Raw genomic sequence first — 223,269 nt, 5'->3', positions numbered from 1 at the left:
GATCCGCACGTTCGCGGCGCTCGCGGTCCTCGGGCTCGCGGTGGGCTGTTCGTCCGCGTCCGACGTCGACGAGGCCTCCGTCGCCGGTGCCCGGTCCAAGGGGCCGGCCGGCGACATGACCTTCTGGGTCGACCCGGCGAGCCCGGCGGCCGAGCAGATCCAGATGTGGGAGCGGGAGGGGCGCAAGCAGGACGCCGCCCTGCTCAAGCGGATCGCCGACGAGCCGACCGCGCTGTGGCCGGCCGGTGAGATCGACCCGGGCCCGGTGATCAGGGCGGCGACCGCGGCCGCGCGTCAGGAAGGACGTACGGCGGTCTTCGTCGCGTACGACATTCCGCACCGCGACTGCGGTCAGCACTCGGCCGGCGGGGCGGAGGACGCCGATGCCTACCGGGCGTGGATCGGCAAGTTCGCCGAGGCGCTGGGCGACGCGAAGGCGCTCGTGGTGCTGGAGCCCGACGCCGTCGCGCACATGGTGGACGGCTGCACTCCTGGCGAATACCAGGGCGAGCGGGAGCAGTTGCTGAGCGAGGCGGTCGTCCGGCTGAAGCAGCAGCCGGGGACGAAGGTGTATCTCGACGCGGGCAACCCGTCCTGGATTCGGGACTCTTCGAAGCTCGTGGAGCCGTTGAAGCGGGCCGGGGTCGAGGAGGCCGACGGGTTCTCGCTCAACGTCTCCAACTTCCAGACGGACGAGGTGACGAAGAAGTACGGCGTCCAGCTGTCGCGGGACCTCGGCGGCAAGCACTTCGTCGTCGACACCAGCCGCAACGGCAACGGCCCGCTGGCCGGCGCCTGGTGCAACCCGCCGGGCCGGGGCCTGGGCACCCGCCCGACCACCGACACCGGCGAACAGGCCCTGGACGCCTATCTGTGGATCAAGCGGCCCGGAGCCTCGGACGGCACCTGCGAGGGCGGTCCGGACGCCGGGCAGTGGTGGCCGGAGTACGCCTTGGAGCTGGCGCGCAACTCCAAGGCGTAGAGCGGCAGTTGACCAACGTCACTGCACCTGGATCCACTTGGCCTCCGACGGCGTGCCCTGCGCGTCCGTCACGAAGAGCATGTACCAGCCGGGCGGCACCAGGGCCTGGTCCTTGGGGACGTCCACCGTCACCGACTTGCCGTCCTTGACGAGGCCGAGCTCGATGGAGCGCTGCTCGACGTCCGTCGTGTGCGTGACCGAACTCGGCCGCATCAGACGGGCTTTGACGACCCGTTCGGGGTGGTCGGTGCGGAAGGTCGCGCGGTGGTGCCGGTCCAGGGTCTCCGGACCGTCCTGCAGTACGGGCCTGTTGGTGCCGTTCTTGTGCAGCGCGGGCGGGGTGAAGATCTCCATGCGCTGCTCGAAGTGGCCGAGTTTGGTGTTGGCCTGGTCGTCGAAGAGCGGGTCGGAGCCGAACGTGACCACTCTGCCGTCGGGCAACAGCAGTGCCTCGGAGTGGTAGTTGCGGCCGACCATCGGGGCGGCGGCCTCGCGGAAGGCGTTGCCCTTCGGGTCGTAGAACTGCGCCTTGAAGATGTTGCTGGCGCTGCGGCCGCGGTAGTCCGAGGAGCCGTTGGTGGTGAAGACCGAGTCGTCCGGCATGATCACGCTGTTCAAGTACCGGGTTCCCTGGGGGAGATCGGGGCCGTCCTTGAAGACGGGGCTGTCCTGCTTGAGGTCGACGACGGCGGTGCGCGGGGTCGACTTCCTGGACTCGCCGACGCCTCCGCCGCCGAGGATCATCACCTTCTGGTCCTGTGCGGGCGGCAGGAGGAGTGAGGACGAGGTCTCGGTCTCCTCGGGGTCGCGCAGCCCGGCGACCTTGGTGAACTTGTTGGTCTTCAGGTCCCAGATCCCGGGCTCACGGCCCTTGTTGGCGGGTCCGTAGCCGGCGTTGGAGGCCGGGTAGAAGAGCTTGCCGCCCTTGGTGAGGAAGAGGGCCGGGTAGGTGGGGAAGTAGCGCTTGGGGCCCGGGGTCCACTTCTTGGTCTTCGGGTCGTAGATCTCGTTGTCGCCCTGGTCGATCACGCCGACGTCGTCGAGCCCGGAGACGGCGAGGACGCGGCCGTCGTCGAGGCCGACGAGGGTCGGGTACCAGCGGGCCTTCTCCATCGGGTCGACGGGGATGTACCGCTCCGCCTTCGGGTCGAACTCGTAGGCGGCGCGGATGCCTTGGTAGTCCTGCTTCTCCAGGGTGATCTTCTCGGAGAGGCCGTACGTGTTGTTCGCGTCCTTGCCCTTGAGGCCGACGATGTCGTACTGCGCCTGGTTCTCGGTGACCGACATCGGGCCCGGCTCGGCGGCCTCGACGAAGACGCGGACCTCGCTCGCGGTGACCTTGGTCTGCCAGGGCTGCATCACACCGCGGGCGTTGTACGTCACCTTGAAGGCGCGCTTGGCCTTGGGCACGGTGACGTCGAACTTGCTGACGTAGTCGACGCCGGCCGGTGAGCGGAAGACGGTGCCCTTCTTGAGGAACATCGGCTTGTTGGGGTTCTCGTTCTTGACCCGCATGCCGCCGCCGGCCCGCTTGACCTCGCCGTCGAGGAGTTCGTAGCGGGCGGTGCCGCCGGCCACCAGCAGGTTGCCGCTGGGGAGTTGGCTGTGTCCGCCGCAGAAGAAGTCGACCGGGGTCGGGATCTTCTTGAAGGTGTTGGCCTTCGGGTCCCACAGCACGGTGTCGAACGAACCCGCGTTGAACTTCTTCTGCTCATTCCCGGACCCGGCCACGATCAGCACCTTGCCGGTGTGCAGGAGCGAGGCGTGGATGGCGTTGGTGCGGTACTCCTTCGGAATGTCGATCTGGTCCCAGGAGCCGTACTTGGCCATGTACTCGGGCCGGGTGATCTTGTACTCGTGGTACTGCTCGCCGGCGAAGTCGAGGGCGGCCGGGGCGTTGAGACCGGCCAGGACGGCGATGCCGCCGATGCCGAGGACGGTCTTCCTGGTTTTCTGGGACGGCTGGAAGGCCATGGTCTAGTTGCCCCCTGTCGTGGTGCTGGAGACGGACGGACCGGCCCCGGTGGTGGCGAGCGCGGGCTCGGCGGTGTCGAGGGTGCGCGCGCCGCCGAGCAGCGACCGCCGCTCCCGGCGCTCCTTGACCAGCGAACCGGCCCAAACCCCCAGCGGCGCAAGGGAGATGACCATCGCGAGGACCGCCCAGGTACGCATGGCCGCGTGGGTGTGGTCGAGGACGACCGAGGCGGCCAGCGAGGTGGCCAGGAGGATCGCCCAGAAGAGATGGATGCGGAAGGTCATCACCCGGTCCGGGCTGGCGTCGCCGCCCTTGGGCGTGACGACGAACCGGCTGGGACGGCGGATGAGCGCCTCACCGAAGGACTTGAGGTAGATGGGGGCGGAGAGCGCGGACATAGCCATCCCGGCCAGCCCGCCCGACCCCTCTGGCTCGTGCGGGGAGACATTGTGCCGTCGGTTCCACAGATACAGCCCGATCTGCAGGGCCGCCGCATCGCTGTAGAGCATCAGCCACACGGACGCGGCGACCTGCGTGCCGGACGCCCCGAACCACAGGAACAGGAAGCAACTCATGATGCCCAGCAGCCAGTTGACGGCCGTCATCGGGTAGTAGACGAGCATCAGCGTGTACGAGAACAGCCGCCCCGGAGGCATCGTGAACGGCGCCTTCCAGTACTGCTTGATCAGCGTCTCGTACGTCCCGCGCGACCACCGCATCTGCTGCGTGAAGAAGTCGGTCCAGGAGGCCGGCCCCTCCCCCACGGCGAGCACGTCCGGGGTGTAGACGGACCGCCAGTGCGTACAGGTCAGGGGATTGCGGTGCCTATGCAGCTCGAACCCGGTGGCCATGTCCTCGGTGATGGAGTCGTACAGCCCGCCGATCTGTTTCACGGCGGCGATCCGTACGACGTTGTTCGTCCCGACGAACATGGGGGCGCGGTAGCGGTTGCCGGCGCGCTGGATCAGCGCGTGGAAGAGGAACTGCTGCGACTCGGCGGCCTTGGTGACGGGGTTGTGGTAGTTCCCGTACACCTGCGGTCCTACGACGAAGGCGACATCCGGATCTCGGAAGTAACCCATCATCCGCTCAAGGAAGTTGGGGAGCGGCACGTGGTCGGTGTCGACGGAGGCGAAGAACTCGTAGTCGCCGCCGTGCATGGCGATCCAGGCGTTGTAATTCCCGTGCTTCGTACGGGCCTTGTGGACGCCCTTGGGCCGGTTCCACTCGGGAACTCCGTGCCGCGTGAAGTGCCGTACGCCCAACTCGGCGCACAGGGCCTTGGCTTGCTCGTCGTCACCTTCGTCGAGGAGCCAGACGTCGACCGGGCCGGTGTGGGTCACATTGACCGCACCTTCGAGAGTCGCGCGGACCATGGAGAGAGGTTCCTTGCCCGGGACGTACGTCGTGAGGAAGGCGACGCGGGTGCCGGGGGCTGGGACGACGGGGACAGGGTCGCGGGCGACCAGCGTGGCGTGGGCGACGGAGGCGACGTTGACGACCATGAACAGTTCGATGAGACCGATGGCTATCAGCATCGTGACGTCGAGCCCGACCATCCACTCCTGGCCGCCCTCGCGCTCCACCCAGTGGGAGGGCCAGACGAGATAGACGAGCAGGGCGGCGGTGAGCACCGGGGCGAGGCTCATCAGGAGGACAGCGCGTATTCGGTGGGGCTCGCGCGAGAGGAGCGAGTTGTACTGCACCTGGTACGACGCGCCGGACGGCTCCGTGAGCGGTCCGGCCAGTCGGCTGTAGGTGTCGTAGTCGTAGCCCTCCGGCCGCACAGTGCCCTCCAATGATTGAGGAGTGATCGACGCCCGGGGAGCGAGGAACGGTTGGGTTCCGAAGATCGACCGGGCCGATACCCACACACAAGTGGAGATATGAGGGCATGTCGAACTGGGTGCGTCCAGGTGGGTGGGGAGTTGACTCCGGCGGCGGAACGGGGGCCTCCGGCGGCGGAACGGGGGCCTCCGGCGGCGGAGCGGGGGCCTCCGGGGGTGGAGCGGGGGGCTTCCGGCGGTGGAGCAGGGAGTCTCCGGCGATGGAGCGCGGGCTTCCGGCCGTGGAGCGGGTGCTTCCGGCGGACGAGCGGGATGCCTCTCTGGCGGCGGAGCGAGGTGTTCCGGCAACGGAACGGGATGCCTCCGGCGGCAGAGCAGGTGCCTCCGGCGGCAGAGCAGGGGGTTCCGGCGATGGAGCAGGGAGTCTCCGGCGGTGGAGCGCGGGCCTCCGGCCGTGGAGCGGGTTGCTTCCGCCGGTCGAACGGGATGCCTCTCTGGCGGCGGAACGAGACGTTTCCGGCAACGGAACGGGGCGCCTCCGGCGGTAGTGCAGGGGGCTCCGGTAGTGGAACGGGGAGTCTCCAGCGGTGGAGCGCGGGCTTCCGGCCGTGGAGCGGGTGCTTCCGGCGGTCGAACGGGATGCCTCTCTGGCGGCGGAGCGAGATGTTTCCGGCAACGGAACGGGGTGCCTCCGGCGGTAGAGCAGGTGCCTCCGGTAGTGGAACGGGGGTCTCCGGTCGTGGCGCAGGGTGTTCCGGCGATCGAACGGGATGCCTCTCCGGCCGCGGAGTGAGGTGTTTCCGGCGGTGGAACGCGGTTCCTTCGGCGGTGGAGCCGGGTGCGGGGGCGGCTTGGGGAGAATGCCCCGGTCATGATCCTCAGCAGCGTCACGGGAGGCACCCGCGTGCACGACACCGCCGATCTCATCGCCGAGGCCTACGCGCTCGGCGCCGGACCGTGGACGTTGACGCCCGTCACCCGGGGCGCGCTGGGGCAGATCTGGAAGCTGTCCGGGAACGGTTCCTCGTGGGCCGTCAAGGAACTCCTCTTCGGCTGCGACGAGGACCAGGTCCGCCGGGAGGCCGCGTTACGGGAGGCATCGGAGCGGCTGGGCATCGCGTCGCCGCGGCTGCTGCCCAATCGGGAGGGGGCGCATGTCTCGCACCTGGACCCCGGCTCCGAATCCAGTCTCGCTTCCACCTCCAGTTCCGGCTCTTCCGCCGGCTCCCACATCAAGCTGTACGACTGGATCGACGGCACCCGCGCGGACGTGTCCGACCCGGACGTCCTGGACTGGTTCGGGCGGGCCATGGCGCTGCTGCACAGGGCGGGCGAGGGCGAGAGCGGGATGCCGTCCGCCTGGTACGAGCGGTGCCCGGGGGACGACGAGTGGGCGGCGCTGCACGCGGAGGTCCGCCGGGCGGGGATGCCGTGGGCGGACCCGCTGGGCCGCTTCATCGCCACCTCCGCAAGGGAGTTGGCGCCCTGGGTAACCCCGTCCGACCCCGGCGACCTGGTGACGTCCCACCTCGACCTGCAACCCCAGAACGTCCTGGTCGGCCCGGCCGGTCCCGTCCTCCTCGACTGGGACAACGCCGGATCCGCTTCCGCGGAACGGGAGTTGGCCCGCGCCCTGTTCGTGTGGTCGGGCGGGAACGACGGGGATGTGGAGGCGGGGGTGCGGGTGGCGCGGGCGTACCGGTGTGCCGGTGGGCGTGCCGTCGTACGGGGTCCGGAGTCGTTCTCGATGCTCTTCGCTTCCGCGCTGAACTATGTGCGGGTACAGGCCGAGTGCGCCATCGACCCGAAAGTGACCGCCGAACAACGGGAGTTCGCCGGCGATCAGGTCGCTGTATGGCTGGGCCGGATGCCGGATCTGGGTGTCGTGTCGCGGTTGAGTGCGGCGCTGGAGCGGGTGTGGTGACCGACTGCGGGGCTGGGATGGGGAGTTGGCGGTGACGGTACTGGTGTCGGTGTGGGGAGCGGCGCCCGGAGTCGGCAAGTCGGCTCTGTGCGCGGGGCTGTCCCGGTCGCTCGCCGGCGCGGGGCTGCGGGTGGATCACTTCCGTGAGGAGGAGATCCTGAGCCGGTCCGAATTCGCGGCTGTGGCCGAGGAGTTCGGGGCGACCGGAACTGTGGCGCTGGGGACGCTGGTCGCGGCGACGGCACGCTTCGTCGAGTCGGTGCGGGCGCGCGGCGACAACGTGGTGGTCGCGGACACCCTGGTGCCGTTCGTGCCGACGTTGCTGGCGATGGGGCACGGCGAGGAGACGATCGACGCGTTCATGGCCGACCTCACGGGCGTGCTGACCCCGGTCCGCCCTGTGGTGGTCTTCCTCGACGGGGACGCCGGGACCGCGCTGTCCCGGGCCGGGGAACGGGAGGGGCCGGAGTGGCTCGATTGGTACGTCAGCAAGCTCGCCGCCTACGAGGTGAGCCCGCCCGTGTCCGACCTCGCGTCGGCGGTGACGTACCTGCGGCGCGAGCGCGCGGTGACGCTCGACGCGGTTCGCCGGCCCGGGTGGGGGCTCGTCGAGGTGGAACGGGCGGATGAGCTGACTCGGGGTGAGGTGTTGACGGCAGTGGGGCAGGGCCTGCGGCCCTGGCTTCCCAGACCTGCCCCCGCTACTACTCCGCCAGATGCCGTTCGACCGTCTCCACCTTGGACGTGAGGCCGTCCGTCACGCCGGGGCGGATGTCCGCCTTGAGGACGACGGAGACACGCGGGGCGCGGGCCTCGACGGCGGCTACCGCGCGCTTGACCACGTCCATCACCTCGTCCCACTCGCCCTCGATGGACGTGAACATCGCGTCGGTGCGGTTGGGCAGGCCGGACTCGCGGACCACGCGGACGGCGTCGGCGACGTACTCCCCCACGTCCTCACCGACACCGAGAGGCGTCACGGAGAAGGCGACGATCATGCGTTCACGATCCCTTCCTGGCGCGCGCGGGAGGCGATGAGCGCGTTCTCGGCCTCGCGCTTGAGCTTGCGCTCGGCGAAGAAGCCGCCGGTGGGCAGTACGGAGAGGATGAAGTAGAAGGCGGCCGTCTTGGCGCCCCACTTCGTGCGGTTCCAGGCGTCGGCCCAGAAGAGGACGTAGAGGATGAAGAGGACACCGTGGATCATGCCCATGACGGGCACCGCGTTGAAGTCCGTGGTCCGCTTCAGCACCGAGCACACGAGCAGCAGGAGGAAGGACACGGCCTCGGGGGCCGACACCAGGCGGAGGCGGCGGATGGCGGTGGCGGTCTTGATGTCCACAGGTCACCTTCGGTGAGGGAGACGTCCACAGTTTGTGAACGCGAGCACAAACGTTCACCCATTGTGGCAAACGACTGAGCGAGCCGAGACTGGGGGTCGTCGCCGAGCCCCCGGGGAGCGCCCGTGCAGTTCGTTTTCTTCATGACGCTGCCGGGGCTGGTGGTCCTGCTGACCGCGCTCGCGTTCCTCGACCAGCTGCTCCTGAAGATGGGCCGCGCCGGAATGCTCCCCTGGCGGAACTCCGGGCGGCAGGGCCAGATATCCGCGACCGGCTTCGAGCAGCTGCACGCGAGCCTCTCCCCGGGCAAGCAGACCGAGCTGAAGGAACGCCAGAGCGCGCTGGTGATGCGGGACGACGAGGAGGACGGGGACCCGCCCTGGTCGACTGTCGACCTGCGCGCGGGGACGGCGGTCATCCGGCTGAACGCACCCCACGACAGGCCCCGCGACACGCCCTAGGGGGCAGGTCAGGGTCGTTCTCCACCCGCGGGCCCTGTCCTCGACCGTGCCCCTGCGGTTACCTTCGCTGCGTGGCGATGTTTCGACTCCAGGGCAGCAAGGTGCTCGCCGTCGACATGACCGGGGACGCCGTGAAGGCGAAGAACGGCTCGATGGTCGCGTACGACGGGCAGATGGCCTTCAAGAAGATGAGCGGCGGCGGTGAGGGCATCCGGGGGATGGTGACCCGGCGGCTCACCGGTGAGCAGATGACGGTGATGGAGGTGAGGGGGCAGGGGACGTGCTGGTTCGCGGACCGGGCCTCCGAGATCAACCTCGTGAATCTCCAGGGGGACAAGCTGTACGTGGAGTCGAGCAATCTGCTCGTGACCGACGCGGGGCTGCGCACCGGGACGACCTTCACCGGGCTGCGCGGCGCCTCGCAGGGCAACGGGCTGTTCACGACGACCGTCGAGGGCCACGGCCAGGCGGCGATCATGTCGGACGGCCCGGCGGTGGTGCTGCGGGTCAGCCGACAGTATCCGCTGACCGTCGACCCCGGCGCGTACATCGCGCACCAGGGGAACCTGCAGCAGTCGTTCCAGTCCGGTGTGACCTTCCGCACGCTCTTCGGGGAGGGCGGCGGCGAGGCCTTCCAGATCCGCTTCGAGGGCGACGGGCTCGTCTACGTCCAGCCGAGCGAGCGGAACACGATCGCGGGGGACGTGTGACATGGCGTTCACCGAGATCAACTCGAAGATGATCCAGGCCACGGTCATGCCGGGCCAGCGGCTGTTCAGCCAGCGCGGAGCGATGCTCGCCTACAAGGGCGACGTCTCCTTCACCCTGAACATCCAGGGCGGCCAGGGCGGCGTCATGTCGATGCTCGGACGCCGGGTGGCGAACGAGGCGACCCCCCTGATGACCGTCGAGGGCAGCGGCACCGTGATGTTCGGTCACGGCGGCCACCACATCCAGATCATCAACCTCACCGGCGACACCCTCTATGTGGAGGCCGACCGCCTCCTCGCCTTCGAGGGCACCCTCCAGCAGGGCACGATGTTCATGGGCTCCCAGGGCGGCGTCATGGGCATGGTCCGCGGCCAGGTCACCGGCCAGGGCCTGTTCACGACCACCCTCCAGGGTCAGGGCTCGGTCGCCGTGATGGCCCACGGGGGTGTCTTCGAGGTCCCGATCACCCCCGGCCGCCCCGTCCACGTCGACCCGCAGGCGTACGTCGCCCACCACGGCGACGTACGCAACAAGCTGTCCACGGCGCTCGGTTGGCGCGACATGGTGGGCCGGGGCTCCGGCGAGGCGTTCCAGCTGGAGCTGAGCGGCAACGGCGCGGTGTACGTCCAGGCGTCGGAGGAGAAACTGTGAGCCAGTACGCGGGATCGGGCCCCACGATCTACGACCCGATGACCCTGCCGGTCGACGACAACGTCAACAAGTACACCTTCTGCGTGGAGCTCAAGGGGAGCCAGTGGTTCCTGCAGAAGGGGAAGATGATCGCCTACTACGGCGCGATGGAGTTCAACGGCATCGGGCACGGGCGACTCGACCGACTTGTCCGTACGTCCTTCCATTCGCCTCTGCACGCGAGCGACTGGGTCGTGGCGGACGGCTCGGGCAAGATGCTGCTCGCCGACCGGGCCTTCGATGTCAACGCGTACGACCTCGAAGACGCCAACATGACCATTCGCTCGGGCAACCTGCTCGCTTTTCAGCCAAGTCTCGCTCTCAAGCAGTCGATTGTTCCCGGCTTTCTGACACTCATCGGAACCGGCAAGATCGTGGCCGCGTCGAGTGGTCCGGTGGTGTTCATGGAACCCCCGATCCGGGTGGACCCGCAGGCCCTCGTCGGCTGGGCCGACTGCCCCTCCCCCTGCCATCACTACGACCACGCGTACATGACCGGCCTGATGGGCGGTCTACGTGCGATGACGGGCATCGGCGGGGCCTCCGGGGAGGAGCACCAGTTCGAGTTCGTCGGGGCGGGCACGGTGCTGCTCCAGTCGTCGGAGAACCTGATGCCCGAGCAGGCCACAGGGGTTGTGCCGCACGAGCCGGGGGTACCGGGTGGGGGCGGGGTCCCCACAGGCCCCTCACAGCAGGCGGGCGCACCGCGCCTTCCCGGACAGCTGGGAGACCTCCAGCGTCGCTTCGGGCTGTGAGCGGTAGTCTGCGGAGTGTGACGTCGAACGTGTGCGCGCCGTCACGCCACCCTCACTAGTTCGCCTTTCAACATTTTAGGTAGACTTCATTCATGGAGACCGAGACGGCCACGCGCTGGCTGACCGATGAGGAGCAGTGCGCCTGGCGCACCCATCTGGAGGTCAACAGGCTGCTGACGTACCAACTCGAAAAGGACCTGCAGCCGTTCGGCCTGACGATGAACGACTACGAGATCCTGGTGAATCTCTCCGAGGCGGACGGCGTACGACTGCGGATGAGCGACCTCGCGGCCGCCACCCTCCAGTCCAAGAGCCGCCTCTCCCACCAGATCACGCGCATGGAGAACGCGGACCTGGTCCGCCGGGAGAACTGCGAGTCGGACCGCCGGGGCCTGTACGCGGTGCTGACCGAGCACGGCCTGGAGACGATGAAGAAGGTCGCGCCCCACCATGTCGCTTCCGTACGCCGACACTTCATCGACCTCGTCACCCCCGAGGGCCTGTCGGACCTCAGCAAGACCCTGAAGCCGATCGCGGAACACCTGCGAGGGCAACGGGGACGCCCCTGACACTGGAGCGGGCCGTCTGGGGGCTCCGCCCCCAGACCCCCGATCGGCCCTGAACGGGCCTCGTCCTCAAACGCCGGACGGGCTGAATATTGCCGACCTGAGCTGGAGAGGCACCGGACAGGCTGGATTGCGCCGGCCTTGCCGTCAGAGCGGGTCCGCTGAAACTCGGTGGAGGACAGCTTTTAGGGGCGCGGGGAACTGCGCGACCGGCCACAACGAGCCGGCAGCCAAGACACAACCCCCGCCACCACCCCGGCGACCACAAAACAAACCCCCAACGGCAGCCGCCCCACAAGCAACCCCGTCACCACCGACCCACCCGAACTCCCCGCGTTCACCGCCATGTTGACCCACGCCCCCGCCTGCGTCCGCGCCTCCGGCGAAGCCACCTCGTCGGCGAGCAGATACGCGGTGGTCAACGCCGGCGCCACAAAGAACCCCGCGCACCCCACCGCCACGGTGAGTGACCACACCCCCGAGGCAAACCCTGCCGCGGCCAACGCCACCCCGAGCCCCGACGCGGCCCCGGACAACCGAACCCGCGCGGCCACCCGCCAGTTCACCGCCCCGTTCAGAATCCCGCCCACCGCACTGCCCGCCGACAACGCCGCCAGCACCCAGGGCACGACATCGTCGCCGTACCCCCGCTCCTCCAAGAACGCCATCACCAACAGATAGACCGCACTCAACGCGAGCCCCATCCCCCCGGCCACCACGACCGGACCGAGCAGCCCGCGAACCCGGGCCGGCCTCAACCCCCGCCCGGCGCCCGCGGATACGCGTACTCCGGACAGTGCCGGTGACCTGACGAAGGCGATCGTCCCGGTCATGATCAGGGCCGCGCTGAGCAGGAGCCCGGCCGCCGGTGGAGCGAAGGTGAGCAGCGCGCCGACCGCCAACGGGCCGACGACGTACAGGAGTTCCTCCGCGACGCCGTCGAGGCTGTACGCGCGCTGCAACAACCCACGGTCACCGACGAGTTCGGCCCACACGGAGCGCATCGTGGGTCCAAGCGGGGGCGCGCACATGCCCGTCAGCGCGGCCACCGCGCCGAGCACCACCTCCGGCGTCCCGGGGCTCCAGGTCACCGCCGCGAGGACGCACAGGAGACCGCCGTAGAGCATCGCCATGGGGAGGAGGGCGCGGCGGGGGCCGTGGCGGTCGACCAGGGCGGCGCGCAGGGGTAGCAGGAGGACGGTCGCGGTGCCGAAGACGGCCATGATCGTGCCAGCGGCCGCGTAGGAGCCGGTGGCGCGGACGACCGTGAGCAGGACCGCCGGGGAGACCGTTCCGTACGAGAGGCGGCCGACGAGCGCGGCGGCGAACGTACGGCGGGCGTACGGGACTTGGAGTACGGCGGCATACGAAGGGCACGCCGAAGTCGGCGTGGAAGAAGACGCGGACATGCGAGATGTTCCTCAACTGGAGGCAGGGAAAGGGGACGCCTGTGCGCCGCGCGACGGCGATCAGACGCGATCCGATGTGATCGCTGCCGTGCGCGGGCCTGAGCGGGGCCCTATGCCAAGAGGAGGAACATGCGGTCAACGTATCAACGGGACACGGCCGTTGACCATCGGGTTAGCTCTCGGTGATGCCCGCGATCAGTTCGTCCGCCGCCCTGTACGGGTCCAGCTCCCCCGCCACGATCCGCTCCGCCAGCGCGCTCAGGCGGCGGTCTCCGTGCAGGTCGCCGATGCGGGCGCGCAGGGCCGTGACCGCGATCGTCTCGACCTCGCGAGCCGCCCGGGCCGCGCGGCGCTCCGCGAGGACGCCGTGCTCCTCCATCCACGCCCGGTGCTTCTCCAGCGCCTCCACGACCTCGTCGATGCCCTCGGCGCGGGAGGCGACCGTCTTGACGATCGGGGGGCGCCAGTCGCCGGGGCCGCGGGACTCGCCCAGGCCGAGCATGTGGTTCAGCTCGCGGGCGGTCGCGTCGGCGCCGTCGCGGTCGGCCTTGTTGACGACGTAGACGTCGCCGATCTCCAGGATTCCGGCCTTCGCCGCCTGGATGCCGTCGCCCATCCCCGGGGCCAGGAGCACGACAGAAGTGTCCGCCTGGGAGGCGATCTCCACCTCCGACTGGCCCACCCCGACCGTCTCGACCAGGATCACGTCGCAGCCCGCCGCGTCGAGGACGCGGATGGCCTGCGGGGCGGACCAGGCCAGGCCGCCGAGGTGGCCGCGGGTGGCCATCGAGCGGATGTAGACGCCGGGGTCGGAGGAGTGGTCCGACATGCGGACGCGGTCGCCGAGCAGGGCGCCGCCCGAGAACGGCGAGGACGGGTCGACGGCCAGGACGCCGACCCGCCTGCCCTGCTTGCGGTACGCCGTGACCAGCGCGGACGTGGACGTCGACTTGCCCACGCCCGGCGATCCCGTGAGGCCCACGACGTAGGCCCCGCCGGTCAGCGGTGCGAGTGTCGCCATGATCTCCCGGAGTTGGGGGGACGCCCCCTCCACCAGGGAGATCAGCCGGGCCACGGCCCGCGGCCGGCCTTCCCTGGCCTGGGCCACCAGTGAGGCGACGTCCTGCATCACAGCTCCGCTCCCTTGCCGTCGTGCGAAAAGGTACTGCTCAGGCCTTGGGTACCCGCACGATCAGCGCGTCACCCTGACCGCCGCCGCCGCACAGCGCGGCCGCGCCGACCCCGCCGCCGCGCCGCTTGAGCTCCAGGGCCAGGTGCAGGACGATCCGGGCGCCGGACATGCCGATGGGGTGGCCCAGGGCGATGGCGCCGCCGTTGACGTTCACCTTTTCCGTGGACACCCCGAGGTCCTTCATTGACTGGACCGCGACGGCGGCGAAGGCCTCGTTGATCTCGATCAGGTCGAGGCTCTCGACCTCCAGGCCCTCCTTCTTCAGGGCGTGCAGGATCGCGTTCGAGGGCTGGGACTGGAGGGAGTTGTCGGGTCCCGCCACATTTCCGTGGGCGCCGATCTCGGCGATCCACTCCAGGCCCAGCTCCTGCGCCTTGGTCTTGCTCATCACGACCACGGCCGCCGCACCGTCCGAGATCTGCGAGGAGGTGCCGGCGGTGATCGTGCCGTCCTTGGTGAACGCCGGCCGCAGCTTGCCGAGGGACTCGACCGTGGTCTCCGCGCGGATGCCCTCGTCCTTGCTGAAGACGACGGCCTCGCCCTTGCGCTGCGGGATCTCGATCGGGGTGATCTCGGCCTCGAAGACGCCGTTCTGCTGGGCGGCGGCGGCCCGCTGGTGGGACAGGGCGGCGATCTCGTCCTGCTCGGGGCGGGCGATGCCCAGGCGCGTGTTGTGCTTCTCCGTGGACTCGCCCATGGCGATGTTCTCGAAGGCGTCGGTCAGGCCGTCGTGGGCCATCGCGTCGAGCATCTCGATCGCGCCGTACTTGTAGCCCTCGCGGGACTTGGGGAGCAGGTGGGGGGCGTTGGTCATGGACTCCTGGCCGCCCGCGACGATCACGTCGAACTCACCTGCACGGATGAGCTGGTCGGCGAGCGCGATGGCGTCGAGGCCCGAGAGGCACACCTTGTTGATGGTGAGCGCGGGGACGCTCATGGGGATGCCCGCCTTGACGGCGGCCTGGCGTGCCGGGATCTGCCCTGCCCCGGCCTGGAGCACCTGGCCCATGATCACGTACTGCACCTGGTCGCCACCGATACCCGCACGGTCGAGGGCGGCCTTGATCGCGAAGCCGCCGAGATCGGCTCCGGAGAAGGACTTCAGGGAGCCCAGCAACCGTCCCATGGGCGTCCGGGCGCCCGCGACGATCACCGAGGTCGTGCTGTTCGTTCCAGACATGAGGTGCGATCCCCTTCCAGCGTGTTTCAGCTGAGGAGTGAACGAGGGTTTACTTGAAATGTACTGAGCGGTAGTCCACCCCGTCATCGGGCCGTCGGTGTGATCGCGCGCACGTTGCGTAACCATCGCGCTAGCGCTGCACTACATACATGCTGACGCGAATCGACCACATCGGGATCGCCTGCTTCGACCTCGACACGACCGTCGAGTTCTACCGGGCCACGTACGGCTTCGAGGTGTTCCACTCCGAGGTCAACGAGGAGCAGGGCGTGCGCGAGGCCATGTTGAAGATCAACAACACGGACGACGGCGGCGCCTCCTACCTCCAGCTCCTCGAACCCACTCGCGAGGACTCCGCCGTGGGGAAGTGGCTGGCGAAGAACGGCGAGGGAGTCCACCACATCGCCTTCGGCACGGCGGACGTCGACACGGACTCCGAGGACATCCGCGGGAAGGGCGTACGCGTTCTGTACGAGGAGCCCCGGCGCGGCTCCATGGGGTCACGGATCACGTTCCTGCACCCAAAGGATTGCCATGGCGTACTGACAGAACTGGTCACTTCGGCGCCTGTTGAGTCACCTGAGCACTGACCCTCGTACATATGGGCCGGTAGGGTTGGGGTCGGTCGTCGCTCGCAACCAGGGCAACGGCATGCCGGGGTCCGGGTTTCGGGGGGCGAGCGTCGGGCAGCAGCCCATGCTCCGTCGTTGATCTGACACCATTCCCCGGGAGCACCGTTCGGTGGATGGACGGCGCTCGTTGGAGTAAACCGCGACCAGGGGACGGATGGGACCGCGCAGTGCGGGGCTACGAACGCCAGGAGCGAGAGCCGGCGGCTGACGTCGACCACCTCTCTCGGTTCGAGGCCGAGATGGAGCGGCTGAAGACCGAGCGGGAAAAGGCGATCCAGCATGCCGAGGACCTCGGCTACCAGGTCGAGGTGCTGCGCGCCAAGCTGCACGAGGCGCGCCGCACCCTCATGTCCCGACCGGCTTACGACGGCGGTGACATCGGCTATCAGGCCGAGCAGATGCTTCGTAATGCCCAGGTCCAGGCCGACCAGTTGCGGCAGGACGCCGAGCGGGAGCTGAGCCAGGCCCGCGCGCAGACCCAGCGCATCCTCCAGGAGCACGCCGAGCAGGCCGCGCGCCTCCAGGCGGAGCTGCACACGGAGGCCGTGACCCGGCGCCAGCAGCTCGACCAGGAGCTCGCCGAGCGCCGGCAGACCGTCGAGTCGCACGTCAACGAGAACGTGGCGTGGGCCGAGCAGCTCCGCGCCCGCTCCGAGTCGCAGGCCCGCCGGCTCGTGGACGAGTCGCGCGCCGAGGCCGAGCAGGCCCTGGCCGCCGCCCGCGCCGAGGCCGAGCGCGTCGCCACCGAGGCCCGCCAGCGGCTGGAGATGGACGCCGAGGCGGCCCGCGCGGAGGCCGAGCAGCTGCTGCGCCGTGCCCGCACGGACGCCGAGCGGCTGCTGAACGCGGCGTCCTCGCAGGCCCAGGAGGCCACCGACCACGCCGAGCAGCTGCGCAGCTCCACGGTCAACGAGTCGGATTCCGCCCGCCGTCAGGCCACCGAGCTGAGCCGGGCCGCCGAGACCCGCATGGCCGAGGCCGAAACCTCACTGCGTGAGGCGCGCCTTGAGGCGGAGAAGGTCCTCAGCGAGGCGAAGGAAGCCGCCGCCAAGGCGCTCGCGAGCGCCGAGTCGGCCAACGAACAGCGCACCCGGACGGCGAAGGAGCAGGTCGCCCGGCTGGTGACGGAGGCCACCAAGGAGGCCGAGGCCACCAAGTCGGACGCCGAGCAGATCGTCGCGGACGCCCAGGCCAAGGCCGACAAGATCGTCGCGGAGGCCGAGGAGAACGCCCGCAGCCTCACCGCCGAGGAGACCGCCTCCCAGCTCGCGAAGGCCGCCCGTACCGCCGAGGAAGTCCTCGACAAGGCGTCCGAGGAGGCCAAGAACACCACGAAGGCCGCCACCGAGGAGGCCGAGCGGATCCGCTCCGAGGCGGAGGCCGAGGCCGACCGGCTGCGTGCCCAGGCGCACGACATCGCCGAGGGGCTCAAGGGCGCGGCGAAGGACGACACCAAGGAGTACCGGGCCAAGACGGTCGAGCTGCAGGAGGAGGCGCGCCGGCTGCGCGGCGAGGCCGAGCAGCTGCGCGCCGACGCGGTCGGCGAGGGCGAGCGCATCCGCGCCGAGGCCCGCCGCGAGGCCGTCCAGCAGATCGAGGAGGCGGCCAAGACCGCCGAGGAACTGCTGTCCAAGGCCCGCGCGGACGCCGACGAGCTGCGCCAGACCGCCACCACGGACAGCGAGAAGGTCCGCACCGAGGCCATCGAGCGCGCGACCACGCTGCGCCGGCAGGCCGAGGAGACCCTCGACCGCACCCGTAAGGAAGCCGAGCGGCACCGCTCCGAGGTCATCGAGCAGTCCGAGGGCATCAAGGCCGCCGCCGAACAGGCCGCGCGCGACCTGCGCGACGAGACCGAGCGGGCCATAGAGGCACGCCGTGAGGAGGCCGCCGAGGGCCTGACGCGGCTGCACACGGAGGCGGAGGAGCGGCTCGCCGCTGCCGAACAGGCGCTCACCGACGCCCGCGAGGAGGCCGAGCGGATCCGCCGCGAGGCCGCCGAGGAGACCGAGCGACTGCGCGGCGAGGCCGCCGACCGCATCCGCTCCCTCCAGGCGCAGGCCGAGGCGGAGGCCGACCGGCTGCGCAACGAGGCCGCCGCCGACGCGTCCGCCTCCCGCGCCGAGGGCGAGGCCATCGCCGTACGCCTGCGGTCCGAGGCGTCCGCCGAGGCCGAGCGGCTCAAGACCGAGGCACAGGACACCGCCGACCGCGTCCGCGCGGAGGCCCAGGCCGCCGCCGAGCGGCTGGCCACGGAGGCGTCCGAGACGCTGGCCGCCGCCCAGGAGGAGGCCGTACGACGTCGTCGTGAGGCCGAGGAGCTGCTCGGGTCGGCCCGTGAGGAGGCCGGGCAGGAGCGCGAGCGGGCCCGCGAGCAGAGCGAGGAGCTGCTGGCCTCGGCGCGCAACCGCGTCGAGGAGGCGCAGTCCGAGGCCGTCCGGCTGGTCGAGGAGGCCGACCGGCGCGCCACCGAGATGGTGTCGGGCGCCGAGCAGCACGCCCAGCAGGTACGGGAGTCCGTCGCCGGGCTGCACGAGCAGGCGCAGGAGGAGATCGCCGGGATCAGGTCGGCCGCCGAGCACGTGGCGGACCGCACCCGGCGCGAGGCGCAGGAGGAGGCGGACCGGGTCCGCGCCGACGCGTACAGCGAGCGGGAGCGGGCCACCGAGGACGCCAACCGCCTCCGGCGCCGGGCGGCCGAGGAGACGGACGCCGCCAAGGCGCTTGCGGAGCGCACCGTTTCGGATGCCATCGCGGAGTCGGAGCGGCTGCGGTCGGAGGCCGCCGAGCACGCCCAGCAGGTGCGCACCCAGGCCGCGGACACGATCGCGCAGGCCGACCAGGACGCGGCGCGGGCCCGGGCGGACGCCCGCGAGGACGCCAACCGGATCCGTTCGGACGCGGCGACGCAGGCCGACACCCTCATCACCGAGGTGACGGCGGAGGCGGAGCGGCTCCAGACGGAGACCGTCAACGAGGCCGAGCGGGTGCGGGCCGAGGCCGTGGCCAAGGCCGAGAAGCTCATCTCGGACGCGACCGGGGACGCGGAGCGGCTGCGTGCCGAGGCCGCCGACACGGTGGGTTCGGCGCAGCAGCACTCCGAGCGGATCCGCAGCGAGGCCGCACGCCTCAAGGCGGACGCGGAGGCGGAGGCCGAGCGGGTCACCTCGGCGGCGCGCGAGGAGTCCGAGCGGACGCTGGACGAGGCCCGCAAGGAGGCCAACAAGCGGCGCTCCGAGGCGGCCGAGCAGGTCGACACCCTCATCACGGAGACCGCGGCCGAGGCCGACAAGCTGCTCAGCGAGGCCCAGCAGCAGGCGCAGAAGACGACGGCGGACGCCGAGGCACAGGCCGACTCCATGGTGGGCGCGGCCCGCGCCGAGGCGGACCGGCTGGTGTCCGAGGCCACGGTCGAGGGCAACTCCCGGGTGGAGCAGGCCCGTACGGACGCGGACGAGCTGCTCGTCGGCGCCCGCCGGGATGCCACCGCCATAAGGGAGCGGTCCGAGGAGCTGCGTGACCGCATCACCGCCGAGATCGAGAACCTGCACGAGCGGGCCCGCCGTGAGTCCGCCGAGACGATGAAGTCGGCCGGCGACCGCTGCGACGCGCTCATCAAGGCGGCCGAGGAGCAGCTCGGCAAGGCCCAGATGAAGGCCAAGGAGCTGGTCTCGGAGGCCAACTCCGAGGCGGGCAAGGTCCGTATCGCCGCCGTGAAGAAGGCCGAGGGTCTCCTCAAGGAGGCCGAGCAGAAGAAGTCCACGCTCATCCGCGAGGCCGAGGAGCTGAAGGCGGAGGCGATCCGCGAGGCCCGCCGCACGGTCGAGGAGGGCAAGCGCGATCTGGAGGTACTCGTCCGCCGCCGCGAGGACATCAACGCCGAAATCTCCCGTGTCCAGGACGTCCTGGAAGCGTTGGAGTCTTTCGAGGCCCCGACGGCGGCCAAGGACGGCGGGGTCAAGGCGGGAGCCACGGCGGGCGCAACTCGTTCGGGTGGCAAGTCTGTTGAAGGTTAGGGTCTGTCCGGCGGATCAGGGCGCAGGAGAGTGACGGTGTCTGATAAGCACCGGCGAGCGGGGTGTGGTGCGTGCAGCTGCAAGGCGGAGCGTTGGCAACCGACGACAACGCCGCAGATGTGCGTGCCACACCCCGCGTCTGCGGCATGATCCGCCGGACAGGCCCTAAGAAACCCCTGTGAGGTTCGGGGTGTTCTGGGGCCTTTGACCGAGTCTTTGGCAAGCGGTCCGACGGTTAGCCACTCAAAAGGGGTGTCATTCTCCAGATCAAACACGCATCCGCTCGATGACACACCGCTTCGGCCCCTAGGATTCCACCTATCACCTCACCGGTCTCATTCGACAGGAACCCCATGAGCGACACTTCCCCCTACGGCTTCGAGCTTGTGCGGCGTGGGTACGACCGCGCTCAGGTGGACGAACGCATCTCGAAGCTCGTCTCCGACCGTGACAGCGCTCTGGCCCGTATCACTGCTCTCGAAAAGCGCATCGAGGAGCTCCACCTCGAAACGCAGAACGCCGCGGCCCAGGTAAGCGACGCCGAGCCGTCGTACGCCGGTCTCGGCGCGCGGGTCGAGAAGATCCTCCGCCTCGCCGAGGAAGAGGCCAAGGACCTGCGCGAGGAGGCACGGCGCGCGGCCGAGCAGCACCGCGAACTCGCGGAGTCCGCTGCTCAGCAGGTCCGCAACGACGCAGAATCGTTCGCTGCGGAGCGCAAGTCCAAGGCGGAGGACGAGGGCGTCCGGATCGTCGAGAAGGCCAAGAGCGACTCAGCCCAGCTGCGTGGCGAGGCTCAGAAGGACGCGCAGCAGAAGCGCGAGGAGGCCGACGCCCTCTTCGAGGAGACCCGTGCCAAGGCCGCGCAGGCCGCCGCCGACTTCGAGACGAACCTCGCCAAGCGCCGCGAGCAGTCCGAGCGCGACCTGGCGTCGCGTCAGCAGAAGGCCGAGAAGCGCCTCGCGGAGATCGAGCACCGCGCGGAGCAGCTCCGGCTTGAGGCCGAGAAGCTGCGCACGGACGCGGAGCGTCGCGCCCGTCAGACGGTGGAGACGGCTCAGCGCCAGGCCGAGGACATCGTGGCCGACGCGAACGCCAAGGCCGACCGGATCCGTTCGGAATCCGAGCGCGAGCTGGCCGCCCTGACGAACCGTCGCGACAGCATCAACGCCCAGCTGACGAACGTGCGCGAGATGCTCGCCACGCTCACCGGCGCCGCGGTGGCCGCCGCGAGCTCGCCGGTCGAGGACGAGCCGATCTCTCGTGGAGTTCCGGCTCAGCAGTCCCGGTAGGCACGCGGTAGTTCGTACGGCTGAGGCCCGCATTCCCTTCGGGGGTGCGGGCCTCAGCCGTGCCCGGTCACCAGCGGCAGATAGACGTCGTCGACGATCTCGACGAGGGTGGAGTCGGCGACCGTGTCGCGAGAGAGGACCATCTCGTAGCGCAGCAGGTCCGCGAGGACGGTGACGGCTCGTCGGGGGAGGTCGGCGGTGGGGATCTCCCCCCGCTTCACCGCCCGCTGAAGCAGCGTCAGCAGGATGTCGTGCATGATCCCGAAGACCTTCGGGTCCAGGTCGGCCACCTCCGCGAGCAGGCCCCGGATGACGTCCGGGCCGATCTCCCGCTGCCGTTCGACCATCAGCCGCAGCAGGGTGAGCAAGTCCTCGCGCAGCTCCCCGGTGTCCGGCACCTGGTCGACGATGAAGCCGGTGCGGTGCGGCAGGGCCGCCTTGACGAGTTCGGCGCGATTGGCCCACCGCCGGTAGAGGACCTGCTTCCCGGTCCTGGCCCGGGCCGCGACGCCCTCCATGGTGAGGCGGGCGTAGCCGACCTCGGCCAGCTCCTCCCATACGGCGTCCAGGATGTCGGCCTCCAGCGCGGCCCCGCGCCGCCGCGTCTGCTCTCCGGTCATCACCGGCACCTCCCACTCAGGAACCCTCAGGAGACCTTAGGAGACCTTGCGTCTCTTATCGAGCCCAGCCTATCGTGGCCCTTTAGAGACGCAGCGTCTCTAAAGGGGGAATCGCCATGCCCGGCACCACCATCCGCTCCTCCGAGCGCCTCGACCCGGCCGTCCGCAAGCTCGCCGGCATCCTCGTCCTCGGCGCCCTCGCCCCGCTCCTCGACAGCACGATCGTCTCCATCGCCCTGCACTCCTTGGGCCACGACCTGGGCGCCTCGACGACAAACCTGCAATGGGTCAGCACCGCGTATCTCCTGGCCCTCGCGACGGTCGTCCCGGTCTCCGGCTGGGCCGTCGAGCGCTTCGACTCCCGGAGCGTCTGGCTCGGCGCGCTGACCCTGTTCCTCACCGGATCACTCCTCTGTGGGCTCGCCTGGAACATCGGCTCGCTGATCGCCTTCCGGGTCGTGCAGGGCATCGGCGGCGGACTGCTGCTGCCCGTCCTGCAGACCCTGGTCATGCGCGCCGCCGGCGGCCGCAGCCTCGGCCGCCTCATGGCGGCGATCACCCTGCCCGTCATGGTCGTACCGATCCTCGGCCCGGTCGTCGGCGGCCTGATCGTCGGTCACCTCAGCTGGCGCTGGATCTTCTACGTCAACCTGCCCGTCTGCCTGCCGGCCCTCGCCCTGGCCTGGCGCGGCGTCCCGAAGGACACCCCGCGCCCCGGCCACCACCTGGACCTGACCGGCCTCCTGCTCCTCTCCCCCGGCCTCGCCACCCTCGTCTACGGCCTGTCCGAGACCGGCGCCGCCCGCGCGACCGCGATCCCGGTGGGCGCCGTACTGATCGCCCTGTTCGCCCGGCACGCGCTGCGCACCCGCGAACCCCTCGTGGATCTCCGCCTGTTCAAGGACCGCGCGTTCGCCGTCTCCTCGATCCTGACGTTCCTCAACGGGCTCGCCCTGTTCGGCGGGATGTTCCTGCTCCCCCTCTACTACCAACAGGCGCGCGGCGAGGGCGTGATCGCGGCCGGGCTGCTGCTGGCGCCGCAGGGGCTCGGCAGCCTGCTGGCCCGGGTCACCGGACCCCTGACCGACCGGCTCGGGCCGCGCCCGGTCACCGTGGCGGGCATGCTGCTGTGCGCGCTGGGCACCCTCCCCTTCCTTCTCCCGCATCCCGGTGCGGCCCTGCTTCTCGGCGCCCTGGTGGTGCGTGGACTCGGGGTGAGCGCGGCCAACATGGCGGTCATGGTGGGCGCGTACCAAGGTCTCGACCGGGCCCGCATCCCGCACGCGAGCACCACCGTCCGGATCGTCCAGCAGGTCGGCGGCAGCGTCGGAACGGCCGTACTGGCGACGGTCCTCGCGCACGGGCACGGCAGCACGGCGTTCCCGCACGCGTTCGCCTGGGCGACGGCGTTCACCGTTGTTGCCTGCCTCGTCGGACTCTGTTTGCCCGTTCGGGTGGCATCCGCCGAACGCCCGTCTTAGCGTGGCCGCATGATCGAGCTTGAGGGGCTGACCAAGCGGTACGGCGAGAAGATGGCGGTCAACAACCTCACCTTCGCCGTCAGACCCGGCATCGTCACGGGCTTCCTCGGCCCGAACGGTGCCGGCAAGTCGACGACGATGCGCATGATGCTCGGGCTCGACCGGCCGACCGCCGGTGACGTACGCATCGACGGCCAGCACTACGACCAGCTCAAGGACCCGCTGAAGTACATCGGCGCCCTCCTCGACGCCAAGGCCATGCACGGCGGGCGCAGCGCCTTCAACCATCTGCTGTGTCTGGCGCAGAGCAACGGCATCTCGAAGACCCGGGTGCACGAGGTGCTCGACACCGTCGGGCTCACCTCCGTCGCGAAGAAGAAGGCCAAGGGGTTCTCCCTGGGCATGGGCCAGCGGCTCGGCATCGCGGGCGCGCTGCTCGGCGATCCGCGGATCCTGATGTTCGACGAGCCGGTCAACGGGCTCGACCCCGAGGGCATCCACTGGATCCGCAACCTGATGAAGTCCCTTGCCGCGCAAGGCCGTACGGTCTTCGTCTCCTCGCACCTGATGAGCGAGATGGCACTGACGGCCGATCACCTCGTCGTCATCGGCCAGGGCCGGCTCCTCGCGGACACCTCCATGGCCGACTTCATCCAGCAGAACTCGCGGTCCTACGTCCGGATCCGCACCCCGCAGCGCGAGCGGCTGCTCGATGTGCTGCACCAGGCCGGGATCACCGTGGTCGAATCCGGCAGCGGGGTCCTCGAAGTCGACGGGGGCAAGTCCGAGCAGATCGGTGAACTGGCCGCGTCGCACCAGCTCGTACTGCACGAGCTGAGTCCCCAACAGGCCTCCCTGGAGGAGGCGTTCATGCAGTTGACCGCGGAGTCGGTGGAGTACCACGCGCATTCCGACACATCTGCACCGCTTCCCGCGGCACCTGCGCAGCAGCAGGGCTGGGGCGACGGCTGGAAGAAGGGCTGACATGGCGGCGACCCAGGTCATCCGGTCGGAGTGGACCAAGATCCGTTCCGTGGCGTCGACGGTGTGGACGCTCTCGCTCGCCCTGGTGGTGACGATCGGGCTCGGCATGCTGATCTCGGCGCTGTCGAAGAGCCAGTTCGACGACATGAGCGCCAAGGACAAGCTGTCCTTCGACCCGACGTTCATCAGCTTCGCCGGGATGAGTCTCGGTCAGCTCGCGATGATCGTGTTCGGGGTGCTCGTGGTGTCGAACGAGTACAGCACCGGCATGATCCGCACCTCGCTCGCGGCCGTCCCGCAGCGCGGCACCTTCCTGTTCAGCAAGATCGCGGTGGCCACCGGGCTGTGTCTGGTGGTCGGGCTGGTGACGAGCTTCGTCACGTTCTTCCTGGGGCAGGCGATGCTCGGCTCCCACAAGGCGGAGATCAGTGACCCGGGTGTGCTGCGCGCGGTGATCGGCGGCGGGCTCTACATGACCCTGATCGCGATGTTCTCCATGGGCGTCGCCTCGATGCTGCGCTCGCCGATGCTGTCGCTGGGCATCCTGATGCCGTTCTTCTTCCTGATCTCCAACATCCTCGGCAACGTCTCCGCGACGAAGAAGATCGGCCAGTACCTGCCCGACCAGGCCGGCAGCAAGATCATGCAGGTGGTCACCCCGGTCGACGACTCGGCACCGTACGGACCGTGGGGCGGGTTCGGGATCATGGCCCTCTGGGTGCTCGCCTCGCTCGCCGGCGCCTACGTCCTGCTGAAGCGGCGGGACGCGTAGCCAGGAACACGGCTCGGGCGTTGCTTTACTTTCTCTTGGGCGGAACCGTCAGCGCCCCGATATCCTCCTAACCCTTACGGGGGCGTGTGCCCTGCTGTCCTGATCCTTTCGATGGGTGCGGAGCATGATCGAGGCTGTCGGCCTGACCAAGCGCTACGGCGACAAGACCGCCGTGTACAACCTTTCCTTCCAGGTGCGGCCCGGTGCCGTCACCGGCTTCCTCGGGCCCAACGGCTCGGGCAAGTCGACGACGATGCGCATGATCCTCGGCCTGGACAACCCCACGTCAGGACAGGTGACGATCGGCGGCTTCCCCTACCGCAAGCTGCCGAACGCACCCAGACAGGTCGGCGCCCTGCTCGACGCCAAGGCCGTGCACGGCGGCCGCAGCGCCCGCAGCCATCTGCTCAGCCTGGCCCAGCTCTCGGGCATCCCGGCCCGGCGCGTGGACGAGGTGCTCGGGGTCGTGGGCCTCCAGGACGTGGCGAGAAAGCGCTCCAAGGGCTTCTCCCTCGGCATGGGCCAGCGGCTCGGCATCGCCGCCGCGCTCCTCGGCGACCCCCAGGTGCTGCTCTTCGACGAGCCGGTCAACGGCCTCGACCCCGAGGGCATCCTCTGGGTGCGGAACCTGATGAAGGCGCTCGCGGCGGAGGGCCGTACCGTCTTCGTCTCCTCGCACCTGATGAGCGAGATGGCGCTGACGGCGGACCACCTCATCGTGATCGGGCGCGGGCAGCTCCTGTCCGACATGAGCGTGCGGGACTTCATCTCGGCGAACTCGGCCGACTTCGCGCGCGTGCGCACGCCGGACACGGAGCCCCAGCTGCGCGAGAAGCTGACCTCCGCGCTGACCGAGGCGGGCGGCCACGTGCTGCCCGAGCAGGACGGCGGGCTGCGCGTCACGGGACTGCCCCTGCCCCGCATCAGCGACATCGCGCACGACACGGACGTACGCCTGTGGGAGCTGTCCCCGCATCAGGCCTCGCTGGAGGAGGCCTACATGCGGATGACGCAGGGGGCCGTCGACTACCGCTCGACGACCGACCAGAAGGCCGGTCTGATGCAGCAGCTGCCGCCGGGCGCGCAGCCGCTCATGCCGGTGCCGGGCCAGGGCCAGCCGGGCTGGTACGCGCCGCCGTCACCGCAGCAGGGCGGCCAGCCGTTCGCGATGGGCCGGCCTCCGGCGAATCCTTACGGCGCCCCGAATCCGTACGGCGCCCCTACGGCGCCCGTGGCGCCCGCGCCGGGCCCGTACGGACCTCCGGCGCCCCTGACCCCGCAGACGGCGGCACAGCCGCCCCAGGGCCCGGCACAGGGTCCGTCGCAGGCGCAGGGCGCACCGCAGGCCCCGGCTCAGGGCGCCCCGGCGGTTCAGGCCCCGGCGGCCGCACCGGCTCCGGGCGCGGATGCGATCCCGCCCGCGCCCTCGGCCGCGCCCGCTCCCGCGCAGCCCTCCTCCCCCGCACCCGCCGCCGACCTGACCAAGCCCGAGGACGCCCGATGAGTACGCCCCAGCCCCCGATGCCGCAGGCAGCCGCGCCCAACTGGCAGGCGGCGAACGGTCCTTCGTACGGCGGGTACACCTCGCCGATCCCAGTGGTGCGCACGCATCTCGGGCACGCGCTCGCCTCCGAGTGGACGAAGATCAAGTCGGTGCGCTCGACGATCTGGACGCTCGGCGTCTTCGTGGTCCTCGTCGTCGGCATCGGCCTGCTCGCCGCCGTCGTGGTCAGCAACTCCTCCTCGCAGCTGAACGGCGAGAACCCGCTCTCCTACGGCTTCTTCGGGCTGCTGCTCGGCTGCATGTGCATCATCACGCTCGGCGTACTGACCACGGCCTCGGAGTACGGCACGGGCATGATCCGCACGACGATGACCGCCTGCCCCAGCCGCGGCCGGGTCCTCGCGGCGAAGTCGATCGTGTTCTTCGGGGTCGCCTTCGTGGTCACCCTGGTGGCCTCGGGGTTCATCGCCTTCGTGGACGCCTCGCTGCTGGAGAACAACGGCGCGAAGGACCCGTCCGCCGGCGAGTGGTTCAAGGGGACGGTCGGCGTCTCGCTCTACATCGCGCTGCTCGGGCTGCTCTCGCTGATCGTCGGCTCGATCATCCGGCACTCGGCGGGCGCGATCACCGTCATGATCGGCGCGGTGCTCGCCCCGCTGGTCATCGCGCTGTTCATGTTCTCGCAGTCACTGGAGGACGTACGCCAGAAGCTGTTCGAGTACTCGATCCCGAACCAGCTGAGCGTCTTCTACTCCAACTCCCTGACGGATTCCGGCCCTTCGGGCTGGGACCCGCTGTGGATCATCGCGGGCGTGACGGCCGTGGCGTTCGCAGGCGCGGTCGCGCTGCTGGAGAAGCGGGACGTGTGAGCCTTACCACTTACTAGGACACGGGCTTAGAACTTCGGCGCGTTCCTGGACCGCTGCACCCGTGTGGTGCGGCGGTCCTTCGCGTTCCAGCACGCCTTGTGCCAGTGCCGGCGCTCGTCGACGCCCGAGTGCTCCGGCCAGGCCACGACGTGCGGGACGCCGGAGGGAATCTGCTGGTCGCAGCCGGGGCAGCGGTACGTCTTGCCCTCGGAGCTCGCCCCGGCGACATGGCGCACGCTCCACTCCTCGCCCTGCCAGTGCTCCGTGGACTGCCAGCCGCCGTAGCGGCCCGAGCGCTCGTCGTCGGCACTCTGGCCGGAGGAACCGGACTCCTTGGGTCGGTTGCGACGCGGGGACACAGAACACCTCACGGGGCTATACAGGAGGCAAGGGCTGTGTCCAGCCTACGTGGCGCGGACAGGCGTACGCGAAGGGCATCAACCCGTACAAGTCCCCCTCGGGACCGCGCATTCTGCAGACAATCCGCAAATCTCTTTGCCAGGCCGTGTCCTCGGCACGTGTCGGGCGGTTATGCCCGGTGGGGGAGCTCCGTGTCGGAGCCAAGGAAGCAGGAAAAGCCATGCGCGTCGGAAGTTTTGTGTTGGCGGCCCAGTTCCCGGGGCAGGGCCAGGGGGAGGCCCTGCACCGCGCGGTCCGCTCGGTGGAGGTCGCGGAGGAGGCCGGTCTCGACACGGCCTGGCTGGCCGAGCACCATTTCGTGCCCTACGGCACCTGCCCGTCCGCGGTCACCCTGGCCGCGTTACTGCTGGGCCGCACCCAGCGCATCCGCGTCGGCACCGCGGTCAGCGTGCTGCCCACCGTCCACCCGGTCGCCCTCGGCGAACAGGCCGCGCTGCTGCACGTGACGAGCGGGGGGCGCTTCTCGCTGGGCGTGGGGCGCGGCGGGCCGTGGGTCGACCTGGAGGTGTTCGGCTCGGGTCTCGCCGCGTACGAACAGGGGTTCCCGGAATCACTCGATCTGCTGATGCGCTGGCTGCGCGAGCCGTCGGTCGCGGGCACCGGGGACCGCTTCGCGTTCCGTGAAGTGCCCGTCGTACCAAGGCCGTCGGAGGCGCTGTCGGACGCGCCGGGCCCCGAGGTCGTCGTCGCGTGCACCTCGCCCGCGAGCGTGCGGCTGGCAGCCGAGCGGGGCCTGCCGATGCTCCTCGGCATGCATGTCGGGGACGAGGAGAAAGCGGAAATGGTCGCCCTGTGGCGGCAGTTGGCCCGGGCGGCCGGGCGGCCGGCGGAGGAGATCCGGGGGGTGGCCCATGTGTCGGCCGGTGTCTGCCAGATCGCGGACAAGCGTGCCGACGCCGTGGAGGCCCTGGTGAAGGCGATGCCGGGCTGGCTGAAGCAGGGGCTCGACGCCCATGTGACGGTGGACGACCGCGAGCGCCGGATGCGCGACCCGCTCGCGTACACCGAACTCCTCTGCGGGCTGCACCCGGTGGGCACCCCGCGTCTGTGCGTCGACCGGCTCGCGGCGACCTCGGAGCGGACCGGCATCTCCCGCTTCGCGCTGCTCGTCGAGGGGTCCGGGGACCTCGCGGCGACCGAGGAGAACGTACGGCGGCTCGGAGCCGAGGTGCTCCCCCACCTCGGCTGAGCGAACCGCGGGGAGCTTGCCGCCCCGTACAGAGCACCTCCCGCGCACGGAGCGGCAAGCAGTGCGCTGTCCGCCGCGTCAGCAGTCCCTGAACTCCGGGGACTGGTTCAGCAGCTGACTGCGCACCGAGGTGAAGCGGGCCAGCGTCTCGTCGACCGAGCCGTCCAGCGGGAACACTGCCACCCGGTGGCAGTTCTGGAAGGCAAGGCGTACACCGAAGTGCCGCTGCAGCGCGCCGCGTATCGCGTCACTCGCGAGCGCACGCAGCAACTGACCGCGTGCCTGCTCGTCCGGCGGCGGCGTCTGGTTGTCGGCGAACGCACCGCCGTCGACCTTCAGCTGAGCCACCAGGGAGCTGATCATCTCCCATGCGTAAGGCAGGGAGGTCCGGACGCAGTCGACGAATTCAGCTTCGTCGACCTCGCCTCGCTCGGCCTTTTCGAGTAGGGCCGGTGAGACGTCGAGCGACATGGGTTCTCCTCTCGCACCCCCAACGCGCGGGGGTTGCCGGACAGGTAAGGGAGTTCGCGATGACGAACACGCTGCGTACATGTCTCGCGACCTCCCGCTTATACGGTAGGCAACGGAGGGTGGCGGCACCAGGAGAATGCGTACATAGGGAACTCCCAATGGGCCCACAATCGGCCAAGAATGAACAACGGGCGTCACGGATCTTCCAGGACAACAGGGGCGGCCCGTAGGGCCTCGTTCGAGGGTGGTGGTGGGAGACGGGTGGGCGAATCGCGTGCACCCTCGCCCGTCGAGTAGCGTTGCCGACCATGCGTCTCGTCATTGCCCGGTGTTCCGTGGACTACGCGGGCCGGCTCACCGCCCACCTCCCCTCCGCCCCCCGCCTCATCCTGGTGAAGGCGGACGGCAGCGTCTCGATCCACGCGGACGACCGGGCCTACAAGCCCCTCAACTGGATGTCTCCGCCCTGCACGCTGAAGGAGGGTTCCGGGGACCCTGAAGATCCCGCAGGCGTCTGGACCGTCATCAACAAGGCGGGCGAGAAGCTCATCATCACGATGGAGCAGATCCTCCACGACTCCTCGCACGAACTCGGCGTGGACCCCGGCCTGATCAAGGACGGCGTGGAAGCGCACCTCCAGGAGCTGCTCGCCGACCGCATCGACACCCTCGGCGAGGGCTACACGCTGATCCGCCGCGAGTACATGACGGCCATCGGCCCGGTCGACATCCTGTGCCGGGACGCCGAGGGCCAGACCGTCGCGATCGAGATCAAGCGGCGCGGCGAGATCGACGGGTCGGAGTCGAAGGAAGGTACCGCTTCCTCCAAGCCTAGGCACTGGGCTGTGGAGATCAAGAGGCGTGCCACGATCGACGCTGTGGAGCAGCTCACGCGGTACCTGGAGTTCCTGAACCGCGACACGACGATTGCGCCCGTCGGGGGCATCCTCGCAGCTCAGAGCATCGCGCCGCAGGCCCGGACGCTTGCCGAGGATCGCGGCATGCGGTGTGTCGTCCTTGATTACGACGAGCTTCGCGGCATCGACAACAAGGAAGATCGGCTGTTCTAAGCCTGACGATCTTGCATGCAAAGAGCGCCCGACCACGGGGGGAGTCGGGCGCTCTTTGATTTGGGAGTCTAGCTACGCCTGGTGACGCGCTGCCAGCACCGGAATCTGGGCAATCTTCTCAGCAGTGAGGTCGTTCCACACCAACCCCGGCGGCCGGCGCCGATTGGTGCAGGGGATCACGTCGTCGGGTGTGACGATGTAGTCCACAGAGAAATCGTGCTCGGTCTCCGGGATGTCGTCGTCGACAACCTGAAGCGCGTGAACCGGTGCGACGATCACGGTCTGGTCCGTAACGAGGCCCGCCTCGATCAAGAGCGCAACCTCAAGGTCGGAGTACCCGGCGCCCTTGCCGATGCGCGCTCCGGATCGATTCACGGCGACACTGCCGCACACCACCACGTCGATAGGTTCCATCGACTCAGTGCTCAGCCGGCGGGCGACTTGAGCCGCGCCCTTCTTCTCGGCAGCTTCCTCGGGCGGAAGTGCGAGGTTCTTGGGGTCAAGCAGATAGAAGGGTTCGAGCGACGCCATACGCGGCACGGCCATGTAGACGCGCTTGCCGTCCTTGAGGGCACGAACCCTGACGGGAAGCTGTGCCCAGTCGGGGTTGGCCTTCACGGTGCTCGCTCGCTGCCAGAAGTCTTGACCGGCAAGTTGCTCAGCCGTGCCCTCGGCGCCGTAGAAGCCAGGAATCTTGCCGTACGAATCAGCAGGCGCACCGCCACCGTCGATGAGACGACGCCATACCTTCTCGCGTAGCTCCCGCTTAGCCTGGTCGATGTCGTTCACGTGCAACCCCGCCCTACTTAGATCGCTGCCATCAACGCCAGCAGCCGATCGTTGATCTCCTGTGCCCACGGCTCCTGTCGCCACTGCCGAAGCTCGCGCCCAGCAGAGAACGCCAGGTTAAGACCGCCGCCGCCCCGAGTCAGCTCCACGGCATCAATCGTCCGGTGCATGGCCGCTGCCGCTTCGTCGAGCTTGCCTTGCCGGATAAGGGCCAAGGTCAGGTTGCCGAGCGCGATGGCCTGAGATTTCTTCTTCGCGGCGAGCGCCCGCGTGGTCATGCGGAGGATGGGTTCTGCGCGTTCGGGCAGCCCCAGGAACAGGTAACACGAGCCAGCGAGCCGGTTGTACTCGTTGATCGTGTAGTACGGCGCGGCGACGTCATCGGGGTGAGCGCGGTCGAACTGATCCTCGGCCTTCTTCAGCGCTGCTTCGCACTCGGTGGTCGCGCCGGTCATGGCGTGCCCTTCGGCAACGTGAAGAAGGCTCAATCCAGTGAGTGAGGGACTGACCAATGTGGCGACGTCGGCTGCCTGCTGGGCGAGCGTGGCTCCTCGCCGGGGGTTCTTCTCGCCGTACAGCGCCACGTAGGACATTCGCAGCGTCGCGTACGCCTCGATGGATGGATCGCGGACGTGGCGAGCAGCGTCGACCGCCTCTTGAAAGTAGCCAAGGGGTGCGTGGTGGTCGCGACGTTGACTGACGTCCCATACCAACTGCCCCATGAACGTTGCTGAGTCGGCTTCGACTTCGTAGAGCGCTCGTCGTACGCGCGGATTGCCCGCGTTCTCCCGGAGGAACTTCACCTGACCGTGCAGTTGTCCGGCGCGACCAAGCAGGCTGGTGGATGCCTCTTGGTCGTACGACTCATCCAGTTGCCGCAGCCGCTCGTGAAGGTAGGCAACAACCATCAGGTCGACGGAGGAGGGATTCTCCAGGGCGTGCGTCATGCGCTCGCTGGGGTGATCGTCAGTGACCACGATGTCGTCGAGCAGCGCTTGAAGCTCCTCGGTATTCACCTTGAGCGCGCGTGCCAGTTTTGGCCGTAACCATGCTTGAGGCTCGGTCTCGGCACTTTCCCAGCGACCTACCGTGGAACGCTCGACGCTAAGGTGTTCGGCCAGTCCCTCTTGGGTGAAGCCTGCCGACTTCCGGCGCCTGGCGAGGCGTATGCGCTTCGCTGCCATCGCCCATCCTCTCGGGTGTGGGGCGAGGTAACACCGTAGCGGTTCGTGGGGCATTCGTGCAGGCCAGGGCGTGAAACGCCGCACGGATGCGGCATGTGTGCCGCACGTTTGCTGTGGTGTCTTTGCAGGTCAGACCGCTTGTCTGGCGGACAGGTTGGCGAGTGATGCAGTCGGTGACGTCACTCGCCAGCCGTTCCAGTCCCCCAGGAGGAACGGATGCCCCCTGCCATGTACGGGTTCATGCGGCTAACACCAAGCGATGACGGCCAAGACGAAAACGAGGCAATCCGGCGCGAGTTGGAGATCCACGCCAGCCGCGAAGGCTTCGCCTTGGAGCGGCTGTTCATCGAACGACTCGGTTCCGAAGAGGAATCGGCGTTCTTCACGCTCGTCGACGCACTGAAGACCACTGAGGTCAAGCACGTCATCGTGCCGTCGCTCTGGCACTTCGCCCGGCTGCCTGGACTGCAAGCAGCCATGCGCGAGCACATCGAGAAGGAACTCGGCGCGCGGCTGTGGATCGTGCAGGGGGTGAAGACACGGTGACCACACCCGCCCCACTGTGTGTTGGATATCTGCGGCTTCGGATGTCAGACGACGACCAGCCTGAACAGCAGCACATCGCGAACATGGCGGCCTTCGCCGAACGCGAGGGTCTTGCACTGTCGATGGTGTTCGTCGAGAAGCGGTGGCAACGGACGCTCGCCCTCAACGCTCTGATGGCCTACTGCCAGGGTCACGACATCCGCCACGTGATCGTGCCGACCAGCGAGCACCTGAACCAGTTTCCGATGCTGTCGGAGATTTCCAAGGAAGTGCTTGAGCAGGACATCGGTGGTCAGGTTTGGATCGTCGCCCCGATGGAGGAGCCGTCGTCGTACCCGCCGACCGGGACGAAGAACGGCGGCGACCGATGAACGCGACGGCTTCCGACGTAAGGACGCTGCATGTGGCCCGGCTGCACCTTGTGACTGCCGCTTCAGCCGTAGCGGTAGCGCGCGAGTTCGTCCACCTGACGCTGCGGCACTGGAAGCTGGACGACTACGCCGCCGATGTCGCACTCATGATGTCCGAGCTGGTCAGTAACGCCGTGAAGGCGACGGGCTTCTACGACCGACAGCCGATGCCCTGGGAAATTACGGCTCAGCACGTCATGGCCATACAGCTCCGAGCCGTTGGCGATGAACTCTACGTCGAGGTGTGGGACCGCAGCCTGGATGAACCGGTGAAACAACACGTCACCGCGGATGCTGAGGGTGGACGCGGACTTCACCTCGTCGAGGCGCTGGCCATGAAGTGGGGTGTCTACCGACCGCCGGCCGGAGGCAAGATCGTGTGGGCCTTGCTCACGACGACCCAGCTCCCGAATCCCGCCCTTGATGGTTCCACGCTTGAACTGCGCGTGCCGGATGACCTCAAGCCGCAGGACGGCCCCACTAAGAACAAGGCGTCCATCGCCATGATGCAGCGCGTCCTTGATGGCCTCCGCCAACTCCTCTGACCGGCACGTGACACGAGTAGGTATCAAGATGACTGAAAGCCCGACCGCTTACGGGTACATGCGCGTGCCGAAGGACGCCAGCGACAACGAGGTGCGGGCGCTGGAAGAACAGATCGAGAGCTACGCCCAGCGCTGCGGCTTTGATCTGCGCGGCATCCATGAAGAGCACGACGGTGTGCTCATGCTCGACCTGATGGCGCGAACCGTGCAGGAAGACAACGTCAAGCACGTCATCGTGCCGTCGCTGGAAAACTTGAGCACCCACCTGGCTGTGCAGGTCGTCATGGTCCAGATGATCCACGCAGCGGGCGCTGCACTGCACAACGTCAGCGCTGCCGCTGGTGACGCCGACGATTCACGGGCAGGCGACCAATGACCAGTGGTCTACGGGCACTCGGGTACATGCGGCTGCGCAAGCACGACAGCGAGCAAGATCTGACGATCATCGAGGGTCAGATGCGCACCTACGCCGAAGCGCATGGTCTACGACTGGTCGACACCTTCTATGAGGACGAACCCGGCATCACACCGTATCGGCTGATCCGCCGACTCATCCGTGACGACATCCACCATGTGATCGTGCCGTCCCTCGTGCAGATCACGGAGCACCCACTGATGGCGCTTCTGATCGCAGAGGCGATCTCGGATGATGCCGGGGCGACGGTGTACGAAGCGAGCGAGGCCTACGAGCAGGTCGACGCCAGATGAGCCCTCACTTACCTCGCACGCGAAGACGCCGCCTTGATCCTTTGATCTGGGTGGCGTCTTGCTGCGTAGTAGACGAGTGGCCCAAGTGACACCCGACTTGCGATTCGCACTCATGTTCCAAAAGGGCAGGTATCACTAAGAAGTTTGTCGGTTCTACTCCTGTAACTGTCGTGGCGACTGTTACGATCCTCGCCACTTGTTCGAAGGCACAGCGGTGGGGACGCGAGCGACGGAGCGATTCTGTCGATTGAGTTTATGCTCGCCTTTGAACGATGAAAGATTTAAAATGGGGGATATATATGCTTTCAAAAATCGTCATTCAGAACTACCGCGCGTTTCGCAATTTCAAGCTTGATTTCGATCCCAAGATGAACATCTTGGTGGGCGACAATGACGCAGGTAAGTCGACGATTTTGGAAGCGATCAGCCTTGCACTCACGGGCAGGCTGCGAGGTCGCCTCCTTGCTCAAGACCTCTCGCCCTACCTGTTCCATAAGGAGGCTGCCGACGAATACATCGCGGCCCTGCAAGATGATCGAGAAGCAAGGCCACCCGAGATCATCATTGATCTCTTTCTCGACAGCAAGACGGCGCCTGCCGAGCTGATGGGAACGAACAACCTTCTGAGGATTAACGAGCCGGGTGTGCGTATTCGCGTTGCACTCAACCCGGACTACGAACCCGAGTACAAGGAGTTCATCAAGGACCCGAATCAGGTTCGATTGATTCCCACGGAGTATTACAAGGTTGACTGGCTGGCCTTCTCGGGGAATGGCATCACCTTCCGTAGCATCCCCGCCACGGCCTCCCTGATCGACGCTTCTAACATCCATCTTCAGAGTGGTGTCGACTACTACCTAAATGGCATCATCAACTCGCACCTTGCGCCGGACGAGCGTGTAAAGCTGACGCGCGCCTATCGCAGCCTCCGTGAAAATTTTGCAGCGGATGACTCAATCGTAAAGATCAATGAGAAACTGCGTGGCGCTCCCAGTGACGTAAGTGACCGCGAGCTGACACTTGGAATCGACGTGTCACAGAAGTCGAGCTGGGAAAGCAGTATCGTTCCGCACCTCGACGAGCTGCCCTTTCAGTATGTCGGCAAGGGAGAGCAGAGCACGCTCAAGATCCTCCTTGCTCTCAACAAGAAGGTGGAAGACGCTCACATCGTTCTCGTTGAGGAACCCGAGAACCACCTGTCATTCTCGAACTTGGGCAAGCTGGTGAAAAAGATCAGCGACAAGTGCGAGGGTAAGCAGGTCTTCATTACCACACACAGCTCCTACGTACTGAACAAGCTTGGGCTCGAAAAGCTCGTCCTGCTTTCAGCGACGGAGGGCTTCCGGCTCGACAGCCTCCCAGTTGACACACAAGACTACTTCCGCAAGCTTTCGGGCTACGACACCCTGCGCCTTGTGCTTGCTCGACGGTCAATTCTTGTAGAAGGGCCGTCCGATGAACTCATTGTCCAGCGGGCCTACAAAGACGTTCATGGTTGCCTGCCCATTGAAGACGGCGTAGACGTAATCAGCGTTCGCGGACTGGCATTTCGTCGGTTCCTGGATATCGCGTCACTCACCGGCAATGTGGTCGCCGTCGTGAGGGACAACGACGGCACAGAAGCCGCAGAGGTCCAGCGAAAGTACGCCGCTCACACTGCCTTCCCGAACATCTCTGTTCACGTGGGACAGGATAAGGCGTACAAGACCCTTGAGCCGCAGCTTCTAAAGGCGAACGGTCTCGCCGCAATGAACACCATCCTCGGGGAGAATTTCACTTCCGAAGCAGACCTGCTTGAGCATATGGAGGACCGGAAGACAACCTGTGCTCTAACGATTTTCTCCAGCGACCAGACCATCAACATGCCGGAGTACATCAGGGATGCAGTCGCCTAATAATTTGGCCGTCATCGCGGCGGCCGGCTCGCGGAAGACCCAGCACATCATCGACTGCGTCGTTGCTGATCCGAGTAAGCGCGTGTTGGTGACGACCTATACCAACGAGAACCTGCACCAGATAGTGAACCGACTGAGCACAGGTACTGGGGTACTTCCAGGCCACGTCACGGTCATGGGTTGGTTCACCTTTCTCCTCAATGAATGCGCCCGCCCATATCAGAGTTTCGTCCTCGGCAAAACGGGGATGATGGGTGGGCTAAACTTCGTAGGTCAGCGTTCAAGGTACATCCCGAAGAGTAAACCCGAGCAGTACTACCTAGACCGCAGTAAGGCCGCCTATAGGGATGGCGTTTCTGCCTTTTCCTTCGAGGCCAACCGACTGAGCAAGGGTATGGTCGTCGACCGGCTCTCGCGAATGTACGACCACATCTACATTGATGAAATCCAGGACATGGCAGGGTACGACCTGGAACTCCTAGACCTGCTGATGAAGTCGCCGATTGCCGTCACTGTTGTTGGTGACCCCCGCCAGGCCACCTTCGTGACCAACAACGCCGCCAAGAACAAGCAGTTCAAGGGAAGCGGAATCGTCGAGTGGTTGGGCAAGCGAGCTGACCTGTGCCTTGTCGAAAACCGTGTAGAAAGCTACCGCTGCAATCAAGAAATTTGCGACTTCGCGGATGACCTGTACCCGGACCTTGCGCGAACGGTTTCCAAGAACACCGAAATCACCGGGCACGATGGAATCTTCGCGATTAAGAAGTCGCAGGTGCGTGAGTACGCCGAACAGTATGCACCGGTCGTGCTTCGCTACAACAAGAACTCTGATACGTGTGGGTTGGAGGCGATGAACATGGGCACCTCGAAGGGAAGTACCTTCGACAGGGTCCTCATCTTCCCGACGGTTCCCATGGGCAAGTACTACAAGACGAGGGACCCCGGTCAAGCCGGGGACAGGGCGAAGCTCTACGTCGCGGTGACACGGGCCAAGTACAGTACGACGTTCGTCATGCCGTGAGGCTGCCTCCTACCACTGAAATCTGATGGAGGCTGTCATACCCGACGACTACCGTTGATCCATGACGGAAGACCAGCGCGCACCGATCGCCAGACGCACACCGCTTGATCCCTACAGTTCAAGCGCGCCGCATCTGGTCGGCATCGTGGACACCAACGCGCTGTTGAGCAGTATCGAGAACGACTGCCGTAAGGGGTTCCGGTCGCGGCTGCTGCGGATGAGCGATGACGGCACTGCCACTCTCTACGCTGCCGACCACGTCCTTGATGAGACGTACGAACACCTCCCGAGGATGGCCAAGCGCGGCCTGGTGCCGCTCGACACCCTCCGTGCCCACTTTGAAGCCGAGTACCTACCGGCGCTGCGGTTCGTCACGATGTCGGACATCGACGGCCCGGACGAACAGGTAGCGGCGATCACCGACACTGACGACGTGCCAACAGGATGGTTGGCCAAGCTCATTTCACCGTGCGTCGTGTTCTCAGATGACAAGCACCTGAAGAGGCCTGGGTTCGCCCCGAAGGACTGGCAACGAGCGGCGAAGTCCGTCCTCGACATTGCCGAAGGCATGAGGGACCAGGCCATCACGGTGAACGCAGCCGCTCTTCCGGCCAGGGGCGCAGTGGGGTTGGTCAAGCTCCTGGGACGCCAGACCGGCATTTCCCCGTGGGCTGTTGCGGCTGTTGTCCTCGGTGGTGGCGCGCTACTCCTTAAGCAGTCCGACAGGAGGAAGGCTGCTGCTTCGTTCGCCGTCAAGGCACTCGAAGTGGTCGGCACCAAACTGGAAGTGGCAACGGCGCAGGAGCGACGGGGTGTCGAGAAGCTGCGCGAGGTCATCCTTGCTGCATCACTGCGACCGACGATCCGGCAGCAAGTCGCCATCGCCTTGGCGCGGCAGACTGAACCGCTGCTGGCCGCCGAGGTACACGAGCTGATCTACGGGCACTTCCCGGACGAGCCGGCAGTCGGCGTCCAAGCCGTACGGGCGGTGCTGGAAGAAGGCTCGGAGTTCGTGCGAGTTCAGCGCTACCGATGGCAGCTTGGGCGCGAGGTCGCTCCGCGGCCGTCTTGACGCGTCCGACCTAGGGCAGGCCGGCCGCAGCCTCATGGTCGGGCGCCCTTAACGAGCACTCGCAGAACCGAAGAACATCTCGCGACTGGCAAATGAGGCCTGCCACGATAATTTCCGACCGCGTTGCGGCTGTAGTTGCTGCACTGATAAGAAGTCAGCAACATCAGTACGTTGTTCACCTGGAACCCGACGAAGGACGAAGCCACGATGGCGCAGCAAACAATTATCCAACTGCTTGATGACCTCGACGGGTCCGAGGCTTCCGAGACGATCGTGTTTGGTCTCGACGGTAGGACATACGAGATCGACCTGAACGAGAAGAACGCAACCAAGCTGCGCAAGGCCCTGGCCCCGTACACCGACAAGGGCAGGAAGCTGAACCAGGCGCGTGGTGGTAAGCGCGGAGGTGCGGGGCGGGCTGCTGACAGCGGTGACACTGCGCAAATCCGCGCGTGGGCGAAGGAGAACGGCTACGACGTGAACGACCGTGGCCGCGTTCCGGCGGAAATCAAGGAGGCGTACGCGAAGGCCAAGGTCGCGTAGCGCTGGACAACCACGTGAACCGCAGAAATGAAGAACACCCCGCGACCGACCAGCGGACACGGGGTGTTCATCGCTGGTGTTGCGGGGTGAGTGAGCCTAGGGCTCTTCGGTGTAGCGGAAGGCTGCGTTCGGATCAGGGTCCGGATCGGCTATCAACTGGACGTAGCCGTCTTCCAGGTCGTGTCCGTAGAGGGAGACGAGATACAGCCTGGCGCGTGATCCCGCCGGAATCGGGTTGAACCCCGATTCGATGACCCTGCCCTCGAAGTACCAGTCCGGATGATCGGCCTCGTCGTCTTCGACGTACCGTGCTGTGACCGTCTCGACAGTGATTGCGAGGGTCGCGCCGCCCATCTCGAAGCTCAAGCATTTTCTGTTGATACGTGTACTGCCGTACTGCGCTTCCTTGAGGTCGTCGACTGATGACGCGCGCGGGTTGAACATATAGATGACGGGTTGACCGGGAATGAAACCCTGACGCACGAACCCGTCGTACAGCCTGTCGCCGGGAGAGTACGCAGCTATTTCGCCTGCCATGACACACCTCTTGATCGATTCGGATGGAACACACCACCAGCTGGAAGTGAGTGGGTGGGGTGTCGCATTCGAAGACAGAGGCAATAGTGCAATCGCCGGTGAAATCACGGCAATCTGTACTTATTTAAACATGAAACACCATTTCAGTCAATCCCTTGCATCTTCATCAAGAAATTCTTCCCACTTATTCGTGGGTTGGTATTGGTCATCAATGAATCGTGCCTTCCACGCCGCTGCGTCCCCCTCGCTTCCAATGCGCTCAACGAGCGCATACAGCTTGGCTCTCCATTCCTCTCGATCTCGGGCCTGCGCATCTTCAACTGCCCAGTGACGATTTAGCAATTTCCGATACCAAGAGCGTCGAAAGATTGTCTTGTATAGGGGCTCGCGAGTGGGCTCATTACTCCGAAGCAGCTCCAGGCGCGCAAGGAAGAGCACCAGGAATTCAAGATCAGCTAGCCGCGTCGCCATCGAGGTGGCGTGGTCTATCTCGTTTTGCTTCTCAGCCTCCGTCAGTTGAGGCGACTCCTCGATGATGAACCGGGCGACCTCCAGAAGTCCGTCGTCCTCGCGACGGGGGATGGTCCGTTCGCTCATCGGCATCAGCTTGAGTGCATCGGCTCGGCGGCCCTTTAGATGCCGGTGATGTCCGCCTTCGATGCCGAAGGCGTAGCGCACGGCGATGCGTTGCTCGCGGTCGTGGATGCGATCCACCATCTCGATCAGCTTCTTCTTGCGCTCGCCGTGCGTCTCACCGGCGATGTGCAGGTTGAGCAACGTCTGCTCGCGGAGGCGCGGTTCTGTCAGGCCCGTACCAACACGAAGAGCCTTCAGCTCGGCAAGAAGCTCCTCATCAAGGCTCACTTTGGCATCCCCCTGGCATCTGCCTGTCATCCCCGTTGGCATCCCAGTGTCACCCACGGCGGCAACTGCCTGCGTCGCAGTCGGCAGTTCGCCGTCATCAGGCCGTCATGCCACCGGGACGTTAGCAGCTAGATCGCTGGACTCAAGAGGTACGTCCCGGTTCATCTGGATCGCAGCGAACGATCCGATGACCGCCGCAACAGCGGCAGAAGGAGACGACCAACATGAGCGACCTCAGTAGGTACGAGGGTGGCAGCAGTCGAGCTGCTGCGCGTCGGTCTTCCCGTGCAATGCAGCAGATTCAGCAGCGGGGTGAACTCGATCTGGCCCAGCTCATCAGCAGCGGCAGGCAGTACGAGGCCCGCGCGATGATCCGTCGTCGTCTCACCGAGGACGGCATGGTCGACATCGCCGACGTGTACGCAGAGGCCCGGCGGCTTGCTGGCGATGACCTTGGCCTCGCCTCGGTACTGGTTCCGATCGTCAAGGAATTCGCGCGCAGCACGGGCCAGGACATCCGCGAGTTCGGCCAGTTCTTCTCATGAACCCCGGCTATCTCACACTCGCGGGTCTCCTCCTGGTCGCCTTCGCCATCCTGGGCGGCTGCTACCTGCACGACAAGGTCGAGGAGAAGCGAGAGGCCGAGCGCCAGCAGCAGCGGCTTTACGACGCTGCCAGGGAAAAAGAAACCGCCATGCGTGTCCGCAAGTACAACACCATGCACGCGATGCGCCGAACGGCTCGGCGGCATCGTCAGGAAGGTCGGTACTGAAAATGATCCAAGCTATGACCGAAGGGCAGCTGTCCGCGCTGGGCGGCTTCTACCTCCTGGTGCTGCTCGTCCTCTTCATCGGGGCGTGCGTGTTCGTCAACCGGTTCTTCGGTGACCGCATCCGCTACAACCAGCGGCGGCGTCAGGTCGAAGCGTCCATGCACCGCGACGCGTTCGACCGTCGGATTGCCGAAGACGTGGCGGACGAGTGGAGGTATGACTCTCGGAGCTACCGCCAAGACGTCCGCGACTACGACGACCGGCGCGGGCACTGATGGAGACCTACAACCTGATCGTGCTCATCATCAGCGCCACGATCGTTGGGCTGGGTGCCCCCTTTATCGCCTACGTGGTGATCCAGGAGAAGCGCGAGGAACGCCGTCGGGCACCGCGTAGCCCCGAAGAGATTTACATCGGGATGCGTGAGCGCAAGCACGACACGATGCGCCGGATGCGGGACGTTGCCCGCAACTACCGCCGCCCCTGAAATCGGCCCGGCTATCCCACGCTGACGCCACCCGTAGGAGAAGACAGCCAAAGACGTTTGGCCAGTGTCACTCCTGCCAGGCATTAAGCGCGCGGAGGGGCCGGGCCGTTGTGTGCCTCCATCTACCGCACGCCGGCCACGTCCTCTTGGTCGGCAGCACCATCCAGAGAGGTTTCGCTATGAGGAAGGCCCGAAGTTTTCTGCTCACGCTGCTGCTGGCAGCCTTCACGATCCACGTGCTGTGGCTCGCGATACAACCGCTCATCCCGTACGTCGTAAGTGCGCTCGCCATTCTGCTCGTGCTCGGCTTCGTCTACTACCGCTTCACCCGCTGGTAGAAGGAGGCACGCCAGATGACGACCGATGCAAACGACGTCGCTTCCTTCTCGCTGACGTTCCCCTCGGACCTGAACGCCGACCATGCCACGGCGTGGCTTACTGCCGTACACGGCATCCTCACCACGGGTACGCGGCGGCTGCTGGGTGTGTCCGTCTTCGTGTTGGAAGTCGAGGCCACGGAAGCGGGCATCCAACACCGGCTGCATGTGCCGCAGGGACTCGCCGACTATGCGGCCGGGCAACTGCGCTCGCTCATCCCTGGTTCTACGGTGACGCCGGCGGGCGAGGATGAACCCCGGCACCAGTGGACGGCCGCGGTCGAGCTGAGTGTCAGCGATTCTCGCCGCAGCCTGGCCGTGAAGAATCCCGTCGCTCTCAGCACGAGCCTGCTGACGACCATGCAGGGACTCACCGGCAGCGAAGCTGTCACGCTCCAATGGGTGCTGTCCCCGGCACCTGGACAGCGGCCTCCTCGCCCCGTCAATGAACACGCCTTGGCCGGGCGGTTCTTCGGGGGCGGTATCGACCGCGACCAGATCAACGACCAGCGGGCGAAGCTGAGCGAACCAAACTTCCTCGGGGTGCTGCGCCTGGCGGTGAAGGCGAACGATCCAGCACGAGCCAAGCAGCTCCTTGGACGGATGCGGGCCAGCCTCCGCAGCAGTGGCAGCAGTGCCAGCTACTTCAAGCGCCGAATGGTGCCCGAGGGCGCGGTAATCCGACGCGTGAGGCAGGCCGCAGCACCGACATTGTTTCCGGCTCGGGTGTCCAGCTCGGAACTGGTGGGACTGCTCGCCTGGCCGATCGGGTCGCCGTACGTCGCCGGACTTCCGCAGGGGCGCACGCGCCAGCTGGTCCCTGTCGGCACGATTTCCCGCACCGGGCGGATACTCGCTCGGTCCAACTTTCCAGGGGCGGAACGTCCCTTGGCACTGTCTCCGCTGGAATCGACGTGGCACCTGCAAGTCGTCGGGCCGACGTCGAGCGGGAAAACGGCCCTGCTCACCAACTGCCTTTCGCAGGACATGCACGCCGGGCGCGGCGTCGTGCTCATCGAGAGCAAGGGCGATCTGTTCACGGCCGCGCTGGAACGGGTGCCGGAGTCCCGGATGGATGACGTGATCCTCCTGGACGTGAGCGACACGGCGTATCCGGTCGGTTGGAATATCCTCTCGGGGTCGCCCTACGTGGCAGCCGCCGAAATCCAGCGGCTGTTTGACCACCTGTACCCGCAGGATGCCCGAGGGGTGCGCGTCCGCCAAGGGTTCTACCACCTGATCCTGACGCTCATGTTGTCGGCAGGGGCATCCTCCCCGATGACGTTTGCGGACATTGGGCCGCTGGCCGTACCGAGGCCGAACCAAGAAGCGTTCTCGCGCCGCCTGGTCGAAGGCGTCGGGCACATCGAGGACCTGGCCGCGTGGTGGCAAGGACTTGGGGATACCCGCACGCGGGCGATGACTTTCCAACCCATCCTTGACCGCATTTGGCAGCTCAACAACCGGCCGAGCATCCGGAACATTATTGGACAGTCACGGAGCACGATCGACATGCACCGAGTGCTCCGGGAAAAGAAAATCCTGCTCGTCAACCTGGGACGCGCGACAGAAGGTAGGGACACAGCTGGGCTGTTGGGCTCGCTGCTGCTGAATGCCGTGTGGAGTGCGGTGCAGGCCGGGGCGACGACTCCCGAGCGACCCACCATGCTGTACCTCGATGAGTTCCAGGATTTTGTGGGGCTGCCGATTGCGCCTGCCGACATGTTCGCCCAGGCGCGCAGTCGGGGCCTCGCGATGACCGTGGCACACCAATACCTCAACCAGTTGCCGCGTGAACTGCAAGACGCCACCCAGAACAACGCGCGTTCGACGGTGGTGTTTCAAACCTCCGCCGACGAAGCCCGTTCGTTTGCCCGGCAGTTCGGCCGCAGCGTCAAGGACGAGGACTTTCTCAATTTGCGCCGCTTCGAGGTCTTGATGCGCCTCGCCACAAGTGACGGGGTGAGCACGCCCGTAAGCGGCGTGACGCTGCCGCCCGTAGAGCCGACTGGTTTTGCCGCCGAAGTCCGGCGACGGTCGCGGGAGAAATACGCCCGGCCGGTTGCCGAGGTGGAAGCGGAGATTTCAGCGCGTCGGAACGATCCGCCGGCCTCGGGTGGTTCTACCCGGCGCCCGCGGTTCGGTGGACCGAGGGGATAAGGACAGATGCGCAGTATCCAAGGAGTGCTCTCGGAAGTCGCGTACCTGGAACGCAGTTGTCAGTACGTCAAGAAAAAACTGGACGACGTCGACAAGGCTGCCGGAGCCATTACAGAAATGACCAGCATCCAAGAATCCGGCATCGAGGCGGCCACCAGGGATATGACTGCCCTCATTGGGCATCACCTCGAAACCGCAGCACGCTACGCCGAAGAGTGGAAAAACCACGTCGAGAACATCGCGGGGTAGGACAACCCCGTAGGCCAGGGGTGGGCGAACCATAGGCGGACGCCCACCCCTGTACGGCCACTCACCAGCGGCAACAGCAGCTTGCACGACATGACTACCCGTGGAGCACACCCACTATGGAACTGACACCCCGCGACCTGGAAGTGCTGGGGTTGGTTGGACGGTTTACCCAGCTGGCTTCTTCTCATCTGACGGAACTTGTTTTTGCTGATCGTTCGCACACGGTTCCAGACAAAGTGCTCGGGCGGTTGGTGCGGAGCGGCTACCTTTCCCGCGTCGGCCGCCGTGCCAGTGGCGACAAAGGCGGCGCGGGCGCGTTCGTGTACCAGCTCGGCCGGTTTGGGCGGGCACTGCTGGACATCGAGGGGCGGGCATCGTCCACAGTCAATAACCACGCCCTGATGGTTGCCGATACGTACATGGAACTGCGACGAGCTGAAAGCGCGGGCGTCCTCGTTGTGAATGACTGGGCGGTTGAAAAGCTCGTGCCGCCGTCGGTACGTGCTGATCTGTTCGTGGCGCTGGACTTCCCGCAGCAAAGCCATAGCGGTTCGTATTTTCTTGAGATCGACATGGGATCCGAAGCACCAAAGCGCATCCGTGAAAAGATCGCCGGGTACTGGCGCGCGGTCGAAACGAGCACCGCCGACTACTTTCCGTTCGTGGTGTTTGTGGTCAAGCACGAGGCACGTAAGCGCGAGCTGGCGCGTGTTTTCCGGCAGTTGGCAGAGGAGCGGCAAGAGATGGTGCGGGTGTGCTCGCTGAGTGAGCTAATACCCGCGCTTATGCGGCTCTGAACTGCGTTGACTTTTCTACACCGATAACAGGGGTGGAAAGTATTGAATAACAGGGGTGGATTGTTTATAATAAAGACATAAAGTAAAGGTCCCGCGTGCGGCAGGACCAGTACAGGTTTCGGCTAGTCAAAGTAGCCAAAACCATTGCTATTAATAGCACCTCCTGCCGCATTTGGCAAGGAGGTTATTTTTTACCCAGACGAAGACGACAACAAGAAACCACAATAAAAGCAAACGTAAGTAGCGCCGGAAGCTCAACCGCCTCACGGGGTCGGTTTCCTATGGTGCAAGGAAAATAATCCATGACAGATCGAGAGAGGAGCTGCGAGGCGCGTATTGCCGAGGAGCTAAAGAATACCAACGCTTATCTTGTAAGCACGTATCAAGAGATAGACCAAGCCAACCAGGCCGAGGATTACGAGAAACAGGAGGAGTTAGAAGAGAGCGTAACCCCGTACGGTGTCAGTGTCGTGCGCACAGTTCGGCTTGTGTTATCTGGCGGAGGGCCGTCATCTTGGCTCGACGTTGAACTAGAACATGAAACCAACGAACCCGCACAGGTGACGTACCACTTTGCCGACTGGTTCGACCACGCTGAAATGTCCGTTACCCAAGAAGAAGCGCCGGGACTTTGGCGAATGGCTGAGCAGTACGCGGAGATAGCGGCATGAGGATTCAGAACGTCGCCAACAAGATTGAAGCGTTGGGTGGTAAGTGCCAGATCGGCACATCCCCACGTGAAGATAACCGCCACGTCGTTCGGCTCATAGGTAAGCTCGGTCGTTACGACATCGAGGCCGTTGATTACAACTCGCCGTCGTCGATGGCTGCTGACGCGGATGTGTCGGTGATTATGTACCGGCGTGAGGACGAGAGCGCCGAAAGCCCCTGGCTGTTTCACCGCACGATCGGATCGCTTGAACAGCTCGTATCGAAGAACGCAAAGGGGGTGATATGAGCGACCAACAGCAACCATGCATGCGCGAAGGCTTAAGAATCGTCCTGAACGAACCCCACTACTGGGGAGTGCAAGATAACGGCCAAGCTGACTTCGACGACTACGAAGGAAGCAGTGGCGAGTCTACGGACTTTGATAGCTACTACTGTGACAACTGCGGCGAGTTCTTTACGAAGGCCGAGGAACGTTCTGACGCTTGGCTGGCAGCGCTCGATCACCTGCCGAAGCAGGAAGCCACGACATGAGCGCACGCTTCAAGGTGGTCGACAACCACGTCGTGGACACCTGGGGTGGCGTCATCGTGGCCGAGCTGGACAAGCCCCGTAAGCGCGGCCGATCAGGAAAACGTCTGTCGATGACAGTACGTCGCCAGATAGACGCGAACATCGCCGCAGCGGCCGGGGTCGTCCTTGGCTGCTGGCTTCCCTTCGCGCACTGGCCTCTGTAGGTCGGTGCCGCCAGCGTCGGCGGCCTCGTGGCGCTTGGTCGATACGACCTCCCGCTCTCCGCCGGCGCGAGCTGGGTTGTCTGCTTCTACGAGTGCCCGCGGTGGCGTCGTGGTCGAGCACATCCAAGCGCCACCAGCCGCACGCACCCCATGCTGTTCATGCTCGACGAAATAGAGGAATAATGAGAAAATGAGGAATATGGGAAAGCTATCTCACAGCAGCACAATCAACTACCTGAGAAAAATTTTCGATGACGCGACAGCGGATTACGTGGATATAGAGACTGTCTACCGCAATCTTGATCTCGATGAGAGTAACCCTAAGGATCGCGATAAGCTTTATGAATGGTTAAAATCGATGAAAGAGCGGGGGTTGGTCAAAAGGGAGTATACGGAACGGAAAAGATTCAAAGGGCTACACCTCACATCTACAGGTCATTCGGTCGTACGTGATAGAAGCGGCGAGAAGGCAATAAGCAAAGAGGCGCGTCTTGCTAGATGGCGGGCTGACGCCGAAATACTACAAACCCAGTATCCAGAGCTTGAAATTTTTTACGATATGCGGCTACGTAAAAGTGGAAGTCGCTAGATGGAATCAGATAAACCAGAAGAGGGATGGGACCCGTATGAACTCCTAGCTAGCTACCTTGAACCGCAGTTTGGCGATATCTACGAGAAGTCCGATACGGGTGAAATTCAGGGGTGGTCCGAAGAGCTGCGAGAAGCAGTCATTCACTACCTGGAATACGAGCTCCCAGGGGATGTGGCTGCGGTCCTTTTTGAGCATGACCCCGGGGCGCTAGAAGACCCAAAGATAAAACGCGCGGCGATAGATGACGTGATCAAAAGCAGCCAGCCGTGGGATGTTGCCCTCGACGTTGCCTGTGACGCCATAAGAGCCGTACCTACGCTCGATCAACTAATTGGTCATCTTGATACGTGGCCGAGTGAAAATGAAAGATGGCATGCTGATGTATGGCTCGAAGGCCATGACACTGACTATGAACTAAGCGATTTAGCCAAGCAGCTGGATCTGGCAGCAAGAGGACGGACGGCTTATGACCTCACTCATGACTATGAGCCGCAAGAGCTGTTGAAAGCGTGGCACGACGCGGTTGGTCCAGCATCGAGCGACCTCACCGATGACGAATGGCAACTACTCAATCAAGCCTTGCCACCGGATACCCCAGGCATGGTGAAGGAGCGAGGAATAGCAAGTACACGCCGAGAGGTCAACGGCATGTTGTACCGACTCGCCCACCAGACAAAATGGGATCAGGTGCCACGCAGGTACGGCAACGCTTCGTCCATTCAATTCCGGGCCAGCATCTATAAGAAGAAGGGAGTCTATGCCCGCACGCTCGCTGCCCTCGATGGTCAGCCTGGTGCCGAACGCTTGGTTGAATGGCTGTGGCACGTCGAAGGCGGACGACCCACCACGAGCGATCAGCGCGACGACTCTGCCGCGTAGGTTCCGCCCACCAAGTTGCCTCCGCCGGCATCTGTTGGGTCCGCTCGTTCTACTGCTGTCCGCGGTGCCGTCGTGGTCGAGCCGTTCCAGACGCCGCCAGGTGCACGGGTAGCTGTGGTCGATCCAGACGGCGTGGCCGGCTGCGGGTTGATGGGAGGTGTCACCGCGACGAGGTGGCTGCTGCTGATGCCCGCATCCTCGACGGCCGCGACCTCGCACTGGAACCGTCCGATCCAATCGCACGCCGGCGGGAACGGTAGGTCGAGCCGATCCAGGCCGCAGACACAACAGCACCCCGTGGCCACAAGAGCTGACGGGGTGTTTTCATGAACCGCTGTGCGGGGCTTGTCGTCGGGATCAACGGTCGTCTGGCTTGCGCCTGACATAGACGGTCACGGGTTGGCTGCTGTAGTTCTGGACGAGCAGCACCACACGGATGGAGCCGTCCGCCATGCGCTGGTCGTGCCGCACCCACGTCACGAGGTCATAGCCGTCCGCATCGTCTGCAATATCGAGTTCGGGGATGAGCTCTTCCGTCTCGTATTCACCAACCACAATGCGGCCTGGGTCGCTCGGTGGGATGACCTCGGAAGCTAACAGATCAGCACTCATAACCGATGAACCTCAACGTTCACGGTCTTGTTGCTGCGGTTGGCAACGTGCAGAACAAGCTCGTACTCGTCATATTCCGCGCTGAGCTTGGTGATCTGTGCATCAACGTCCTTCGGGTCATGGTTGGGCGTTACTTCAGGATAGAAACCAATAGGTGGCTCGTCATCCGTGAAGTCACCCAGTGAGATGTGATCCTTCGTCTTTGGCGGAACCTCGAACATCATAATGGGGCGGCTTTCCTGATCAGGCTTTGGTTGGAGGAGCTGTGACGCTTCGGACTCTCTTCGGGGCACCGGTACTGGTAGCTTATTGTTCATAATCCATCTTCCTTTGACTTTAAGTGCGGAATGTTTCAAAGAAGGCGCAAATTAGTGTATATTATGTGTAGGTAATGCGCGCTCAGCTTAAAACTCCACTTTTTGCGGTTAAGGCGTATAATTGCCTTAGAAGTACAAACAGCAATACCCGCCGTTTCGTGGGTAGCAAAAGCGCTATGCTACTTAAAACTTTACATGGTTAGCATGTAAAGTTCAATAGAAAATGTGAGCCAAGGAACAACTTAACACCTATGCACTATTTTAAACATTCCCAACTCGTCGAAAGGTTCCACGTTTCAAAAAAGACCGTTTCCAATTGGATTGATGCCTCTAAGGCAGGCCAGAACCGGTTGAAGCTAGTAACTCACGGCAAGTTCACCCACATCCTCGACAGTCCCGAAAACGTGTTGATCCTGGAACGGCTTGCAGAGAAGGCGCGGCGCTACCAATCCGGCCAGTACAAGAAAATTCAGCCAAAGCCTGAGTTTTACACCATTTTCAGCGAGCACCAGCGTGCCGACATCATCAGGAGCATGAACAGGGACCGCGAGATTCCCCGGCAGTACGGCTACATGAAAGACGGAGCGACGAACTGGGATAACTGGTTGCAGCGCTTGGCTAATGAGGAGTCCCCGAATATCCTGAAGGGCACGGTTGAGTTGATCCAGAAGAACATGGAAACGCTCTACTGGCTCCTAGAAGGAAACAAGCGGGTAAACGTGATCGACCTCGGCGCGGGTAACGCCTACCCGGTCAAGGGTTTGCTTGGCCACTTGATTGAGCGTAATCTGCTACACCGCTACATTGCTGTTGACATCAGCCCGTCAATGCTGGATCTTGCCAAGCATAATGTGACGGAGTGGTACGGCGACGACGTGAAATTCGAGGGCTACGTCCGTGACATCAGCTATGAGCGCTTTGATGACCTGTTGGTCGACGACATAGAGGTAGAGGAGACAATCAACCTTGTCTTGCTACTCGGCGCTACCCCTATGAACTTCCGTTCTTTCACGGATGTGCTGAATCCAGTACATGCAAGCATGGGGCAGAATGACCTCCTCATGTACACCGGAAAGCCCGACACCGAGATGGCTCGGCGGTACTTCGACTTTAGCTTTACTCCCGGTGCGGGCAAATTATCGCCAAGCCACAAGTACATCCTTGACCTCTTAAACATCGACGAGTCTCTGTACGACGTCGAGATGGGCTTTGATCCGGTGCAACGGATGCGCTATATCCGCATACGGATGACGACTTCTGTGACGATTGAGTTTGACTCCAGAGGAACGAAGCGTAGCGTCCCCCTAGAGAAGGGCGACACCATCTTGTTGCTACGCGTCTGGCACTTGTCTGCGCTTGAGGTCATCAGCGAGTTTGAAAAATCCGGCTTCACCCTCTTGCAGTCGAGCCTCACGAAGGATCGGCAGTCGTTCTTGTCCATCTCTGGTGTAGAGGCTCGCAGCGACAAGGAGCGCATGTAGCCGCCGAGCTACCCCGACGACCAGCCACACCCCCGCACCCTTGAACGCCCCGTCGCCCAGCAGAGCGCGGGGTGCTGTTGTGCCTGCGGCCTGGATCGCCTCGACTACCGCGCCCGCCGGCCTCGGGCTGGGTCGCTCCGATTAACGACCGTCCGCGGCACCGGTCTGAGCGACCACACCCAAGCACCGCTAGGCCCTCGGGTAGCTTCGCCAGATCCAGCGACCTGGCCGGCTGCGCTTTGGAACAGCAGTACCTCGCCACGAGCTCGCGGTGTCAGGTGACGACCCAACAGGGGATGACAGCAGGGCACTTTGGATACCCCGGCCCCAGAGGCTGTGGCCGGCGTGTGGTTGGTCGAGTGGTTCCAAGCGTGCTCATGCGGGAGTTGAGAGACTGCCTCGCAGGAATCCGGGACGTCGCCGGTGACTTCGACGGAAGCGACTGAACGCTCCGCACCGATGACCGCCAGGTGCTGCTTGCGCGGCTACTGCTCCAACCGCTCTAGTACAACCCGCATCGACACGCCAAGCGTTCGGGCGACGTAGCGAAGCTCGATCACGTCGAGTCGGCGCTCGCCGGACTCGTACTTGCTCACGAACGACTGCGGCACGTCCAGCTCGGCGGCGACCTGCACCTGAGTCATGCCCGCCTCAAGTCGCAGTGCGCGGAGTAGAGCACAAAGCCGCTGGTACTCGGCTGAGTAGATCGACTTCTCCACCGCCTTACCGCATCGTGCAGCTTGCCGATATCCCAAAATCGGATATCGTGTGGCTCGTGTCCGAACGGGCACCCCGTGGCTATCGACAACGAGGAGGTGTGGCATGAGCGCGATCATGAGCGGTGGCGGGGGCGGGGGCGGCTGATCTGCCCCGTCGGAACATAGAGAAAGCCCCTGGGCGTCGTTACCGCCCAGGGGCTTTCGTTTGCCTATTTAACAACATGCGGCTTCTTGGTATACTTGATCTTGAAGTATGACAAACCCACTCGACCAGCTCTACAAGACGAAGTTACAGCTCATCGCTGTGCTTGCGGTTGTGGGCGGGATTGCTTGTTTGATGCTGGCACATTGGTCGACGACCGCATCTGTACCGGCGTGGCTCACTGTGTTGCCGCTCTCAGAGATCGGCTCCACTCTTTTTGGTACCGGCCTGTTGGCTGTGTTCTTCGAGTACGTTGATCGCAAACACGGAGAAGAACGCACCGACCAACGTATCCGCGAGGCCGTACGGAAAGAAGCACCGGCAATACGTGACGCTGTGCTCGACAGCTTTGCCTTCAATGTCACAGCACTGAAAGACGTTGCCTCGGACGAGACACTCGACCGGATTGCAACCAACGCTCTCGGTCTGCGTCTTGGGGATCAGAAACTTGCCCAGGAGGCGTATGCCGATCTTCGAGACCAGATCATTCAATCACCGGAGCGTTGGCGTGACGTTGACGTATCTGTCTCACTGACGCCGTGGGCCGAAGGTCCTGTGTCAGGCAAGGGGTCGATGTTTGTTGCCACTATTCGATGGGAGTACAAGGTACGTCCAGCTAGCAGCACTATGCGCTTTGCTTGTATCTCCGATATGGCTGAGTACCGTGAACTCCTTCGAGATCAGACGGTTGCCTCTGCTTGGTTCTTCGACGAAACCAATGGATTGAACGCGGGAAACAAGGAAGCGTTCGAGCTGCTTCAACTGAGCCTCGATGGGCGTAGTCAAAAGATCCGGCGAACAGAGCGCAAGGGGGCGCAGTTTTACACTGTCAACCTGGGAACGACAGCCACGACCGGGGATGAGGTCACCGTCTCCTATACGTACCGCGCACTCGTACAGCGACACGGACACCTTCTCTATCTCGACCTCCCCAGGCCGACCAAAGGTATTCATGTCCAACTTGCCTACGAAGGCACAGGAACTCACTACGTTAACGTGCTTGACTATTTCTCGTCTCCTAGCGCATCGCGAATCGAGAAATCCCCAGAATCCGCCTCGATCAGAACCATTGACGTGAGCTTCGATGGGCAGATATTCCCACGGGCGGGCATCGCGTTCGTGTGGGTGCTGGACGAGGAGCTATGACAGAGGATCTCGTCTCTATAGCTTCACTGGCAAAGAAGCACGGAGTTAGCAAGAGCACGGTGCGGAGAAGAGTGAAAGAGGGGAAGCTTTTCCCTGGAGCTAAAAGGGTAGAGTATGATCACGGCCAAGCGTGGCTCATCCCGCAACGTGAGGCGGAGAGTGTTTCGCTTGAGGATCTATCCCCGAGACCCCGCCACCAGAAACAAGGCACCAGCTACGCTCTTGAACGGACGCAAAACATTAGCTCAACGCTTGAATCTCTGGACGAGAGAATTGCAGTGCTTGAGCGGCTCCTCCCCAAAATCCTTGCTGGCAAGAGTTAGCGTTCTCGTCGAGGTGTAGCGGCGGTAGCCGAAGACGGCACGTGAATCCAGCACACTCAGCGACGCCGATGGATGCTGCCTTCTACGCCTCGTGTCCGGCCGCGCCGTTGATCTCGTCGAGCAACCTCGCTGCCCGGCACCCTTGAAACACCCCGTAGCCCAGCAGGGCACGGGGTGCTGTTGTGTCTGCGGCTGGATCGGCTCCATCTACCGTCCCCGCCGGCACCGGGTTGAGTCGATCGGTTCCAGGAGAGGCCGCGGTCGCCGCTGGTTGCGTACACCCACGCCGAACAAGGCGCGGGGATGGTTGTTGCCTCCTTGCACCTATGGCCGGCTGCTGGTTGGTGGGCGCGACCTACGCGGCCAGCTCGACGTCGTCACTCCTGGTGTTTTTGACGACCATTTTGACGACAACCGCACCGACCATCCAGCGTCTGCGCTGGTCTCGATAGGCCGCATCCACCTCGGTAGCGCGGGATTTCACACTTCCGTGCGCTTTCATGGCATGGAAGAGGCCATCGGTTCGAATCCGATATGCTCCACCAGAGATGATCTGTGCAAGTCGGTCAACAAAACTCTGTGTTTGACGACCATTTTGACGACAACCAGTGTCGTCGATAAAACTACTCAGCAGTCCAGGGCGAACGCTCTGGACTGCTTTCGTGTTGGTTGGCAATAGGGCCCCCGCCAAGCCTTGCAGCGCATTACGTCGAGAGTCGGCATCGTCGTGCTGGTAGACCTCTTGGGTTGTGACGATCCGAGAGTGGCCGAGCAGCAGCTGGATGTCGCGGTCTGCAACGCCCTGTTTCTTCAAGAGGGTAGCAACGGTGTGTCGTACCCAATGTACTGGAATAACACGCAGCCCATTGTCTTTGCAGAGCTTCTTGAAGTCGCGAAGAAAGTTGGTCGGCTCTATCGGGTTGCCCGCTGGTGTCGTAAAGACGAGCCCCGTCTTTGTTGGGTGCTTCTCGTACTGATCCGCCAAAGGAGGCAGCATGTGATCAAGCAGCGGTAGGTCGCGTCGGCTCTTTGTGGTTTTTAGCGGCCCAATCAGGATTTGGCGACCAACTCGCTGGAGTTGCTGACGAACATGAATCACTCTGTTCTCAGTGTCAATATCCTCCCAGTGAAGACCAAGCAACTCGCCTTTGCGTAGCCCTGTGGAGAAGAGCAACTGATACGCGGCATATAACCGATGGCCACGCGCAACATCGAAGAACCGAGTCACCTCCTGCATACTCCAGGGGTTGATCTCCTTGCGTTCCTCGACAGGCAGGTCTACCAATCGAGCAACATTTCGGCTTACTAATTCCTCCTTCTGAGCTCGCGTCAGAGCGGCGCTTAATACCTTACGGATGACGTGAACGTTCGATACAGAGGTTCCCTCGGCAAGTATTTCGTTCATGTAGCCCTGCACAAGAGGAACAGTTAAACCGTCCAGGGCTCGACGGCCGAGACCTGGCTTTAGGTAGAGACGTACCATCGTCTCGCACTGTGCATATGTAGCTGGTCGTCGCTTCATCTTGACGAAGCTCTCTAGCCAGTGGTCAAGGTAATCACCCAACAGCCATGTCTTGTCGGATACGGGCATTCCCTTGGCGTTCTGCGCCTTCAGTCGCCCCAGCTTTTCCTTAGCCTCGGCGCGGGTCGCGCCATAGGCGCTAACCCGCTTCTTTATTCCGCTGGTAGTGAGGATGTAACCTTTCGCTTCCCAGCGTCCATCTTTGCGTGGAGTTACTGACCCTTCGCCGTTTGCATTACGGCGGGCCATCAGGCGAATGACTCCCGCCAAAGCTGCATGACGTACTGACGGAGGGCTTCCACCGGTATGAACCGACGGCTCCCTATCAGTACGGACTTCAGCTGCTTCGTGTTGATTAAGTCGTACACTTTTGACTTGCTGATGTTACCCAGTCGCTTCCGCACCTCTGGGACGGTCAAGAGTTGCATACCGTCCTCGGCGCCATTGGTAGCGTTGAGAATCACTTTCTCATTCATTAATAGTTCTCCTTCCAGTTAAACTCATTTCGTTCGGTTTGTTAATGGTTAGGGTGGCCCGCGAGCGTGTAGTTTCCACATCATGCGGCGACTCCTTGGTCGGAACCGCTTAACAGCTGCGGACCGTCATCGAGGAGGCCGACGTCAAAGAGGGCCTGGCCATCGAGGGCGAGCTTTCCAATCACGCCCGCGATCCGTTCCCGTCGGTGCTCGGTTTCCACCAGCCAGACGACCTTCGGGAAGACGCCGCGCCACTGTTGCTCCGTGCCGCTACGCCAGTAGTCGATGTACCGCTGTGACTTCTTCTGGATCGTGGGCAGCGTCTCGGTGGACAGGTCGACCTCGACGAAGGCGCTGTGCTCGATAGCCGCGCGACCTATCGCGACGAAGGCGTCCGGCTTGACTTGAACCAACTCACCGCCGCTTCCGGTGAAGTGACGCCAGGAGGCCGGCTCGGCGTCGTATGCCAGTAGATCGCCCTGACCCAAGCGGTGCTGCTCGACGAGTTGGACGTACAACTCAGTGACGGCGAGCATGTGGTCTTGGAAGTACGGTTTCGCCTCCCACACACGGCGACGCTTGCCGCCAAGTGGACCGCCCGTTTCGACGACGGCTTGCCCGAGGCCGCTGAGTCCGTAGATGTAGCCGGACGAACCCGCACGCACGCCCCCGATGATCCGGGAGAACCTCGTCACGACGCCGAGCGTCGTAAGCCGCGTCATCATGAGCTGGGCGCGACGGGTTCGTGCCCGAGGCGATCCATCCACTACGAGGAGCCGCTGTAGGTGGCGCAGACTTGCCAGGCGTACCCGCTGCAAGATGCCCAGGACGGCGAGATCACGCGGGCTGAGCTGTCGACGCAGCCGGGCCACCCGCGCGTTTTGTTGCGAGGAAGGTTTCACCATAGGAAGACCTCTGTAGGTGAGATATTCGCTGGCGCTTGCATGGCTCCAACAGAGAGGAAGCGACCAGGGCAACCGACACGATGCGAAGTGCGGAGCGAACCACGAAGCGACGTCATCATGACTGCCTCCGTGGCATCTGCCCGATGGGTCCGTCTGGGTGTCGGTCATCACCGTTCCAGCGCTGACGAAGTGCAGCGTCGAGGCCCGCGCCGTCAACCCCGTACCGCGCCGCACTCTCGCGGCGAAGGTCGACGGGATCACTGAGCGCCTGACTGTCGGCTGGAAGCGTGCGGATCAGGAAGGGGTCAGACGGACGGCGATTCACCAGGACTTCGGCGTACGCCTCGTGCGCATCGAGGAGTGACAGATCATCGGCGACGAGACCGCCTCCAAGAACGGTGGCAAGGCTGGCTGCGTCCTCGGTGCTAGGGCGGAAGACGACACGGTTACGAGCGTTCGCCGTGAGACCAGCTCGCATCTTCGGCGGGAGCTGTGCCAGGTGCTGATGTGCCACCGTGAGCCCAACACCAAGGCCGCGCGCCTGGGCGAACATGTCGCCAAGGTCTACCGGCAGTCGCAGGTATCGCTGGACTTCGTCGATCACCGCCATGACGGGATGGCGTTGATTCGTCGCCACCAACGCTCGCCGCTGCATGGCTTCGTAGAACTGCATCATCAGCAGCGCACCCATGAGCTGAGCAGTCTCGGCTCCGATGACCCCTGTATTGAGGTTCACTAGCACGATGCGCGGACGATAGAACAACTCGTCCAGCGCGAACCGCGGTGACGCTTGACCCAGCAACCTACGGATGGCCGTGCGGCTTAAAAAAGCCCGGGTCTTGTTGAGAACCGGGCTGATCACTTGTTGGCGCTCGGCCTCTGACAGACCGTCGTACCAGGAGAAGAAGGGAGCGAGGACAAGGGCATCGTTCACCTCGGCGAGCAGTCGGCGGCGAAACGTCGCATTGGTGAGGAGCACCGGCAGATCCGCCAGGGTGCCGTGGTCACTTCGACTCAGTGCCACCAGTCCGTGCATGAGGACATCGGCGCTTCGTGGTCCCAGGCTGGTGCCGTAGAGCTCGCGGAACAGATGCAAGAGGTGGTCGGCACGCTGTTCGGCATCCTCGGATGAACCCGCCAGTGGGTTGAAGCCGACGACTTCTTGCGCCTGGCCCGGCTCGATGATGACGACGTCTTTACGACGCTCCGCGGGCACGCCGGCGAGGATCGCTTCTACGAGGTCGCCGCGTGGCTCAAGAACGAAGACACTTCGCCCGGCGCGGACGTCGGCATGGAGGAGCTTCGCCAGCAGCGTTGATTTGCCGCTTCCTGTTGGCCCGACGACGTGCACATGGTGCAGAGCACTATCCGTCGGCAGCGTCACCAGTTGATCGCGCTGACTTGGGTGCAGGCCGGCGCCGAGGACACGCTCGTCCCGTTGATGGGTCGCATCTACCGGCACCAGCAGTGCGGATGGGGCCGGGTACTGACGGCCGTGCGTCGTGCGTCGCTGATCCGCTCGCTCTACCGGCCAGCCAATCACCGTGGCGAGTTCGGCGACGTTGAGGATGCCCGACCACCGGTTGTTCGTGGTGTGCGCCAAGTCGAGCTGGTGAACGCTACCGACGCTCGGGCGTGTGATCCAGAGCTGCGCATGGCTGCTGCTGGCAAGTTGGAGTGCTTCGCCGAGGCGGCGAACGAGGATACGGGCGGCATCAAGGTTACGGGCCCGCGCACCGATCCGGCCCCGTACTAAAAGAAGCGGCTCTGAAGCTTTGTGCTTCCAGAGCCGCCGATCGTCTGCTGTCTCCTTGGCGACAGCGACCAGACCAAGGGAACGAGCGATGCTGAACCGCTCGGGCCTGTGGTCGCGTGGCTGCACCGACCCGATGACCCACTGGACGGCGACGGATTCGCCCCGTCCGAGGGTGCTCATAATTTCGAGGAGTCCAGCGGTAACGCTGGGGGCCATGTCTGTTCGCAGTGCTGTCGTCAGGCTCGATACCCGGACGTTGGCAGCGACCATCGGTACCGGTCGCGACGGCTGATCCAGCGGAACCAGCACCAGGCCGGGGAGCTGCGCTTGCAACTGTCCTGGCAGCTCGTCACTGATCTGGTGGTCGAGGCCGACCAGCCAGCGAACGTCGCCACCAGATGATGCCCGAATCTCAAGGACGGTGGCCGGCGTGCGCTTGAACCAGCCGACCAAGGGGCGATACGCGAGCGGCTGGAGTGTCCGCACCACGTCGGCTGCGGCGAGCTCGTGGGGGAAGTGAATCTCGAACCACACGAGGGCGGATGCGCCGCTTCGGGTTGGGATGGTGGTTGCTGCTATAGGCACCCTCCTTTCTAGTTACACGATGGTCCGACGAATCGAGAGACAGTCAAAGCAAGGCCAACGCCTGGTAGGTGCTGGTGTGCTGAGTTACTGCTCGGCTCGTCGATTGGAAGCAACTATTCGCGGTGACGGCTGTTGCCGATCGGAATGGTTGCTCTACGACCTACTATGCCGAAGAGGGATGGGGTTTTGATGAGAACTGGTTGAGCGAACGGTCCATAGCTGTCTGAGTTTCTGAACCGTACGCAATGAAACGTGTTCTCGCACAAGCCTTGTATAACCAAGTACCCCACTATTAATGGTGACACAGTTGGCTTAAAAGTTGAAGACTTCAAGTATATTGCACAACAAAACTTCCTGCAACGCTAGCGCTGGTTGATGATGAGAAGAAAAAACGCCACCCAAGGGGTGGCGAGTATACGCGAGCGCTTCACTAGCTAGGATTTTTTAGGCTTGATCCAGAGACCTGCCAGCCCACCCAGGGCCAGCCCTGCCCAGATGAGGAGCGAGAAGGGGTTAAGCAACAGGACTGCGATCATCACGCGGTTGTTGTCCATGCAGCTGGACTGCACACCCATGAAGCCAGTGCAGCTATTATCGTTACCACCTCCGAACCAGAAGACCACAGCCAGTGTGAACGTGATAGCTAGAACCCACGAAACAACACGTACGTATTTTCGGATTGCTTCGCGCCTAGCTATTTTCCAAGCGGATAACAATCCGAAAGTTGCAAGTAATGCGGAAACCAGCGGCTCGATGAAAGTGAAGCTAAATGCTCCCGCCATCGAGGCAATGAGCGTAAATGTGCCAAAAATTACCAGGAAGATCGCTGGCACTATAGCGAAATCGAGGGTTCCTGCTTGCGTTGATGAAGTCTTCTTGGCAGGAGATGCCACGTTGGTCTTGGGTGTTGATGATTTAGTTCTAGCCATTTACCTCCATCATAACAATTGTCGAATACATAAACAATATCGAAATGAAGAAGCCCCCAGTCTCATGCTGCTTGAATGGCAGCTCAGAGACTGAGGGCGTTGGCTCTTCAGTTCTTACCAGTTACCCGGCGTTGATGGCGGCACCAGCAACGGTGGCGTAGCCCTCGTACCCCAGCTTGTTGGGGTGGAAGACGTACTCCAGACCGTTGAACGCCTGATCTACGTTCTGGAACCAGGACGAGCTTGCGGTGCCACACACCTCGTGACCGTTGAACGGCGAGCCCGTCCCGTCGAGCGGGACGTAGACCAGACGCTGGTTACCGGCGTTCATGGCACGAACGTCGTTCACCTTCTGCTGGATCTTCGCATTCAGCTTGGTCACGATGTCGCGGGCACCATGTACGTCAGCCCACTTGTTGGTCGTGTTGCTGTTGTCGTACATGTAGAAGCATCGGTTGTCGAAGGCATCCAATGCCGCCTTGTTCGCGATCACCTGCGGATAGCCCAGCACGTACACCTTGGCGTTCGGCGTCTGCTGGAGGATCTTCTTGTACGTCGCCTCCAGCTTGGCAGGCAGCGTGTTGTTGATCTCGTTGAGCGACGCGTTGTATGCGCTGCTACCTATGGCGCAACTGGCCGTCACGCAAGCGGTACCGAGGTCACCGAACTTGATGTCGTTCCCGCCGATCGTCATGGTGACGAGCTGCGTAGAACTGTCCGGCCACACGGGAAGGTCGAGCTGGGTGCCCTCGTTCCACTGCGGTGCGTCCGTGATGTTGTCGGTCACTGCTCCGGAGCACGCCCGGAATCCGTTGCTTCCCAGCGACGGAATCTTGGCACTCGTGCCGGAGATCAGACGCGGGTACGCGTAGTCACTCCGGTGGCACTTGTTCAGGTTCGGGGTGTCAGTGCCAGCCTCGAAAGGCTCGACACCCTCACCCGCAGAGAACGAGTCACCGAGTGCGATGTAGGACGCCGCTGGACGCGGCGCCTCGTCGTAGATCACCCCACGCGGGTAGTCCAGGCCGAGGCCCGTCACCTTGATGGGATACATCTTGATAGCGCCGGTGCAACTGGTGGTGCACTGCTGTGCGTTGAAGAACAACACGCCCTGGGTAGAGCTGAGGGTCATCGAGTTGAGGTAGTACCCCGTGACGCTCCCCGAGTTCTTGTCCAGGTTGCCACGCATCGTCTGGTTGTACATGGCGACAGCGTTGCCATTCCCATCGCCATTGCTGGTGAACATGGCGATGGAAATGCCCTCGACGTACCCGTTTGACGGGTCGTTAGTCGCGAGCTGACCGTTCCGGGCGACGGCAACGTTTCCGTTGACGTCGACCTTGATGTACGGCTCGCCGAATGAGTTGCCGCTGGCGTCGTTGCGGGGGAGATTCTCCCTCCACTGCACGATGCCAAACGCGTTCAGCTTGACCAGGTTGTAGGCCGTGTACCCCGTGTCCGCGCCGAACTGATCCCTTTCCTTCTCGCGAAGGTAGACGAGGGTGCCCCCGTCGGGAGTGGCGTATGCATCGGCGGAGTTGACGTACGCCCCGTTTACTGACGCGGTGGCCGTCCATGCCACCTGCTTCCGACCGTAGTCGTAGGCAGAGACGTTGGCACTTCGCAGGCCGTTGGACTCGACGTAAGTGCTGTAGAACTGCCTGCCACTTGCGCTGATCTGGCTGACGCCGGTCTTGACCTTGGCGACACTCGGCGGACTGCCGAGGTTGACGCCGCCATAGCTGTAGAACGTCGCGGTAAGACCTTCGATCGTGACGATCCCGTCCTTGAGTGCCAGCAGCTCAGTGCTGCAACTCGCGTTCGTGACGGGGACGTCCAACACCTTCTTCGGCTGCGTCGTGCCCGGCTCCACTTCGGGAGTCAGGCCGATCAGCCGACCGTTGTTGTTGATGGCGTAGACGTTGCCGTCCGCGCCCATGACGGGGCGAGCCATGTAAGAAGTGCACCCCAAGGGGTACTTCCACTTCAACGTGTTACCCCTGTACGCCAGCAGGTTCGGGCCTTGATCCGGCGCACCGTAGAGATCGCCGTTCTTGGCGACCGCCACGTTGTAGATGCAGTTGGCGACGCCGTCGATGGTGCTCGTCGCGGAAAGTTCCCGCACGAGCTGACCGGTCGCGCTGTAGGTCTTGAGGTTCTTCTTCGTGCCGTTGTCATTGACACACGGCACCGTCACGCTCCCATCGGGGCCTGTGACGATGCGCTGTGTGTAGTTGCTGGCACCTACCGGAGAAAACTGCGTCTCCGGAATGGACTCCGCTGCCACGGCCGTCCCCGAAGAGACGAACGTGATCAACGTCGCCAGCAGACCCGCGAGAGCGAGCGTTACCGAAGTGCGTGTGCGCTTTTTGCGCATGATGGCTTACACCACCTTCCTGATTGCTTGGTTGTGAATGAACGAGGAACGAAAAAAGGGCGGCTCACGCCTGACGGCGGAACCACCCTCGAAACATTCCTTTTTAACTGAAGAGCCGAGACTATTTATGACATCATTAGCTAGTTTTGCAAAGAGTAGAATTTACAACGCTCTTGGAAGGGTGCGAGGAAATAGATAAGCCCCGTTCCAGCGACCCCTACGGATCGCCAGAACGGGGCGCTTCACCGGCCGCTACTCGGCGCGGATGACCCGGGCATTCCTCACGGTGGCGTACGTCTCCTCGTGGATGATCGCGTAGTTGTATGCCTCCAACCAGTCGGTGAATGTAATCGCCTTACGCGACCACGGGCCTTCCGGGTGGTGCAGAAACTCCACGCCGTACGTCTTGGTGTCGAGAAGCAGCTCGATCAACTGCGGCGGCACCGACTTGGTGAATCCGCGTCCATCAGGTGCACCGGTGAGGATTGCATCCCCACTGATATACGCCTGGCCGCGGAGCCCTTTGGCGTGCTGCCACAGCAGGACCGTGGCGCGCATGTTGAACGGGAGCGACCAAAGCATTGCCTCGTCGTTCGCAAGGAACGAAGCCGGCGGGCTGTCGAGGTTGAACGCCTCGTATGAGCCGCCGACGATGCCTTGAATGGTTTCTACGTTCTCTGCGTCGACGTCAACCCGCTTGATGGGCTGCTCTTCGTTGCAGGGGAACAAGATGCCGGTAATCACGGGACCACCTAGGTTCTCGACCGTGGGACTGCGTCTGGAGTGACGGTCGTTTCACTCCAGAGGTGAACCTCACGTGGCCAAGTTGATGAGCCCCGCCCCGATGACCCTTTCGGGTCACCAGGACGGGGGATTTCCGCATTGCCGGGAGCGTTGGCAGATACGGAGCTGGGGGGTTAGCTGCCGTTTCCGTTGCCGACCTTGGTTCCGGGGACGCGGCCACGGGTGCCGCGTGCGTCCTTCAGGACCTGGGGCATGTCGGTTGCAGCCTTGTTGAACTCCTCCAGGGGCACGTACGCGTCACGCTTCTTGCCGTCGGGCGTCGTGATTTCGAGGATCACGAGGTCATCGCTGATGTCCTTGAACGCGCCCAGCTCGGAAGCGAGTACGTCCAGCGCCTTGGGCTGGTCGATGTCCGGGTGCTGCCGGACGACGACTGCGGCGAACTGCTTGTCGCTGCCCTGCTTACCGCTGAGGTCTGAGACCTTCTGACTGACGATTGCCATCTTTCTGCTCCACTCGGTGTTTCGGTGCTCGGTCGAGGGGGGTTCCTCGGCCGTACTTCTATTACGCCAAATGGAGCTGACAGAGCGTTTGGGATGATTGTTTCTCGGTGTTTCCGGGTGACTGATATATAATAAAAAGTATATGAAAGATGGTTTTGACTTAGCTGCATACATGAAAGCGTCCACGAAGAAGAGTGGCGTTCCACTGCGTCTCAAAAACAAGAGCGTCCTACGCGCGTTGGCGCGTCTCTTGAAATAGTACCGCCAGGGGACTTTCTGGAAAAACAATGAACCCCTCACCCGGCTTGGGTGAGGGGTTCATTGTTGGTGGCTACGACAGCCTTACACTTTCCACTGAATCTCGATCATCTCGATGTCGAAGCGCCACTGCTTGTAGCGAGGCTTCCCGCCACCGGGGTGGACGATGACCTTGTCTATGAGCAGCCCCACTATTTTCCGGCGCCAGCCGATGTCAGTGTTGTGCTCCCACGCTTCTCGGATGGTCTGGCCGATCGGGATGCCGACGACGGCACGCTTGGTGCTGTACTTCTCGACCTCACGTTCCGCGTTCTTGAGCGCAACCTCTCCGGAAGCCTTGGCGCGCATGAACTGGTCTCGACTCAGGTCGTCGGGGTTGTCTCCGTAGTAGCCGTCGATCAACTCGTCGAGCTTCTGCTTCTTGAGCTGCTGCGTGTCGAGCGCTGCCTTGAGCTTGGCTGAATCTTCCTCGTTCTCGGCGAAGATGGCGGCGAACTCGGGACTGTCCAAGCGGAAGAGGACAGCTTCACTGATGAAGTCCTCCATCGGTTCGGCCAGTCGTGACACCCCACTACATCCAGTGCGCTTGCCGTACGCGTCATATGGCTTGCACTTGTAGCGCGGCTTGTTGGGTTGGCTTGGTCGGTCACGCTTCATTGAGCCGCCAAGCAGGGAACCACAGGCACCACAGAACACGAACCCGCGTAGAAGGTACTTGCGCGGGTTGCCTCGTTGCTCGCGCAGTTGATCGTCACCGTTCAGGGCAGCTTGGAGCTTCTCCCAGGTGACCGCGTCAAAGACAGCATCCCAAACAGCCTTGTAGTGGACGCCGTTGTGCTCACGGATGCCCTTGCCTGACTCGTCGAACGGTGCGTAGCGCACGCGGCGCAGCATGTTGACGATGGTGGCTTTGGTCCACCGACCACCCTCGGCAGTCTTGATGCCGCGTTCATCCAGGTCGGCCATGATGGACAGCACCGATTCGCCCTTGATGATCCGCTCGGCCATCTCGTGCATGACCTCGACGTCAGATGCGCGGTGGTCGATGCCGTTCTTCTCGAAGCCGTACGCACGGCGCCCACCATTGGGCATCCCGCGACGAGCAAGCGCAGCCTTCTTCATGCGTACGCGGTCTGAGATGTTGTCGCTCTCGCCAGCAGCAGCGTTCACTGCATCGCGGACCGCCTTGCGTCCGGCGCTGGTGCGGAGGTCGTAGTACCCACCGCGCGTGGTGACGACCGTGTGGAAGGTGGTCTTCTTCGACCACACCAGGTCGATGAGAACCTCGGCCTCAAGCGGCTTGCGGAAGAGGCGCGTTACTTCAACGCACAGGATGACGTCGACACCGTTGGTGCGGACGAGGTTCATCAGCCGCTCGAAGTCCTCGCGGACTTCATTGCCGTACGCCGACGCTGAGATGTCGTTGTCTTTGAAGCTGCCGACGAGCGTCCAGTCAGGTCGAGTCGTCCTAAAGACTGCGCACTCGTCCAGTTGGATGCCGACGTTCTCGCCCCTCAGATCGGGGTCTTTGGCGTCATCTTCAGAAAGTCGCGCGTAGTCGGCAACGCGCTGAAGTGCAATGGTGATTGGGACTGGTGGGGCTTGGATGGTACTCATACGCCGAATGAACCTTAATGTCCGTATTATACCATTCGGCGGTACCTTTGGGAATACGGACGGCGTGGAGCAACTCACGCGCTATCTGGAGCTGTTGAACCGCGATCCCCACCTCGCCCCGGTCCGCGGCATCTTCGCCGCCCAGGAGATCAAGCCCCAGGCCCGCGTCCTCGCCACCGACCGCGGCATCGGCTGCACGGTCCTCGACTACAACGCCCTGCGCGGCATCGAGGACGACAAGCTGCGCCTGTTCTGACCGGACTGCGACAGACTTCGACAGACACTGGCTTCGCTACGACGAAAAGGGCCGGTTCCGATCATCGGAACCGGCCCTTTCATGTCCTACGGGACTGTCGTACGGGGGTCAGATCACGGCACCCGCACTACTCGACGTGTCCGCGCTCGCACTCTCGGGCGCGGCCGAACTGGTCGTGTCGACGGGGGCACTTGAGGCCGCGCCGCTTGCCGAGGTCTCGGTGGTCGGGGCGCTGGACGACTCCGACGGCGAAGGCGAGCCGGTGTCCGAGGGCGGCGGCGAGCTCTGTGACGCCGTCGGGGTCGGGGGCGTCGACTTCGTCGGGGTCGGGCTCGACGAAGTCGGCTTGCTCGTCGTGGACTTGGAAGGTGACGGCGTGTGCGACCCGCTCGTCCCGCTCGGCTTGTCCGAAGGCGTCCCGCCACCATCCGTCGGCGTCGGGTCGTCCGACGTCCCGTAAGTCCCGTCCGGGCCCGGGTCGGTGGGCCGGCTGGTCGCCGTACCGGTGTCCTTGCCGCCGTTCTTGGCCTTGTCTGCGCCGAGGCTGTCGTCGTCGGTGCCCTGGCTGGCGGACGGGTTGACGCCGACCTTGTCGGACGGGTTGTCGGCGTTGTTGTTCGACGTGGCGCCGAGGGTGACGACCGTGCCGAGGACGGCGGCGAGCAGGACGCCCGCGCCGGCGGCGACGAGGTTGCGCCGGGCGTAGCCGCGCAGGCCGCCCCGGGCCTTGTTGTGGGGCTTCGGGGGCGAGGACTGGTGCGCGACGAGGGTGTAGGTGTCGCCGGGCGGCTGGAGCGGCGGGAAAGGCGCCGGTATGCCGCCGGGCGGTGACGCCGACTCCTCGTAGCGCGCGTCCGGTACTTCCTCGCCGGCCGTGGCGCCGAGGCCGAGCGCGACGCCGGAGCGGTCGGCGACCAGGGCGAGGGCGCGGCGGCCCGCTACGGCGCCGCGCTTGTCGGCGGCCTCGCCGCGCAGGCCGATGGACGACTCCAGTTCGGCACGGGCCCGGTCGAGGTCTCCCTCGCAGAGCGCGAGGACGCCCAACTCGTGCTGGAAATAGGCCTGTTCACTCACATCGGCGGCGAGCTGCGCGGCCTCGAAGCCGGAGCGCAGCACCCGCTCCCAGGCGCTCCAGTGCAGTCCGGCGGCGAACGCGGGCGCTGCCGTGCGGGCGAGATGGACGGTGGTGCTCTCCTCGCCGTCGCCGGGCGGCGTCGTCGCCGGTACCAGGGCGACGAGCGCGGCGAGCAGGGCGTCCGCCTCGGCGCACACACGCGCGGGCGTGACCGAGGGGTGCCCGGCCCACCAGGAGTAGTGCAGGGCGGCGATGAGGGCGCCGGACGCGACGTCGTCGCCGTACCCGGCGGCCTCCAGCTGGGTCTGGACGCCGGCGGCGAGCCGGTAGCGGGAGCCGACCGGGGAGACCAGTCCGCAGCCCGCGAGTTCACCGAGGGCGGCGTCCGCGTGGGTGTCGCCGACGAGCGCCGGCAGATGCGCCTGGTGCGGCACCTCGCCGCCGAGCGCGACGGCGAAGCGCAGGGTGGCCCGGGCCGAGGTGCTGAGCCGGGAGGCGAGCAGCGGCGCGGGCGCGGCGGCCTCGCCGAGGGACGGCAGGGGCGCTGCGTCGCCTTCGTCCAGGTCGAGGGGCGGGGCGTCGAAGGGCGCGTCGACCGGGGGAGCGTCCTGGAAGACGCCGAACTCCTCGACGGCGCTGGTGCCGACGCGCAGTTGGTCGCGCTGGCGGAGCAGGGCGCCGGCCTGGACGAAGCGCAGGGGCAGGCCCTCGGACTCGAAGTAGAGGTCGCCCGCCCAGTTCGCCTCCTCCTCGGTGAGGACGCGGCCCACGGCATGTTCCAGGACCTCCACGGCGCCGGGCCGGCCGAGGCCGCCGAGGAAGACCTCCTCGATCGCGGAGTCCGCGGACGGCGCCGGGACCTCCGGGGTGGCGGCGATCAGGAAGGCGCACTCGGGCGTCGCGTCGAGGAGTTCGTCGAGGGCGGCGGCGCCGAACTCGATGTCGTCCAGGACGACGACCGCGCCGATCTCCCGCGTCAGCGCGAGGAGTTCCTCCCGGCCGGGCCGGTGCAGGGGTGCGTCGTAGACGGCGTGGAAGAGGTCGTGGAGAAGGTCGTCGGCCGTGCGGTGGAAGCCGGTGAGGCGGATCACGCCGTCGGGGGCGAGGTCCAGGCAGTCCTCGGCGACCAGGTCGAGCAGGCTGGTGCGGCCGGAGCCCGAGGGACCGGTGAGGCGTACGGAACGGCCGCGGGCGAGCAGCCGTACGAGACGCTCGCGCTCCTCCTGGCGCTCCAGGAGCGGCAGTTCGGGGCGGTTCAGGCCGGGCGGGACCGGCGGTCTGGCGGCGCGGGCCGCCTCGGCGCGCTCGGCGGCGCCGAACTTCGCGGGCCGGCCGGGCCGCTGTCCCGGCGGGCAGACCTCGATCTCGCTGCCGTCGACGGGGTTGACGGTGAGCAGGAGGTCACCGGTGACCAGCTGCACGGTGCGGGCGAGTGCGGGTGTGTGCTGGCCGAAGTCGGGTGTGAGGGGTTCCCGCGGCGGGCGCTGACGCGACGACGTGTCGTCGCCGTCATGGCCGTACTCCTCGGGTCCCCGGTCGATCGGGTCCATAGGTCCAAGCCCCCCAAAAGCGTCGTGTGCGGGTCGACAGGACCCAAGGCCCCTCCCGGCCTTGTGCACACCGCGCTGTCGCTTCTGGTCCGGGCCCGCTCGAAGGGTTGTAAGGCAGCGGGCGACCGAACCCTAAACCTTCGCACAGTATCTACGACAGCCCGGGGTACCGCGCCGTCCGAGACGTCACAGTCTCATGAGGATTGTGCGCGGTACAGGATCACGCTCTGGGTCCGGGATCACACCCTGGGAAGGGACTCGACCCCGATCCCGCCCTCGATGGCGAGGATGCGGTGCAGCCGGGTGGCCACGAGCAGGCGCTGCATCTGCGGCGGTACGCGGCGCAGCACCAGGCGGCGGCCGCAGCGGCCGGCCCGTCGGTGGGCTCCCATGATGACGCCGAGGCCGGTGGCGTCCCAGGAGTCGAGCTCGGACAGGTCCAGCACCAGATCGCCGACTCCGTCGTCGACGGCCGAGTGCAGGACCGTACGGGCGTCCGCCGCGCTGCGGACGTCGAGGCGGCCCCCGACGACCAGCTCGACGTGGTCGCCCCTGATGTACATATGCGCTCCCCGTGAGTGCGGTGGCGTTCTCCGTGATGCAGGTGATGCAACCTCTGACTGCGTGAAGTGCCACGAGGTTGCCGTCTGTGAGCGAACCGATACCGAATTCACCCCTGCGTGTGATGGGGCAGGGGCGTGTGCGGTTTCAGTGCTTGTAGAAGCCCTGCCCGCTCTTGCGTCCGATGTCACCGGCGTCCACCATTCGGCGCATCAGCTCCGGCGGGGCGAACTTCTCGTCCTGCGACTCGGTGTAGATGTTGCTCGTCGCGTGCAGCAGGATGTCGACGCCGGTGAGGTCCGCGGTGGCCAGCGGGCCCATCGCGTGACCGAAGCCCAGCTTGCAGGCGAGGTCGATGTCCTCGGCGGTGGCGACGCCCGACTCGTACAGCTTCGCCGCCTCGACCACGAGGGCCGAGATGAGACGGGTCGTCACGAACCCGGCCACGTCACGGTTGACGACGATGCAGGTCTTGCCGACGGATTCGGCGAACTCCCTTGCGGTGGCGAGGGTTTCGTCGCTCGTCTTGTATCCGCGCACCAGCTCGCACAGCCCCATCATCGGGACCGGTGAGAAGAAGTGCGTTCCTACGACGCGCTCCGGACGCTCCGTCACGGCCGCGATCTTCGTGATCGGGATGGCGGAGGTGTTGGAGGCGAGGACGGCGTCCTCGCGCACGATCTTGTCCAGCGCGCGGAAGATCTCGTGCTTGACTTCGAGCTTCTCGAAGACGGCTTCGACGACGATGTCCGCGTCGCCGACCGCGTCGAGATCGGTGGTCGCGGTGATGCGGCCGAGGGCCGCGTCGGCGTCGTGCGCCTCCAGCTTCCCCTTGCTCACGAACTTGTCGTACGAGGCCTTGATGCCGTCGGTGCCACGCTTCAGGGCTTCGTCGGTGACATCGCGCAGGACGACGTCCCAGCCCGCCTGCGCGGAGACCTGGGCGATACCGGAACCCATGAGTCCGGCGCCGATGACGGCAAGCTTCCGTGCCACTGTGCGACTCCCCTTTGAAACGCTTACAGCGTGTATCCGTATGCCTCTCGGCGGACACTAGCGAAGGTGCGGCGCTGTGTGACCGGTTAGTAACGCGCGTCACGTCTCATCTGACGGACATCACACCGGCACGGGTCATTCGACCGCCCGTACGGCCTAGTTGACCCCCTTCGCCGAACCCCCGGACCCTAACTACGCTGGCCGCATGGTCAATCTGACGCGCATCTACACCAGAACCGGCGACCAGGGCACCACCGCCCTCGGCGACATGAGCCGGGTCGCCAAGACCGACGTCCGGATCTCGGCGTACGCCGACACCAACGAGGCGAACGCGGCGATCGGCACGGCCATCGCCCTCGGCGCCCTCTCCGAGGACATCGTCAAGGTCCTCACCCGCGTCCAGAACGACCTCTTCGACGTGGGCGCGGACCTGTGCACGCCGGTCGTGGAGACCCCGGAGTTCCCGCCCCTCCGTGTCGAACAGTTCTACATCGACAAGCTGGAGTCGGACTGCGACCACTTCAACGGGCAGCTGGAGAAACTCCGCTCCTTCATCCTCCCGGGCGGCACCCCGGGCGCCGCCCTCCTCCACCAGGCGTGCACGGTCGTACGACGGGCTGAGCGCTCGACGTGGGCGGCGCTGGAGGTGCACGGCGAGGTGATGAACCCGCTGACGGCGACCTACCTCAACCGCTTGTCCGACCTCCTGTTCATCCTCGCGCGCACGGCCAACAAGGAGGTGGGGGACGTGTTGTGGGTACCGGGCGGGGAGCGCTGACCGACAGTCAGAGGCGCCGGTAGATCTCCCGGCGATGCCCGACCTCGACGACGAGGATGACGAGCTTGCCGTCGTCGATCGTGTAAGCGATCCGGTAGACACCGACGCGTAGTCGGTACAGGTCGTCGTGGCCCGACAGCTTCTTCACGTCCGCGTCCTCGCGGTACGGGTCGTCGCCGAGGCGGCTCAGCGCATGGAGGATACGCAGAGCCGTCGTCTGGTCGATGACCTTGAGCTGGCGGCGGGCGGCGGCGGTGAACTCGAAGGCGTACTTCACGCCACGTCCGGGGCCGACGTGCCGAAGATGTCCGCGAGCACGTCCGCGAGGGTGGCGCGCGGTGCGTCGCCCTCCTCGGCGAGAGTCCGCAGAGCCTTCCGCGCGAGCAGCTCGTCGGCCGCCTCCTCCAGCGCGTTGTACTCCTCTATGGGCACGATCGCCGCCACCGCGGCGCCACCGCGCGTGATGACGGTCGGCTCCCCCTCTGCCGCGTGGTCAAGGAGTCGCGCCAGGTTGGCCCGCGCTTCGCGGACGGATACGGATGCGGAATCGTCCATACGGCCAGTGTACTCGCCTTCGTGTACACACGGGGCGTCGGCGACCCCGGCTGCCACCCTTACGAGGGAAGCGACAACGAAGAGACGCACGTCAGCCGGTTGCCGACCAAGTCGGAGCCGCGCGGCCGGGTCCAAGCGGCGGTACTGGCGCAGGAGTTGGGGGTTTAGCACACGAGCACGGAAGTGGTCCAGACCTATTGACCCGTGGTCCAGACCTTTCTATTCTCGCGGCACTGTGGGTGCGAAGGCTCAGTCGCGCCCCGACACCCCCGACACCCCGACACCCCCGAGGAGGCGCTCAATGCGCTTCAGACATCGAGCAGTTGCCGGGTTCGCGACCCTGCTGCTTCCGCTCGCCGCTCTCGTCGGTCTGGCCGCGCCCGCCGAGGCCGCGTCGACCGCCACCGCCACCTTCACCAAGTCCAGCGACTGGGGTACCGGCTTCGGCGGTCAGTGGACCGTCAAGAACACCGGTACCAGCGCGATCAGTTCGTGGACGGTCGAGTGGGACTTCCCTTCCGGTACATCCGTCACCTCGGCCTGGGACGCGGACGTCACCAACTCCGGCAACCACTGGACCGCGAAGAACAAGTCCTACAACGGCACCATCGCCGCCGGCGCCTCCGTCTCCTTCGGCTTCAACGGCGCCGGCTCCGGCTCGCCCTCCAACTGTCTGCTCAACGGCGGCAGTTGTGACGGCGGCACCACCGTCCCCGGTGACGCGGCCCCCTCCGCGCCCGGCACCCCCACCGCCTCCTCGATCACCGACACCTCGGTGAACCTGTCCTGGAGCGCGGCCACCGACGACAAGGGCGTCAAGAACTACGACGTCCTGCGCGACGGCACCAAGGTCGCCACGGTGACGACGACGTCGTACACGAACACCGGCCTGACCGCCGGCACCGACTACTCGTACACCGTGCAGGCTCGCGACACCGCCGACCAGACGGGACCGGTCAGCGGCGCGGTCGCCGTGCACACCACCGGCGGTACGACCACTCCCCCGGCCACCGGCAGCGCGGTCAAGCTCGGGTACCTCACCGAGTGGGGCACGTACCAGCGCAACTACCAGGTCAAGAACCTGGTGACCTCCGGCTCGGCCGCGAAGATCACGCACATCAACTACGCCTTCGGCAACGTCACCAACGGGCAGTGCGCGATCGGCGACGCCTACGCCGACTACCAGAAGACGTTCACCGCCGACCAGTCGGTCAGCGGCGTCGCCGACACCTGGGACCAGCCGCTGGCCGGCAACTTCAACCAGCTGCGCGAGCTGAAGGCCAAGTACCCGAACATCAAGATCCTCTGGTCCTTCGGCGGCTGGACCTGGTCCGGCGGCTTCGCCCAGGCCGCGGCCAACCCGACCGCGTTCGCGAACTCCTGCTACAACCTGGTCGAGGACCCGCGCTGGGCCGACGTGTTCGACGGCATCGACATCGACTGGGAGTACCCGAACGCCTGCGGCCTGACCTGCGACACCAGCGGCGCGGCGGCGTACAAGAACCTGATGTCCGCCTTGCGCGCCAAGTTCGGCTCCAGCAACCTGGTCACGGCCGCCACCACGGCGGACGGCACCTCGGGCGGCAAGATCGACGCCGCCGACTACGCGGGCGCGGCCCAGTACGTCGACTGGTACAACGTCATGACGTACGACTTCTTCGGCGCCTTCGACGCGGACGGCCCGACCGCCCCGCACTCCCCGCTCACCACCTACAGCGGCATCCCGACACCGGGCTTCACCACGGCCGACGCGATCGCCAAGTTCAAGTCGAAGGGCGTCCCCGCGAACAAGCTGCTCATCGGCATCGGCTTCTACGGCAGAGGCTGGACCGGCGTGACCCAGGCCGCCCCCGGCGGCACGGCGACCGGCCCGGCCGCGGGCACCTACGAGCAGGGCATCGAGGACTACAAGGTCCTCAAGACGTCCTGCCCGGCCACCGGCACGATCGCCGGCACGGCGTACGCCTACTGCGGCAACAACTGGTGGTCCTACGACACCCCGAGCACGATCGCCGGAAAGATGAGCTGGGCCAAGACCCAGGGTCTGGGCGGCGCGTTCTTCTGGGACTTCAGCGGCGACACCAGCAACGGTGAGCTGGTGAGCGCCATCAACAGCGGGCTGAGCTGATCCCCACGCCGCTCAGTACGCCGCCGCGGGCAGACCTCTCGGGTCTGTCCGCGGCGCGTTGTGTACGGCGTGGTCAGCTCAGGCGACGTTGACCCGCTGGCCCGGCGGAGCGGCCTCAAGCCAGGCCAGGAAACCCGTCAACGCGTCCTCGCTCATGGCGAGTTCAAGACGTGTGCCCCGGTGCAGACAGGTCAGCACGATCGCGTCGGAGAGCAAGGCCAGCTCTTCCTCGCCCTCGGGGAGGCGGCGGCCGGCGACCTCGATCGCCGAGCGTTCCAGCGTGCGGCGCGGGCGGTAGGCGTAGGAGAAGACGCGGTACCACTCGATGCGGTCGCCGTTGTAGCGGGCGACGCCGTAGCTCCAGCCCTTGCCGTTGGTGTCGGGTTTCTCCGGGACGTCCCAGCGGAGCGAACAGTCGAAGGTGCCGCCGGAGCGCTGGATGAGTCTGCGGCGCAGGCCGAACACGAACAGCCCCACCACTACCAGGGCCACCACGATTCCGCACGCAGTCAGAGCGAGGACCATCGACACCGACCTCCTCGTCTCCTAGGTAAAACAGGTAACGGAACGGAAAAAACACCCACATTCGCCTCAGCCGCGGCTGGGTCCGGATTCCTCCGGTCCCAGCCGCGGCTGAGTCACGTCATCGCGTCCGCGCTGGGTTCAGCGCGTCTCCACCGCACGCAGTCGGACGTCGGCGCGGCGCTCGGCGGACTCGTCGCCCTCCGCCTTCGCACGCTCCAGTTCCCGCTCCACGCGCTGGACGTCGATCTCGTCCGACAGCTCGGCGATCTCGGCGAGCAGCGACAGCTTGTTGTCCGCGAACGAGATGAAACCGCCGTGCACCGCGGCGACGACCGTCCCGCCGTCGCTCGTGCGGATGGTCACCGGGCCCGACTCCAGCACACCGAGCAGCGGCTGGTGACCGGGCATGACGCCGATGTCGCCGGACGTGGTGCGCGCGACGACCAGGGTGGCCTCGCCGGACCAGACCTGGCGGTCCGCGGCGACGAGCTCGACATGCAGCTCAGCAGCCAAGGTGGGCTCCTCGGGTCACCACCCGGCTTCTCATGCCGGGTGTTGCGAATAAGTCTAGTAGGGCTCCGAGCACCGAAGTGTCGGGGTCCCGCCTCAGGACTCTGCTGGGGGTCTGGGGGTTATCCCCCAGGAGATGCAGCAGTGGGCGTGAAAGAGGGGGTGGGACACGCCCCACCCCCTCAGGTGAAGCACGGGGTCAGGAGACGCCCAGCTCCTTCGCGTTCGCCTTCAGGTCCTCGATACCACCGCAGAGGAAGAACGCCTGCTCCGGGAAGTGGTCGTACTCGCCGTCGATGATCGCGTTGAAGGCCACGATCGACTCGTCCAGCGGGACGTCCGACCCGTCGACGCCGGTGAACTGCTTGGCGACGTGGGTGTTCTGGGACAGGAAGCGCTCCACGCGACGGGCACGGTGGACGGTGAGCTTGTCCTCCTCGCCCAGCTCGTCGATACCGAGGATCGCGATGATGTCCTGAAGGTCCTTGTACTTCTGCAGGACCGTCTTGACGCGCATCGCGGTGTTGTAGTGCTCCTCCGCGATGTACCGCGGGTCCAGGATGCGGGACGTGGAGTCCAGCGGGTCCACGGCCGGGTAGATGCCCTTCTCGGAGATCGGACGGGACAGAACCGTCGTCGCGTCGAGGTGGGCGAACGTGGTGGCCGGGGCCGGGTCGGTCAGGTCGTCCGCGGGGACGTAGATCGCCTGCATCGAGGTGATCGAGTGACCGCGGGTCGAGGTGATGCGCTCCTGGAGGAGACCCATCTCGTCGGCCAGGTTCGGCTGGTAGCCCACCGCGGAGGGCATCCGGCCGAGCAGGGTCGAGACCTCGGAACCGGCCTGCGTGAAGCGGAAGATGTTGTCGATGAAGAACAGCACGTCCTGGTTCTGCACATCGCGGAAGTACTCCGCCATGGTCAGACCGGCCAGGGCCACGCGCAGACGGGTGCCCGGGGGCTCGTCCATCTGGCCGAAGACGAGCGCCGTCTTGTCGATGACGCCCGAGTCGGCCATCTCCTCGATGAGGTCGTTGCCCTCACGGGTGCGCTCGCCGACACCGGCGAACACGGAGACACCGTCGTGGTTGTTGGCGACGCGGTAGATCATCTCCTGGATGAGCACCGTCTTGCCGACACCGGCACCGCCGAACAGGCCGATCTTGCCGCCCTTGACGTACGGGGTGAGCAGGTCGATGACCTTGACGCCGGTCTCGAACATCTCGGTCTTCGACTCAAGCTCGTCGAAGCGCGGGGCCTTGCGGTGGATGGACCAGCGCTCGCCCGTGTACTTCTCGTCGCTGTTCAGCACCTCACCGAGGGTGTTGAACACCTTGCCCTTGGTGAAGTCGCCGACCGGGACGGTGATGCCGTCGCCGGTGTCGGTGACCGCGGCCTGGCGGACCAGACCGTCGGTGGGCTGCATCGAGATCGTGCGGACCAGGCCGTCACCCAGGTGCTGGGCGACCTCCAGGGTCAGCGTCTTCTTCGCACCGTCCAGGGCCGGGTCGGCCACCTCGACGTGCAGAGCGTTGTAGATCTCCGGCATCGCGTCGACGGGGAACTCCACGTCGACGACCGGGCCGATGACCCGGGCGACGCGGCCCGTGGCAACGGCCGTCTCAACTGTCGTCGTCATTACTTATTCACTCCCCGCGGACGCGTCGGCCAGGGCTGCGGAGCCACCGACGATCTCGCTGATTTCCTGGGTGATTTCGGCCTGGCGGGCCGCGTTGGCAAGACGGGAGAGCGTGGTGATCAGGTCTCCCGCGTTGTCGGTCGCCGACTTCATCGCGCGGCGGGTGGCGGCGTGCTTGGAGGCAGCCGACTGGAGCAGCGCGTTGTAGATACGGCTCTCGACGTAGCGCGGCAGCAGGGCGTCGAGGACGTCCTCCGCCGACGGCTCGAAGTCGTACAGCGGAAGGATCTCGCCCTGGGGCACGTCCTCCGCGACCTCTTCGAGGCTGAGCGGCAGCAGCCGGCTGTCGACCGGCGTCTGCGTCATCATCGAGACGAACTCGGTGTAGACGATGTGGAGTTCGTCCACGCCGCCCTCCGCCGTGTCCAGCTCGATCGCCTCGATCAGCGGACCCGCGACCTTCTTCGCGTCCGCGTACGTGGGCTCGTCGGTGAAGCCGGTCCACTGCTCCGCGATCTTGCGCTCACGGAAGTTGTAGTGGGCGACACCGCGGCGGCCGACGATGTACGTGTCGACCTCCTTGCCCTCGGCCTCGAGACGCGCGGTCAGCTGCTCCGCGGCCTTGATGGCGTTGGAGTTGAAGGCGCCGGCCAGACCGCGGTCGCTCGTGAGGAGCAGCACAGCGGAACGGGTCGGCGTCTCGGCCTCGGTGGTCAGCGGGTGCCGGGTGTTGGAACCCGTACCGACCGCCGTGACCGCACGCGTCAGTTCCTTCGCGTACGGCGTCGAGGCCTGCACCTTGCGGTGCGCCTTGACGACGCGCGAGGCGGCGATCATCTCCATCGCCTTGGTGATCTTCTTGGTCGCGGTGACGGATCGGATGCGACGCTTGTAGACCCGGAGCTGGGCTCCCATGAGTCAGGTCCCTTCCTACGTCACTTGGCCGCGGCCGGGGCGTCCTCGCCGAGGAGCTTGCCGTCCGAGGTCTCGAACTGCTTCTTGAACTCGGTGATCGCGTCCGCGGCGGCGGTGAGGGTGTCGTCCGACATCTTGCCGCCCTCCTTGATGGAGGTCATGAGGCCCTGCTCCTTGCGGTGCAGGTACTCCAGGAGCTCCTTCTCGAAGCGGCGGATGTCGTCGACCGGTACGTCGTCCATCTTGCCGGTGGTCGCGGACCACACGGAGACGACCTGGTCCTCGGTGGGCATCGGCTGGTACTGCGGCTGCTTGAGCAGCTCGACCAGACGCTGACCGCGCTCCAGCTGGGCCTTCGACGCGGCGTCCAGGTCGGAACCGAAGGCGGCGAACGCCTCCAGCTCGCGGTACTGGGCGAGGTCGAGGCGGAGGCGACCGGAGACCTGCTTCATCGCCTTGTGCTGCGCGGAACCACCGACTCGGGAGACGGAGATACCGACGTTCAGCGCGGGGCGCTGACCGGCGTTGAAGAGGTCCGACTCCAGGAAGCACTGGCCGTCGGTGATGGAGATGACGTTGGTCGGGATGAACGCCGAGACGTCGTTGGCCTTGGTCTCGACGATCGGCAGACCGGTCATCGAGCCCTTGCCCATCTCGTCGGAGAGCTTCGCGCAGCGCTCCAGCAGACGGGAGTGCAGGTAGAAGACGTCACCGGGGTAGGCCTCGCGGCCCGGCGGACGGCGCAGCAGGAGGGAGACGGCGCGGTAGGCGTCGGCCTGCTTGGAGAGGTCGTCGAAGATGATGAGGACGTGCTTGCCGTCGTACATCCAGTGCTGGCCGATGGCCGAACCGGTGTACGGGGCGAGGTACTTGAAGCCGGCCGGGTCGGACGCCGGGGCGGCGACGATGGTCGTGTACTCCAGCGCGCCGGCCTCTTCGAGCGCACCACGCACGGAGGCGATGGTGGAGCCCTTCTGGCCGATGGCGACGTAGATGCAGCGGACCTGCTTGTTCACGTCGCCCGAGCGCCAGTTGTCGCGCTGGTTGATGATCGTGTCGACGGCCAGGGCGGTCTTGCCCGTCTGGCGGTCGCCGATGATCAGCTGGCGCTGGCCGCGGCCGATCGGGGTCATCGCGTCGACGGCCTTGTAGCCGGTCTCCATCGGCTCGTGCACCGACTTGCGGACCATGACGCCCGGGGCCTGCAGCTCAAGCGCGCGGCGGCCGGTGGTCTCGATCTCGCCGAGGCCGTCGATCGGGTTGCCGAGCGGGTCGACGACACGGCCGAGGTAGCCCTCGCCGACGGCGACGGACAGGACCTCTCCGGTACGGGTGACCGGCTGGCCCTCCTCGACACCGCTGAACTCGCCGAGGATGACGGTACCGATCTCGCGCTCTTCGAGGTTGAGCGCGAGACCGAGGGTGCCGTCCTCGAACTTCAGCAGTTCGTTGGCCATGGCCGAGGGCAGGCCCTCGACCTTCGCGATGCCGTCGCCGGCAAGGGTGACCGTACCGACCTCCTCGCGCGAGGCCGCGTCCGGCTTGTACGACTGGACGAAGTTCTCCAGCGCGTCCCGGATCTCCTCCGGCCGGATCGTGAGCTCCGCCATCTGGGTTCCCTGCTCTCCTTGTTGGGCCCGAAGTTTCACTTGGGGGGATGGGGGACTCCCCCCGTGATGAGGTGAATCCTCTGCACGGCCCAACTCGGGCCGCCTTACTACGTCTTTGTTGTGGTGCTGCTAGCTCGCCATGCGGCGGGCGGCGTCATCGAGACGGTCCGCGATGGAGCCGTTGATGACCTCGTCGCCGACCTGCACCCGGATACCGCCGAGGACCTCGGGGTCCACGTCGATGTTCAGGTGCATGTGGCGGCCGTAGAGCTTCGCGAGGGCGGCGCCCAGGCGCTGCTTCTGCGGGTCGCTCAGCGGGACCGCCGTGGTGACGACCGCGACCAGGCGGCTGCGGCGCTCGGCGGCGAGCTTGGACAGGGAGTCGAGTCCCGCTTCCAGGCTACGTCCCCGGGGCGCGGTCACCAGGCGGGTCACCAGTCGCTCGGTGGCCGGCTTGGCACGGCCGCCGAGCAGGCTGCTCAGCAGCTCGCTCTTGGCCGTGGTGCTCGCGGCGCGGTTGGTCAGCGCCGCGCGCAACCCGGTGTCCGAGGCGACGATCCGGCCGAACCGGAACAGTTCGTCCTCGACGTCGTCCAGCTGGCCCGACTGCTGGGCGGCGGTGAGGTCGGCGGTGGCCGCCAGCTCCTCCAGTGCGTCCACCAGGTCGCGGGACTGCGACCAGCGGGAGCGCACCATGCCGGACAGCAGGTCGAGGGCGGGGCCGCCGACCTGGGCGCCGAGCAGGCGCTCGGCAAGCTGGGCCTTGGCCTCGCCGTCCTGCGCCGGGTCGGTGAGGACCCGACGCAACGACACCTCACGGCCGAGCAGCGCGGTGACGGCGGCCAGTTCGTCGGCGAGCTGCGCCGCGTTCACGGACGTGGAGTCCGTCAGCGCGTCGAGACGCTCACGTGCGGCTGCCAGGGCCTCGCGGCTCGCTCCGTTCATCGCGCGGCCTCGGCCTTCTCCTCAAGCTCATCAAGGAAACGGTCGATCACACGGCTCTGCCGGGCGTGGTCCTCAAGGGACTCGCCGACGAGCTTGCCGGCCAGGTCGGTGGCGAGCTTGCCCACGTCCTGGCGCAGGGCCTGCGAAGCGGCCTTGCGGTCGGCGTCGATCTGGGTGTGACCGGCGGCGATGATTTCCTCACGCTGCCGCTGGCCTTCCGCGCGCATCTCGGCGATGAGCGTGGCGCCCTGCTCCTGCGCCTCCTGGCGCAGACGCGCGGCCTCGTGCCGGGCCTCGGCGAGCTGAGCCTTGTACTGCTCAAGCACGCTCTGTGCCTCGGTCTGGGCGGCCTCGGCCTTCTCGATACCGCCCTCGATGGCCTCGCGCCGCTCGTCCAGAACCTTGTTGATGTTCGGGAGGAGCTTCTTGGCGAGGAAGCCGAAGACGATGACGAAGGCGATCAGGCCGATGACAAGCTCGGGGATCGGCGGGACGAGAGGGTTCTCCTTCTCGGCCGCCAGAATGAGCAGCTGGCTCATGTCAGTGCCTTTCGTCTAGTGGGCTGTCGCTGATCGCGGTCGATCAGGTGCCGTAGACGAACGGCATGACCAGGCCGATGAGGGCGAGCGCCTCACAGAAGGCGAAGCCGAGGATCTGGTTGGCGCGGATCAGACCGGCAGCTTCGGGCTGACGGGCAAGAGCCTGGGTGCCGTTGCCGAAGATGATGCCGACGCCGACGCCCGGACCGATGGCGGCGAGGCCGTAGCCGATGGAGCCGAGCGAACCGGAGACGGCAGCGAGGGTCTCAGTGGCAGCCATGCTGATTCTTCCTTATCTGTACGGACCGGCGGGGGTTGGCCACCGGACGCTAAGGGGGGTTCTGGTGGGGGGTGCTCAGTGGTGCTCGGCGAGCGCGCCCTGGATGAAGGTGCAGGTCAGCAGCACGAAGACGTACGCCTGCAGGGCCTGGATGAAGAGTTCGAAGGCCGTCATCACGATGACCATGACGAACGAGACACCCGCGTAGGCGATGCCGATGCCGTTGAGCAGGTACCAGCTGGCGATCGTGAAGAGCAGCAGCAGGGTGTGGCCCGCGAACATGTTCGCGAACAGTCGCACCGCGTGCGTGAACGGCCGGACGATCAGGTTCGAGAGCAGTTCGATGCCCATCGCCAGCGGGAGAACCGCGCCGAGCGACTTGTCGTAACCGCTGAAGTTCTTGAAGGCGCCGACGAATCCGTGCCGCTTGAACGTCAGCGAGACCCAGACGATGTACACGATCGCCGCGAGGACGATGGGGTACGCGATGATCGAGGTCACCGGGAACTGGGCGACCGGGACGATCGACCAGAGGTTCATCATCCAGATGAAGAAGAACAGCGAGACGACCAGCGGTACGTACTTCTCGCCCTCCTTCTTTCCGATCGTCTCGTACACGACTCCGCGGCGGATGAAGTCGTAGCCGGACTCGGCGACCATCTGCAGCTTGCCGGGAACGACCTTCGGCTTGCGGAAGGCGGCCCAGAAGAAACCGACGACGATGACCGAGCCGATCAGCGCCAGCAGCATCGGCTTGTTGAAGTACACGTTGCTGTCGCCGTCCCCCAGGAGGGGCTTGAACAGGAACGAGTGCAGGCCGGGAGCCGGGAAGCCACAGCCGTCGAAGATGTGGCAGTCGGTCTCGAAGGCGAGCACCTGCGTCGGGTCAGCACTCACCGCGGGCTCCTTCAGCGTGGCGCATAGGTACGGCAACCTCGTTGTGTCGGCGCGGCACGCGGCCGCGGTTCGGCACTGGACTGGTGTTACGGATGTGGGGGCGGCAGTGGGGCATCGAGCCTCGCGATTGAGCAGGCGTCAGCTCAGATGCCCGCGCCCGCGATGCCGCAGTTGGCACCGGACGATAGCAGGGTCGCTTACGTGCTCTTATTCCGGCCCTACCTCTCACGACGAGTGCCCCGACTTCTCGGGCTCGACGTAGAGGATTTTGGCCTTCATGTGGGCACGGGTCTGCGCGGCGGTCCAGATGATGGTGTCGACGAGCAGCGTGAACGCGAAGGCCTTGGGATTGAACAGCGTGGTGTGCTTGAACGCGGCGAGGAAAATGAACAGCAGAAGAATCTGCGCCGCGAAGAGCATGAGGCCCATCGCCTGGAACAGGTGCGGAAGCGATTTGGCAGTGCGCTGCAGAACGTAGAGCCCGATTCCCATGAAGAGGATCACGATCACCGTCGCAACGGCTGCCCCAATAGCTCCTTTGCCGCCGGCGACCACACCACTGACGACGGCGGCAATCGCGCCGACGGCAGCTGTGGGCACAGCGGCCTGAAGGAGAATCCGGGCGTCATTGGACGGCATGGCGGCAACTCCGCTTGCTAAGGGGGGCGTGTCGTCATGGACGAGCGTAGTCCCGGGATGAGAGAGAACCTCACGCCAATGGACCGTCGCACTAGGGTCCTTCGGCTCTGTCCCGGGTTCTCGTGAACCGTATCACAAACTATTTGATGCGGTCTTTACCTAGAAGGTGTGCTTGCTGTCACACATGAGAGTGACAGTGCGCGTCTGTGCAAAATAGCGGCCAACTTGTCTGGTATGGGGAGGCTTTGTCCTCCCACGAGATGGCAACGCTTTAGTCAGATTCTTACCTTGGCGTCAGCGCGAGGACTCGGCTTTACGTCCGTCCAGAAGGCGTGAACGGGGGCCGACTGCGGTCGCCCCGTTGACTCCTGACACTCCGGTGACAACCGGAGGCCGCGGGTCACGCTCTTCCTCCGCCAGCACCACGACAGGGTCAACTCCGGCCCTGCGGCGGCGGTATCGCGGCGGCACCAGGTGCTCGGCCCAGCGCGGCGCACGCGGGGTGAAGCGCGGCAGCAGGAGCAGCAGCAGCCCGATCGCGCTCAGGAAGACGATGCCGAGGACGATCCACATCGAGGCCGAGTTGACCGAGTAGGACAGCGCCCCGAACGCGATCAGCGCCGACCAGAAGTACATGATCAGCACCGCCCGGCTGTGCGAGTGGCCGATCTCCAGGAGCCGGTGGTGCAGATGGCCGCGGTCCGCGGCGAAGGGCGACTGGCCGCGCCAGGTACGGCGGACGATCGCCAGCACCAGGTCGGCGGCCGGCACCGCGATGATCGTCAGCGGCAGCAGCAGCGGGATGTAGACCGGCACCGTCTGGTGCACCGCCGCCTTCTCGGAGCCGACGAACAGCTGCAGCGCGTCCGGGTCGACCTGTCCCGTGATGGAGATCGCACCCGCGGCCAGCACCAGGCCGATCAGCATCGAGCCGGAGTCGCCCATGAAGATCCGCGCGGGGTGCATGTTGTGCGGCAGGAAGCCCAGGCACATGCCCATCAGGATCGCGGAGAAGAGCGTGGCCGGGGCGGCGGCCTCGATGCCGTACGAGTACCAGATCCGGTAGGCGTACAGGAAGAACGCGGCGGCGGCGATGCACACCATGCCGGAGGCCAGGCCGTCGAGGCCGTCGACGAAGTTGACCGCGTTGATGGTGATGACGACCAGGGCGACCGTCAGCAGGGTGCCCTGCCACTGGGTCAGCGCCACGTTGCCGATGCCCGGGATCGGCAGCCACAGGATCGTCAGCCCCTGCATGACCATCACGCCGGCGGCGATCATCTGGCCGCCCAGCTTGATCAGGGCGTCGATCTCGAACTTGTCGTCCAGGACGCCGATCAGCCAGATCAGGGCCGCTCCGGAGAGCAGGGCGCGCGGCTCGTTCGAGTTCTCGAAGACCTCGCTGAGGTTGGTCAGGTGGTCGGCGACCAGCAGACCGGCGCACAGACCGAAGAACATGGCGATACCGCCGAGCCGCGGAGTGGGTTCCCGGTGCACGTCACGGGCCCTGATCTCCGGCATCGCCCCGGCGACGATCGCGAACTTCCGCACCGGCCCGGTCAGCAGATACGTCACCGCGGCCGTCACGCAGAGCGTCAGCAGGTATTCACGCACAGGCTTCCCCACAGGTCTCGCTGGCCATCACAGCCCCACACCCTAGCGAGGGACGCATATGGTTGGGGACTTCCGGGTAGCGACGATGGTTGCACGTGTGGCTGTGTACCTCGGTACGGCTACCCCCGTTCAGCCCGGATACGGCAGGAATCCACCCACAAGATCCCGCACTTCGTCACGGGCCCGCCGGGCGTCGACCCGCCCGCGCAGCACCCCCGCGATCAGCGCCGCGATCCCCGCCATCTCGCCCTCCCCCATGCCCTGCGTGGTCACCGCGGCGGTACCCAGCCGCAGCCCGCGCGAGTCGCCGTGCGGGAGCGCGCAGCAGTCCAACACCATTCCGGCGGCGGCGAGTTGACCGCGTGCGGCACGTCCGTCGACACCGAGAGGCAGCGGGTCGGCGGTGATGAGATGGGTGTCGGTGCCGCCGGTCGTGACGACCAGCCCCTCCGCCGCCAGCCCGGCCGCGAGGACCCTGGCGTTGGCGACCACCTGATGGGCGTACGCCGTGAAGGCCGGCGTCGCCGCCTCGCCGAACGCGACGGCCTTCGCCGCGATGGTGTGCATCTGGGCACCGCCCTGGGTGAACGGAAAAACGGCCCGGTCGACCCGCTCGGCCAGCTCGCTCCCGCACAGCAGCATCCCACCACGCGGCCCGCGCAGCACCTTGTGCGTGGTCGCGCAGACGACATCGGCGTACGGCACCGGGTTCGGCGCCGCTCCCCCGGCGACGAGCCCGATGGGATGCGCGGCGTCGGCGATGAGGTAGGCCCCCACCTCGTCGGCGACCTCGCGGAAGAAGGCGTAGTCGATGTGCCGGGGATAGGCGATGGACCCGCACACGATCGCCTTGGGCCGATGCGTACGGGCGAGGGAACGCACCTGCTGGTAGTCGATGAGCCCGGTCTCGGCGTCCACCCCGTAGCCCACGAAGTCGAACCACCGCCCGGAGAAGTTCGCGGGCGAACCGTGCGTGAGATGCCCGCCGTACGGCAGCCCCAGCGCGAGGACGGTGTCACCGGGCCGCAGCAGCGCGGCATAGGCGGCCAGCACGGCCGAAGACCCGGAATGCGCCTGCACGTTGGCGTGCTCGGCCCCGAACAACGCCTTCGCCCGTTCTACGGCGACGCGCTCGGCGACGTCGACGATCTCGCAGCCGCCGTGGTGGCGGGCGCCGGGGTATCCCTCGGCGTACTTGTTGGCGAGCGGGGAGCCGAGCGCGGCCAGCACGGCGGGCGAGGTGAAGTTCTCGGCGGCGATCAGCTGGAGCGTCGTCGACTGCCGCGCCAGTTCCCCGAGCAGGATCTCGGCCAGCTCGGGGTCCTGCCGACGCAGGACATCGGCCTCAAGGACAGGGGTGACCGACATGGTGGACTCCGGGCGTCGACGGTGACGTACGTCCAATGTAGGCCCGGGGCGAGTGGGACGCGCGGGCGTTGCTACGTCTTCGCCGGGACGCCCGTCAGCGCCGTGACCACCGGATCGATCGCCTGGTTTATCTCGTCGCCGATGGAGCGGAAGAACGGGAGGGGGGCGCCGTACGGGTCGAAGACCTCGTCCGCTTCCGCTGTGGGGGCCAGGAGCCAGCCGCGCAGGGCCGCTGCCGCGCGGACCAGGGCGCGGGCCCGGGCCACCATGCCGTCCTCCAGGGGTGGGAGGGTCGCGGGGTCTATCGCCTTCACCAGGCGGGTGAACTCCTTGAGGGTGAAGGTGCGCAGGCCCGCCGAGTGGCCCATCGAGATGACCTGGGCGCGGTGGTCCCTCGTGGCCGTCAGCACCAGGTCGGCGCGGATCACGTGGTCGTCGAGGAGCTCGCGGCCGGTGAACCCGGAGGGGTCCGCGCCGAAGTCGGTGAGGACCGTCGCCGCGTTGGTCTCCATGGGCGCACCCTCATGGCCCCAGGTACCGGCGCTCTCCACGATCAGCCCGCCCCACAGCGGGTCGCCGAGCCGGTCCGCCAGGGCATGACGGGTCAGCCGCTCGGTGATCGGCGAGCGGCACACGTTGCCGGTGCTGACGTGGAGGATGCGGAAGCTGTCCATGGGAAGACCGAAGGTCCCCGTCACTTCCCCGTTGCCTATGCCACGCCCCGCGTCAGGGGCTGTCAATTCGCCACCTCAAGGTCGGGGACGACCTTCCGCAGCTCCTCGGCCGAGATCGCGCCCGCGCGCAGCAGCAGCGGCACCTCGCGCGTGACGTCGACGATCGACGACGGCACGTTGCCGGGCGTCGGACCGCCGTCGAGGTACACGGAGACCGAGTCGCCGAGCATCCCCTGGGCGGCGTCGCAGTCCTCCGGCGCGGGGTGCCCGGTGAGGTTCGCCGAGGAGACCGCCATCGGCCCGACCTCCGTCAGCAGCTCGATCGCGACCGGGTGCAGCGGCATCCGTACGGCGACCGTGCCCCGGGTGTCCCCCAGGTCCCACTGCAGGGACGGCTGGTGCTTGGCGACCAGCGTGAGGGCACCCGGCCAGAACGCGTCGACGAGTTCCCAGGCCAGCTCGGAGAAGTCCGTGACGAGGCCGTGCAGCGTGTTCGGGGAGCCGATGAGGACAGGGGTGGGCATGTTGCGGCCCCGGCCCTTGGCGTCCAGGAGATCGGCGACGGCCTCCGAGGAGAACGCGTCGGCCCCGATGCCGTAGACCGTGTCGGTCGGCAGGACCACGAGTTCGCCCCGGCGGACGGCGGACGCGGCCTCGCGCAGACCCGTCGTGCGGTCGGTCGCGTCATTGGTGTCGTATCGCCGTGCCATGTCTAGCGGGCCTCCTCGTACACGTACTGCTGCGGGTCGAAAGTCGGGGCGCTGCTCACGGCGTCGCCCGGCGGGCGGTCGCGAAGCGCGGGCGGTTGTTGAGGTCGGGGTGGTCGGCCGCGTCGGCCCAGCCGCGCTCCTCGGTGAAGATCCACGGCACCTGGCCGCCCTGGGTGTCGGCGTGCTCGATGACGACGACACCGCCGGGACGGAGGAGCCGGTGTGCGGTGCGTTCGATGCCGCGGATCAGGTCGAGGCCGTCCTCCCCCGAGAACAGGGCGAGTTCGGGGTCGTAGTCCCGCGCCTCGGGAGCGACGTATTCCCACTCCGTGAGCGGGATGTACGGCGGGTTGGAGATGACCAGGTCGACATGGCCGTCGAGGTCGGGGAAGGCGTCCAGGGCGTTGCCCTGCCGCAGGTCGACCCGGGAGCCGTCCATGTTCTTGCGGGTCCACTGGAGGGCGTCCTCGGACAGCTCCACGGCGTGCACCCGGGAGCGCGGGACCTCCTGCGCGAGGGCGAGCGCGATGGCGCCGGAGCCCGTGCACAGATCCACGATCAGCGGCTCTACGACGTCCATCGCGCGGACCGCGTCTATGGCCCAGCCGACGACCGACTCGGTCTCGGGGCGCGGCACGAACACCCCTGGCCCGACCTGGAGTTCCAGGTAGCGGAAGAAGGCGCGGCCGGTGATGTGCTGGAGCGGCTCACGCTGCTCGCGCCGGGCGATGGTCTCCCAGTAGCGGGCGTCGAAGTCCACGTCCTTCACGGAGTGCAGCTCGCCCCGCTTCACACCGTGCACGAACGCGGCGAGCTCCTCCGCGTCGTTGCGCGGCGAGGGCACGCCGGCGTCGGCCAGCCGCTGGGTGGCCTGGGCCACCTCTGCTAGCAGCAGGTTCACGCAAGTCCTCCGTGTCGTACTCGTCCGTGCCGAACCGTGCCGTGCCTTACGCCGCCGCGAGCTTGGCGGCCGAGTCCGCGTCCACGCAAGCCTGGATCATCGCGTCGAGGTCGCCGTCCAGGACCTGGTCAAGGTTGTACGCCTTGAATCCGACGCGGTGGTCCGAGATGCGGTTCTCCGGGAAGTTGTACGTACGGATCTTCTCGGAGCGGTCGACCGTGCGGACCTGGCTGCGGCGGGCGTCGGCGGCGTTCCGCTCCGCCTCCTCCTGCGCCGCGGCGAGCAGCCTGGAGCGCAGGATACGCAGTGCCTGCTCCTTGTTCTGCAGCTGGCTCTTCTCGTTCTGGCAGGAAGCGACGACTCCGGTCGGAATGTGCGTGATGCGCACCGCGGAGTCGGTCGTGTTGACGGACTGCCCGCCGGGTCCTGAGGAGCGGTAGACGTCGATGCGGAGGTCGTTCGGGTTGATCTCGACGTCGACCTCCTCCGCCTCGGGGGTCACGAGGACCCCGGCCGCCGAGGTGTGGATACGGCCCGCTGACTCGGTCGCCGGGACGCGCTGCACGCGGTGCACGCCGCCCTCGTACTTCAGGCGGGCCCAGACGCCCTGGCCGGGCTCGGTCGCGCCGTTGCCGCCCTTGGTCTTCACGGCGACCTGGACGTCCTTGTAGCCGCCCAGCTCGGACTCGGTGGCGTCGATGATCTCGGTCTTCCAGCCGACGCGCTCCGCGTACCGCAGGTACATGCGCAGCAGGTCACCGGCGAACAGGGCGGACTCGTCACCGCCGGCGCCCGCCTTGATCTCCAGGATGACGTCCTTGTCGTCGCTGGGGTCGCGCGGGACCAGCAGGAGGCGCAGCTTCTCCGTGATCTCGTCGCGGTGCTTCTCCAGCTCCTTGACCTCGGCCGCGAACTCCGGGTCGTCGGCGCCGAGTTCACGCGCGGTCTCGATGTCGTCGCCGGTCTGCTTCCAGGAGCGGTACGTGGCGACGATCGGGGTGAGCTCGGCGTAGCGCTTGTTCAGCTTGCGCGCGTTGGCCTGGTCGGCGTGGACCGACGGGTCGGCGAGCTTCGTCTCAAGGTCGGCGTGCTCGCCGATGAGGTCCTCGACAGCCTCGAACATCTTGGGCTCCTGAAATGCGTAAGAAAGGGCAGGCGGGCGACCAAAAACGCCGGTCCCGGCACGCCTGTGGAAGGGCGCGGCCGTGGACCGGCGAAATGGAGCTCGCTACTTGGAGCCTGCAGCAGCCTTGCCGAAGCGGGCCTCGAAGCGGGCCACGCGGCCACCGGTGTCGAGGATCTTCTGCTTGCCCGTGTAGAACGGGTGGCACTCGGAGCAGACCTCGGCGCGGATCGCTCCGCTGGTGATCGTGCTGCGGGTGGTGAACGACGCGCCACAGGTGCAGCTGACCTGGGTCTCGACGTACTCGGGGTGGATCTCGCGCTTCAAGGGTGTCTCCTAGTTTCGGGAGGGCTCCGGGTCGCTGCCGCGGGTGCGGTCGCGTGAACCGGGGCCGACTGTCCAGTCTGCCAGCACTGGAGCCATCTCCCAAAACGGGGGGTCTAGGTGATCTATTCCCCTGCGGGCCGGTGGGGGCTGGTCGCGCGGTTCCCCGCGCCCCTGAGTAGGTGGACTGGTCCCACTCAAGGGGCGCGGGGAACTGCGCGACCAGCCACAACGCACCCGCGGCCGAACTACGACGTCACGACACCCTTGGCCTCGCCGGTCGCCGTCCCCTTCGTCGCTGCCGCCGGGATCGCCTGGTCGTTCTTCAAGGCCGTCCACACCAGCTGGGCCTTGGACTTCTCCACGATCACTCGGTTCGGGTTGGCCGGGTCGTACTCGACGGGCATCGTGACCATGGTCATGTGGGAGGAGCTGATGCTCTTGAGGCCGTTGGCGAAGGACGTGAGGGAGTTCACGGAGCCGAGGTCGGAGTCGGTGGTGACGGCCTTGGTGGCGGTGTTGGCGAGGTCGTAGAGCTTGGTCGGGCTGGTCAGGACGCCGATGTGCTTGACCTGGTTGACCAGGGCCTTGATGAAGGCCTGCTGGAGCTGGATGCGGCCGAGGTCGGAGCCGTCGCCGACGCCGTGCCGGGTGCGGACCAGGCCCAGGGCCTGCTGGCCGTTGAGCGTGTGGGTGCCGGCCTTGAGGTCGAGGTGGCTCTGCGGGTCCTTGATGGCCTTGGTCGTGGTGACCGGGACGCCGCCGAGTTCGTCGATGAGCTTCTCGAACCCGGCGAAGTCGACCTCCAGGTAGTGGTCCATGCGCAGCCCGGTTACGGACTCGACGGTCTTCACCGTGCAGGCGGCGCCGCCCGTGGAGTACGCCTCGTTGAACATCACGCCGGACGCCGCGTCGTGCGTGACGCCCTTGGTGTCGGTGCACTCGGGGCGGTCGACGAGCGTGTCGCGCGGGATGGACACCACGCTGGCCTTCTTGTGGCCCTTGTAGACGTGCACGATCATCGCGGTGTCGGAGCGGGCGCTGCCGTCGTCGGTGCCGCCGCCCAGCTTCTTGTTCGTGCCGGAGCGGCTGTCCGAGCCCAGGACCAGGATGTTCTCGGAGCCGTTGTCGACCTTGGCCGGCCGGTCGGTGCCGAGGGCCTGGTTGATGTCGACGCTCTTGATGTTGCCGTTGAGCTTGAAGTACACGTACCCGGCGCCGGTGCCGCCCAGCACGACGACACCGGCCGCGACCCAGGCCGTGATCAGCAGGGCCTTGTGACGCGGACTGCGGTCCTTCTTACGGCGTCCGGCGCGGTGGCGCGGGCCGTTGCTGCCGTCCTTGCCCGGTATGGCGGGCTCCGGCGTGCTCTCGGCGGACATGGGCTCCTCGCATCTCGTTCCGGTCGGTTACCCCCTGCTTTCAGGGTTCAGGCCTGGCCGGAGCGACCGATACCGCTCAATCCTCGCTCTATGGTCGCTCCGCCAGGTCAGACAGGGAAACTCGGGAAAGGGTTGCACAACGCAGAGTGCCCATCGCGTACGGCGATGGGCACTCTGTGTAGTCGCGTCAGCGGGTTACGCCCCGCTCACCTGCGATTTCAGCCGAAGATGTCGTACTGCTGGAAACCGGTGCCGAGCGACTTCGGTGTGCCGAAGATCTCGCTCGTGGCCTTGCCGGTGCCCGGGTAGAGGTACAGCGTGTTGCTCGCGTTGCGGATCAGGAGGTCCGCCTTGCCGTCGCCGGTGAAGTCACCGACGGCGTCGAACGCGTTGTAGCTGCCCCAGGTGCGCACCTTCACGCGGGCCGCGAAGGCGCCCGTGCCGGACTTGCCGGCGCCCTTGTACAGGTAGACGACGCCGGTGCTCTTGTTGCGGGCGAGCAGGTCGGCCTTGCCGTCACCGTTGAAGTCGCCGTGACCGACCAGCGCGTTGTACTGGCTCCAGCCCCCGCCGACCCGCGACGGCGAGCTGAAGGTGCCATTGCCCTTGCCCGGGTAGATCCACAGCACACCGGCGCTGTCGACCGAGATCAGGTCGGGCAGGTAGTCGCCGGTGACATCGCCGGGGGCGATGATCCGGGTGCGGGTCTTCCAGTTGGCGAAGATCTTCGTGCTGACCCAACTGCCGTCGTCCCGCGCGCTGTTGAGCTGGAAGTGGTCCCAGTAGACCGCGCCGGCGGTGGTCCGGTAGATCCAGTCCTGGTAGCCGTCCCGGTTCAGGTCGGCCGTCCGGACCAGGTTGACGCCGCCCCAGTCGCCCAGGGACACGCGCGTGGCCAGCGAGGTGCCCTTGGAGTCCAGCTCGTAGCCCACCTTGGTGGAGGACTTGCGGGCGTAGACGTCGGCCTTGTTGTCGCTGTAGCTCAGGTTGCCGTCGTCGACCTGCGCGTAGGCCGCGCCGGCGTAGGCGCTGACCTTGGTGAAGACGCCGTAGGTGCCCTCGACGACGCAGTCGTTGACCGTGCTGGCGTCACCGTCGTCGCCGCTCCAGGAGACGACACCGACGATCCGGCCGCCGACGACCAGCGGGCCGCCGGAGTCGCCGTTGCAGATCGCCGTCGTGCCGGTGTCGCTGCCGGTGGCGGGCGTGCCCGCGCAGACCATGTGGGCCTTGATGACGAGGCTGCCGTAGGCGCCGGTGCAGGTGGTGTCCGACTGGATCGGCAGCGTGGCCGTCTTCAGCGTCTCGGAGATGTCCTGGGTCTGGGAGCTGGTGCGGCCCCAGCCGTAGACCTTGGCGGTCTTGGCGGGCGTGCCCGTGTAGGACGCCGTGTCGCCGTACGTCGTCATGCGGATCGGGGTCGCCTTGACGGGGGCCGCCAGGGTGAGGACCGCGATGTCGTTGTCGATCGTCGTCGTGTTGTACGACGGGTGGGTCCACTGCCGCAGGACCGCGGTGGCCTGGCCGCCGTGCAGGTCGGTGTTGCCGTCGGCGTCCGTGGTCGGCAGCACGGTGGCGCTGGTGACGACGGCGCCGTACTCGGCCCAGTTGTAGGCCTTGCCGTGCTCGTCCTTGGTGCAGTGCCCGGCCGTCAGGATCTTCGACGGCGAGATGACCGAGCCACCGCAGAAGAAGCCGATGTCGTCGCTCTCGTCGGTGGTGCCCTTGTCGTCGTAGTACCAGAGCTGCGCCATGAACGGCGCGGTGTTGATGGTGGTCGTCGTGCCGCCGATGATCTTCGGGCTGACGGCCGTGCCGGTGGTGCTCGCGCTCAGGGACGCCTTCTTCGTCGTCTCCCCGGCGATGTCGTCACCGGCCTCGGCGCCCGCGACGCGCTTCTTCAGCGTGGCGAGCGATGTCGTGCTCACGGCGGGCTTCACCGTCGGCGTCGGCAGCGCGGTGGCCGCACCGGCGGACGTCGACATCAGTGCGGCGGCCACGGCGGCGGCAACACCGGCCGCGGCGACAGGCAGGCCAAAACGTATCCGGCGTCTGTGCCGACCAGCCCCAGGCATGGGCGTACCCATTCAAGTCCCCCCTCGGGATCAGAAGTTCGGACGATTCTCGAAAGCAAGTCCGAAGGGCGCGATCGTACAGCGCCTCACTGACAACGCAGAGGGCCGCCCCCTTAACAGGGGGCGGCCCTTTGATAACGCTGACTGGCCCTAGTCGCCGTTGCCGGGAGTCGGGGTCGTCTTCTGGATCTGCAGCAGGAACTCCGCGTTCGACTTCGTCTGCTTCATCTTGTCGAGAAGCAGCTCGATCGCCTGCTGCTGGTCAAGCGCGTGCAGCACCCGACGAAGCTTCCAGGTGATCGCCAACTCGTCGCTGCCGAGCAGGATCTCTTCCTTACGGGTACCGGACGCGTCGACATCCACCGCCGGGAAGATGCGCTTGTCGGCGAGCTTCCGGTCGAGCTTCAGCTCGGCGTTGCCCGTGCCCTTGAACTCCTCGAAGATGACCTCGTCCATGCGCGAACCGGTGTCGACGAGCGCCGTGGCGAGGATGGTCAGCGAGCCGCCGTCCTCGATGTTGCGCGCGGCACCGAAGAAGCGCTTGGGCGGGTACAGCGCCGTGGAGTCGACACCACCGGAGAGGATGCGGCCGGAGGCGGGCGCCGCGAGGTTGTACGCACGGCCCAGACGCGTGATCGAGTCGAGCAGTACGACGACGTCGTGGCCCAGCTCCACCAGCCGCTTGGCGCGCTCGATGGCGAGCTCGGCGACCGTGGTGTGGTCCTCGGCGGGACGGTCGAAGGTCGAGGAGATGACCTCGCCCTTCACCGACCGCTGCATGTCGGTGACCTCTTCCGGACGCTCGTCGACCAGGACGACCATCAGGTGGCACTCGGGGTTGTTGTGCGTGATCGCGTTGGCGATCGCCTGCATGATCATGGTCTTGCCGGTCTTCGGCGGGGCCACGATCAGACCGCGCTGGCCCTTGCCGATCGGCGCGACGAGGTCGATGATGCGGGTCGTCAGCACACCCGGGTCGGTCTCCAGGCGGAGCCGGTCCTGCGGGTACAGCGGCGTCAACTTGTTGAACTCCGGCCGACCGCGCCCGGAGTCGGGGGCCATGCCGTTGGTCGAGTCCAGACGCACGAGCGCGTTGAACTTCTCGCGGCGCTCGCCCTCCTTCGGCTGGCGGACCGCGCCGGTGACGTGGTCGCCCTTGCGCAGGCCGTTCTTGCGGACCTGGGCGAGGGACACGTACACGTCGTTCGGGCCCGGCAGGTAGCCCGACGTACGGATGAACGCGTAGTTGTCGAGGATGTCGAGGATGCCCGCGACGGGGATCAGCACATCGTCGTCGGCGACCTGCGGCTCGCCGGCGGCGCCGCCACCGAACTCGTCGCGTCCGCGACGGCCACGGCGGTCCCGGTACCGGCCGCGACGGCCGCGACGGCCGCCCTCGAAGTCGTCGTCGTCCTGCGGGCCGTTGTCGCGCTGCTGCCGGTCCTGACGGTCCTGGCGGCCACCGCTCTGCTGCTGGCCGCCCTGCTGCTGACGGTCCTGGCGGTCCGGACGGCCGCCGCTCTGCTGCTGGCCGCCGCCCTGCTGCTCGTTGTCCTTGCGGCGGTCGCCGCGGTCACGGTCCTGGCGGTCCTGACGGCCACCGCGGTCGCGGTCGCGACGGTCCCGGCGGCCCTGGCGACCGTCGTCACCGGCGTCGCCCCGGGCCTCGCCCTGCGCGGCGGCGGGCGTCTCGGCCTTCGGCTCGCTCTTCGCCTCGGCGGTGACCGTCTCCGGGCTGCCGGCCTCGGCGGTCGCACGGCGACGACGGCGCTCGACCGGCGCGTCGTCTCCCCCACTCTCGGCTTCGGTCGAGCGGGAGGGGCCCCCAGCGGGCTGGCCGGGGATCTCGATCTGCTGCTGGGCCACGGCCTTCTCGGCGGCGACCTTCTCGGCCTTCTGCTCGGCCGGGGCGGCCGCCTCGTCGCCCGTACGGGTCTTGGAGGTGGCGCGGCGCTTCGGCTTGGTCTCGGTGACGGTCTCGGCCTTGGCCGGAGCACCTCCGCCCGCCTGCGCGTCCTTGATGACCTCGATCAGCTGGCTCTTGCGCATCCGCGCGGTGCCCCTGATGCCGAGGCCTGATGCGACCTGCTGCAGCTCGGCCAGCACCATGCCGTCGAGGCCGGTACCGCGGCGCCGCCGGGAGCCGGCACCGGTGGCAGGCGCGGAGGCGTCCGTGGCGGGCGCGGCAGCGGTCTCCTCGACACGTGCGCCCATCAGATCGGTGGTGTCGCTCACGAAGGGTCCTTCCCTGGAGCGGACGTCGGCCTGTCTGGCTCGGCGACCGGTTGTGCTGTCCGGCTTCGGTTCTTGCTGTGTGAACCGTGCCGGGGCGGTGGTCCGCCTAAGCGGCGGAAGAGATTGCTGATGACGGCGCTTCCCGAAGCAGTGGCACCGAGTGTCTGTGTCACGTGGCTTGGTCGCACCAATTCCGGAGCTTGCCCGGCTTCCGGAGCGTGCCCGGCGAACCGCTCAGTGTCCGCGTACGAGGTACTGCCCGCGTACGTCGTACGAAACACAGTGCGGCTTGGGAGGCTCCCGGAAGAATGTCTGTCCCGGACGGGGACAACAAGCACCTCGCCATGGTGGGGTCGGGTGCAGACTTGAGATTAACACTACCGGATCCAACAAACATTCCCCCTCTCGAAATCCGGCGACGGTACGTAGTCAATTGGCGCTCGGGGCCGCGAGTGGCAGTACGCAGGCACCTTGTGCGTCGAGATCCAGCCGGTTGGCGGCCCAGCCCTCGCCGGCGAGGTGGGACACCTTGTCGGCGTTGTCGGCGTCGACCAGAGCGAGCACGGTCGGTCCGGCGCCGGAGATGACGGCCGGCACTCCGTCCGCCCTCAACCGGTCGACGAGCGCGGCGCTTTCGGGCATCGCCGGAGCGCGGTACTCCTGGTGCAGGCGGTCCTCGGTGGCGGGCAGCAGCAGCTCGGGGCGCCGGGTGAGGGCCTCGACGAGCAGTGCGGCGCGGCCCGCGTTGGCGGCGGCGTCGACGTGCGGGACGCTGCGCGGGAGCAGGCCGCGCGCGGTCTCGGTGAGCACCGGTTTCCCGGGCACGAAAACCACCGGAACGATGGAATCGGCGGGGTCCATCCTGATCGCCCGCGCGGCTCCGCCGTCCATCCAGGAGAGCGTGAAGCCGCCCAGCAGGCAGGCCGCCACGTTGTCGGGATGGCCCTCGATCTCGGTGGCGAGCTCCAGCAGGGCCGTGTCGTCGAGCTTGGAGTCGCCGCCTATGGTCACGGCGCGCGCGGCGACAATGCCGGCGCAGATGGCGGCGGAGGAGGAGCCCAGGCCGCGGCCGTGCGGAATGCGGTTGGCGCAGACGATCTCCAGGCCGCGCGGCTGTCCGCCGAGCAGGTCGAAGGCGGTGCGCAGGGACCGTACGAGGAGGTGGTTCTCGTCGCGCGGGAGAGTCTCGCTGCCCTCGCCGGCGATGTCGATGAGCAGCCCGGAGTCGGCGACACGGACGACGACGTCGTCGTAGAGCCCCAGCGAGAGGCCGAAGGCGTCGAAGCCCGGGCCGAGGTTGGCGCTGGTGGCGGGGACGCGCACCCGGACGGCGGCGGCGCGGAAGGCTGGACCGGCCATCGCTCGATGACTCTCCTTGAGCTGCGTGATTGTCGAAGACATTCGATGAGATTCGATAGGTACGTGAAGACCCTCGGGCCGTGGAGACGGCGCGGTGCCGAGCCATGCGCGCAGGCATATGCGGCGGGCGGGTTAGGTACAGCCTATCGAAGGAAGGTTCTGTGGCGACATAGGGCGCACAGGAGGCGCACGATGCGTGTCGTAAGCCCCCTGTGCACCCCCCGTGGCGAATACCCGCCAGGCGGCTTTACGCCAGACCGAGGCGCTCGGCGGCCGTCGGCGCGTCGACCGGGATCGTGACCGGCTGCGGGGCGCCCGCGACGGCCCAGTCGGGGTCCTTGAGGCCGTTTCCGGTCACCGTGCAGACGATGGTCTGGCCCGGGTCGACCTTGCCCTGCTCGGCCGCCTTCAGCAGACCGGCGACGGAAGCGGCGGACGCGGGCTCGACGAAAACGCCCTCCTGAGCGGCCAACAGCCGGTAGGCGCGCAGGATCTCACGGTCCGTCACCTCGTCGATGAACCCGCCGGACTCGTCCCGCGCGTCCAGCGCGAACTGCCAGGACGCGGGGTTGCCGATGCGGATCGCGGTGGCGATCGTCGAGGGGTCCTTGACGATCTCGCCGCGCACGATGGGCGCGGAACCGGACGCCTGAAAGCCCCACATGCGGGGCGACTTGGCGGCGATGCCGTCGGCGGCGTACTCCTTGTAGCCCTTCCAGTACGCGGTGATGTTGCCCGCGTTGCCCACCGGCAGGACGTGGATGTCTGGCGCGTCGCCGAGCATGTCGACGATCTCGAAGGCCGCTGTCTTCTGGCCCTCGATGCGCACCGGGTTGACCGAATTCACCAGCGCCACAGGGTAGTTGTCGCTCAGCTCGCGGGCGAGGGTGAGGCAGTCGTCGAAGTTTCCGTCGACCTGGAGGATCTTCGCGCCGTGCACGAGGGCCTGGCCCATCTTGCCGAGCGCGATCTTGCCGCGCGGCACGAGGACGGCACAGACCATCCCGGCGCGTACGGCGTAGGCGGCGGCGGAGGCCGACGTGTTGCCGGTGGAGGCGCAGATGACGGCCTGCGCGCCCTCCTCCTTCGCCCGCGTGATGGCCATGGTCATACCGCGGTCCTTGAAGGACCCGGTGGGGTTGGCACCCTCCACCTTGAGGTGGACCTCGCAGCCGGTGCGCTCGGAGAGCACCTGCGCGGGCACGAGGGGCGTGCCGCCCTCGCGGAGGGAGACGACCGGCGTGCTGTCGGACACCGGAAGCCGGTCCCGGTACTCCTCGATGATTCCGCGCCACTGGTGGGTCATTGCTGGTTACTCTCCTTCAACCCGCATGATGCTGGCGACACCCCGCACGGTGTCGAGCTTGCGCAACGCCTCGACGGTCCCGCCCAGGGCGGCGTCGGACGCGCGGTGCGTGACGACGACGAGGGATGCCTCGCCGTCCTTCCCCTGCTGCCGAACCGTATCGATCGAGACACCGTGCTCGGCGAACACGGTGGCGACCTGTGCGAGAACACCTGGTTTGTCGGCGACGTCGAGGCTGATGTGGTACCGCGTGACGACCTCGCCCATACCCGACACGGGCAGTCCGGCGTACGCCGACTCGCCGGGCCCGGTGGTCCCGTTGAGCCGGTTGCGGCACACGGCGACGAGGTCACCGAGCACGGCGGAGGCAGTGGGGGCGCCGCCCGCGCCGGGGCCGTAGAACATCAGCTGCCCGGAGGCGTCGGACTCGACGAACACGGCGTTGTAGGCGCCGCGTACGGAGGCGAGCGGGTGGCTGAGCGGGATCATCGCGGGATGCACGCGCGCGGTGACGCTGCCGCCGTCCTCGGCCCGCTCGCAAATCGCCAGCAGCTTGATGGTGCAGCCCATGTTCTTCGCGGAGGCGAAGTCGGAGGCGGTGACCTCGGTCATGCCCTCGCGGTAGACGTCGTCGAGACGCACGCGCGTGTGGAAGGCGATTCCGGCGAGGATGGCGGCCTTGGCGGCGGCGTCGAAGCCCTCGACGTCGGCGGTGGGGTCGGCTTCGGCGTACCCGAGGGCGGTGGCCTCGTCGAGGGCCTCCTGGTAACCCGCGCCCGTGCTGTCCATCTTGTCGAGGATGAAGTTGGTCGTGCCGTTGACGATCCCGAGCACCCGGTTGACCTTGTCGCCGGCGAGGGATTCGCGCAGTGGCCGGATCAGCGGAATCGCGCCGGCCACGGCGGCCTCGTAGTACAGGTCCTTGCCCTGCTGCTCGGCGGCGGCGTGCAGCGCGGCACCGTCCTGGGCGAGCAGCGCCTTGTTCGCGGAGACGACGGAGGCACCGTGCTCGAAGGCGGCGGTGATGAGGGAACGGGCAGGCTCGATCCCCCCGATGACCTCTACTACGACGTCGATGTCGCCGCGTTTCACCAGTGCCGTGGCATCGGTGGTGACGAGGGCGGGGTCGATGCCTTCGCGGACCTTGGAGGGCCGCCGTACGGCGACGCCCGCGAGCTCGACGGGCGCGCCGATGCGGGCGGCGAGGTCGTCGGCGTGCGTCGTCATGATGCGCGCCACCTCTGAGCCGACCACTCCACAGCCCAGCAGCGCCACCTTCAGCGGACGCGTACGCATCATCCGACCTCGTTTCCTCATACCGTCATCGGTTGGACCAGTCTCACTCACCGGACGGGAGTTTCTATCCATGGTCCGGATCGTGAGACATCGATTTCATTTCCACGGGGTGGAAGACCGGAGATCTTCCACCCCTCTTTCTTTCATTCGGCTTACTCAGCCGACGTCGAGGCGGAGCAGGTCCTCCTCCGTCTCCCGGCGGACGATGACCCGCGACTCCCCATCCTTCACGGCGACGACCGGCGGCCGGAGCACATGGTTGTAATTGCTGGCCATGGAACGGCAGTACGCACCCGTAGCCGGTACGGCGATCAGGTCACCCGGTGCCAGGTCCCCCGGCAGGAACGCGTCCTTGACCACGATGTCCCCGCTCTCACAGTGCTTGCCGACGACCCGGGCGAGCATGGGCTCGGCGTCGGAACGCCGGGACACGAGAGCGACGCTGTACTCCGCGTCGTAGAGGGCTGTCCGGATGTTGTCGGACATGCCGCCGTCGACGGAGACGTACGTCCGCAGCCCGTCGAGGGGCTTGATGGTGCCGACCTCGTAAAGCGTGAAGGCGGTCGGCCCGACGATGGCGCGCCCCGGCTCGACGGAGATACGAGGGGTCCGCAGCTTCGCGGAGTCGCACTCACGGGTGACGATCTCGGTGAGCGCCTTGGCGATCTCGTGCGGCTCGCGGGGGTCGTCGTCGCTGGTGTAGGCGATCCCGAGCCCACCGCCGAGGTCGATCTCGGGCAGCTCGACACCGTGCTCGTCGCGGACGGCCTTCAGCAGCCCGACAACGCGGTGGGCGGCCACCTCGAACCCGGACATGTCGAAGATCTGCGACCCGATGTGGCTGTGGATGCCGATGAGTTCGAGCCCGTCGAGCTGAAGGGCGCGCCGTACGGCTTCGGCGGCCTGTCCCCCGGCGAGCGGAATCCCGAACTTCTGGTCCTCATGGGCGGTGGCGATGAACTCGTGCGTGTGCGCTTCCACGCCCACGGTGATCCGGATCTGCACGCGCTGCCGCTTGCCGAGGGACTGCGCGATATGAGCGACCCGCACGATCTCCTGGAAGGAGTCGAGAACGATCCGCCCGACACCGGCCTCGACGGCCCGCGTGATCTCGCTGACGGACTTGTTGTTGCCGTGGAAGGCGATGCGGTCGGCGGGCATCCCGGCGGAGAGGGCGGTGACGAGCTCGCCCCCGGAACAGACATCGAGATTCAGCCCCTCCTCGTGCAACCACCGCACGACGGCACGGGACAGGAACGCCTTGCCGGCGTAGAAGACGTCGGCGTCCTGCCCGAACGCGGTACGCCAGGCCCGGGCGCGCTCCCGGAAATCGGCCTCGTCGAGAACGTAGGCCGGGGTGCCGTGCTGCTCGGCGAGCGTCTTCACGTCGATACCGCCGACGGTGACGACACCGTCCGCGTCCCGCCCGACGGTCTGCGCCCACACCTTGGGGTCGAGTTCGTTGAGGTCGGCGGCCGGGGCGGAGTAGTGCCCCTCGGGCAGAACATCGGCGTGACGGGGACCGGCGGGGTGTGCGGAACGGCTCATGTCGTCTTCTCTTCTGTCTCTTCCTGGCGCTCAGACCGTGCGGTGTCTTGTCGGTCGTGGCGCTCAGAGGTGTTCGGGGGCATCGATGCCGAGCAGGGACAGGCCACCGGCGAGCACCGCCCCGGCGGCTTCGGCGAGCGCGAGCCGGGCACGGTGGGCGGCCGAGGGTTTCTCGTCACCGAGCGGAAGCGTGGCCGGAAGCAGAGGGAGGGTCGCGTCGGCTACGGCGACCAGGTGACGGGCGAGCAGGTCCGGGGTGCGGTGGGCTGCCGCGCGGGCGAGGAGGCGGGGGTGGTCGGCGAGGTGGGTGAGGAGAGGCGCGACGAGGGGGGTGATGTCCTCTGAGGTGAGGGGGGTGGCGTCCTCTAGTCCATCTTGTGGCCGGACTTGTTGCCGGTCTTGTTGCCGGTCTTGTTGCCGGTCTTGTTGTACGTCGCCGGGTGCGGCGGTGAAGCCGAGGTCGGCGGCATTGCGGCTGACGGCCCGGGTGCGGGCGTAGGCGTAACGGACCCGGAAGAGAGGGTTGCCCTCCCGCTGCACAAGGTGGTCGGCGGTGAGGCGGGGCCGGTCGTGGGCGGCGGGGTGAAGGAGCGCCCAGCGGGCGGCGTCACGGCCGAGAGGGAGGAGGCCGGCGGGGTCGGGGGCCGGCACGGGCCGTACGTTGACGTGCACGTCGGCGTTGACGTCGGCTTCGGCTTCGGCTTCGGCGTTGACGTCGGCTTCGGCTTCGGCGTTGACGTCGGCTTCGGCTTCGGCTTCGGCTTCGGCTTCGGCTTCGGCTTCGGCTTCGGCTTCGGCTTCGAGCAGAGCTTGTGCCTCTGGGGGACCGTACGCGTCGGCCTCGATCCCGGTACCGAGGAGGGCCCGCCATTCGGGCTCGGGGCGGCTGTCGCAGCGGGTGCGGACGGGGGTGCCCTGCGAGCGCAGGAGGCGGGCGACGACGTCCATGACGACGAGGGCGCGGGGTTCGTCGGGGGCGTGGAGTTGGACGAGGCGGGCGGTGGGGTCGTCTTGGCCCGGGGGGAGATCGCCATGACTGGTGGTGGTGGCCTGGTCGACGAACCCGTACCGCGGTCCGCGCCGCAGGATCTCCTCGACGAGGGCGGTGGACGCCGTACTCCCGAGACTGATGTTGAGGAACCCGGGCCCGGTGATCTCGACACCGCGGACGCCATGGGCTCCGACGAGATGCGGCCGCAGCAGTTCGGCGACGCGGCGGGGGGTCTCCCCCGCGGGCCGGGCGAGCTGGAGGGCGACGTTGGTGGCGTAGTCACCCCACCCGCCGGCCCCCGGCACGGTCACCGACACCTTCTCCGGCACGACGACGCGCAGCTCCCCGTCCTCGACAGCACGACGCACCGCGCGCAGCACGGTACGGGAGAGCTCGACGGGGGTCACGGGACAAGCGTATGGGAGGAGGGGGGTGGGTAGGCCAGCTGGTTTGTCCGGGGGTCCGGGATGTGGACGCGGGGGGGGTGGATCGGGTTGGGCGGGGGTGGCGGGTACGGGGGGGTGACGGCAAGGAGGGGCCCGCCCCGCATCCGCGGAGGTGGGCCTGTATAGCGGAGGTGGGCCGATGGAGAGGGAGCAAGGGGAGCAAGTAAGGGGACCTACAAGTGGCGGTGGCGACAACTGGCGAGCCGGGAGGCAGTCTCGGCCTCAGCCGCCGCTACGCCCGCCCCGCCCGGCCCGCTCACCCTCACCGGCGCCGGCGCCGGCACCGAAGCCACCGCCGATGGAGAGGCCATCGGCCGGCTCACACGGGTCCCGCGGCTCACGCCGCCCTCGCTCGATCAACTGCCGTACGAGAGCGATGAGTTCGGCAGGTTCGAAGGGCTTGGCGAGAAACGCGTCGACGCCGACGTCGAGCCCGCTCTCGACCTCGTACTGGGTGCAGGCGCTGACGATGGCGAGGGGCAGATCACGGGTCCGGGGATCGCTGCGCAGCCGAGCGGCGGTACGGAGCCCGTCCAGCCGGGGCATGACGACATCCAGGGTCACGACGTCAGGCCGCACCTGATGGATCACGTCCAGACACTCGGCACCATCGGCCGCGGTCACGACCTCGAAACCCTCCAGTTCGAGATTGACCCTGATCAACTGCCGGATGACCTTGTTGTCGTCCACAACAAGCACCCGACCCGACGCGCCTGGCACAACTTGAGAGTAGGTCCGGACCGGCCACCGCGTCCGGGTTTTCCCCACTTCCACCCCCTGCGAGCGACCCGGCACGCCTCCCCGCCCACCTTCCTGACCACCTCCCTGATCACCGAGAAACCTGTTCATGGACACCCGTAAGGAGCTGGTAGGGTTCTACCCGTCGCCGCGATCACCGCGACGGACACGCCCCCGTAGCTCAGGGGATAGAGCAACGGCCTCCGGAGCCGTGTGCGCAGGTTCGAATCCTGCCGGGGGCACTCCGGGAAAAGCTCCTGACCTGCAGAAATACAGGTCGGGAGTTTTTGCGTTCACGTCAAATCGCACACGGTCTTTTGACCGTTTCTCTTTTCGTGTCGCGCAACGACCTCTGCGCCGAATTCCGCCCCAAAGTTGAGATGTCTCCACAGGTCAAAGGGTATTCACCCAGCGCCTGCTGACTTCGCTTCCCGTCGAATCGGCGATCGCAACGCGGACTGGGGACTGGAACGTCACCGCCTCACGAAAACCCCCGCCGACCTGCCTAAATGTGGCCGATACCACACGGGAACGCACACGGTCTGGTGGGTCGTTGCCATTTCCGCCTGAATGCCCGCTGCTCCGTTGCCGCTCCGCTTACATCTTCGAACACACAACTGATGCTCGAGGGCCTGGTCGGGCTGCAGGCCGGGCGGCGGAGTAGGAACAGTCAAGACCTGTGGATCGGCGTGTCACGCGGCCTGAGCATCATCTCCTGATTCGCGGGTCGTTCGGTGCGTATCGTCCAGACATGGACACCACTGCGTCACCCCGCGTCCTCGTCATCGGGCTTGATCCGTATCGGGTGCCCGGGCCGTGGGATCCCGAACCGGCAGCCAAGGCGATCGAGGCGGGACTGACCAAATTCGCCGAACACGGCGTGGGCGTGGAGACCTGCCTGATTGGCCTTGATGGAAGTGACGACGTGGAAGCGGTCGTCGGGAGTGCGCTGCGGGCCCACCCGTGGGAGTGCGTCACCGTCGGCGGTGGCCTGCGGCACCCGGACGACCAAGTCGAACTCCTTGAGCACGTCATCAACCTGATTCGGCGGCACGCACCCGCCGCGGCCATCGCGTTCAACAGCACCCCGGACACCACCTACGAGGCCGCTGCCCGTTGGATCGAGTAACGACAGCAGACGTGGCGGCTTGAGGGGCACCTCCTGCCTCGTCGTCGGGACGCTCGACGAGCTGGCCGCGCTCGAAGCCGGCGCCTGCTCGAACGAGTGCGACAAGGTGGGGTGCGTTCACCGCCCGCCGGCGGCCCTGGGCAGGCTCCACGAGCTTGAGGACCAGCACATGGTGCTCTCCATGCTCTCCCCGATCCTGATCCTGCTCGGAGCGCCCATCACGCTCGCACTGCGGGCCCTGCCTACCGCCGCACGTGGCCGCACCGGCCCCCGGGAACTGCTCACCCGATTCCTGCACTGCCGCGCGGCGCCGGTGTTCTCCTCGCCGCTGTTCACCCTGCCCCTGTTCATCGCCAGCCTCTACGGCCTGTACTTCACCCCACTGTTCGATCTCCTGATGGGCAGCTGGCTCAGCCACGAGTGGATGCCGGCCCACTTCCTGATGACCGGCCCGCTGTTCTTCTGTCCCATCCTCGGCGTCGACCCGGTGATGCGGGTGACGAGTCCGTCGGAGATGTCCAACACGTGGTACACGACGGTCTGCGGATCGGCCGGAGGCACGGTGCCGTGGATCCGCAGGCCGAGGACCACAGCCGCCGGGTAGGTGAAGGTCTCCTCTATCTGGGCCCACAGCCCGAGAGCGTGCAGGCGGGCGCATCGACTGAGGACGTGGGAGCGGGTGTGACAGCCCCTGCCGTCTCCGTCGGACGGGTTCCAGCACGCGTACGGGTGCAGGGCGTCGGCCAGCGACCGGCAGTCGGCGGTGTCCAGGGCATCGCGCAGCCGAGCGGTCAGGGCACCGGAAACGGGCCGGGAACGTGGTGACATGCGGGTCTCCCAAGTGTGCGAAGTGCCGCCGAGTGGTTCCTCTGTCCGAGAGATCATGGCGCTCTGAGCGGTGCCGCCCCGGTCCAACTAGACGGGCACTGCGGCGAGTTGACGCAGCGCGGGCCGCTGCCTCCCGGCCAGCGAGGTGCCGGCGAGGCGGCTCACGCCCGGCAGGCCGGCGAAGCGCAGGGCGGCTCGGCGGACACGCAGCCGCCGCTCCGAGCCGGGGACGAACCAGCCGGCCGTTCTCCGTGCGGCGCGCTGTCTGTCCCTGATGACGGGCCGCCACAAGCGTTCGTAGCCGTGCAGCGCGTCCTCGACACGACGCGTGCCAGCGAGCTGGTCGGCCAGGACGTAGGCCCCCGCGACCGCCAGGGAGGCGCCCTGCCCGCCGAGCAGGGACACGGCATGGCAGGCGTCGCCCACCAGGACGACCCGCCCCCGGCTCCAACGGGGCAGATCGGTCTGGGCGACCAGGTCGTAGTAGACCCGGGGGGAGGGCGGGCACCCGGCCAGGGCGCGGGGTGCGAGCCAGCCGAGGGAGCTGTACTCGCGGTAAAGGACAGCCCTCGCGTCCTCTGGACGGCGGGGATCGGCACTGCGGTGGACGGCGAAGGCGGCGACGGTGCCGTCGCGCAGGGCATACAGGCCCATCTGCCGCTCGGCGGTGTCGGTGAGGCAGAACCGGTCGCCCAGTTCCGCGTGGACGAGGGGGTCGTCGAAGGTGAACGCGGCGGTGTGGTAGCCGAGATAGCGCACGAACCGTTGTTCCTCGCCGAAGACCATGGCCCGCACGGTGGAGTGCAGTCCGTCGGCCCCGACGAGGAGGTCGGCGTCGAGGACGGTGCCGTCGGTGAGGGTGACGTGGACGCCGTAGGGACTCGGGGCGATGCGTGCCGGGCCGACGCCGAAGCGCAGGCCGACGGCGAAGGACAGCCGTTCCCGCAGGGCGAGTTCGAGGTCCGGCCGCATGATGCTGAGCAGGCGTCCGTTCAGGGAGCGGGCGAACCGGCCGTAGTCGAGCCGCGCGCGACACCGGCCGTCGTCGTCGAGGAAGACCGCCTCGGAGACGGGATAGCCCAGCTCTTCCAGCCAGGGCAGCACGCCCATGGCATCAGCCGCGTCGTAGCCGGGCCCGAAGAAGTCGATCATGTATCCCTCGGTGCGGGGCTGCGGAGCCTTCTCCAGGACCACGACCTCCCAGCCGAGCACGTTGTGCAGGCGGCCGGCCAGCGACAGCCCGGCGATACCGGCTCCGCAGATGACTGCTCTCATCGGTGTGTTTCGCCTCTCCACTCCCCGGGCGTTCATCCCCTCCCTCTACTTTTGCATTATGCAAAGCTCAGGGCAAGAAGGTCCTGTCCGGGCCGCCCTGAGGCAAGGAATCTTGATACTTCCCTAACGCCTCGCTGATGGTCTCCTGACGTAGGGTCATGAGCGGTGTGCCGGGAAGACGGGTCGGCGAAGTGTCCTGAACGAACCATTCCAGGAAGGTCTTCGCGTGACCTCGTCAAAGCCTGCTGCCGCCGTCGCGACAGCCCCGTCCCTCGCCGTGCGTGGCCGTGGCCCTCGCCGCTCTGTTCTCTTCTTCGCGTTCGCCTTCGCGGTGATCGCCGATCCGGTCTCCTCGGTCGCGTACGCCATCGAGGCCGCGCTGCGCGCCCTGCACGGCGACCTCGCGCTGCTGCTGCCGACGATGAGCCTGGTCATCGGACTCGTCGTGGTCGTCACCGCCAACTACTGGCAGCTCGTGCGGCGCTTCCCCAAGGGCGGCGGCGCGGCGGCCGCGGCCGGGCGGGCCTTCGGGCCGCGCTGGACCTTCCTGCCCATCGGCGCACTCGTCGTCGACTTCGTGCTGACCATCGGTATCTCGATCTCGGCGGCGACCAGCGCGGTGATCGCCCTGTTCCCGGGGCTGGCCGCGTGGCGCATCCCGCTGGCGCTGGTCCTGCTGGTCGTGGTGGCCGGGCTGACCTGGTTCGGGCACGGCGGACGGCTGCTGTTCGCGGTCATGACCGTCGCCTTCGTCGTCATCTCCGTGGCCGTGTTGATCCTGGGTTTCACCACACCCCACGCGACCGGTCACGCCGCTACGGCCGCAGACCCCGGCCACTCGGCGGTACTCGCGGTGGTGTTGGCCTTCCCGGTCGCGATGGCGTTGGCCACCGGCATCGAGGCGCCGTCGACCGCGATCGCCCAGCTCGGCCAGCTCGACGACACCCACCGCCGCCGCTTCGGCCGCGGCACCCTCGCCCTGCTGGTCGTGATCGTCGGCGGACTGACCCTGGCCCTGACCGCACTCGCCGTCCAACTGCACATCGGCATTCCCGGCGCCGACTCCACCCAGATCGCCGACATCGCGCACGCCGCAGCCGGACCCGGCTGGCTCTACAGCGCCTTCCAGCTGACCAGCTCACTGCTCCTGCTCGCCGCCGCCAGCTCCTCCTTCCAGGCCGGACCCGGACTGCTGAAGGCACTGTCGGGCACGGCCGAACAGCCCGGCGTGCTGCACCAGGTGCTCGGCCGGACCAACCGGCACCACACCCCGTACTGGTCGGTCGTCGTCTACCTCGCCGCGGCAGCGCTGATCATCGTCGCGGCCGCGGGTCAGGAGCAGGAACTGGTCCTGTTCTACGCCGTCGCCGTGTTCGTCAGCTTCCTGGTGGGGCTGATGGCCATGGCCCGATTCGCCGCCCGGGAGCACAAGGCGGCCCTGGCCTGGGTCAACAGCCTGGCCGCCGCAGCCGTCGCCTTCACCCTCGCGGTGAACCTGCTGCGCGGCTGGCCCATGCTCTCCCTGGCCGCCACCCTGCTCATCGCGGCCGGACTGTACGTCCGGTGGACACGGGCCGGGCGCCCCAGCGGCATCGAAGACGTCGAGACGCATGCCGAAGCGAACTGACACCCTCGGGAGAGCCAGGTACTGCCGGCCCGGACGACGAGAACCGGGCAGAGGGCGTGATGCACGCAGTGCTGGCTGACCTGTCCGAGGAGCATCCCGGTGAAGGCTCCGCGCCGGGCATGCCGGAGGTCACCGCCAGCCGCCACGCCTGCACAGGGTACGGCCGCGCACCAGCCGGCCCGGCCTGACCGGCGGCCCAGTACAGGCTCCCTTCGGCCCCGATCGGCAGACGCCGGCCTGTGACGCACACCCTTGACTGGTTTTGCATAATGCAAAGGTGAGGAAGGGGAGGCGATGAGCGCCATACCGGCAGCGACTGACGGGAAGCACGTGTCCAGCACAACCAGTGGTTTCACCCCCGCACCGAGTCTCGCGGGACTGCGGAACGCCCCCTGGGGCCTGATGGCCCTGGCCGTCGTGGTCGGCGCCGGAGCCGGAGCGGGCTCGGTCGTCTTCCGCTGGTGCATCAAGACCTTCACGCACCTTCTTTCCGGTCACGCCGACTACGCGGCCTCCCCCGGCGCGGACAATCCGCACGTACCGTGGCTGGGCCCGTACTTCGTGCTCTTCACCCCGGTGATCGGTGGTCTGCTGTACGGGCCGCTGGTGAACCGGTTCGCCAAGGAGGCACGCGGGCACGGGGTACCCGAGGTGATGCTGGCCGTCGCCCAGCGCGGCGGACGGATCAGCCCCAAGGTCGCCGTCGTCAAGACCCTCGCCTCCGCTCTGTGCATCGGCTCCGGCGGCTCGGTGGGCCGCGAGGGGCCGATCGTGCAGATCGGGTCGGCGCTCGGCTCCACCCTCGGCCGGGTGACAAAGGTGACCGAGGGCCGGATGAAGCTGCTGGTCGCATGTGGTGCGGCGGGCGGCATCGCGGCCACCTTCAACGCACCGCTGGCCGGCGTGTTCTTCGCCATGGAGCTGATCCTGGGCACCTTCACCGCTGAAGCCTTCGGCGCCACCGTGCTGGCCAGCGTGACCGCGAGCGTCATCGGACGGGCCGCGTTCGGCAACGCCGCCTTCCTGAGTCTCCCCGACTTCCACGTCGACCACCTCGCCCAGTACGGCCTGTTCGCCGCGCTCGGCGTCGGCGCCGCCGTGGTGGGGGTGGGCTTCTCGCGGTTCCTGTATCTGATCGAGGACGCGTGCGACTGGGTCTGGCGCGGCCCGGAGTGGCTGCGTCCGGCCGTCGGCGGCCTCGCGCTCGGGCTGCTGCTGCTTGCGCTGCCGGAGATGTACGGTGTCGGCTACCCCGTGCTGCAGAAGGCGACCGAAAGCCATTACGCCGTCGGCTTCCTGCTCCTGCTGCTGGTAGGGAAGATGCTGGCGACCAGCCTGACCATCGGGATCGGCGGCTCGGGCGGAGTGTTCGCCCCCAGCCTGTTCATCGGGGCGATGCTGGGCTCGGCGTACGGCATCGGTGTCCACCACCTGCTGCCCCACTCCGCCGGGGCGGTGGGCGCGTACGCACTGGTCGGCATGGGTGCCGTGTTCGCCGGCGCCGCCCGCGCACCGATCACCGCCGTGGTCATCCTCTTCGAGCTCACCGGCGAGTACTCGATCATCCTGCCGCTGATGCTGGCGATCGTCCTGGCCACCGCCACCAGCCGCCTGCTGACCCGGGACACCATCTACACCCTGAAGCTGCGCCGGCGTGGCATCGACCTCGAAGGGCCGGCCCCCGGCGCCCGGATCGGCACCCAGCACGTCGGCGCCGTGATGGAGCCGTTGCCCTCCCCCCTGGCCACTTCCACGGCGCTGGCGGACGCAGCCGACCTGCTGAGCCTGTCCGGGCATGGCGCCCTTCCGGTGATCGACGACTCAGGTGCCTACGCAGGGGTCGTCACCGCGCAGGCGGTGGCCGAGGCCCTCGCCGAACAGCCGGAGGACGCGCCGACCCAGGTCGGACAGCTCGCCGAGCCTCCCGCCCCCGTCACCGCCGACCAGCCCTTGGCCCAGGCCCTGCACACGCTGCTGTCGGCCGCGGGAACCGGCGTTCCGGTCCTCGACTCGGAGTACGGCAAGCCGGTCGGCTGGCTCAGTCACCAGAGCGCGCTGCGCGCGGTGCACACGGCCCCCTGAGGACGCCCCGCCCCGCCCTGACCGAACCCGGCGCACACTTTTGCACTATGCAAAACTGGGTACGCGGGGGCTGGACGCCCGGATCGTTCCCCAAGAGGTGGGCCATGCGTACAGACCATGTCCAGCGCTCCTACTCGTTCGTGTGCCTCGACTGCGGCCACGGCTGGGAGGACACCTACGACATCGACGTGACCGTGGACGAGCATGCGCGGATCAGCGCCGTCTACCGCCTCGACGGCAGGCGGGTGCCGTCACCACTGCAGTCACCCTGCTGCCCCGCCTGCGAGGGCCGCAAGATTCGCATCATGCGGCCCGGGCGCGTGGCGACCGCCCGCCTCCACGAGACGTGACCATCGTGGAACCCCACCACAACCCTCCGGTCTGGCTGGAGATGCTCGGCTGGGCCGGCCTGGCCGCGGCCGGGGCGAGCGCTGTGGCGATCGCAGCCGACATGGCACTGCGTGGATACCGCCAGCGGATGTGGATCATGCATCTGGTGTACCCGGTCACGGCCCTGTACTGGGGTCCGGCCGCCCTGTGGTTCTACGTCCGTCACGGTCGGCGCACCTCCCGTCCGGTGATCGAGCGGGAGGGCGAGCCTGATGCGGAGAAACTGCCCGAGTGGGTCACGTCCGCCAAGGCCGTCAGCCACTGCGGCGCGGGATGCGTCCTGGGCGACCTCGGCGGCGAGTGGCTGGTGCGGGCGACCGGCCTGACGATCGCGGGCAAAGCCCTGTACGCCGACTTCCTGTTGGACTTCACCTTCGCCTGGCTGCTGGGCATCGGGTTCCAGTACTTCACCATCGCCCCCATGCGTGACATCGGGCCCGCCCAGGGCCTGTGGGCGGCGGTGAAGGCCGACACGTTCTCCATCGTCGCCTTCCAGATCGGCCTGTTCGCGGGCATGTGGGGCTACCAGGAGATTCTCTTCACCCCAGGACTGGCGAAGACCACGGCCTCGTACTGGCTGCTGATGCAGCTCGCCATGATCGTCGGCTTCTTCACAGCCTGGCCGGTCAACGGCTGGCTGGTCCACGCCGGCTGGAAGGAGCGGATGTAACTCAACCCTCTGGGCGATGCACCCCCTGTAAAAGCGGGCACATTGCTCACATCGGGCCATTTTGCACAGTGCAAACAAGTGTGTCGCCACAAGCCTCCGTGGTGGGTGAGGTAGTCGTCAGTACGTCCACGCCCGCCCCGTCCGCCACGGAGGCACGTCCCGATGGCCAAGCGACCCTCACGTCTCACCACCCGCAAGACCCTGCTCGGTACCGCGGCCATCGTCGCCCTCGCCGTGCTCAACGCCCCGGCCGTGGCGGGCTTCGCCCAGCACGCCTACCACCACTACGAGATCAACCAGCCCGCGTACAGGGCGAAGTACGGCCACTGGGCCCTCGCCAGCCTGCCGGACGGCTACGAGCCCAACTCCATCCACGCGATCCTGCTCCACACCGGCAAGGTCCTGCTCATCGCCGGCTCCGGCAACAACGTCGAGCACTTCAACGGCGGCGCCTTCAAAAGCACCCTGTGGGACCCGGCCACCGACGCCTTCAAGAAAATCGACACCCCGGCTGACCTGTTCTGCGGCGGCCACACCCAGCTCCCCGACGGCAAGATCCTGATCGCCGGCGGCACCGCCCGCTACGAGGTCCTCAAGGGCGACGTGAAGCGGGCGGGCGGCGCGATGCTGGTCAAGAACGAGAGCCCCGACCGCCCGCGCACCTTCCCCAAGGGCACCGTCTTCCGCTCCCCCGCGGGCGTGGAGTACCGCTCCCAGTTCCCCGTGCGCGTGCCCGCCGCGAAGAAGACACCCACCGGCCGCGGCGGCAACGTCACGGTCACCGCGAGCCAGGCCCGCGTCTTCGTCGAGGCGGTGGAAGAAGGCCCGCTGAGCATCACCAACACCACCGAGCAGTACGAGATCCAGGGCCTGAAGGGCAAGGACGCGAACAACCTCTACGGCATCGCCAACAAGCTCGGCCTCGACAAGAAGGACTTCCAAGGCATCAAGGACGCCTACGAGTTCGAACCGGCCACCGAGAAGTACACCAAGGTCGGCTCGATGACGGAGGCCCGCTGGTACCCGACCCTGACCACGCTCTCCGACGGCCGCGTCCTGGCCGTCTCCGGTCTCGACGACATCGGGCAGGTCGTGCCGGGCAAGAACGAGATCTACGACCCGAAGACCCGAACCTGGTCCAAGGCGCCGACCCGCTACTTCCCCACCTATCCCTCCCTCTTCCTCACCGGCAAGGGGAAGGTGTTCTACTCCGGCTCCAACGCCGGTTACGGACCGGCCGACAAGGGCCGCGAGCCCGGCCTGTGGAACCTGGGGACCAACACCTTCACCCCCGTCGGGGGCCTCAGAGACGCGGACACCCTGGAAACCTCGTCCTCGGTGCTGCTGCCGCCCGCGCAGGACAGGAAGGTCATGGTCCTGGGCGGCGGAGGCGTCGGCGAGTCGCGCGCGGCCACCTCCCGCACCGCGATCACCGACCTCGACGCGGCACGCCCCGCCTTCACTCCGGGTCCCCGTCTGCCGGCGAACACCCGCTACCTGAACAGCGTGATCATGCCGGACGACACCGTGTTCACCACCGGCGGCAGCAGCGGCTACCGCGGCAAGGGCGCCAGCGACCTCCTCACGGCCCAGTTCTACAACCCTGCCACCAACACCTTCACCCCCGCCGCCGACCCCACCGTCGGCCGCGACTACCACACCGAGGCCCTGCTCCTGCCCGACGGCCGCGTCGCCGTCTTCGGCTCCGACCCCCTCTTCGCCGACAAGGCCGACTCCCGCCCCGGCCACTTCGAACAGCGCGTCGAGGTCTACTCACCGCCCTCCCTCTTCCACGGCACACGGCCCGCCCTCGCCCGCAGCGGCAGCACCGAGGCCGAGCGGGGCGATGAGGTCACGTTCGACTCCGCGGACGCCGCCCGCATCACCCGCGTCCGGCTCATGCATCCCGGATCGGCCACCCACGTCACCGACTTCGACCAGCGCTCCATCGCCCTCGACGTGATCCGCCACACCGGCAGGTCCCTGACCGTGCGGACCCCAGACGATCCCTCCCTCGTACCGTCAGGCTGGTACATGGCCATCGCCACGGACGGCCGAGGCACCCCGTCGAAGGCCGTATGGCTGCACATCCGCTAGGTGCCACCAACGCCAGGACACGGAATGGCATAGTGCAATCTTTACCTGGAGCAAGGGTTCCCTTTCCGTTGCGGACCCGTACCTGCCGACGTACCGCTGTCCGCTCCAGGAGGCCCTATGCCCATCTCGCGCAGCACGCTCGGAACCGTCTTCGTGGGCGGGGCCCTGAGCGTCACGCTCGCCGCCCTGGCCTACCCGAGCATGCTCGGGGTGCAGAACACGTCCAGCAATCCGTCACGCATCATCGCCAGCACCCAGTGGGGCCCGCTCACCGAGGCCGACCGCAACTTCGTGGTGTTCGTGCGCTCCGCCGGGCTGTGGGAGGGGCCTTCCGGGGACCTGGCCATGCAGAAGGGGACGACGACGGCCGTGCGTGAGGCCGGCCGGCACCTGGTCATCGGGCACGCCGCACTCGACGCCTCCTGCCGGAAGATCGCCCCCGAACTGAACATCACCATCCCCAACCAGCCCACTCCCCAACAGCAGGGCTTCCTGGACAAGTTCAAGTCGGACACCGGCAAACAGTTCGACACCGACTTCGCCAACACCCTGCGCGTCACCCACGGCTCGATCTTCAACACCATCGCCAAGATCCGCTCCACCACCGAGAACACCCTCGTGCGCGCACTGGCCGACCAGGCCAACGACGTGGTCCTGGACCACATCACCCAGATGGAGAAGACCGGGCTGGTCAACTTCGACCAGGTCAACTTCCAGGAGACGACCCCGCCGAAGCTGCCCGCCAGCCAGGTCACACCACCGGTGCCGCAACCGGGAGCACCCATGGTCACCCTCACCGTGCCTCCAGGACTGCCGACCGCCGGAGTACCGACCGGCCCGGCGGACCCTGCCGCGACACCCTCACCGTCCGCCTCCCCCACCACCGGATGACCCCACCCGCGTGACGCACGCCACGCGACGGCATGCAAAATTTACCCAGAGCAATGATCGGATGCTCCGGCCTGTCCGTATCCCCTGGCATACGAGCCGCTCACACCTGGAGGCCGCATGCCCCTCTCCCGCAACACGGCAGGAACCGTCTTCGTGGTCGGCGCCCTGGGCCTGACCCTCAGCGCCCTCGCCTACCCCGCGATGCTCGGCGTGCAGAACACCTCCGGCAACCCCTCACGCATCATCGCCAACACCCGCTACGGCCCGCTCACCGAGGCCGACCGCGACTTCGTCGTCAAGGTCCGCTCCGCCGGACTGTGGGAGTACCCCCTGGGCGAACTGGCACTGAAGAAGGGCTCCACGGAGGAGATGCGGGAAGCGGGCCGGCACCTGATCGTCGGGCACGCCGGCCTCGACGAACTGTGCCGCAAGATCGCACCCGAGCTGAACATCACCCTGCCCAACCAGGCCAGCCCTCAGCAGCAGCAGTTCGTGGCGACCTCGGCGGCCCAGTCGGGCACACAGTTCGACACCACCGCCGCCAACATCATGCGCGTCACCCACGGCCAGATCTTCCCGGCCATCGCCAAGATCCGCGCCACCACCACGAACACCATGGTCCGCGCACTCGCCGACCTCGCCAACGACACCGTCCTGGACCACATCACCGTGCTGGAGAAGACCGGTGTGGTCAACTTCGACCAGGTCAACTTCCAGCAGAGCACCCCGCCCAAACTCCCCAAGGACCAGGTCACCCCGCCCCCACCGCAGGCCGGCGCACCCCTCGTCGCCCTCACCCCGCGCCCCGACCTGAACGTCAACACCACCTCGCCCACACCCAGCCCGACGGCTGGATGATCAACGGTCCGCAGCAGTGCCCCGCCCGACAGACGCCAGGGCGGCGGAAGGCGCGGAGAGCCGGTAGGAGCGGACGACGGCGATCACGCTCGCGGCCACGAGGGCGACGGTCCACGGAGCCAGGTCACGCAGCGGCCCCGGCACACCGGACCCCCTCTGCGCACCGCGCGGGGATACCCGCCTCTCGGGGTCGGACACGACTGCGAGCGCGTCTCCGGGCCGGGTGGCTTCTCCGCAGCCACGCCAGATGCGGACCTTGAGGGGGACGCCGTCGCGATCCGCCACCGAACACAGGTAGCGGGCGTGCCCGCCTTCGGCCGCCCGGCCGTCTTCGACCGAGGTCACCACCACGGACTGCAGCTGCCCCCGTTCGGCAAGCACCACCCCGGCCGCAGCTTGCGGGGCCTGGAGCGCAAGACACACACCGAGCAGCGCGACGACGCCGATCAGCGCACGTCCGGCCCCCACGAGGGACAGATATACGGTCAGCGCCCCCGTACACACCAGGCCCGCCTCGCCGTCGGCCAGCGAGGGCCTCCCCGTCCAGGCCCCGAAGAGCACGGTAGCGACGATCGCCCCGGCACCGAGACTCCCGGCCAGGAGCCCCTCCCCCACGAGCCACCAAGGTGGCCGTCCGACGAACTCCGCCGGGCCCCACACCGTGGTGCGCAAGTACGCCATCAGGTGACGCTCGGACGAGGACGACTGGTAACACCTCAGGCGCACGCGTCTCACACCCCCGTACCTTTCCCGTCCGTCGGCGGCCGTTCGTTCCGCCGCCCGGAGGAGCACCCCGCGACAGGACGCCGGCACGTCGCGCGTGTTGCCGTGGCAGAGCTGCGCGGATGGCGTTCACAATTCCCTTGCATTATGCAAAATCTTCGGGGCTCGGAAAAGAGCGGTCCGGGAATCGTGACCAGCGGCCGGGAGCCGTCAGGTGTCGTGGGCCATCACGCCGTCGACGACCCAGCCGAGAGGATGCGGTTCAGGGTCGTCCAGTGCGGGGGCAGGGGGCTCGCCTCCCGCCTTGTTGAAGGCGCCCAGGGCCTCGACGAGCGCCAGGCGCTGAATAGGGGAGAGCCGCTCGACGATGGCGACGATCTCGGAGCGGCGCCGGGCCGTGACGTCCTCGACCGTGCGGCGGCCTTCCTCGGTGAGCTGCAGCAGCGTTTCGCGGCGGTTGCCGGGATTGGTCTGCCGGTCGGCGAGACCGGCCGCGATCAACCGGTCGACCATCCGCATCGCTGTGGACGGCGCCACCTGCAGCAGGTCGGCCAGGGTCACCAGTTTGGTGGCACCGCGGGTGGACAGCACGACCAGCATCCGGAACTGCGGCAGTGTCACCCGTTCCTCGACCTCGGCGAGCGAGCGGGCCGAGACCGCCACCAGCAGCCGGGACGCGGTCAGCACCGCACGGGTGACCGCGTCGACGTCGTCCATCGTCCCCGCGGGGTTCTCACGCTCCTGCATTAGTCCTTTCTACCTTGCCGATGGTGGTGCCCCCTCACCCGATGGGAACAGATTTTCCTTCACCATGACCGTGGTAGCGCAGCAGGAGCATCGCGGCGTCGTCGTGGAGGGGCCCTGCGACATGGCGCACCAGGTCCTCGCGCAGCGCCTCCAGGGCGTGGCCGGCGTCGGGTTCTTTGAGCAGGTCCGCCCTCTCGCCGAGGGGGTAGAAGGAGTCGTCCGCGTCCCGGGCCTCGGTGACCCCGTCGGTATACAACAGCAGTTGCTCGCCGGCGGCGAAGTCCACCCGGTAGGGCTTCGGTCCTTCGGTGCCGTGGGCACCGAGTCCCAGGGGGAGGGCGTACACGGGCGGCTCCGGGAAGTCGACCGTGCCGTCCTGGCGTACGACCATGGGAGCCGGGTGACCGTAGTTGAGGAAGACGACCTCACCGTTTGAGCCGATCTCGGCAAGAACCGCGGTCACGAACCTCTCGCCTTCCAGCTCCCGGGCCACACTGCGCTCCAGGCGCTCCCCCAACCCGACCAGGTCGGCTTCGTCGTGCGCCGCCTCCCGGAAGGCACCGAGCACCACGGCAGCCGTCTCCACCGCGGCCAGCCCCTTGCCCTGCACATCCCCCACGATCACCCGGATCCCGTGCGGCGAGGCCACCATCTCGTAGAGGTCACCGCCGATACGCGCCTCCGCGACCGCCGAGGTGTACGACACCGCCGCCTGTAACGGGCCGGCGGTCCGCGGCACCGGCCGCAGCAGCACCCTCTGGGCCACCTCCGCGATCGACCGCACACTGGCCAGCTCCGCCTCCCGGCGCGAGCGTGTCACCGCAGCCGCGATACCCACCCCCGTCACACCCGCCACCGACGCCATCGCGGTGAACCCCCGCCGCTCCTCGAACAGCCCGTCGTACATCCCGAGCGCCACGCACACGAGCAGAGCCAGCGCACCGATCAGCGTCGTACGCCGCCACCCGCCGACCAGCCCGGAGAACGCCGGCCCCAGCGAGACCAGCGGCAGGAGTCCCACCCCGGGTCCGGCGACGACATCCACCCCAGCCACCACGGCCATCGCCGCCACCGGCATCCAGGACAGCACCGCGGAACCCTGCGTCGGCTTCTGCCCGTTCATGCGTCCTCCAGAGAAGTTCCAGCGCATGAGAGCCGTCTGATCGCTTGTGACACAGACACCCCTCCCCGAATTTAGACTATGCAAAGGTTCCTGTGAGGAAGAGGCTCACGGCCCAGCCTTTTACCCAATAGAGGCCGGAGCCGACAAGTACGACGTCGGAAGGCGAAGATGCCCCACAGACAGGCTCCACCGGAACGGCGTCAACTCCCCATCGGCCGACGGCGGTTCCTCGCCCGCCTGCCGATACCCCTCTTCCGCTGCGGGCTGGGGTGGATCTTCGGCGGCCGGCTGCTCCTGCTGCATCACGTGGGCCGCATCACCGGACTCGACCGCCACGTGGTCCTGGAGGTCGTGGAGCACGCACCGGACGAGAGCAGCTGGACCATCGCGTCCGGCTTCGGCCCGAAGGCTGCCTGGCACCGCAATCTGCGCGCACAGCCCAAGACCCTGATCGTGGTGGGCACCCGCCATCACGCCGTCACGGCCCGCTTCCTCACACCGGACGACGGTGCCGAGATCATGGCCCGTTACGCCCGACGCCACCGACGGACCGCACATCGCCTCTGCGCGTTCATGGGCCTGCCGCCCGACGGCACCGATGCCGGATTCCGGGAGGCCGGCCGGAACATCCCCTTCGTACGCCTGGACGCCGGCCCGGGAACCCGGCTGCAGTAAAGCCCGGACACCGCGCCGGTTCAACTCCAGACCAAGACCACCCCAAAGCCCTGGCGAACTTATTTTGCACTGTGCAAAACTTGCACTCGGGGACCGGGTCGGCGGTCGGTGTCGCCCAGCGCCCAGGAGTGATCGGCACGCTGTCCGGAGTGGGGGCGACACACCGACCGCCGACAGGTCCCCCACCGCTCGGCTCTCGGAGATGCGCGCACTGCGCACCCTCTCCACCGATCCGCGCGGTCCACTGCGGCCCGCGGAATGGACCCGGCCGAGAAGGACCGAGGAGGACGGGGGCCATGGCCACTGGAGACCCAGGCCAGGGCGGAACACCGGACGAGGGGGCGGTGTTCCGCCCATCCCGGACACCATGTGCTGTCCGATGAGGCGCTGCCGGACGGCGCGCCCACCGCGAACGCCCAGCCGGCCACTCCGGCCTACGCAGGCACGCCCCCGCCGAGGCCCCAGGCCGGGTGATACGTCCGTAGACACAAGGAGTTCCGCCTCCCCCTCGACGGCGATTGAACGATCGTTTAGTATCCTGTACATGCGTTCAATCCGTGACGACCGGACCACCCGCGCAGTCATCCGTGACGAGGCCCTGCGCCTGTTCTCCGCGAGCGGATGGGAGGCGGTGACGATGCGGCAGATCGCCGCAGCCGCCGACGTGTCGCCAGGGCTGGTCATGCACCACTTCGGGTCGAAGGAGGGCCTGCGACAGGAGGTCGACCAGTACGTCCTGGACGTCTTCGAGGCCATGCTCGGTGAGCTGACAGGTGACGGCGGGGCGGAGCTGCTCGATCCCGGGGCCGGGGCGAGTTCTCTGAGCGAGCTGTTCGCCCAGCACCTTCCCGACGACTCACCGCTGCCCAGCTACCTGCGCCGACTCCTGCTGTCCGACACAGACGCCGCGCAGCTGCTGTTCCGGCGCCTGTACGAACTGAGCAGGGCCGCGCTGGACGGTCTGGCGGCAGCGGGACTGGCCGCCCCCGGAAGGGATCCGGCGGTGCGCGCCGCCTTCCTCCTCGCCAACGACCTCGCCCTGTTCCTGCTGCGCGACCGCCTCACCGAAGTCCTGGACACGGACCCGCTGTCGGCCGACGGCATGGCCCGCTGGGCCCCGGAGATGCTCAGCATCTACGCGGGCGGACTGAACGCGCCCCCACCAGAACCGCAAGGAGACGCCCCCCAGGGAGACCGCACATGACGCCCGGATCAACCCCCGTACCAGCACCCGCACTTCAGGCCCACGACATCCGCAAGTCCTACGGCAAGAACCCTGTCCTGCGCGGCGCCGACCTCACCGTCACGCCCGGCCAACTCGTCGCCGTCGTCGGGGAGAACGGCGCCGGAAAGTCGACCCTGCTGAAGATCCTGGCCGGCACCCTGCCCGCCGACAGCGGCGAGGTGACACTGTCCGGCGCCCTCGGCTACTGCCCGCAGGACCCCGTCCTGAACGCGAGCCTCACCGTCAAGCAGCACCTGCGCTACTTCGCCGCCGCCCACCGCCTGCCCGACCTGGACCGCGGCCGTGAACTCGTCCGCCTCCTCGGCTACGAGCAGTACGGAGCATCCCCCGCCGGCGAACTGTCCGGCGGCACACGGCAGAAGCTCAACCTCACCCTGGCTCTCCTGCACGACCCGGACGTCCTCCTCCTCGACGAGCCCTACCAGGGCTTCGACTGGGAGACCTACCTGCGCTTCTGGGACCTGGTCGAGGACCTGCGCGCCCGTGGCAAGGCTATCGTGGTCATCACCCACCTCGTCTTCGAGCAGGAGCGCTTCGACCTGCTGGCCGACCTCACCGACGGCCGGCTCACCCCGCGCACGACGTCGAGGGAGGACCACCATGTCGGCGCCTGACGCACTCCAACTTCGGCCGCTGCACGGCCAGTTCCCCACCGCCCTGCGTTTCTGCGTGCGCGACCAGACCCGCAACCGGCTCGCCGCACTGCTGCTCGTCCTCTTCGTCCCCGCCTGGTACCTGATGATGGACGCCCTGGCCGGACACACGCCACTGGACTTCAAGCTCTACGCCACCGGCCGGGTGCTGCACGTCGACGGCGGCCAGCTGACCCTGATCTCGGCCGGCCTCAACTCCGTCACGATGATCGCCGGGTTCGTCGTCTTCGACGCCGTCCGCAAGGCCCTCACCTTCGACCGCCGCCTGGTGTTCGCCGGCTACCGGCAGAGCACCCTCATCGGCGCCAAGTCCCTGTCCATCGCCGCGGTCGCCAGCGCGATCGCCCTCTATACCGCGCTCGCGATGCTTCCCTTCTGGCGTCCGGACCCCGGCGGCTGGTTCGCCGTGCTGGCCGGCTTCACCGCCATCGCACTCACCTACGGCGCGCTCGGCCTGCTCCTCGGCGTCCTGGTCAAGCACGACCTGGAAGGCTTCTTCCTCATCATCATGGGCGGGCTGATGGACACCTTCCTGCAGAACCCGCTGGGCAACCCGCTCGCCAACAAGCCCGTCCTGGAATGGTTTCCCTCCTTCGGACCCATGCAGTTCGCCGTCGGCGGCTCCTTCGGCCACACCCTGCTGTGGGGTCACCTCGCGCTCGGCCTGAGCTGGGCGGCCGCCTTCGCCGCGGTCGGACTGGTGATCTTCCGGATCAGGACCCGCAACCGCACGCGCACCGGTGGCTGAGGACCGCCGTACTCCCGCCGCAGTAGCCCGGCACTCCCCTCGGAGTAACCCCGACCCGCTCCTCCCGTACGACGACCCCGACGGCCCGCCGATCGAGCATGAAGGCATGATTCTCATCGAGGTCTTCGCACCTGCGGGCGTTCTCGACCCGGCACGACACCAAGAAGTCGGCAAACGACTCATCGACGCGCTCATGGGCTCCGGGGACTCCCACGCCGAAGCCGTCATGGACTCCGCCCGTGATCTCACCCAGGTCCTCATCCACGAACCGGCCGCCTGGATCACCGGCGACCGGCACCCGGTCGACCCCGCCGACCCGCCCCGCTACCTGATCCGCGTCAGCTCACCGGCCCCCTGGCGCAGGGAGATGAGCGCCCACGCCATAGACCGGCTCACCCAGGCCCTGGCAGAGACCGAGGACGAGGCGGGTCGGGATCCCGGCCGGCTGCGCGACCAGCCGCACGCCCTGGTCCACGTCGTCGGCATCCAGGAAGGCAGCCTCGGGCTGTACGGCCGTCCGATGGGCAGCCTGGATCTCATCCAGCACATGACCGCCCCGCACCGCGACACCATCGCCCAGCTGCCCACCGACGACCTGCCGCCCGGCACGGTCATCGACCCGGTGTGCGGCATGACCGTCGACCTGAACACCACCGACCTCACCCTGGAGGTCGAGGGCACACTGCACGGCTTCTGCAACGGCCAGTGCCGGCGCATCTTCGCCGACGAGCACGGGGTACCACTGAAGGCATAGGGCTCAGCGGTAGTCGGGGTTGGCGGCGTCGAAGCGGCAGCCCGCGTCCCACTCCGAGCGCTGGTTGCCGTGCGCCGGGATGCCCTTGGCGCGCTTGAGCATGGCGGCCATGTGCATCAGGTTCCAGGTCATGAAGGTGGTGTTGCGGTTGGTGAAGTCGTTCTCCGGGCCGCCCGAGCCGGGGTCGAGGTACGACGGTCCCGGTCCCGCCGGTCCGATCCAGCCGGCGTCGGCCTGCGGCGGGATGGTGTAGCCGAGGTGCTGCAGGCTGTAGAGGACGTTCATCGCGCAGTGCTTGACGCCGTCCTCGTTGCCGGTGATCAGACAGCCGCCGACGCGGCCGTAATAGGCGTACTGGCCCTCGGAGTTGAGCAGACCGGAGCAGCCGTAGAGGCGCTCGATGACCTTCTTCGTGACCGAGCTGTTGTCGCCGAGCCAGATCGGCCCGGCGATCACGAGGATGTCGGCGGCCATGACCTGCTCGTACAGCGCGGGCCACTCGTCCGTCGCGAAGCCGTGCTGGGTCATGTCGGGGTAGACGCCGGTGGCGATGTTGTGGTCGACGGCCCGGATCTCGGACGTGGCGACACCGCGCGACATCATGATCGCCGCGCTCTTGTCGATGAGCCCCTGGGTGTGACTCTGCTGCGGGGAAGGCTTGAGCGTGCAGTTGACGAACAGGGCGGTGAGGTCGTCGAAGCGATAGCTGTCGTCGGTGGCGTTCACGGCGGCTCCTTGCGCGTGAGGCGGTGTTTTGTCCCGGGCCGGGGACGGATCCAGCGGCAGCTTCTCGCGGGGATCTGCGTTTGTCGCGCTTTGTCCGCCATCCGTCATCCTTCCGACCGATGTCGCGCACAAGGGGACGCCGGCTGGGATCCTGGCCCCGTGGCAATCGATGTGACGGTGCGGCGCGTGATCCCGCTACCGCCCGAGCAGGTGGCGGCGTACGCCATGGACTGGTGTCACGACACTTGGGGGCACCTCCCATGCCCGTTCAGGGCTATGGGGGAGGACCCAGGGCATCCGGCAGGCGGAGCTGACCAGGGAAGCGGACGGCGGCGGGTTCGGAGTGGGCGCCGAGGTGACTCGTACGGCGTACTTCCTCGGTCGGCGCATCGACTACGTCCTGCGGGTGACCGCACACGAGCCACCACGGCTGCTGGACATGATCGCCACGACCACCCCCATGCCCATGCACGTCACCTACCCCTTCGAGGCCCACCCACGCGGCACCCTGGCCGGCATCCGGGTAGGCGGTGGCCCCGGCGGTCTCCTTCGCCTGACGGCACCCCTGATGTCCCGCAAGGTCCAGTCCAGTCTGACCAAGGACTTGCGTGGCCTCGAACGCCGGCTCACCGACCCGGAAGGCGGCACGTGATGGCGTACGACGAAGGGCTGGCCGCCCGCGTCCGGGCGCGCTTGGGAGCGGGTCCCGACATCACCGAGGTGGGGGTCCCCCCGCTCGAGCGAAGCCGAGAGTGGGGGAGGATATTCGGGGGCATCGCGTTCCTCCACCACGGCAACATGGCCGTCGGCGTGAGCGGCGACGACCTCATGGTCCGGGTCGGCCCCGACGCCACCGCCGAAGCCCTTGCCCGGCCCGGCGCGCGGATCTTCGACATGACCGGTCGCCCGATGCGCGGCTGGGTCGTGGTCGCGGGCTCCGCCGTCACGGAGGACGAGGCGCTCGGCGAGTGGATCGACGAGGGCCACGCGTTCGCGGCGAGCCTGCCGCCCAAGTGAGGCTCGGGTGTTCGGTCCGTGCCGCATCTGCAACTGTCTCGTCGCCGACGATGCGTCAGCTCCCGGTAAGCAGGTGCAGGACGACCGGTGCTGCGGTTGCGGCGGATCAGGAGGTGCCGCTGTCCGGGGCGGTAGGAGCGCAGAGCTGATGGTCGATGAGCCTGTCCATCGCACGCTCGGTGGCCAGCCCGTCCGGAGCGCCGTCGCCGCTGACCGCCACCACAACGGTGCGATGCCCGTCGGGGGTGGAGCCGTCGCGAGTGGTGTAACCAGGCATGTCGCCGCCGTGGCCCCAGTAGCCACCGCCGCAGGTCAGCGGGATCCACATCACGCCGAGGCCATAACGGGCACCGGGCCACTCCTCGGCCAGGGCCGGGGCTGGGACGGTTGACTGCATTTCGGCGAGCTGGTCCGGGCGCAGCAGCCTGCCGCCGAGCAGCGCGGACCAGAAGCGGACCAGGTCACCTGTGGTGCTGACGACTGCCCCGGCCGCACCGGCCGCGGTCGGATTGAACACCGTTGCGTCGATGGCCTCGCCCGAGCCGAAGTTGGAGTAGCCGTGCATGTGCGGCCCCGGGACGCGCGGCGACGTGCCTGGTGCGAGGGTGCGGTGCAGGCCCAGCGGCGCGATGATCCGTTGCTCGACCTCGTCCTGCCAACTCCGCCCGGTGATCCGTTCGATGATCATCCCGGCCAGAATGTAGTTGGTATTGGAGTACTCCCACCTGGTTCCGGGTGCGAAATCCGGCGCATGGCGCATGGCGATGGCCACGAGTTGCCGGCTGGTCCAGGTGGTGTACCGCTGGGCGAGGAAGTTCTCCTTGGTGTCCATCTCCGGGAAGTCCGACGTGTAGTTGAACAGTCCGCTGGTGTGCTGCAGCAGCTGCCGGACAGTGATCCGGGAGCCGTCGTTGCCGTTGCCGTCAACCACCCCGGGCAGCCACCGCTCGACCGCGTCATCAAGGGTGAGCTGCCCTTCGCCGACGAGTTGGAGGAGCACCGTGGCGGTGAATGTCTTGGTCGCGCTGCCGATTCGGAACCGGTCGCCTGTCTCTGCCGGCGTGCCCACGGCGGTATCCGAGAGTCCGGCCGTGGCGTGCTCGCGCTCATGCCTTCCGGCCGCTTCGGCCAGCACCCCGACCGTCCCGGTCCGCTGCACAGAGTCCACCTGAGCCCGCAACCCTCCCGCCCCGAACGCCTCCGCCGGGCCCGAGGCCAGCGCGATTCCAGCCAGCACGGTGGCGGCCGACAAGGCGGCGGTTCGGCGGCAGGTCCGTACACGCATACCGGGTCTCCCTCTGCGCCGGGGCATCAGGCACCCACGCTAGGACTCCCGTCCCGCCCCCACGATGGGGCTGACCCGCCGAAGCCCATGGGGGCAAACCCCACTCCCACTGTCCTTGGGCAACGAAGTTGGTCGTGCGTCTCGCACTGGCCCGGGCGGACCGAGTTGGATGGCAAAGGCTGTTGCTGATCCTCCGGCTGTGATCGTTTCGGGCTGCGCATGGGCGAGTCGGCGGGCCCCGAGTCCTGGTCGCGTTCGTGCCGTTTCCGCGTGCCGCACGCAGGTGCGGGTACGGGGCCCTGGCCGGAAGTCAAAGGATCATGAAGGGTGAGTGCTCGGCCAGCAGGAGCCTGCGCAGCGACGAGCGGATGCGCGACAGGATGTGGCGACGTGACGAGGCACATGCAGACATGGCTCCCCCAACAGCGGTAAGGTACGCACTGTTGCGTACCTTCCGAAAGGTACGCACATGTGCGTACCTTGTCGAGAGGCGGAGCGATGGCGGCGGGCGAGTTGGCGCATCCTCGCGTTGAGGAGCTGGAAGTAGGGGCCATCCTTGTGGCGCTGGCTGATGCGAACCGGCGTCGGGTCGTGGCTGAACTGGCAGCGGGACCGGATGAGGAGCGGCTGTGTGCTTCCTTCGATCTGCCGGTGGGCAAGTCCAGTCGCACCCGTCACTGGCGCGTCCTGCGTGAGGCGGGGCTGGTGTATCAGCGCGATGCCGGAAACGGGCTGTACATGCGCCTGCGAAAAGAAGATCTGGACCGCCGCTTCCCGGGCCTGATCCAGGCCGTCATCTCGGCGGACTAGGCGTACCCGAAGCTGATCCAGTGGTGCCGACCTCGAACCATTCGACCCCGCGAGCTTCGGCAACTGCCGTGCCGGGGGCTCTGGTTGTGACCGGAAGTGATCACCGGGTTGGGTGATCCGGCGCCCTGCTGCATCGAGGTAGGGACCCATGATGTGGAGATGACTGACAGCTCACGTGCTCATTCGTTCAACTCGGCCGCTGCCCAGTACGAGGCGAGCCGCCCTTCGTACCCGTCGGCGCTCTTCGACTTCGTCGAGGAGACCCTGAGCCGTTCCCTGGCGGGTGCCCGCGTCGCCGACGTCGGCGCGGGCACCGGAATCGCGACCTCCCTGCTGCGGGAGCGGGGTGCCGATGTGGTCGCCGTCGAGCCTGGTGACGCGATGGCCGCCGAGTTTCGCCGGGTGCTCCCGGACGTGCCGATCGTCCGAGGAGACGGCAATGCCCTGCCACTCGCCGATGCCTCGCACGACCTCATCACCTACGCGCAGTCCTGGCAGTGGACCGACACCGGCCGTTCCGTCCCGGAGGCCCTGCGGGTCCTGCGCACGGGCGGGGCGCTCGCGATCTGGTGGAACACCACCGCCTTCGATGTGCCATGGATCCGCGCCCAGCACGAGCGCATCGCGCACCACTGCGGAGTTCCCGCCCGCTCCGCGGCGCGCCCCGACGACGGCGAGGCCATCCGGCTCGCGGGGCTGACCGGACTGCGGGTTGTGCGCCGGCAGATCCGCTGGCAGCGGACCGTCGCCCTTGCCGCCCACCTCGCCAATATCAGCAGCCGCTCGGCGTTCCTCGTCCTCGGCCAGACCACGAACCGGGCCTTTCTCGCCGAGGAGCGCAGGCGACTGCACGAGGCTTTCCCTGATGAGCTGGTGGACGAGACCTATGTCGTTGATGTGCTGGTAGCCGCTCGTCCGTGACCCTGCGACGGGCCGGCAGACAGCGCAGGGCGGCACGGCGCCTTGGCCGATCCTGGATCATTCCCTGCGTTCGGGCAGGCAGCCATCCGTTACCGTACGCCCCATCGTCCACCACGCCTCGTCGAGTTCGGCGAGGAACAGAGTGAGAGGGCGTCCATGACGACGACCGTCCCTGCCCCCACCGACAACTTCACCCACCCCGTCGAGGACCGCTACTTCGAGGACTACGTGCCGGGCGCCGTGCACGTCTTCGGCAGCAGCACCCTCACCGAACAGGACATCCTCGACTTCGCCCGGCGCTTCGACACCCAGAGCTTCCACACGGATCCCGTGGCGGCGCAGGCCGGACCGTTCCAGGGGCTGATCGCCAGCGGCTGGCACACCACCGCCGTCATGATGCGCCTGTACGCCGACCACTACCTCAGCAAGGTCGCCTCGCTCGCATCCCCCGGCGTCGACGAACTCCGCTGGCAGCGGCCGGTGCGGCCAGGCGACACCCTCTCGGTCCGGGCCACGATCACCCACGCCCGTATCTCCCGCTCCAAGCCCGACCGCGGCATCGTGCACACCCAGGTCGAGGTCCTCAACCAGCACGGCGAAACAGTGCTCACCATGACCGTCATGAACATGCTGCGGCGCAGGCCGTAGCGGCCCCGGTCCTCGGTACGGGCGGCGTGCAGGGCGATGATGCCGGTCATTGCCACGGCGCGAAGCCGACGCGCTGCCCGGTCGTCGCCCACCAGTACCAGTACCAGTTCGAGAAACGCCAGATGTTCAGTCGGCCACGCGGTATCGCAGGTGCGTGACGCCTGGGGTGTCGATCACGCGGACGAGGTCGAGCCGACGGGGCGAGCCCAGCGCGCCGAAGAGCGACCGGCCGGCACCGAGCAGTACGGGGACCTGGTGGGTCTCAAGCTCGTCCAGCACCCCGGCCTGCACCGCCAGCTGCGCCGTTGTCGCCCCGTGGACCAGCACGTCGCGCTCACCGGCGGCCTCCTTGGCCCGCGCCATGGCCGCCTCGATGCCGTCGGTGGCGTAGCGGACGTTGGGGCCCTGGACGGCGCGTCATCGTCAGCCTCAGAGCGGGTGAACACCTCAATGTGGACGCCATCGTGATGGTCACTGCCCCAGCCGCCGACCGCGTCGAACGTGCGCCGTCCCGTCAGCACCGCGCCGGTGGCCAATATCTCGTGGACCACCGGAAGGCTGGCCGCGTCGGTCCGGATGACCGGTAGGCCGACTCCGCCGCGGGCCTCGTGGTCGCCGTCGAACAGCCACGCGTGCAGCTGCTCGCCGCCGGTGCCGAGGCCATTCTGAGGGCCGTCATCGGGACCAGTGATGAAGCCGTCGAGAGATATGGACATGTAGAGCACGGAGGGGGACACGATCGGGTCCTCCTGTCGTGACGGAGCGTGGACAGGCCGAGCGAGTCATCAGGCTGCTTCATCTCGGCTTCATGCTTCTCCCTGCAGACCGTCTGCGTGCCCGGAACTCGTCGTGAACTCGGTCCTGCCCGGCATCCACCTGATCGCGCCCCTGCCCACGCGCTGGATCATCGGCACCCTGTGCCATCGGAAGCCGGAGCGACTGGTGGAGCGCGAGCGGCTACCCCTCTGACCCGGGGCCTCGCTGGTGATCGCACTTCACAGCAGCCGGGCGTCGATCGCTGCAGGGTGTAGCGGTGTACGGGGTCGGCCGAATTGGTGCCGGTGAGCTGGCGGATGTGCTCCAGCCGGTAGGTCAGCACGCACGCGGAAGGGATGTGCCGCGACTCTCTGCGCACCACTGATGCCTCTTTACGGCGGCGTGCCGCATCGGAGCCTTGCGCTGGCTAGAGATCGCTCGTGCGGGTTGCCGTCCTGAGTCGGTCGAGACTGGTGTAGCGCTGGCCGAGTGTCCATGCCCAGGTGCGCCCCGTCTCGGTGACGGTGTCGTTGACGATCGGCCCATCGAGCCGGATGGTGTCCAGATCCTCGGAAGCGGACAACAGGAAGACCCCGTTGGACTCGCCCTCGGGTCGGTATCCCTCCTTGACGAGGGCAGCGATGAGATCCGCAAGCTCGGCGCGCCCCTCGCTCCGATGGCATTCGGCTTCCTCCCGGGTGAGCAGGACCTCGGGGTGGTATGCGCGAATGCGGGCGAGAAGCGGCTGGATGGCCCCGTCGGTATAGAACCCGAAGTGCGTCAGGCCCTCGCGGAAGGACCGGCCCGGCTGACAGACGTAGGCCGCGAGGCGTCGGTACTCCGGCCAGGCGGAGCGGGCCGCGACGATCACGGTGTCGTCGTTGGTCAGCAGTCCCTCCGCCTCGTAGAGGGCGATGAGCTCGTACAGCAGGAAGCGGGTCTGCTCGCCGACGAGTCGTGCCGGGTTGGTCACCGCGGCTTCGATCGCGGTGGCCAGGTCGCGGAAGGACAGCCACAGCACCCGGTCGCGGACCTGATGGGGTATGCCGTCGACCTGTGTGAACCACGCCGGGCGGACCGGGTCCGGTGTCAGGACGAACAGGCGGGCGCTCGGGTCCCCGTCCAGCTGCCGCATATGGGCGCGCAGTTGGCTGCGGCCGTGCCCTTCTCCGGCGTAGGCGCCGCGCACGGTCTTGGTCTCGAACCACCAGGTGAAGCGCGCCGAGATCCGAGCGTCGGGAACCGCCTCGTCGATCGTGACCTGGTTGTGGAAGGAGACGGCGGGCAGTTCTCCCGCGCCTGCGGTCGCGGTCTCCAGGAGCTCTTGCACCAGTGCCAGATCGATGCGTTCGAACACGGCCATGGTCGAGGAGGTGACGCGGTTCTCGCCGCTGCGGTAAGTGGAGAAGAGGGGGCTGGGCGGCATGCGCGACAGGATAGAGGCTCGTGCACGCAGCTCCTCCGGCCCTCTGCGGTCGGCGCCTGATCCGGTGTTTCAGGCCGACAGCGGGCCGTCGCCCGGCTCGCCCAGGTTCTCGGCGAACTGGAAGAGGGCGGGCAGCGCGATCGGCGGCGCTCAGGGCTGCGAGCGCCGCGTCCATGCGTCGTTCGTGGGCGCCGGTCCACACCGCGAGCTGCTCGCGGCCGACGTCGGTGAGAGTGACGACCGAGGCGCGGCGGTCGGCTGGATCGACCTCGCGGACCACCAGCCCCTCAGTGATCATCTGGCCGATCAGCACGCTGACGGTGCTGGGTGCCAGTCTGCCCATCACCACGGGCCTGTACGCCTGGTGGGCCCCCGCCAGAGGTGCTGACCACCTTGGGCGGGCCGGCGAATGAGAGCGATCGGGGGCAGCGCCTCCTCTATCTCGGCAAGGCCAAGCGGCTGCGGACCCGCATCGTCTCCAGCCATCTGAGGGACGCAGGCTGGTCCACCCTGCGGCGCACACTGGCCGGTTGCTGATGCCGGCCGAGGGGTACTGCACCACGTGGACCGACCGCGTCGTCCTGATCCCCGAGGACGAGCAACGTCTTACCGACTGGACGCGCCATCACCTCCGCCTCACCTGGTGCGAGCGCCCCGATCCCGTCCCCTGGAGACAATGCCCATCTCCTGACTCCGCCCGCCCCTGAACCTCGACGGCACAGAGCACGGAACCACCCGAGAATGCGTCAAGCGGGCGCGGGCCGCTTACTGCACCAGCGCCGGCCCTCGCCCGGACACGGTCCGCATGCCGACCTGGGCTGGCCCGGATTCCGCCGCGAAGGGCGGGCCGAGCGACCACACCGGGTCATCGGACCCCATGGGCCCGCCACCGTCGACGCAGCCAGTCGCCGGCCTCCCCGAGAGCGACGAGAAAGACCGCCGAAGCCGCACACCGGCCCGGCGAGGCGGGCTGTGCGAGTGCCTTGCCCAGGAGCCAGAGGACCAAGGCAAGCAGCGCCCACCACATACCGAGCGACAAGGTCGCGCGTCTCGCACGCGGGCTCACATCGTCCCTGCCGGACACGTGCCCGGAGTGTCGTCCGGTCCGCACTCCTCGGCGGCGCCCATTTCCAAGGTGAAGACCGGCGGGTCGCTGTCGAAGCCCCGGATCATGTCGTGGAACTCCCAGGCACCGGAGCCGTCCCTCCTGAACTCCGCGACCGTCGTGGCGGTCGAGCCGACGACCCCGGCGAAGTCGTCTGCCAGCAGTTCCCTGTATCCCTCGACGACCAGCACACCGGCATTGGCCATGTCGCCGAAGGTCCGGCGCCCGCCGTCCTGATGGATGGCCACCCCCACCACGACCCGGCCGTAGGCGGATGCCAGCCGGTCGAACTCCAGACTCATGACCTCGACGTAGCCCAAGCCCAGCCCAGTCTGGCTGTGCCGGGACATGTTGATGGTGCCGTCGGGTGACCGGCTGTCGTAGTGGACGACATAGACCGGCCGCCCGTAGAGGTCGTCCGCGGAGTAGGTCGCGGCGATGATGTCGAGATGCCGAGGCGATTCCCCCAGGGGACTCGGGTCCCACTTGAGTCGCACCTCGACCTTCCCCAGTCCCTTGCCCGCGCTGCTCACCGGACGCCACCTTTCCCGCATCGAACCACCCCAGGACCGGCTGGCCCCTACTCGTCAAGTATGGCCTGTGACCAGCCACTTGATGCTTCCTTGATGAGCTCCGGGCCGAGCCGGCAGTAATGGCAGTACGCGAGACCACCTCTTCGGGCCGGTCGACAGGTTGCTGCCCCCTGGTCAATATGCCGACAGATCAGTGGGTCAGCATGACTCCCTTGGGCACACCCAGAGGGCAGGCGGCTTCATCGCGCCGACACAGCGGACCAGAAGAAGCCTGGAGCCCGGCAGGAGCGAGACCGGCGAGTGACCTGGTCGACGGCAAGTCGCGGCCGCCCAGAACGTATCTGTATCGACGAACCGGCAACTCGCATCCGACAGGCCCTGGGCCGCTTACTGGAACACAACCGCAGCCGCAGTACCTGCATGCGGCTCGGGGTCCGGACCATCCGCCGATCCGCTTGCCCGTGCCCTGGCAGCACACTGAACTGGACGAAGACCGACTGCCGAAGCGGCTGGTACTCGCGGTCTGATGGGCCTCGACGGGGTCACTTTCCACGACACCACCGCCCACACGCCGGCGACGACTGAAGGGGCAGGCAGCCTGAACGCCGTCTGGTGTTACCCGGACTGGGAGGCGGCGCGGAGCCGTGTGATGGCCTGCCGCAGTTCATTGAAGGCGCGTTCTTCCCCCCGTGGCTCGGCGCGGGAGGCGGCAAGGACATTGTCACGCGCCGCACGGACACGGGCATAGACATCGAAGCAGGTGAGGGCCTCTTGGATCACCACCTCCTGCGGCGTGGGGGAAGGTGTGGCGGAGGGGCCGTTTCGGAGTCACATGGCCGGACTCTTCTCTCATTGCGAGGCGACGAATCGGGAAGAAGCAATGTGTTCCATGAGGCGCTGCATGCCCAGCTCCCGGAGAACGCGCACGCTGCGGGGTGAAGCGCGGGGAAGCGCATAGGGGACCGGCTGCAGGGGCCTGCGCAGCGCGATGGTCTCCGGGGCAGTACAGGTGGTCTTGCCGGGGTTTGCTTCTACGACGCCGGGGGCCCGAGCCCAGGCTCTCAGGAGTTCCCTCCGGACACGAGGAGCATCCCCGGCGGTCGACTTGCCCCGCAGTCGGACGACCGCACGGGAGCGTGAGCGCACAGCAGGCCTTTCGGGCGCGGACTGACACGTCGCCGACCAGACTTCCCGGCACACCACCCACCCCCGAGCAGCGAGGCGAGCCGTCGTCACCCTAAGCGCCGCCACGGCCACCAGCACAGTCCGCGCCCCTGCCTCAGCCGTTCAGACCCCACGCCCGCGCAACCGCTGCCTGCCCAGGGAGGCGACGGCCGCCTAAGTCATCACTTTTCCGGTCCGGTGGATGCGAAACAGGCCCGCCGCCGCCCGCTGCTTCCGCTCTCCAAACTCATCCGCGACGTCGCCCTCACCCACCTCGACCTGGCGGACATCAGCTGGCACTGCGCGCCGACGGCTCAGCGTTTGGCCTCCCCCTACTCGCCCACAAGTCAAAGAACTATTAAATCGGAATCAAAGAAATACTAAAATCGGGCGCGGACATGTCATAAGGTCAGGCAGGTGTGCCACGCCGACCCTGCAGCTCACCAGGGCCAAGTACCCGGCCGCCGCAGCCTATTACTGGATCCTGATGGAGAAACTGGCCTCCCACCCGGGGAGCAAGAAGTACAACTCGCCACTTCATCGCCTCGCGGACGACACGAAGGCGACGGACAACCGGAACAAGATGTGCGAACTCGCGGTGGCAGAGTGGAATCCGTTCCCGGACGCGATCGGGCCGAGCTGCGACGAATACCCGTTCGCCAAGTCACGTGAAAGTGGCGGAATGACGCTGGCCTCGGGCAAATCATGTGCACAGATGTACGCGGTGCAAAACGCCGACGACACCTACACGCTCAAGCTCGACCCCAACTACGCCTACCCGACCTGGAACGAGGTCTGCGGACGTGCCGCCATCACAGCCAGCCAAAACACAGCGGCCGGCGGCGCGTTGGGCCGGTTCACGAAGAATGTGAGGCTGCTGGACAGAGACGCGCACTACGTCCAATCCGGTTACGAGTCCTGCGATCTCAGCGGGGTCTGCGACTTCAGCTGACCTGCTGTGGGGGGCGGATGTGCCATTCAAGCATCCGCCCCCCGTAGAGCACGGGGACTCGCGGTACGGAGGTCACCGGAGCGCCGGTCTCCACCGAGCCGCACAGATCTACGAGCATAAGATCCATGCGCGGCCACAGCATGCGGTACTCGGAATCACCGAACGACATCTCCCCGATTTCCCCCGAGTGATGATGCCGGTGGTCGACGAACAGCAGATCGCCGGAAATATTTCGGGCGAGGGGAACCCATTGGCTGTCGGCGATCTGGCCGACGACCAGGTCCTCCTCGCCCTCCTCGCGGGCGTCTTCCACCATCGAGACGAGATCACGGTGAGCTTCCAGGATTCCATCGACGTCAAGGAGGCTGTAGCCAAGGAGAAAGGCTCCCGGCTCCGTACTGGCCCTCCGCATGGTGACGCCGTTGTGCAGTTCGAGGGTTGTACGCACATCCTCATGGAGAGAGAAGCCCAGGCCGTCCTCCAGGCGCTTGATATCGCCACCCGGACAACCCTGCCTCAAGGACCCGTAGTCTCCGGGGGCATGCTCGGCCAGCCAGTTCTCGAAGCGGGACCACAACTCGGTGAGACCAGGTACTCCGGTAGTCATGAGGGCTTCGCTATCACGTGAAGGTTAACTTGGCTCTGGACGCCCTGACTGGCCGTCATGGCAAATCCTCGCCGCCTGCGTCCCAGGCCCGTTGGACCGCGCGGATGTCTGGATCCGTAGAGCTCGTAACAAGATCACGAGCGGGCCAGGGCTGATGCGTTCTCAGCCGACAAGATGAGCTGATCGCCTGCGTACGCGCCACCATGGGTGGTCCACCCAGTTCGGCAACGAGAGACGCGACCCCTGATGACCAAGGTTGTCGAAGCCTTTGATCACGAACAGGGGTCGCATTCGCATGCCATCCTCTGATCGGTGTCCTGCGGCGTCACCGCGAGGACATCGACTGCGCCTCCCCGGATCCACAACTGCCGCAACTCGGCTCCCTGGCTGAGGACTTGGGCCGGATACCCGATCCCGCTACCGCCTGGGCTCCCTGCTCGCGCCGTGTCTGATCGCCGTCCCCAGCGAGGCAACGTCCCCGACGGCCATCGCCCGCTTCGCCGCCGCAGCCGATCCCTACCGGTCACGACCTCAGCACGCAACCGCCATGCTCCGACTCGCAGCGTGAGAACGCATTGCCCCTGCCTCCAATACCCTTTCGCTTGTCCGAGGAAGTCGTGATCTACGTCATGACGCATGGATCAGCCGCCACAGGGAACGATCCGGACAAGACGAGCGGATAGGCCATTTCATTCTCGCGGGACATACGCGGGACGGCGGGCCTGACAGGGCATCAAGTAAGCCGCTGACCTGCGAAACAGCTGGGAAGCCGACGGCCTCCGGAGCCGTGTGCGCAGGTTCGAATCCTGCCGGGGGCACCTTGTATTTGGTGCCCAAAGACCCCGCCATCAGCGCGTCAGCTGAGGACGGGGTCTTCGCATATGTGCAGGCGGGTGTCGATGAATGCCGCCGTTTGTCACTGATCGCACCGCAGCGGCAGGGCATCATTGACCCAGTCCATGGCGAGGTGGGGGATGAAGGACAGCGAGCCTGAGCGTGAGGCCAACGGCGTTTTGCCGACAACGCAGGAGATTCGCGAAGCCTGGGCCGCAGAGGCGTACTCCGTCCTCGTGGGCGTGGCGCGCAGCTACCACGCTGTCATCACTTACAAGGAGTTGGCTCAGGAGATCCAGAGCGGGACGGGATTCCGTACGAAGGTTCGCTTGCATCACTGGATCGGCTCCACGCTCGGCAAAGTGGTCCGTGAAGCGCATCGCCGTGGCGATCCACCGCTGACCGCGCTGGTGGTTCACAGCGACGACGGCATGGTGGGCAACGGCTACAAGGAAGTGCTGGAAGTCGCTGGAGAACCGCCGATGGAGGACGTGTTGGAGCGTGAGCGGCATGCCGCCGATGCCCGGCTCGCTTGCTATCGGCACTTCGGAGCGACCCTGCCGCCCGGCGGTGGCGTCCCCGCGCTCGCTCCCAGACATCAGGCAGCCGTCGAGCGCCGACGTGAGCGCGCCGAAAAGCCTCCACGGGTCTGCGGCAGTTGCTTCGTCCAGCTCCCCGCGACGGGGATTTGCGACTCGTGCGGTTAGCCGCCTTGGAGCAGTACCCAGAACCGTACGGCTGAGCCCCGGGCTTCTCGCAGTCCGAATTCCGTCCGCCTCGGTCTGCGGACCTGTTGCCCGGGCCGTCGGCCCCAACAGGCCGGCTGACCAACCCACTTGGCTCCGCGACATCCGCTACTTGTCCGCCCGATACAACTTGATGTCCTTGATGTCCTTGTTCACGAACCGGTGGACGTAGCCGCAGCGCCAGCAGATCAGGCCGGTGGCGTTCTCGTCGGCCGAGGCCAGTTTCATGAAGTCCATGCCGGTGCTGTTGAGGAGGATGCCCCGTTCGCGGAACAGATCTCCCTGGCAGACCTGGCACTTGAGCCATATGTCTCCCAGTGCCTCGCGGAGGGGTGGGCAAGGCCGCCGTGTTCGCGCCTCTCCGGCGCAGACATCTGCGGCGCGCCGCCCCTGGATGGGACAGCGCGCCGCAGATGTCACGTCACCGCTCGGGCGTCATGGCGGCGTGCCGTCATGGCGTCGTGGTGCGGGTGGTTCAGTGGTGGCCGCCACCCTCGTGGCCGCCACCACCGTTGTGGCCTCCGCCACCGTTGTGGCCTCCGCCACCGTTGTGGCCTCCGCCACCGTTGTGACCGCCACCGCCGTGGCCGCCCCCGTGATTGCCCCAGGACGTGTCGTCGACGAGGCGGCGGTGGTCGTTGCGGAGGGTGGCGGTGTCGGAGTGGTTGTCCCAGGTGTAGTTGTGGCGGTCCTGGTAGAGGTCGCGGTCGGTGTCGCGGCCGACACCGGTGTGGACGCGGACGGTGGCGTGGCCGTTCAGGCGGTAGTGGTGGAAGGTGTAGGTCTGGCCGTCCTTGTTCGAGAGCTTCCAGCCGTCGAGGTTGACGCTGCGGCGGTCGTGGTTGGTGATCTCCACCCACTCGTTGTTCAGCGAACGGGCGGAGCGGTCCTCCGGTCCCGGAGAGTCGTACTGCACGCGGCTGATCTCCACGTTCGTCCGGGCCGCGTGGTGGTCGGCAGCGGTCGCCGGCAGTGCCGCCGCGCCGACGAGAGCGCCGGCAGCCAGAGCGGCTGCGGCCAGACGGCGGACGGACACGGAAGGTGAAGAGGTCACGGGTTCCCCCAGCATGGTGCGGGCACCTCCCCGGATACGGCTACGGCCGGATCCCGGGCTGTGCGGTGTGCGGGTGGCGGCCTGTTGGCCGCACACCCACACCTTCTCCACCAGGCGGTCGAGATATGAGCGATACGTGAATCGTGTTACGAGTCAGTCGTGTTTCCGTGACTCTCGCCTGTACCATCCATTTATGTACGTGATGCACCAGGTTGACGCCCCGGCGAGCCGACGGGCCTTGCGGGCATTGGTCCGGGTTCCGCGTTCGCCAGGGTGCGCCACCCCCGGCCCGCCGGGAGCGTCACCCGAAAGTGAGTAACGGCGGGCCTCCCACCTGCGCATTGTTACTGGTAGTAACAATATTTCGCCGTTCCTGATGCCGGGTCACCGAACACCGTGTTGGTGCAGGGGGTGCCACCCGAGAAACTGCCGTAGAAGTACTGGCCGTTCGCCCCGTACGCCACCTCGTGGGTGCCGGCGAAGGAGCAGGTTCCGTTCTCCGCCGCGCATGTCGTCCAGGTCGCGAACGTCGGGGGCGGCGACACGACGTAGCACGTCTTCGCCGTGCCGGAGATCGGGTCGCCGAAGACCGCGTTGGTGCACGGGGTGCCGGCCGGCAGCGTGGCGTAGCGGTACGAACCGGCGGCGCCGTACGCGACCGTCATCACGCCGGAGAACGAGCAGGTGTTGTTCTCGGACGCGCACGGGGACCAGATGTTGGTTGCCGGGGGTGCCGCTTCGGCGTAGCAGGACTTCACCACTCCTGAGGACGGGTCGCCAAAGACCGCCGTGGTGCAGGGGGTTGAGCCGGTCGCCGTCGTGTAGTCGAAGCGGCCGTTCGCGCCGAAGGCCACTGCCGACGTGCCGTCGAGTGTGCAGGTGCCGTTCTCCGCGGCGCATTGGGGCCAAGTGCCGGGCAGGGCTTGGGTGGTGGAGCCTGTGGCGCTTCCCGTTGTGGTGTACGCCGCTACGTAGTCGACGCTCAGGGTGCCGCCCGATGTCGTCGCGCCGGACGGCGTTGTGCAGCCGCAGGCCGCGTTCGGGAACGTGCCGCCCATCGCCAGGTCCAGGATGATCGACTGGTTGTGGTCGAAGGCCGCCTGCCAGGTGGCGGTGCCCACTTGGGCCTCGGAGACCGAGTAGTAGGCGCCGCCGTCCAGGTAGAACGTGATCGTCTCCGCCGACGTGTTGGTGCGGTCGAGGATCATCGCGTACGTGTGGAAACCGCTCTGGCAGCCGGAGCAGGCGCGCAGGCCGCTGCTGATTCCGGTGCCCTCGTTGCAGGGGCCGCCCGGGGAGGTGCCGCAGTGGATCGTGCCGGCCACGTCGGAGAGGGCGTTGACGTCCTCCATGATGTCGATCTCGCCGTTCTCCGGCCACTGGCCCGGACCCAGCATCCAGAACGCGGGCCAGTAGCCCAACCCGCTTGCGGGGCTTGGCTGTTGGATGGACGCGGTGACCTCCAGCTTGCCGCCGGCCGGTGCGCCCACGTTCGCGGTCGGGGTCTGGATACGGCCCGAGGTCCACGAACTTCCAGAGCCCAGGGCGGTGATGTCCAGGTTGCCGTTGCCGTCGAGGTGGGTGTTGGCGGTGGAGTCGGTCATCGTCTCGATCTCACCGGTCCCGAAGCTGGAGCCCGGGCCGGTGTCGAACTTCCAGTTGGCCGACGAAGGGGCCGATCCCGCCGAGCCGTTGAAGTCGTCGGTGAAAACGGTGGACCAGCCGGAGGGGGCTCCGGGGGCGGCGGCCAGTGCGGGCTGGGCGGTCGTGGTGCCGTAGAGCAGGGCGACCATCGGGGCCAGGGTCGCCACCCAGACCAGGTGTCTCGGCCTTGGCCTCCACCTACGTCCGGTGGTGTGCGCGGCCTTTCCTCTCAACTTCGATCTGAACATCGTCCGGCCTTCCTCATGAGGAGTGCGTTACTGGACGTAACAGGGCTTGCTCGTTCCGGAGACCGGGTCTCCGTAGACCGTGTTCGTGCATGGGGTGCCACTCGTGTAACTGCCGTAGGAATACCGGCCGTTGACGCCGTCGACCAGGACCTCGCCGCCCACGCCCACCGTGGCGTTGTTCTCCCAGCCGGAGGACACCGGCGGCTAGAGGCGACCCTGGGTGGGGGCAACTTCCGTAACGTGCGTTTCATGAGGCTGCTTCTCCTCGTTCGAGCGGCGACGCGGAGAGGGGGAACCTTGCGGCCGGCGGATTGAAACGTTCGATCCGCCGGCCCGAAGGAGCCAGGCCGGCTCACGGGTTACTGCACGTAGCAGGACTTCGCCGTACCCGAGACCGGGTCACCGAAGACCGCGTTGCTGCACCCGGTGGATCCGGAGACGGACCGGTACACGTACCGTCCGGCCGCGCCGTACGCCACCTCGTGGGTGCCGGAGAAGGTGCAAGTGCCGTCTTCCGCCGCGCAGTTGGTCCAGCTGGCGAAGGACGGGGGTGCGCCGATCAGGTAGCAGGACTTGGCGGTGTTGGCGGCCGGGTCGCCGAACACCGCGTTGGAGCAGGCCGTACCGCCGGGCAGCGTCGCGTAGTTGAAGGAACTGCCCGCGCCGTAGGCCACCGTCATCACGCCGGAGAAGGCGCAGGTGCCGCCCTCGGCGGCGCAGGATGTCCAGACGTTGGTGGCGGGCGGGGCGCTCTGGCCGTAGCAGGACTTGGCGGTGCCGGAGATCGGGTCGCCGAAGACCGCGTTGGTGCAGGGTGTGGAGCCGGTCTCCGTCGCGTAGTTGAACCTGCCGCTCGCTCCGTAGGCGACGGCCGTCGTCCCGCTGACCGCGCAGGTGCCGTTCTCGCTCGCGCACCGGGCCCAAGTCCCGGGCAGGGACGGCACAGTTGAGCCGGTTCCCCCGCCACCACTGCTGCTGCCAGAGGTGAAGGCCTGGAAGATCCGGGCGAAGTCACCGGAGTTCTGGCTGACGCCGCTGCACGTGCTCTGGGCCGAAGTCGAGCCCGCGCAGCCGCCGTTGTCGCGGTTCTGCGACCAGTACGACGTGAGCGCGATCCCTCGTGAGGCGTCGAAGGCCTCTACGCTCCGGGCGTTGTCGAGGGTGAAGACCTCGCCGGCGCTGTCGTTCTGGCCGATCATCGGGGTGTTGCCGAGCTTGGCGTACGCGGCGGACGTGGAGATGCCGAAGGCGCTCGCGACCTGGCCGGCCGCCGCGTCCACGGACGTGTTGGCCGCGTTGCCCATGTCGGTGCCCGAGGAGCCGTAGTCCATGGTCATCAGGTTGACGACGTCCGGGGTGAAGCCGTTGGAACGGGCGTTGTTCAACACGTTCACGCCGTCGCCGGAGAGGCCGCTGGGGAGGGCGGGGAGGGTGACGGAGATGGACAGTGCGCGGCCGTTGTTGGCGGCCCAAGTGCGCACCTGGGCAAGGGCCTTGTCGCGGCGGTCGATGCCGGAGGAGTTGGTGAGGGAGGCCGACTCGATGTCGAAGTCGACGTGCGAGAGGTTGAAGGTGGTGATGACGTTCTCGATCTGCGCTGCCGCCGCCTCCGGGCTGGAACAGGAGTCGCCGATCTCGGTGAGCGCGGTGTCGGAGGTGTAGCCGCCGAAGGAGACGGAGACGTCGCCGCCCAGGCCGCGGATGCCGTCGATCTGCGACTGGAGGGCGGACTGGCCCGGCACCTGCCACTGACAGCCGGGGCCGTCGACGAACGCGGCGGTGAAGAACTTGGTGCCGTAGTTGTTGGCCACGTCGGTGAGGGAAACGTTTCCCGAGCCCGCGTCGAAGTACGGCGCGAAGACGTGGGCGGGCCAGGCGTTCGGGGCGGAGGCCGCCGATGCGGGGGCCGCCGCCACGGTGAGGCCGGCGGCCGCGAGGGCTCCGGTCAGCAGGGTGGCGGAGAAAAGGGAGCGGGACAGGGAACGGGCGAGGGAACGGGATCTCGATCGGGTACGCATGCGCGACCTCCACGGGGGACGGGGGGTGAATCGATTCAATCCCTGCGCGATATTGGTGCAGACCAATTCGCTGTGTGGGCTCAGGGAAGCAGCGTTGGCAGGGGCGAGTCAAGGCAAGGGTGGGTCAAGGGATTTGCGGAACCGGCGCGGGTGTCGTGACGGGCACGGATTGGTTGCGGGACGGCGCCACTCCCCCACAACTGCCGCTCACCGGCGGCACCATGGCGTCCCATGGGGGACTTGAGCGGGGGCAGCGGGGACCGGGATCGCTACGTCGACTTCCTGCGGGCGTGGGCGATCGTGCTGGTGGTGTTCGGGCACTGGCTGATCACCGGGTTGGTGCGTGACCCCGACGGGGCGATCAGCGCACCGGAGTTGCTCGCCACCGTGCCCTGGACCCAGTGGCTCACTCTGGGCTTCCAGATCATGCCGCTGTTCTTCCTGGCCGGCGGGCACGCGGCCGGCGGCTCCTGGGCGCGGGCCCGCAACGAGGGCCGTACAGCGACCGGTTGGGTGGGTCAGCGGGCGCTACGGCTGCTGCTGCCGGCCGGGGTGTACAGCGGGCTGGTGCTGGTCGCCGTCGCGGTCTGCTCGGCGGTCGGGGTGGACCCCGGCATCCTCGCGCTCGTCGGGTGGGCGATGGCGATGCAGTTCTGGTTCCTGCCGGTGTATCTGCTGCTCAGCGCGGCAACTCCCGTTCTGCACGCGGCACATCGGCGGTGGGGGCTGCGGGTGCCGGTGGTGATGGGGGTGGTCGCGCTGGTCGCCGACGCGCTGGTGGTCACCGTGCACGCGCCCTTCGTCGGGCTGCTCAACTACGTGCTGGTGTGGGGTGTCGCCTATCAACTGGGCTTCTGCTGGCGGGACATGCTGCTCAGGGAACGGTCCGCCCTGTCTGTCTCCATGGCCGCGGGCGGTGCCGCCGCCTTCGCGGCGCTGGTCGCGTTCGGGCCCTTCCCGGTGAGTCTGATCCTGGTGACCGGGCAGAGCCCCAGCAACACCAATCCTCCGTCCGCCGCGATGCTGGCCTGGGCGGTTGGGCAGGTCGGGCTGGCGCTGTTGCTCGCGCCTGTGCTGCGGCGGCTGTTGGCGCGTGAGCAACTCTGGGGGCTGGTACGGCCGTTGGGCGGGGCCAGCATGACGCTCTACCTGTGGCACATGCTGCCGGTGCTGATCGTCGCAGCGGCCTTCTATCTCACCGGGCTCGCGCCCGAACCGGCCTACGGGTCGGGGAGTTGGTGGGTGCTGCGGGTGCCGTGGCTTGCCGTCCTCGGGGTGGTGCTGGTGGGGGTCGTGGCGGCGGCGGGGCCGTTGGAGCGGGGGCTTGCGGTGGTGTACGAGCGGACGCGGCCGGGTGATCTGCCGCTTGAACTCCCGCGTCTGCCTTGGGCGTTGTGGGGTGGGATGGCGGCGAGTGTGAGTGCGCTGATCTGGTTCGCCGGGCATGGGTTCGCGTATGGCGGGCGGTTCCCGGTGCTGCCGGCGGTGGGGCTGGTGGTGGGGGTCGGGCTGGTCATGGGGACGGGGCGGAGTGTGGCGGACCGGGGTGTGCGCCTTAGCGTCTGAGTGGCTTGTGTTGTTTTGCGGGTGCGGGTCCGCTGTGGCTGGTCGCGCCCGCGCGGCGGAGCCGCAAATGTCACAGCCCCGCGCCCCTTGGGGGGTTGCCGTGCCCGGGGCCAGAAGGCGGCCGGTCGTGGTGACGGGCGGGACGGCTTGCGCCGTTCCGGCCCGTCACCCTTCAACAGTGCTAGTGCCTACGGCACTTCGACACGTCGATCCGGACGATCTGTGGGTCGTGGTCGCTTGCCTGGTCCGCGAACTCCGCGTTGATGTGGACGACGTCGTAGTTGAAGGACGTTACCGCGGGGCTGGTCAGGATGTGGTCCAGGGTCTGGGAGTTGCCGTCGTAGACGTAGGTGTAGCGCTCGGCGGCGGGGAGGGTGGTGATCAGGGGCTTGAGGACCTTGTCGGCCGTCAGGGTGGTCACCGTCTGGGAGAACTCGTAGTCGTTCAGGTCGCCGAGGACGACCGCCTTGGCGTTCTTGTCCGCCGCCAGCAGGGACTTGACGAAGGTGTTGACCTCCGCCGCCTGGGCCGCGCGCTGGGTCTCGGAGCTGCGGGCCGGGGGCTGGTAGCGGCCGTGGATCGGCTGGTCGCCGCCCTTGGAGATGAAGTGATTGGCGATCACGAAGACCTGCTCACCCTGGAAGGTGAACTCGCCGACCAGCGGCTTGCGGCTGTCCTCCCAGGCCGCGTTGGCCGGGTCGATACGGCCCGGAGAGTAGGTGAGTTCGACGCCCTTGCGGGTCTTCACCACGCTCGTGGCGGTGGTCGCGTCGCCGCCGGGGTGGTCGGTGAAGGAGACCCGCTTGGGGTTGAAGAGGAAGACCTGGCGGATGTTGCCGCCGGGCTCGCCGCCGTCCGCGTTGTTGGTCGGCGAGATGTAACGCCACTTGTACGCAGGGCCGCCGGCCGCGCGGACCGCGTCGGTGAAGCGCTTCAGGGTGCCCTCGGCCGTCACCGTGCCGTCGTTCGTCGCGCCGTTGTCGTCCTGGATCTCCTCCAGGGCCACGATGTCGGGCGAGTTGAGGTTGACCGCGACGCCCTCGGCGAGCCGGTCGAACTTCTCCTGGGTGTCGAGCGCGTCCAGGTTCTCCACGTTGTACGTGGCGACCGCCAGCTCGTCCCCCTTCTGACGGCGGGTCACTTCCTGCTTCAGGCCCTTGTCGACGAGGGTGCCGAGCTGGGTGGCCTGGACGTTGTAGCCGCCGTAGGTGGAGTAGTCGAGGGGGCCGGTCGTGACCCCTGACAGTTCGTCACCGACGTTGGCTGCGGGGAAGGTTGAGGTGGTGTCGAGCGACATCACCTCGATACGGCCGGTGTTGGGCTGGTCGTACGACGAGTACAGGGTGCCGCCGCGAGCGGTGGCGTTCTCGTTCGGCTTCACGGTGACCCACAGCTCGCCGTACGCGTCGCTCGCGCCGACCACGCGGGCGTCGGCGAAGGTGACCCGCATGCCCTCCAGGGACTCGTAGAAGTCCTGGGCGTAGACGGTGGGTTGGAGCGCGAGGGACTCGATGCTGCCGCCGGACGCGGTCGGGATGTAGGCGTCGGGGACCGAGGTGGCGTTCAGCGCGACGGCGTCGGGCAGCGCGTTGCCGCTGGAGAGGACCGTGGTGGTCGGGCCGCCGATCTCGGTGTTCGACTGGCTGGTGCTGCTCGGGTAGTACTCGCTGACCTTGCCGGTGACCAGGACCGAATCACCCACGGCCACCGTGGGTTTGGCGGAACCGGTGTAGACGAACACGGCCTCGCTGGTGCGCGGGTCGGTGTCGGGCGTCGGGTCCTGGATCCAGTAGCCGAGGGAGCCGCTGCTGCGGACGCCGGTGACGATGCCCGGGACGCGGGTGACCGTCTGGCCGGCGTACGGCGAGAGGCGGGTCGTGCCCTGGATGTCGTGGACGCGGACGGTGCCGGGGTCGGTCGGCGAGCCGCCGTCACCGCCGTCACCGCCGCCGTCGCCCGAACCGGGCGTCTGGCCGGCCGAGTTGACCGGTGACGGGGTACCGCTCGTGAAGTCGGCCGCGTTGTCGTCGGTGTCGGCGAGCGAGTCGGCGCGGGCCACCGCGGCCGTGTTGGAGGCGCCGGTGGCCGGGCCGCTGCCCTCGCGGACGACCGCGGTGCCGTAGCCCGTGAGGTCGACGATGCTCGGGTCGGCCGCGCAGTCCGCGGCGGTCTTGCAGGTCAGCGCGGTGGTGCCGGAGACGAGGGCGATCGTGCCGGAGGTGGCGCTCATCGCGATCGTGCCGGTGGCGTCGGTGGTCGGCAGCGCGGTCGTGCCACCGCTGCCGGTGCCCTCGCCGACGAGGTAGCGGGCGCCGGGGGCGATCGCGCCGGTGAGGGCGGTGACCTGCCAAGTGGAGCCGGAGGAAGGCGTACCGGGCAGGTACTGGACGCTGTAGCCCGACAGGTCGTAGGCCGCCGAACCGGCGTTGCCGAGTTCGACGAAGTCCCGGGTCAGGGTCGCTCCCGAGTTGCCCCCGCCGCCGTACACCTCGGCAATGACCGCCGAGGCGGAGGGAGTTGCGGACGCGGTGGGCAGGGCGGTGAAGGCGAATGCTCCCGCCGCGCCCACCGAGACGATCGCTTGGGCGGTGCGGCGGGCGCGGGGTCTGCGCCCTTCAGGTCTGGACACGCTGGCGGTCTCCTCGTACTTCGTGTAGCTGCCGATACCGGGTGCCTGTGGGGAGTCGGCTCAAGTTACGCGCGTAGAAAGGGAGTTGCCAGAGGGCCTCACGTTAAATCCAGGGAACAAGTGAGCGCGGGGACGGCTGCGACGGCCACGAAAGTGACGTTCCACACATAACCCCGGTGATCAACTGGACAACTCACCCTATTTCAACGGACCTTGAGAGCTCCCGGGGCATAACCGGTTCACCTTTCAACCGTGGCTTTTTCCGGTTTGGTCCAGTTCACTCGGGATGGTTTGCCGTAGGGCATAAGTCCGTTCAGTCCCCAGGAAGTGTGTGCGAGATATGTCCAATTCATCCGATTCGTCGCAAGTCCCCTTCGCTCCCCACCCGGTGACCGCGGCCGAGGTCATCCCCGGCGACCTGATCGCCCTGACCCCGGCCGACGCCGAACGCGCCTGCTGGTACGTCGTCACCCACACCCTCCCCGAGACCCCCGAGACGATCCGCGTCACCCTGCGCCCACCGCTCGGCGGCACGGACCACGACGAGGTGCTCGGCCGCGACCGCCGGGTGATCAGCGGGTGCCGGCGACTGGACGTCGGCGCGGTGCCGCGACTCGTCTCCGACGACCTCGCGTCCGTCGAGTTCCGGGAGGGCGACCGGGTGAGTTCGTTGCGGGTGGTGGATCCGGGGGCGGATGAGGTGTCGTACGTGCGGCGGTGGGGGGTGTGGCACCGGGATCTGGACGGGGGGTCGGGGGACGACGTTCTGACCGATGCGGAGGTTCGGGGGTGGGGTGGTTCGGGGGCCGGCTCCGAGATGCCGGGGGCCGGTGCACGGGGCGGTGCGGAAACGCCGGGCGCCGGTGTGGGGGGCGGTGGCGAGTTCGTCGTACGGCATCATCCGCGGCCGGAACGGATCGCGGCCGCGAGTGGGCCGCGGCGGGTCGTGGTCACCGGGCTGGGGGCCGTGACGCCGCTCGGGGTCGGGGTCGACGAGTTGTGGCGGGGGCTGCTCGACGGGCGGCACGGGATACGGGAACTGGAGGGCGAGGAGTTCGCGGAGCTGCCGGTGCGGGTGGCCGGGACCGTGCCCGTCGATCCGGCGGAGCTGCTGCCGCGGGCGGCGGCGCGGCGGATGAACCGGGCCGCGCAGTTCGCGGTGCTGGCCGCGCGGGAGGCGTGGGACGACGCCGGGTTCGTGGCGGGCGGCACGCGGGAGAGCGGGCTCGATCCCGAACGGGTCGGGGTCAGTCTCGGGGCGATCCTCGGAGACGCGTCCGTGCTCGTCGGCGGCGACCGCAAGCTGCGGGACAAGGGGCCGCGCGGCGTCTCGCCGCTCACCACCCCCATGACCGTTCCGTCGCAGGCCGCGTCCCAGGTCTCCCTCGACCTGCACATCACCGGCGAGGCCCGCACGGTCACCGCGGCGTGTGCCTCCGGCACAGAGGCGATCGGGGCGGCCATCGACCGCATACGGTACGGCCGCGTCGACATCGCCCTCGCGGGCGGGGCCGAGGCGGTCGTGACGCCGGCGATCATGGCGTCGTTCGCGGCGATGCGGGCGTTGTCCACGCGGGGGTTGGCGGACGGTTCGTCGCCGTCACGGCCGTTCGGCACGGACCGGGACGGGTTCGTGAACGGGGAGGGCGCGGGGGTGCTCGTCCTGGAGGCCGAGGAACACGCACGCGCGCGTGGAGCGCGGATCTACTGCGAGGCGGCCGGGTGGGGGCTGTCCGCCGACGCGCATCACATGGCGGCTCCGGATCCGTCCGGCGCCGGGGTCGCACTCGCCGTGCGGCGGGCTGTGCGGGACGCGGGCGGGCATGTCTCGGACGTCGTCCATGTGAACGCGCATGCGACGGCGACGGTGGAGGGGGATCTCGCCGAGGCGGGGGCATTGCGGGCGGTGTTCGGCCGCAGAAACGTTCCTGTCACGGCGATCAAGGGGCACCTCGGGCATCTGCAGGGGGCTGCGGGCGGGGTCGAGGCTGTGGCTACGGTGCTTGCGTTGCATCACGGGGTGGTGCCGGCGACGTTGGGGGCCGCGGGTGAGCTGGATGACTCGATCGGGCTGGATGTGGTGATGGGGGTGGCTCGGGAGTTGCCTTGGGGCGAGGACGGGACCGGGGATCTCGCGTTGAGCAACTCGTTCGGATTCGGTGGGCACAACGCGGTGTTGGCGTTGCGGCGGGTGGGGTAGCGCTGCGCGGTGAACGGCTCAGGGGGTAACGCTGGGCGGTGAGGAGCCGTGGGGGGGGGCTGCGGCTCAGGCTGTTCTTTCGCGGGGGGGGGCGCAGCTCACGCTGAGCGCTTGCGGCGCGGGGCGAGGCTCAGGCCGTGCGCTTGCGGCGCCGGGCGAGGCCCAAGCTGCTCGCTCGCGGGGAGCCGCCTTCTTCGCCGGGGGCTTCTTGGCGGTCGCGGTGGCCTTCTTTGTGGTCGCGGTGAGCTTGGTGGCGGTCGTGGTGGTGGGCAGGGTGCCCCTGGGCGGGGATCGGCGAGGAAGCCGCGGCCCAAGCTGCTCGCTCGCGGGGAGCCGCATTCTTCGCCGGAGGCTCTCGTCGTCGCGGTCAACTTCGTTGCCATGCGGGTGAGTTGGATAGCGCTGCGCGAGAACCCGCAAGGAAGCTGCGGCTCAAGCTGTCCGCTTGCGGGGAGTTGCCTTCTTTGCCGGGGGTTTCTTCGCCGTTGCGGTGGACTTCGTCGCTGTTGTCTTTTTGGTTGTGCGGGTCGGCTTCTTCGCCGGGGACTCGGACTGGGACTTCTTCGCCGTTGTCGTCTTCTTCGTGGCCGTGGAGGTCGACTTCTTGCCGGGGGCCTGCTTGGGGGTCGCTCGCGGGGAGATGCGTCTGACCTCGGCCTTTGTTGCTGGTTTCTTGGCTTCCGGTTCCTCGCCCCGGGACTCCTTCGCCTCTCGGACGCTTTTCTCCAGGGCCGCCATCAGGTCCAGGACCTTGGCGCCGGGGGCCGGGGACGGGGTGGTCGCGGGCTGTTCGCCGGAGGCCTTCGCGGTGATCATCTCCTCGACCGCCTCGCGGTAGTCGTCGTGGAGATCCGCGAGGTCGACCTCGCCCAGCGTGTCCATCAAGGCGTCCGCGAGGTCGAGTTCCTTGTCGCGGACCGTGACGTTCGCGTCGGGGGCGACGCCCTCGGGGACGCGGATCTCGTCCGGCCAGAGCAGGCCGTGCATGGCGATCACGTCGTCGACCACGCGCAGCATGCCGAGGCGTTCCCGGCCTCGTAGCGCGTACTTCGCGATGGCCACCTTCTGGCTGCGCTTCAGCGCCTCGCGCAACAGGGTGTACGGCTTGGCCGCGGGGACGCCGTTCGCGGAGAGGTAGTACGCCGCGTCCATCTGGAGCGGGTCGATCCGGTCGGCCGGCACGAACGCCACGATCTCGATCGTCTTCGCCGTCGGGATCGGCAGCTGCGCCAGATCCTCGTCCGTGATCGGGATCATCGTGCCGTCCGCGTCCTCGTACGCCTTGCCGATCTCGGCCTGGGCGACCTCACGGTCCTCCAGTTCGCAGACCTTGCGGTAGCGGATACGGCCGCCGTCCTCCGTGTGGATCTGGCGGAAGGAGATGGAGTGGTTCTCGGTCGCGTTCACCAGCTTGATCGGGATGCTGACCAGGCCGAAGGAGATGGCGCCGTTCCATATGGATCGCACCTGCCGCACCCGCCTTCCGTTCTCGGCTCACGCCGGACTCGCGTCCGGTTCGTCACGTTTCCGTGGGATTCTCATCGTATGACGCCGATCACAGAGGTGGAGGGGCGAAGGGTCGCGCTCAGCAACCTGGACAAGGTGCTGTACCCGGCGACCGGGTTCACCAAGGGCGAGGTCCTGCACTACTACGCGACCACCGCCGAGGTCCTGCTGCCCCATCTGCGCGACCGGCCGGTGTCCTTCCTGCGGTATCCGGACGGGCCCGAGGGGCAGGTGTTCTTCACCAAGAACGTGCCTCCGGGTACGCCCGACTGGGTCACCACGGCCGAAGTACCTCGGTCGGAGGGGCCGGCGCGGATGGTGCTGGTGCAGGATCTGGCGTCCTTGATGTGGGCGGCGAATCTTGTCACCGAGTTCCATACGCCGCAGTGGGTGATCGGGGCGCCAAGCCTTGCCGACCGGCTCGTCTTCGACCTCGATCCGGGTGCGCCCGCGACCGTCGTGGAGTGCTGCGAGGTTGCGGTGTGGCTGCGGGAGCGGCTGGCGGCGGACGGGATCGAGGCGTACGTCAAGACGTCCGGGGCGAAGGGGTTGCATCTGTTGGCGGGGGTGGCGCCGGTGCCATCGGAGCGGGCCGTCGAGTACGCGAAGGCGTTGGCCGTGGAGGCGGAGGCGGCTCTACCTCGGCTTGTCGTGCATCGGATGACGCGGAGCCTGCGGGTGGGGAAGGTGTTCGTCGACTGGAGTCAGAACGCTGCACGGAAGACCACTGCCGCGCCCTATACGTTGCGGGCTCGGGCGGCGGAGTGTGTGTCGGCGCCGGTGACGTGGGAGGAGGTGTCGACGTGCGAGAACCCGGATCAACTGACTTTCCTGGCAAGGGAGTTGGGGGTACGGCTGCTTGAGTACGGCGATCTACTGAAACCGCTGCTCGACGGCGGACGAGCGGGAACCCTGCCTTGATGAGGGGTTACGTGGGGATACGCATCGCTCGCTTCAAGTGGACGTCGGGCCGCCCGCTTCTTGGTCAGTGTCGGGCTTCCACGGCCCGAGTAAAGGGCGCTACGCGTCGCCTTCGGCGATTCCGCTTCGCTCCACCCTTGACTCGGGCCGCTCCAGCCCGTTTGAGAAGCGAACGGGCGGCCCCGAAAAGACGGTTGCCCAGGGGGAGGGCCCCTTACGTCGGCTGCGTGGTCAACGGTGTTGAGGAGCGCGCCCGCGTCTCGCCAGCACGCCACCTCGGCTCAGCGGCCAACCGCGAGTGGGAAGGGGGCGCGTCGGACCGGAGACGGCACGCCGGGTCGGCTCGGCGGCCAACTCCGAGTGGAGGCGCGCGTTCGGCCCGTCCCAGGATGCCGTCGGGTGGGCTGGCGCCTGCGTCGGGAGCCGGGGGCAGTGAGGGGGTCAGGGAAGCTGGGTGTTCTTCTAACCGGTCAAGTAGCAGATAGCCGGTTAGTTTTGCGACAGCTTCCTGACACCACCTGCTCCGCACCTGCTCCGCCCCGCCCCGCCCGGTGCCGCCCCATTCCGTTCCACCGAGCCCTGCTCCGCCCTGTTCCATCAGCACACCCCACACCCCACATCCCACACCCCCCACCCCACCCTGCGTCGGCCGCCGAGCCGACCCGGCGTGCTGGCGAGACGCGAGCGCGCCCCCGGCGCCGGGTGAGGGCATGACAGGCCCGAGGGACTACGTACCTGGGCAACCGTCTTTTCGGGGCCGTCCGCTCGCTTCTCAAACGGGCTGGAGCGGCCCTAGTCAAGGGTGGCCCGCAGGGCCATCGCCGAAGGCGACGCGCAGCGGAGCGGAGCGCCCTTTACTCGGGCCGTGGAAGCCCGACCCTGGCCAAGAAGCGGGCGGCCCGACGTCCACTTGAGAACACGCCCGACAAACTCGCCCCAAGTGGGTGCGGACAACTCCGCCGCACAGGCAGATGGTGCGCCGAGGAAGCAAGCCTCAAACTCTCCCCCACGTATGCCGGTCCCGCGCCATCGCGTGCAACGCCTCCACATCCGCCGGCTTCAACACCCCACCCGTCCTTGCCAGTCCGGACAGCTCCGTGTCCTGGAGGACGCGGACCTCGCGCAGCGGTGTCGTCACCTTCACGTCGGCCGGGCCCGACAGGGCGAGGACCGGGTGGACCTCGGCCGTCAGTGCGTACGACGCGCGGGCCGCGTCGGAGCGGGCCCGGCGGAGCAGGGGGAGGGGGTCGCGGCGGCCCAGGGTGACCATGGGGTCGGTGATCTGGACGCGTTGTTTGCGGGCGTAGAGCGTGTGCACGGCGAAGAGGCCGCCGGGGCCGATCAGCAGGTGGTGGAGGCGGTCGCCGCCGGGGAGGGGGATGGAGTGGAGGGCGTGCCAGCCTGCGCCGTCCAAAGCGTCCAGGGCTTCGCCCACCGCCTGTTCCGCGGTCAGGGCTCGGCGGCGGGGGTCGGGGCGGAGGCGGTGCTGGGCGCCCGGGTCGCGGTCGAGGGCCACGTGGAGGGCCTCGCCGGGGCGGTTGGGGGCCAGGTCGTCGTCGGGGTGGAGGGTCAGACGGGCCAGTTCCGCGGGGGTCGGCACCGGGGGCGGGCCCACCGTGACCGGGCCGGTGAGGAAGGGACCGAGGGCGTGCAGGACGTCCTCTCGGCGGTCCTCGCTGAGCAGGTTGATCCGGGCCGCCTCCCTGTCGTACCAGGCGACGTTCCTTCCGTCGGTGTGACAGACGTACAGCCGTTCCTGACCGTGGCGCCAGGTCGGTATGACGCGCAGTCCGTTCATGCACCATCACCCCTCGACCATGGGAACAGGCGGGGTGCTCAAGGGGCAAGAACCCGGTTACCTTTGGGTCAGTCGCTGGGGCTTGGGGAGGCGCCGTTGCGGACGCGCAGGAAGCAACCCGACGTACCCGCTCCGGACAGTCCGTGGAGCGAGATCACGCCCGGTCTGTGGATGGGCGGACACGAGTTCAGGGGGCGCTCGGGGCAACTGGAGTTCGCGGTGGTGCGGGACGAGTTCGATCTCGTGCAGACGCTGCTACGGCTGCCCGGGCACGGGCCCGACACCGGCGTCGAGCACCATGTGTGGCCGATTCCGGACGGGCCGCTGGACGGGACGCAGCTGGCCGGCGTGATGCGGCTGGCCGTCGCCGCGTGCGACGCGCTGGACGAGGGACGGAAGGTCCTCGTCCGCTGCTACCACGGGTACAACAGGTCGGGCCTGGTCGTCGCCCACGCGCTGGTCCGCCGCGGGTACTCCACCGACGAGGCGATACGGCTGATCCGCACCCGCCGGTCCCCGTGGGCACTCCACAACGAACTGTTCGTCGAGTACCTGCGGACGGGACTCTCCACGGCCCGGCTGCTGGAGGAACTGGCCGAGTAATCGTTTCCCCCCGATCCATCCGACCCACCCGCACACATGAACAAAAAGGACTTCCCTACGAATAGGGTGTACGGGTCCCACACCAGCACCCCGCAGGAGAGCAGTGCCCCCCAGTCGCCCCGGCCGTCCCGTGCGCGCCGCCCGCACCGCCGCCGCCGTCGCCCTGCTCCTCGCGACCGCGGTGGCCTGCGGCGACACCGGCGCGCTGCGGGCCGCAGGGGCGACCCCGACGGCGACCAGCCCCGCCAAGCTTTGGCCGAATCTGTCGCCCGCCTCCTCCCCGGCCTACGACTTCGACGAGGCGAACACGGAGACCGTGAAGGGCGTCACCGTCCCCGGCGACGACATCCACAAGGTGGACCCGATCGCCGTCGTACGCGCCGAGATCGCCGCGAACCCCAGCGACTACGACGGCTCCAAGGCGCCGTACCGGGGGACCGCCGAGCGGATCGGCGACTGCGGGAAAGGTGGCGACCGTAGCGCTTGTCCCGTCCTCAAGCCCTACTACCGCGACCTCACCGGTGACGGACGCGACGACCTGACGCTCGGGTTCCGCCTGCTGCCGACCAAGATGACCGCCGTACGCGTCTACACCGTCGAGAAGCACAGGCTCGTGCAGGTCATGGCCAACGACGACGCGGTCAGCGGGGTCGAACTGGCCGGGCATTCGGTGATCATCCGCTCACCTTCGGAGCTCGCGGGGTACGAGTACCGCGTGCAGTGGACCTGGGACGCGGACCAGAAGGCGATGCTGCTGACCCACGACGAGTTCCTGCGCACGGGCAGCCGCAAGCACGGAGTGCGCCGCGCGACCCCGGCTCCTCCCGGCTCCCCCGCCTCTCCTGCGTCCCCCTCGGCGACCCCGTGATGAGGCTCGCGCTGCCCCGCTGGGCCGGGACCCTCGCCGTCAAGGCGGCCGTGTTCATCACCGTGATGTGCTGCGCGCTGGCCGCCCTGCTCGGCGTACTCGTGCATGTCTCGGTGACCGACCAGACCGTCGGCCAGGCCCGCGACCTCGCGTTGGCGCGGCTGAAGGAGGCGACGACGCAGTACGAGGCCGGGGACTCGCTCGTGCACGGCGCCGGTGTCGATCCCGAGGACCTTCCCGTTCCGCTACGGCAACTGGCGGGGGCCGGGGAGCGCGGCACGATGGTCGGCAGGCACCGGGGGCACCCCACGATGTGGGCGGCGGGCCCGGCCTCCGGCGACCGGGTGCTGGCCGTCGGGGTCGACTACTCGCAGGGGTCGAGCACCATCGCCGGACTGGACCGGGCGATCGTCTGGTCCTCCGCGCTGGCGATCGGGGCGACGCTGCTGGTCGGCGCGTTCGCGGTGACCCGGGTGACCCGGCGGTTGCACGGGACGGCGCAGGTCGCCCGGCGGATCAGCGCCGGTGACCTGGACGCGCGGGTCGACGATCCCCGTACGAAGGACGCGACCCTGCCTCAGGACGAGGTGGCCGCGGTGGCCGCCGCGCTCGACACGATGGCCTCGTCGTTGCAGGGGAAGCTGCTGAGCGAGCAGCGGTTCACGGCGGATGTGGCGCACGAGTTGCGCACGCCGTTGACCGGGTTGCACGCGGCGGCCGAGTTGTTGCCTCCGGGGCGGCCGACGGAGCTGGTCCGGGATCGGGTCGCCGCGTTGCGCACGCTCACCGAGGATCTGCTGGAGATCTCCCGGCTCGATACGCGGCGGGAGAGGCTGGAGTTGGACGCCGAGCGGCTGGGGGCGGTGGCCGAGCGGGTCGTGCGGGTGTCGGGGGCGGACGCGGAGGTCGTCGTCGTACGGGACGAGTGGGTGGAGACGGATCGGCGGCGGCTTGAGCGGGTGCTGGGGAATCTGGTCGCCAATGCGCATCGGCATGGGCGGGGGCCGGTCGTGGTCACCGTTGACGGGGCGGTGGTGACCGTGCGGGATCACGGGGACGGGTATCCGGAGTATCTCGTCGAGCATGGGCCTCAGCGGTTCCGTACGGAGGGGGGTGCTACGGGGCATGGGCTGGGGTTGACCATCGCGTTGGGCCAGGCGGAGGTGTTGGGGGCGCGGCTGGAGTTCAGCAATGTGGACGCCGGGGATGGTGGCGGGGCTCTTGCGAGGTTGACGCTCGGATAGGTGGAGAGCTCGGGACTGCAGGTGATTCGTTGGCTGCCGGCCGTCGACGGCTGATCGCGCAGTTCCCCGCGCCCCTATCGGTGCTCATGTGGACCAGTGTGACGAGCGAGGGCTCCTCCCCCCTCCTAATGTGGCGATTAGTCAGGTTCGCCCCACCTCTGGAGGTACCCCCATGTCCCTCAGCCTCTCCCTCCGCCGGCTTGGTATAGCGGTTGCCGCCGGTGCGCTGGTCACCGCTGCCGCTGTCACTCCCGCTGTGGCCGACGACGAATGGGGGGACGAAGACTCGGGCGTCAGCCGTCAGGACGACGGCGGGTGGAACCAGCAGGGTGACGACGACTTCGGCGGTCGTGGTGACTACGACCACCAGGGCGACCACGGCGATCACGACAACCCGCGTCTGTACCGGGGTGTCGTCACGGCCGGCCAACTCGCCCTGCGTTCCCGCCCGGACCGCGGCAGCAGGATCATCCGGTACGCCTACCGCGGCGAGCACGTCTCCATCTTCTGCAAGACCAGCGGCTCCAACGTCCAGGGCAACCACCTCTGGTACCTGCTCACGGACGGCACCTGGGCCTGGGGGTCGGCGCGCTACATCGACAACATCGGACCCGCGCCCCGCTGGTGCTGACGGGCGAGACACACTCGCCACCCAAGGCACACAACCCGCATCATTTGGGTAAGTTCCGGACATGACCAACGCCGGAACCACCGTCACAGCGGACCTTCCCACACCCGCTGTACGCCTCCCCCGGCGCCGTGGCATCGAACTCACCCTCATCGTCGTGGCCGTCCTGCTCTCCGTGTACGGCTACTGCGCTGTCGGTCTCGCGAAGAACGGCACGGTCCCGCCCGGCGCCGCCGGCTACGGCGCCGGGCTCGGCGTGCTCGCCCTGCTCGCGCACATCGCGGTGCGGCTGCGGGCCCCGTACGCCGACCCGCTCCTCCTCCCGATCGGGGTCCTCCTCAACGGCCTCGGGCTCGTCCTCATCTACCGGCTCGACCTGGAGACCCCCGGCGACCGCGCGGCGCCCACTCAACTCGTGTGGTCCACCCTGGGCGTGACCCTTTTCATCGTCGTAGTCGTGGCCCTGCGCGACCACCGCGTGCTCCAGCGCTATGCCTACGTCTGCGTGGCCGCCGCCCTCGTCCTCCTCACCCTCCCGGTCCTCTTCCCGGCCGTGAACGGGGCCCGGATCTGGATCCGGATCGGCGGATTCTCCATCCAGCCGGGCGAGTTCGCGAAGGTGCTGCTGGCGGTCTTCTTCGCCGCCTATCTCGCGGCCAACCGCAACGCCCTCGCCTACGCAGGCCGCCGCGTGTGGCGCCTCCAACTACCCACCGGCCGGGTCCTCGGCCCGATCGTCGCGATCTGGCTACTGAGCGTCGGCGTCCTGGTCATGGAACGCGACCTCGGCACCTCGCTCCTCTTCTTCGGCCTGTTCGTGACCCTCCTCTACGTCGCCACCGGCCGCACCGGCTGGATCGCGGTCGGCCTGCTGCTCGCGGTCCTCGGCGCGGTCGCGGTCGGCCGGCTCGAACCGCACGTCCACAGCCGGGTCCAGGACTGGCTGGACCCCTTCGCGTCCATCAACGCGGGCCAGGGCCCCAACCAACTCGCCCAGTCCCTCTTCGCGTTCGCGGCCGGCGGCATGCTCGGCACGGGCCTCGGCCTCGGCCACTCCATCCTGATCGGCTTCGCCGCCAAGTCGGACTTCATCCTGGCCACGGCCGGCGAGGAACTCGGCCTGGCCGGCCTCTCCGCGATCTTCATCCTCTACGGCCTTCTCGTGGAGCGCGGCTACCGGGCGGGCCTGGCGCTGCGCGACCCCTTCGGCCGGCTGCTCGCGGTCGGGCTCGCCTCGATCGTCGCGCTCCAGGTGTTCGTGATCGCGGGCGGGGTGACCGGTCTGATCCCGCTGACCGGCATGGCGATGCCGTTCCTCGCCCAGGGCGGCTCCTCGGTCGTCACCAACTGGGCGATCGTCGCCCTGCTGATCCGGCTGAGCGACTCGTCCCGCCGTCAGTACGACATCGAGGTGGCCGCGTGACCGACTCCATGACCCGCCACATGCGCCTCGCGGCGGCCTTCTGCACCCTGCTCCTGCTGGCCCTGCTGGTGAACGCCACCCGCATCCAGGTCTTCCAGTCCCGCTCCTACGACGACAACATCGCCAACCGCCGCCACACCATCGCCCGTTACGACCAGCCGAGGGGCGGCATCCTCGTCGGCGGCAAGCCCATCACCGGCTCCCGCGACTCCGGCGAGCAGCTCCGCTACGAACGGACGTACAGGAACGGCCCGTTGTACGCGCCGGTCACCGGCTTCGCCTCGCAGGAGTACGGCACGACGTTCCTGGAGCACTCCGAGGACGGCATCCTGGCCGGCACCGATTCGATGCTCTCGCCGTTCCCCCTGTGGAACGACCTCACCCGCGCCCAGAACCCCGGCGGCAACGTCGTCACCACCCTCAACCCGGCTGCACAGCGGGCGGCGTTCGCCGGACTCGGCGCGCGCACGGGTGCGGTGGCCGCGATCGAACCGTCGACCGGCCGCATCCTCGCCCTCGTCTCGACCCCGTCCTACGACCCCGGCGCCCTGTCGGGCAACGGCCGTTCCGCGAACCGCGGTTGGGCCCGCCTGAACGCCGACCCGAACAAGCCGATGCTCAACCGGGCGGTACGGCAGACCTATCCGCCGGGTTCGACGTTCAAGGTGGTCACCGCGGCGGCGGCGCTGGACGCGGGGGTGGTGACGGACCTGGACGCGGCGACCGACTCCCCCGACCCGTACACCCTCCCCGGCACGTCGACGACCCTCACGAACGAGGGCGACGGCTGCGTGGACGCGCCGCTCCGGTCCGCCTTCGAGTGGTCGTGCAACACGGTGTTCGCGAAGCTGGGCGTGGACGTGGGAGTGAAGGACATGAGCACCACGGCGGAGGCGTTCGGCTTCAACGACACCGACGCGCGGATCCCGTTCTCGGTCTCCCCCAGCACCTTCGACACGACCCTGGACAAAGCCCAGTTGGCGCTCTCGTCGATCGGGCAGTACAACACGCGGGCCACTCCGTTGCAGATGGCGATGGTCGCGGCGGCGGTGGCGAACGGCGGGCAGGTGCGGGAGCCGTACCTGGTCGAACGGACGACGAGACGGGGCGGCGAGACGGTGTCGACGCCGGGCTCACGCCCCGTCCGCCAGGCGATGCACCCCGCAACCGCCGTGCAGATGAAGGAACTCATGGAGGACGTGGTCACCGAAGGCACCGGCACGAACGCGGCGATCCCCGGCGCGACCGTCGGCGGCAAGACCGGCACGGCGCAGCACGGCATCGGCAACTCCGGTACGCCGTATGCCTGGTTCGTGTCCTGGGCTCAGGGCGAGCGGGACATGGAGCCGAAGGTGGCGGTCGCGGTGGTGGTGGAGGACGCGTCGGCGGACCGGTCGGACATCAGCGGCGGCGGCGACGCGGCACCGATCGCGAAGGCGGTGATGGAGGCGGTGCTCGGTTCCTGAGACGGGGGTACCGGGGCCCGGGCGCGCCGACCTACCGTTCGGTCATGACCAACCATCCCTTAACAGCACCCGCGTACGAACTCGCCCAGGCCAACGTCGGCCGCCTCAAGTTCCCTTTGGACTCCCCGGAGTTGAAGGACTTCGTCGACGCCCTCGATCCCGTGAACGCCACCTCCGACTCCGCCGCGGGCTTCGTCTGGCGCCTCCAGTCCGACTCCGGCAACGCGACGGACGTCCCGGTCCTCGGCGACGACTGGCTGATCATCAACATGTCGGTGTGGCGCGACACGGACGCCCTGACCGCGTTCATGTACCAGGGGCGGCACCGGGAGTTGCTGGCCCGGCGCCGGGAGTGGTTCGAGCGGGTGCGGGAGGCGATGGCGGTCCTGTGGTGGGTCCCCGCGGGCCACCGCCCCACGGTGGCGGAGGCGGAGGAACGGCTGCTGCACCTGCGGGCGCATGGCCCGACGCCGTACGCGTTCACGCTGGGGACGTCGTTCCCGGCACAGGGGGCGGCGCCGGTGGTGCCGGTCAACATCCCTGAGGGGATGGGCTGTTCGGTCTAGCGGACCGTCCGCCTACTTGATCGGCGTGCGCACCTCCGAGCGCACGCGGAGCACCGTTCCGGCGGCCGACTTCAGGTCCAGGTCCGCGCTGACCCCGCCGAAGGTCATCTCGGCGACCAGCGCGGACGTGTTGCCGTCGGCCCAGGCGCACACCGGGAAGGTGTACATCGGGCCGGCCGAGCTGTCGGTGACGATCTCGCAGCTGATCCCGGTGTCCGAGCCGACCGGGGTGACGTCCTTAGGCGGGACGATCACTGTCTTGCCGGCACCGGCCCCGAAGCCCTTCAGCGCGCCCGCACGGATCGCGCCGGTGTTCCTGAGCCGGCCGGAGAAGCCGGAGATCACCAACGCGCCCTGGCCCGCGTCGCCGTAGAGGCTGTAGCGGGCGACGACGGCGTGGGTGACCCGGGAGTTCCGGCTGTGGGACAGCTTTTCCTCCAGCTCCCGGCCGGTGGTGCCCGAGAGGTCGTGCGCGAGTCGGTAGCGGCCGTCGAGCAGTGTCCCGGGGAGGGTCAATTCGTACTCCGCCTTGGGGAATTCGGCCGCGGTCGCCTCCCGGACCCGCACGATCGCCACGTTGACGACGAAGCCGAGCCCGAGCACCACGGCCAGGACCCGCAGGGCGAGTCGGGTGCGCCGCCGAAGCGGGGAGGGCGGTACCGGGACGGGCTGAACTCCCCAGCCGTGGGCGGCGGACGGGCCGTAGAGGCTCTCCGGCGGTGAAGGCTGCGGGGGCTGCGACGGCGGGGGAGGCATGGACACGCCAGCACCGTACAGGCGTGCGGATCGCCGTCGCGCGGCCAATAAGTCCCGCACGAGGGTTGACGAGCTTGCTGACAAGCAGTCTCATAAGGTGTCGGAGGATGTAACCCCGGGTAACACACCGATCCGCGAGGTGGGAGAACCATGACGACCCTGACCGAAGCCGACGCGGCCGACGGGCTGCGTGACGCGCTCGGGCTGTTGAAGGACCGCGAGCAGGTCGCGGAGCGGTTGCTCGCGTCCTCCGCCAAGCACTCCTTCGACCCCGACAAGGAGCTGGACTGGAACGCGCCTTTCGAGGACGGCAAGTGGTTCTGGCCGCCGGAGCTGGTGTCCCTGTACGACACCCCGCTCTGGAAACGGATGGGCGAGGAACAGCGCATCCTGCTCTCCCAGCACGAGGCCGCGGCGCTCGCCTCGCTGGGCATCTGGTTCGAGCTGATCCTGATGCAGCTGCTCGTCCGGCACATCTACGACAAGGCGGCGACGAGTGCGCATGTGCGCTACGCGCTGACCGAGATCGAGGACGAGTGCCGGCACTCGAAGATGTTCGCGCGGTTGATCTCGCGGGGCGATACGCCCTGGTATCCGGTGAGCCGGGTCCATCAGAACCTCGGGCGGCTCTTCAAGACCATCTCCACGACGTCCGGTTCGTTCACGGCGACGCTGCTCGGGGAGGAAGTCCTCGACTGGATGCAGCGGTTGACGTTTCCGGATGAGCGGGTGCAGCCGTTGGTTCGAGGGGTCACCCGGATCCATGTCGTCGAGGAGGCTCGTCATGTCCGGTATGCGCGGGAGGAGTTGCGGCGGCAGATGATCACCGCGCCGCGATGGTCGCAGGAGTTCACGCGGGTCACTTCTGGGGAGTTCGCACGGATCTTCTCCATCGCCTTCGTCAATCCTGAGGTCTACACGAACGTAGGGCTTGACCGGGCGGAGGCGGTGGCTCAGGTGCGGGCGAGTGGGCATCGGCGGGAGGTCATGCAGAACGGGTCGAAGAAGCTGACGGACTTCTTGGACGACATCGGTGTGCTGCGGGGTGCGGGGCGACGGCTGTGGAAGGCATCGGGGCTGTTGGCTTGATTTCAGAGTGCGAGCCGGCGGGGGCTGGTCGCGCAGTTCCCCGCGCCCCTAAAAGACGGCCCCTTGCAGCCGGCCTGCTTTTAAGGGGCGCGGGGAACTGCGCGACCAGCCACAACGCGACCCGCAGCCGCCCGACTACCCTGCACCCATGCCCCCTGCCACCCCCGCCTACCGTCGCCTGAACGTCGAGGAGCGGCGCAGCCAGCTCCTCGACGCCGCTCTCAGCCTCTTCGCGCACCGCGCCCCCGAAGAGATCTCCCTGGACGACGTGGCGGAGGCGGCCGGGGTCTCGCGGCCGCTGGTGTACCGGTACTTCCCGGGCGGCAAGCAACAGCTCTACGAAGCCGCCCTGCGCTCCGCCGCCGACGAACTCCAGCAGTGCTTCGACGAACCCCGCGAGGGCCCGCTCCTCCCCCGCCTCGCCCGCGCCCTGGACCGTTACCTCGGCTTCGTCGACCAGCACGACGCCGGTTTCAGCGCCCTCCTCCAGGGCGGCAGCGTGGTGGAAACCTCCCGTACGACGGCCATCGTGGACGGCGTACGCAGGGCAGCGGCCATGCACATCCTCAGCCACCTCGGGGTCACCGACCCCGGACCTCGCCTCCGGATGACCGTACGGATGTGGATCACGGCCGTAGAAGCCGCGTCTCTCATCTGGCTCGACGAGGACAAGCAGCCGCCCTTGGACGAGTTGCGGGACTGGCTGGTCGAGCAGTTCGGGGCGGTGCTGTCGGTGACGGCGCGGCGGGATCCGCAGACGGCCGCGCTGGTCCAGGGCCTCGCGGCGGATGGTTGAGACTGGTCCCGTGAAGAGCGAAGAGACCCCGTTCGAGGGCGGCCCGATGGACGGGCGTTCCCTGCCCGTGCTGCTCGGCCCGACCGGCACCCCGCCGAAGACGTACCGCATCCCGGTCCCCGACGACGCCGGCGGCCCGCCCACGGTCCTCGTGTACCGCCGCGTCCCCCGCGCCCGCAGCAAACGGCTCGGCCTCCCCAAGGGCTGGAAGTACGAGTACGACCCTGAAGGCAAGCGCGGCAGCGCACTTAAGTGGCCCTGGTCCAAACCGGACTCCGCACCAGACGCCACGCCGGGCGGCAAGCCGGACGACACCCACGGGTGACGGGGTTACGCCGAACCGCGCACACCCGGCGCGCGGACCCGCCGCCCCCGGCTGATGCTCACGGTGCGGGGCGGAAGGCCCGCCGCGCACCGGAGGTGATGACGTGTCAGGAAGGCTCCTGCGTCTGGTCTGTACGGCGGCGGTGGCGGCCGGCACCGTCCTCGCCCCGCTGCCCGCCGCGGCCGTACCCGAACCGCAGGCGCCCGGACAGCGCCCGGTAGCCGAACTGCTGACGGACCTTCAGACCCTCTACCGCGAAGCCGAACAGGCCACGGAGACGTACAACGCCACCGAGGAGAAGCTGAAGAAACAGCGCGCCGAGGTCGACCGCCTCGACTCCGCGCTGTCCCGCGCCCGCCTCACCCTCCACGACAGCCGCGGCGCCGCGGGCCGGCTGGCCCGCGAGCAGTACCAGAACAGCACCGCCATCTCCCCGTACGTACGACTGCTCCTAGCCCGCGATCCCCAGCACGCGCTCGACGAGGGCCATGTCATCGGCCAGTTGGCGCGGGAGCGCGCCGAGACGGTGGACCGGCTGGTCGGCAGCGAGAAGAAGAGCGACGGCCTGGCCCGGGAGGCCCGCAAGGCCCTGGACACCCAACTCACCCTGGCCGCCCGCCAGAAGAAGGATCAGGACGACGTCCGCAAGCGCCTCGCCGACGTAGAGAAACTCCTCGCGTCCCTCTCCCCCGACCAACTCACCGCCCTGGCAGCCTTCGAGAAGACCGACGTCGACAAGGCCCAGCAGAAACTCGTCACTTCAGGCGCCCTGGGAGACGACCAACGCGAACCCTCCCGAGAGGGCGACCGTGCGCTCCGCTACGCCGTACAACAGATCGGCAAGCCCTACGAGTGGGGCGCGGAGGGCCCGAAGACCTACGACTGCTCAGGCCTGACTTCGGAGGCGTGGGGCCACGCGGGCACCCCAATTCCGAGGACGAGCCAAGAACAGTGGGCCGAGCTGCCAAGAGTCCCGCTGAACGAACTCCGCCCCGGCGACCTGGTCATCTACTTCCCCGAGGCAACCCACGTGGCGTTGTACCTGGGCGCGGGCCAGGTGGTCCAGGCCCCCCGCACAGGCGAGAAGGTCCAGGTATCACCCGTGGCGTCCTACCCAATCCTTGGAGCCGTACGTCCAGATCAGCGCCCCAAAGGGGCGCGGGGAACTGCGCGCCCAGCCACAACGGACCGACAGCCGCCAACTCCCCACAACCCCAACGGCGATTAGGCCCCGGCAACAGAAGCCAGGTACGCCCCAGTCTTCTCCGGCTCATAAAAGAAGTTCTCAAAATCAGCCGGATCATCAAACGCGTTGGCGAACCGATCCGCCACCGGCTGCAACTGCCCAGCAGCACCAATCAGGTTGAGAACATGCTCCGGCGGCGGACCAAGCATCGCGTTCGTCCACTTGGTGACATGCTGCGCCGTGTCCCAGTACCGCTCGAACGTCCCCCGCATCCATGCCTCGTCGAACTCCTTCTCCCCGTTGTCCAGGATCGACGCGAGATACGAAGCGGCGCACTTGGACGCGGAGTTGGACCCCTGCCCGGTGATCGGGTCGTTCGCGACGACGACATCCGCGACACCCAGCACCAGCCCACCGCCGGGCAGCTGGCCCACGGGATTACGGACGGTGGGGGCGTAACGCCCGGCCAACGTGCCACCCGCATCCGTGAGTTCGACGCCCCGCGCCCGCTCGTACTCCCACGGCGTGAACTTCTCCATGAGTTCCAGGGTCAGGGAGAGGTGCTGAGCCGGGTCCTTGACGCCGTTGAAGACGTCCAACGGCCCGCCGGGTATGCCCTCCCAGAACAGGATGTCCGCACGCCCGGACGTGGTGAGCGTCGGCATCACGAACAACTCGCCGACGCCGGGCACCAGGTTGCAGCGGACCGCGTCGAACTCCGGGTGCTCCGGGCGCGGGCCGAGACCATGGACGTACGACACGGCCAGCGCGCGCTGCGGCTCCGTGTACGGGGAACGCTCCGGGTCGCGGGCGAACATCGACACCAGCTCACCCTTGCCCGCCGACACCAGCACGAGGTCGTACGTACGGGAGAAGTAGTCGAGGTCGCCAACTGCCGCGCCGTGGATGACCAGTTGGCCGCCGCGCTGGGCAAACGTCTCCATCCAGCCGGCCATCTTCACCCGCTGGTCGACCGACTGCGCGTACCCGTCGAGCTTGCCCACCCAGTCGATCGCGCGCTGTGTCGGCCCCGGGTCGTGCGAGCCGGGGGCGGCGACCGAGACGCCGAGTCCTTCGATCTTCGGGGCCTGGGACTCCCAGAAGTTCAGCTGGAGATCGCGCTCGTGCCGCAGTGCCGTGGTGAACATGCACTGCGTCGACATGACCCGCCCGGAGCGGATCTCGTCCGCCGTCCGGTTGGACATCAGGGTGACCTCGTACCCGTGCGACTGGAGTCCGAGGGCGAGTTGGAGCCCGGACTGGCCGGCTCCGACGACGAGTATCTTCCGCATGACGGGTGGTGGCTCCTTGGTCGCGACTGCTCGGGGACTACTCGGGGGTGACGTCCAGCGCGTGGCCGACGAGCGCGAGCAGGGTCTCGATGGCCGAAATCCGCCGCCGCGCATCCATGATCATGACAGGTACGTGCGCGGGGATCGTCAACGCCTCCCGCACGTCCTCCGGTTCGAACCGCTCGCTGCCGACGAAGTGGTTGACCGCGACGATGTACGGCAGCCCGCAGCTCTCGAAGTAGTCCAGCGCGGGGAAACAGTCCTTCAGGCGGCGGGTGTCGGCCAGCACGACGGCGCCTATCGCGCCGCGCACCAGGTCGTCCCACATGAACCAGAACCGCTGCTGTCCCGGCGTGCCGAACAGGTAGAGCACCAGGTCGTCGTCGAGCGTGAGACGGCCGTAGTCCATGGCGACCGTGGTGGTCATCTTGCCGGGGGTGGCCGTGAGGTCGTCGGTCTCCTCGCTGGCCTCGGTCATCAGCGCCTCCGTCTGGAGGGGCTGGATCTCGGAGACGGCGCCGACCATGGTGGTCTTGCCGACGCCGAAGCCGCCGGCCACCACGATCTTCGTGGCGACGGGCGCGCGCGTGCGGTCCTGCTGCCAGGGCCGCAACTGCTCCTCGTCGTTGAGGAGTTGCTTCTCGTCGTTGAGGAGCGGGGCGACGCCGTAGGCGGCGGCGTCAGAGACGACGGAGTCCACTCAGCACCTTTTCCAGCAGAGCGCGGTCAGGACGGCCCGTACCGTGAGCGGTTCCGGTTCCGTACACACGGATCTTTCCCTGGTCGGCGAGATCGCTCAGGAGCACGCGGACCACGCCGAGCGGCATCTTCAGCAGCGCGGCGATCTCGGCCACCGTGCGCATACGGCGGCAGAGTTCGACGATGGCCCGCATCTCCGGCATGACCCGGGTGTTGAGGGAACCGTTCGTCAACTCCTTGCGCTCCTCCGGGGCTTCGAGCGCCGCGACGAAGGTCTCCACGAGGAGGACATGACCGAACCGGGTACGGCCGCCGGTGAGCGAGTAGGGGCGTACCCGGGCGGGTTTGCGGTCGCCGCCACGCACCGGGAGCCTGTTGGGCGTACGGCTCATCGCGCACTCCCCGAGGTCGCGTCTTCGAGCGATTTCCTTAGCTCGCTGCGGAGTTCGGGCGTCAGAACGTGGCCGGCGCGGCCGACGAAGAGCGCCATGTGGTACGCCACGACGCTCATGTCGCAGTCCGCGGAGCCGTGCACACCGAGCAGCGAACCGTCGCTGATCGACATCACGAAGAGGCTGCCCTCCTCCATCGCGACCATGGTGTGCTTCACCGGGCCGGAGTCCAGCAGTTTGGCGGCGCCGATGGTGAGGCTGCCGATGCCGGAGACGATGGTGGCGAGGTCCGCGGCGGAGCCTCGCGGTCCGGTGCGCTTGGCTTCGAGAGCTTCCTTGGCCTCGGCGTTCCTCCCCGGATCGGAGGAGAGGAGCAGCAGGCCGTCGGAGGAGACGACCGCGACCGACTGGATGCCGGGCACCTCCTCGACGAGGTTGCTCAGCAGCCAGTGCAGGTTGCGGGCTTCACTGCTCAGTCCGAAGGTACTGGGCGCGGTCAACTGCTTGCCTCCTCGACGGTGCCCCCCGTGGGTTCTTCGGAACGTGCGGTTGCGCTGCGCGGGGCCGGGACCGGGTTCTGGCCGGTCTTCTCGGCGATCTCCGCTTCTACGTCGCGGTAGCCGGCGGAGGCTCCTGCGCGGAAGCCGCCGAGTCTGCGGCGCAGGGCGTCGGCGTCTACCGTGCCGGTCCGCTGGCGCGGGGCCTGGGCGGGTTGGGTGATCTTGGGGGTGCGCTTGGGGAGGCCCTTGTCCGTGACGGGGTCCTCGTCCTGGGCTCGCTCGTGTTCTACGGCTTCGGCTCCGCCATCAGCCGTGAATTCGTTCCCACCCGCACCGGCCGTGACGCTCTCGTTGTCGGGTGCGGGTGGCCCCTGTGGGGCGAACTCACCGTCGACGACCGGCCGTTCGTGCGCGGCTGGCCGTGCGTGGGCGGCTGTCTCTTCGTGCGCGGCTGACCCTTCGTGCGCGCCTGGCCGTGCGTCTGCTGTTCGCGGGGCTTCCGTGACTCCTCGGTCCTCCGGTGTCAGCGGCAGCAGGAGTTCCATCGTCATCTCCGCGGGAGACTCCGGCGGGATCTCCACCGGATTCCTCACCGGGGCCTCCGCCGGCGTTTCCGCCAGGGCCTCCGCCGGGGTCTCCCGTACCGCCTGCTCCGCGAGGGCCACCAGGGGGTCCGTGTGGTCCGAACGGCCGTGCAGGACGTTGGAGTTGGCCTCCGCGGAGGCGCCGGGGAGGGAGTAGGAGTGGGTGTCGCCGGTCACCGGGGTCGCGGAGGGGACCGCTGAGGTGGGGGCTGCCGCGAGCATCGGGCCGGGGAGGACCACCACCGCCGCGATGCCGCCCTGTTTCTGGTCGCGGAGCTGGACTCGGACGCCGTGGCGGTGGGCCAGGCGGGCCACGACGTACAGGCCGAGGCCGAGGCCCTCCTCGCCCTCCTGGTCGTAGGGGGACTCCGGGTCGAACTCGGTGAGGCGGGTGTTGAGGGCGGCCATGCGGCTGACGGTCATGCCGATGCCCTCGTCCTGGACGGAGAGCATGACCTCGCCGTTCTCCAGGAGCCAGCCGGAGATCTCGACGGGGGCGTCCGGCGGGGAGAACGAGCTCGCGTTCTCCATCAGTTCGGCCAGGAGGTGGCTGAGGTCGTCGGCCGCGAAGCCTGCCACGTGCGCGTGCGGGGGGAGTGCCGAGATGCGGACGCGTTCGTAGCGTTCGATCTCGCTGACCGCCGCGCGGACCACGTCGACCAACGGGACGGGTCCGGCGTGCTGTTGGACGTGTTCGGTACCGGCCAGGACGAGGAGGTTCTCGCTGTGGCGGCGCATGACCGTGGCGAAGTGGTCGAGCTTGAAGAGGGTGGCGAGGCGGTCGGGGTCCTGCTCGCGCTCCTCCAGGCCCTCGATGACGGAGAGCTGGCGCTCGACGAGGCCCAGGGTGCGCAGCGCGAGGTTGACGAAGGTGCCGCCGATGCTGGTGCGCAGGCGCTCCAACTGGGTGGCGGAGTCGGTGACTTCGGCGCGGAGTTCCTCGCGGGCGTCGGCCATCTTCTGGCGCTGGCCGACGAGGTGCTTGCGGTCGGCCTCCAGGGTGGCGATGCGCTCGTGGAGGGCGGCGGCGTGCGCGTGCAGGGCATTGACCGAGCGGACGACCTGGGCGAACTCGTCGTTGCGGCCGGTGAACTTGATGGGCTCCTCGGCCGCCGGGTCCTCCGCCTCGGCCAGGCGCGTCGAGCCCCGGCGCAGGACGGAGAGCGGGCGGGTGAGGGTGCGGGCCATGGCGGTGGCGATGCCCACGGCGAGCAGCATGAGAGCGCCGAGGATCGCGACGCGGAGTTCCAGCGCCTTGACGTCGTCGTCGCGGAGCTGGGCGAGGTCCTTGGCGCGGTCCACGTAGAGCGCGGACTCCTCGCCGCGCATCAGATCGACGCGGGCGGAGAGCGCCGCGTCGAGCTTCTTCGTGCTGGTGTCCAACTGGCCGTCGGACAGCGTTGGTTGGGCGGTGAGGGAGGAGAGGTACTTCTCGGCCGAGTTGACCTCGGGCCCGGTGACCGTGGAGTCATAGCCCGCGACGGCGTCCTTCGTCGCGCTGTCGCGGAAGTCGGCGAGGGCGGCGTCGGAGCGCAGCCGGGCCTGCTGGGCGGCGGCGCTGAGGGCGTCGCGCTCCTTCGTCTGGGCCTTCGTGGAGGTGGTCTCGGTGACCGGGAGGCCCGTGATGGAGCTGATGACCGTCTCGGTGGTCGTCGGCACGTTCAGGGCCGCGAGGAGCAATCCCCGTGCGGCGGCGGCCTGTTGGACCGCCGCGTCGAGTTCGGCGAGCGCGTAGGCGCCGGAACCGGCCCGCGGCGGCATCTTCTCCGCCAACTGCTCGGCGAGCCGGTGCAGTTCGGTGATGGCACCGGAGTACGCGACGTGCGCCTCCAGCGCGCTGCTCTTCCCGGTGAGCGCGGCCCGTCGTACGGCGGCGACGTCGTCGAGGTCCGAGCGGAGCGCGGCGGAGATGTCGGTGTCGGCGCGGAGTTCCTCGATCTGGCGGTCGACACGGGCGCTGCGGGTCTCGTCGGGGGACTGGGACTTGGGTCGCCCGGCGGCGATGTACGGGGTGACCGCGTCCCGCTCGTCGGCGAGCGAGTGGGCCAGCGACAGCGCGTCCTGCGTCTGACCGGCGAGGGTCACCAGGTCCTGGGAGTCGCTCAGTTGGCCCGAGGCGGTGACGAGGGAGGGCACACCGGCCGCGGCGATGGCGGCGGCCACGACGGCCACCGCGATGATGAGCCGGTTGCGGACGTGGGTACGGCGTCCCCTGCCCGCGGGGTCGGGCACGGCGGCACCGGTGGCGCCCCCCTGAGGGGCCGTCTGCTTGCCTGTGCGCCGCGGCCGCTTTTTCTGCACCGGTGCTCGCATTCCTGACTCGTGATACCCATGGGCCCGGGTGACGCTCCGTCATCCCGGTACGGCGACCCTCCCAGTGCCGGTAGGCAGTGGTCGCGCATCGTCCGGCCCGCCACCCGAAGGAGTGAACCCCGGACGGGAGTTGGCGGGCAAGTTCCGGCGGCCGCTCCAAAGCCCTCGCGGCGCGCGCCGGTTGGACGTGAGCGGCGGGCTTTGGCAGGATTCGCCGCCACGCATTCCCGGAGTGATCCATTCCAGCCCAAACCAGGCGTCTGACCTGCACGAGTGCGCTCATTCGACCATGAGTGCCAACGTTTCGCGGAGCCTGTGAAGAGGTCGTGCAGACTGGCCGTATGCGTACGGAACTTGTGTCGGAACCCGGCGACCCGGACCGCCCCAACGAGGACTTCGCGAGCGTCGGCCTTCCGGCCTCGGGACAGGGCGGTTCGCTGATCGTCCTGGACGGTGTGACACCGCCGAGAGGAGAGACGGGCTGTCTGCATTCGGTCCCCTGGTACATCGCGCGCCTGGGTGGGGCACTGACCGAACTGACCGTTTCCTACCGGGATCTGACCCTGGCGGAGATTCTCTCCCGGGCGATCCTCCGAACAGCTGAGGCCCACGCCCCCACCTGTGACCTTTCTCACCCACGCACCCCACAGGCAACCGTGGTGCTGGCCCGCTGGTCCCCCCAGGAGGTCGAATACCTGGTCCTCTCGGACTCGGCCCTGCTGGCCGAATCCCCGTCCGGCGCGGTGACCGTCGTCCTGGACGACCGCCTCTCCCGCCTCCCCCGCTCCGCTCTCGCGACGGACGCCATGATCGACACCACGCTCCGTAACAAGGAGGGCGGCTTCTTCACGGCCGCCGCCGATCCGTCGGTCGCGGCCCGGGCGGTGACGGGGTCGCTCCCCCGCGCCGACGTCCGCACCCTCGTCGCCCTGACGGACGGGGCGACGCGATGGGTGGAGAAGTTCGGCCAGGGCGACTGGGCGGACTGCTTCACTCTCGTACGGAAGGAAGGGGCACCGGAGCTGGTGTCCCGTGTCCGCGCCCTGGAGCGGGCCGACGCGGCGGAGCGGACGTATCTGCGCAGGAGCAAGACGCACGACGACGCGACGGTCGTGTACGCCGAGTTGTGAGTCCCCTGGCACCTCTGCTGTCTATTTGCCGATGACGCCGTTCAACTGGTGGAGCAGGCGGGCCAGTTCGGCGACCTCGCGGCGGTCCCAGTGGGAGAGCTGCGTGACGTAGCGGGCGCGCCGGGCCTCGCGGACGTGGGTGACCCGGCGGCGGCCCTCGCCGGTGAGGTCGACCAGCCAGGCGCGGCCGTCCGCCGGGTCGGGCTCGCGGGCGATCAGGCCCAGGTCCTCCAGGGCGCGCAGCTGGCGGGACATCGTGGCCTTGCCGACGCCGATGTAGGCGGCGAGCTCCGTGGCGCGCTGCCGGCCGTACTCCTCCAGCCGGACCAGCAGGCCGTACGCGGCGGACTCCAGGTCGGGGTGGACCTCGCGGGCCATCTCGCCCTGGTTGGCCCGGGCCCGGCGCAGGAGGAACGTCAACTCGCGTTCCAGAGAGAGGTATTCGTGATCCGGGACGAGCTCGTCACCGTCCCCGGAGGGCCGGCCGCCGTTCCTGTCCTCGCCCTTGTGCACGTCAGCACCCATTGGTCCGCTTTCCCGATCGTGAAAGTTTCCGCCAAACACCGTCATCGCCGCAGCTCCGCCAGTATTTCGCAGGGCTAGACCAACGGCGTCGTCCGGACCCCCTTCCCACGCGGTCTTCTCGGTGCGTAGCTTCCTTACCAGGCAATGACTGGCATGGCCACGCCAACATCAACGCACTTTCCCCACTCCCCCACCGCGCTCCACCGCGCCCTCGGAGGCACGCCATGCCCGCGCCCATGCCTGTGCACAGACCCCGACCACCACGCCTGCGGCACCTCTCCCTCGCCCTCGCCCTCTCCGGACTCCTGCTGGCGGGCCTCACGCACCCGGCCGGCGCCGCCACGGTCCCGGCCCGCGGCTCGGCCTACCTGGGCATCGGCGTCCTGGCGCACGACGGCCAGGACGGCACACCCACCGGCGGTGACGCCACCCAGACGGAGGGCGTCGACGTCAGCGGCTACCAGGGCGACGTCGCCTGGTCGACCCTGTGGAGCAGCGGGGTCAAGTGGGCCTACACGAAGGCGACCGAGGGGACGTACTACACGAACCCGTACTTCGCCCAGCAGTACAACGGCGCCTACGACGTCGGCATGATCCGCGGCGCCTACCACTTCGCGACCCCGGACACGACGAGCGGCGCCACCCAGGCCAACTACTTCGTCGACCACGGCGGCGGCTGGTCCAAGGACGGCCGCACCCTTCCCGGTGTCCTCGACATCGAGTGGAACCCGTACGGCGCGTCCTGCTACGGCAAGTCGGCCGCGGCGATGGTCAGTTGGATCGCCGACTTCCTGTCCACGTACAAGTCCCGTACGGGCCGAGACGCGGTGATCTACACGGCGACGAGCTGGTGGTCCGACTGCACGGGCAACTCCGGCGCCTTCGACTCGGCGAACCCGCTGTGGATCGCGCGGTACGCCTCGGACCCGGGGACGCTGCCGGGCGGGTGGTCGTTCTACACGATGTGGCAGTACACGTCGTCCGGGACGACGGTCGGGGACCACGACAAGTTCAACGGGGCGCAGGACCGGGTGGTCGCGCTCGCCAACGGCTGACGTACGGCGAAGGCCCGGGCCCCTCGCGAAAGGGGACCCGGGCCCTCACCTACCGGTGGACGTCCGTCACGCCGCCACCGGAACCTCCGCCGTCGCGCCGTTCGTGGCCGGCGCCAGTGCCAGCTCCAGAACCTGGCGGACGTCCGTCACCGCGTGGACGTCGAGCTTGTCCAGGACCTCGGCCGGGACGTCGTCCAGGTCGGGCTCGTTGCGCTTCGGGATGATCACGGTGGTGACCCCGGCCTGGTGCGCGGCGAGCAGCTTCTGCTTCACGCCGCCGATCGGGAGGACCCGACCGGTCAGAGAGACCTCACCCGTCATCGCCACGTCCGTGCGGACCAGCCGGCCGCTGAGCAGCGACGCCAGGGCCGTCGTCATCGTGACACCCGCGCTCGGGCCGTCCTTCGGCACCGAACCCGCCGGGAAGTGGATGTGCACGCCCCGGTCCTTCAAGTCGCCCACGGGCAGCTCCAGTTCGGCGCCGTGCGAGCGGAGGAAGGACAGGGCGATCTGCGCGCTCTCCTTCATCACGTCACCGAGCTGACCGGTCAGGGTCAGACCCGCCGCGCCCGTCTCCGGGTCGGCCAGCGACGCCTCGACGTAGAGGACGTCACCACCCGCGCCGGTGACCGCGAGTCCGGTGGCGACACCGGGTACGGCCGTGCGGCGCTCGGCCGGGTCCTGGGCGGACTCGGGCACGTGGTGCGGCCGTCCGATCAGCGCGCGCAGGTCGGCGTCGGTCACCGTGAACGGCAGCTCGCGCTGGCCCAGTTCGTGCTGGGCCGCGATCTTGCGCAGCAGCCGGGCGACGGACCGCTCCAGGGTGCGGACGCCCGCCTCACGGGTGTACTCGCCGGCGAGCTTGCGCAGCGCGCTCTCGTCGATGACGACCTCGTCGTCCTTGAGCCCCGCCCGCTCCAGCTGGCTCGGGAGCAGGTGGTCACGGGCGATGACGACCTTCTCGTCCTCGGTGTACCCGTCGAGCCGCACCAGTTCCATACGGTCGAGCAGCGCCTCCGGGATGGCCTCCAGGACGTTCGCCGTCGCGAGGAACACCACATCGCTCAGGTCGAGTTCGACCTCCAGGTAGTGGTCGCGGAAGGTGTGGTTCTGCGCGGGGTCGAGCACTTCGAGCAGAGCCGCCGCCGGGTCGCCCCGGTAGTCGGACCCCACCTTGTCGATCTCGTCCAGCAGGACCACCGGGTTCATGGACCCGGCCTCCTTGATGGCCCGGACGATACGACCGGGCAGCGCACCGACGTACGTACGCCGGTGACCGCGGATCTCGGCCTCGTCCCGGACCCCGCCCAGCGCGACCCGGACGAACTTCCGGCCCATCGCGTGCGCGACGGACTCACCGAGCGAGGTCTTGCCGACACCGGGCGGGCCGACGAGGGCGAGCACGGCACCGCCGCGCCGACCGCCCACCACACCCAGGCCCCGCTCCGCGCGCCGCTTGCGCACGGCCAGGTACTCGGTGATGCGCTCCTTCACGTCGTTCAGACCGGCGTGCTCGGCGTCGAGGATCGCCTTGGCGCCCTGGATGTCGTACTCGTCCTGGGTCCTTTCGTTCCACGGCAGTTCGAGGACGGTGTCCAGCCAGGTGCGGATCCACGAGCCCTCGGGCGACTGGTCGGAGGAGCGCTCCAGCTTCTCGACCTCCTTGAGCGCGGCCTCGCGGACCTTCTCGGGAAGATCGGCGGCCTCGACCCGGGCGCGGTAGTCGTCGGACTCCTCGCCGTCGCTCGTGTCCCCGTTCAGCTCGCGCAGTTCCTTGCGTACGGCGTCGAGCTGGCGCCGCAGCAGGAACTCGCGCTGCTGCTTGTCGACACCGTCCTGCACATCCTTGGCGATGGTCTCGGCGACGTCCTGCTCGGCGAGGTGGTCGCGCAGGTGCTGGGTGGCGAGCTTCAGCCGGGCCACCGGGTCGGCGGTCTCCAGCAGCTCGATCTTCTGCTCGGTGGTCAGGAAGGGCGAGTAACCGGAATTGTCAGCGAGGGTGGACACGTCATCGATGGCCTGCACACGGTCGACGACCTGCCAGGCCCCCCGCTTGCGCAGCCATGCGGTGGCCAGCGCCTTGTACTCCTTCACCAGCTCGGAAACGGAGCCGGGCAAGGGTTCGGGCAGGTTCTCGTCGAGAGCGGTGCCCTCGACCCAGAGCGCGGCACCGGGCCCGGTGGTCCCGGCCCCGATCTTCACGCGGCTACGGCCGCGGATCAGCGCACCGGGGTCGCCGTCGGCCAGCCGGCCGACCTGCTCGATGGTGCCGAGCACACCCGTGCTCGCGTAAGTCCCGTCGATCCGTGGCACCAGCAGGACCTTGGGCTTTCCGGGCTCGGACCGCGCGGCGGCCTGTGCGGCCTCCACGGCGGCGCGTACATCGGTGTCGTTCAGGTCCAGCGGAACCACCATTCCGGGCAGCACGACCTCGTCGTCGAGCGGCAGCACGGGCAGGGTGAGCGGTGTGGACGTCGAAGCCATGATCTCCCCTTAGGCAGTCAAGTTGAGCTATGCCGACTCAATGCCTGGGCGTCTTCGATTGTTCCCCACCGGTTGTTCGCTGTGAGCGATCGGCGGTAACGCGCTGGGCTCCGTGCAGGTCAACACGGAAACGGGGCGGGGACTTCCCGGGGAACGGGGTGCACTGACGGAGTGCTCTGACGGGGTGGCCGGGGCTCGACGGTCGATGTCAGTGGCGCCTGCCACGATGCCCGGACGCCACAGACGCCATCACGGCCAGGAGAGACACATGGGCACCTGGGACGTCGGCCCCTTCGGCAACGACACCGCGGCGGACTGGTGCGGCGACCTCGACGACGCCTCCCCGGACACGCGGCAGGGTTTGGTCCGCGACACACTCGCCCGAGCGGCCGACACCACCGGCTACCTCGACGCGCGCGCCGCCGACGAAGCCGTCGCGGCAGCGGCCCTGGTCGCCGCACAATGCCCCGGCGGCGAGCCCGCCCACCCCGCCTACGGACCGGACGAGCCCGTCCCCGACCTCACCGGTCTACGCGCCCTCGCCCTCCAGGCCCTCGACCGCGTCATGACCGAGCCGTCCGAACTCCTGGAACTCTGGACCGAACCGGACGGCGGCCCCGGCCCCTGGCAGGCGGCCGTCAACCGGCTCCGCAGCACGCTCACACCGCAGCCGCCGGCAGAGCAACTCCGCCTGAGCTGATTCTGATTCCCCGCCGATAATTGGTTGCCCCGGCCCGCACGCCTCCTCGTACTGTCACGCCGTGACAGACACGGATCCCGAAACCCAGACCCTCCTCGCCGCCTACGACGACCAGATGCGGGGCACCCCGCCCATTCCGCCCGCCGGGGTGACGTACGAGAAGGACGGGCCGCTGCTGCGGATCGTCGGGCAGTTCCGCGGGTTCGTGAGCGGGCCGCGTGACCTGGGGGTGCAGGGACCGGAACTGGACGAACTGATCGTGCGGCAGCGGGACTTCTTCCCCGCGCGCGGGGAGAGCGTGGAGTGGAAGACCCGCTCCCACGACGTGCCCGCCGACCTCACCGACCGGCTGCGCGCGGCGGGGTTCGTGCCCGAGGAGCCGGAGACGGTGCTGATCGGGCTGGCCGAGGAGATGGCCGTACGGGAGCCCGTGCTGCCGGAAGGGGTCACGATCCGCCGGATCACAGCCGAGAACGACCTGCGGCGGCTCGGGGCGCTGCAGTCGGCCATCTGGGACATGGACCTGAACTGGCTGGCCGCCGACCTGCTCGGGCGGATCGCCGCCGCTCCGGACGAGATGGCCGTCTACGCCGTCGAGGCGGACGGCGAGATGGTCTCCGCGGCCTGGCTCGCCTTCCGGCCGGGGACGCAGTTCGCCAACATGCTGGGCGGCTCGACACTCCCCGAGTGGCGCGGCAAGGGCATCTACCGCGCCCTCGTCGCCGTCCGGGCCGCTCTCGCCGCCGCCCGCAAAGTGCCGTATCTGCAGGTGGACGCCACGGACGACAGCGCGCCGATCCTGCGCCGGCTGGGGTTCCGGGCGATCACCACGACCACGCCGTACGTGTGGTCCCCGGAGCAACCGCCCAGCAAGAGCGCCGACTTGGCGTCCCAGGAGTAGCGAAGAAGCTGAACGCGGCCGACTGGGCGGGGAGTCAGACCCCCGCGACCTCAACCCGAGCCGCCACAGCCAACCGTGCCGCTCGGTTCACCTGCGCCGTCCGCGCCCAGCGCCGTACCAGCGGCCAGGTCGCGACGCCTATCGTCAGCGAGATCAGGTGTCCCCAGTTCGTCATGGGGTCGGTGAACGCGATCAGGGCCTCGATCAGCGTCCAGCCGAACAGGGCGAGCAACGGCAGTCCCAGCCAGGGCCTGAGGAGGCCGGCCAGCGCTCCTATGCTCGTCGCGACACCAAAGCTGATGCCGTAGTCGAGGCGGTGCAGCGAGGTGGCGGGGAGGTGGCCCGCCAACACGGCGATTCCCACGGTCCCTTCAGTCGCCAGCGTGGCCACTATGTGCCCGCAGAGGAACACCGCCGCGGTCCGTACGCCGCCGATCCGGCGTTCCAGCGCGGTCAGTACGAGCAGGAAGAGGAACGCGTACGGCGACACCACCCCGCCCACGATCCACAGCGCGCTGGCGACCAGCACGAGGAACGGGTCGCGGAGCAGGTGGGTGACGTCGGTGCTGGACGCCTGGTGGAGTTGGGTCACGAAGGTCGGATCGGCGTACTGGGCCACCAGCGACGTTACGACGAGCAGCAACCCGTAACAGAAGGTGAACGGCGTCCCCGTGGGCGTGGGCAGCAGCCGCCAGGGGTGGAGGCGGCGGAGTGCAAGCAGGACGCGCGGTTCTCCGGGGACGGCCGGGGTGGACGCGGAGACCGACACCGCCGGGGTCGGCGTGGCGAACCTCAACTCCCCAGCCCCGTCCAGCACTTCCCGCTGTCTCGGCATCGCGTCCAGCAGCCCGGAATCCAGCGACGAGGCCGGCCCGGACTCATCGGCCAGGGGCCCGCCCGAAGGCGTGGCGGAGGCCTGGGTGTCGGCCGTCGCGATCCGTTCCACGGTGAGGCGCTCCTTCCGGTTCAACCCCACCCTTCGCCGTCCCACCTGCCGCTGTCTATGACCGACGCCACGCGAGAGCCGATTCACAGCAGCCTGAAAGCCTTCTTGTGCGTCCGCAGGTACCTTGCACCCGGTCGTGTTCGCCCTGGGTTAATTCGGCTGCACGATCCGGTGAAACTGCCAGGATGAGTTGCATGACCACCGCGTACGACACCCCTGTTGTCCTGGACCGTCGAGAGGGCCCCTACGGCGAGGTGGTGCTGCGCCGGCACGGGGAGTTGCTCCAGATCATCGCCAACGGGTGCTTCCTGATGGACACCTCGGACGGGCGGTCGGAGCGGCTGCTGGTCGACGCCGCGTACGACGCCCTGAACGGGCGCCAGGAACCTGGTCAGTTGCCCGACGTGCTGATCGGCGGGCTCGGCGTCGGCTTCTCGCTCGCGCATGCCGCCGCCGACGCCCGGTGGGGTCACATCACGGTCGTCGAACGGGAACCCGCGATCGTCGAATGGCACCGTTCAGGACCCCTGTCGGCGCTCTCCGCGGCCGCTCTCGCCGATCCGCGGACCGACATTGTGAAAACGGATCTAGTCGCATTCGTCAATGAGACTTGCGCCACTTTTGACGCGCTCTGCCTGGACATCGACAACGGCCCCGGCTGGACCGTCACCGAGGGCAACGACAGCCTGTACTCACCGGCCGGACTGGCAAGCTGCGCAAGGGTGTTGAGACCGGGCGGGGTACTCGCCGTATGGTCGGCGCAGCCCTCTCCGGAATTTGAACGAACCTTATGGAATGCCGGTTTCCATCAGGTGCGTACCGAAGAGATCCCCGTTGCCCGAGGCGTTCCCGACGTCGTGCACCTCGCTGTACGACCTGGATAGCAAAGGCGACGTCACTCCCCGTACCCTGCTTCCCTGACGCAGATCATTCAAGCGTCAAGCGCAGTCATGGGATCACCCCACTGGTTCCGGAAAGCACACTTCAGGGGCGGGCGATGGAGCAGACACACACCTCCCACAACGGTACGGCCACGGCCACGCCGGGCGCGCAGCGCCGGGTGCTGGTGGTCGAGGACGACCCGACGATCGTCGACGCCATCGCGGCCCGTCTGCGCGCCGAGGGATTTCTCGTGCAGACCGCGGGCGACGGGCCGTCGGCCGTCGACACCGCCGAGGCCTGGCAGCCCGATCTGCTGATCCTCGACATCATGCTGCCCGGCTTCGACGGGCTGGAGGTCTGCCGCCGTGTGCAGGCCGCCCGTCCGGTGCCGGTGCTGATGCTCACCGCGCGCGACGACGAGACCGACATGCTGGTCGGGCTCGGGGTCGGCGCCGACGACTACATGACCAAGCCGTTCTCGATGCGGGAGCTGGCGGCGCGCGTGCACGTCCTGCTGCGCCGGGTGGAGCGTGCCGTGGTGGCCGCGTCCACCCCGCGCTCGGGCATCCTGCGCCTCGGCGAGCTGGAGATCGACCACGCGCAGCGCCGGGTAAGGGTGCGCAGCGAGGACGTTCATCTCACGCCCACCGAGTTCGACCTGCTGGTGTGCCTGGCGAACACCCCGCGTGCCGTGCTCTCGCGTGAGCAGCTGCTCGCCGAGGTGTGGGACTGGGCGGACGCCTCCGGCACCCGCACGGTAGACAGCCACATCAAGGCGCTGCGCCGGAAGATCGGCGCCGAGCGGATCCGCACGGTGCACGGCGTGGGCTACGCACTGGAGACACCGACGCCATGAGCGACGGGCCGACGTCACGGAGGAGCCCCGGGGAGCCCTGGGGCGGCGTACGCCCGTTCTCGATCAAGACCAAGCTGGGCGCACTGGTCGTCATCGCGGTGCTCATCACCACCGGGCTGATGATGATCGCCATGCGCACGGCGACGGAGCTGCGCTTCATCACGGTCTTCTCGATGATCGCCACACTGCTGATAACGCAGTTCGTGGCCCACTCGCTCACCGCGCCGCTGGACGAGATGAACACGGTGGCCCGGTCCATCTCGCACGGCGACTACACCCGCCGGGTGCGCGAGAACCGCCGTGACGAACTGGGCGACCTGGCCGGGACGATCAACGTCATGGCCGACGAGCTGGAGGCGCAGGAGCGCCAGCGCAAGGAACTCGTCGCGAACGTCTCGCACGAGCTGCGCACCCCCATCGCGGGCCTGCGCGCCGTGCTGGAGAACGTCGTCGACGGCGTCTCGGCGGCCGATCCGGAGACCATGCGGACGGCGCTGAAGCAGACCGAGCGGCTCGGCCGGCTGGTGGAGACGCTGCTGGACCTCTCCCGCCTGGACAACGGCGTCGTACCGCTGAAGACGCGCCGCTTCGAGGTGTGGCCGTATCTCTCGGGCGTGCTCAAGGAGGCCAACATGGTCGCCTCCGCGCGCGCGGGCATCGCGTCGGGCTCCGGCAGTCACACGCGGACCGACGTCCATCTGCACCTGGACGTGTCCCCGCCGGAGCTGACCGCGCTCGCGGACCCGGAGCGCATCCACCAGGTCGTCGCCAACCTGATCGACAACGCGGTCAAGCACAGCCCCGCGCACGGCCGGGTGACGGTGAAGGCACGGCGCGGTTCGCTGCCGGAGTCGCTGGAGCTGGAGGTCCTGGACGAGGGACCCGGCATCCCGAAGTCGCAGTGGGCGCACATCTTCGAGCGGTTCAACCGGGGAGCGGTGAGCTCGCCGCACGGGCCCGGCAGCGACGGCGGTACGGGCCTCGGTCTGGCGATCGCCCGCTGGGCGGTGGATCTGCACGGCGGCCGGATCGGTGTGGCCGAATCCGACCGTGGCTGCAGGATTATCGTCACCCTCCCGGGACTGTCTTCCGTGCCAAGTTGACGTAAAGTTCGAACCGGAGCCCCAAGATCCACGACGGTCCGCGCTGACGGACACGTGTGATCAGGCACAGGCCCGCGCCGTTCGTGCGCCCGGCCCGCATCCATGCGCCCCCTCCATTGCGGAACCACGCTTGTTTCCCGCCATTTCGGCCCTCGAAACACACTTTCCGGTGTGACTTACACGACGATGGACCGGCCCGACCTGACCTTGGCCGTCATGGGGGCGTAGCCTTAATTCCCGCTGTCCATCACCTTGTGAAGCGGAAGAGGGCGGTTGCCGCCGTGTCGTCACAGTCCCCCAGTAACTCGACCATCTCGACCGAGTCCGACCAAGCCGCGGGTAAGAATCCCGCGGCGGCGTTCGGGCCCAACGAGTGGCTCGTCGACGAGATCTATCAGCAGTACCTCCAGGATCCGAACTCGGTTGACCGAGCCTGGTGGGACTTCTTCGCCGACTACAAGCCGGGCGCGGCTGCCGCCCCGACCTCGACTTCGGCGGGTACTGCGGCCGCGGGGGCCGTAGGAACCACCCCGGCCCCGGCGGCACCCGCCGCCCCGGCTCCTGCTCCGGCCGCTCCTGCCGCGCCCGCCGCTCCGGCGGTCCCCGCGCCTGCGCCCGCAGCCGCCGCTCCGGCGCCGGTGAAGGCCGTAGCCCCGGCTCAGGCGCCTGCGAAGGCGGCGGCCCCGGCCGCTCAGCCGAAGAAGGCCGAGCCCGCGGCCGAGGCCGCCGGTGGCCCGGAGTTCATCACGCTGCGCGGTCCCGCCGCCGCGGTCGCGAAGAACATGAACGCGTCGATCGAGGTCCCCACCGCCACGTCGGTGCGCGCGGTCCCGGTCAAGCTGCTCTTCGACAACCGCATCGTCATCAACAACCACCTGAAGCGCGCCCGGGGCGGGAAGATCTCCTTCACCCACCTCATCGGCTACGCGATGGTGCAGGCCATCAAGGCCATGCCGTCGATGAACTACTCCTTCCAGGAGAAGGACGGCAAGCCGACCCTGGTCAAGCCGGAGCACGTCAACTTCGGTCTCGCCATCGACCTGGTGAAGCCCAACGGCGACCGCCAGCTCGTCGTCGCCGGCATCAAGAAGGCCGAGACGCTGAACTTCTTCGAGTTCTGGCAGGCCTACGAGGACATCGTGCGCCGCGCCCGCGACGGCAAGCTGACGATGGATGACTTCACGGGCGTCACCGTGTCGTTGACCAACCCCGGCGGCCTCGGCACCGTCCACTCCGTGCCGCGTCTGATGCCCGGTCAGTCGGTCATCATGGGCGTCGGCTCGATGGACTACCCGGCGGAGTTCCAGGGCACGAGCCAGGACACCCTCAACAAGCTCGGCATCTCGAAGGTCATGACGCTCACGTCGACCTACGACCACCGGGTCATCCAGGGCGCCGCCTCCGGCGAGTTCCTGCGGATCGTCGCGAACCTCCTGCTTGGCGAGAGCGGCTTCTACGACGAGATCTTCGAGGCGCTGCGCATCCCGTACGAGCCGGTCCGCTGGCTCAAGGACATCGACGCGTCGCACGACAACGACGTGACGAAGGCCGCCCGCGTCTTCGAGCTGATCCACTCCTACCGGGTCCGCGGCCACGTCATGGCCGACACCGACCCGCTGGAGTACCGCCAGCGCAAGCACCCCGACCTGGACATCACCGAGCACGGCCTCACCCTGTGGGACCTGGAGCGGGAGTTCGCGGTCGGCGGCTTCGCCGGCAAGTCCCTGATGAAGCTGCGCGACATCCTGGGCGTGCTGCGCGACTCGTACTGCCGCACCACCGGCATCGAGTTCATGCACATCCAGGACCCGAAGCAGCGCAAGTGGATCCAGGACCGCATCGAGCGCTCGCACTCCAAGCCGGAGCGCGAGGAGCAGCTGCGCATCCTGCGCCGCCTGAACGCGGCGGAGGCCTTCGAGACCTTCCTGCAGACGAAGTACGTCGGCCAGAAGCGCTTCTCCCTTGAGGGCGGCGAGTCGGTCATCCCACTGCTCGACGCGGTCATCGACAGCGCGGCCGAGTCGCGCCTCGACGAGGTCGTCATCGGCATGGCCCACCGCGGCCGCCTGAACGTGCTCGCGAACATCGTCGGCAAGTCGTACGCCCAGATCTTCCGCGAGTTCGAGGGCAACCTCGACCCGAAGTCGATGCACGGCTCCGGCGACGTGAAGTACCACCTGGGCGCCCAGGGCACCTTCACCGGCCTGGACGGCGAGCAGATCAAGGTCACGCTCGCGGCGAACCCGTCCCACCTGGAGACGGTCGACCCGATCATCGAGGGCATCGTCCGCGCCCGCCAGGACATCATCAACAAGGGCGGCACGGACTTCACGGTCCTCCCGCTCGCCCTGCACGGTGACGCGGCCTTCGCGGGCCAGGGCGTGGTGGCCGAGACGCTCAACATGTCCCAGCTGCGCGGCTACCGCACCGGCGGCACGATCCACATCGTCATCAACAACCAGGTCGGCTTCACGGCGGCTCCCGAGTCGTCGCGTTCCTCGATGTACGCCACGGACGTGGCCCGCATGATCGAGGCCCCGATCTTCCACGTGAACGGCGACGACCCGGAGGCCGTGGTCCGCGTGGCCCGCCTGGCCTTCGAGTTCCGTCAGGCGTTCAACAAGGACGTGGTGATCGACCTCATCTGCTACCGCCGCCGCGGTCACAACGAGTCGGACAACCCGGCCTTCACCCAGCCCCTGATGTACGACCTGATCGACAAGAAGCGCTCGGTGCGCAAGCTGTACACCGAGTCGCTGATCGGTCGCGGCGACATCACCCTGGAAGAGGCCGAGCAGGCGCTCCAGGACTACCAGGGCCAGCTGGAGAAGGTCTTCACGGAGGTCCGCGAGGCGACGGCCCAGCCGGGCGCGGCGCCGATGTCGGACCCGCAGGCGGAGTTCCCCGTCTCGGTGTCCACGGCGATCTCCTCGGAGGTCGTGAAGCGGATCGCCGAGTCCCAGGTCAACATCCCGGACAACTTCCACGTCCACCCGCGCCTGCTGCCCCAGCTGCAGCGCCGGGCGACGATGGTCGAGGACGGGACGATCGACTGGGGCATGGGCGAGACGCTGGCGATCGGTTCGCTGCTGCTGGAGGGCACCCCGGTGCGCCTCTCCGGTCAGGACTCCCGCCGCGGCACGTTCGGCCAGCGTCACGCGGTCCTCATCGACCGTCAGACGGGCGAGGACTACACCCCGCTCCAGTACCTCTCCGAGGAGCAGGCGCGCTACAACGTCTACGACTCGCTCCTCTCCGAGTACGCGGTCATGGGCTTCGAGTACGGCTACTCGCTGGCCCGCCCCGACGCGCTCGTGATGTGGGAGGCGCAGTTCGGCGACTTCGTCAACGGCGCGCAGTCCGTGGTCGACGAGTACATCTCGGCGGCGGAGCAGAAGTGGGGCCAGACGTCCGGCGTCACGCTGCTGCTCCCGCACGGCTACGAGGGCCAGGGCCCGGACCACTCGTCCGCGCGCGTGGAACGCTTCCTCCAGCTCTGCGCCCAGAACAACATGACGGTGGCCATGCCCACCCTCCCGTCGAACTACTTCCACCTTCTCCGCTGGCAGGTGCACAACCCGCACCACAAGCCGCTGGTGGTCTTCACCCCGAAGTCGATGCTGCGCCTCAAGGCCGCCGCGTCGAAGACGGAGGAGTTCACGACGGGTCAGTTCCGCCCGGTCATCGGCGACGAGACGGTGACGGACCCCGCGGCCGTCCGCAAGGTCGTCTTCGTCACCGGCAAGCTGTACTACGACCTGGAGGCCGAGCGCACCAAGCGCGGCACCACGGACGTGGCGATCATCCGCGTCGAGCGCCTGTACCCGCTGCCGGGTGCGGAGCTCCAGGCGGAGGTCAACAAGTACCCGAACGTCGAGAAGTACCTGTGGGCCCAGGAGGAGCCGGCGAACCAGGGCGCGTGGCCCTTCATCGCCCTCAACCTGATCGACCACCTGGACCTGGCCGTCGGCGCGGACGTTCCTCACGGGGAGCGGCTGCGGCGGATCTCGCGTCCGCACTCGTCGTCTCCGGCTGTGGGTTCGGCCAAGCGGCACCAGGCGGAGCAGGAGCAGTTGGTGCGTGAGGTGTTCGAGGCGTAACCGCCCCGCACTGTCGTACGCGGCCGGGCCGCACCCCCACTTCGGAGGTGCGGCCCGGCCGTTTGTGCGCACTTATCCTTGACCCATGTACTTCACGGACCGTGGCATCGAAGAACTGGAGAAGCGGCGCGGCGAGGAAGAAGTCACCTTCGAGTGGCTCGCCGAACAGCTGCGGACGTTCGTCGATCTGAACCCGGACTTCGAGGTCCCGGTGGAACGCCTGGCGACCTGGCTGGCACGCCTGGACGACGAGGACGACGACGAGTAATTCCTACGGCGGTGCCGCCAGGGCGTGTCAGTCGCGCGGGCGGGCCAGGTCGTAGACGAGGCCCAGCATGCCGTGGGCCAGGAGCAGCGCCCCCGCGACGATCCAGCCTCCGCTACGGCGTCGTAGGCCCCAGGTCGTGAGCGGGAGGCCCGCTGCCATCTGGGTCAGGGCGAGAGCGCGTGCCCTGGGGGTGCCGGACCAGGGCATCCAGGGGCCGAGGCGGCTGCTGTCGACGGCGTCGAGTTCCGCGCGGACCGCCTCGCGCCAGCCCGCCCGTTCGACCTGTCGGGCATCGGGGCGGACGCGGACAATCTCCCGGAGGCGGTCGGCGGGTTCGCCCGGCGCGAGGCCGGTGGGCAATGCCACTCCCGCGCGCGTGAGGACCGCCAGGAGGCCGCGGAGACGGGCGCGGGCGTCGGCTTCGGGGTCCGGTTTCGTCAGGTGGTCCAGGGACCGCAGGTCCAGTACGGGGTCCAGGCCCAGGCGGGCGGCGAAGGGGCGCATCGCCTCGTCCTCGCCGGCCGGGGTGCCGTCGCTGAGCCATACGTAGCCGACGGGGCGGCGGAAACCCGAGGCCAGGGTGTAGCCCGCGCGGTCTGCGTCCCACCACAGGGCGAGTACGGGCCAGGGGGCGCCGACGGCGAGCGCGGTGGCCCAGCCGGTGAGGACACGGTCGACCGGTTCGTCGCCGTGCAGCCAGGGCTTGCCCTCGGGGACGAGCACGCTCCAGTCGTCGCCCGCGCGAGTCAGCAGCATGCGTTCGCGGAGCAGATGGGCCGCCTGGGCGACGGACTCGGGGTCCGCCCGGCAGAGCAGCAGGGCGCCCGGGGTGGCACCGGTCCGGTGTCTGGCCTGCGGCTTCTCCGTCGACATGGTCACACGCTAGGGCAATGCACCCATTTCCGCCGTTTGTTCGACACCTGGCGCTCGGCATCCGACCTCCGGTGATCACCGGAACGAGTGTCTTGACTTTCCCCATCCGCGATATATCGTGTTTCTCAGAAGACGCGATATGGCGCGTCGTGTCCGGTCCGGTTAGGCCGAGGAGGTCTGCATCATGTCCGAGTGGTCCGTCGCAGAGCCCAAGAAGCTCACGTTCGACGAGCCCGTGAGCGATCTCCACGTGCGCATCGTCAACGGAACGGTGAACGTCGTGGGGACGGACGAGGGTTCCGCCCGCATGGAAATCTCCGAGATCGACGGGCCACCGCTGGTGGTGACCCAGAACAACGGCACGCTGACGGTGGCGTACGAGGACCTCCCTTGGAAGGGCTTCCTCAAATGGCTCGACCGGAAGGGCTGGCGGCGCAGCGCGGTGGTCTCCCTGGCCGTGCCCGCGAGCACCCGGGTCGAGGTCGGGGTGGTCGGCGCCGCCGCCGTCGTCTCCGGGATCAGCGGACCTTCGGTGGTGCGAGGTGTCACCGGCGACACGACCCTCGTCAGCCTCTCCGGACCCGTCCGCGCCGAGACGGTCTCCGGGAACCTGGAGGCCCAGGCCGTCACCGGCGACCTCCGCTTCAACTCCGTCTCCGGCGACCTCACCGTCGTCGAGGGCTCGGGCCCCTCCGTGCGCGCCGAGTCCGTGAGCGGCTCGATGATCGTGGACCTCGACCCGGACGGCCCGACCGACGTCCGCCTCACCAACGTCTCGGGCGAGATCGCCATCCGGCTCCCGCACCCGGCGGACGCGGACGTCGAGGCCAACACGGCGAGCGGCTCGATCTCCAACGCCTTCGACGGACTGCGGGTGCACGGCCAGTGGGGCGCCCACAAGATCACCGGCCGCCTGGGCGCGGGCACCGGGAAGCTGCGCGCGACGACCGTCTCCGGTTCGATCGCCCTGCTCCGCCGCCCGGCGGCGGAGTACGAGGGCGAGGACGAGGGGCCATGGGACGGGGACACGGAGGTGACCGTCTCGGCGACGCGGGCCGACAAGACGCCTCGGCCCGACATGAAGAAGGGGCCGGACGCGTCGGACACCTCTGCGGACACACCTGCGCCGAACGCGTCGGACGACACCGCCGGGATGGCGGGAGCGGAGGGCAGGACCACGACCCCGGACGCTGCGGACGACGCCACGGGCACACCCGCGCCCGGGGTGACGGACGATGCTTCCGGCGCCCCTGTGGACGGGGCTCAGGGCGACTCGGGGGACAATTCCGTTTCCGGCCCGGGCGGTGCTTCCGGCACCGACGCGGCCGACGGCACGACCGACAAGAAGGTGCTCTGACATGCCTCCCGTCTTCGCCCACGGCCGCCTCCGCCTCTACCTGCTGAAGCTGCTGGACGAGGCCCCCCGACACGGCTACGAGGTCATCCGCCTCCTGGAGGAGCGCTTCCAGGGGCTGTACGCGCCCTCGGCGGGCACGGTCTACCCGCGCCTGTCCAAGCTGGAGGCCGAGGGCCTGGTCACCCACACCACCGAGGGCGGCCGCAAGGTGTACGCCATCACGGACGCCGGCCGCGCCGAACTGGCCGACCGCAGCGGCGAGTTGGCCGACCTGGAGCTGGAGATCCGCGAATCGGTCGCCGAACTGGCCGCCGAGATCCGGGCCGACGTCCGGGGCGCGGCGGGCGACCTGCGCCGTGAGATGCGCGCGGCGGCCACGGAGGCCCGGCAGGGAAACGGGGCCGGGCGCGGTCGCCTGAGTGAACACGAAGGCCCCGCCGGGGACTTCACGGACTTCGGTGACAAGGAGTCGTGGCGCGCTGCCAAGGAGGAGATGCGCCGCGCCAAGCAGGAGTGGAAGGAACAGGCCCGCCGCGCCAAGGACGAGAGCCGTCGGGCCCGCGAGGAGGCCCAGCAGGCCCGGCGTCAGGCCAAGGAAGCACAGGCGCGGGCGTGGGCGCAGGCCCAGGAGGAGATGCAGCGCATCGGCCGCCAGGTCCAGGAGCACGCGCAGGACCACTTCGCGCGCGGCGACTGGCCCACGGGCGTACGGGAGAGCCTGACCGAACTGGCCAAGGAATTCGGCGACTTCGGGAAGGAGTTCGGCAAGGACTTCGGGTTCGGACGACCGGGCACGGGCGCAGGGACAGGTGCTGGTGCCGGCAAGTCGGCCTCGGCACCGGCCACCCCGTCGGCACCCGAGTACAGCCAGACCCCGGAGGACTTCCCGGCGGAGTACGAACCGACCTGGGCCCACGAGGACTCCACCGGTGAACCGGCCCGCGACCTGGACCGGCTCCTCGACCGCTTCCGGGACGACATCCGTGACGCGGCCCGCGACCATGGCGTCACCGAGGACCAACTCCGCGACACCCGCCGCCACTTGTCCGCGGCGGCGGCACGCATCGGGGCGGTGCTGCGCGGCGGCCGCAAGGCCTGAGCCGACGCCGCGAACCGCAGGTGGTGCGCCCAGGAGTCACCCCCCCCAGGCGCACCACCCCGCCGCGCAGACCCCCAAGCCCCTAGCCCCCCGGCCCCCTCAGCCCGCCGCCCTCGCCTCTCCGCCGCCGTACAACACGCGCGTGGCCGCCTCGTGGGTCACCCCGTGGTCGGCGAGCACCTCACCGGGCACCCCGGGGAGGATGGTCAGGGCGAGGAGGAGGTGCTCGTCGCCGATGTGCCGGTCGCGGTGGGCGACGGCGATGCGCAGGGACTTCTCCAGGACGTTCTTGGCACCGCGGCTGAAGGTACGGCGGCCCGACCACGACTCCTTGAACCTCCCCTCACCGGACATCGCCCCGACGCCGTGCACCTCCTCGACCCGGGCGACGATCTCCGAGACGTCGATGCCGAGCCCGGCAAGCGCGTCGGCCTCGGCCTGCGAGAGCCCCGCACGCCGGCGGGCGTCGCCGAGAGCCTGCCGTACGGACTCCTTGCGTTCCTCGGGAGCGAGACCGAGGGCGGTCAGGACGAAGGAGGCCCGGCTGCCTCGGCGGTCGAGGAGGGCCAACAGCAGGTGCTCGGGGTCGACGGAACCGGGCCCCGACCGCTCGCGGTGCTCCACCGCGCCCTGCACCACGGCGCGGGCGTCCTTCGTGAACCGTTCGAACATCACTGCCTCCCGTACTTCTTGTGCACGGCCTGCCTGCTGACACCGAGTTCCGCGGCGATCTCCTGCCACGACCAGCCCTGGTTGCGCGCACTGCGCACCTGCACCGCCTCCAACTGCTCCACCAGCCTGCGCAGCGCGGAGACGGCACGCAGGCCGACCCGTGGATCACGGTCACCCGCGCGCTCGGCGAGATCCGTTGCTTCGGTCATGATGTCAACCTACGTTGACATGCCCCACCTGTCAATCAAAGTTGACAAACGGCTACGGCCGGCCCGGGAAACCGGACCGGCCGTAGAGGCGGTAAGGGGTTGAAGCGGTAAGGGGAGGGAGTCGCTAGCCGTTCGTGAGGATGATCTTGCCGAACTGGCCGCCGGAGTCGAGGCGTTGGAAGCCCTCGCGGGCGCGGTCCATGGGCAGCACCTCGTCGATGACCGGACGGACACCGGTGGCCGCGCAGAAGGCGAGCAGATCCTCCAGCTCGTCCTTGGTGCCCATGGTCGAGCCGACGACCTTGAGTTCGAGGAAGAAGATGCGGGTGAGTTCGGCGTGCGAGGGCCGGTCGCCGCTGGTGGCGCCCGAGATGACGATCGTGCCGCCGGGCTTCAGCGACTTCACCGAGTGGGACCAGGTGGCGGCGCCGACGGTCTCGATGACGGCGTCGACGCGCTGCGGCAGCCGCGCCCCCGGCTCCACCGCCTCCAGGGCACCGAGCTCCAGCGCCCGCTTCCGCTTGGCCTCGTCCCGGCTGGTCGCGAAGACGCGCAGTCCCGCCGCCTTGGCAAGGACGATGGCGGCAGTGGCAACGCCCCCGCCAGCACCCTGCACCAGCACCGAATCGCCGGGCCGTACACCGGAGTTGGTGAAGAGCATGCGGTACGCCGTCAGCCAGGCCGTGGGCAGACAGGCGGCCTCCGCGAAGGACAGTTCCTTCGGCTTCGGCAGGACGTTCCACGTCGGCACGGCGACCCGCTCGGCGAAGGTGCCCTGGTAGTGCTCGGTGAGGATGGAACGCGGTTCCTTGGGGCCGACGCCGTGACCGGTCTGGCCGATGACGGAGTGCAGGACGACCTCGTTGCCGTCCTCGTCGACACCGGCGGCGTCGCAGCCGAGGATCATCGGCAGCTTGTCCTCGGCGAGGCCGACGCCGCGCAGAGACCAGAGGTCATGGTGGTTGAGGGAGGCGGCCCTGACGTCGACGACACTCCAGCCCGGCCGGGCCTCGGGGGCGGGACGCTCCCCCAACTCAAGGCCGGAGAGCGGCTGGTCGCGGTCGATTCGGGCGGCGTAGACGGCGAACATGCCCCCGACGATAGGCTCCGCCGGTTGACCAGGGAACTACCTCGCGTTGTGACACATGCCCTCTTGCGCGAGGGCTGCGGGGCGCCTGCGTGGCCGTTCTCCTGGGGGCTGCGCCCCCAGACCCCACCGTCGACCGTCCGCAGCCGCAGCCGCCGAGCGACCCCGCCCCCCACCGCAAAGGCCCACCCTTCAAGTGCGCGTAACGGGTGGGCGGGCGGGAAAGAAGAAGCCCCCGCGGCCCGCGGCCGCCAACCGACACCGGCCACCCACGGGCAACGTCCACCCTTCACATCACCCGAACGGGCGGGCGGGTGGGTAAAAAAGGGCCCCGCCCAAGTGGACGGGGCCGTTCAGGCTACCGGCGGGCAACACCCTCCGCCCGCGCCGCCGCAGCCACAGCCGCGGTCACCGCAGGCGCGACCCGCTCGTCGAACGGTGACGGGATGACATAGTCCGCGGCGAGATCGTCACCGACGACCCCGGCCAGCGCCTCGGCCGCCGCGATCTTCATCCCCTCCGTGATCCGGGACGCCCGCACCTGCAGCGCCCCCGCGAAGATCCCCGGAAACGCCAGCACGTTGTTGATCTGGTTCGGGAAGTCCGACCGCCCGGTGGCGACGACCGCCGCGTACTTGTGCGCCACATCCGGGTGCACCTCGGGATCCGGGTTGGCCATCGCGAAGACGAACGCGCCCTCGGCCATGGAAGCCACCGCGGGCTCCGGCACCGTACCCCCGGAGACCCCGATGAAGACGTCGGCGCCTTCCAGCGCCGCCTCCAACGACCCGGAGATACCCGCCTTGTTGGTGAGCTCGGCGAGTTCACGCTTGACCGGCGTGAGATCGTCCCGGTCGCGCGAGACGACACCCTTGCGGTCCGCGACGGCGACATCGCCGAGCCCGGCCTCCAGCAGGAACTTGGCGATGGCGACACCGGCCGCACCCGCACCGGAGATGACGGCCCGCAGGTCACCCAGCTCCCGCCCGGTCAGCCGCGCGGCGTTCCGCAGCGCCGCCAGCGTCACGATCGCCGTACCGTGCTGGTCGTCGTGGAAGACCGGGATGTCCAGCCGCTCCTGGAGCCTGCGCTCGATCTCGAAGCAGCGCGGCGCCGAGATGTCCTCCAGGTTGACGCCCCCGAAGGAGGGCGCGAGGCGCACCACGGTCTCGATGATCTCATCGACGCCGGTGCAGTCCAGCGCGATCGGCACCGCGTCCACGCCGCCGAACTGCTTGAACAGGATCGCCTTGCCCTCCATGACCGGGAGGGAGGCCTCGGGACCGATGTCGCCGAGTCCGAGCACCGCCGTACCGTCCGTCACGACGGCGACGACGGACGACTTCCATGTGTAGTCGTGGACGAGTTCCGGCTGCTCGGCGATCGCGGTGCACACGCGCGCGACGCCGGGTGTGTACGCCAGGGACAGGTCGTCCTTGTCGCGGATCGGCACGGTGGCCTGCACGGCCATCTTGCCGCCGCGGTGCAGCGCGAACGCCGGATCGAAGGAATCGAGGGGCTCGGCCCCGCCGTCCTGATCCGTACTGCTGTCGCTGCGAGGATTGACGATCTCCGCTGCCACTTTGTCTTACCCCTTAAGTCTTCATTGATTTTGAGGGTGGCCACTCCCTGGTGAGGGGTGGGCGGGCACCGCGCAGGGCCCAGAGACTTGATGCGTACGAGCACCTGCGCGACGGGCGCGCCGCACACGCGCCCTGAGCCCCGGATGAGGGGTGTAGAGAACCTTCTTACCGGACGGACGGCACCGAGGACGAGTCCAATAGGCGCAAGGTCACATCCCGTCCGCCTAGGGCGGAACGATGATCGATCACATCGTGAGACATGCCGAAGATCTTCCGGCCGGAACGAGTGATTCCAGCAGATGGTCCGTGATCAGGGCGTCTCGATGTACCGACCTGATGCGATTCGGGGTTCACCCGTTATCCGATTTTGACATGGCTACTCCCCTGAATGGTTCAGTCCGAATGGCAAGATGCCCTAATCACACGAGGTCGCGACACCCGAAGGTGTGTGTTCTCGTCGACCCGTCGGCACCGCCATCCATCCGCCGGAGGAACCCACCATGACCGCAAGATTCACCCGTCGTACGACCGCCCCGCACACCCGGCTGGCAGCGGTCGGTGCGATCGCGGTCGCCTCCACCCTGCTGCTCGCCGGCTGTGGTGACCAGACCAAGAAGGACGACTCCAGCGGCGCGTCCACCAGCTCGGCCCCCCTGGCGAGCAAGCTCCCCGCCGCGATCCGCGACAAGGGCGTCATCACGGTCGGCTCGGACATCGCGTACGCGCCGGTCGAGTTCAAGGACAACTCCGGCAAGGTCGTCGGTCTCGACCCGGACCTCGGCGCCGCGATGGGCAAGCAGCTCGGGGTGAAGTTCGAGTTCCAGAACGGCACCTTCGACGCGCTCCTCACCGGTCTGCGGTCCAACCGCTACGACATCGCCATGTCGGCGATGACGGACAACAAGAACCGCCAGGACGGCGTCGACCCCGACACGGGCAAGAAGGTCGGCGAGGGCGTCGACTTCGTCGACTACCTGACCGCCGGTGTCTCGATCTACACGCGCAAGGGCCAGACCGAGAACATCGCGTCGTGGTCCGACCTGTGCGGCAAGAAGCTCGCCGTCGAGCGCGGCACCGTCTCCGAGGACCTCGCCAAGTCCGAGACGAAGAAGTGCACGGGCGGCAAGAAGATCACCATCGAGGCCTTCGACGACGACCAGCAGTCCCAGACCCGCCTGCGCTCCGGTGGCGCGGACGCGGCCTCCTCCGACTTCCCGGTCGCGGCCTACGCGGTGAAGACCTCCGGCGGCGGCAAGGACTTCCAGCTCGTCGGCGACCAGGTCGAGGCGGCGCCGTACGGTATCGCGGTCGCCAAGAGCGACACCCAGCTGCGGGACGCGCTGCAGGCCGCGATGGACGCCGTGATCAAGAGCGGTGAGTACCAGAAGATCCTGACGAAGTGGGGCGCCGAGGACGGTGCCGTCAAGTCGTCCGTGATCAACGGCGGCAAGTGACCGCGGGTCCGCAGTCGCTGAGAGGCAACATCCGTGACTACTGACATCGACGAGGCGCCGGGGCCGCAGGACGCGCCCCCGGACGCCCCGAAGCCCATCAAGGCCATTCCGGTCCGGCACTACGGCCGGTACGTCTCCGCCGTGATCGCGATCGGCATCCTGGTCGCGATCGTCTACGCGTTCGGCCAGGGCAAGATCAACTGGCATGCCGTACCGGACTACTTCTTCGACCACCGGATCATGACCGGTGTCTACAAGACCCTCCTCCTGACGGTCCTGTCGATGGTCATCGGCATCGTCGGCGGCATCGGCCTCGCGGTGATGCGGCTGTCGAAGAACCCGGTGACCTCGTCGATCGCCTGGTTCTACATCTGGTTCTTCCGCGGCACCCCGGTCCTGGTCCAGCTGTTCCTCTGGTTCAACCTGGGCCTGGTCTTCGAGTACATCAACCTCGGTCCGATCTACAAGAACTACTGGTCGGACTTCATGACGCCGCTGCTGACGGCGCTGCTCGGCCTGGGCCTCAACGAGGCCGCGTACATGGCGGAGATCTGCCGCGCCGGTCTGCTGGCCGTCGACGAGGGCCAGACCGAGGCCTCGCACGCGCTGGGCATGAGCCACGCCAAGACGCTGCGCAGGATCGTGATCCCGCAGGCGATGCGCGTGATCGTGCCGCCCACGGGCAACGAAGTGATCAACATGCTGAAGACGACCTCGCTCGTGGCGGCCGTCCAGTATCCGGAACTCTTCCGCTACGCCCAGGACATCGGCCAGAACTCCGGCGCCCCGGTGGAGATGTACTTCCTCGCCGCCGCCTGGTACCTGATCATGACGTCGATCCTGAGCGTCGGGCAGTACTACGTCGAGCGCTACTACGCCCGCGGCTCCAGCCGCGCGCTGCCGCCGACCCCGCTCCAGAAGATCAGGGCGAACGTACTGTCCATCGGCCGCCCGAAGGGAGCCGCGGCATGAGCCCCGAACTCAGCAAGGCCGACGACGCCACTACGACCGACCCGTCGGTCCCGATGGTCAAGTCCGAGGGCGTGCACAAGTCGTTCGGCCCGGTCGAGGTCCTCAAGGGCATCGACCTGGAGGTGAAGTCCGGCGAGGTGTTCTGCCTCATCGGCCCCTCCGGCTCCGGCAAGTCGACCTTCCTGCGGTGCATCAACCACCTGGAGAAGATCAACGCGGGCCGGCTGTACGTCGACGGTGAACTGGTCGGCTACCGCCAACAGGGCGACAAGCTCTACGAGTTGCGTGATCGCGAGGTCGCGGTGAAGCGCCGGGACATCGGCATGGTCTTCCAGCGCTTCAACCTGTTCCCGCACATGACGGCCGTCGAGAACATCATCGAGGCGCCGGTGCAGGTCAGGGGCGTCAACAGGGGCCAGGCCAGGGAGCGCGCGATGCAGCTCCTGGAGCGGGTGGGGCTGTCCGACAAGGCGCAGAGCTACCCCTCGCAGCTCTCCGGCGGTCAGCAGCAGCGGGTGGCCATCGCGCGGGCGTTGGCGATGGACCCGAAGCTGATGCTCTTCGACGAGCCGACCTCGGCCCTCGACCCGGAGCTGGTCGGCGACGTCCTCGACGTCATGCGCGACCTCGCCGAGTCCGGCATGACGATGATCGTCGTCACCCACGAGATGGGCTTCGCCCGCGAGGTCGGCGACAGCCTCGTCTTCATGGACGGCGGCGTGGTGGTTGAATCCGGCCACCCGCGCGACGTCCTGACGAACCCTCAGCACGAGCGCACACAGGGGTTCTTGTCCAAGGTGCTCTAGCGGTGGACAAGGCTCCCTGGCGGTAGGCGAGTTGAAGGGGCGGTACGTGGTCCTCGTACCGCCCCTTCGGCGTTCCCTACCGCTGGCTCTTCATCAACAACTGGGGATTCAGGGCCAGTTCCTGCAGCTGGCTCTTCCCCCGGCGCGTCCGGCACTTCGCCGTAGGCCTGCTCTCGCCGCCAGAACCGTCGCCGCCCCGCGATGAAGGTGTTGACCAGCGTCTTGCGCGCATACGCCTCAAGGTTGTCCAGCCGCCCGTGCCGGCGCGCGCCGAGCACCACCTTCACCAGCGCCGTCTGGACGAGGTCCTCCGCCTCGTCCCGGTTCCCGCACAGCAGATACGCGCTGCGGAACAGCGCCGTGCGTCTGCCTTCGACAAAGGCGTGCAACGCCGTCTCCGCGCCTCTCCCCACCACTCCCCCTCCCCGGCCCGCCCTTCGCGAGGGGCCGCCTCACTCCTGTCAGTGCGGCGGGCCACCGGTCAGGACGCAGCAGGGGCGGTACGGATTTCCCGTACCGCCCCTGCCTGGTCCCCCGCGCTCCTACTTCAGTGCGAGCAGCAGCGTGTCGGAGGGCGAGCACCACACCGGACGCGCCTCCGCGAATCCCTTCTCGCGCAGCACGCGCGCGTGCTGCGCGGCGGAGGGCATGTCACCGTCCGCGTGCTCGCCGTAGATCTCGTAGCGGCGGGCCGTCGGTCCGGCGAGGACCGGGTCCTGGGCGGCGAGCTGCCACCACTCGGCCCAGTCGAGAGCGCCGTTCCGTTTGGCCTGATCCATCTGTGTGTGCCGCTGCGCGCGCTCCGCCGCGTTGATCCTGGGCGTCGACTCGTCGATCATGTGGTCCGCGTTCATGAAGACACCGCCGTCGCGGACGAGTCCCGCGACCTGACCGTAGAGGGCCGCGAGGGGTTCGCTGTGCAGCCAGTGGAGGGCCGTGGCGGTCAGCACGGCGTCGTACGAGTCGTACGGCAGCCTCGTCGTCCACTCCGGGTCCTTGAGGTCGGCCGTCACGAAGGTGACCCGCTCGTCGTCCGCGAAGGTGCCCTCGGCGATGGCGAGGAGGGCCGGGTCGAGGTCGACCCCGGTGCTGGTGGCCTCCGGGAGGCGGGCGAGCAGCCGGGCGGTGATGCTGCCCGTGCCGCAGGCGAGGTCGAGCACGCGGGGTGCGGGGCCGGTGAGGGCCTCGACCATGTCGAGCATGATCCGGAAGCGGTCCTCCCGGTCGGGCATGTACCACTCCTGCTGCCGGTCCCAGCTCTCCTGCCAGGCCTGCCAGTCGGTTCCGACACCGGTCGTCATGAGGACCCCCTGTCCACTCACTGTCGTAATACCCTGGAAGCACGATCAGCTGTTACCCGACCGCATCCACGACCATAGAGCGCCTCCGTAAGGACTACAAGTGGAACTGGCCTATTACTCGGACTACGCCGTTCGCCTCGTCAACACCGAGGAACCGGCGCGGGGCAAGGACGCCCTGACCTCGGTCGAGGCCGTGCGGGACCTGTTCGGCACCAACAAGGAGGCGGCCCGCCGCGCCGCCGACGCCGACGTCACGCGTTTCCGTTCGGTCCGGGCGCGGCTGCGGGCGGTCTTCGAGGCGGCCGACGGCGGCGACGAGACGCTCTCCGTGAACCTGCTGAACTCGCTCCTGCTGGAGTTCCCGGTCAGTCCGCAGATCTCCGGGCACAACTTCCGCGACGACGACGGCCGCCCGCTGTGGCACATGCACCTCGCGGACCACCCGTCGAACGCGACGGCCGGCTACGCGGCGATCGCGGCGATGGGCCTGGCCTTCCACCTCACCGAGTACGGCGTCGACCGCCTGGGCCTGTGCGAGGCGGCGCCGTGCCGCAACGCCTACCTGGACACCTCGACGAACCGCTCCCGGCGCTACTGCTCGGACCGCTGCGCGACCCGTGCCAACGTGGCCGCCTACCGGGCCCGGAAGCGCCTGGAGGCCGACCGGTCGGAGAGGACGGGCCTGGCGGCGGAGAGCGCCCAGCGGACGAGCGCGACCGGCGAACGCTGACCGGACTTCGGCGGCCGGTACCGAAAGCGCACCCTGCCCAACACCAGATCCTCGGGAACGGTGCCGTAGTCCGTACTGTCACCCCCGGCGAACGCGTTGTCCCCGAGCACCCACCACCCCCCGTCGCGGCGCTCGGCGGCCCGCTTGACGACCAGCAGGTCCTGCTGGAACGGATGGCGCAGCACGACGATGTCGCCGGGCCTGATCCGCGTGCCGTACTGCACCACGAGCAGATCCCCATGGAACAGCGTCGGCACCATCGACGGCCCGGTCACCTCGGCCGTACCGAAGGGCAGTACAGCCCTTCCCCGCTCGGTCTCCTGTGACAGCTCCGGCATCCCCGGCACCTCCCCGGTCCTATCCTCCACCAGTCTGAGTCCGACCCTGGACTTTTGTCCTAAGCCCATGGGGGCACTCGCGAAATCAGCTTCTCCAGGGAGTAATGTCCCACCTGAGAAGACGATCACGAGGAAGGAACGCTCCATGCTTTCCCGCCTGTTTGCCCCCAAGGTGAAGGTCAGCGCGCACTGCGACCTGCCCTGCGGTGTGTACGACCCGGCCCAGGCCCGCATCGAGGCGGAGTCGGTGAAGGCCGTCCAGGAAAAGATGGCCGCCAACGACGACCCGCACTTCCAGGCGCGCGCCATCGTCATCAAGGAACAGCGCGCCGAGCTCGCCAAGCACCACGTCTCGGTGCTCTGGAGCGACTACTTCAAGCCCCCGCACTTCGAGAAGTACCCGGAGCTGCACCAGCTGGTCAACGACACCCTGAAGGCCCTCTCGGCCGCCAAGGCGTCCACCGACCCGGCGACGGGCCAGAAGGCGCTCGACTACATCGCCCAGATCGACAAGATCTTCTGGGAGACCAAGAAGGCTTGATCTTTGCCTAGGCCGTCTGACCTGCGTTTTCGCGGGCCGCATCGCCTATCTGTCCGCACCCGGTCCGCAGGCCGCCGAGAACGGCGTCCATGACGGAGCGGGTGCGGTCTTCTTCTCCCGGCCACAGGTGCGCGTAGATCCGCAGCGTGATGACGGCGGACGCGTGGCCGAGGACGAGCTGGACCTGCTTGACGCTCGCTCCGCCGGCGATGAGGGCGGAGGCGTAGAAGTGGCGCAGGTCGTGAGTCACCATGTGCGGCAGCTCAACGGGTTTGCGCCCCGCGCGCTCGGCTGCCTCGTTCTCCGCCGCCTGGAGCGCCTTACGGGCACAGTTCCATTCGGTCTTCCAGCGACGGTAGTTGAGGGGCTCGCCCTCCTCCATCGTGAACAGCCACTCCTTCGAGGGCCGTGCGGCGAGGTGCGTGAGGAGCGCGTCCGTAACGACCTCGCCGACCGGGACCGTACGCCGGGACTTGCCGGTCTTCGGCGGACCGATCAGGCCGGACTGGAGGCGCTGGCGCTCGACGCGGATCGTGCCGCTCTTGAAGTCGACGTCCGAGAGCTTGAGGCCGAGCAACTCGCCTATGCGCAAGCCCGATCCGGCCAGGACGACGATCGCCGTTCGGATGTACGGCGGCATCGCTCCGAGCATCGCCTCGACCTGCGCGACGGTGAGCGGGGTGAACTCCTCATCGGGCATGGACGGAAGCGTGATCCGCTTGCAGGGGGTCACGGCGATGACCTTGTCCTCGACGGCCGCCGTCATGACGCGGACCAGGACGTCGTAGACGTTGCGTACGCTGCCGGGACCCAGTTGCTCGGAGAGCTTCTTGAAGAGGGCCTGGATGTGGCTGCGGCGCAAGGACGCCATCGCGTAGGAGCCGAGCGCGGGTATCAGGTGAACCCGCAGGGCGTTGTCGGTGATACGGGTGCCCGCCTCACCGGCGATCTGCTCGCCCTCCCACTTCGTCGCGTACTTCTCGAATGAGATCTTGCCGGCACGCGGGTCGACGTACAGGCCGGTGACCACGCTGGCCGTGACCTCGTCGAGCCAGCGCTGGGCGTCGAGTTTGCGGTCGAAGTGGCGGGCGTGCTCCTTGCCGTCGAGGTCGCGGTAGCGAGCCCGCCATTTGCCGTTGGGGCGCTTTTGAATGTTGGCCAAGTGGCTTCTCCCTTGGGTTGGTTATCGGTAGTAGCCGCCGCCCTCGATGTGCTCGGTGAGGGTGCGCGCGTCGCGCTCGTCGCCCATCAGGCGAAGGCACTGCTCATGGATGGCTCGTGAGCTGTCGGGGTGAGCCTGAATGTGCTCGGCGATGCCGACGACGGCATGGTGCAGGCGGTCTTCGGCGTCGCGTGTCTCGTAGTACGCCACGACGGCCTCCTGGACGAGCCGTCTGCTGTCGAGATCCAGCCCTTCCAGCGACGGTGACATCAGCTCTTCGAGGGGCAGCTCGAAGACGCGGGCGAAGGCGAGCGCCTCGTCGACGTTGATGCGGCGGCGCGGGGTGCCGTTCTCGATGCGCCAGACGGCGGTCTGGTTCATCTTGACGCCGGCCTTGGACACCCGGTCCGCAAGCTCCGTCGTGCTCCACCCCCTGACCTCGCGCTCCAGCGCCACGCGAGCGGCGATGTTGCCCTCGCTGTAGAGCAGCGGCACCTCACCACCGTCGGCCTTGTCGCCTGCCATCGAACCTCCATCACGATCATCGCTATCCCAATTGTAACGTACCCTATCCGATTTGGTTAACCGGCGATCGTCGGGCACACTTTATGCAGATAGGAACGCCACCTAGTCGATTAGGAACGCATGCGATACCTGACCACCGCCGAGGTCGCCGAGCGCTACCGCACAGCCGAGAGCACCGTCCGCTACTGGCGCCAGATCGAGAAAGGCCCGCGCGGGATCAAGATTGGCAAGCGGGTGCTGTACGCCGAGTCCGAGCTGCTGCGCTACGAGCGCGCGCTGAACGACGGCGGGGACGAGTGGGGTCTGGCCTCCTGAGCCGACGAAAGTCCCGGACACGGAAACGGCCCTCGGCGCGCCAACGCCAAGGGCCGGAGAGTCCCCCGCACATCGCCCATCCCTGAACGAACAAGCCGGTGAGGGGCTGGACCTTGCCCGTCCTGCCCCTCGCCTGAGAGGAACGTCCATGGAGGACCCTACGTCCCCCGCCATGAACACATCCCCAACTGCCTGGCCCACAACCGCGGTCCCCGGCGAAGGCATCCCCTGGCACCGCGGGGACCAGACGGACACACGGTCACCTGCTACGGGGACCGCACAGCAATCGGCGGACGCGGGAGCACACGGGGACCAGCGCCCGGCTGACGCAGCGGCTGGGGACCGTCCCCACAAGGCGCCCGAGCCCCCGTCCCCACAAGCCACGGTCCCGATATCCACAGCCGCTGGAAACCTGCAGGCCAGCGGGGCGAAAACAGGGACCGGTCCCCAAGACGAGGGAGTTACACCAGGGGACCGCAATGGAGACCGTGATCGCGGTCCCCATCGGCCGCCGGGGACCGACGGTCCCACCGAGGGGACCGTGCAGCAGGAGATCGCGGTCCCCGATGGCGGGCCGGGCACCGGAGATCACGAAAGCACCGGCATCGAGTCGGCTGCTGACGGTGCTGCACTGCTTGACGAGTTGCGGTCGGTGATCGCCAAGTACGCGGTGCTGCCCAGCGAGGAGGCGTTGATTGCGGTCACGTTGTGGGTGGCGGCCACCCACATCCAGCCCGCGCTGCAGCACGCTCCCCGCTTGGCGGTGGTCGGGCCGACCAAGGGGTGCGGCAAGTCCCGCGTCCTGGACGTGCTCCACGAGACCGTCCACCAGCCGATCATGACGGTGAACATGTCCACGGCGGTACTCTTCCGCGTCATCGGCAAGAACCCGCGCACGCTCCTGGTGGACGAGGCCGACGCCATCTTCAGTAAGGCGGGCGACAACGAGGAACTGCGCGGCCTGCTGAACGCCGGACATCAGCGCAACCGGCCCGCCTGGCGCATCTCCGGTCCGGAGCACAAGCCGACCCCGTATCCGACCTTCGCCATGGCCGCGCTGGCCGCGATCGGCGACTTGCCCGACACGATCACGGACCGAGCAGTCGTGCTCCGCATGCAAAAGCGAAAGCCCGGCGAGAAGGTCACCCCGTTCCGGTCACGGTACGCCGTACCAGAACTGAACACGCTGCGAGACAAGCTGGCCGCGTGGCTGACCCCACTGCAGGCCACCGCTGCCCGCCTAGTGCCACGGATGCCGGTCGAGGACCGGGCCGCAGATACCTGGGAGCCGTTGGTCATCGTCGCCGACATGGCCGGCGGTCACTGGCCCACGAGTGCTCGGGTGGCCTGTGTGGCAATGACCCGCAACGAGGTCGTCCAGGACGAGCAGACCACCCTCAAGACACGGCTGCTGCGCGATATCCGCCGTGTCTTTGCCGAGCGGGACAACCCCGAGGCCCTGCGTACCCATGACTTGGTCCACGAGCTCACCGTGGACGCCGAGGCGCCGTGGGCGGAGTACGGCACCAAGGGCCTGAACGCCTACCACCTGGCCAATCTGCTGCGGGACTTCAACATCAGCCCGGCCAACTACCGCTTCGAGGAGGGCAGGCAGGCCAAGGCGTACATGCGTAACCGGTTCCTCGACGCCTGGGCCCGCTACTGCCCGGACCCCACCCAACAGGTCACCACGCCCACGCACGAGGTCACACCGGCACCTCCAGCCAAGGGCCAGTCGCCCGCCGTCCCGCGGGGAACCCTGCCTGTTGGCCCGCCCGGCGGCATCGCGGGCCCCAAGCGCGCTCGCTAACCCACCTTCCCCTGGGCTCGTCGCACTCCGTCGCGTCCGTCCCCGCGCAGGTCAGCGCGGGGACGGACTTCCTCGCCAATACGGATCTCTCCGTACCTGCGTCCGTGTCCGTACCTGTGCTGACCAGGCATGCGACGGACGCGACGGAGTACGACACAGCCCTGCACACCCACCCGGAGCACGACCATGCACGACAACCACAGCCGCCGCAGGGGCCTGTTCGGCCTGGGCCGTCGACCAGCAGCAAGCTGGAGCGAACGAGCCTCTAACGAGGCTTCGTCCGCGCTTGCCTCCGCCCCGGGGGTGGCGGAGGAGGAGGCCGGGCGCCAGCGGGCACCCGAGCCGGAGGAGGAGATGACCGCACCCAGTACCGCGCTCACCGTCAACTCCGTTGCACCGTACGCCGAGCCGCCTGTCGTCGACCGCTCCCCTGTCGAACAGCTCTCCTGGCGCGAGCCCGACGCCCCGGTGCTGCCTACGCTCATGAACCGCAAGCGCACCACCGAGAAGCGCGACCAAGAGAAGACAATCCGCTTCACCCCGACCGCAGTCCGCATCATCGCCACGGAGGCCGAGCGGCGTGGCCAGAAGTTCGCCGGGTTCGTCGGCGACGCCGCGCTCGCCGTCGCCCTCGGCAAGACCGACCTGATCGGCAGCCCAGAGGACGATCCCATCCGTCCTCTGATCGAAGCCATCGAGGCCCACACCGTCGCGCTGAACCGCGTCGGCAACAACCTCAACCAGATCACCGGAGCCATCCACCAAGGAACTGTTCCTGAGCACGCCGAGGCTGTGCTGGCCCGCGTCGAGCAGACAGCCGAGGCCAGCTACCGGCTCATCGACCAGCTCCTGACGGAGAGTGCGAGCCATGGTGCCTGATGTCTCCACCGGTTCCAGCACGCCGGGCCTGATCAACTACCTCTTCGGCATAGGACGGCGCGACGAGCACACCGACCCGCACATCGTCGCTGCCTGGGACATGGCCGGCGCCCCTGACCCCGGCCGGGATCCCGAAGCCACATACACCCAGCTCGCCAGGCGCCTGGACCACCATGTCGACCTCCGCACCCGCGAGCTGGGCGGCAAGAAGTCCCCGCAGCACGTGTGGCACTGCCCGGTACGCACCGCGCCCGGCGACCGCTACCTCACCGACACGGAGTGGGCAGAGGTCGCTCGCCGTGTAGTGGCTGCAACGGGCATCGCCCCCGAGGGCGACGAACGGGCATGCCGATGGATCGCGGTCCGGCACGCCGACGACCACATCCACCTCATGGCCACCACTGTCCGCGCCGACGGCCGCCGCCCCCGTACGAACCGAGACGGCTGGCGGGCACAACGGGAATGCCGCAAGATCGAGGCCGAGTTCGGGCTGCGCCGCCTCAAGTCCGGCGACCTCACCGCCCCACGCACCCCTACCGGCGCCGAGCGGGCCAAGGCCGAGCGCCAGGGCCAGAAGGAGACCGCGCGGGAGTGGCTGCGCGAGCAGTCGTACGCGGTCGCCGCCGCCGTACGCAGCATCGACGATTACTTCACCGTGCTGCGGTCCCTCGGCATCCAGGTCAGGCCACGGATAGGCCCCGAGACGGGCGCGGTGACCGGCTACAGCCTGGCCGCGCCCGGCGACACCGCCAGCGGCGAGCCGGTCTGGTACGGCGGCTCAAAGCTCGCTCCCGACCTGTCCTACAACCGCCTGTGCGAACGCCTCGCCACCCAGGACCTGGCCGACCGGCCCCAGCAGGTGGCGGACCCGGCCGAACCATGGCGCCGCGCCGAAACGGCCATCCGCCACGCCCGCGACGTCGTCCTTGACTCGGGCGACGCCTCCGTAGTCCAGGGCCACCTGGATGCCTTCGGCGACACCCTCCACAACCTGGCCCTCGCCACCCACAGCCCGCATCAAGCCGAACTGCGAGCAGCAGCAAGGGCGTTCAACCGCGCCCGCCGCTCGGCGATCCGAGCCGACCATCAGGCCGCCACCCCTCTGCGGGAAGCCGCCAAGGAACTCGCCTACGCCACACACGATCCAGGCGGAGTCGCTATTGCCCTGGTCTTCGCCGCCCTCCACCTGGCGCGCGCAGCCGCCAAGTGGCACGAGCAACGCGGCCATGAGCAGCAGGCCGCGGCAGCCGAAGAAGCCTTCCGCCACCTACAGGACGGTTACCAGCAAGCCTCGCAGCCGGTCCTGGCGGATCTCACCCGCCGCGCCCCACGCGCCACCACCATCAGCCGCTTCGAGCAGGATCTGCGCGCAGCCCTGCCAGACCACGCCGACCGCGTTCTCGCCGATCCCGCCTGGCCGACCCTCAGCACAAGCCTGGCCCGCGCCGAGACCGCCGGCCACAACCCCCGCCATCTCTTGGCCGAAGTCGCCGCACAGCGAGAACTCGACACCGCCGAACATCCCGCCGAAGTCCTCAACTGGCGCATCACGGTGCAGCCGAACAGCCGGGCACGGGCAGCTCGCAGGCAAAGCACCCGCACAGGCTCGCCCGTTCTGCCCACAATGCAGCCCGCGTCCTCGACGGTGAGCGATCGGTCTACAGAGCGCAGCCGCCACCGATAGCGGAACCAGCCCTCAGCGGTGGCAAACGAGGATGCACACGAGGCACGTAATCTCGGAGGCCGCCTGGGGCTCAGGCCGCTGAAGCAGCGTCTATGTACCTTCCGGCCCAAGTCGCGATCGTGTCCAAGTGCTCAACCTGCAGACCTACCCGACAAGCAGGCTGTACGAGCAGCGTGAGGCTCCCCCTCTTGGTACGTCGGTCGGCCCACTCGTGGTCCAGAGCGGTGAAGTCGTCATCGATCCAAGCGGCTGGGGCGTCACCAAGCCACATATCGACGTAATCGCGTTTCCACAGGTAGCCGTTGGGATGGCTGGTGGTGATCTGCGGGCGCGGCAGGTCGATGTACGGCCAGGGCGGCAGGCCAAGGAGCGGGCCGACGAGAGTGGTGGCGTCCTGGCGCCAACTGCTGCACCAGACCGGGGTGACCAGGCCGCTACGGATGATGTTCATGAGCAAGGAGCCGTGGACGGGATTGAGCCAGACAGTGACCGGGTCGTCGACGCTCCGGCCGCTAGGCACGACGTCGTGGCGGGTGTGGGTCGCCGGGCTGGCTCCCCCCGCATCCGGGAAGGGTATGAGGACGCCGTCGACGTCGAGGAGTAGGTAGGGCGGGCGCATCGGTTTCTCCCTGGGGAGCCGGGGTGGGGTCAGAGCTTGCGCGCGGTGATGAGGAGAGTGGTGGGCCAGCGGCAACCGTGGCGGGCGTCGTGGAACTCCTCGGCTGAGGTAAGCCAGAGCCCGGCGCGGTCGAGGTGTTTCTCCCAGCGGTCGACGTTGAAGTCCCAGCGGGCGATGGGGAGTCGGCTGCGGTCGGGGAGGGTGACGAAGTCGCGGCGGGGCCGGTCGTCGGTGGCGGGGCGTAGGCCGCCGCGCTGGGGGTGCGGAACCGAGAAGGCGAGAGTGCGCCCGGGTTTGAGGTGCTGAGCGATGGCCGGGAGCAGAAGCTCGGGGGCTACGAGACCGATGGCGCCGAAGACCGAGTAGACGGCGTCGAACTGCTCGTCGGAGGCTTGCAGGTAGTGCAGGGCGTGGCCGGCGACGAAGGTGAGGTTGTTCAGTCGGCCGTAGTGCGAGCGGGCTCGGCGGACCTGGAGGCCGACGAGGTCGACGCCGGTGACGTGGGCGCCGTAGCGGGTGGCGAGGTGGGCGGCGTTGTGGCCGGGGCCGCAGCCGAGTTCGAGCAGTCGCTTGTGGCGCAGGTCCGGGCCGAGGATTTCGGCGCCAGGCCCGCGGCCGGGTCGGGTTGTCCATTCCATCCGAGCGGGCACGGCTAGCGGCTCCGCGGGAGCAGCAGTGGTGCGTTGCAATGCGTGGACGTACCAGGGGGAAGCCTGGGCGGCGAGCACCTAGACCTCCAGGAGGTGGAGGACGTCGGTGAGGTGGCGGCGTACGGCCTTGATGTAGGCGGGGTCGGTGGCCGGGTCGTTGATCCAGCGGATGGACTGCTCCATGAACCACTCGACGGCCCACATGCGGTGCCAGCCCAGTGCCCACTGCTCGGCGGGCAGTCCGCCGCGTTCGGCGAGGGCGTCGGGGGTGCCGCCTTCGGTGACGTAGGTGTCCAGGAAGACCCGCAGGCGTACCGGGTCAGGGGTGTCGAGGGTGCCGTGCCAACTGGCGAGGTCGAGCAGGCCGGGGCCGGTGAAGGCGCGGGCGAAGTCCAGCAGCCGCCAGCCGTGCCGGCCGATGTGGAGGCTGGTGGGGTGGAACTCGGAGTGCACCCAGCCGAACGGCGCCACCGTCGCACCGGCCGAGCGTGCCTCGGCGGCTTGGGCGATCCGGTCGAGCGCGTCTTCGACGTCGTCCGCGGCCTGCCACCGGTCCGCCTTGCGGAGTTGGGCGAGGTGCTCCAGAGCTCGGCTCGGCAGGGTGCGCAGGCGTTCCTGGTCCAGGACGGGCAGGGCAGAGGCGGTGCGGGTGGCGTGCAGGACAACGGCCGCAGCTGCGCCGTCGAGGTCGTCGGCCTCGCGAATCGGAGCGCCGAGGTCTTCCAGCAGCATCCCGAGCCAGCCGTCCAGCACTGCGGAGGCGTGAACGGCAGGCACCGGGACACCGAGGGCGTGGGCCACCCGGAGTGCCTGGTCCTCGCTGTCGAACGGCCTCTTGGCGTACTTGAAGATGGCGGTGGTGCCGTCGGGGAAGGTCAGACGCTCGACGCCGGACATGGACCACACGCGCACCTCCTCGCGAACGGCGGTGGTCCGGCTGGCCAGGGTGAGCAGGTTGTCGAGGAGTTCGATGCTGGGGTTCGCGGTCACGTGGGGGCTCCAGGGGGTTGGTGGCGTCCGGGGCGGGCGAGAGGTGCCGGCCCGCCCCGGAGCCAGGACGGTGGTGCTACGCGGCCGGGGCCACGCGGTGGGCGTAGACCTGCTCGATCCAGCCGGACTTGAAGGCCGCGAGGTCGTCGCGGAAGGCGGTCATCGAGGCACCGTAGGGCGCCACGACGCCACCGGACTGATCGGGCACGGACTGGCAGCCGTGCACGAGCCGTCCGCCGAGGGCGGCGTGGGCCTTGATGGCCTCGATGCGGCGGTGTTCGTTGAACCAGCCGCCGTGGTAGACCTCGTCGAGCATGCCGCCGGTCTCGTCGTCCAGGTCGAAGACCACGGAGGTGGCGGCGGGGAAGAACCAGCACGGGCCGACGTTGGAGATGTGTCCGTCCAACTCGACCTTGTTGAGCGCCATCAGCGTGGCCGCCTCGCGCAGCATCCGCAGGTGGTCGGCGGTGAACTGCGGCAGGCCGAGCGCGGGTAGGTGCTCGTCGCGGAAGAGGTACGCGTACACCTCGTAGGCGGTGGCGAGCACCCGGGCGGCGTCCGAGGTGGACTCGGCGTGGGCCTTGATGAACTCCAGCGCGAGCTGCTCGACCGCGCTCTCGGGCGTCTCCTCCACGTTCAGGAGCTGGGACTTGACCAGCTCCCAGTCGGCGACGAGCCACGTGCTGGACTCGAAGCGGAAGAAGTACTCGGCCGGGTCGATGGTGATGCGCCGGCCGTCGATCTGGATGCCGCGCAGGCGGCCCCAGCGCCCGTCGAACGCCTCGGGCAGTACGACCGTGATGGCCGTCGTGTCCGTCGTAGCTGTGGTGTCGATGGTGGTCACCGTGTCTCCGTCTCTGATCGGCCGGGTCCGGGCACAGGAATGCCCGAACCCGGTGTAGGCGTACGGAACTTCGGGGGCCGCCCGGCCGAAGGGGGAGCCTGGTCACGGTGTCGGACCGGGGCCGGGCGGCTGATGATTAGTGAACCCTCCGTCACGCACAGTGGGTACGGTGAGAGGCAGTTGAAGCGGTATACGCGGTTTACAGCCCCGGACGGGAGGCGAGCGTGGCAGCGCCCAGAGGCCCCAACTCCCGCCTGCGCGACACCATTTCCGCGACCGGCTGCACCTACGAGGCCCTGGCGAGAGACGTCCGGCGCATCGCGGCCGAGAACGGCGAGATCCTCCAGACCAACAAGTCGGCCGTCTCCCACTGGGCCAACGGCACCCGCCAGCCCACCGGACGGACCGGCCAGTACCTCGCCGAAGCCCTCTCCCGCCGTATGGGCCGCATCATCACCCAGACCGAGATCGGTCTACGCGCACCTGATGGCGAGGAGCCAGCCGAAGGGGATCCCGTCCTGGCCGCAACTGACCTCGGCCGGGCCGATGTTGAGCGCCGCCGCTTCCTCGCGGTGGCCGCCTTCACCACCGCCGGCGTCGCCATGCCGCTCGCCCACGACCACGAGGCCACCGCCCGCATGCTCCGCGCCCGCACCGGCACGTCCGTGGTCGGAACGGAGGACGTGGACGTCGTACGGCAGATCACCGCGGCCTTCAGCGCGGCCGACGAACGCCTCGGCGGCGGCCACGGCCTGACCACAGTCACTGCCTACCTTGCCGACACCGCCGCCCCCATGCTCCGGGGCCGCTACGCGAGCGAAGCCTTGCGACGGGCAGCCTTCGGTGCCGTGGCCGAACTCGCCTACCTGGCAGGGTGGAAGCACCACGACCTCGGCCAGGAAGGCGCCGCCCAGCGCTACTACCAGGTCGGCTACCAACTCGCCTGGGAAGCCGACCCGCACGGCCACGCCGCCTGGATGATGCGCGCCCTCGCCCACCAGGCCCTCAGCCTCAAGCAACCCCACCACTGCGTCGACCTCGTCGAAGGCGCCCTCACCCGCGGCCTCGGCCACGTCGACGGCCAGACCGAAGCACTCCTCCACATCACCCACGCCCGCGCCTACGCCGCCGTCGGTGAGAGGCCCGCAGCGGCCCGAGCCCTGCTCGCCGCCGAAGACGCCCTCCTGCGCGACGACGTTCCTCAGCCCAGCTACTCCCGCGTCAGCGGCCCCACCGCCGGCACCGTCGCCAGCCACACCGCCCGCACCCTCACCGACCTCGCCGACCACATCGGCACCGAACAGCAGCACCGAGACGCCCTGATCCGCTGGGACCCCGAGAAGTACAAGCGCGTCCACGCCCTCACCTACGCCGACCTCGGCGACAGCCTCGCCGCCCAAGCCCGCGCCGACGAAGCCGTCGCCGCCTGGTCCCAGGCCCTGACCCTCATGGAGGGCATGACCTCCGACCGCACCCGCAAAGCGATCACCTCGCTCCGCTCCACCCTCTCCATCTACCAGCGCCGCAAAGTGCCCGGAGCCACCGAACTCGCCCGCCGCGCACGCGAAGCACTGGCCTAAGCTGCCCACCAACCGGCCGACGAAGGGACACCAGCCGTGGCTCAGCGGACAACCGACGACCAGCCCAAAGCCCTACCGCCCGCCCTCGAATCCATGACCCTGCTGGTCGCTGCCGTCATCGTCCACGACAAGGCCACCAACCGGGTTGTGCTCCTCCAGCGGAGCCAGAACGCCAAGTTCGCCCAGGGGATGTGGGACCTCCCCGTCGGCAAGAGCGAGCCCGGCGAGCCGATCACCGAGACCGCGGTGCGAGAGCTGTACGAGGAAACCGGCCTGACCGTGAAGCCGGAGGCTCTTAAGGTCGCCCACATCATCCATGGCGCCTGGGGCGTCGAAGCGCCCAACGGCTTCCTCACCGTCGTCTTCGCCGCTCACGAGTGGACCGGCGAACCAGAGAACCGCGAACCGCGCAAGCACGCCCAGGTCTGCTGGGCTGACGCGGACGCCATCCCCAAGGAATTCGTGGACACCACCGCCAGCGCCCTGCACCGCTACCTCGCCGGAGGCCCGGAAGTCTCCCTCGACGGCTGGTGAAGAGACGCCGAGGCAACTCGCCCCGTTCCCAGAGCGGGCCTCCCCTGCTCGTACTCGACACCCAAGACCGGCCGCTGGCGTGTTTGGCCCCCTCATTGTCTGTGGCTACCTGGCTGCCAGCCCAGACAACGCGATGTACCACCACAGCCATGCTCCACCTGCGACAGACCGTGAGAGCCCTAACTCGAAACGAGGCTTTCCAGACACCTTCTCGCCGGAATGCGCGCGATGCAGACAAATTCCGAAGAGCGTTCACAAGACAGCGGCCCATGCGATAGACACATCCCGGTTCAGACTTGTAACGACCGGACCAGGGGATGCGTGTGTCGAGTTCAGCCAAGCGGGGAGGCGCTGCAGCACTTACCGTCGTTGTAGCTGCTGCGAGCGGGGTCGTAACCAACGCTGCAACGAGCAGGCCCACTTGGGGCTGGTGCATAGCACTCGTGGTGCTCGTAGTCGTAGGGGCCGGGCTTCAGCTGTATCTGACCCTGCGACCGAACCAGGATGGTCAGGTGCCCGTGGCCGCACAGGGTGCCGGATCGGTGGCGATCGGCGGGTCATCGCGGGGCGAGAGGATAAAAACCCGGTCGAGCGGCACTGCGTCGCCCGCTAGTACACCGAATAGCGGAGTCATCGCCCAGGGCCCAGGATCGGTGGCCATCGGAGGAGACAACGAATCCTCTATCGAAACTGAGGCGTAAAGAGCACAGGGGCAGTGACAGATGCGCACCTCAAAGACCGTAGCGAGCGCTACAGGAGCTGTAGCTGTCGGCAATGACAACAATGGATACATCTTTACCGGTCCAGTGACCTTTCAGAATGAAGTCGACCATAGTAGGGCATGGAATTCACCTAATTCCCTACCGCCCGAAATTCCCGACTTCACGGGCCGCAACCGAGAGGTCTCCGAGATTGAAATCGGGATCTCCTCGGTAAACCGAATGGTCATACTGGTGACAGGTAAACCAGGCGTCGGCAAAACAACCCTAGCTCTACATGTAGCCTACAAAGTGGCCAGTCATTACAAGGATGGCGCACTCTATGCGGACCTCCGGGGGATTGAGAGCAATCCAACGCTCCCCGAGGAAATTATGGGTCGGTTTCTCGCAGGGGTTGGGGTTGCTGAAGACGAGATCCCAGCAAGTAATGACGCACGACTGGATCGATATAGACGCGAGTTCACCCGTCGCAAGGTGGTAATAGTTCTGGACAACGCTGGCAGCGAAGCCCAAGTGCGCCCCCTTATCCCCCCAGGGGGTGAAGCCCTTGTGTTCGTTACTAGCAGGTCTAATCTGAGCGGCCTTGAGGCCGCATATCATCTCTTCCTTGATATCTTTGATGACGACTCATCTCTGACCTTTCTCCGTAAGACCGTCGGGGCTGAAGTTGTAGATCTTGATGTTTCCAGTGCACGCGAGGTCGGGGCCCTCTGCGGCCATTTACCACTCGCTCTCCGGATTGCGGGAAATCGGCTAAGGACAGCAACGATGACCGATTTACTGGAGGAGTTAACTGATCAGCGAAATCGACTGGGAGCTCTGGAAGCAGGCGACCTCGCAGTTCGGGCTGCCTTCAACCTGTCTTTTCGGAATCTAGGGAAGAGCACTAGAAACTCACTAAAGAGACTTTCATTAGCGCCAGGAGGGGATTTCGGCGCTAATCTGTGTGCTGCGTTGAATGATTCAGACGAGCGAAGCGCAAAAACGGTGCTCCGCAAACTCTCTGAGGCGAATTTAATTGAGGCTTCTCAGCGTTCAGGTCGATATCGGTTTCACGACCTGATCAGGCTCTACGCCCAAGAGCAGTTCGAGCACGACTCACCTAAGAAGACCGCGGCTGCATCTTCTCGAATGCTTAATTGGTTGTCCCATTCCGCGCTGAAGGCTAACCTAACGCTGAGTGGCCAGATCGGAAGATTTGAATTCCCTTCTGTGCCCGTGGCCGAGATTGGTTCGATCGAGGAGGCAGCGGCCTGGATTGCGGGCGAATCCGCAAACGCTGCAGCGGCAATCGACTTGCTGCTGAGATCTGGTGATACGGATAGAGCGAAGAAACTTGTCATCCAACTCTCTCTCGCGTGCGAAGTCGTAGGGGATTGGCAAGCGTGGGAGGACGTAGTGAACCGGGGAATATCGATCACAGAATCGTACCCCGATCCGCTATTTGACGTGCTGATACTCAGCTCCAAGGCGAACCTTCTACGCTATCGGAGAGAGTTCCAGCCAGCTCTGGAATTAGCGTCCAAAATATACCCTATAGCGCAAGAGACTCAGAAAAAGGTGCTCATTGCGAATGCCGCAAAACTTCTCGGCTGCCTACGCATGGACGTCGGGGATACAACAGGGGCCCAGCCACTACTAGAAGAGAGCCTTTCACTAAGCAGGGAGCTCGGGCTGCGCCATGAAATGGGACGGGCTCTCTATAACCTGGGTACGGTACACCGGGCTTCCGGTCGCGCCCACGAAGCTATTGAACACTTCAAACAAGATTTAGAAATCTGCATCGAGGCTGGTGATGCACCAGGTGCAGCCGAGACAATGAACACACTTGCGCTAACCCATATGGAGATCGGCGAATTTTCCAAATCGGAGAGCTATCAGCGTGAAGCATTAAAAATATTCGAGAGCGTCGGAAACCCTCACAAGGTCAGTATGGTATGCAACGATCTCGCCATCAGCCTGAGACATCAACACAAAGCGCAAGAAGCGTTGAGCCTTCACCTTGAAGACATAGAGCGATCTCGCGCAAGTGGAAATATATCCGGGGAAGCATTGGCGAAAGCGAACGCGGCAGTCCTATTGGTGGAGCTCGACAGAGATGCGGAGGCTGAGCAACTTTTCGAGCAGGCCGTTTCGGTGCTCGACATTCTTGGAGATGAACTCCGGCTTGCTCGTACTCTGCTGGGACAAGTACCGATGCTCTTCAAGGCAGGAAAGGTAGACCTTGCCCAGAGTGCCGCCAACAAGGCAATCGAAGTATTCCTCAGGCATGGAGAAGTGAGAGACGCGGTTAGCGCCCACGAGAACCTCTCACTTGCTTTTAAGGACATAGACGAGAACGAGCAAGCCCTTTTCCATGCCGAAGAGGCTATGCGAATCGGAGATGGCGTCGTATCTCCATATCTTCGGGGGGCTTCATGTCTTGCGGCAATGATCATATGCGCCGACTTGGATCGACTTGATCTCGTAACAAAGTACGCAACCGAGTTGCGCGCAATTGCCGATAATTACCCCGAGATGGTCTCGCATCTCCGGAAAGAATACGAAGGCGAAGGGCGGAGCGTACCCGGCGATTCGATTGGCGACGGAGCCGGAGGATAGGGCCTTCGGGATGAGTCCAGGGCGTGACCGCCTCAGAAGCGGTCTACGACGTCACGGGGAACCCCCACATCAGACACATGCCCCCGTATCAGGCAGGCGGTCTTACACTCGCTACTCGCGGCAGTCTGGGCTATGTAGCAGGCAGGGTCGCCGCACCATCCCTGCCGCGCAGGCATGGTCCACGATGCGGATGAAACTCTGCGTACTGCACATCCTGCACAATGGGACGCCGCAAACTACAGCTTATGCGGCCGCGGAATGGTGATCACCAATGGGCGTAGGTCAAAGGACTCCGCGTGAGAAAGGCATACCGCTTGATCCTGTAGATCAGCCAACAGAGTGTCAGGCTCCAGCTTCTTCGCCTGCGTCTTACGTTTGTCACCTGGGGCGTCCCAGAGCTCAATCGGGTACCAGCCGACGAGAAAGATACCTGCGTTCGTCCTAGCCTCGGGCAAGTACCTCCCCGACAACTGCTCCTGCTGGGCTGTCAGAACCTCGTCATTCCAGGCGCCCTTGACCTCAATGACCAGTTTCACGTTTGCCCCCGAAGCCGCGCTGGGATCGTCACCGAGTGAGGAAAGTGCCTCGATGAGGATGTCGGTGCGGTCGCCCGCACCGTAGGGGTCCGTGGGGTGAATCAGTACTTCCCGGTTCACTGCGACTCGGTGGCCGGCCAGCCTCAGATTCAGCTCGTGTGCGAGGTAAGCGCACAGGGCTGATTCGGGCTTGGGACGCCAGGCGTCCGGGATGGCCTCATCGTCCGCTGCTGTTACGGGCTTCTTCCGAGAGCGCTTACCTGGCGTGCGGTCCCACAGCAGCTCACCATGTGAGGGGATATCTCGGCCAATCTCTTCCAAGATCTCCTGTACTACGTCCATGAGATCTGCGGTAGTGCGGATGACGCGCCGTGACGGTTCCTGGAGAACCCTCATCACATCTTCGGCTCGCACCTGAGTCCAGTTGGCGGCGGCATACTGCTTCGTGGCCGAGACAAGTGCAGCAGCCACTGCAAGTCTCTCAGGGTAGCGGGCAGACAGCTGCCGCAACTGGTGGACGGCCTCCGCAGTGGCCCGTTGGCTCAACTCAGGTAGCAGGCGTTCTCGCCATTCTCTCGCTTGCTCCTCCGCGCTCACCCAGTGTGCTTCGAGAAGGTTCAGGTCCTGCTCGGGGGCATACAAACCACTGAGCCACAAGTACAGATCCGCAACACCCGCCTCATCGAGGGAGCTTTGGATCCGCACGGTTTCCGCTCTTGCGCACGCTTCGGCCAGACGGCGACCGAATTCATCGTCTGCCACGGCGAGAGTCTTGATACGCGGCCAGTGCGCCTCTGCGTCAGTAGCCAACAGAACTTGGGCTGCCAGGACTGCAATCCTCGTACTCAATGGACGTTCGAGAGACACGCCGAGAGCACTGTCGATGAGGTTGTAGGCGGTCCTGCTCTCTACGCTCAGGAGGGAACTAAGGATGCTATGCCAAGTGCTCAGCGCGACCCCTCGCGCCTCTTCGCTGTCTGGCACGACCAGGACCGCTTCTTCTACTGCCGTCTCGTCTGACTCTGCACCGTCGGCAACCATCGGCACGACCCCGAGAGAGGCTGAGATCTCCGTGGCGAGGTACTCCATCGCCGTGCGCAGCTCCGTGGCCCAGCGCGGATCGATGGAGCTAATTTCAATGGGCTGCCGAGCATTCGAGATGGCCGCCAGGACCAGTTGGGTAATGCGCCTGGCCATGGACTCGGCCGCGTGCAGGCTGGCCAGGCGCAAAAGGTCAATCCGAACTGGCTCCATGAAGCTCGTTGAAATGCCCAGGATCTCCGTAAGAATCGCGGCGGTCCACGATTTCCACGCCGATGGAGGCAGTTCGGCGAGCCGGTTGCAGCCGTGCAACTCGACCAACAGCGCGTATCCGGCCCAGGATCGCTTGTTGTGCTGGGAGTTCTGGAGCCAGGAATCAGCATGGTCGTGTTCGGCGGCAAGGTAGCGCAGTGCGAGTTCGGGTAGGTCCGACAGGTCGTTGTCGAGTGCGACTGCCCCTGGCCAGGTGGAAATGGAGCCGGACAGGTCATCTACTCTGCCCGTCTGTGGTGTGACCCGCAGACGCCACAGAAACCACCACAGACTGTCGTTGTTTCCTTCCCTTGCCTCGGTAAGTAGGTGCACCTGCTCAGCAAGGAACTCCACGGCTTCTGGCCAAGGACCGTTCGAGGCTTCATGGCTCCGGCGCAGCGACCGCGCCAGTCTGCTATCGAGAGCAATCGGTTCATAGAAGGGGCGCACATAGGGCCAAGCTGGGTGCTGGTCATCGTAGGCCAGCTCGAACGCCTGGTAGCCGCCGTGCGGAAACAGGCATGAGACCAGTTCACCATACGCAGCGACGAGCGCTTCGTCCCCGGACGCAGCCGCCGCAACCACCTGATCTAGCCCCCATGTGAAATCCGCTCCATCCACCAATTGGTAGCGGATAGCCGACTCGGGAGCCGGGGAAGCGTTGTCCACCGCAGCGGCGGTCGGCGGTCCCAGTCGTAAACAATCAGATATGCCGCTTCGCGAGGGTCAATCTCTGCCTTTACGGCCTCGCTGACGAGAGCGTTGGTCAGGAGCCTGCGGAGAAACAGAACGTGCGCGGACTCTTGCCCATGCTCGTCAGGTTGCAAGCAGTCGGGAAGGCGGACCTTGTTGTGCTCGTGAAGGAGGCCCAGGATGATCTTCGCCAGGGAACTCAGATCCTGTGAGGCGTCCCCACTGCGGAGCGTACGGTCGATTATGGAGTCGATCAGTGGAGTCTCGAGGCGATCAGGGGAGAAGAGAAAGCCGCCGCTCCCCGATTGCTCCTGTTTGAGGACGGCTTTCTGAGCCCAGGCCAGAAGCTCTACCAGATGCTGGTCCGCGCACTGGCTGGGCAAATTTCTCAAGAAGTGGGCGTAATTGCCGTACATGCCGGGAGACGGAGGGCGCAGTGCGGCGAGTACCGAGACCATGTCCAAGTGGTCCGGCCACAGAAGGGTCAGCAGAGTCCCACGCAGGTCTAGGTCAGGATCCACGCGCGTCGCGTATGAGGGCTCGGCGAGGGAGGCAAGGACTCTGGTAAGGACGGGCACGGTGCGGCCAGCCTCGCCGCAGGTAAACGCCGCGCGCGCTGCCAGGCGCCGCTCCGTCTGGTGCCAAGCGTCGTTCTCTACAAGTCGTAGGAGTGCATCGGCCAGCCTGGGGTGCGCCGTGCCGGCCTCCTGGGCCAGTTGTATGGCTAGGCGGATTCTTGCTGTGGTCTGCCAGTCGGCCGCGCCTTCACTCGGGGCTGTCTCCAACACATCGGCAAGCTGATCCGCAAACAGCGGGTGCCGCAGGTCCCACTGTGAAAGCTGCCAGCGCGTGTCACTCAGTTCGACTTGGGCCGCGCGCTCAAGCAACCGACTCACGGTCAGCCGACGGACCTCGTCGGAGCGCACCAGGGAACTGTGCACAGCCAGGCTCTCGGGGTCGGCAGCAGCCAGCCAATCGGTGGCCGTGGGGTTCATGGCCACCAGCCAGGCGGCAGTCTCCCGGAGAGGCGCAGGAATGCTGGCCGTTTCTCCGCCCGGTGCCCGAACCAGGAAGAGGTTTTCCAGTTGCTGCTGTGTCGTTTCCCGGTCAGTGAGATACCGGGCAGCGAGGTACGCGGCCATGGAGGAGTGCCGGAACGCCACCCTGTTCTGGTCCGGCGCCGTAAACAGCGCCGTCTCCAAGGTTTCCTCCACCGTCTGACGTGTGACGTCGAATGCGCCCGCCACGGTCCGCTCCTGGCCGTCGGCCAGTGCGCCCCCCTCCAGGTCGTATGGGCCAGCCTCGAACGCGCGGCCGCGCCAAACTGTTCGGTGCCCGGAAAGCATCATCCAGGCAGCAATACGTCCCGCCACCGTAAGCCGCTGCGGGACGGTTGTGGTCACAGCTCTACGTTCTCTGTTTTGGTCGTGATCCTCCGCGAGGTGCACAACGCCGCGGGCAAACAGATCCTGCGGCGTGCCGTGCAACCGGCCGTCGACCCGGTAAGTCAACACCAGCAATTCCAGGGTCAAGGGAACGCCAGCGAGTACGGCTGCGCCGGCCTCTTCGGCCGCGGCTACCAGCTCTTCACCCGGTACGTCAGCGCTGTCGGCCAGCGCCACGGCCTCATTGCGACTCAACGGAACCAAGTCGACACACCAACACGCCCCGAACGCCTCAGACAGCACAGGGGTCAGCGTCTGCGGATAGTCCGCCGTGCGACAGGCCATGAGAAACCGAACCCGGCTGGTATCCCGACCACGCAACGACTTCTTCAACCGCCCCGGCAAACGTTGACGCAGCGAGCTCTCGTCTGCCTGGTCCAAGACCACCCACAGCACTCCAGCGTCTGCGGCAGCGTCTCCCTCTGGGGGCAACGACTCAAGATGGCAGCCCAGCTCCTCCAGGTAGGAGTTCTCAGTCAAGTCCCCACCTGCCACCCACAAACATGCGTCGGTGCCCGGGTCCCATGTGTCCACAACGCGGGGCAGCATGTTGGTGACATGCCTCAGAACGGTGGTCTTCCCCGCTCCCGGCTCGCCTAGCACGACCATCGCTCCGGCCGTCGCGACCACGGCAGGAAGTGCCAGCGCACCCTCACGTAGCCGCTCTGCCTCGGTGATCACACCGTCATCCCCGGTGCGAAACGCCTCGGTGACTCGCGGAATTGAATCCTCCGCTGTGGCATGCGCGCTACGGATTCTGCAGACACGAGGCGCATGAAAGCCGAACACATCTCCCGCCATGGGCCCAATTCTCTCAGTGCCCACTGACAGCCGGCGCCCCGACGGCCGGGCTGCGATCACGGTGCCCCGCCTGCCCAGTGTGCTCAGTCCGCACACAGTCCGCAGGACACCCGATCAAGACCGTCGCATCCCATCGTCAGCCATCGAGAAAAGACCAGGTCAGCGACTTGTAGCAACCATCGCTACAGGTCACCTACCTGGCCGTTTACTAGGAGACCAAGAAGGCCTGACACCCAGTCGGTCTGTCCCGACCGACCGGCGATCGGTGCACCATCGACGGTCGTTGGGCATGGGGAAGGGGCTCCGCCGGTTCGCCGGCGGGCCCCTTCGTCGTTCCCGGCCCGGCGAAAGCGGCCCCGTGCCATCCTGGACGACGTGAACCGCGACGACCTCGTACGGCTGCGCCAGGCCCGCGACCGCATGAACCGCGAGTACGCCGAACCGCTCGACATGGCCTCGATCGCGCGGACCGCGCTGATGTCGCCGGGCCACTTCCAGCGCAGCTTCCGCGCCGCGTACGGGGAGACGCCGTACAGCTACCTCATGACCCGGCGGATCGAGCGGGCGAAGGCCCTGCTCCGACGCGGCGACCTGAGCGTGACCGAGGTGTGCATGGCCGTCGGCTGTACCTCGCTCGGCTCCTTCAGCTCCCGCTTCACCGAGCTGGTCGGCGAGACCCCCAGCGCCTACCGCGCCCGTTCCCACGAGGCGGGCGCGGTCATCCCGTCCTGCGTGGCCCGCACTTTCACCCGCCCGAACCGGGCGGGACCGCCGCTCCGCCCCTAGCCTGATGCCCATGGACCTGAAACTCCGCCAGTGCTTCATCGCCGTCGACGACCACGACAAGGCGCTCGCCTTCTACTGCGACGTGCTGGAGCTGGAAATCCGTAATGACGTCGGTTTCGAGGGGATGCGGTGGGTGACCGTGGGGTCGCCGTTGCAGCCGGACGTGGAGATCGTCCTGGAGCCGCCGGCCGCGAACCCGGACGCCTCCCCCGCCGACAAGCAGGCCATGGCCGAACTGCTCGCCAAGGGCACCCTGCGCGGGGTCAACTTCACCACTGCCGACTGCGACGCCCTGTACGCCCGCGTCCAGGAGTCCGGCGCCGAGGTGGTCCAGGAGCCGACGGACCAGCCGTACGGCGTCCGCGACTGCGCGTTCCGCGACCCGGCCGGGAACATGCTGCGGTTCATGCAGCGGAGTGAGGACTGAGGGACGGGACTGAAGGGAGGCTGAGGGGGACTGAAAGACTCTCGGGCGGGTCGCCGCCTCCCGCCTACGATCACGCCATGAGCGCTACGAGCATCCGCTGGACCTACGCCTTCATCGACCGCCCGCACGACAGCCTCGGCCCCGCCCGCGGCTTCTGGACGGCGGCCACAGACACCCGGCTGTCCGAACTGCGGGGTGACGAGGGCGAGTTCGTCACCCTATTGCCGGAGGGGGGCGACGCCTGTGTGAAGGTCCAGGGCGTCGGGGCCGGCCCGGGTGGTGCTCATCTCGACTTCTCTGTCGAGGACGTACCGGCGTTCGTCAACTCCGCGCTGCGACTCGGCGCGGAGACCGTCGCCGAGCACGACGGCTGGGCCGTACTCCGGTCCCCCGCAGGGCAGTTGTTCTGCGCCGTCCCCTGGCACGGCGAGTCCGTACGGCCGCCCGTCGTGGCCGGCACCCGCCTCGACCAGGTCTCCCTCGACACCGGACCCGGCTCCTACGACGCCGAAGTCGCCTTCTGGAGCGCCCTGTTGCCCGACTGGGCCTCGCTGTCGGGCGCGCTCCCCGAGTTCCATGTGCTCAAGCCGCCGGCCGGCCTACCGATCCGCATCCTGCTGCAACGCCTCGTCGAGGAACGCCCCGCCGCCGCCCATCTCGACCTGGCCTGCGCGGACATCGACGCGGCCAGGGAACGGCACGAGGAACTCGGCGCGACCGTCGTCTCCCACGGCAAGCACTGGACGGTGATGCGGGACCCGGCGGGCGGCACGTACTGCCTGACGGGGCGCGACCCGGAGACCGGCGGGCTGCCTAGCCGCCCCTGACGCAGACGACGATCACCCGGCGGTCGTCGTACCGCGAGTCCGTGGGCCTCGGACAGGCACTCGCCGTGTCCTGGCTGTCCTGCCTCAGCAATGGCGTCGGCGTCGCGCCGGGATCGTGCGGCTCGCCGGGGTCCTGCAGCCACAGCGTGAGCCCGCCCCCGACGACCACGGCGACCGCCCACGCGACCAGGACCCGGCGCCACAACCGGCTCATCCCGCCCACACCTCTACGCCCACCACCGCGTCCACCGGAATCGGCCCGTACACGTGCGGGAACTCCTCGCCGCCCGGCTTCGGCGCCTCGTACTTCAGGGGTACGCCGAGCCGTCCCGGGTCCACGACCAGGACCACCAGGTCGTCGGGGCCGTCGTAGGAGCCGTACAAGAAAGCTGCCACGCGCGGGAGTTGGGCGCGGGTAGAGCAGTGGATGAAGCCCTCCTCCTGGAGGGTGCGGCCGCGGGTCGACCACTCGTAGGTGCCGCGCTCGCGGGCCGCGTCCCAGAGGGCGCGTTCGGTGATGTGGAGGATGGTGGCAGTGGTGGATTCGTCTTCCGGCATGGGGTCACGCTACGGCCCGAGCCGTGCCGCCCGCGCCCGCAGGTACCGCTGCTCGGGCAGGCTGAGGGTCTTGGCCGCCGCCGACTCGTAGGCGGCCCGGGCCGCGGTGAACTCACCGGCCCGTTCCAGGAGGTGGCCGCGGACCGCGTCGGGACGGTGACCCTCCCCCAACTCGGCCGCCAGTAGGTCCAGTTCGGCCAGGCCCGCGTGCGGGCCGTCGACCATGGCTACGGCGACAGCCCGGTTGAGGCGTTCGACGGGGCCGGGGACCAGACGCACCAGCACCTCGTACAGGCCGAGGATCTCGTGCCAGTCCGTCGCCCGCGCCGAGGACGCCTCGTCGTGTACGGCGGCGATCGCCGCGCGCAACTGGTAAGGCCCCGCGGGCCCTTGGGACAGCGCCCGGGTGACGAGGGCGACACCCTCTTCGATCGCCGCCCTGTCCCAGCGGTCGCGGTCCTGTTCGTCGAGGGGGACGAGTTCACCGTGCGGACCGGTGCGGGCGGCCCGGCGGGCGTCGGTGAGCAGCATCAACGCGAGCAGCCCCGCCACTTCGCCGACCTCCGGGAGCAGCCGGTGCACGGCACGGGTCAACCGGACTGCCTCGCCCGCGAGTTCGCGCCGCGTGAGACTCGGGCCGGACGTCGCCGTATAGCCCTCGTTGAAGATCAGGTACAGCGTGTGCAGGACGGCGGGCAGCCGCTCGGCCCAGTTGTCCGGCCGCCCCAAGCGCACACCGCGCACCTTCGCCTTTGCCCGGCTGATCCGCTGCGCCATCGTCGCCTCGGGCACGAGATACGCCCGGGCGATCTCCGCCGTCGTCAGTCCGCCGACCGCCCGCAGGGTGAGCGCGATCTGCGCGGTCGGGGTCAGCTCCGGATGGCAGCAGAGGAAGAGCAGGGAGAGGGTGTCGTCCTCGCGCGGCGGCTCGGGAGTGTACGGGTTCCGGGGCTCAAGAGCCGCCGCCTTCTCCTCCCGCGCCCGCCGCGACTCCTCGGCGCGCAGCGCGTCCGTCAACCGCCGCGAGGCGACCCGGATCAGCCAGCCGCGCGGATTCTCCGGCACACCGTGCTCCGGCCACTGCCGGGCGGCCGCGAGCAGCGCCTCCTGTACGGCGTCCTCGGCGCTGTCGAAATGGCCGTACCGCCTGACCAGCGCGCCGAGGACCTGCGGCGCGTGTCGGCGCAGCAGGTCCTCGATGCCGGTGGTGTCGCGCATACGGCTCAGACGTCCGCGGTGCCGTCCTGGATGGGGCGGATCACCACCGCGCGGTTGACGGCACCTTCGGGCAGGGGGCAGCGGGTGACGCGGTCGGCGATCTCCGTGACCCGCTCCAGGCTCGCGCACTCCAGGACCCAGTAGCCGGCCATCAGCTCCTTGGTCTCGCTGTACGGCCCGTCGGTGATCACGGCCTTGCCGTCCGCGCCCAGCGTGACCAGCCGGGTCCTCGCCGGCTCGGTCAGCCCCTGCGCGTCGATCAGCTCACCCGTCTCGGCCAGGTCGTCGTTGATGGCTCCCATGTGGGCGAACATGGCCTGCATCTCCGCCTCGCTCCAGGCCGGGGACCCGGGGGTGGGCTTGCCCTGCATGCCGTCGTAGTCCGCCTGTGTGCCCTGCACCATGACCAGGTACTTCATGAGTCCGCTCCTTCGGCTCGTGCCACCCGTGCCGGGCGGCTGTCACATGAGACATCGGAGCCGGGCCGGGATTCTCGACACGGGTTCAGGATTCTTTCGGGCCGGATTCGGCCCCTGGCTCGGCGCCCTCACCGGCGTACGCCTCGCACTCGGGGTTCCGGCACGGGCCGGCCACCCACTTCGGTACCCATGCGCCGAGCGTCTTGTACCGCCGGACGACGGTGGCCACCGGCTGCCCGCAGACGGGACAGGTGTGCTCTTCTCTGGCCATGTACTCAGCCTAGAACCGTGCGGGGCTCGCGCCACATCGGGTACATGCGCGGGCCGTCCGGTAGGTCGAGGGTGTGGCCGGTGAAGGTGTAGCCGAGGCGCTCGTACAGCTTGGTGCTGCGTTCGCTGCTCGCCTCCAGGTACGCGGGGAGGCCCTCGCGGTCGCAACGGTCCAGGACGTGCCGGATGAGCGCGGCACCGAGGCCCTCGCCCTGCCGGCCCGGTGCCACGGCGATCATCCACAGGTATTCGTGGGCCCGGCCTGCGGGATGCCCCTCCGCCATGAGGCGCGCGATCGTCTCGACCCGCGCGTTGTCCGGATCCACCAACTCCCGTAGCCCTACGGCCTCGTCCTCGCCGTTCTCCGGATGCGCCTCGGCCGGTACCGACAGCCACAGCGCGCACGCCGCGCCGTCCTCGGCGAGGTCGATGCGGCCGTCGGCGAACACCGCGTCGGTGAAGGCGGCCATCAGCCTGTGGTGGGTCGTACGGCGGTACTCGGCGTCGGGGAAGACCCAGCCGCTGACCGGATCGTCCTGGAAGGCCTCGTCCAACAGCCGGACGACCAGCTCTCTGTCACCCTCGCCGGCCGCCCGTATCGCCACGCCCATGTCCCGCCCCTTAGCTCTCAACCACCGTCACCTGAAGGGGTGTTGAGCTTAACGGGACTTCCGGGCGAGTGAGCCGAAGGGGCGCGTCGGTGTCGAGAGTCCCAGCGCGCGGAGGCGCGCAGCGCCGAGTACGGTGGGGCTCTCGACACAGCCACGCGCCGGTAGGCGCATATTGAACACAGCGGCGCCCCGGAGGCGAACCGAGCCTTAAAAAAGGGGTGCGAGCCCCGCGCACCGTGGGGATGCGCGGGACCCGCCTGTCCGGGGCCTCCGGTGGCCGTGCGGGGTCAGGACCGCGCGGTTCCGGAGGGCTCCGGAGTCATCAACTGCTGCGCCGGGTCACGAACTCGGCCAGTGCGAGCAGACCGCCCGCGTCCTGCGGGTCCGGGATCGCCCGGGCCAGCTCCTGCACGGCCCGCGCCATCCGGTCGGCTGCCTGGTCCTGCGCCCAGTCCCGGCCCCCCGCCCGCTCCACGGCGAGCACGGTGCGCTCCAACTCTCCTTCCTCGTACGGCAGTCCGTACAGCTCCGCGAGTTCCACGGCCGCCGGTGTGCCCGAGGTGAGGGCGGCGACCACGGGCAGGGACTTCTTGCGGACGGCGAGGTCGGCGCCGGCCGGTTTGCCCGTGCGGCCGGGGTCGCCCCATATCCCGATGACGTCGTCGATCAGCTGGAAGGCGAGCCCGGCCTGGCGGCCGAACGCGTCCAGTGCCTCGACGTCCTCGGCGGACGCCCCCGCGTACAGCGCGCCCACCGCACAGGCGCAGCCGAGCAGCGCGCCGGTCTTGGCCTCGGCCATGACGAGCACCTCGTCGAGGGTGACCTCGCCGGGGGCGCGCTTCTCCATGGCGGTGTCCGCGTGCTGGCCCTCGCACAGTTCGACGACGCAGTCCGCGAGCCGGGCCGCCGCGGCCGAGGACGCCGGGTGCGGGTCCTCGGCGAGCAGCCGGAGGGCCAGCGCCTGGAGGGCGTCCCCGGCGAGGATCGCGTCGGCGTCACCGAACACGGTCCACGCGGTGGGCCGGTGTCTGCGGGTGGTGTCCCGGTCCATCACGTCGTCGTGCAGCAACGTGAAGTTGTGGACCAGTTCCACCGCCGCGGCGGCCCGCAGCGCGCTCGCCCGTGCCCGCTCGCCGCCGAGTGCGGTGGCGGCGGCCAGGACGAGGGCGGGGCGGATCGCCTTGCCGGCGTTGCCCGCCGCCGGTGTGCCGTCCGCGTGCTCCCACCCGAAGTGGTAGAGCGCGACCCGGCGCATCGAGCCGGGCAACGAGTCGATCGCCGAGCGCAGTCCGGGGTCGACGGACGTCCTGGCCCCCTCCAGGATCACCGCCGCCTCGTGCCCGTCGGGCGACTGCGTCCCTTCAGAATGCTGTTTCGTCTCCGTCCTGAACTCGGCCATGGGGTCCCCCTCGGAGAGTCCGCGGACGGTGACGCCTGCGCTGCGACCGGTCGCGTTCGACCGGGGTGTACCCGCCCTTACGGGCGGGGACACCGCGTCCAGCTGCTGAAACGTCACCTCCAGCGGCCGATCTCGACGTTCTCCAGGACGCCGAGGGCGTCCGGCACGAGGACCGCCGCCGAGTAGTAGGCCGTCACGAGGTAGTTGATGACCGCCTGTTCGTTGATGCCCATGAAGCGCACCGACAGGCTCGGCTCGATCTCGTCCGGGATGCCGGCCTGCTGGAGGCCGATGACGCCCTGGTCGGCCTCGCCGGTACGCATGGCGATGATCGAGGTGGTCCGCCGGTCGCTGACCGGGATCTTGTTGCACGGGTAGATCGGCACGCCGCGCCAGGTCGGGATGCGGTTGCCGCCGACGTCGATGGACTCCGGGACCAGTCCGCGCTTGTTGAGCTCGCGGCCGATCGCGGAGATCGCGCGCGGGTGGGCGAGGAGCATCCGGGTGCCGCGCCGCCTGCTGAGCAGCTCGTCCAGGTCGTCCGGGCTGGGCACGCCGTCGTGGGGCTGGAGCCGCTGGTCGTACTCGCAGTTGTTGAGCAGGCCGAACTCGCGGTTGTTGATGAGTTCGTGCTCCTGGCGTTCCTTCAACGCCTCGACGGTGAGCCGGAGTTGCTGCTCCGTCTGGTTCATCGGCTGGTTGTAGAGATCGGCCACGCGCGAGTGGATGCGCAGGACGGTCTGGGCGACGCTCAGTTCGTACTCGCGCGGCCTGGCGTCGTAGTCGACGAACGTGTGCGGGATGTCCGGCTCGCCGGAGTGGCCCGCGGCGAGGTCGATGGCCTTCTCGCCGTACTTGTTGGTGCGCTGTTCCGGGATCGCCCGCAGTTGCGCGAGGTGGTCGCGCAGGGTCTCGGAGCGCTCCGCGACCTGCTCGACGTCTCCGCGGGCCAGGATCAGCACCGTGCACGCGGTGTCCGCGCGGGCCGTGTACTCCCAGATGGCGTCCGGGTCGAGCAGTGCCTGGTCGCCGAAGTAGGCGCCGTCGGCGAGGACTCCGAGGACCGTGTCGTCGCCGTACGGGCCGGTGCCGACCTTCTCCACCCTGCCGTGCGCCAGCAGGTACACCTCGTCGGCCTGGCCGCCGAACGACGCGATCGCCTCCCCCGGGGCGTACTCGCGCTGCCGGCAGCGGGTGGCCAGCTCCGAGAGCACCTCCTCGTCCTCGTAGTCCCGCAGCGCGGGCAGTTCGCCGAGCTCCGCGGGGATGACCTCGACGCGGTCGCCGGTCTTCACGAATGTCACCCGGCCGTCGCCCACGGAGTAACTCAGCCGTCGGTTCACCCGGTATGTGCCACCCTGCACGTTCACCCACGGCAGTGTGCGCAGCAGCCAGCGCGAGCTGATCTCCTGCATCTGCGGCGCGGACTTCGTGGTCGTGGCCAGGTTCCGCGCAGCCGCCGTACCAAGACTCTGCTGCGGCTTGTTCTGCTCCGCGCGGACCTCTTCGCCTACCGACATAGAGAAATGCCCTCCCCATTCATGCCCGGCACCTGTGCGCCCGGCATCGTTCTCGCGCACCAGCCTTCCTCACGGAGCGTGCTGGTGGTATTACCCGAAAGAGCGGGAATGGATCTTCAACTGCTGGGCACAGGGGCTGTTTACGTCGAATGTTGTTCGAGTGGCCGCCGAGTCGGCCGTTGTCCGGATCGGCTCGCACGCCGTACGAACAAGTCGTCCGTACCAGATTTTTTCGGTACAAGCAGCGATAACAGACGGCCGTGCACGTCGGCCGTCGCGCAGCACGAAGGAGGCGTCATGGCCTCACCCATGTCCGCGGGCGGTTTCCTGGCCGGCTTCAAGGCGGAGGGCGTCACCGTCGTCGAGGTCGGCGACTGGGAGCACCACAACCGCAACCACAAGGGCCCGTGGGGGCCCGTCCACGGCGTGATGATCCACCACACGGTCACCAAGGGCAGCGCGCGCACGGTGGAATTGTGCCGCGAGGGCCGCCCCGACCTCCCCGGCCCGCTCTGCCACGGCGTCATCACCAAGGACGGCCACCTCCACCTGGTCGGCTACGGCCGCGCCAACCACGCGGGCCTCGGCGACGACGACGTCCTGCGCGCGGTGATCGCCGAGAAGGCACTGCCGCACGACAACGAGGCGGACACCGACGGCAACCGGCACTTCTACGGCTTCGAGTGCGAGAACCTCGGCGACGGCGAGGACCCCTGGCCCGAGGCCCAGTTGGAGACCATCGAGAAGGTCTGCGCGGCGATCTGCCGCCACCACGGCTGGACGGCGCGATCGGTGATCGGGCACCTGGAGTGGCAGCCCGGAAAGGTGGACCCGCGCGGGTTCACGATGAACTGGCTGCGCGACCGGGTCCACGACCGGCTGAAGTGACCCCCGGACGGCGGGGACGACACCGCCGCCCCGGGTGACAATGGTCCCGTGACCAGCCCCGACCTCTCCGACCTGCGGCCCCGGCTCCCGTCGCCGGTGGAGGAGATCACGGACGGGCGGTTCGGCCGGCACGGCATCCGGCTGCTGCTCAAGCGGGACGACCTGATCCACCCGGACCTGATCGGCAACAAGTGGCGCAAGCTCGCGCCGAACCTGACGGCGGCGGCCGGACGGACGGTCGTCACGTTCGGCGGCGCCTACTCCAACCACCTGCGCGCCACCGCCGCCGCGGGCCGCCTCCTGGGTCTGCCCACGGTCGGCGTGGTCCGCGGCCAGGAGCTGTCCGACCGCCCGCTCAACCCGTCCCTGGCCCGCTGCACGGCCGACGGGATGCGCCTCCACTTCGTCGACAGGTCGACGTACCGGCGCAAGTCCGAGCCGGAGACGCTGGCCGGCATCCTGCGCGAGGTGGACGCGGAGGACGCGTACGTCGTCCCCGAGGGCGGCAGCAACTCCCTTGCGGTACGCGGCTGCCGGGCCCTGGGCGAGGAACTACGCGCGCGTGCCGACGCCGATACCCCTGTCGATGTCGTCGCCCTGGCCTGCGGCACCGGCGGCACACTGGCCGGGCTGGCCGCCGGACTCGGCCCCGACCAGCGCGCCTTGGGGATACCGGTCCTCAAGGGCGGCTTCCTGAGCGCCGAGGTAGAGGGCCTTCAGGAGCGCGCTTTCGGTGGCCGGTGTGGCGACTGGTCGCTCGACGACCGCTTCCATTTCGGGGGCTACGCGCGCGTGCCCGCCGAACTCGACGCCTTCGCCGAGGACTTCGAGCAGCGGCACGGGGTGCCCGTCGAGCGTCTCTATGTCGCCAAGTTGCTGTACGGACTTGTCGCCCTCGCCGACGAAGGCGCCTTCCCGCGCGGGAGCACGGTCGCCGCTGTCGTCACCGGGCGACCGTTCCCGTAGCGTCCCGCCACGCGCTGAGGCTGGCCGGCGGCTCAGGTCGCAGGAAAGCGGCGGTAGTTGACGGGCGCGCCGGTGAGCGGGGCGAGCCACGTGCGGCTGCGAGGCGGCGAAGACGCCGACTGGGGCGCCCGCGCACTTGGGCCAAGCGGGGAGCGCGTGCCACGCCCCGCGTCTGCGACCTGATCCTCCCGATGGGCCTAGGCCGTTTCTGATGGCTCTTGGACGGTGTCACGGAGCCAGATGACGATCGCGGTGACGGTCAGGGTGCCGTTGAAGATGTAGTCACGTTTGT

217 protein-coding genes, 1 tRNA gene and 5 pseudogenes (1 of these 223 only partly in view) are annotated in these 223,269 nt (G+C 67.6%); 113 read left to right on the top strand and 110 right to left on the bottom strand.

Annotated elements, in window-relative coordinates:
• Positions 1-982, top strand: partial view of a glycoside hydrolase family 6 protein gene (locus ACGFY9_RS40145; RefSeq protein WP_393762692.1) — the 3' portion only. 11 nt of this gene lie to the left of the window's left edge; only the last 982 of its 993 coding nucleotides appear in the window; the start codon falls outside the window, past its left edge; the stop codon is at positions 980-982.
• An 18-nt stretch (positions 983-1,000) separates the two neighbouring features.
• On the opposite strand, the gene ACGFY9_RS40140 is transcribed toward ACGFY9_RS40145, so the two are convergent.
• Together ACGFY9_RS40140 and ACGFY9_RS40135 are read right to left on the bottom strand one after the other, a co-directional pair.
• Positions 1,001-2,956, bottom strand: coding sequence for a galactose oxidase-like domain-containing protein (locus ACGFY9_RS40140; protein ID WP_393762690.1), 1,956 nt, complete (start codon positions 2,954-2,956; stop codon positions 1,001-1,003).
• Positions 2,957-2,959: 3 nt separating this feature from the next.
• Positions 2,960-4,744, bottom strand: coding sequence for a glycosyltransferase family 2 protein (locus tag ACGFY9_RS40135; RefSeq protein ID WP_393762688.1), 1,785 nt, complete (start codon positions 4,742-4,744; stop codon positions 2,960-2,962).
• A gap of 904 nt (positions 4,745-5,648) precedes the next feature.
• Between ACGFY9_RS40135 and ACGFY9_RS40130 the strand changes: the two genes are divergently transcribed.
• Positions 5,649-6,668, top strand: coding sequence for a phosphotransferase (locus ACGFY9_RS40130; protein ID WP_393762768.1), 1,020 nt, complete (start codon positions 5,649-5,651; stop codon positions 6,666-6,668).
• Between the two features lie 31 nt (positions 6,669-6,699).
• Positions 6,700-7,416, top strand: coding sequence for a hypothetical protein (locus tag ACGFY9_RS40125; protein ID WP_393762686.1), 717 nt, complete (start codon positions 6,700-6,702; stop codon positions 7,414-7,416).
• Here the strand turns inward: ACGFY9_RS40125 and ACGFY9_RS40120 are convergent.
• Entirely contained in the window at positions 7,373-7,666 is a 294-nt protein-coding gene (locus ACGFY9_RS40120) for an MTH1187 family thiamine-binding protein (protein ID WP_019060761.1), read from the bottom strand. The genes ACGFY9_RS40125 and ACGFY9_RS40120 overlap by 44 nt on opposite strands.
• Positions 7,663-8,007 (bottom strand): DUF3817 domain-containing protein, encoded by a 345-nt coding sequence (locus ACGFY9_RS40115; protein WP_393762684.1) that lies wholly within the window; start codon positions 8,005-8,007, stop codon positions 7,663-7,665. Before ACGFY9_RS40115 ends, ACGFY9_RS40120 begins: the two co-directional genes overlap by 4 nt.
• 123 nt (positions 8,008-8,130) lie before the next feature.
• Here ACGFY9_RS40115 and ACGFY9_RS40110 point away from each other — a divergent pair, with 123 nt between their 5' ends.
• The 5 genes from ACGFY9_RS40110 (at position 8,131) to ACGFY9_RS40090 (ending at position 11,191) form a co-directional block, all read left to right on the top strand.
• Positions 8,131-8,466, top strand: a complete 336-nt coding sequence (locus ACGFY9_RS40110) for a DUF6191 domain-containing protein (protein WP_393762682.1) — start codon at positions 8,131-8,133, stop codon at positions 8,464-8,466.
• A gap of 77 nt (positions 8,467-8,543) precedes the next feature.
• Entirely contained in the window at positions 8,544-9,176 is a 633-nt protein-coding gene (locus ACGFY9_RS40105) for an AIM24 family protein (protein WP_327407071.1), read from the top strand.
• 1 nt (position 9,177) lies between these two features.
• Positions 9,178-9,828, top strand: coding sequence for an AIM24 family protein (locus ACGFY9_RS40100; protein ID WP_393762680.1), 651 nt, complete (start codon positions 9,178-9,180; stop codon positions 9,826-9,828).
• On the top strand, positions 9,825-10,622 hold the full coding sequence (locus tag ACGFY9_RS40095) for an AIM24 family protein (RefSeq protein WP_393762678.1): 798 nt from the start codon (positions 9,825-9,827) through the stop codon (positions 10,620-10,622). Before ACGFY9_RS40100 ends, ACGFY9_RS40095 begins: the two co-directional genes overlap by 4 nt.
• A 92-nt stretch (positions 10,623-10,714) precedes the next feature.
• Positions 10,715-11,191: a MarR family winged helix-turn-helix transcriptional regulator gene (locus ACGFY9_RS40090; protein WP_393762676.1), complete on the top strand. Its 477-nt coding sequence runs from the start codon at positions 10,715-10,717 to the stop codon at positions 11,189-11,191.
• Between the two features lie 182 nt (positions 11,192-11,373).
• Here the strand turns inward: ACGFY9_RS40090 and ACGFY9_RS40085 are convergent, their stop codons facing one another.
• The 3 genes from ACGFY9_RS40085 to ACGFY9_RS40075 all read right to left on the bottom strand — a co-directional run bounded on the left by ACGFY9_RS40085 (position 11,374) and on the right by ACGFY9_RS40075 (position 14,969).
• Complete coding sequence (locus ACGFY9_RS40085; protein ID WP_393762674.1) at positions 11,374-12,597, bottom strand: MFS transporter; 1,224 nt, start codon at positions 12,595-12,597, stop codon at positions 11,374-11,376.
• Between the two features lie 172 nt (positions 12,598-12,769).
• Positions 12,770-13,726, bottom strand: a complete 957-nt coding sequence (gene meaB / locus ACGFY9_RS40080) for a methylmalonyl Co-A mutase-associated GTPase MeaB (protein ID WP_393762672.1) — start codon at positions 13,724-13,726, stop codon at positions 12,770-12,772.
• A gap of 40 nt (positions 13,727-13,766) precedes the next feature.
• Positions 13,767-14,969: an acetyl-CoA C-acetyltransferase gene (locus ACGFY9_RS40075; protein WP_393762670.1), complete on the bottom strand. Its 1,203-nt coding sequence runs from the start codon at positions 14,967-14,969 to the stop codon at positions 13,767-13,769.
• Between the two features lie 149 nt (positions 14,970-15,118).
• Here ACGFY9_RS40075 and mce point away from each other — a divergent pair, with 149 nt between their 5' ends.
• The 3 genes from mce to ACGFY9_RS40060 all read left to right on the top strand — a co-directional run bounded on the left by mce (position 15,119) and on the right by ACGFY9_RS40060 (position 20,906).
• Positions 15,119-15,559 (top strand): methylmalonyl-CoA epimerase, encoded by a 441-nt coding sequence (gene mce / locus ACGFY9_RS40070; RefSeq protein ID WP_019073152.1) that lies wholly within the window; start codon positions 15,119-15,121, stop codon positions 15,557-15,559.
• Positions 15,560-15,768: 209 nt separating this feature from the next.
• A complete protein-coding gene (gene scy / locus ACGFY9_RS40065) occupies positions 15,769-19,617 on the top strand; it encodes a polarized growth protein Scy (RefSeq protein ID WP_393762667.1) in 3,849 nt (1,282 codons plus the stop codon).
• A gap of 353 nt (positions 19,618-19,970) precedes the next feature.
• Positions 19,971-20,906: a cellulose-binding protein gene (locus ACGFY9_RS40060; protein WP_033285426.1), complete on the top strand. Its 936-nt coding sequence runs from the start codon at positions 19,971-19,973 to the stop codon at positions 20,904-20,906.
• Between the two features lie 53 nt (positions 20,907-20,959).
• Here the strand turns inward: ACGFY9_RS40060 and ACGFY9_RS40055 are convergent, their stop codons facing one another.
• Complete coding sequence (locus ACGFY9_RS40055; protein ID WP_393762665.1) at positions 20,960-21,526, bottom strand: TetR/AcrR family transcriptional regulator; 567 nt, start codon at positions 21,524-21,526, stop codon at positions 20,960-20,962.
• A gap of 116 nt (positions 21,527-21,642) precedes the next feature.
• Here ACGFY9_RS40055 and ACGFY9_RS40050 point away from each other — a divergent pair, with 116 nt between their 5' ends.
• From ACGFY9_RS40050 to ACGFY9_RS40030, 5 genes are all read left to right on the top strand, one after another.
• The gene (locus tag ACGFY9_RS40050) at positions 21,643-23,007 is read left to right on the top strand and encodes an MDR family MFS transporter (RefSeq protein WP_393762663.1); all 1,365 of its coding nucleotides are present in this window, start codon (positions 21,643-21,645) and stop codon (positions 23,005-23,007) included.
• 9 nt (positions 23,008-23,016) lie between these two features.
• Positions 23,017-23,991: an ABC transporter ATP-binding protein gene (locus ACGFY9_RS40045; protein WP_393762661.1), complete on the top strand. Its 975-nt coding sequence runs from the start codon at positions 23,017-23,019 to the stop codon at positions 23,989-23,991.
• Position 23,992: 1 nt separating this feature from the next.
• A complete protein-coding gene (locus ACGFY9_RS40040; protein WP_393762659.1) occupies positions 23,993-24,763 on the top strand; it encodes an ABC transporter permease in 771 nt (256 codons plus the stop codon).
• Between the two features lie 124 nt (positions 24,764-24,887).
• A complete protein-coding gene (locus tag ACGFY9_RS40035; protein ID WP_393762657.1) occupies positions 24,888-26,267 on the top strand; it encodes an ATP-binding cassette domain-containing protein in 1,380 nt (459 codons plus the stop codon).
• Positions 26,264-27,136, top strand: a complete 873-nt coding sequence (locus tag ACGFY9_RS40030) for an ABC transporter permease (RefSeq protein WP_393762655.1) — start codon at positions 26,264-26,266, stop codon at positions 27,134-27,136. Before ACGFY9_RS40035 ends, ACGFY9_RS40030 begins: the two co-directional genes overlap by 4 nt.
• A gap of 26 nt (positions 27,137-27,162) precedes the next feature.
• On the opposite strand, the gene ACGFY9_RS40025 is transcribed toward ACGFY9_RS40030, so the two are convergent.
• Positions 27,163-27,495: an ATP/GTP-binding protein gene (locus ACGFY9_RS40025; protein ID WP_393762653.1), complete on the bottom strand. Its 333-nt coding sequence runs from the start codon at positions 27,493-27,495 to the stop codon at positions 27,163-27,165.
• A gap of 221 nt (positions 27,496-27,716) precedes the next feature.
• On the opposite strand from ACGFY9_RS40025, the gene ACGFY9_RS40020 reads away from it, so the two are divergent.
• Entirely contained in the window at positions 27,717-28,745 is a 1,029-nt protein-coding gene (locus tag ACGFY9_RS40020; protein ID WP_393762651.1) for an LLM class flavin-dependent oxidoreductase, read from the top strand.
• 78 nt (positions 28,746-28,823) lie between these two features.
• Here the strand turns inward: ACGFY9_RS40020 and ACGFY9_RS40015 are convergent, their stop codons facing one another.
• Complete coding sequence (locus ACGFY9_RS40015; RefSeq protein ID WP_019060740.1) at positions 28,824-29,216, bottom strand: SCO5389 family protein; 393 nt, start codon at positions 29,214-29,216, stop codon at positions 28,824-28,826.
• Between the two features lie 308 nt (positions 29,217-29,524).
• Between ACGFY9_RS40015 and nucS the strand changes: the two genes are divergently transcribed.
• On the top strand, positions 29,525-30,286 hold the full coding sequence (nucS, locus tag ACGFY9_RS40010; RefSeq protein ID WP_393762649.1) for an endonuclease NucS: 762 nt from the start codon (positions 29,525-29,527) through the stop codon (positions 30,284-30,286).
• A 72-nt stretch (positions 30,287-30,358) separates the two neighbouring features.
• Here nucS and ACGFY9_RS40005 read toward each other — a convergent pair whose 3' ends face one another.
• Positions 30,359-31,075 carry a 5-formyltetrahydrofolate cyclo-ligase gene (locus ACGFY9_RS40005; RefSeq protein WP_393762647.1) on the bottom strand — a complete coding sequence of 239 codons (717 nt, stop codon included), beginning with the start codon at positions 31,073-31,075 and terminating at the stop codon, positions 30,359-30,361.
• 17 nt (positions 31,076-31,092) lie between these two features.
• Complete coding sequence (locus ACGFY9_RS40000; protein ID WP_393762645.1) at positions 31,093-32,259, bottom strand: helix-turn-helix transcriptional regulator; 1,167 nt, start codon at positions 32,257-32,259, stop codon at positions 31,093-31,095.
• A 216-nt stretch (positions 32,260-32,475) separates the two neighbouring features.
• Here ACGFY9_RS40000 and ACGFY9_RS39995 point away from each other — a divergent pair, with 216 nt between their 5' ends.
• From ACGFY9_RS39995 to ACGFY9_RS39955, 9 genes are all read left to right on the top strand, one after another.
• Positions 32,476-32,805, top strand: a complete 330-nt coding sequence (locus ACGFY9_RS39995) for a hypothetical protein (protein ID WP_393762643.1) — start codon at positions 32,476-32,478, stop codon at positions 32,803-32,805.
• A gap of 41 nt (positions 32,806-32,846) precedes the next feature.
• Positions 32,847-33,176 carry a hypothetical protein gene (locus ACGFY9_RS39990; RefSeq protein WP_393762641.1) on the top strand — a complete coding sequence of 110 codons (330 nt, stop codon included), beginning with the start codon at positions 32,847-32,849 and terminating at the stop codon, positions 33,174-33,176.
• Positions 33,173-33,760: an ATP-binding protein gene (locus ACGFY9_RS39985; RefSeq protein ID WP_393762639.1), complete on the top strand. Its 588-nt coding sequence runs from the start codon at positions 33,173-33,175 to the stop codon at positions 33,758-33,760. Before ACGFY9_RS39990 ends, ACGFY9_RS39985 begins: the two co-directional genes overlap by 4 nt.
• A gap of 28 nt (positions 33,761-33,788) precedes the next feature.
• Positions 33,789-34,136 (top strand): recombinase family protein, encoded by a 348-nt coding sequence (locus tag ACGFY9_RS39980; protein ID WP_393762637.1) that lies wholly within the window; start codon positions 33,789-33,791, stop codon positions 34,134-34,136.
• A 26-nt stretch (positions 34,137-34,162) separates the two neighbouring features.
• Positions 34,163-34,468, top strand: coding sequence for a hypothetical protein (locus ACGFY9_RS39975; protein ID WP_393762635.1), 306 nt, complete (start codon positions 34,163-34,165; stop codon positions 34,466-34,468).
• A gap of 299 nt (positions 34,469-34,767) precedes the next feature.
• The gene (locus ACGFY9_RS39970; protein WP_393762634.1) at positions 34,768-36,363 is read left to right on the top strand and encodes an ATP-dependent endonuclease; all 1,596 of its coding nucleotides are present in this window, start codon (positions 34,768-34,770) and stop codon (positions 36,361-36,363) included.
• A gap of 4 nt (positions 36,364-36,367) precedes the next feature.
• Complete coding sequence (locus tag ACGFY9_RS39965) at positions 36,368-37,384, top strand: UvrD-helicase domain-containing protein (protein ID WP_393762632.1); 1,017 nt, start codon at positions 36,368-36,370, stop codon at positions 37,382-37,384.
• Positions 37,385-37,445: 61 nt separating this feature from the next.
• Positions 37,446-38,456: a hypothetical protein gene (locus ACGFY9_RS39960; RefSeq protein ID WP_393762630.1), complete on the top strand. Its 1,011-nt coding sequence runs from the start codon at positions 37,446-37,448 to the stop codon at positions 38,454-38,456.
• A 207-nt stretch (positions 38,457-38,663) separates the two neighbouring features.
• The gene (locus ACGFY9_RS39955; protein WP_393762766.1) at positions 38,664-38,999 is read left to right on the top strand and encodes an Lsr2 family protein; all 336 of its coding nucleotides are present in this window, start codon (positions 38,664-38,666) and stop codon (positions 38,997-38,999) included.
• Positions 39,000-39,095: 96 nt separating this feature from the next.
• On the opposite strand, the gene ACGFY9_RS39950 is transcribed toward ACGFY9_RS39955, so the two are convergent.
• Positions 39,096-39,536, bottom strand: a complete 441-nt coding sequence (locus ACGFY9_RS39950) for a hypothetical protein (protein WP_393762628.1) — start codon at positions 39,534-39,536, stop codon at positions 39,096-39,098.
• Between the two features lie 147 nt (positions 39,537-39,683).
• Positions 39,684-40,400 carry a hypothetical protein gene (locus ACGFY9_RS39945; RefSeq protein WP_393762626.1) on the bottom strand — a complete coding sequence of 239 codons (717 nt, stop codon included), beginning with the start codon at positions 40,398-40,400 and terminating at the stop codon, positions 39,684-39,686.
• Between the two features lie 224 nt (positions 40,401-40,624).
• Between ACGFY9_RS39945 and ACGFY9_RS39940 the strand changes: the two genes are divergently transcribed.
• The 14 genes from ACGFY9_RS39940 (at position 40,625) to ACGFY9_RS39875 (ending at position 48,119) form a co-directional block, all read left to right on the top strand.
• Complete coding sequence (locus tag ACGFY9_RS39940) at positions 40,625-40,945, top strand: hypothetical protein (protein ID WP_393762624.1); 321 nt, start codon at positions 40,625-40,627, stop codon at positions 40,943-40,945.
• Positions 40,942-41,172 carry a hypothetical protein gene (locus ACGFY9_RS39935; RefSeq protein WP_393762623.1) on the top strand — a complete coding sequence of 77 codons (231 nt, stop codon included), beginning with the start codon at positions 40,942-40,944 and terminating at the stop codon, positions 41,170-41,172. The genes ACGFY9_RS39940 and ACGFY9_RS39935 overlap by 4 nt, the downstream gene beginning before the upstream one ends.
• Positions 41,173-41,186: 14 nt before the next feature.
• A complete protein-coding gene (locus ACGFY9_RS39930) occupies positions 41,187-41,447 on the top strand; it encodes a hypothetical protein (protein WP_393762621.1) in 261 nt (86 codons plus the stop codon).
• On the top strand, positions 41,447-41,659 hold the full coding sequence (locus ACGFY9_RS39925; protein ID WP_393762619.1) for a hypothetical protein: 213 nt from the start codon (positions 41,447-41,449) through the stop codon (positions 41,657-41,659). The genes ACGFY9_RS39930 and ACGFY9_RS39925 overlap by 1 nt, the downstream gene beginning before the upstream one ends.
• A 179-nt stretch (positions 41,660-41,838) precedes the next feature.
• Positions 41,839-41,997, top strand: coding sequence for a hypothetical protein (locus ACGFY9_RS39920; protein ID WP_393762618.1), 159 nt, complete (start codon positions 41,839-41,841; stop codon positions 41,995-41,997).
• A 15-nt stretch (positions 41,998-42,012) separates the two neighbouring features.
• On the top strand, positions 42,013-44,196 hold the full coding sequence (locus tag ACGFY9_RS39915) for a type IV secretory system conjugative DNA transfer family protein (RefSeq protein ID WP_393762616.1): 2,184 nt from the start codon (positions 42,013-42,015) through the stop codon (positions 44,194-44,196).
• A gap of 6 nt (positions 44,197-44,202) precedes the next feature.
• Positions 44,203-44,445, top strand: a complete 243-nt coding sequence (locus ACGFY9_RS39910) for a hypothetical protein (protein ID WP_393762615.1) — start codon at positions 44,203-44,205, stop codon at positions 44,443-44,445.
• 116 nt (positions 44,446-44,561) lie between these two features.
• Entirely contained in the window at positions 44,562-45,242 is a 681-nt protein-coding gene (locus ACGFY9_RS39905) for a replication-relaxation family protein (RefSeq protein ID WP_393762613.1), read from the top strand.
• 302 nt (positions 45,243-45,544) lie between these two features.
• Complete coding sequence (locus ACGFY9_RS39900; RefSeq protein ID WP_393762611.1) at positions 45,545-45,913, top strand: hypothetical protein; 369 nt, start codon at positions 45,545-45,547, stop codon at positions 45,911-45,913.
• Positions 45,910-46,200, top strand: a complete 291-nt coding sequence (locus tag ACGFY9_RS39895; protein ID WP_393762609.1) for a hypothetical protein — start codon at positions 45,910-45,912, stop codon at positions 46,198-46,200. Before ACGFY9_RS39900 ends, ACGFY9_RS39895 begins: the two co-directional genes overlap by 4 nt.
• Complete coding sequence (locus tag ACGFY9_RS39890; RefSeq protein WP_393762607.1) at positions 46,197-46,445, top strand: hypothetical protein; 249 nt, start codon at positions 46,197-46,199, stop codon at positions 46,443-46,445. Before ACGFY9_RS39895 ends, ACGFY9_RS39890 begins: the two co-directional genes overlap by 4 nt.
• Complete coding sequence (locus ACGFY9_RS39885) at positions 46,442-46,648, top strand: hypothetical protein (RefSeq protein ID WP_393762605.1); 207 nt, start codon at positions 46,442-46,444, stop codon at positions 46,646-46,648. The genes ACGFY9_RS39890 and ACGFY9_RS39885 overlap by 4 nt, the downstream gene beginning before the upstream one ends.
• A 199-nt stretch (positions 46,649-46,847) precedes the next feature.
• Positions 46,848-47,237 carry a hypothetical protein gene (locus ACGFY9_RS39880; protein WP_393762603.1) on the top strand — a complete coding sequence of 130 codons (390 nt, stop codon included), beginning with the start codon at positions 46,848-46,850 and terminating at the stop codon, positions 47,235-47,237.
• Positions 47,238-48,119, top strand: a complete 882-nt coding sequence (locus ACGFY9_RS39875; protein WP_393762601.1) for a transposase — start codon at positions 47,238-47,240, stop codon at positions 48,117-48,119.
• 357 nt (positions 48,120-48,476) lie between these two features.
• On the opposite strand, the gene ACGFY9_RS39870 is transcribed toward ACGFY9_RS39875, so the two are convergent.
• A complete protein-coding gene (locus ACGFY9_RS39870) occupies positions 48,477-48,731 on the bottom strand; it encodes a hypothetical protein (RefSeq protein WP_393762599.1) in 255 nt (84 codons plus the stop codon).
• Positions 48,728-49,048, bottom strand: a complete 321-nt coding sequence (locus ACGFY9_RS39865; protein WP_393762597.1) for a hypothetical protein — start codon at positions 49,046-49,048, stop codon at positions 48,728-48,730. Before ACGFY9_RS39865 ends, ACGFY9_RS39870 begins: the two co-directional genes overlap by 4 nt.
• A 251-nt stretch (positions 49,049-49,299) precedes the next feature.
• Between ACGFY9_RS39865 and ACGFY9_RS39860 the strand changes: the two genes are divergently transcribed.
• Positions 49,300-50,529: a class I SAM-dependent methyltransferase gene (locus tag ACGFY9_RS39860; RefSeq protein WP_393762595.1), complete on the top strand. Its 1,230-nt coding sequence runs from the start codon at positions 49,300-49,302 to the stop codon at positions 50,527-50,529.
• Positions 50,530-51,014: 485 nt separating this feature from the next.
• On the opposite strand, the gene ACGFY9_RS39855 is transcribed toward ACGFY9_RS39860, so the two are convergent.
• Positions 51,015-51,353 (bottom strand): helix-turn-helix domain-containing protein, encoded by a 339-nt coding sequence (locus tag ACGFY9_RS39855; RefSeq protein WP_393762593.1) that lies wholly within the window; start codon positions 51,351-51,353, stop codon positions 51,015-51,017.
• A gap of 148 nt (positions 51,354-51,501) precedes the next feature.
• On the opposite strand from ACGFY9_RS39855, the gene ACGFY9_RS39850 reads away from it, so the two are divergent.
• Both ACGFY9_RS39850 and ACGFY9_RS39845 read left to right on the top strand, forming a co-directional pair.
• Positions 51,502-52,596 carry a hypothetical protein gene (locus ACGFY9_RS39850; protein WP_393762591.1) on the top strand — a complete coding sequence of 365 codons (1,095 nt, stop codon included), beginning with the start codon at positions 51,502-51,504 and terminating at the stop codon, positions 52,594-52,596.
• Complete coding sequence (locus ACGFY9_RS39845; RefSeq protein ID WP_393762589.1) at positions 52,593-52,919, top strand: hypothetical protein; 327 nt, start codon at positions 52,593-52,595, stop codon at positions 52,917-52,919. The genes ACGFY9_RS39850 and ACGFY9_RS39845 overlap by 4 nt, the downstream gene beginning before the upstream one ends.
• A 355-nt stretch (positions 52,920-53,274) precedes the next feature.
• Here ACGFY9_RS39845 and ACGFY9_RS39840 read toward each other — a convergent pair whose 3' ends face one another.
• The 9 genes from ACGFY9_RS39840 to ACGFY9_RS39800 form a co-directional block, all read right to left on the bottom strand.
• Positions 53,275-54,690 (bottom strand): tyrosine-type recombinase/integrase, encoded by a 1,416-nt coding sequence (locus ACGFY9_RS39840; RefSeq protein ID WP_393762587.1) that lies wholly within the window; start codon positions 54,688-54,690, stop codon positions 53,275-53,277.
• Positions 54,690-54,869: a helix-turn-helix domain-containing protein gene (locus ACGFY9_RS39835; RefSeq protein ID WP_393762764.1), complete on the bottom strand. Its 180-nt coding sequence runs from the start codon at positions 54,867-54,869 to the stop codon at positions 54,690-54,692. The genes ACGFY9_RS39840 and ACGFY9_RS39835 overlap by 1 nt, the downstream gene beginning before the upstream one ends.
• Positions 54,870-54,997: 128 nt before the next feature.
• A complete protein-coding gene (locus ACGFY9_RS39830; protein WP_393762585.1) occupies positions 54,998-55,822 on the bottom strand; it encodes a replication-relaxation family protein in 825 nt (274 codons plus the stop codon).
• Between the two features lie 115 nt (positions 55,823-55,937).
• Entirely contained in the window at positions 55,938-58,112 is a 2,175-nt protein-coding gene (locus tag ACGFY9_RS39825; protein WP_393762583.1) for a type IV secretory system conjugative DNA transfer family protein, read from the bottom strand.
• A 485-nt stretch (positions 58,113-58,597) separates the two neighbouring features.
• Positions 58,598-59,092, bottom strand: a complete 495-nt coding sequence (locus tag ACGFY9_RS39820; RefSeq protein WP_393762581.1) for a hypothetical protein — start codon at positions 59,090-59,092, stop codon at positions 58,598-58,600.
• 121 nt (positions 59,093-59,213) lie between these two features.
• Positions 59,214-61,469 carry an SGNH/GDSL hydrolase family protein gene (locus ACGFY9_RS39815; protein ID WP_393762579.1) on the bottom strand — a complete coding sequence of 752 codons (2,256 nt, stop codon included), beginning with the start codon at positions 61,467-61,469 and terminating at the stop codon, positions 59,214-59,216.
• A 252-nt stretch (positions 61,470-61,721) separates the two neighbouring features.
• Positions 61,722-62,213, bottom strand: a complete 492-nt coding sequence (locus ACGFY9_RS39810) for a DUF3846 domain-containing protein (RefSeq protein ID WP_393762577.1) — start codon at positions 62,211-62,213, stop codon at positions 61,722-61,724.
• A 173-nt stretch (positions 62,214-62,386) separates the two neighbouring features.
• Positions 62,387-62,716 carry a hypothetical protein gene (locus ACGFY9_RS39805; RefSeq protein ID WP_393762575.1) on the bottom strand — a complete coding sequence of 110 codons (330 nt, stop codon included), beginning with the start codon at positions 62,714-62,716 and terminating at the stop codon, positions 62,387-62,389.
• 342 nt (positions 62,717-63,058) lie between these two features.
• Positions 63,059-64,591, bottom strand: coding sequence for a recombinase family protein (locus ACGFY9_RS39800; RefSeq protein WP_393762573.1), 1,533 nt, complete (start codon positions 64,589-64,591; stop codon positions 63,059-63,061).
• Between the two features lie 49 nt (positions 64,592-64,640).
• Between ACGFY9_RS39800 and ACGFY9_RS39795 the strand changes: the two are divergent.
• Positions 64,641-64,847 (top strand): annotated as a pseudogene (locus ACGFY9_RS39795) (endonuclease NucS domain-containing protein); the annotation flags it as partial.
• 108 nt (positions 64,848-64,955) lie between these two features.
• On the opposite strand, the gene ACGFY9_RS39790 reads toward ACGFY9_RS39795, so the two are convergent.
• The 3 genes from ACGFY9_RS39790 to ACGFY9_RS39780 all read right to left on the bottom strand — a co-directional run bounded on the left by ACGFY9_RS39790 (position 64,956) and on the right by ACGFY9_RS39780 (position 69,029).
• Complete coding sequence (locus tag ACGFY9_RS39790; RefSeq protein ID WP_393762571.1) at positions 64,956-67,472, bottom strand: ATP-binding protein; 2,517 nt, start codon at positions 67,470-67,472, stop codon at positions 64,956-64,958.
• Positions 67,473-67,711: 239 nt separating this feature from the next.
• Positions 67,712-68,035 (bottom strand): STAS domain-containing protein, encoded by a 324-nt coding sequence (locus ACGFY9_RS39785; protein WP_019060737.1) that lies wholly within the window; start codon positions 68,033-68,035, stop codon positions 67,712-67,714.
• Positions 68,036-68,180: 145 nt separating this feature from the next.
• Positions 68,181-69,029 (bottom strand): 3-hydroxyacyl-CoA dehydrogenase family protein, encoded by an 849-nt coding sequence (locus ACGFY9_RS39780; protein ID WP_393762569.1) that lies wholly within the window; start codon positions 69,027-69,029, stop codon positions 68,181-68,183.
• A gap of 205 nt (positions 69,030-69,234) precedes the next feature.
• Here ACGFY9_RS39780 and ACGFY9_RS39775 point away from each other — a divergent pair, with 205 nt between their 5' ends.
• The gene (locus ACGFY9_RS39775) at positions 69,235-69,807 is read left to right on the top strand and encodes a cob(I)yrinic acid a,c-diamide adenosyltransferase (protein ID WP_393762567.1); all 573 of its coding nucleotides are present in this window, start codon (positions 69,235-69,237) and stop codon (positions 69,805-69,807) included.
• A gap of 7 nt (positions 69,808-69,814) precedes the next feature.
• Here ACGFY9_RS39775 and ACGFY9_RS39770 read toward each other — a convergent pair whose 3' ends face one another.
• Both ACGFY9_RS39770 and ACGFY9_RS39765 read right to left on the bottom strand, forming a co-directional pair.
• Positions 69,815-70,084: a type II toxin-antitoxin system RelE/ParE family toxin gene (locus ACGFY9_RS39770; RefSeq protein ID WP_393762565.1), complete on the bottom strand. Its 270-nt coding sequence runs from the start codon at positions 70,082-70,084 to the stop codon at positions 69,815-69,817.
• A complete protein-coding gene (locus ACGFY9_RS39765; RefSeq protein WP_393762563.1) occupies positions 70,081-70,362 on the bottom strand; it encodes a type II toxin-antitoxin system Phd/YefM family antitoxin in 282 nt (93 codons plus the stop codon). Before ACGFY9_RS39765 ends, ACGFY9_RS39770 begins: the two co-directional genes overlap by 4 nt.
• Positions 70,363-70,443: 81 nt before the next feature.
• Here ACGFY9_RS39765 and ACGFY9_RS39760 point away from each other — a divergent pair.
• Both ACGFY9_RS39760 and ACGFY9_RS39755 read left to right on the top strand, forming a co-directional pair.
• Positions 70,444-70,530: pseudogene (locus tag ACGFY9_RS39760) on the top strand (DNA-binding response regulator); the annotation flags it as partial.
• 133 nt (positions 70,531-70,663) lie between these two features.
• Positions 70,664-72,490 (top strand): glycosyl hydrolase family 18 protein, encoded by a 1,827-nt coding sequence (locus ACGFY9_RS39755; protein WP_393762561.1) that lies wholly within the window; start codon positions 70,664-70,666, stop codon positions 72,488-72,490.
• Between the two features lie 78 nt (positions 72,491-72,568).
• Here ACGFY9_RS39755 and ACGFY9_RS39750 read toward each other — a convergent pair whose 3' ends face one another.
• The 26 genes from ACGFY9_RS39750 to ACGFY9_RS39625 all read right to left on the bottom strand — a co-directional run bounded on the left by ACGFY9_RS39750 (position 72,569) and on the right by ACGFY9_RS39625 (position 101,187).
• Positions 72,569-73,015 carry a DUF2550 domain-containing protein gene (locus ACGFY9_RS39750; RefSeq protein WP_393762559.1) on the bottom strand — a complete coding sequence of 149 codons (447 nt, stop codon included), beginning with the start codon at positions 73,013-73,015 and terminating at the stop codon, positions 72,569-72,571.
• A gap of 138 nt (positions 73,016-73,153) precedes the next feature.
• The gene (locus ACGFY9_RS39745) at positions 73,154-73,528 is read right to left on the bottom strand and encodes a F0F1 ATP synthase subunit epsilon (protein ID WP_266772606.1); all 375 of its coding nucleotides are present in this window, start codon (positions 73,526-73,528) and stop codon (positions 73,154-73,156) included.
• A gap of 196 nt (positions 73,529-73,724) precedes the next feature.
• Complete coding sequence (atpD, locus tag ACGFY9_RS39740; protein ID WP_393762557.1) at positions 73,725-75,161, bottom strand: F0F1 ATP synthase subunit beta; 1,437 nt, start codon at positions 75,159-75,161, stop codon at positions 73,725-73,727.
• A 3-nt stretch (positions 75,162-75,164) separates the two neighbouring features.
• Complete coding sequence (locus tag ACGFY9_RS39735) at positions 75,165-76,076, bottom strand: F0F1 ATP synthase subunit gamma (protein ID WP_393762555.1); 912 nt, start codon at positions 76,074-76,076, stop codon at positions 75,165-75,167.
• Positions 76,077-76,096: 20 nt separating this feature from the next.
• Positions 76,097-77,686 (bottom strand): F0F1 ATP synthase subunit alpha, encoded by a 1,590-nt coding sequence (atpA, locus tag ACGFY9_RS39730; RefSeq protein WP_019073174.1) that lies wholly within the window; start codon positions 77,684-77,686, stop codon positions 76,097-76,099.
• Between the two features lie 129 nt (positions 77,687-77,815).
• Entirely contained in the window at positions 77,816-78,631 is an 816-nt protein-coding gene (locus ACGFY9_RS39725; protein WP_393762553.1) for a F0F1 ATP synthase subunit delta, read from the bottom strand.
• Positions 78,628-79,170, bottom strand: a complete 543-nt coding sequence (locus ACGFY9_RS39720; RefSeq protein WP_043683102.1) for a F0F1 ATP synthase subunit B — start codon at positions 79,168-79,170, stop codon at positions 78,628-78,630. Before ACGFY9_RS39720 ends, ACGFY9_RS39725 begins: the two co-directional genes overlap by 4 nt.
• Positions 79,171-79,213: 43 nt before the next feature.
• Positions 79,214-79,450: an ATP synthase subunit C gene (locus ACGFY9_RS39715; protein ID WP_043683105.1), complete on the bottom strand. Its 237-nt coding sequence runs from the start codon at positions 79,448-79,450 to the stop codon at positions 79,214-79,216.
• Between the two features lie 75 nt (positions 79,451-79,525).
• On the bottom strand, positions 79,526-80,362 hold the full coding sequence (gene atpB, locus ACGFY9_RS39710) for a F0F1 ATP synthase subunit A (RefSeq protein ID WP_078651739.1): 837 nt from the start codon (positions 80,360-80,362) through the stop codon (positions 79,526-79,528).
• A gap of 210 nt (positions 80,363-80,572) precedes the next feature.
• Positions 80,573-80,986 (bottom strand): hypothetical protein, encoded by a 414-nt coding sequence (locus ACGFY9_RS39705; RefSeq protein ID WP_393762551.1) that lies wholly within the window; start codon positions 80,984-80,986, stop codon positions 80,573-80,575.
• A 294-nt stretch (positions 80,987-81,280) separates the two neighbouring features.
• Positions 81,281-82,600 (bottom strand): MraY family glycosyltransferase, encoded by a 1,320-nt coding sequence (locus tag ACGFY9_RS39700; RefSeq protein ID WP_393762549.1) that lies wholly within the window; start codon positions 82,598-82,600, stop codon positions 81,281-81,283.
• Between the two features lie 129 nt (positions 82,601-82,729).
• On the bottom strand, positions 82,730-83,968 hold the full coding sequence (gene glyA, locus ACGFY9_RS39695; protein ID WP_393762547.1) for a serine hydroxymethyltransferase: 1,239 nt from the start codon (positions 83,966-83,968) through the stop codon (positions 82,730-82,732).
• A gap of 71 nt (positions 83,969-84,039) precedes the next feature.
• Positions 84,040-84,708, bottom strand: a complete 669-nt coding sequence (locus ACGFY9_RS39690) for a low molecular weight phosphatase family protein (RefSeq protein ID WP_026150979.1) — start codon at positions 84,706-84,708, stop codon at positions 84,040-84,042.
• A complete protein-coding gene (locus ACGFY9_RS39685) occupies positions 84,705-85,352 on the bottom strand; it encodes an L-threonylcarbamoyladenylate synthase (protein ID WP_366489895.1) in 648 nt (215 codons plus the stop codon). The genes ACGFY9_RS39690 and ACGFY9_RS39685 overlap by 4 nt, the downstream gene beginning before the upstream one ends.
• Before the next feature lie 55 nt (positions 85,353-85,407).
• Positions 85,408-86,253 carry a peptide chain release factor N(5)-glutamine methyltransferase gene (prmC, locus tag ACGFY9_RS39680; RefSeq protein ID WP_362981927.1) on the bottom strand — a complete coding sequence of 282 codons (846 nt, stop codon included), beginning with the start codon at positions 86,251-86,253 and terminating at the stop codon, positions 85,408-85,410.
• A gap of 46 nt (positions 86,254-86,299) precedes the next feature.
• The gene (gene prfA / locus ACGFY9_RS39675; RefSeq protein ID WP_033285395.1) at positions 86,300-87,376 is read right to left on the bottom strand and encodes a peptide chain release factor 1; all 1,077 of its coding nucleotides are present in this window, start codon (positions 87,374-87,376) and stop codon (positions 86,300-86,302) included.
• Positions 87,377-87,481: 105 nt separating this feature from the next.
• Complete coding sequence (rpmE, locus tag ACGFY9_RS39670; RefSeq protein ID WP_393762544.1) at positions 87,482-87,703, bottom strand: 50S ribosomal protein L31; 222 nt, start codon at positions 87,701-87,703, stop codon at positions 87,482-87,484.
• 245 nt (positions 87,704-87,948) lie between these two features.
• A complete protein-coding gene (locus tag ACGFY9_RS39665) occupies positions 87,949-89,082 on the bottom strand; it encodes an LCP family protein (RefSeq protein ID WP_393762542.1) in 1,134 nt (377 codons plus the stop codon).
• A 218-nt stretch (positions 89,083-89,300) separates the two neighbouring features.
• Positions 89,301-91,157, bottom strand: coding sequence for a trypsin-like serine protease (locus ACGFY9_RS39660; RefSeq protein WP_393762540.1), 1,857 nt, complete (start codon positions 91,155-91,157; stop codon positions 89,301-89,303).
• Positions 91,158-91,307: 150 nt separating this feature from the next.
• On the bottom strand, positions 91,308-93,392 hold the full coding sequence (gene rho / locus ACGFY9_RS39655; RefSeq protein WP_393762538.1) for a transcription termination factor Rho: 2,085 nt from the start codon (positions 93,390-93,392) through the stop codon (positions 91,308-91,310).
• 429 nt (positions 93,393-93,821) lie between these two features.
• Positions 93,822-94,751 (bottom strand): homoserine kinase, encoded by a 930-nt coding sequence (gene thrB / locus ACGFY9_RS39650; protein WP_393762536.1) that lies wholly within the window; start codon positions 94,749-94,751, stop codon positions 93,822-93,824.
• Between the two features lie 247 nt (positions 94,752-94,998).
• Positions 94,999-96,057 (bottom strand): threonine synthase, encoded by a 1,059-nt coding sequence (gene thrC / locus ACGFY9_RS39645; RefSeq protein WP_393762534.1) that lies wholly within the window; start codon positions 96,055-96,057, stop codon positions 94,999-95,001.
• 6 nt (positions 96,058-96,063) lie between these two features.
• Positions 96,064-97,356 carry a homoserine dehydrogenase gene (locus ACGFY9_RS39640; protein WP_318018838.1) on the bottom strand — a complete coding sequence of 431 codons (1,293 nt, stop codon included), beginning with the start codon at positions 97,354-97,356 and terminating at the stop codon, positions 96,064-96,066.
• 153 nt (positions 97,357-97,509) lie between these two features.
• The gene (gene lysA / locus ACGFY9_RS39635) at positions 97,510-98,901 is read right to left on the bottom strand and encodes a diaminopimelate decarboxylase (protein WP_393762532.1); all 1,392 of its coding nucleotides are present in this window, start codon (positions 98,899-98,901) and stop codon (positions 97,510-97,512) included.
• A gap of 63 nt (positions 98,902-98,964) precedes the next feature.
• Positions 98,965-100,299: an ArgS-related anticodon-binding protein NrtL gene (gene nrtL, locus ACGFY9_RS39630; protein WP_393762530.1), complete on the bottom strand. Its 1,335-nt coding sequence runs from the start codon at positions 100,297-100,299 to the stop codon at positions 98,965-98,967.
• A 261-nt stretch (positions 100,300-100,560) separates the two neighbouring features.
• Positions 100,561-101,187: a response regulator gene (locus ACGFY9_RS39625; protein WP_393762528.1), complete on the bottom strand. Its 627-nt coding sequence runs from the start codon at positions 101,185-101,187 to the stop codon at positions 100,561-100,563.
• Positions 101,188-101,246: 59 nt separating this feature from the next.
• Between ACGFY9_RS39625 and ACGFY9_RS39620 the strand changes: the two genes are divergently transcribed.
• Together ACGFY9_RS39620 and ACGFY9_RS39615 are read left to right on the top strand one after the other, a co-directional pair.
• Positions 101,247-101,318: transfer RNA gene (locus ACGFY9_RS39620), tRNA-Arg, on the top strand.
• A gap of 509 nt (positions 101,319-101,827) precedes the next feature.
• Positions 101,828-102,205, top strand: coding sequence for a hypothetical protein (locus ACGFY9_RS39615; protein WP_393762526.1), 378 nt, complete (start codon positions 101,828-101,830; stop codon positions 102,203-102,205).
• On the opposite strand, the pseudogene ACGFY9_RS39610 reads toward ACGFY9_RS39615, so the two are convergent.
• Positions 102,153-102,362 (bottom strand): annotated as a pseudogene (locus tag ACGFY9_RS39610) (hypothetical protein); the annotation flags it as partial. The gene ACGFY9_RS39615 and the pseudogene ACGFY9_RS39610 overlap by 53 nt on opposite strands.
• 6 nt (positions 102,363-102,368) lie before the next feature.
• On the opposite strand from ACGFY9_RS39610, the pseudogene ACGFY9_RS39605 reads away from it, so the two are divergent.
• Positions 102,369-102,692 (top strand): annotated as a pseudogene (locus ACGFY9_RS39605) (cytochrome c oxidase assembly protein); the annotation flags it as partial.
• A 428-nt stretch (positions 102,693-103,120) separates the two neighbouring features.
• On the opposite strand, the gene ACGFY9_RS39600 reads toward ACGFY9_RS39605, so the two are convergent.
• The gene (locus ACGFY9_RS39600; protein ID WP_393762524.1) at positions 103,121-104,308 is read right to left on the bottom strand and encodes an FAD-dependent monooxygenase; all 1,188 of its coding nucleotides are present in this window, start codon (positions 104,306-104,308) and stop codon (positions 103,121-103,123) included.
• A 226-nt stretch (positions 104,309-104,534) separates the two neighbouring features.
• On the opposite strand from ACGFY9_RS39600, the gene ACGFY9_RS39595 reads away from it, so the two are divergent.
• Positions 104,535-105,935 (top strand): amino acid permease, encoded by a 1,401-nt coding sequence (locus tag ACGFY9_RS39595; RefSeq protein ID WP_393762522.1) that lies wholly within the window; start codon positions 104,535-104,537, stop codon positions 105,933-105,935.
• A 41-nt stretch (positions 105,936-105,976) separates the two neighbouring features.
• Here the strand turns inward: ACGFY9_RS39595 and ACGFY9_RS39590 are convergent.
• Positions 105,977-106,240: pseudogene (locus tag ACGFY9_RS39590) on the bottom strand (hypothetical protein); the annotation flags it as partial.
• Between the two features lie 97 nt (positions 106,241-106,337).
• On the opposite strand from ACGFY9_RS39590, the gene ACGFY9_RS39585 reads away from it, so the two are divergent.
• The 6 genes from ACGFY9_RS39585 (at position 106,338) to ACGFY9_RS39560 (ending at position 112,923) form a co-directional block, all read left to right on the top strand.
• Positions 106,338-108,017 (top strand): chloride channel protein, encoded by a 1,680-nt coding sequence (locus ACGFY9_RS39585; protein ID WP_393762762.1) that lies wholly within the window; start codon positions 106,338-106,340, stop codon positions 108,015-108,017.
• A 104-nt stretch (positions 108,018-108,121) separates the two neighbouring features.
• Positions 108,122-108,367, top strand: a complete 246-nt coding sequence (locus ACGFY9_RS39580; protein WP_393762520.1) for a hypothetical protein — start codon at positions 108,122-108,124, stop codon at positions 108,365-108,367.
• Positions 108,364-109,077 (top strand): DUF4396 domain-containing protein, encoded by a 714-nt coding sequence (locus tag ACGFY9_RS39575; protein WP_393762518.1) that lies wholly within the window; start codon positions 108,364-108,366, stop codon positions 109,075-109,077. The genes ACGFY9_RS39580 and ACGFY9_RS39575 overlap by 4 nt, the downstream gene beginning before the upstream one ends.
• 162 nt (positions 109,078-109,239) lie before the next feature.
• Entirely contained in the window at positions 109,240-111,174 is a 1,935-nt protein-coding gene (locus ACGFY9_RS39570) for a galactose oxidase-like domain-containing protein (RefSeq protein ID WP_393762516.1), read from the top strand.
• A 117-nt stretch (positions 111,175-111,291) separates the two neighbouring features.
• A complete protein-coding gene (locus tag ACGFY9_RS39565; RefSeq protein WP_393762514.1) occupies positions 111,292-112,065 on the top strand; it encodes a DUF4142 domain-containing protein in 774 nt (257 codons plus the stop codon).
• 117 nt (positions 112,066-112,182) lie between these two features.
• The gene (locus ACGFY9_RS39560) at positions 112,183-112,923 is read left to right on the top strand and encodes a DUF4142 domain-containing protein (RefSeq protein WP_393762512.1); all 741 of its coding nucleotides are present in this window, start codon (positions 112,183-112,185) and stop codon (positions 112,921-112,923) included.
• On the opposite strand, the gene ACGFY9_RS39555 is transcribed toward ACGFY9_RS39560, so the two are convergent.
• The 3 genes from ACGFY9_RS39555 to ACGFY9_RS39545 form a co-directional block, all read right to left on the bottom strand.
• The gene (locus tag ACGFY9_RS39555) at positions 112,924-113,604 is read right to left on the bottom strand and encodes a hypothetical protein (protein WP_393762510.1); all 681 of its coding nucleotides are present in this window, start codon (positions 113,602-113,604) and stop codon (positions 112,924-112,926) included.
• A 252-nt stretch (positions 113,605-113,856) separates the two neighbouring features.
• Complete coding sequence (locus tag ACGFY9_RS39550; protein WP_393762508.1) at positions 113,857-114,393, bottom strand: MarR family winged helix-turn-helix transcriptional regulator; 537 nt, start codon at positions 114,391-114,393, stop codon at positions 113,857-113,859.
• A gap of 34 nt (positions 114,394-114,427) precedes the next feature.
• Entirely contained in the window at positions 114,428-115,516 is a 1,089-nt protein-coding gene (locus ACGFY9_RS39545; RefSeq protein WP_393762506.1) for a PP2C family protein-serine/threonine phosphatase, read from the bottom strand.
• A gap of 168 nt (positions 115,517-115,684) precedes the next feature.
• On the opposite strand from ACGFY9_RS39545, the gene ACGFY9_RS39540 reads away from it, so the two are divergent.
• From ACGFY9_RS39540 to ACGFY9_RS39520, 5 genes are all read left to right on the top strand, one after another.
• The gene (locus tag ACGFY9_RS39540) at positions 115,685-116,191 is read left to right on the top strand and encodes a nitroreductase family deazaflavin-dependent oxidoreductase (protein WP_393762505.1); all 507 of its coding nucleotides are present in this window, start codon (positions 115,685-115,687) and stop codon (positions 116,189-116,191) included.
• A 544-nt stretch (positions 116,192-116,735) separates the two neighbouring features.
• Positions 116,736-117,395, top strand: coding sequence for a TetR/AcrR family transcriptional regulator (locus ACGFY9_RS39535; RefSeq protein ID WP_393762504.1), 660 nt, complete (start codon positions 116,736-116,738; stop codon positions 117,393-117,395).
• A complete protein-coding gene (locus ACGFY9_RS39530; RefSeq protein WP_393762503.1) occupies positions 117,392-118,051 on the top strand; it encodes an ABC transporter ATP-binding protein in 660 nt (219 codons plus the stop codon). The genes ACGFY9_RS39535 and ACGFY9_RS39530 overlap by 4 nt, the downstream gene beginning before the upstream one ends.
• Positions 118,038-118,838: a hypothetical protein gene (locus ACGFY9_RS39525; RefSeq protein ID WP_393762501.1), complete on the top strand. Its 801-nt coding sequence runs from the start codon at positions 118,038-118,040 to the stop codon at positions 118,836-118,838. The genes ACGFY9_RS39530 and ACGFY9_RS39525 overlap by 14 nt, the downstream gene beginning before the upstream one ends.
• 106 nt (positions 118,839-118,944) lie before the next feature.
• Positions 118,945-119,592 (top strand): hypothetical protein, encoded by a 648-nt coding sequence (locus tag ACGFY9_RS39520; RefSeq protein WP_393762500.1) that lies wholly within the window; start codon positions 118,945-118,947, stop codon positions 119,590-119,592.
• 3 nt (positions 119,593-119,595) lie between these two features.
• Here ACGFY9_RS39520 and ACGFY9_RS39515 read toward each other — a convergent pair whose 3' ends face one another.
• Positions 119,596-120,372, bottom strand: a complete 777-nt coding sequence (locus ACGFY9_RS39515) for a flavodoxin family protein (RefSeq protein WP_393762760.1) — start codon at positions 120,370-120,372, stop codon at positions 119,596-119,598.
• Positions 120,373-120,673: 301 nt separating this feature from the next.
• Here ACGFY9_RS39515 and ACGFY9_RS39510 point away from each other — a divergent pair, with 301 nt between their 5' ends.
• Both ACGFY9_RS39510 and ACGFY9_RS39505 read left to right on the top strand, forming a co-directional pair.
• Positions 120,674-120,970, top strand: a complete 297-nt coding sequence (locus tag ACGFY9_RS39510) for a hypothetical protein (RefSeq protein ID WP_393762498.1) — start codon at positions 120,674-120,676, stop codon at positions 120,968-120,970.
• Complete coding sequence (locus ACGFY9_RS39505; RefSeq protein WP_393762496.1) at positions 120,970-121,335, top strand: TfoX/Sxy family protein; 366 nt, start codon at positions 120,970-120,972, stop codon at positions 121,333-121,335. The genes ACGFY9_RS39510 and ACGFY9_RS39505 overlap by 1 nt, the downstream gene beginning before the upstream one ends.
• Before the next feature lie 106 nt (positions 121,336-121,441).
• Here ACGFY9_RS39505 and ACGFY9_RS39500 read toward each other — a convergent pair whose 3' ends face one another.
• Positions 121,442-122,620 carry a serine hydrolase domain-containing protein gene (locus ACGFY9_RS39500; protein WP_393762494.1) on the bottom strand — a complete coding sequence of 393 codons (1,179 nt, stop codon included), beginning with the start codon at positions 122,618-122,620 and terminating at the stop codon, positions 121,442-121,444.
• 498 nt (positions 122,621-123,118) lie between these two features.
• Between ACGFY9_RS39500 and ACGFY9_RS39495 the strand changes: the two genes are divergently transcribed.
• From ACGFY9_RS39495 to ACGFY9_RS39485, 3 genes are all read left to right on the top strand, one after another.
• Entirely contained in the window at positions 123,119-123,430 is a 312-nt protein-coding gene (locus tag ACGFY9_RS39495; protein WP_393762492.1) for an ArsR/SmtB family transcription factor, read from the top strand.
• Between the two features lie 159 nt (positions 123,431-123,589).
• Complete coding sequence (locus tag ACGFY9_RS39490; RefSeq protein WP_393762490.1) at positions 123,590-124,351, top strand: class I SAM-dependent methyltransferase; 762 nt, start codon at positions 123,590-123,592, stop codon at positions 124,349-124,351.
• A gap of 156 nt (positions 124,352-124,507) precedes the next feature.
• Positions 124,508-124,999 (top strand): MaoC family dehydratase, encoded by a 492-nt coding sequence (locus ACGFY9_RS39485; protein WP_393762488.1) that lies wholly within the window; start codon positions 124,508-124,510, stop codon positions 124,997-124,999.
• Positions 125,000-125,125: 126 nt separating this feature from the next.
• On the opposite strand, the gene ACGFY9_RS39480 is transcribed toward ACGFY9_RS39485, so the two are convergent.
• Entirely contained in the window at positions 125,126-125,362 is a 237-nt protein-coding gene (locus tag ACGFY9_RS39480) for a dihydrofolate reductase family protein (RefSeq protein WP_393762486.1), read from the bottom strand.
• A gap of 820 nt (positions 125,363-126,182) precedes the next feature.
• Positions 126,183-127,181, bottom strand: coding sequence for a hypothetical protein (locus ACGFY9_RS39475; protein WP_393762484.1), 999 nt, complete (start codon positions 127,179-127,181; stop codon positions 126,183-126,185).
• Positions 127,182-127,508: 327 nt separating this feature from the next.
• Between ACGFY9_RS39475 and ACGFY9_RS39470 the strand changes: the two genes are divergently transcribed.
• The gene (locus tag ACGFY9_RS39470) at positions 127,509-127,718 is read left to right on the top strand and encodes a GIY-YIG nuclease family protein (protein ID WP_393762483.1); all 210 of its coding nucleotides are present in this window, start codon (positions 127,509-127,511) and stop codon (positions 127,716-127,718) included.
• 525 nt (positions 127,719-128,243) lie between these two features.
• Here ACGFY9_RS39470 and ACGFY9_RS39465 read toward each other — a convergent pair.
• Complete coding sequence (locus tag ACGFY9_RS39465; RefSeq protein WP_393762481.1) at positions 128,244-128,819, bottom strand: TerD family protein; 576 nt, start codon at positions 128,817-128,819, stop codon at positions 128,244-128,246.
• Between the two features lie 1,651 nt (positions 128,820-130,470).
• On the opposite strand from ACGFY9_RS39465, the gene ACGFY9_RS39460 reads away from it, so the two are divergent.
• Positions 130,471-130,935: a hypothetical protein gene (locus ACGFY9_RS39460; protein ID WP_393762479.1), complete on the top strand. Its 465-nt coding sequence runs from the start codon at positions 130,471-130,473 to the stop codon at positions 130,933-130,935.
• Here ACGFY9_RS39460 and ACGFY9_RS39455 read toward each other — a convergent pair.
• Positions 130,928-131,542 carry an SMI1/KNR4 family protein gene (locus ACGFY9_RS39455; RefSeq protein ID WP_393762477.1) on the bottom strand — a complete coding sequence of 205 codons (615 nt, stop codon included), beginning with the start codon at positions 131,540-131,542 and terminating at the stop codon, positions 130,928-130,930. The genes ACGFY9_RS39460 and ACGFY9_RS39455 overlap by 8 nt on opposite strands.
• A 974-nt stretch (positions 131,543-132,516) precedes the next feature.
• Here ACGFY9_RS39455 and ACGFY9_RS39450 point away from each other — a divergent pair.
• Positions 132,517-133,083, top strand: a complete 567-nt coding sequence (locus ACGFY9_RS39450) for a hypothetical protein (RefSeq protein WP_393762475.1) — start codon at positions 132,517-132,519, stop codon at positions 133,081-133,083.
• Between the two features lie 147 nt (positions 133,084-133,230).
• Here the strand turns inward: ACGFY9_RS39450 and ACGFY9_RS39445 are convergent, their stop codons facing one another.
• The 5 genes from ACGFY9_RS39445 to ACGFY9_RS39425 all read right to left on the bottom strand — a co-directional run bounded on the left by ACGFY9_RS39445 (position 133,231) and on the right by ACGFY9_RS39425 (position 138,086).
• Positions 133,231-133,359 carry a hypothetical protein gene (locus ACGFY9_RS39445; protein WP_393762474.1) on the bottom strand — a complete coding sequence of 43 codons (129 nt, stop codon included), beginning with the start codon at positions 133,357-133,359 and terminating at the stop codon, positions 133,231-133,233.
• Between the two features lie 238 nt (positions 133,360-133,597).
• A complete protein-coding gene (locus tag ACGFY9_RS39440) occupies positions 133,598-134,191 on the bottom strand; it encodes a lamin tail domain-containing protein (protein WP_393762473.1) in 594 nt (197 codons plus the stop codon).
• A gap of 329 nt (positions 134,192-134,520) precedes the next feature.
• Positions 134,521-135,987, bottom strand: coding sequence for a glycoside hydrolase family 16 protein (locus ACGFY9_RS39435; protein WP_393762472.1), 1,467 nt, complete (start codon positions 135,985-135,987; stop codon positions 134,521-134,523).
• A gap of 108 nt (positions 135,988-136,095) precedes the next feature.
• On the bottom strand, positions 136,096-136,266 hold the full coding sequence (locus ACGFY9_RS39430) for a hypothetical protein (protein ID WP_393762471.1): 171 nt from the start codon (positions 136,264-136,266) through the stop codon (positions 136,096-136,098).
• A 161-nt stretch (positions 136,267-136,427) separates the two neighbouring features.
• Positions 136,428-138,086, bottom strand: a complete 1,659-nt coding sequence (locus ACGFY9_RS39425; RefSeq protein ID WP_393762470.1) for a chitinase — start codon at positions 138,084-138,086, stop codon at positions 136,428-136,430.
• Between the two features lie 231 nt (positions 138,087-138,317).
• On the opposite strand from ACGFY9_RS39425, the gene ACGFY9_RS39420 reads away from it, so the two are divergent.
• Complete coding sequence (locus ACGFY9_RS39420; RefSeq protein ID WP_393762469.1) at positions 138,318-139,652, top strand: acyltransferase; 1,335 nt, start codon at positions 138,318-138,320, stop codon at positions 139,650-139,652.
• Between the two features lie 181 nt (positions 139,653-139,833).
• Here the strand turns inward: ACGFY9_RS39420 and ACGFY9_RS39415 are convergent, their stop codons facing one another.
• Positions 139,834-142,221 carry an endonuclease/exonuclease/phosphatase family protein gene (locus tag ACGFY9_RS39415; RefSeq protein ID WP_393762758.1) on the bottom strand — a complete coding sequence of 796 codons (2,388 nt, stop codon included), beginning with the start codon at positions 142,219-142,221 and terminating at the stop codon, positions 139,834-139,836.
• Between the two features lie 400 nt (positions 142,222-142,621).
• Here ACGFY9_RS39415 and ACGFY9_RS39410 point away from each other — a divergent pair, with 400 nt between their 5' ends.
• Positions 142,622-144,481 (top strand): beta-ketoacyl-[acyl-carrier-protein] synthase family protein, encoded by a 1,860-nt coding sequence (locus ACGFY9_RS39410; RefSeq protein ID WP_393762468.1) that lies wholly within the window; start codon positions 142,622-142,624, stop codon positions 144,479-144,481.
• 432 nt (positions 144,482-144,913) lie between these two features.
• Here the strand turns inward: ACGFY9_RS39410 and ACGFY9_RS39405 are convergent, their stop codons facing one another.
• Positions 144,914-145,957, bottom strand: coding sequence for a Ku protein (locus ACGFY9_RS39405; protein WP_393762467.1), 1,044 nt, complete (start codon positions 145,955-145,957; stop codon positions 144,914-144,916).
• A 69-nt stretch (positions 145,958-146,026) separates the two neighbouring features.
• On the opposite strand from ACGFY9_RS39405, the gene ligD reads away from it, so the two are divergent.
• Positions 146,027-146,908 (top strand): non-homologous end-joining DNA ligase, encoded by an 882-nt coding sequence (ligD, locus tag ACGFY9_RS39400; protein WP_393762466.1) that lies wholly within the window; start codon positions 146,027-146,029, stop codon positions 146,906-146,908.
• A gap of 994 nt (positions 146,909-147,902) precedes the next feature.
• On the opposite strand, the gene ACGFY9_RS39395 is transcribed toward ligD, so the two are convergent.
• Complete coding sequence (locus ACGFY9_RS39395) at positions 147,903-148,706, bottom strand: nuclease-related domain-containing protein (protein WP_393762464.1); 804 nt, start codon at positions 148,704-148,706, stop codon at positions 147,903-147,905.
• Positions 148,707-148,802: 96 nt separating this feature from the next.
• On the opposite strand from ACGFY9_RS39395, the gene ACGFY9_RS39390 reads away from it, so the two are divergent.
• The 7 genes from ACGFY9_RS39390 (at position 148,803) to ACGFY9_RS39360 (ending at position 155,504) form a co-directional block, all read left to right on the top strand.
• On the top strand, positions 148,803-149,309 hold the full coding sequence (locus ACGFY9_RS39390) for a dual specificity protein phosphatase family protein (protein WP_393762463.1): 507 nt from the start codon (positions 148,803-148,805) through the stop codon (positions 149,307-149,309).
• A 103-nt stretch (positions 149,310-149,412) separates the two neighbouring features.
• Positions 149,413-150,177, top strand: a complete 765-nt coding sequence (locus tag ACGFY9_RS39385) for a hypothetical protein (RefSeq protein ID WP_393762461.1) — start codon at positions 149,413-149,415, stop codon at positions 150,175-150,177.
• Positions 150,177-151,421 carry an ATP-binding protein gene (locus ACGFY9_RS39380; RefSeq protein ID WP_393762459.1) on the top strand — a complete coding sequence of 415 codons (1,245 nt, stop codon included), beginning with the start codon at positions 150,177-150,179 and terminating at the stop codon, positions 151,419-151,421. The genes ACGFY9_RS39385 and ACGFY9_RS39380 overlap by 1 nt, the downstream gene beginning before the upstream one ends.
• Before the next feature lie 172 nt (positions 151,422-151,593).
• On the top strand, positions 151,594-152,052 hold the full coding sequence (locus ACGFY9_RS39375; protein ID WP_393762457.1) for an SH3 domain-containing protein: 459 nt from the start codon (positions 151,594-151,596) through the stop codon (positions 152,050-152,052).
• Between the two features lie 61 nt (positions 152,053-152,113).
• On the top strand, positions 152,114-153,472 hold the full coding sequence (locus ACGFY9_RS39370; protein ID WP_393762455.1) for an FtsW/RodA/SpoVE family cell cycle protein: 1,359 nt from the start codon (positions 152,114-152,116) through the stop codon (positions 153,470-153,472).
• Positions 153,473-153,480: 8 nt separating this feature from the next.
• On the top strand, positions 153,481-154,938 hold the full coding sequence (locus ACGFY9_RS39365; protein ID WP_393762756.1) for a penicillin-binding transpeptidase domain-containing protein: 1,458 nt from the start codon (positions 153,481-153,483) through the stop codon (positions 154,936-154,938).
• Between the two features lie 44 nt (positions 154,939-154,982).
• Positions 154,983-155,504: a DUF3291 domain-containing protein gene (locus tag ACGFY9_RS39360; RefSeq protein WP_393762453.1), complete on the top strand. Its 522-nt coding sequence runs from the start codon at positions 154,983-154,985 to the stop codon at positions 155,502-155,504.
• A 12-nt stretch (positions 155,505-155,516) separates the two neighbouring features.
• Here the strand turns inward: ACGFY9_RS39360 and ACGFY9_RS39355 are convergent, their stop codons facing one another.
• Entirely contained in the window at positions 155,517-156,266 is a 750-nt protein-coding gene (locus ACGFY9_RS39355) for a hypothetical protein (protein ID WP_393762451.1), read from the bottom strand.
• A gap of 144 nt (positions 156,267-156,410) precedes the next feature.
• Between ACGFY9_RS39355 and ACGFY9_RS39350 the strand changes: the two genes are divergently transcribed.
• From ACGFY9_RS39350 to ACGFY9_RS39335, 4 genes are all read left to right on the top strand, one after another.
• Positions 156,411-157,349 (top strand): diiron oxygenase, encoded by a 939-nt coding sequence (locus ACGFY9_RS39350; protein WP_393762450.1) that lies wholly within the window; start codon positions 156,411-156,413, stop codon positions 157,347-157,349.
• A 148-nt stretch (positions 157,350-157,497) separates the two neighbouring features.
• Positions 157,498-158,145 (top strand): TetR/AcrR family transcriptional regulator, encoded by a 648-nt coding sequence (locus tag ACGFY9_RS39345; protein ID WP_393762448.1) that lies wholly within the window; start codon positions 157,498-157,500, stop codon positions 158,143-158,145.
• 10 nt (positions 158,146-158,155) lie between these two features.
• Positions 158,156-158,470: a hypothetical protein gene (locus tag ACGFY9_RS39340; RefSeq protein ID WP_393762446.1), complete on the top strand. Its 315-nt coding sequence runs from the start codon at positions 158,156-158,158 to the stop codon at positions 158,468-158,470.
• Between the two features lie 103 nt (positions 158,471-158,573).
• On the top strand, positions 158,574-159,698 hold the full coding sequence (locus ACGFY9_RS39335) for an NlpC/P60 family protein (RefSeq protein WP_393762444.1): 1,125 nt from the start codon (positions 158,574-158,576) through the stop codon (positions 159,696-159,698).
• On the opposite strand, the gene ACGFY9_RS39330 is transcribed toward ACGFY9_RS39335, so the two are convergent.
• The 5 genes from ACGFY9_RS39330 to ACGFY9_RS39310 are packed head-to-tail and all read right to left on the bottom strand — an operon-like array spanning position 159,695 to position 165,424.
• Positions 159,695-160,948: a styrene monooxygenase/indole monooxygenase family protein gene (locus tag ACGFY9_RS39330; protein ID WP_393762442.1), complete on the bottom strand. Its 1,254-nt coding sequence runs from the start codon at positions 160,946-160,948 to the stop codon at positions 159,695-159,697. The two genes, ACGFY9_RS39335 and ACGFY9_RS39330, sit on opposite strands and share 4 nt — an antisense overlap.
• 37 nt (positions 160,949-160,985) lie before the next feature.
• Positions 160,986-161,648 (bottom strand): ATP/GTP-binding protein, encoded by a 663-nt coding sequence (locus ACGFY9_RS39325; RefSeq protein WP_393762440.1) that lies wholly within the window; start codon positions 161,646-161,648, stop codon positions 160,986-160,988.
• A complete protein-coding gene (locus ACGFY9_RS39320; protein WP_327401342.1) occupies positions 161,629-162,039 on the bottom strand; it encodes a DUF742 domain-containing protein in 411 nt (136 codons plus the stop codon). Before ACGFY9_RS39320 ends, ACGFY9_RS39325 begins: the two co-directional genes overlap by 20 nt.
• The gene (locus tag ACGFY9_RS39315) at positions 162,036-162,539 is read right to left on the bottom strand and encodes a roadblock/LC7 domain-containing protein (RefSeq protein WP_393762438.1); all 504 of its coding nucleotides are present in this window, start codon (positions 162,537-162,539) and stop codon (positions 162,036-162,038) included. Before ACGFY9_RS39315 ends, ACGFY9_RS39320 begins: the two co-directional genes overlap by 4 nt.
• Positions 162,536-165,424, bottom strand: coding sequence for a nitrate- and nitrite sensing domain-containing protein (locus ACGFY9_RS39310; RefSeq protein WP_393762436.1), 2,889 nt, complete (start codon positions 165,422-165,424; stop codon positions 162,536-162,538). Before ACGFY9_RS39310 ends, ACGFY9_RS39315 begins: the two co-directional genes overlap by 4 nt.
• A gap of 353 nt (positions 165,425-165,777) precedes the next feature.
• On the opposite strand from ACGFY9_RS39310, the gene ACGFY9_RS39305 reads away from it, so the two are divergent.
• Positions 165,778-166,566, top strand: coding sequence for a hypothetical protein (locus tag ACGFY9_RS39305; protein WP_393762434.1), 789 nt, complete (start codon positions 165,778-165,780; stop codon positions 166,564-166,566).
• 21 nt (positions 166,567-166,587) lie between these two features.
• Here the strand turns inward: ACGFY9_RS39305 and ACGFY9_RS39300 are convergent, their stop codons facing one another.
• On the bottom strand, positions 166,588-167,091 hold the full coding sequence (locus tag ACGFY9_RS39300; protein WP_393762432.1) for a MarR family winged helix-turn-helix transcriptional regulator: 504 nt from the start codon (positions 167,089-167,091) through the stop codon (positions 166,588-166,590).
• A gap of 236 nt (positions 167,092-167,327) precedes the next feature.
• On the opposite strand from ACGFY9_RS39300, the gene ACGFY9_RS39295 reads away from it, so the two are divergent.
• Positions 167,328-168,146 (top strand): lysozyme, encoded by an 819-nt coding sequence (locus ACGFY9_RS39295; protein WP_393762430.1) that lies wholly within the window; start codon positions 167,328-167,330, stop codon positions 168,144-168,146.
• Positions 168,147-168,212: 66 nt separating this feature from the next.
• Here ACGFY9_RS39295 and lon read toward each other — a convergent pair whose 3' ends face one another.
• Positions 168,213-170,630, bottom strand: coding sequence for an endopeptidase La (gene lon / locus ACGFY9_RS39290; protein WP_393762428.1), 2,418 nt, complete (start codon positions 170,628-170,630; stop codon positions 168,213-168,215).
• Between the two features lie 268 nt (positions 170,631-170,898).
• Here lon and ACGFY9_RS39285 point away from each other — a divergent pair, with 268 nt between their 5' ends.
• On the top strand, positions 170,899-171,330 hold the full coding sequence (locus tag ACGFY9_RS39285; RefSeq protein WP_393762426.1) for a DUF4259 domain-containing protein: 432 nt from the start codon (positions 170,899-170,901) through the stop codon (positions 171,328-171,330).
• Between the two features lie 115 nt (positions 171,331-171,445).
• On the top strand, positions 171,446-172,231 hold the full coding sequence (locus ACGFY9_RS39280) for a GNAT family N-acetyltransferase (RefSeq protein ID WP_393762754.1): 786 nt from the start codon (positions 171,446-171,448) through the stop codon (positions 172,229-172,231).
• Between the two features lie 34 nt (positions 172,232-172,265).
• Here the strand turns inward: ACGFY9_RS39280 and ACGFY9_RS39275 are convergent, their stop codons facing one another.
• Positions 172,266-173,177 carry a rhomboid-like protein gene (locus ACGFY9_RS39275; protein WP_393762424.1) on the bottom strand — a complete coding sequence of 304 codons (912 nt, stop codon included), beginning with the start codon at positions 173,175-173,177 and terminating at the stop codon, positions 172,266-172,268.
• Positions 173,178-173,371: 194 nt separating this feature from the next.
• On the opposite strand from ACGFY9_RS39275, the gene ACGFY9_RS39270 reads away from it, so the two are divergent.
• The 5 genes from ACGFY9_RS39270 to ACGFY9_RS39250 all read left to right on the top strand — a co-directional run bounded on the left by ACGFY9_RS39270 (position 173,372) and on the right by ACGFY9_RS39250 (position 180,386).
• Positions 173,372-174,061: a spermidine synthase gene (locus ACGFY9_RS39270; protein WP_393762422.1), complete on the top strand. Its 690-nt coding sequence runs from the start codon at positions 173,372-173,374 to the stop codon at positions 174,059-174,061.
• A gap of 113 nt (positions 174,062-174,174) precedes the next feature.
• Positions 174,175-174,915, top strand: coding sequence for a response regulator transcription factor (locus tag ACGFY9_RS39265; protein WP_033282112.1), 741 nt, complete (start codon positions 174,175-174,177; stop codon positions 174,913-174,915).
• A complete protein-coding gene (locus ACGFY9_RS39260) occupies positions 174,912-176,018 on the top strand; it encodes a sensor histidine kinase (RefSeq protein WP_393762420.1) in 1,107 nt (368 codons plus the stop codon). The genes ACGFY9_RS39265 and ACGFY9_RS39260 overlap by 4 nt, the downstream gene beginning before the upstream one ends.
• A 281-nt stretch (positions 176,019-176,299) precedes the next feature.
• Positions 176,300-180,118 carry a multifunctional oxoglutarate decarboxylase/oxoglutarate dehydrogenase thiamine pyrophosphate-binding subunit/dihydrolipoyllysine-residue succinyltransferase subunit gene (locus tag ACGFY9_RS39255; protein ID WP_393762418.1) on the top strand — a complete coding sequence of 1,273 codons (3,819 nt, stop codon included), beginning with the start codon at positions 176,300-176,302 and terminating at the stop codon, positions 180,116-180,118.
• A gap of 85 nt (positions 180,119-180,203) precedes the next feature.
• Positions 180,204-180,386, top strand: a complete 183-nt coding sequence (locus ACGFY9_RS39250) for a DUF6104 family protein (RefSeq protein ID WP_019075209.1) — start codon at positions 180,204-180,206, stop codon at positions 180,384-180,386.
• Positions 180,387-180,413: 27 nt separating this feature from the next.
• On the opposite strand, the gene ACGFY9_RS39245 is transcribed toward ACGFY9_RS39250, so the two are convergent.
• Positions 180,414-181,259: a hypothetical protein gene (locus ACGFY9_RS39245; protein WP_393762416.1), complete on the bottom strand. Its 846-nt coding sequence runs from the start codon at positions 181,257-181,259 to the stop codon at positions 180,414-180,416.
• Between the two features lie 184 nt (positions 181,260-181,443).
• On the opposite strand from ACGFY9_RS39245, the gene ACGFY9_RS39240 reads away from it, so the two are divergent.
• On the top strand, positions 181,444-182,616 hold the full coding sequence (locus ACGFY9_RS39240) for a DUF4097 domain-containing protein (RefSeq protein WP_393762415.1): 1,173 nt from the start codon (positions 181,444-181,446) through the stop codon (positions 182,614-182,616).
• A gap of 1 nt (position 182,617) precedes the next feature.
• The gene (locus ACGFY9_RS39235; RefSeq protein WP_393762413.1) at positions 182,618-183,715 is read left to right on the top strand and encodes a helix-turn-helix transcriptional regulator; all 1,098 of its coding nucleotides are present in this window, start codon (positions 182,618-182,620) and stop codon (positions 183,713-183,715) included.
• Between the two features lie 99 nt (positions 183,716-183,814).
• On the opposite strand, the gene ACGFY9_RS39230 is transcribed toward ACGFY9_RS39235, so the two are convergent.
• The 4 genes from ACGFY9_RS39230 to ACGFY9_RS39215 form a co-directional block, all read right to left on the bottom strand.
• A complete protein-coding gene (locus ACGFY9_RS39230; protein ID WP_393762411.1) occupies positions 183,815-184,387 on the bottom strand; it encodes a Clp protease N-terminal domain-containing protein in 573 nt (190 codons plus the stop codon).
• Positions 184,387-184,596, bottom strand: coding sequence for a helix-turn-helix domain-containing protein (locus ACGFY9_RS39225; protein WP_266772466.1), 210 nt, complete (start codon positions 184,594-184,596; stop codon positions 184,387-184,389). The genes ACGFY9_RS39230 and ACGFY9_RS39225 overlap by 1 nt, the downstream gene beginning before the upstream one ends.
• 124 nt (positions 184,597-184,720) lie before the next feature.
• Complete coding sequence (locus tag ACGFY9_RS39220) at positions 184,721-185,686, bottom strand: zinc-binding dehydrogenase (protein WP_393762409.1); 966 nt, start codon at positions 185,684-185,686, stop codon at positions 184,721-184,723.
• A 355-nt stretch (positions 185,687-186,041) separates the two neighbouring features.
• Positions 186,042-187,265 (bottom strand): NADP-dependent malic enzyme, encoded by a 1,224-nt coding sequence (locus ACGFY9_RS39215; protein ID WP_390157196.1) that lies wholly within the window; start codon positions 187,263-187,265, stop codon positions 186,042-186,044.
• 501 nt (positions 187,266-187,766) lie between these two features.
• Between ACGFY9_RS39215 and ACGFY9_RS39210 the strand changes: the two genes are divergently transcribed.
• Genes ACGFY9_RS39210 through ACGFY9_RS39200 form a run of 3 tightly spaced genes read left to right on the top strand, consistent with a single transcriptional unit; the run spans position 187,767 to position 190,498 of the window.
• Positions 187,767-188,720: an ABC transporter substrate-binding protein gene (locus ACGFY9_RS39210; RefSeq protein ID WP_393762407.1), complete on the top strand. Its 954-nt coding sequence runs from the start codon at positions 187,767-187,769 to the stop codon at positions 188,718-188,720.
• A 33-nt stretch (positions 188,721-188,753) separates the two neighbouring features.
• On the top strand, positions 188,754-189,692 hold the full coding sequence (locus ACGFY9_RS39205; RefSeq protein WP_393762405.1) for an amino acid ABC transporter permease: 939 nt from the start codon (positions 188,754-188,756) through the stop codon (positions 189,690-189,692).
• A 53-nt stretch (positions 189,693-189,745) separates the two neighbouring features.
• Positions 189,746-190,498 (top strand): amino acid ABC transporter ATP-binding protein, encoded by a 753-nt coding sequence (locus ACGFY9_RS39200; RefSeq protein WP_393762752.1) that lies wholly within the window; start codon positions 189,746-189,748, stop codon positions 190,496-190,498.
• Here ACGFY9_RS39200 and ACGFY9_RS39195 read toward each other — a convergent pair.
• Positions 190,495-190,911, bottom strand: coding sequence for a sigma factor (locus ACGFY9_RS39195; RefSeq protein WP_393762750.1), 417 nt, complete (start codon positions 190,909-190,911; stop codon positions 190,495-190,497). The two genes, ACGFY9_RS39200 and ACGFY9_RS39195, sit on opposite strands and share 4 nt — an antisense overlap.
• A gap of 129 nt (positions 190,912-191,040) precedes the next feature.
• A complete protein-coding gene (locus ACGFY9_RS39190; RefSeq protein WP_393762403.1) occupies positions 191,041-191,799 on the bottom strand; it encodes a class I SAM-dependent methyltransferase in 759 nt (252 codons plus the stop codon).
• Positions 191,800-191,899: 100 nt separating this feature from the next.
• Here ACGFY9_RS39190 and ACGFY9_RS39185 point away from each other — a divergent pair, with 100 nt between their 5' ends.
• Positions 191,900-192,529 (top strand): CGNR zinc finger domain-containing protein, encoded by a 630-nt coding sequence (locus ACGFY9_RS39185; protein WP_393762402.1) that lies wholly within the window; start codon positions 191,900-191,902, stop codon positions 192,527-192,529.
• Here the strand turns inward: ACGFY9_RS39185 and sodX are convergent.
• Positions 192,433-192,867, bottom strand: coding sequence for a nickel-type superoxide dismutase maturation protease (gene sodX / locus ACGFY9_RS39180; RefSeq protein ID WP_393762400.1), 435 nt, complete (start codon positions 192,865-192,867; stop codon positions 192,433-192,435). The genes ACGFY9_RS39185 and sodX overlap by 97 nt on opposite strands.
• A gap of 145 nt (positions 192,868-193,012) precedes the next feature.
• Between sodX and sodN the strand changes: the two genes are divergently transcribed.
• Positions 193,013-193,408: a superoxide dismutase, Ni gene (gene sodN / locus ACGFY9_RS39175; RefSeq protein ID WP_393762398.1), complete on the top strand. Its 396-nt coding sequence runs from the start codon at positions 193,013-193,015 to the stop codon at positions 193,406-193,408.
• A 7-nt stretch (positions 193,409-193,415) separates the two neighbouring features.
• On the opposite strand, the gene ACGFY9_RS39170 is transcribed toward sodN, so the two are convergent.
• Positions 193,416-194,570 (bottom strand): tyrosine-type recombinase/integrase, encoded by a 1,155-nt coding sequence (locus ACGFY9_RS39170; protein WP_393762396.1) that lies wholly within the window; start codon positions 194,568-194,570, stop codon positions 193,416-193,418.
• Positions 194,571-194,591: 21 nt separating this feature from the next.
• Positions 194,592-195,095, bottom strand: coding sequence for a helix-turn-helix transcriptional regulator (locus tag ACGFY9_RS39165; RefSeq protein WP_393762394.1), 504 nt, complete (start codon positions 195,093-195,095; stop codon positions 194,592-194,594).
• A gap of 120 nt (positions 195,096-195,215) precedes the next feature.
• On the opposite strand from ACGFY9_RS39165, the gene ACGFY9_RS39160 reads away from it, so the two are divergent.
• From ACGFY9_RS39160 to ACGFY9_RS39145, 4 genes are all read left to right on the top strand, one after another.
• Entirely contained in the window at positions 195,216-195,410 is a 195-nt protein-coding gene (locus tag ACGFY9_RS39160; RefSeq protein WP_393762392.1) for a helix-turn-helix transcriptional regulator, read from the top strand.
• A gap of 541 nt (positions 195,411-195,951) precedes the next feature.
• Positions 195,952-197,220, top strand: coding sequence for a DUF3631 domain-containing protein (locus ACGFY9_RS39155; RefSeq protein WP_393762390.1), 1,269 nt, complete (start codon positions 195,952-195,954; stop codon positions 197,218-197,220).
• A 303-nt stretch (positions 197,221-197,523) separates the two neighbouring features.
• A complete protein-coding gene (locus tag ACGFY9_RS39150; protein WP_393762748.1) occupies positions 197,524-198,099 on the top strand; it encodes a hypothetical protein in 576 nt (191 codons plus the stop codon).
• Positions 198,089-199,783, top strand: a complete 1,695-nt coding sequence (locus ACGFY9_RS39145; RefSeq protein WP_393762388.1) for a relaxase/mobilization nuclease domain-containing protein — start codon at positions 198,089-198,091, stop codon at positions 199,781-199,783. The genes ACGFY9_RS39150 and ACGFY9_RS39145 overlap by 11 nt, the downstream gene beginning before the upstream one ends.
• Positions 199,784-199,853: 70 nt before the next feature.
• On the opposite strand, the gene ACGFY9_RS39140 is transcribed toward ACGFY9_RS39145, so the two are convergent.
• From ACGFY9_RS39140 to ACGFY9_RS39125, 4 genes are all read right to left on the bottom strand, one after another.
• Positions 199,854-200,402, bottom strand: coding sequence for a hypothetical protein (locus tag ACGFY9_RS39140; RefSeq protein ID WP_393762386.1), 549 nt, complete (start codon positions 200,400-200,402; stop codon positions 199,854-199,856).
• A 29-nt stretch (positions 200,403-200,431) separates the two neighbouring features.
• Positions 200,432-201,130: a class I SAM-dependent methyltransferase gene (locus tag ACGFY9_RS39135; RefSeq protein WP_393762384.1), complete on the bottom strand. Its 699-nt coding sequence runs from the start codon at positions 201,128-201,130 to the stop codon at positions 200,432-200,434.
• Positions 201,131-202,042: an aminoglycoside phosphotransferase family protein gene (locus tag ACGFY9_RS39130; RefSeq protein ID WP_393762382.1), complete on the bottom strand. Its 912-nt coding sequence runs from the start codon at positions 202,040-202,042 to the stop codon at positions 201,131-201,133.
• Positions 202,043-202,118: 76 nt separating this feature from the next.
• Positions 202,119-202,886: a hypothetical protein gene (locus tag ACGFY9_RS39125; RefSeq protein WP_393762380.1), complete on the bottom strand. Its 768-nt coding sequence runs from the start codon at positions 202,884-202,886 to the stop codon at positions 202,119-202,121.
• A gap of 224 nt (positions 202,887-203,110) precedes the next feature.
• On the opposite strand from ACGFY9_RS39125, the gene ACGFY9_RS39120 reads away from it, so the two are divergent.
• The 3 genes from ACGFY9_RS39120 to ACGFY9_RS39110 all read left to right on the top strand — a co-directional run bounded on the left by ACGFY9_RS39120 (position 203,111) and on the right by ACGFY9_RS39110 (position 208,320).
• Positions 203,111-204,466 carry a tetratricopeptide repeat protein gene (locus ACGFY9_RS39120; RefSeq protein ID WP_393762378.1) on the top strand — a complete coding sequence of 452 codons (1,356 nt, stop codon included), beginning with the start codon at positions 203,111-203,113 and terminating at the stop codon, positions 204,464-204,466.
• A gap of 36 nt (positions 204,467-204,502) precedes the next feature.
• A complete protein-coding gene (locus tag ACGFY9_RS39115) occupies positions 204,503-205,000 on the top strand; it encodes an NUDIX domain-containing protein (protein WP_393762377.1) in 498 nt (165 codons plus the stop codon).
• A gap of 722 nt (positions 205,001-205,722) precedes the next feature.
• Complete coding sequence (locus tag ACGFY9_RS39110; RefSeq protein WP_393762375.1) at positions 205,723-208,320, top strand: ATP-binding protein; 2,598 nt, start codon at positions 205,723-205,725, stop codon at positions 208,318-208,320.
• A gap of 236 nt (positions 208,321-208,556) precedes the next feature.
• On the opposite strand, the gene ACGFY9_RS39105 is transcribed toward ACGFY9_RS39110, so the two are convergent.
• Positions 208,557-210,818 carry a hypothetical protein gene (locus ACGFY9_RS39105; RefSeq protein ID WP_393762373.1) on the bottom strand — a complete coding sequence of 754 codons (2,262 nt, stop codon included), beginning with the start codon at positions 210,816-210,818 and terminating at the stop codon, positions 208,557-208,559.
• Entirely contained in the window at positions 210,740-213,088 is a 2,349-nt protein-coding gene (locus ACGFY9_RS39100; protein ID WP_393762371.1) for an NACHT domain-containing protein, read from the bottom strand. The genes ACGFY9_RS39105 and ACGFY9_RS39100 overlap by 79 nt, the downstream gene beginning before the upstream one ends.
• Before the next feature lie 375 nt (positions 213,089-213,463).
• On the opposite strand from ACGFY9_RS39100, the gene ACGFY9_RS39095 reads away from it, so the two are divergent.
• From ACGFY9_RS39095 to ACGFY9_RS39085, 3 genes are all read left to right on the top strand, one after another.
• Positions 213,464-213,874: a helix-turn-helix transcriptional regulator gene (locus ACGFY9_RS39095; protein ID WP_019058262.1), complete on the top strand. Its 411-nt coding sequence runs from the start codon at positions 213,464-213,466 to the stop codon at positions 213,872-213,874.
• A gap of 10 nt (positions 213,875-213,884) precedes the next feature.
• Complete coding sequence (locus ACGFY9_RS39090; protein ID WP_318018756.1) at positions 213,885-214,301, top strand: VOC family protein; 417 nt, start codon at positions 213,885-213,887, stop codon at positions 214,299-214,301.
• A 77-nt stretch (positions 214,302-214,378) separates the two neighbouring features.
• Complete coding sequence (locus tag ACGFY9_RS39085) at positions 214,379-215,128, top strand: VOC family protein (protein ID WP_393762369.1); 750 nt, start codon at positions 214,379-214,381, stop codon at positions 215,126-215,128.
• On the opposite strand, the gene ACGFY9_RS39080 is transcribed toward ACGFY9_RS39085, so the two are convergent.
• The 8 genes from ACGFY9_RS39080 to ACGFY9_RS39045 all read right to left on the bottom strand — a co-directional run bounded on the left by ACGFY9_RS39080 (position 215,115) and on the right by ACGFY9_RS39045 (position 221,123).
• On the bottom strand, positions 215,115-215,342 hold the full coding sequence (locus ACGFY9_RS39080; RefSeq protein WP_393762367.1) for a hypothetical protein: 228 nt from the start codon (positions 215,340-215,342) through the stop codon (positions 215,115-215,117). The two genes, ACGFY9_RS39085 and ACGFY9_RS39080, sit on opposite strands and share 14 nt — an antisense overlap.
• Entirely contained in the window at positions 215,339-215,686 is a 348-nt protein-coding gene (locus ACGFY9_RS39075; protein WP_393762365.1) for a DUF952 domain-containing protein, read from the bottom strand. Before ACGFY9_RS39075 ends, ACGFY9_RS39080 begins: the two co-directional genes overlap by 4 nt.
• A gap of 9 nt (positions 215,687-215,695) precedes the next feature.
• A complete protein-coding gene (locus ACGFY9_RS39070; RefSeq protein ID WP_393762363.1) occupies positions 215,696-216,904 on the bottom strand; it encodes an RNA polymerase sigma factor in 1,209 nt (402 codons plus the stop codon).
• Between the two features lie 5 nt (positions 216,905-216,909).
• Positions 216,910-217,323 carry a YciI family protein gene (locus ACGFY9_RS39065; protein WP_393762362.1) on the bottom strand — a complete coding sequence of 138 codons (414 nt, stop codon included), beginning with the start codon at positions 217,321-217,323 and terminating at the stop codon, positions 216,910-216,912.
• Between the two features lie 85 nt (positions 217,324-217,408).
• Complete coding sequence (locus ACGFY9_RS39060; RefSeq protein ID WP_393762360.1) at positions 217,409-217,594, bottom strand: hypothetical protein; 186 nt, start codon at positions 217,592-217,594, stop codon at positions 217,409-217,411.
• A 4-nt stretch (positions 217,595-217,598) separates the two neighbouring features.
• Positions 217,599-218,204, bottom strand: coding sequence for a GNAT family N-acetyltransferase (locus ACGFY9_RS39055; RefSeq protein WP_393762358.1), 606 nt, complete (start codon positions 218,202-218,204; stop codon positions 217,599-217,601).
• A 322-nt stretch (positions 218,205-218,526) separates the two neighbouring features.
• Positions 218,527-219,603 (bottom strand): family 2 encapsulin nanocompartment cargo protein polyprenyl transferase, encoded by a 1,077-nt coding sequence (locus ACGFY9_RS39050; RefSeq protein ID WP_393762356.1) that lies wholly within the window; start codon positions 219,601-219,603, stop codon positions 218,527-218,529.
• A 113-nt stretch (positions 219,604-219,716) separates the two neighbouring features.
• Positions 219,717-221,123, bottom strand: a complete 1,407-nt coding sequence (locus ACGFY9_RS39045; protein ID WP_393762354.1) for a family 2B encapsulin nanocompartment shell protein — start codon at positions 221,121-221,123, stop codon at positions 219,717-219,719.
• A gap of 297 nt (positions 221,124-221,420) precedes the next feature.
• Here ACGFY9_RS39045 and ACGFY9_RS39040 point away from each other — a divergent pair, with 297 nt between their 5' ends.
• Together ACGFY9_RS39040 and ACGFY9_RS39035 are read left to right on the top strand one after the other, a co-directional pair.
• Positions 221,421-222,011, top strand: coding sequence for an N-acetylmuramoyl-L-alanine amidase (locus ACGFY9_RS39040; RefSeq protein WP_393762352.1), 591 nt, complete (start codon positions 221,421-221,423; stop codon positions 222,009-222,011).
• Between the two features lie 48 nt (positions 222,012-222,059).
• Positions 222,060-222,977 (top strand): 1-aminocyclopropane-1-carboxylate deaminase/D-cysteine desulfhydrase, encoded by a 918-nt coding sequence (locus ACGFY9_RS39035; RefSeq protein ID WP_393762350.1) that lies wholly within the window; start codon positions 222,060-222,062, stop codon positions 222,975-222,977.
• The last annotated feature ends 292 nt before the right edge of the window (positions 222,978-223,269 follow it).

This window comes from Streptomyces sp. NPDC048504 (genome assembly GCF_043200035.1).
In the GTDB taxonomy this organism is placed as follows: Bacteria; Actinomycetota; Actinomycetes; order Streptomycetales; family Streptomycetaceae; genus Streptomyces.
This window is presented reverse-complemented; position numbering and strand designations above follow the sequence as displayed.

Coding starts and splice junctions, on each gene's coding strand:
- ACGFY9_RS39235 (WP_393762413.1), top strand. CDS start 182,618: ATGCCTCCCGTCTTCGCCCACGGCCGCCTCCGCCTCTACCTGCTGAAG.
- ACGFY9_RS39370 (WP_393762455.1), top strand. CDS start 152,114: ATGACCAACGCCGGAACCACCGTCACAGCGGACCTTCCCACACCCGCT.
- ACGFY9_RS39330 (WP_393762442.1), bottom strand. CDS start 160,948: ATGCGGAAGATACTCGTCGTCGGAGCCGGCCAGTCCGGGCTCCAACTC.
- ACGFY9_RS40015 (WP_019060740.1), bottom strand. CDS start 29,216: ATGTCGCTCGACGTCTCACCGGCCCTACTCGAAAAGGCCGAGCGAGGC.
- ligD (WP_393762466.1), top strand. CDS start 146,027: ATGACGCCGATCACAGAGGTGGAGGGGCGAAGGGTCGCGCTCAGCAAC.
- ACGFY9_RS39975 (WP_393762635.1), top strand. CDS start 34,163: ATGCGGCTGCGCAAGCACGACAGCGAGCAAGATCTGACGATCATCGAG.
- ACGFY9_RS39555 (WP_393762510.1), bottom strand. CDS start 113,604: ATGGCGTACTTGCGCACCACGGTGTGGGGCCCGGCGGAGTTCGTCGGA.
- ACGFY9_RS39855 (WP_393762593.1), bottom strand. CDS start 51,353: ATGCCACACCTCCTCGTTGTCGATAGCCACGGGGTGCCCGTTCGGACA.
- ACGFY9_RS39800 (WP_393762573.1), bottom strand. CDS start 64,591: ATGAGTACCATCCAAGCCCCACCAGTCCCAATCACCATTGCACTTCAG.
- ACGFY9_RS39980 (WP_393762637.1), top strand. CDS start 33,789: ATGACTGAAAGCCCGACCGCTTACGGGTACATGCGCGTGCCGAAGGAC.
- ACGFY9_RS40020 (WP_393762651.1), top strand. CDS start 27,717: ATGCGCGTCGGAAGTTTTGTGTTGGCGGCCCAGTTCCCGGGGCAGGGC.
- ACGFY9_RS39815 (WP_393762579.1), bottom strand. CDS start 61,469: ATGCGCAAAAAGCGCACACGCACTTCGGTAACGCTCGCTCTCGCGGGT.
- ACGFY9_RS39935 (WP_393762623.1), top strand. CDS start 40,942: ATGAACCCCGGCTATCTCACACTCGCGGGTCTCCTCCTGGTCGCCTTC.
- ACGFY9_RS39270 (WP_393762422.1), top strand. CDS start 173,372: ATGACCACCGCGTACGACACCCCTGTTGTCCTGGACCGTCGAGAGGGC.
- ACGFY9_RS39615 (WP_393762526.1), top strand. CDS start 101,828: ATGGACACCACTGCGTCACCCCGCGTCCTCGTCATCGGGCTTGATCCG.
- ACGFY9_RS39995 (WP_393762643.1), top strand. CDS start 32,476: ATGCCCCCTGCCATGTACGGGTTCATGCGGCTAACACCAAGCGATGAC.
- ACGFY9_RS39910 (WP_393762615.1), top strand. CDS start 44,203: ATGCGCAGTATCCAAGGAGTGCTCTCGGAAGTCGCGTACCTGGAACGC.
- ACGFY9_RS39070 (WP_393762363.1), bottom strand. CDS start 216,904: ATGCGCGACACCACCGGCATCGAGGACCTGCTGCGCCGACACGCGCCG.
- ACGFY9_RS39875 (WP_393762601.1), top strand. CDS start 47,238: ATGGAATCAGATAAACCAGAAGAGGGATGGGACCCGTATGAACTCCTA.
- ACGFY9_RS39480 (WP_393762486.1), bottom strand. CDS start 125,362: ATGGCGCGGGCCAAGGAGGCCGCCGGTGAGCGCGACGTGCTGGTCCAC.
- ACGFY9_RS39380 (WP_393762459.1), top strand. CDS start 150,177: ATGAGGCTCGCGCTGCCCCGCTGGGCCGGGACCCTCGCCGTCAAGGCG.
- ACGFY9_RS39705 (WP_393762551.1), bottom strand. CDS start 80,986: ATGCCGTCCAATGACGCCCGGATTCTCCTTCAGGCCGCTGTGCCCACA.
- ACGFY9_RS39500 (WP_393762494.1), bottom strand. CDS start 122,620: ATGCGTGTACGGACCTGCCGCCGAACCGCCGCCTTGTCGGCCGCCACC.
- ACGFY9_RS39950 (WP_393762628.1), bottom strand. CDS start 39,536: ATGGCAGGCGAAATAGCTGCGTACTCTCCCGGCGACAGGCTGTACGAC.
- ACGFY9_RS39985 (WP_393762639.1), top strand. CDS start 33,173: ATGAACGCGACGGCTTCCGACGTAAGGACGCTGCATGTGGCCCGGCTG.
- ACGFY9_RS39050 (WP_393762356.1), bottom strand. CDS start 219,603: ATGGCCGAGTTCAGGACGGAGACGAAACAGCATTCTGAAGGGACGCAG.
- ACGFY9_RS39715 (WP_043683105.1), bottom strand. CDS start 79,450: ATGGCTGCCACTGAGACCCTCGCTGCCGTCTCCGGTTCGCTCGGCTCC.
- ACGFY9_RS39750 (WP_393762559.1), bottom strand. CDS start 73,015: ATGGTCCTCGCTCTGACTGCGTGCGGAATCGTGGTGGCCCTGGTAGTG.
- ACGFY9_RS39090 (WP_318018756.1), top strand. CDS start 213,885: ATGGACCTGAAACTCCGCCAGTGCTTCATCGCCGTCGACGACCACGAC.
- ACGFY9_RS39660 (WP_393762540.1), bottom strand. CDS start 91,157: ATGCCTGGGGCTGGTCGGCACAGACGCCGGATACGTTTTGGCCTGCCT.
- ACGFY9_RS39970 (WP_393762634.1), top strand. CDS start 34,768: ATGCTTTCAAAAATCGTCATTCAGAACTACCGCGCGTTTCGCAATTTC.
- ACGFY9_RS39100 (WP_393762371.1), bottom strand. CDS start 213,088: ATGGCGGGAGATGTGTTCGGCTTTCATGCGCCTCGTGTCTGCAGAATC.
- ACGFY9_RS39210 (WP_393762407.1), top strand. CDS start 187,767: ATGACCGCAAGATTCACCCGTCGTACGACCGCCCCGCACACCCGGCTG.
- ACGFY9_RS39250 (WP_019075209.1), top strand. CDS start 180,204: ATGTACTTCACGGACCGTGGCATCGAAGAACTGGAGAAGCGGCGCGGC.
- prfA (WP_033285395.1), bottom strand. CDS start 87,376: ATGTTCGAGGCTGTCGAGGACCTCATCGGCGAGCACGCCGACCTTGAG.
- ACGFY9_RS40000 (WP_393762645.1), bottom strand. CDS start 32,259: ATGGCAGCGAAGCGCATACGCCTCGCCAGGCGCCGGAAGTCGGCAGGC.
- ACGFY9_RS40085 (WP_393762674.1), bottom strand. CDS start 12,597: ATGTCCGCGTCTTCTTCCACGCCGACTTCGGCGTGCCCTTCGTATGCC.
- ACGFY9_RS40050 (WP_393762663.1), top strand. CDS start 21,643: ATGCCCGGCACCACCATCCGCTCCTCCGAGCGCCTCGACCCGGCCGTC.
- ACGFY9_RS39735 (WP_393762555.1), bottom strand. CDS start 76,076: ATGGGAGCCCAGCTCCGGGTCTACAAGCGTCGCATCCGATCCGTCACC.
- ACGFY9_RS39900 (WP_393762611.1), top strand. CDS start 45,545: ATGACAGATCGAGAGAGGAGCTGCGAGGCGCGTATTGCCGAGGAGCTA.
- ACGFY9_RS39840 (WP_393762587.1), bottom strand. CDS start 54,690: ATGGCCCGCCGTAATGCAAACGGCGAAGGGTCAGTAACTCCACGCAAA.
- atpD (WP_393762557.1), bottom strand. CDS start 75,161: ATGACGACGACAGTTGAGACGGCCGTTGCCACGGGCCGCGTCGCCCGG.
- ACGFY9_RS40040 (WP_393762659.1), top strand. CDS start 23,993: ATGGCGGCGACCCAGGTCATCCGGTCGGAGTGGACCAAGATCCGTTCC.
- ACGFY9_RS39220 (WP_393762409.1), bottom strand. CDS start 185,686: ATGTTCGCCGTCTACGCCGCCCGAATCGACCGCGACCAGCCGCTCTCC.
- ACGFY9_RS39055 (WP_393762358.1), bottom strand. CDS start 218,204: ATGGGCGTGGCGATACGGGCGGCCGGCGAGGGTGACAGAGAGCTGGTC.
- ACGFY9_RS39785 (WP_019060737.1), bottom strand. CDS start 68,035: ATGTACATCAGGGGCGACCACGTCGAGCTGGTCGTCGGGGGCCGCCTC.
- ACGFY9_RS39065 (WP_393762362.1), bottom strand. CDS start 217,323: ATGAAGTACCTGGTCATGGTGCAGGGCACACAGGCGGACTACGACGGC.
- ACGFY9_RS39790 (WP_393762571.1), bottom strand. CDS start 67,472: ATGGACCCGATCGACCGGGGACCCGAGGAGTACGGCCATGACGGCGAC.
- ACGFY9_RS39520 (WP_393762500.1), top strand. CDS start 118,945: ATGATTCTCATCGAGGTCTTCGCACCTGCGGGCGTTCTCGACCCGGCA.
- ACGFY9_RS39665 (WP_393762542.1), bottom strand. CDS start 89,082: ATGTCCGCCGAGAGCACGCCGGAGCCCGCCATACCGGGCAAGGACGGC.
- ACGFY9_RS39320 (WP_327401342.1), bottom strand. CDS start 162,039: ATGAGCCGTACGCCCAACAGGCTCCCGGTGCGTGGCGGCGACCGCAAA.
- ACGFY9_RS39300 (WP_393762432.1), bottom strand. CDS start 167,091: ATGGGTGCTGACGTGCACAAGGGCGAGGACAGGAACGGCGGCCGGCCC.
- nucS (WP_393762649.1), top strand. CDS start 29,525: ATGCGTCTCGTCATTGCCCGGTGTTCCGTGGACTACGCGGGCCGGCTC.
- ACGFY9_RS39295 (WP_393762430.1), top strand. CDS start 167,328: ATGCCTGTGCACAGACCCCGACCACCACGCCTGCGGCACCTCTCCCTC.
- ACGFY9_RS39865 (WP_393762597.1), bottom strand. CDS start 49,048: ATGAACAATAAGCTACCAGTACCGGTGCCCCGAAGAGAGTCCGAAGCG.
- ACGFY9_RS39245 (WP_393762416.1), bottom strand. CDS start 181,259: ATGTCGACGGAGAAGCCGCAGGCCAGACACCGGACCGGTGCCACCCCG.
- ACGFY9_RS39585 (WP_393762762.1), top strand. CDS start 106,338: ATGGCCCTGGCCGTCGTGGTCGGCGCCGGAGCCGGAGCGGGCTCGGTC.
- ACGFY9_RS40035 (WP_393762657.1), top strand. CDS start 24,888: ATGATCGAGGCTGTCGGCCTGACCAAGCGCTACGGCGACAAGACCGCC.
- ACGFY9_RS39930 (WP_393762621.1), top strand. CDS start 41,187: ATGACCGAAGGGCAGCTGTCCGCGCTGGGCGGCTTCTACCTCCTGGTG.
- atpA (WP_019073174.1), bottom strand. CDS start 77,686: ATGGCGGAGCTCACGATCCGGCCGGAGGAGATCCGGGACGCGCTGGAG.
- ACGFY9_RS39240 (WP_393762415.1), top strand. CDS start 181,444: ATGTCCGAGTGGTCCGTCGCAGAGCCCAAGAAGCTCACGTTCGACGAG.
- ACGFY9_RS39550 (WP_393762508.1), bottom strand. CDS start 114,393: ATGCAGGAGCGTGAGAACCCCGCGGGGACGATGGACGACGTCGACGCG.
- ACGFY9_RS39755 (WP_393762561.1), top strand. CDS start 70,664: ATGCGCTTCAGACATCGAGCAGTTGCCGGGTTCGCGACCCTGCTGCTT.
- ACGFY9_RS39535 (WP_393762504.1), top strand. CDS start 116,736: ATGCGTTCAATCCGTGACGACCGGACCACCCGCGCAGTCATCCGTGAC.
- ACGFY9_RS39925 (WP_393762619.1), top strand. CDS start 41,447: ATGGAGACCTACAACCTGATCGTGCTCATCATCAGCGCCACGATCGTT.
- ACGFY9_RS39915 (WP_393762616.1), top strand. CDS start 42,013: ATGACGACCGATGCAAACGACGTCGCTTCCTTCTCGCTGACGTTCCCC.
- ACGFY9_RS39365 (WP_393762756.1), top strand. CDS start 153,481: ATGACCCGCCACATGCGCCTCGCGGCGGCCTTCTGCACCCTGCTCCTG.
- ACGFY9_RS40140 (WP_393762690.1), bottom strand. CDS start 2,956: ATGGCCTTCCAGCCGTCCCAGAAAACCAGGAAGACCGTCCTCGGCATC.
- ACGFY9_RS39805 (WP_393762575.1), bottom strand. CDS start 62,716: ATGGCAATCGTCAGTCAGAAGGTCTCAGACCTCAGCGGTAAGCAGGGC.
- glyA (WP_393762547.1), bottom strand. CDS start 83,968: ATGTCGGTCACCCCTGTCCTTGAGGCCGATGTCCTGCGTCGGCAGGAC.
- ACGFY9_RS39475 (WP_393762484.1), bottom strand. CDS start 127,181: ATGCCGCCCAGCCCCCTCTTCTCCACTTACCGCAGCGGCGAGAACCGC.
- ACGFY9_RS39445 (WP_393762474.1), bottom strand. CDS start 133,359: ATGGACTTCATGAAACTGGCCTCGGCCGACGAGAACGCCACCGGCCTG.
- ACGFY9_RS39775 (WP_393762567.1), top strand. CDS start 69,235: ATGGTCAATCTGACGCGCATCTACACCAGAACCGGCGACCAGGGCACC.
- ACGFY9_RS39830 (WP_393762585.1), bottom strand. CDS start 55,822: ATGGTGAAACCTTCCTCGCAACAAAACGCGCGGGTGGCCCGGCTGCGT.
- ACGFY9_RS39410 (WP_393762468.1), top strand. CDS start 142,622: ATGTCCAATTCATCCGATTCGTCGCAAGTCCCCTTCGCTCCCCACCCG.
- ACGFY9_RS39560 (WP_393762512.1), top strand. CDS start 112,183: ATGCCCCTCTCCCGCAACACGGCAGGAACCGTCTTCGTGGTCGGCGCC.
- ACGFY9_RS39360 (WP_393762453.1), top strand. CDS start 154,983: ATGACCAACCATCCCTTAACAGCACCCGCGTACGAACTCGCCCAGGCC.
- ACGFY9_RS39190 (WP_393762403.1), bottom strand. CDS start 191,799: ATGACGACCGGTGTCGGAACCGACTGGCAGGCCTGGCAGGAGAGCTGG.
- ACGFY9_RS39725 (WP_393762553.1), bottom strand. CDS start 78,631: ATGAACGGAGCGAGCCGCGAGGCCCTGGCAGCCGCACGTGAGCGTCTC.
- ACGFY9_RS39540 (WP_393762505.1), top strand. CDS start 115,685: ATGCCCCACAGACAGGCTCCACCGGAACGGCGTCAACTCCCCATCGGC.
- thrC (WP_393762534.1), bottom strand. CDS start 96,057: ATGACCCACCAGTGGCGCGGAATCATCGAGGAGTACCGGGACCGGCTT.
- ACGFY9_RS40090 (WP_393762676.1), top strand. CDS start 10,715: ATGGAGACCGAGACGGCCACGCGCTGGCTGACCGATGAGGAGCAGTGC.
- ACGFY9_RS40100 (WP_393762680.1), top strand. CDS start 9,178: ATGGCGTTCACCGAGATCAACTCGAAGATGATCCAGGCCACGGTCATG.
- ACGFY9_RS40075 (WP_393762670.1), bottom strand. CDS start 14,969: ATGTCTGGAACGAACAGCACGACCTCGGTGATCGTCGCGGGCGCCCGG.
- sodN (WP_393762398.1), top strand. CDS start 193,013: ATGCTTTCCCGCCTGTTTGCCCCCAAGGTGAAGGTCAGCGCGCACTGC.
- ACGFY9_RS39870 (WP_393762599.1), bottom strand. CDS start 48,731: ATGAGTGCTGATCTGTTAGCTTCCGAGGTCATCCCACCGAGCGACCCA.
- sodX (WP_393762400.1), bottom strand. CDS start 192,867: ATGCCGGAGCTGTCACAGGAGACCGAGCGGGGAAGGGCTGTACTGCCC.
- ACGFY9_RS40105 (WP_327407071.1), top strand. CDS start 8,544: ATGTTTCGACTCCAGGGCAGCAAGGTGCTCGCCGTCGACATGACCGGG.
- ACGFY9_RS39495 (WP_393762492.1), top strand. CDS start 123,119: ATGGCGGCGGGCGAGTTGGCGCATCCTCGCGTTGAGGAGCTGGAAGTA.
- ACGFY9_RS39685 (WP_366489895.1), bottom strand. CDS start 85,352: ATGGCACGGCGATACGACACCAATGACGCGACCGACCGCACGACGGGT.
- ACGFY9_RS39085 (WP_393762369.1), top strand. CDS start 214,379: ATGAGCGCTACGAGCATCCGCTGGACCTACGCCTTCATCGACCGCCCG.
- ACGFY9_RS39600 (WP_393762524.1), bottom strand. CDS start 104,308: ATGAGAGCAGTCATCTGCGGAGCCGGTATCGCCGGGCTGTCGCTGGCC.
- ACGFY9_RS39160 (WP_393762392.1), top strand. CDS start 195,216: ATGCGATACCTGACCACCGCCGAGGTCGCCGAGCGCTACCGCACAGCC.
- ACGFY9_RS39265 (WP_033282112.1), top strand. CDS start 174,175: ATGGAGCAGACACACACCTCCCACAACGGTACGGCCACGGCCACGCCG.
- ACGFY9_RS39565 (WP_393762514.1), top strand. CDS start 111,292: ATGCCCATCTCGCGCAGCACGCTCGGAACCGTCTTCGTGGGCGGGGCC.
- ACGFY9_RS39895 (WP_393762609.1), top strand. CDS start 45,910: ATGAGGATTCAGAACGTCGCCAACAAGATTGAAGCGTTGGGTGGTAAG.
- ACGFY9_RS39485 (WP_393762488.1), top strand. CDS start 124,508: ATGACGACGACCGTCCCTGCCCCCACCGACAACTTCACCCACCCCGTC.
- ACGFY9_RS39165 (WP_393762394.1), bottom strand. CDS start 195,095: ATGGCAGGCGACAAGGCCGACGGTGGTGAGGTGCCGCTGCTCTACAGC.
- ACGFY9_RS39640 (WP_318018838.1), bottom strand. CDS start 97,356: ATGATGCGTACGCGTCCGCTGAAGGTGGCGCTGCTGGGCTGTGGAGTG.
- ACGFY9_RS39890 (WP_393762607.1), top strand. CDS start 46,197: ATGAGCGACCAACAGCAACCATGCATGCGCGAAGGCTTAAGAATCGTC.
- ACGFY9_RS39375 (WP_393762457.1), top strand. CDS start 151,594: ATGTCCCTCAGCCTCTCCCTCCGCCGGCTTGGTATAGCGGTTGCCGCC.
- ACGFY9_RS39845 (WP_393762589.1), top strand. CDS start 52,593: ATGACAGAGGATCTCGTCTCTATAGCTTCACTGGCAAAGAAGCACGGA.
- ACGFY9_RS39440 (WP_393762473.1), bottom strand. CDS start 134,191: ATGCTGGGGGAACCCGTGACCTCTTCACCTTCCGTGTCCGTCCGCCGT.
- ACGFY9_RS39850 (WP_393762591.1), top strand. CDS start 51,502: ATGACAAACCCACTCGACCAGCTCTACAAGACGAAGTTACAGCTCATC.
- ACGFY9_RS39345 (WP_393762448.1), top strand. CDS start 157,498: ATGCCCCCTGCCACCCCCGCCTACCGTCGCCTGAACGTCGAGGAGCGG.
- ACGFY9_RS39060 (WP_393762360.1), bottom strand. CDS start 217,594: ATGGCCAGAGAAGAGCACACCTGTCCCGTCTGCGGGCAGCCGGTGGCC.
- ACGFY9_RS39880 (WP_393762603.1), top strand. CDS start 46,848: ATGGGAAAGCTATCTCACAGCAGCACAATCAACTACCTGAGAAAAATT.
- ACGFY9_RS39425 (WP_393762470.1), bottom strand. CDS start 138,086: ATGCGTACCCGATCGAGATCCCGTTCCCTCGCCCGTTCCCTGTCCCGC.
- ACGFY9_RS39230 (WP_393762411.1), bottom strand. CDS start 184,387: ATGTTCGAACGGTTCACGAAGGACGCCCGCGCCGTGGTGCAGGGCGCG.
- mce (WP_019073152.1), top strand. CDS start 15,119: ATGCTGACGCGAATCGACCACATCGGGATCGCCTGCTTCGACCTCGAC.
- ACGFY9_RS39225 (WP_266772466.1), bottom strand. CDS start 184,596: ATGACCGAAGCAACGGATCTCGCCGAGCGCGCGGGTGACCGTGATCCA.
- ACGFY9_RS39455 (WP_393762477.1), bottom strand. CDS start 131,542: ATGACTACCGGAGTACCTGGTCTCACCGAGTTGTGGTCCCGCTTCGAG.
- ACGFY9_RS39200 (WP_393762752.1), top strand. CDS start 189,746: ATGGTCAAGTCCGAGGGCGTGCACAAGTCGTTCGGCCCGGTCGAGGTC.
- ACGFY9_RS40120 (WP_019060761.1), bottom strand. CDS start 7,666: ATGATCGTCGCCTTCTCCGTGACGCCTCTCGGTGTCGGTGAGGACGTG.
- ACGFY9_RS39860 (WP_393762595.1), top strand. CDS start 49,300: ATGCACTATTTTAAACATTCCCAACTCGTCGAAAGGTTCCACGTTTCA.
- ACGFY9_RS39765 (WP_393762563.1), bottom strand. CDS start 70,362: ATGGACGATTCCGCATCCGTATCCGTCCGCGAAGCGCGGGCCAACCTG.
- ACGFY9_RS39080 (WP_393762367.1), bottom strand. CDS start 215,342: ATGAGCCGGTTGTGGCGCCGGGTCCTGGTCGCGTGGGCGGTCGCCGTG.
- ACGFY9_RS39835 (WP_393762764.1), bottom strand. CDS start 54,869: ATGCAACTCTTGACCGTCCCAGAGGTGCGGAAGCGACTGGGTAACATC.
- ACGFY9_RS39490 (WP_393762490.1), top strand. CDS start 123,590: ATGACTGACAGCTCACGTGCTCATTCGTTCAACTCGGCCGCTGCCCAG.
- ACGFY9_RS39075 (WP_393762365.1), bottom strand. CDS start 215,686: ATGCCGGAAGACGAATCCACCACTGCCACCATCCTCCACATCACCGAA.
- ACGFY9_RS39140 (WP_393762386.1), bottom strand. CDS start 200,402: ATGCGCCCGCCCTACCTACTCCTCGACGTCGACGGCGTCCTCATACCC.
- ACGFY9_RS39545 (WP_393762506.1), bottom strand. CDS start 115,516: ATGAACGGGCAGAAGCCGACGCAGGGTTCCGCGGTGCTGTCCTGGATG.
- ACGFY9_RS39570 (WP_393762516.1), top strand. CDS start 109,240: ATGGCCAAGCGACCCTCACGTCTCACCACCCGCAAGACCCTGCTCGGT.
- ACGFY9_RS39720 (WP_043683102.1), bottom strand. CDS start 79,170: ATGAGCCAGCTGCTCATTCTGGCGGCCGAGAAGGAGAACCCTCTCGTC.
- ACGFY9_RS39460 (WP_393762479.1), top strand. CDS start 130,471: ATGGAGAAACTGGCCTCCCACCCGGGGAGCAAGAAGTACAACTCGCCA.
- ACGFY9_RS39625 (WP_393762528.1), bottom strand. CDS start 101,187: ATGAACAGGTTTCTCGGTGATCAGGGAGGTGGTCAGGAAGGTGGGCGG.
- ACGFY9_RS39820 (WP_393762581.1), bottom strand. CDS start 59,092: ATGGCTAGAACTAAATCATCAACACCCAAGACCAACGTGGCATCTCCT.
- ACGFY9_RS39260 (WP_393762420.1), top strand. CDS start 174,912: ATGAGCGACGGGCCGACGTCACGGAGGAGCCCCGGGGAGCCCTGGGGC.
- ACGFY9_RS39040 (WP_393762352.1), top strand. CDS start 221,421: ATGGCCTCACCCATGTCCGCGGGCGGTTTCCTGGCCGGCTTCAAGGCG.
- lon (WP_393762428.1), bottom strand. CDS start 170,630: ATGGCTTCGACGTCCACACCGCTCACCCTGCCCGTGCTGCCGCTCGAC.
- ACGFY9_RS39280 (WP_393762754.1), top strand. CDS start 171,446: ATGCGGGGCACCCCGCCCATTCCGCCCGCCGGGGTGACGTACGAGAAG.
- ACGFY9_RS40055 (WP_393762665.1), bottom strand. CDS start 21,526: ATGACCGGAGAGCAGACGCGGCGGCGCGGGGCCGCGCTGGAGGCCGAC.
- ACGFY9_RS39920 (WP_393762618.1), top strand. CDS start 41,839: ATGAGGAAGGCCCGAAGTTTTCTGCTCACGCTGCTGCTGGCAGCCTTC.
- ACGFY9_RS39885 (WP_393762605.1), top strand. CDS start 46,442: ATGAGCGCACGCTTCAAGGTGGTCGACAACCACGTCGTGGACACCTGG.
- ACGFY9_RS39395 (WP_393762464.1), bottom strand. CDS start 148,706: ATGAACGGACTGCGCGTCATACCGACCTGGCGCCACGGTCAGGAACGG.
- ACGFY9_RS39960 (WP_393762630.1), top strand. CDS start 37,446: ATGACGGAAGACCAGCGCGCACCGATCGCCAGACGCACACCGCTTGAT.
- ACGFY9_RS39305 (WP_393762434.1), top strand. CDS start 165,778: ATGCGTACGGAACTTGTGTCGGAACCCGGCGACCCGGACCGCCCCAAC.
- ACGFY9_RS39580 (WP_393762520.1), top strand. CDS start 108,122: ATGCGTACAGACCATGTCCAGCGCTCCTACTCGTTCGTGTGCCTCGAC.
- lysA (WP_393762532.1), bottom strand. CDS start 98,901: ATGAGCCGTTCCGCACACCCCGCCGGTCCCCGTCACGCCGATGTTCTG.
- ACGFY9_RS39505 (WP_393762496.1), top strand. CDS start 120,970: ATGGCGTACGACGAAGGGCTGGCCGCCCGCGTCCGGGCGCGCTTGGGA.
- ACGFY9_RS39045 (WP_393762354.1), bottom strand. CDS start 221,123: ATGTCGGTAGGCGAAGAGGTCCGCGCGGAGCAGAACAAGCCGCAGCAG.
- ACGFY9_RS40060 (WP_033285426.1), top strand. CDS start 19,971: ATGAGCGACACTTCCCCCTACGGCTTCGAGCTTGTGCGGCGTGGGTAC.
- ACGFY9_RS39530 (WP_393762503.1), top strand. CDS start 117,392: ATGACGCCCGGATCAACCCCCGTACCAGCACCCGCACTTCAGGCCCAC.
- ACGFY9_RS39420 (WP_393762469.1), top strand. CDS start 138,318: ATGGGGGACTTGAGCGGGGGCAGCGGGGACCGGGATCGCTACGTCGAC.
- ACGFY9_RS39285 (WP_393762426.1), top strand. CDS start 170,899: ATGGGCACCTGGGACGTCGGCCCCTTCGGCAACGACACCGCGGCGGAC.
- ACGFY9_RS40030 (WP_393762655.1), top strand. CDS start 26,264: ATGAGTACGCCCCAGCCCCCGATGCCGCAGGCAGCCGCGCCCAACTGG.
- ACGFY9_RS39525 (WP_393762501.1), top strand. CDS start 118,038: ATGTCGGCGCCTGACGCACTCCAACTTCGGCCGCTGCACGGCCAGTTC.
- ACGFY9_RS39110 (WP_393762375.1), top strand. CDS start 205,723: ATGCGCACCTCAAAGACCGTAGCGAGCGCTACAGGAGCTGTAGCTGTC.
- ACGFY9_RS39940 (WP_393762624.1), top strand. CDS start 40,625: ATGAGCGACCTCAGTAGGTACGAGGGTGGCAGCAGTCGAGCTGCTGCG.
- ACGFY9_RS40045 (WP_393762661.1), top strand. CDS start 23,017: ATGATCGAGCTTGAGGGGCTGACCAAGCGGTACGGCGAGAAGATGGCG.
- ACGFY9_RS39450 (WP_393762475.1), top strand. CDS start 132,517: ATGAAGGACAGCGAGCCTGAGCGTGAGGCCAACGGCGTTTTGCCGACA.
- ACGFY9_RS39905 (WP_393762613.1), top strand. CDS start 44,562: ATGGAACTGACACCCCGCGACCTGGAAGTGCTGGGGTTGGTTGGACGG.
- ACGFY9_RS39145 (WP_393762388.1), top strand. CDS start 198,089: ATGGTGCCTGATGTCTCCACCGGTTCCAGCACGCCGGGCCTGATCAAC.
- ACGFY9_RS39350 (WP_393762450.1), top strand. CDS start 156,411: ATGACGACCCTGACCGAAGCCGACGCGGCCGACGGGCTGCGTGACGCG.
- ACGFY9_RS39955 (WP_393762766.1), top strand. CDS start 38,664: ATGGCGCAGCAAACAATTATCCAACTGCTTGATGACCTCGACGGGTCC.
- thrB (WP_393762536.1), bottom strand. CDS start 94,751: ATGGCCGGTCCAGCCTTCCGCGCCGCCGCCGTCCGGGTGCGCGTCCCC.
- meaB (WP_393762672.1), bottom strand. CDS start 13,726: ATGCAGGACGTCGCCTCACTGGTGGCCCAGGCCAGGGAAGGCCGGCCG.
- ACGFY9_RS39990 (WP_393762641.1), top strand. CDS start 32,847: ATGTCAGACGACGACCAGCCTGAACAGCAGCACATCGCGAACATGGCG.